The following is a 168,449-nucleotide window of genomic DNA, read 5'->3' as shown; positions in this document are numbered from 1 at the left end:
CACTCCGCGGTCTCTTCCGGATCACGATCAGGCAGCTGGGCAGTCAACCCGCTGAGGATGTGTGAGGTCTCTTCTCCTGCAGCCACGTCCAACCTTCCTTTTGGCGCATCCATCGGCGCCTCAGGTCCGGCAGGGTAACTGCCTGTCGTGAACGCGTCGTGTGCGACATCTCGGTTTCAACAGCCCGGTCGGATGCGCCGGGCAGGTCTTGTGAGCGCTTGGCTGCCCAGTAGAATCCTGCGGGGCGATCGCCCTGCAGCCAGAGCGCTCATGGCCACTCTAGCTTTCACGGCGCCGCTATGCGTAGCCGCGGACCCCGCAGAGCGTTGTATGTCACATCCAGAAGGCCTGCGTGACGTAAAGCACGCCCTCACCAGTAGTCCGAAACACCCTCGATGGTGCGGAATGTGCCCTCGTACAGGGACAATGGCTTGAAGCAGGCGCCCAAAGGGTGTTGGCTGTTAGTAATGGAAGTCACTTCAAAGGAGGAAACGTGAGCGAGGCCGACGCCGCCACATCGGTAAATGTGGCGGAACGAATGGGTTTCAAAGATGGGGATCTGATTCAGGAGCTCGGCTACGACGACGACGTCGACTTCGACTTGCGTGACGATATTGAAGATGTCACGGGCTCCGAATTGCTCGATGAAGATGATCACGATGTCGTTGACGCAGTCATTTTCTGGTGGCGCGATGGCGACGGTGACCTTGTTGATGCCCTCATGGATTCGTTGACCACGCTGAAGGAAGGCGGGGTTGTATGGGTCCTGACACCCAAGTCGGGCAGGGATAACTACGTTTCTCCCGCTGATATCCAGGACGCTGCCCCTACCTCCGGCCTGCACCTGACTACTTCTGCCGGAGTCTCGAAGGACTGGAGCGCCACCCGCCTGGTGCCCAAGAAGAACAAATGACGGAAGTCCAGCAGGCGCCAACTCTGGTCGGTGTTCCCGTACCAGGGCAGCCCGCACCGGATTTCGAACTGCTGAACCAACACGGTGAGCCTGTCCGGTTGACGGACTATCGCGGCGTCAACGTGGTTGTTGTGTTCTTTCCTTTCGCCTTCTCCGGTATCTGCACCGGTGAGTTATGCGAGATTCGCGACAACATCGCCCAGTTCAAGGATTCAAATGCGACGGTGTTGGCGATTTCCGTCGACAGCAAGTTCGCCCAACGCGCCTACGCGGAGCACGAGGGTTTCGACTTCGATCTTCTGGCGGACTTCTGGCCGCACGGAGCTGTTGCCCGGGAGTTTGGGGTGTTCGACGAAGTCAGCGGAATGGCGCTGAGGGGAACCTTCATCATCGACGCCGGCGGCATCATCCGCTACGTCGTGGTCAATCCGCGGGGCAAAGCGAGGGACCTTGTGGAGTATCAGAGGGCGCTGGCGTCCCTGGTGGACCGGCGGCCATGAGCAACCCGGGACCGGGAGTCGGTATGACGGGGTTTGCCAGCATGGCACCCGCGGCTGAGGTGCAACTCGGTCCCCACGAGCAGGAAGCCCTCGGTTCCGCCGTGCAGGTCCTGCAGGGCAAGCGCCTGGCTGTGCTGACCGGAGCCGGTTTGAGCACGGATTCCGGCATCCCCGATTACCGGGGGCCGGGGTCTGCACCGCGGAATCCCATGACGTACCAGGAGTTCATCCGAAGCGAGGCCAACAGGCGTCGTTACTGGGCGCGAAACCATATCGGTTGGTCCCACCTCCGGCATGCCGATCCGAATGCCGGCCATGCCGCCGTCGCCCTGATGGAACGGCGCGGCCTCCTGACCGGCCTGATTACCCAAAATGTAGACAGGCTTCATGAGGACGCCGGCAGCGTCAATGTGGTGGACCTCCATGGTCGTTTTGACCGAGTGATCTGCCTGCCGCACGGTCATACTTTCAGCAGGCAATTGATAGCGGCGATCCTGGAGGAGATCAATCCAGGTTTCGTGGAAGCTGCCGTGGAATCCGGGCTGGTTGAGATGGCCCCGGATGCGGACGCCACGGTAGAGGATCCTGCTCTCATCAGATCCTTCGTCATGGCTGTCTGCCCGGTCTGCGGCGGAATCCTTAAGCCCGACTTTGTCTATTTTGGCGAGAACGTCCCCAAGGACCGTGTCGTGCGTGCCTACGCCATGGTTGATGGCGCGGACGCCCTTTTGGTGGCGGGTTCGTCACTGACGGTGCAGAGCGGCCTACGGTTCGTCCGTCATGCATCAAAGGCCGAAAAGCCTGTGGTCATCATCAACAGGGGAATCACCCGGGGGGACGGGTTCGCGGCCGTAAAACTGGAACTTGGAGTCAGTGGTGCTTTGGGCCATCTGGCGCGGGTTTTGCCCGATCTTTCCGGGGCGGGGGACTCGATTGGTGTTTCCGGCGGTTGATCATGTAGAGTCGTTGTTCGTTGGTTGAAGCGCTGAGGAACACAGAGAGCGTGTAAACAACGATTTGGGTCTTTAGCTCAGCTGGTAGAGCGCCACGTTTACACCGTGGATGTCATCGGTTCGATCCCGGTAGGACCCACCAGAGAAAACCCCGTTTCCATCCTTGGAAGCGGGGTTTTTCGTTTCTGGACTTGATGACTTCCGGCGCCCTTTTAATGTCAGGCCCACCCCCTACTGTCTCCTTCCATGGAACACGTATACATCCGCACAACAGCCTACGGTGAGCCTGCCGTCGTCGTCAGGGGAGGGCGGGAGTGGAAGATTGCCGTCGAGCCTGTCCGCTGGTTCGAGAGGATTCCCTGGTGGGAGGAGCGCAGGCGGATGCCCCGGGGAGCCGGGCGCGTGGATATTGAGGTCCTGCAGGTCCAGGTGCGCTTGGGGAACAACGTCCGGTCCGCCCTGGCCACGTGGGAATTGGTGCGTGACGGCTCGGGAGGGGGCTGGTGCCTGAGGGGCGAGGGGGTTGTGGCCGCTTGACGCCACTGAACCAGAGCTGGCCGCGTCCGGAAATGGATGAGCTCTCCACCGCGACTATTGGGGGATGCCGCGGTGGAGAGCTCGAAAATGAATATACAGCCAACTTTTGGGTTTGAAAAGCCGACGGGTCCGTGTCCACCGGGATGCCACTATGATGGGTATTGTTCAGTAGATTGAACAACGATTTGTGATGACGAAGGAGAATCATGGCTGATTCCCGCACCACCCGCTCCGAGGGGCTGGGCGCTTCGTCGCCCGCTCCCGCCGTGACCCGCGCCGCTGCCGTCCTTGAAGCCTTGGCTGATTCCCCTTCCGGACGGTTGACCCTGAGTGACCTGTCGCGGGAGCTCGGCATTCCCAAGTCTTCGACATCGAACCTGCTGCTGGCGCTCGAGGAAGCCCGCCTGATTACCAGGCAGGGCGCCGATTTTGCCCTGGGACGGAAGCTGGTGGAGCTGGGAGCGGCTTACCTTAGCCGCCTCGATGAGGTACAGGAGTTTTACAAGTACTGCGAGCAGGCCCCCACGCTTTCCGGAGAGACAGTCCGGATCGCAATGCTCGACGGCGACCATGTCATCTACCTGGCGCGTTACGAGGGCCACCCCGCGGTCCGGCTGACCTCGAACATCGGCGACAAAATGCCGGTGTCGCTTTGCAGTGTTGGCAAGGCTTTGGTGGCGCAATTGCACGATCACGATATCGAGGCCATGTTTCCGGGCGGCATGGAGTTGCCCACCATGACCACCAACTCCCTCCGTACCGCCGAGCAACTCAAAGCCCAGATCGCCACCATCCGTAAACAAGGCTTTGCGTTCGAGGATGAAGAGTCGACGGTGGGCGTCGTTTGCCTCGCCGTACCCGTGCCCACCCACGGTGCCCACGGACCTAGCCTGGGCCTGTCGGTGACCGCGTTGAAGGCGACCTACTCAGAGGAGCAAGGGGCCCTGATGGTCAAGGAACTCAAGGAGTTGGCCCGTTCCTTGGGCAACCCGATGGGCTGAGCAGCATAAATCTGATTTTAACCTTGGCAACGCGTTCAGCAAGCTGTACTCTGTTCATCATAGTGATCTTGGCGGTGATGCCATCACTATCTCACGGGGCCAACGGGGGCCCGGTGTGATTTTGAGGGAGCGCTTGTGACAACTCGTACTAAGACAAAGTTCGCAGCTGATGCTGACGAAGCCGTCGTCGAACCGGAGCAGCTGCGGCGCGCTACGCTGGCCAGCTCGGTAGGTTCGGCTCTGGAGTACTACGACTTCTACATCTATGGCCTTGCGTCGGCCCTGATCTTCGGTCCGCTGTTCTTCTCGCCGCTCGGGCCTGATGGAGCGCTGATCGCATCCTTCGCCACCTACGGTGTCGGATTCGCTGCCCGGCCTTTCGGCGGCTTGATCTTCGGCTATATCGGTGACCGGTTCGGCCGCAAGATGGTCTTGATCCTGACGATAGCCTTGATGGGAACGGCCAGCTTTGCCATTGGCCTTCTGCCCACCTTTGAGCAGGCCGGAATGCTTGGCGCCGTATTGCTCGTCACCTTGCGCATCATCCAGGGGCTCGGTGCCGGTGCCGAGCAGGCCGGTGCCACTACGCTGATCTCAGAAGTCGCTCCGCGTCGTCGTCGCGGCTTCTTCGCTTCCCTGCCCTTCGTAGGCATCCAACTGGGTACCTTGCTGGGAGCTGGAACCTTCGCTCTTATCGCCCTCGCCGACAAGTCCGTCCTGCAGGGCTGGTTGTGGCGTGTGCCCTTCCTGGCCAGCTTTATCCTGATTGTGATTGCCGTTTTCATCCGGCTCAAGCTTAAGGAAACTCCCGCGTTCCAGGAATTGGAAAAGCACAAGAACGTGGTCAAGAACCCTATCGGCGCATTGTGGAAGCACTCCCGGAAGAACGTGCTGATTGGAATTGGCCTCCGCATGGGGGAGAACGGCAACTCCTCGATCTACTCCGCCCTGTTGGTTTCCTTTATGAGCATGCCGGCGGGTGTATTTGCCGGTAACAACTCCATCGGTCCGGTCGGACTGCTCATTGCGGCCGGCTTCGCAGCTGTGATGGTCGTGACCTTCGGAGCGTTGTCGGACAGGTACGGTCGCGTGCCGGTCTATCGCTACGGTGCTTTGTTCCAGGCGATTATTGCCGTTCCTGCCTTCTACCTTGTCACCTTGGGCAATGTCACCTTGGTGTGGGTGGTCATGGCGGTCGGAATCGCCATCGGCGTCCAGTCGATGCTGGGCCCGCAATGCCCCCTCCTTCCTGAGCTCTTCGGGTCGCAGTACAGGTTCACCGGTGTTGCCATGAGCCGGGAAATCTCCGCTGTCCTGGCCGGCGGACTGGCACCACTCCTCGGTGCGTTGATGCTGGCTGCCACCAACCACTCATGGCTGGTGCTTGCCATCTACTCGCTGGTCCTGGCCCTTATCTCGTTCGTCACCACGTTCTTCACGCCGGAGACGGCCGGACGCGACCTCGTCAGCACGGAAGACGCTAAATAGACGGCGACTACCTCCCGGACAGACCACGCACGGCGCCCCTTCCTGAGGAGGGGCGCCGTGCTGCTTCTTTTACCCCTTGTTGTACACAGGCTTTCCTCCCTGAGTGCTGGAATTTCGGAAGGCCAGGTGCAGAATTGGTGCAGCGATAGAGGAGCGTGTCCATGACGGCAACCAAGGGCGTGGCATCGCCGGAAAGCCCCGGGCTGGTCCGGCGCGCCACCGGCACCAGGTTTCGTCCGGAAATCCAGGGACTCCGTTCGCTGGCCGTGCTCATGGTGGTGTCCTACCACATCTGGTTTGGCAGGGTTTCGGGAGGCGTGGACGTCTTCCTGTTGATTTCGGCATTCCTGATGACACTCCAGTTCGTCAACCGCTACGAGGAGTCGCGGCCGGTATCACTGGTTCGGCACTGGCTGCACTTGTTCTGGCGGCTGCTGCCCGCCGTCGTCGTTGTCCTGACGGGCACCTTGGCAGCGACCTTCATGATCGTCCCCCGGACCCGGTGGACGGAGATCGTGAACCAGGCCTGGGCGTCCCTGTTCTACTTCCAGAACTGGCTGCTCCAGCGACAGGTAGTCAACTACTATGCCGCTGACCATAGCCTGGCCAGTCCCATGCAGCACTTTTGGTCGTTGTCCATCCAGGGGCAGGTCTTCATCCTCTGGCCGGCGATCTTCGTTGCTGCGGCCTGGGTCTGCCGCAGGGCCGGCTTGCGCTACCGGACGGTGTTGCTCTGCGTCTTCGGGCTGATTTTCGTCGCGTCGCTGGGCTACTCAATCTATTTCACCGCCGCCCACCAGGAACTGGCCTACTTCGACACTTTTGCCCGGCTGTGGGAATTTGCCCTGGGCACCCTGGTTGCCTTGTTGCTTCCCTTCCTGCGTCCGGGGCGCGGTATGGCAACGGTTATGGGTTGGGCAGGAGTGGCTGCAATGCTCAGCTGCGGCATGATCCTTCAAGTCCGCACCGCGTTTCCGGGCTATGTGGCGTTGTGGCCCACTTTGGCCGCTGTGGCTGTCATCATCGCCGGCCAGACGGGAAGCCGTTTCGGTGTGGACCGTATCCTGTCGTCCAGGTTGTTGGTGGGGCTTGGATCTACCTCGTATGCGCTTTACCTCTGGCATTGGCCGCTGTTGGTGATCACCCTGGTGTGGATAGGCGAAGACCACGCAGATGCGCCCACCGGCGCGTTGATCGTGGCTGTTTCCCTGCTGCTGGCCTATCTGACCACCAGGTTTGTAGAGGAGCCATTGCGCTCGTGGACGTGGCCGGAGGTAAAACGCCGTCGCCTGGCCCTATCGGTCCTTGTTTGCCTGGCGGTAGCAGCGACGCCGATGGCGTGGTTCGGGTATCAGCAGGAAGTGGAGAAGACCGCGATTGCCGGCCAGGATTCCGATGACAACCCCGGCGCCAGGGCTTTGCTGCCCGGCTATGTCAACCGCGTCGGAAAGGACGCAAGGACGCTGCCTACCCCGGAGCAGTTGCCGGCGGACTGGGGGAAGCTGGATGGGCCCTGCTCAGGTGAACTTCGGCCGCAGGACCCGGTGCTGTTTGCGGAGTGCCTGCAGAACGACGTCGGTGCAAATGCGGACAAGACCATCTTCGTCGTGGGGCAGTCGCACTCCCTGCAGTGGCTCGGCGCCATCGGCTCCCTTGCCAAGGAGTACAACTGGCGGGTCCAGGCCATCACCTTCGGCGCTTGCCCATTCATGACCGAAACGGACGAGGTAGGCGATGAATGCAACGCCTTCAACCGGAATGTCCGTGAGCATATTCGGCTCCACCATCCGGATGCGGTGTTCCTCGTCGGAACAGCTGCCGTACCGGACTCACCGGAAGAGGACCTCACCTGGGGGCTGGATGAGCTGGTGGGGGAGATCACAGATCAGGGAGTGGAGGTCATTGCCATGCGGGACAACCCGCGCTTCTCCTTCAGTCCCAGCGAATGTGCCATGGCTTCGGGCGTCGATGACCCGCGCTGCCGGCCCGCGTTGTCGTCCGTGCTTGCCGCTGCCAATCCGCTGGATCAGCTGGAAGGAAGCTTCACGGGCCTGTCCATCCTGGACATGACCGACCTCATATGCGACGGTCCAACCTGCCCCGGAATCATCGGCAATGTCTATGTGTACCTGGACGACAACCACCTCTCGAGCACTTACACCAGGAGCATGGCCGATGCATTGTCCGAGAGGTGGCTTGACGCCACAGGGTGGTAGACCGGCTTAGTAGAAGTGGACCGGATCCACCAGGTGGGGGAGTTCGCCGCCGTCGAGGAAGATCCGCAGATTGTTGCAGAAGCGCTCGGCGATCAGCCGGTTCTCAGCTGTGCTCAGTGCGGAGGTATGCGGTGAGACCAGGACGCGGGGGTGGTTCCAGAGCGGGCTCTCCTGTGGCAGCGGCTCCACAGCGAAGACGTCCAGGCATGCGTAAGCGACCTGGCCGTTGTCGAGTGCTTCGAGCAAGGCGTCTTCGTCCACGACCGTTCCGCGTCCGACGTTGACGAAAACCGTTCCGGTCTTCATGGCAGAGAAAATGTCCCTATTGAACAACTTTTCTGTGTACGGCGTTCCGGGAAGAGTGTTAACCACGGCGTCGGCGTCGGCCACCAGCGCCACGAGGCCGTCGTTGTTGGTGACTTCCTCTATTCCCTCAATGGCACTTACGTTGCGTTTGGTTCCGCTGACCCTCATGCCCAGGGCACGTGCAATGCGGGCAGTTTCCATGCCGATCTCACCAAGGCCGGCAATCACTACCTTGGATCCGTTGGCCAGCTTGGTGGGCGTACGAAGCTCGGGCCAAACCTTGGCGGCTTGATCAATTGCCATCTCCGCGCTGCGCTTGAAGCCGTTCAGGATTCCGAATGCCGAGAATTCCGCCAGGGGCAAGGCGTGGACGCCGGCCGAGGTGGTGACATGGAATTTGCGGAGCGTTTCGGTGTCCAGGCCTGAGGCCTTAACGGCGCCCCCGGCCCCTGCTGCCATGGCGTGGATCCACTGCAGGTGCGGGTTGCTGTTGGCGATGCGCGCCAGCCCCGCAGGGCTTTCATTGGGAAAGCCGTACAGGACTTGGGCGCGGTCCAGCATCGCCCAATAGCGTTCTTCCTGCTCCGGAGTCCTCGTGAAGGCGGGATCACCTGCGTGGTCCGCCGGGAACCGCTCCGGGGGGAGGAGGTCGGGTTCGTAGAGAACCGTTACGGAAGGGTCCACAGCGCGGATCTGCTCTACGTACTCAGCTTCGAGCGGTACAGCGATGGCGATGGTAAGTTCATCAGTCGTCATGGTGTTCATCATACTGAATGACGGCTAGGATATTGAACAGAATTTCCCAAGATGACCACAACGAAGTGAGGTGCCACCAGCTATGACCACCCAACGAGTGGGTTTCGTCGGCTTGGGCCTGATGGGAGCTCCCATGGCCTCGAACATTGCCGCCGCCGGATTGAACGTCACCGCCTGGAACCGCTCAGACGCTGCCTTTGACGGTCTCCCCGGCGTCAAGCGTGCCGCCGCTGTCGCCGGGTTGCGGGATGAAGATGTCATCATTTTCATGCTGCCGGACCTTCCGTTCATCGAAGAAGCGGCCACGGACTTGCTGGACTCCTGGCGGAGCCGCGCACCCCGCCCGGGTACCGCCGTCGTCGTCATGAGCAGCGTCTCACCCACGGAAGTCCGGCGCTTCGGCGAAACTGTCGGAGAAGCAAGCGGCGGCAACGCCGTGGTGGTGGACGCTCCCGTCAGTGGGGGAACGGCAGGGGCGCGCGCCGGCACGCTGGCAATCATGGTGGGGGCATCCGCTGACTGCTTTGAGCAACTTGAACCGCTCTTCAGGACCATGGGAACCACCGTCCGGCGCATGGGTCCATTGGGTGCGGGGTCCCTCGCCAAGGCGTGCAACCAGTTGATTGTCGGAACCACGACGGCGGCCCTCGCCGAAGCGGCCGAACTCGCCGAACGCTCCGGGATGGATGTGGAGGCTCTCTTCGAGGTGCTGTCCGGGGGATTGGCGGGAAGCCGGGTGCTTGAGAACGTGGGTCCACGCCTGGCAGCGAAGGACTATGCACCCACAGGTCCGGCCAAGTTCATGCACAAGGACCTCGGCTTCGTCCTTGCCAGTGCAGCCGCCGCTGGCTCCGCAGTACCCATGGCGTCTGCTGCAATCGCCCTGTATGCGGAACTCAAACGCCAGGGCCTCGGCGACCAGGACCTCGCCGTCGTACGTCAGGCCATCGCCAACCTGGGCGGCACACTGGCCGCAACCACGTCCACCACGAACTGAACCCGCGCAAGCGAAGAAGGAATGACAAACACACCATGAGTGCACTTTTCGATCTAACCGGCCGGGTGGCCTTGGTCACCGGCTCAAGCAGGGGGATAGGTAACGCCCTTGCCCGTGGTCTCGCTGATGCCGGGGCAACGGTAGTACTGAACGGCATCAATCCTGAACGCCTGGAGGCAGCGCGTGAGGCCATGTCTTCGCAGTACCCCGACGGAAGGGTCCACAGCCGCGCATTCGACGTCACGGATGCTGATTCGGCGGCTGAAGGGGTCGCTTGGGTGGAGCAGAACGTTGGACCGCTGGACATCCTGGTGAACAACGCAGGCATCCAACACCGGGTGCCCATGCTGGACCTGGACGTCAAGGACTGGGAACGGGTCATCACCACGGATCTCACCAGCGCATTCCTTGTGGGCCGGGAAGCGGCGCGCCACATGATTCCCCGCGGCCAGGGCAAGATCATCAACATCTGCTCGGTCCAGACGGACCTGGCCCGTCCTACCATCGCGCCCTACGTCGCCGCCAAGGGTGGGTTGCGGAACCTCACCCGTGCCATGACAGCTGAGTGGGCGTCCTCCGGCCTGCAGATCAACGGCATCGCGCCGGGCTACATCCACACCGAAATGACCCAGAACCTGGTGGATGACCAGGACTTCAACTCCTGGATCCTTGGCCGTACTCCGGCGAACAGGTGGGGTACGACAGCCGACCTCGCCGGACCGACGGTGTGGCTCGCATCCCAGGCCTCGAACTTCGTGAACGGCCAGACGATCTTCGTTGATGGCGGAATGACGGTGGTGGTCTGATGGGCACCGACCTTCCTGCTTCGGGTCCGGCAGTGGTCGCCCACGGCAAAGGTGACTTGCGCATCGAGGACATTCCGCTGACCCCGCCTGCAGCCGGTGAGTCCGTCGTGGAGATTGCCTACGGCGGAATCTGCGGTTCGGACCTCCACTACTGGTTGCACGGTGCGGCCGGAGAATCCGTCCTAAAAGAACCCCTGGTCCTCGGCCACGAAATCGTTGGCGTGGTCGTCCAGCAGGCTGCGGACGGAACCGGCCCGGCAGAAGGAACGCCCGTGGCGGTCCACCCCGCGACACCTGCGCCCGGTGACGCGAGGTACCCGGAGGACCGGCCAAACCTGTCGCCGGGATGCACCTACCTGGGCAGCGCGGCGCGCTATCCCCATACGGATGGCGCCTTCAGCCGTTACGCGAACCTGCCCTCGAGGATGCTTCGACCGCTCCCCGAGAATCTGGACCTTCGAACCGCTGCGCTGGTGGAACCGGCCAGCGTGGCCTGGCACGCGGTTTCCCGTGCGGGTGATGTCGAGGGGAAGACCGCCCTGGTCATCGGCAGCGGTCCCATCGGGGCCCTCTCGGTCGCCGTCCTGAAACGCGCCGGCGCGTCCCGGATTGTCGCCGTCGACATGCATGACAAACCATTGGAGATCGCCCGCTCCGTTGGTGCCGACCACGTCCTTAAAGGGGACGATGCCGAGGCCATCGCAGCGGTGGACGCCGACGTCGTCATTGAATCCTCAGGCAGTCACTACGGACTGGCCTCGGCCATCAAAGGTGCCACGCGCGGCGGCAAGGTGGTGATGGTGGGGCTGTTGCCTTCCGGACCGCAGCCGGTGTTCATTTCGCTTGCGATCACGCGGGAGCTGGAGTTGCTGGGCTCATTCCGGTTCAATGACGAGATCGACGACGTCATCTCGGCACTGGCCGACGGCTCCCTTTACGTGGATCCCGTTGTGACGCATGAATTCGACCTCGCCCACGGCCTTGAGGCGTTCGAGGTTGCCAGGAACTCCGCCGAGTCGGGCAAGGTGCTGCTCAACTTCCGGGAGTAGCCGGTTTCTGTGCGACAGGGACGAAAACGCGGGGCTGGTCATCCCAGCTGGGGGCCAGCTCCGCGATCGTCTGGCGCATGATCTTGGCCGCTGCCTCGCGCGCCAAGGTGCCATCACCGGCGTCGATCGCATGGGCCACGTCCATGTGCCACTGGAGGGCTTCCTTTTGCGGATGCTCAGGCATGAGGCCATGAACGGTACGGCCGGTGAGGGTTTCGGTGACCTGGCCGATCAGGTTGGCAAACATTTCGTTGCCCGAACCGGACAACACCAGGGCATGGAAGCGGATGTCGAGGTTGAGGAACGTTGCCATGTCCCCGGCATCCCCGGCTTGCTTCATCGCCAGCGAGATTCCCACCAGCTCCTGCCGGAGGCTCTCCGGTGCATTGCCTGCAGCAAGCTCCGCAGCCACGGGCTCGACGGCGGAACGCAACTCGGCCAGCGACCGCAACTGCGCACCACGGCCTTCACCGGCCAGGCGCCAGCGAATGACCAAGGGATCGAACGGATTCCAGCGATGTGCGGGAAGGACCCGGATACCTACGCGCTTGATGGTTTCCACAAGCCCGAGTGATTGGAGGACACGCACGGCTTCACGCACCACGGACCGCGAGACGTTGAGTTCATCTTCCAGGTGCTCAGCCAGCATTACGTGGCCAGAGGGGAGGGCGCCACCCACAATCCGGGTTCCCAAATGCTCGATGGCGCGGTGGTGAAGGCTCGTTGACATAGAGGTAAGCATAGTGGCGCGGGGAGGCCCAGGCGCGGGTGGGAGTGCAGGTGGGTGATCCTGTGCGGCCGTCCCCGGGGGTCGGGCATCATAGACTGTTTATGACGCGGCAGCTTTCCAGAACGTGGGCGCCGCTTTCCCGCCCAAGGTTTATATACGTATGGTTTATTTCAGCCCCTTGTTTTGAAATCGTTTCCTGCGTGTCCCCTGAGGGTGCGTTGGACTGTTTGTACACGAACGAATTGGAGTTTTGATGTCAGCACACATCGGTGTCACCGGCCTTGCGGTGATGGGCGCCAACCTGGCCCGCAACCTCGCACGCAACGGCTTCACCGTGGCTCTCCACAACCGCTCCGTGGAAAAGACTGACGCCCTGCTGGAAAAGCACGGCAATGAAGGCGACTTCATCCGCACGGAAACGCTGCAGGAACTCGTCGACTCCCTCGAAAAGCCCCGCCGCGTCCTCATCATGGTCAAGGCAGGCGCTCCCGTCGACAACGTCATCGAGCAGCTGGAACCGCTGCTTGAAGCCGGCGACATCATCATCGACGCCGGAAACTCGCACTACGAGGACACCCGCCGTCGGGAAGCCGCGCTGGCCAAGAAGGACCTTCACTTTGTCGGTGTCGGTGTCTCCGGTGGCGAAGAGGGCGCACTGAACGGCCCGTCCATCATGCCTGGCGGCTCCCGCGAGTCCTACGACGCCCTCGGCCCGCTGCTGGAAAAGATTTCCGCCAAGGTGGACGGCGAGCCCTGCTGCGCATGGATCGGCACCGACGGCGCCGGCCACTTCGTCAAGATGGTCCACAACGGCATTGAATACGCCGACATGCAGGTCATCGGCGAGGCCTTCGACCTCCTCCGCTCCGGTGCGGGCATCGAGCCGGCCGAGCAGTCCAAGATCTTCGCTGAGTGGAACAAGGGCGAGCTGTCCTCCTTCCTCATCGAGATCTCCGCTGAGGTCCTCGGCCACGTAGACGCCAAGACGGGCAAGCCCTTTGTGGACGTCGTAGTTGACGCAGCCGGCCAGAAGGGTACCGGACGCTGGACCGTCATCTCCGCCCTCGAACTCGGATCGCCCGTCTCGGGCATCGCAGAGTCTGTCTTCGCCCGCGCACTGTCCTCCCAGACCGAGCAGCGCAAGCTCGGCCAGGAACTGCTGGCCGGCGAAGAAGCTTCCGTGGAGATCCCGGAAACGTTCGTTGAGGATGTCCGTCAGGCGCTGTACGCCTCCAAGCTGGTTTCCTACGCCCAGGGCCTGGACATGCTGACCTCCGCTGCCAAGGAGTACGGCTGGGACCTCAAGCTGGACGAGATCGCTTCCTTGTGGCGCGCAGGCTGCATCATCCGTGCCGAACTGCTCAAGGACATCACCAAGGCCTACGCTGCCGACGAGAAGCCCGCCAACCTGCTGTTCGCTCCGGCCTTCACCAAGGCCATCGCGGAGGCTCTCCCGGCCTGGCGTCGCGTTGTCGCTACCGCCGTGCAGCTCGGTATTCCGGTTCCGGTCTTCTCCTCGTCGCTGGCGTACTACGACGGCCTCCGCCGCAAGCGCGTTGCCGCTGCCCTGATCCAGGGCCAGCGCGACCTCTTCGGCGCACACACCTACGGTCGAGTGGACACCGAAGGCACCTTTCACACCCTCTGGGGCGAAGACAAGTCCGAAATCTCGGCAGTCGACACCCACTAGCACCACCAACTGCAAAGGCCGGTTCCTCCCCATTAGGCTGGGAGGGGCCGGCCTTTGCCGTACGGAGTTCCCGTCCGGTGTCGAGGCCGCCAGCAAAGGAATGATGCCATGGCACCCCGCGTCGCGCTGGTCACGGGAGCTTCCACAGGAATCGGCTTCGAAACAGCCTTGGCCCTGAGTGCCGCGGGCTTCACCGTCTACGCAGGGGCGCGCAGGGTTGAGTTGATGGAGCCGCTCAAGGAACACGGCATTTTCGTTGTGTCGCTGGATGTGACTTCAGAGGAGTCAATGACCCTCGCGGTAGCCGAGGTGGAAGCTGCGCACGGGCACGTCGATGTCCTGGTCAACAATGCCGGCTATGGATCCTATGGCTCACTTGAGGAAGTCCCTTTGGCCGAGGGGCGGCGGCAGTTCGAGGTCAATGTCATGGGGCTTGCGAGGATGACCCAGCTGGTGATCCCCGGGATGCGGAGTGCCCGGACAGGCAGGATCATCAACGTCACGTCCATCGGAGGGAAGATCTACGAGCCCCTCGGCGCCTGGTATCACGGCACCAAGTTCGCTGTGGAGGGCATCAGCGACTCGCTGCGCCTGGAACTGAAACCGCACGGAATCGACGTCGTCATTATCGAACCTTCGGGTACCGACACCGAGTGGGGAACCATAGCGGGCGAGGGCTTGCTGGCTACCTCTGGCGATGGGCCATATGCGGATCAAGCGCATATTGTGGCGGCAGCCTTGGCCTCCACCTCCGGTCATGGACACGTGCTGTCCACTCCGGCGCAGGTGGTGGCCAAGACCATAGTTCGCGCTGCAATGGCGAAACGCCCCGGTACCCGCTACCCGGTGGGTAGGGGTGCCTGGGGCGTTCTGGCCATGCGAAAGATTCTGCCGGACCGCGTCTTTGACGCCGTCTTCCTGAACTTCTACAAAAGGCTGGCCGGCTAGATCCGGTATTCGATGTAGTACTCTGCCGGATCCACAGCAGGCTTGGTCTCGGACCTTGCATCGCGGTGCCGCCACGTCGCCGGAATACCGGTGATGATTGACTCCGGGGGAGCGTCCTTGACCACCACGGCATTCGCCCCGACGGCGCTGTCCGCTCCGATGGTGATGGGACCGAGAACCTTCGCGCCGGCACCAATCGTGACGCGGTCACCGATCGTGGGGTGTCGTTTGACCTTGGCCAGCGACCGCCCGCCGAGGGTGACACCGTGATAGATCATCACGTCGTCGCCGATCTCGGACGTCTCACCGATGACGACACCCATGCCGTGGTCGATGAAGAACCTGCGGCCAATCGTGGCACCGGGGTGGATTTCAATGCCGGTCAGGAACCTGGCGAGCTGCGAGATCAGGCGCGCAGGAAACCTCAGTGCCGGGTTTTGCCAGAGCTTATGGGTGACGCGGTGCGCCCAAATGGCATGCAAGCCGGAGTATGCGAAAAAGTTCTCGAAAGAACCTCGCGCCGCCGGGTCGTGGGACCGGGCGGCGTCGAGGTCTTCCTTAAGTCTTGCGAAGAAGCTCACAAAGACCTTTCTACAGGAAATGAAGGAATGCAGGCGTTGTGTTAGCTGCGGATGTCATCGAACAGCACGGTGGAGATGTAGCGCTCTCCAAAGTCACAGACGACAGCAACGATCAGCTTGCCGGCGTTCTCCGGACGCTTGGCCAGTTCCAGGGCGCCCCACACGATGGCACCGGAAGAAATGCCGCCCAGGATGCCTTCGCGGGCACCGAGTTCACGGGCAACGCGGACGGAATCTTCGAGCGTGGCATCCAGGACCTCGTCGTAGACGTTGGTGTCCAGGATTTCGGGGACAAAGTTGGCGCCGATTCCCTGGATCTTGTGGGGGCCGGGGGCTCCGCCGTTAAGGATGGCCGAATCTTTCGGTTCGACAGCAACAATCTGCACACCGGGCTTGCGTTCCTTGAGGACCTGGCCCACGCCGGTGACGGTGCCGCCAGTGCCAACGCCTGCAACAAAGATGTCCACTTCGCCGTCGGTGTCTTCCCAAACTTCCTCAGCTGTGGTGGCACGGTGGATGGCCGGGTTTGCCTCGTTGGCGAACTGCTGTGCCCAGATGGCGTTTTCCGTGGTGGCGACGATCTCCTGGGCCTTCTCTACGGCGCCGCGCATGCCTTCTGAGCCGGGGGTGAGGACGATCTCGGCACCGTAAGCGCGCAGCATGACGCGGCGTTCGGTGGACATCGTTTCGGGCATGGTCAAGATGACCTTGTAACCGCGGGCAGCGCCCACGAGGGCGAGTGCGATACCGGTGTTGCCGGAGGTGCCCTCAACGATCGTTCCGCCGGGCTTCAAGGCACCGGACTTTTCCGCAGCGTCGACGATGGCCACGCCGATGCGGTCCTTGACACTGTTGGCCGGGTTGTAGAACTCGAGCTTGACCGCAACCTGGGCATCCAGGCCCTCGGTCAGCCGGTTCAACCGAACCAGCGGAGTGCGGCCGACCAGCTGGGTGACGTCGTCGTAGATCCTTGCCATGAAAATTTACGCCTATCTCTGAAGAGGGAATGCTGAGGTCAGCCTAACCAGCGGAATCGAAACCTTGCTAAGCAGTAAGCCATGCAGAGTAATATTTCCTCGCCTTGGCCAGCTTGGGATTAATGATCACCTGGCAATACCCCTGGTAAGGGAACTTTGCATAGTAATTCTGGTGAACTTCCTCGGCCTCATAGAAGTCCGGGAGGGGGACCACCTCAGTCACAATCGGATCGGACCAGAGGGCCTGGGCGCGTTCGATGGCTTCCTCGAACAGCACTTTCTCTTCCGTAGTGGTGTAGAACATCGACGACCTGTACTGGGTTCCGACGTCGTAGCCCTGGCGGTTCAATGTAGTGGGATCGTGGAGGGCGAAGAACATGTCCAGGATGACTTCCTCCGGAACCACGGTCTCATCGAAGGTCACTGCTACTACCTCTGCGTGCCCGGTGGTTCCGGAGCATACCTCGTAGTAGTCGGGATTGCGGACGTGGCCCCCGGTGTAGCCGGAGACCACCGAGCTCACGCCGCGGGTCTTCTGGTAAACGGCGTCCAGGCACCAGAAGCAGCCGCCGCCAAGTACGAAAGTTTTCATGTTCTCTTCAATGGTTGGGAAGTCCTGATGATTCCCGCTTCACCTTACGGGAGAATTACGGCACCCGGCAGATACCCGGCGGCAAGGACTGCCTGATCCCGCACGGTAGTGAAGAATAGGAATATGGAAGCAGTAAACACTGGCATTTCTGATGCGGATTCCGTCGAAGACGACGAAACAGAACACGACGAAACAGAGGGAGCCAGCGGGGAGCCCAGCCTCGGCCAGGTGTTGTTGGCTGTAGAGGAGCTTTGGCCCGAGTCGCTTGCCGAGGATTGGGATGAAGTCGGTCTCGTGGTCGGGCGTCCCACCGTGCCGGTGACCAAAGTCCTTTTTGCCGTGGACCCCACATTGGCTGTCATTGACGAGGCCATTGAATGGGGTGCCGAACTTCTCATCACACATCACCCCCTGCTGCTCAAAGGCGTGAATTCCGTGGCGGCGACTTCGGCCAAAGGCCTGGCGGTTCACCGCTTGATTGAGGCGGGCACCGGTCTGCTCACAGTGCATACCAACGGTGACTCGGCCGTCGGTGGGGTCTCTGATGTCCTCGCTGACGCCTTCGGGCTGGAGAACGTCGCGCCGTTGACGCCCGCCTCCAACGGCCTGCCGGAAGAAGGAATTGGCAGGGTGGGCGATCTTCCCGAGCTTGAAACCCTGGGTGACTTCGCGGCACGGGTCTTCGAAATGCTCCCGGCCGTCGCGGGCGGGGTGCGGGTAGCCGGTGACAAGGATGGCCTTGTCCGCCGCGTGGCAGTCTGCGGCGGCGCCGGCGACAGCCTGTTCGACGCCGTCCGGGCCAACCATGCGGACGTTTACGTCACAGCGGACATGCGGCACCACCCGGCCTCGGAAGCGCGTGAAGGGGCCGCCAACGGGCGTCCCTACCTGATTGACGTTTCGCACTTCGCCAGCGAATGGCTCTGGCTCCCTGCGGCGGCCGAAGCGTTGGGCAACGTCCTCGCGGACCAAGGCTACGACGTCGAAATCCGCGTCAGCAGTACCAACAGCGACCCGTGGGACTTCATACTGACTCCCGGCGGCGACTAGAGTCTAGGAAAGATCCGGACTTGATCTCCAGGTCCGGCGGCGACAAGCGGAGGTAAGCGTGGCAAAAGCGGCACCGGCAGAACAATTGAAGTTGCTTGAACTGCAGGGACTTGATGCCAAGCTCAAATCGTTGGCCGGACGCCGGAAAGTGTTGGAAAACGATCCCCGCATCACTGACCTGACCGATGCCCTCGCGGTGGCCAACGGTGAACTGGGGGCTGCCAAAGTAGCCGTCCACGACGCTGAGGCCGAACTCCGCCGGGCGGAAGCCGACGTCGAGCAGGTGGCCTCGCGCATCGAGCGCGACGAAACCAGGCTCAACAGCGGGACCGGGCTTTCCAAGGACCTGGTGGCACTGCAGAACGATATCGCCTCGCTGACCAAACGACGTTCAGACCTTGAAGATGTTGAATTGGAGATTCTGGAGCGACTGGACACCCTACGCGAACGCCAAGTCGCCCAGCAGGTCATTGTCGACGACATCCAGGGCTCTTTCGGCAGCATACGTGCGGAGCTGGATGAAGCAATCGCGGAGATCGTTGCTGAAGAAACAGTGGTCCGCGGGCAGCGGGCAGCATTCGCAGAGGCCTTGGACGCGGGGATGCTCGCAGTCTACGAAAAGACCATCGCCAAGCGGGGCGTCGGAGCTGCCCGGCTGTTCCACGGGAAATCCGAAGGATCGGGCATGATGCTCAGCCCCGGCGACCTCGCCGAGGTCAAGGCCGCTGCTGAAGACGACATCGTTTTCTGCCCGGACTCCGGCGTGATCCTGGTCCGGTCGGCGGAGTGGAACTGACCCCTGCCGCAGATCCTGCGGGGCCTAGCTCGTCAGGATGATGTTCAGCGCGTGCGGCTTGCGGGCAGTGCCTTCGACGAGTTCGGTGGTCCAGTGTTCGCTTGCTGCCTTCAGGAGTTGTTGGGGAGTTGCCGGTGCTTTGCCGCGCCTCGTCAGCAGATGCCTGGCCAGTTCACCCCGGGTGTGCTTGGCGAAGTGGCTCACCACCGTGCGCTTGCCGTTGGCCTCGTTGAACACGTTGACCGTCACGGTCTGCTCCGCCGGGGGAGCCCACGCAGCGGCATAGGTGCTCGAGCGGCAATCGATAAGCAGCTCGCCTTCCGAGCGTTTGGCCAAGGCTGCGTTAAGCTGCGGCTTCCAGTAGGAGGCAAGGCGTCCGACGTCGGGCAGTGCAGTTCCCATGGACAGGCGGTAGGCCGGCACGTGGTCGCCGAAGCCGATGGCGCCCCAGAGAGCGGAGACGACCAGAACGGATTCCGTGGCCTTGCGCCGCTGGGCCGGCGTCATGCTTTTGAAGCCCAAGGCGTCGTACAGGACGCCGGAATACACCTGGTGCGCGGGGGCCGCCGGTTCGGCGTGGAGGCGGATATTACGTTCGACGTCGTCCCGCAGGGAGGCGCCGACGCCCAGCAACGCGAGTGCGTCCTCGTGCGCGCTCACGGTTCCCAGCGCTTCAAGGACTTTGGCCCGGTACGGGTTCAGTTCCGGAAAGCTCAACGACTCCCAGTCAATGGCGGGGCCTTTGGCGGCGGGGGTCTTGCCTTCTGAAGGCGGCAGCAGAATCAGCATCAGTCGATATTACCGGTGACTTGGGCCGCCCCGTACGCCGGTAGACTGTAGGACGGATGGGTTGACCAGGCGGCCGCGCGTCACGAAAGTGGCTCGAGGAACGTCCGGGCTCCGCAGAGCAGGGTGGTGGGTAACGCCCACTCGGGGTAACCCGCAGGCCAGTGCCACAGAGAACAGACCGCCAGCGTTTCCGGTATTGCACCGGTTGCAGCAGGTAAGGGTGAAACGGTGGTGTAAGAGACCACCAGCTCCCCGGGTGACCGGGGAGGCTAGGTAAACCCCACCCGGAGCAAGGCCAGACAGGACACGTTCGAGGGCTGCTCGCCCGAGTGTCCGGGTAGGCCGCTGGAGGGCGTCGGCAACGGCGTCCGTAGATGGATGGCCGCTACTCCATTGTTGGCAACGACAACGGATGACAGAACCCGGCGTATCGGTCAACCCATCCATTTATGACTGCCGGGATCACGGGCGTGTGAGTGATTTCACGCGTTCGGGACGACTATGCCCGGCCCTTCCCGCCTAGAATGGTTACTGAACGTAGATGTTCTGCCGCCGGGACTGCGTTCGCAGCCGGCGGATTTTCTTTGCTCTCGTTCAAGGCGCTGTGGGTGGACCGAAGCCCGCTGGCGCATGTGCCGCAGGACTACTCCGGGCGGCCGCTGCCATCTGCATACGAGGACGTATGTGGTTGACCCAAGGAAGGTAGTTCTGTGAGCCAGACGTCAGATTCTTGTCTTGATAAGTGGATGGGCCGGGAGGCTCTCGCCGAGGCCATGATTCCGGTGATCGGCCGGTTGTACCGGGAAAACAACGTGGTCACCAGCATCCACGGCCGGAGCTTGATCAACAAGTCCACCATGAACATCCTCAAGGCCCACCGCTTTGCACGCCGGATGAGCAACCACGAGCTCCTGCTCGAAGAGACCGCACCCCTGCTCAACGCCCTCTCCGAGCTGGAACTCGGCGCCGCAGCCATCGATATTGCACGCTTGACGGAGAAGTACCGGGCAGAAGGCAATGGCGCCTCCCTGGATGAGTACCTGCGGTCCGAATTGGCCGAGATCGTGGGCAGGCGCGGCGCTGACGACCGCACCAGCACCGACGTCGTTCTTTACGGTTTTGGACGCATCGGCCGCTTGCTGGCCCGCCTCCTGATCGAAAAGGCCGGAGGCGGCCACGGTCTTCGCCTGCGCGCCATCGTGGTTCGCAAGGGTGCTGAGAACGATCTCGTCAAGCGCGCGAGCCTGCTGCGCCGCGACTCCGTCCACGGCTCTTTCGAAGGCACCATCCGCGTGGATGAGGAAGCCAACACCATCACGGCCAACGGTGTCCAGATCCAGGTCATCTACTCGGACAACCCCGCGACCGTGGACTACACCGCGTACGGCATCAAGGATGCGCTGGTTGTCGACAACACCGGACGCTGGCGCGACGCCGATGGCCTCTCCCAGCACCTGCAGAGCAAGGGCGTTGCCCGTGTCCTGCTGACCGCGCCGGGCAAGGGCGAGCTCAAGAACATTGTCCACGGCATCAACCACTGCGACATCAACGACGCCGACAAGATCGTCACCGCGGCATCCTGCACAACGAACGCCATTACCCCCGTGCTGAAGGCGATCAACGACAAGTTCGGGATCATTCACGGCCACGTCGAAACAGTCCACTCGTTCACCAACGACCAGAACCTGATCGACAACTTCCACAAGGGCGACCGTCGTGGGCGCTCGGCCGCACTGAACATGGTGATCACCGAGACAGGTGCCGCAAAGGCTGTCGCCAAGGCCCTTCCCGAACTGCAGGGCAAGCTCACAGGCAATGCCATCCGCGTACCCACCCCGGACGTTTCCATGGCCATCCTGAACCTCAACCTCGAGAACGGCACCACTCGTGAGGAAGTCAACGACTTCCTCCGCGAAATGTCCCTGCACTCCGATCTCCGCAAGCAGATCGACTACATTGATTCCCCTGACGTGGTTTCCACCGACTTCGTTGGATCCCGCCGGGCCGGCATCGTTGACGGACTTGCGACCATCTCCAACGACAAGAACCTCGTGCTGTACGTCTGGTACGACAACGAGTTCGGTTACTCCTGCCAGGTTGTCCGCGTCATGGAGGAAATGGCCGGCGTGAACCCGCCGTCGTTCCCCGCCAAGGACGTCATCGCTCCGATTGCCGTACTGGAAACTGCTGACGCCTGATTCTGAAGCAGCTCACGCGGGTTTCCCGGCCGGGACACTGGAATCGGCCGGGAAATCTGAGCAAAATGGCACTCATGGAAAACGAATCAACCATCGAACATGAGACCACGCTGGAACACGCCTTGGACGTCGCCAAGGCCAACCATAAACAAGCCCAGAAACTCCTGGATCAAGCAGTTGCGGCCAACGCTGCCGGAGACGTCTCCGACGAACGCGTGGCGCAACTGCGCGGACTTTTGGAAGTAGCTGCTGAGGACCTTCACCGCGTGATGCGCGAGCAATAGGGGAGCCTGCCTTCGGCCTCTGTACAGTGTGACTTCTCCTACACACTGTGGATACCGGCTCTGACTGTCGGGGCCCTGTCATACGCTCGTATGACACAGCCTGCCCCAATGGATGGAGTCCCTTGAGCATCACCTGGTCCGCCTACAAACGCGCCCGTCGTCGGTCACGCCAAGCATGGGCGGTTCTGGCACTGGCGGCCGCGACCATTGTCGCCGGGTTGTCGTGGTTCTTCACCGCTGGGCAGTTCGACGCAGCCCAGCCAGCGCTGTCTGGACCCAGTGAGGCTCCGGTCTTCAACCCCCAATGGATGAAACCAGTCCGCGGTGCAGCAGCAGTCGCCCCTGGAAAAGCCGCGGATGCCTTGGAACGCCTGCCGGTCAAAGGCCGGGCGGCGAAATCTGACTACGACAGGGCCGCCTTCGGGCAGGCCTGGGCGGATGCGGACCGGAACGGCTGCGATACCAGGAACGACATCCTTCGTCGCGACCTGACGGCTGTCAGGTTCACTGAAGGTTCCTCCTGCAAAGTAGCTTCCGGCATGCTGAACGAGCCCTATACGGGGCGGCAAGTGTCCTTCGAAAGGGGACAGGACACCAGCTCGGCGGTGCAGATTGACCATGTGGTTGCCCTGGCCGATGCCTGGCAGAAGGGGGCCCAGCAGCTGACCGTGCAGCAGCGGCAGACCCTCGCCAACGACCCCCTGAACCTCATCGCGGCCGATGGCCCGGCAAACGTCAAGAAGGGGGCCGGCGATGCTGCAACCTGGTTGCCCGCCAACAAGAACTTCCGTTGCCACTACGTCGCCCGGCAGATCTCGGTAAAGACCGCCTATCACCTGTGGGTTACCCAGGCTGAAAAGGACGCCATGAAAGGCGTGCTCTCGTCCTGCCCAGGACAGCAGACGATCTACAGCGGCAGGTGACCGTGCCCCAGTTGCCAAGTGCCGCCGTCGTCGATCCGCTCCAGGACCACCCGCTGGAGGGAAGTCTCCCGGGGGAGCTTGTCCAGGTTCTCCAAGCCCCGCTGACGGAAGGTGAAGTAGACCGCGTCCGTGGGTGCATCCGTACAGCGATCCACGGTGAATCGCTTGGCAAACGACGCGATGTTGCTGTTGGGGAGGCGTTCCGAAAGATACGGGTCCAGCATCCATGAATCGCAGGTGGCCACTGTTGCCGGCTTGTCCGGGAAGTGATGGGTGAAAAACGCGCGGGCCTGGGCAAAGCTCTCGTCCACCAGGGCAGGGGAGAGGCCACCGTCCTCCGGGATATGCACACCCAACACCCACCCCGATGCAGCACTGTCCGCAGGGACGAGGTGGAACTGCAGCCTGCCTAGCCGGAAGAGGTTGCCAGCCATATGCAGCGTCAGCCAACCCCACGTATCCAATCCGAACCGGCCGTGAACCCGTCGGTTGATCCGCAGCTGCAAGCCCACGTCGGCCAGTGACGCCGCGGAAACCGCAGAACTGATGCCCAACTCCAGGTGATAGTCATGGACGACGGGTGCGAAGCGCAGGAGTGCTTCGATCCAGGTCGCCTCCGATGCATCCTCTTCCTTGATGCTGTCCAAGGGAAAGGTGCCAAGCCGCGCCTCAAGGGCCTCCAGCGCCCGAATGACGCCCTTGTCAGGTGAGGTGGCCAGTAGACGCGCGCACTCCGGCGCGTCCTCGGCGCTGATGCCCAGAAGCGTGAACAGCTCGGTGTGGGTGGCAGTCACCATGGGTCAGTGTCCGAAAGGATCTGGGTCGACGCCGGGCATCCACGTCAGGCCGGGCACGCCCCAGCCGTTCTTCTTGGCCTGCTTCATGGCCTTCTTGGAGTAACGGTCCACGAGGCGGTTCACGTAGAGCTTGCCATCCAAGTGATCGAACTCGTGCTGGATGATCCGGGCGAACCAGCCCGTCGCTTCGAATTCCACGGGGTTGCCATCGCCATCAAAGCCTTGGACCCGCGTCCATTCGGCGCGCTGCAACGGGTAGTACTCGCCAGGAAAGGACAAGCAGCCTTCAACGTCTTCGTCGGGATCGGGAAGGGCACCTGAGACTTTGGACAGGGTCAGTACCGGATTGACCACTACGCCCTGCGGCGGGACGTCGTCGTCATTGTCGTACTTGTAGACGAAGATGCGCTTGCCTACGCCGACCTGGGGAGCGGCAAGCCCGACGCCGTTCGCGGCGTCATTGGTCTCGAACATGTCCGCAATCAGGGTGCGCAGTTCGTCGTCGAAGACTTCCACTTCACTTGCCCGGCGGTGCAAGACGGGTTCGCCCCAAATGGTGACTGGCAGGACGGTCATGTCGGTTCTTCCTCTGGTGATCGCTGGGGTCCGGGATGTTCCGGATCCGGGTTAAAAGCAAAGGCCGCACCGGATAACCGGTGCGGCCTTTGTGGAAACCGGCTCTGCAGCCAATCTCGGTGGGGTGAGCTACGGGGGTTGAACCCGCGACCTCCTGGACCACAACCAGGCGCTCTGCCAACTGAGCTAAGCCCACCATGTGCCCTCTGTGGTTATTCCGTTTGACCGGCTTTCCTCGAAGGCAACGACAAATAGCTTACCTGCTGTTTTGGGGTGCTAAGACCACTTTTGCCGGTTTTGGCGAAAAAACCTTCAAAAATGGCGCAGATCACACTGTCCCACTGGATCCAAGCGTTTCAGCGCTGGCCATGATCTCCTTGGAAATGCGCTGGGCCGTGGCGGTATCGGGGCCCGGCGCGGGGACAAAGACGGCCTCGCGGTAGTAGCGGAGCTCGTCGATGGAGTCCTTGATGTCGCCCAACGCGCGGTGGCCACCGTGCTTTGCGGGTGACTGGAAGTAGGCGCGCGGGAACCAGCGCCGTGAAAGCTCCTTGATGGTGCTGACATCAATGACGCGGTAGTGCAGGTGCTCAACGATGTTTGGCATGTCCCGCGCCAGGAACATGCGGTCCGTTCCCACGGAGTTGCCACCCAAGGGGGCCTTGCGCGGATCCGGAACCCATTTCTCGATGTATTCCAGAACCTGGGCTTCGGCCTCGGCCATCGTCTTTCCGAACGGGAGTTCGTCCAGGAGCTTGGATCGGGTATGCATGTCGCGAACGAAATCGTTCATTTGTTCCAGCGCGGCATCATCGGGCTTGATAACGACGTCGACGCCGTCACCAAGGATGTTGAGCTCGGAATCCGTCACCAGGGCGGCTACTTCGATCAAGGCGTCGTTCTTGAGGTCGAGACCGGTCATTTCGCAGTCGATCCAGACGATGCGTTCATTAGTAATAGGCACGCGCCTAGCCTATCCTTCCGGCTGTTCCAAGTGCTCCGATGGTACGATTTTTGAGCGCGGCAGTGTCGTTTCTTCCTGCTGCTGAAGCCCCGAAGACGCAGAACTTTTGTCCCGAAATTACCGGGCGAACGATTGGATGACGACTACATGACGGTGCCCGTACCCGCCGCCCAGAAGGCAGGGACAGCAGCGCCGACGGCGGATGCTGCAACCAGCGAGGTGGATAACGCTCGTTCGCCGCTGATCGCCGGTTTCATTGGTTCGCTGTTTATGGTGTTCGGTTCCCTGGGTGTCGGTTGGCTGGCGCCGGTCTCAGAACTCCGGCGGTTGCCGCTCTTTATCTGGATGCGGACCGAGGGCGCTGGTGTCGCGCTGTCCATCGTTCTTTTGGCCATCGGCGGGATGCTGTTGGTCAGGGCTTGGCTGCGTCTAGGCCAACGTGTCCGGGTCTGGGGTCTGGAAGCCAGAAAAGCAACGCTGCAGGCAGTGGTGGCCTGGGGCCTGCCCATGATGTTCACCGTTCCCTTGTTCAGCAGGGACGTTTACGCCTACATCGGTCAGGGCCGCCTGATGGTCGAGGGCATGAATCCGTACAAGAACGGCATCTCTGCCCTGCCGAATTACTTCCAGCTGGGTGCCGACAAGATGTGGACCGAAGCTCCGGTCCCTTACGGGCAGTTGTTCCTGTGGATCGAGCAGTTTGTTGTCTGGGTAACGAATGTCCAACCCGAAGCCAGCATCATGCTGTTCCGGTTGGTTGCTTTGGTGGGGATCGTTCTCTGCATTGTCTACGTGCCCAAGCTGGCGGAACTTCACGGAGTCAATCCGCACCGGGCCCTGTGGCTCACTGCAGCCAATCCGCTCTTCCTGACCAACTTCATCGCCAGCGTCCACAACGATGCCCTCATGATCGGCCTCGCACTGGCGGGCCTCTACTATTGCGCGACCCGCCGAGTCATCCTGGGCATCGTGCTGGTCACTCTGTCGATCTCCGTCAAGCCGATCACCATCGTGTTCCTGCCCTTTATCGGACTCCTGTGGGCTGGCAAAGGGGCATCCTGGCCACGAAAATTCCTGTACTGGTTCCTGACTGCGGCCATCAGCTTCGGGCTGCTGTACGCCCTGAGCGCGGTGAACGGCTTTGGGTTTGGCTGGATCAACGGCCTGTCAGCTCCTGGCAGCATCTGGATCTGGTACGCGCCCGTAGGCCTTATTGGCCTGGTGGTCGCATCCATAGTGAATGTCTTTGGCCTGGACGGCTGGGGCATGGCCAAGTGGGTTTACGACGCAGGGAAGGTCCTCATGGTCGGCGCCGTTGCCTGGCAGATCTTCCGCGGTGACTACGACCGCCTGATGCGTCGATTGACGTTGGCCTTTGCTGCGATCGTCATTCTCGCCCCGATGATCCAGTCCTGGTACGTGGTGTGGTTGATTCCGCTCTTCGCAGTTACTGGCATCCGCAACGACTGGCAGGTCAAGGCGGTCTACTTCATCGTGTCATTCTTCATGGTGTACGCAATCTCCGACCAGTTGGACGTCTTCCCGTACCTGCAAAGTGAAGACCTGGGCCTGGCACTGACCTTGGCCAGGAACGCAGCCGCGATCATCGCGCTCCTCTTCGCCGTCTACCTGATCTTTGTGGACCCGAAGACCAAGAGCTTGTTCCGCAAGCGTGATGAGCCAGGACACCGTCCCGTCATTTGAACAGCAGGTCATGTGGGCGGCAGGTCAGGTGAGCAGCAGCCGGGTCGCTTCCCGCTTGGATAACGGGCTCAACGCTGCCCGGTTTTCTTCGACGAAGCGGCGGACCCACTCCGGATCCGTCTTGCTGTACTCACGCAATGACCAGCCAATGGCCTTCCGGATGAAGAACTCTTTGTCCGCCAGATTTGCCGAGATTACTTGAGCCAGCAGCACGGTGTCCGTTGTGGATTTCGCTCCGAGCTGCGCCGTGATGGCCGCCCTGCGGATCCACATGTCCGCGTCGTTGGCCCACCGAAGCAGCAGCGGGGTCATGATGTCCCGGTGGGCCAACAGAAGTGCGCAGATCCGATGCGATACACCGTCTACAAGGTCCCACCAAGCACCTGTCCGAATGACTTCCTCATAGATCGGCAGCATGCCCAGATCCTCCTTGACCATTCGCAGGCCGGTGAGATCAATGGCTGCGTAGCGTTCTTCCCGTGCCCCGGCTTCCCGCCAGAGCGTCAGGATGGCCGTTCGCAACTCTTCCGGTGACGTCGGGGGGAATTCCATGGCCGCCGACCTGACGATCCTTCGCACCTCGGGAACCCTGACGCCAAGGGAAGGCATCTCGGATTTCATGTAAGCCTGGGAGCCACGTGCGCGCTCGGCGTCGCCCCCGGCAAGCAGCTTTGAACGGATGGACTCAACGAGGGCTGCGGTGGACATGCACCAACTCTAGGGTGCGTTCCCCGGCAGCAGCCCGCTTCTCAAGCCGCGGCACCCACCAACTCACCCGTGGTTGTGTTGACCAGGAGGTCCCCGCCGCCTTCTGCATCCTCCAGGCCGGCCGGGACCGATTCCTCTTCCGGGGGCACTTGGTCCTCGTCATCGTCACCGGCATTCCAGTCGCTTTCGCCCGGGGGATTTGCTGAGCCCTCAGCCACGGGAGTTGACTCAAGGGGTGCCGCTGTACCGTTCATACGGGTGAAGTTGGCGGAGCCCCACATGAGGTCATGGCCAACCGACTCGGCATCAATTTCCGCGACGTGGTAGATGCGGCCCTCATGCTCCCACTGCCTCAGGCGCAGCTTTCCCAGGACCAGGACCCGTTGCCCCTTTTTAACGCTGCAGCCCACATGCCCGGCCAGGTATCGGAATGACTGCACGGTGTACCAGTTGGTGTTGCCATCCACCCACGTGTTGCTCGCGCGGTCGAAGCGCCGCTCGGTTGTTCCGAGGCGGAACGACGCCGTTGCTGTGCCGCGGGTTGTGGTGGAAGTCTTCACGTCCGAGGCCACGAAGCCCCTGACGGTGATCATGTCGTTCATTGGTGGTCCTTCGCGATGTAGGGAAGTGCCTGTCCGGCTCCTTCAGCTTCGTGGAGCATCGCTCCGGACAGCAGTGCCCTTCCTCGCTATGTGCATAACTTCGGCAAAAAGCTATGTGTTGAGGACTGGACGCGGTCAGCCTGGAGATGCGTGGAGATGCGGAGCGACCAAGGGATCGCATGTAAACTCTTTGTGGCGCGGGCGGCCCATGTGGTCCTCGAGTCAGTGCGCCCCAGTAGCTCAGGGGATAGAGCAGCGGCCTTCTAATCCGCCGGTCGGGGGTTCGATTCCCTCCTGGGGCACACATCACCCTCCTTGGTTACCTCCAAGGAGGGTGTTTTTTCCTGGGGCGGACTCCAGAAATTCCTTCAGGTTGCCCAATACCAATTGCCACGTGGCAGTGGAGGAAGCAACTTCGTCGTCGCTTGAATTGTTGCCCTGAGTGATGGTCACTGTGGTGCCGGCCGGAGTCGGGTCCAAGAAGTACTCCACTGTGTGGTGGTTCTCGGGGATGTCCGGAAGTCCCGAGGACGGACTGAAGTGAGTGGTCTGCAACCTCACGGGCGGATCGAAAACGAGGACGGTCCCTGTGTCCTCGTACACGGTGCCGTGGTACTCGCCCGGAGTAGGTAATCGGGTCGCCCACTTTCCAAGTGGTGGTGACATGGGTCCCCAAAAAGTACTGCTTGATGAGGTCAGGATCCGTCAGGGCTTCCCACACTTTTTCCTGCTGTGCACCGATTGTGGTTGACGCAACGGCGTCTTTGACTTCTCCACCCACAGCGTCCGCTCCATCCCTTGTTCAGGCTCTTCAGGACCTTTCAGCACACGCTACGCCGGTCCATGCCCTCTGTGAATGGCACAATGGCTAGGTGATAAGCAGGGGAACCACACCAAAACCTGGCCGGGCTGCACAGGCTTCCACCACCAGCATCCGGCTTGCAGGCGGGGCGCTGATGCTGGCCTCGGCGATTCTGATGATGACAGCATGCACTGCCGCGCCTGCCACTCCCACGCCCGCCGGCTCGTCGACGCAGCCCGCGGGCACGCCCGGCCCAAGCGTCAGCAGCGCGAATCCGTCGGCAGGTACCGCATCCGATCCCTCCGCCAGTGCCCGAGCCACGGAAACCCCGGATGCTGCCGTGCTGGCAACTACTAAGACCGTCGAGTCCACACTGAAGAACCTGGTGGCGGGTAATCCCAAGCCGGACAGGGAAGCGCTGAGGGCTGCCCTGGTCTCGGCAGGCATCCCTGAGGGGAACCTCGAGGTATCGGTCAGCCGGACGCCAACCGGGCTTGATGTCGACGCCATGGAGGCGGCCGCGTTGTCCGGCAAGTCCTGCGTCATGGGCCAGATACGTGACGGAGGCGTCGTGGTGACCGTGCTGCCCGTTCTGGCGACAGGGAAGTGCTTCGTAGGGGACGCCCGGTAGTTCACCTGCGCTGTGCGAATGTGAGTTATGAACGCCTACCCATTAGATTTAAAGGCATGGCGGAATTCATTTACACGATGACCAAGGCTCGCAAGGCCGTTGGCGACAAACTTATTCTGGACGACGTCAGCATGTCGTTCTACCCCGGCGCGAAGATTGGCGTCGTCGGCCCGAACGGTGCTGGCAAGTCCACCATCCTCAAGATCATGGCCGGCTTGGACACCCCTTCCAACGGCGAGGCCCGCCTGAGCCCCGGTTACACCGTGGGCATCCTCCTGCAGGAACCGCCGCTGAACGAGGAAAAGACCGTTCTGGGCAACGTCCAGGAAGGCGTTGGCGAGATCTACGGCAAGATCCAGCGCTTCAACGAAATCTCGGAAGAGATGGCCAACCCGGACGCGGACTACGACACATTGCTCGATGAAATGGGCAAGCTCCAGGAAGCCATCGACGCCGCTGACGCCTGGGACATCGATTCCCAGCTTGAGCAGGCCATGGACGCGTTGCGTTGCCCGCCTGCAGATGCCGACGTCACCGTCCTCTCCGGTGGTGAACGTCGCCGCGTGGCCCTGTGCAAGCTCCTGCTGCAGAAGCCTGACCTCCTGCTCCTTGACGAACCCACCAACCACTTGGACGCCGAGAGCGTTCTGTGGCTTGAGCAGCACCTCTCGCAGTACCCCGGTGCTGTCCTCGCCGTCACCCACGACCGTTACTTCCTCGACCACGTGGCTGAGTGGATCGCAGAAGTGGACCGTGGCCACCTTTACCCGTACGAGGGCAACTACTCCACCTACCTGGAGAAGAAGAAGGCACGCCTGGAGGTCCAGGGCAAGAAGGACGCCAAGCTGTCCAAGCGCCTGAGCGAGGAACTTGAATGGGTACGCTCCAACGCCAAGGGCCGCCAGACCAAGTCCAAGGCGCGTTTGGCCCGCTACGAGGAAATGGCTGCGGAGGCCGAGCGCACCCGCAAGCTGGACTTCGAAGAGATCCAGATTCCGCCGGGACCGCGCCTGGGATCCTTGGTGATCGAAGCCAAGGACCTGAAGAAGGGCTTCGATGACCGCGTTCTGATCGAAGACCTCTCCTTCTCCCTTCCCCGCAACGGCATTGTTGGCGTGATTGGCCCCAACGGTGTGGGTAAGTCCACGCTGTTCAAGACGATCGTGGGGATGGAACCGCTCGACGGCGGCGACCTCAAGATCGGCGAGTCGGTCAAGATCTCCTACGTCGACCAGTCGCGTGGCGGCATCGACCCCAACAAGACCCTCTGGGAAGTTGTTTCCGAAGGCAATGACTTCATCCAGGTCGGCCAGGTCGAAATGCCTTCACGTGCCTACGTCTCAGCCTTCGGGTTCAAGGGCCCGGACCAGCAGAAGAAGGCCGGAGTCCTCTCCGGTGGTGAGCGGAACCGCCTCAACTTGGCACTGACGCTCAAGCAGGGTGGCAACCTCCTGCTCCTCGACGAACCCACCAACGACCTCGACGTCGAAACCCTGAGCAGCCTCGAGAACGCGCTTCTCGAATTCCCGGGCTGCGCCGTGGTGGTTTCGCACGACCGCTGGTTCCTGGACAGGGTTGCAACGCACATCCTCGCCTACGAAGGTGACGACGAGAACCCGTCCAGGTGGTACTGGTTCGAGGGCAACTTCGATTCGTACGAGGAAAACAAGGTGGAGCGCTTGGGCCCCGATGCCGCAAAGCCGCACCGCGTGACGCACCGTCGCCTCACCCGCGACTAGTACACGAAAGAAGAGGCCGGTCCCTGCTGGGGCCGGCCTCTTCTTTTTGTCTCGCCAGGCTACGGAATCCTGACCATGCCTTCCTGGGCCACCGTGGCGACATGCACGCCGTCGCGGTTGAAGATCCTGCCCGTGGCCAATCCGCGGGCTCCCTGGGCGCTGGGGGACTCCTGGACGTACAGCATCCACTCGTCCACCTTCACGGGCCGGTGCCACCACATGGCGTGGTCGAGGCTGGCAACGCTCATGCCCGGCGTCATCCAGGACAGGCCGTGCTTGCGGAGGATGGGTTCAAGCAGCGTGTAGTCGCTGGCGTAGGCCAGGGCGGCGATGTGCAGTTGGGGATCATCGGGGAGCGGGCCCATGGTTTTCATCCACACCGCATTGGTGGCCACATGGTCGCTCGGCGGGGAAACATAGAGCGCGGGGTCGATGTGGCGGACATCGAAGGGCCGCTCGGAGGACATGTGCCGTGCCAACGGATGGTCGAAGTGGGACAGGAGTTCGGCCGTGCTGGGCAGCGTTTCGGGATCAGGGATGCCTTCGGGCATGGTTGCCTGATGATCCAGGCCACCGTCTTCGACCTGGAACGAGGCAATCATCGAAAGGATGGGGACGCCGTCCTGGTAGGCGTGCACGCGGCGGGCGGAAAATGAACGGCCATCACGCAGCCGTTCAACGCCGAAGGTGATGGGCTTGTTCGCGTCGCCCGGACGCAGGAAGTACCCATGCATGGAGTGTGCCACCCTGTCCGGCTCAACAGTGCGCATGCCCGCCATCATTGACTGGGCAAGGACCTGCCCACCAAAAACACGATGCCGCGGCTGCTTCTGGGAGGGACCAAGGAAAATGTCCTCATTGGTCCGGGCTCCGTCAAAGTCACCAAGGTCCAGCAGGCCAATCAGCACTTCCATGGGGTCTTCTGCGGGTGCATCCACCTGGAGGCCAGCGTTCGTCTCAGTCATGGTTCGACTTTAGACGCCGCCCCGACCCCTCTCAACCGCGGACATGCCGGTAGAGTCGATGATGTGACAGACGTCTTGACCCAGTCCTTCCGCTTCGCCGATCCCCGGGACCTCGCTGACTTGCGGACCTTCGTCACCCGGGCAAAGAGCATCGACGACGGCGCCATCCGCCTCCAGGCCGCAGGCACCGTCCTGGCTGCTTACGTCTGCGTCCTGAGGCCGCGGATCCTGGGGGAGTCGACTCCCACGATTCTTGGCCTTCGCACCATGGCCCTCGCGGAGCCGGCACATGCGGACGTCACGGTATCGCTTGCCTCGATTACGGACCGCTTGGCACGCTCAGGTGCCGGTGACGTCGAACTGCCGGTGCCGCCGTCGACCGTTTCCGAGTCGTGGGCCGGCGTCAGCGCACCGCGAAGCGGCTGGGAAGCCCAAGGGACAATTTCCGACGCCGACCTCAAGGCAGCAGCCGAAGCCGGCATTGCGGAGGTGGCCGGCGTTATTCCCACCTCGGCGGGAGCCGCAGTGGTCAATACGGCAAGGGCTGCCGTTTGGGGCCGGGCGCTTCCTGGCGAAGACGTGCTGCCGGCCGGGGCCGCGTTTGCGGCTTTTGCCCTGGGGTTCCTTGGGGATGACACCCAACACGTCTTCCGGAACGGACGCTGGTTCCGGCTGAGCGGACCCCGCGGCCACGTGCTGGTGCGCACGGGCGCGGGGCTCGGCCTCGGTCTATCGGTCTAGTTGCGCGGACCCTGGGAGGGGCTGTTGACCATGGTCAGCGCCGCCCGTTCCATGTAATCCCACAGCGTTCCCTCGTGAAGGGGCGAAAGATCCAGCGAATCCACGGCCGTACGCATGTGGAACAACCACCGGTCCTTGGCCTCCGGTGTCACCTGGAAAGGCATGTGGCGCATGCGCAGGCGCGGGTGGCCACGTTCTTCTCCATAGGTGGTAGGTCCACCCCAGTATTGCTCAAGGAACATCAGGAAACGGCGCTTTGCCGGGCCGAGGTCCTCTTCGGGATACATGGGGCGCAGCAGCGGGTCAGTGGCCACGCCGTCGTAAAAGACATCGATGAGCTTGACGAAGGTTTCATGTCCGCCGACGGCGGCGTAGAAACTGTCCGTATAGGCAGGCTGGCTGAAGGGATCGTTTTGCATCAGCTGGCGTCGAGGACCCGCTTGCGGTGACTGCGGTTCTCCGCCTGCAGTGTTACTCATTGGACTTCTCCTCGGCTTTGGCGACGCGCGGCGCGCCAGCTGTGACCGGCGCAGCTGTTGCGCCGGGTTGGTTGCTGTCATCGGGTGACTCCAGCGGCACATAGTCTCCTTGGGAACGGTTTCCAACCCTCAGGATTTCACCGTTACGCAGGTACCAGATGGCCCCGTCTTCGGCCCGGACGCGGGTAATGCGCAGGCCCACCGATTCAACGGTACCAATCACTTCACTGGTGACGATCACGTCGCCGATCCCGTACTGGTCCTCAATGGTGATGAAGATCCCTGCTAGGAAGTCCCGGATGAGCTGCTGGGCGCCGAAACCAATGGCGACACCGAGGATTCCCACGCTGGTCAGCAGCGGAGCGACGTCGACGTTCATGAACTTGAGGACGTAGATAATGACGATCACCACCACGACGACGCTCACCAGGCTTGTGAGCAGCGAGCCGATGGTTTCGGCGCGCTGGGAACGGCGTTCGTGGTCCAGTGCACGGATGGCAGGCTGAACCCATTTGAAATGCGCCTTCTTGAAGAAGGAGCTGCCGGCGGAGACACGCCGGGTGATGCGCAGGATGATGAATCGCGCCACCACCCACACCAACAGGCCGATGCCTACGGTGATGAGGATTGACACGAGGTCGATCTTTTCAGGTTCGATGTTGATGGCTTCCGCAGGGGAGATGAAGGTCAAAGTGGCAAAACTCCTTGTGGTCGGCCCGTGTTCGCCGGGCGCGGAACACTCTGTCCACGTTTAACCCTAGCGCCGTAGCGTGGCGGTATGCGCATCCTGGTCCTCGGCGGTACCGCCTTCCTGTCAGCAGAAACAGCCCGGCAGGCCGTAGCCGCCGGTCATGATGTCACCTGTTTCGCACGGGGTTCTTCGGCGAACCCGCCCGACGGCGCCACCTGGGTCAGGGGCGACCGCGCCTTGGGTGCAGCAGCCTACGCGGAGCTTGCAGACGGCTGGGACGCGGTGGTGGACGTGTCCAGGGATCCGGTCCAGGCCAGAGATGCGTTGGAGGTGCTTGGACCTGTCACGGAGCACTGGACGTTCGTATCCAGTTGTTCGGTGTACGCGGACCACTCAGTACCTGGTGCGGATGAAAACGCTGCAGTGTTGGAGCCATTGCCCGAGGGGCAGCCGGACAGCCCGGAAACCTATGGAGAGTCAAAATCAGCGATCGAGCACACGACGCTGGGCTTGGTGGGGGAGAAGGCGCACATTATCCGGGCAGGGCTTGTCAGTGGCCCAGGGGACGGGACTGACAGATATGGCTACTGGCCGGCCCGCTTCGCTGCAAACAGTGAAACCGTGCTGGTGCCGGACATTACCGCCGCTGCCACCCAGATCATCGACGTCCGGGATCTTGCTGCGTGGATTCTGCGATCCGCAGCAGGAGGGCTAACGGGCACGTACAACGCCTTGGGTGACGTGGTGGGCTTTGACGACTACATCGCCGAATCGCAACGCATTGCCGGGACTACGGGGCACCACGTCGTCCGTCCCTCCGAAGACTGGCTCGTGGAACACGGCGTGGACTACTGGGCCGGGCCCGATTCACTGCCCCTGTGGCTTCCTCCGGACCATGACGGCTTCCAAGCCCGCTCGAATGGGGCCGCACGGCAGCGCGGGATGGTGTTGCGGCCATGGCAGGAAACCCTGGCAGCCACACTTGAGGATGAAAGAACACGGGGGTTGGACCGGCCACGCAAAGCGGGGCTCAGCCGGGAAACCGAACAAAAGCTTGTCGCGCTGTGGCTGGAGCAGCAGCGCTAGGCGGGCGACGCCGCCGTCGTTATTGGTTCGTGGTGGACCGGGAAGTTGACGCTCCTGGCGATGAAGCAGACATGGTTTGCTTCATGGTGCAGCTGCGGCATCAACGACGTGTGTGAGGGATCGGCGATGGTGACGTTTGGCTTGAGGGTGACGCTTTCGAATTGTCCGCTGCCGTCGCGATTGAGTTTCATCAATCCCTCGGCGTGATCCTCATAGCTTGTGACCACCACGCCATGCTTGACCGCAATATGCAGGAAAGAGAGCATGTGGCACTGCGAGAGCGCTGCAAGCAGCAGCTGCTCAGGGTTGTAACGTGTCTTGTCCCCATGGAAGGTGGGATCGGATGATCCCTTCAGCGTAGGCAGCCCACTGATCTCAATGTCGTGATCGCGTGAGTATCCCCGGTAACTGGCGGTTCCCACCCCGAGGTTTCCGGTCCAGCGGACGGTGAGCGCGTAGTGGTGTTCATTGAGCCCCATGCGGACAGTCTAGCCAAGCAAGGCCGACTGCCCGCACGGGCCAATGAGCCTAGATGTCAGCTGCCCTTGCTCGAAGGGCGCGGGCTACGCCGTCGCGGTTTTCCAGCATCATGCGGCGGAGGGCAGCGCTGTCTTCCGGAAGTGCCGCCAGGAATTCATCCGTACGGTCCACAGTGGCCTGGGTTGTGAGCTGGGCCGGGTACAGGCCCACCACGATTTGCTGGGCCAGGGCATGGGTGCGCTCTTTGACGATCCCGGGCACGGCTTGGAAGTACTTCTCCGCGTACGGTTCCAGCAGGCTGGTGTCCGGAACCCTCATGAAGCCGGCGACAGCTGAGGCCTGCAGAGCGTTGGAGAGGTCGCCCTTGACCACGATCGCGTCCCACGCTGCGGCTTTGGCATCAGGGGTGGGGATGGCGGCCTTGGCCTGGGCCGCCGCGTTTTGGCCGTTGGAGGTGTTGTCGCGGGCGAGCTCTTCGTCGATGCGTCCCTGGCCCTGGCGTCCGCCGGATACCAGTGCGGTCAGGAACTCCCAGCGCATGTCCTGGTCCACGGTGAGGCCTTCGAGGGTTGCTGTCCCGTCCAGGAGGGCCTGGATGCGATCCATTTGCGCGGCATTGCGTGCCAGTTGCGCGTAGGACTTGGCAAACTGCAACTGGGCATCCGAGCCGGCCTCCACCGAGGATGCAAGCTCCCACAGCGTGTCCGCTGCTGCGATGGTGGTGTCCAGTTTGTGCTCGGCGGCGACATAGTAGGTCAAGGTGGTGGCAAGCTGGCGCAGTTGGACCAGGATCACCGAGGAATCTGTTTCGTGGGCGATGTTGGCCAGAATCAGGTCCACATAGCCACGGGCGGGCGTTTCGCCGTCACGGGCGGAATCCCAGGCCGAGCCCCACACCAGGGTGCGTGGAAGGCTGGCGGCGAAATCCTTCAGGTGTGCTTTGGCAGTTGCCAGGCTGTCCGGGTCCAACCGGACTTTGGCATACGCGAGGTCGTCGTCGTTGAGCAGGATAAGGTCCGGGCGGGTGAGGCCGACCAAAGCCGGGACCTCTGTGCGCGGGCCGTCGACGTCGAGTTCTTCGCGGTGGGTGCGTTCCAGCTTGCCGTCACCGGACAACGAGTAAAAGCCGACCGCGAGGCGGTGCGGGCGCAGGGTGGGTTGTTCTTCGATGGCGCTCTGCAGGATCGCGAAACCGGTGATGGTGCCGTCAGCGTCCACGGTCAGCTCAGGCGACAGGGTGTTCACTCCGGCTGTTTCAAGCCACAGCTTGCCCCATTGGTCAAGGTCGCGCCCTGAGGCAGCTTCAAGTTCCACCATGAGATCTGCGAGCTCTGTGTTCTTCCAGGCATGCTTGCTGAAGTAGGTCCGGACTCCGGCCATGAACTGCTCAGGGCCCACCCACGCCACCAGCTGCCGAAGGACAGAGGCGCCCTTGGCGTAAGTGATCCCGTCGAAGTTGACCTCGACGTCTTCAAGGTTGTTGATCTCGGCGAAGATCGGGTGCGTGGTGGGCAGTTGGTCCTGCTTGTAGGCCCAGGACTTCTCAACGGAGGCAAAGGTGGTCCACGCGCGGTCAAACTCGGTGTTCTCCACTGCCGCGAGGTGCGACATGTACTCGGCGAAGGACTCGTTAAGCCAGAGGTCGTTCCACCAGCGCATGGTCACCAGGTCCCCGAACCACATGTGCGCCAGTTCATGCAGGACCGTGATGGCCCGCCGTTCGATTTGGGCGCCGGTGACCTTGCCCCTGAAAACGTAGCCCTCGAGGATGGTCACGGCGCCGGCGTTTTCCATGGCGCCGGCATTGAACTCGGGGACGAACAACTGGTCGTACTTCTCGAACGGGTAAGGGCAGCCGAACTGTGCCTCAAAGAATTCGAACCCTTGGCGGGTCAGCTCGAAGATGTTGTCGGCGTCAAGGTACTGCATGAGGGATTTGCGGGCAAACACTCCCAACGGAATGACCCTGCCATCGGAACTGGTGACCTCGGACCGGACGGATTGGTACGGCCCGGCAATCAACGCGGTGACATAGGAGGACAATCGCGGAGTAGGGGCGAATTCCCAAGTTGAGCGAGCGCTTCCGTCCTCACCGGGCGAGGTTTCTGCAGGAACCGGGGTGGGTGAGTTGGAAACAACGTCCCAGTGCGAGGGTGCCGTGACTTTGAACGTGAAGGTGGCCTTCAGGTCCGGCTGTTCAAAGACGGCAAACATGCGGCGTGAGTCGGGAACTTCGAACTGGGTGTAGAGGTACGCTTCACCGTCCACGGGGTCTACGAAGCGATGCAGACCCTCACCGGTGTTCATATAAGGGGCATCCGCCACTACCGTGAGTTCGTTTTCCGCTGCAAGTCCGGGCAGTTGGATGCGGATGCCGTCGGAAACTTCCGCGGGATCCAGCTCTTTTCCGTTGAGCGTCACGCTGTGGACGGTGTGTGTGATGGCATCAATGAACGTTGATGCTCCCGGCGTGGCGGAAAACCGGACGGTAGTGGCTGATCCGAAGACTTCCGACCCTTTCGTCAGGTCCAAGGTGACTTCGTATGAGTCGACAGTGAGCAGTTTGGCGCGGTTCGCGGCTTCATCGCGCGTGAGGTTAAGGCCTGGCAAGTGGTGCCTCCGGGAATCGGGATGACCGGCCGGTCCGCCGGCCGCTGGTATGAAGTTATTCTTTCACTCCGAGGGCGGAAGGCAAGGAGTGGTCGCCACAGTGTCGCTTCCACGGAGTAGCGTTGGGATATGGGAACGATCCGGGAAAAACTCGACTTCCGCGCCTTGAGGTTCGCGGTTGCTTTTCCACTGCTGCTCGCCATTGGCTTCGTGCTGTGCGCCCAGATGCTGCGTAATGATCTGCCCAACCCCGTCGCAGTGATGTGGAGTGCCGACGGCGGCACGTCCTTCGCGCCGTTCGGCGCCTATGTGGCAGGCGGCGGAGCCCTCATTACCTTGTGTGGGTGGGCTGTGTTCCTGCAGGCCGTCCCTATTTCCCGGCCTGTCATCATGCGTCGGGTGCTGATGGGTGTCGGGCTGATGGTCAGTCTGTTCATCACCACGGTGCTCGCCGCCGGGCTGGTAGGCCAGACCGGGGCAGCCGACGCCCGCGAGTCCCATGTTGACCCCATCGTGCTGGCCATGGGCAGTGGAGCCGCGTTGGCGCTTGGCGTTGTCATGATGTTCGCTTTCAAGCCCGATCCCCGATGGACACGCGAAGATGACGTAGCGCTGCAACAGGAGTTGGCGCTCCTTGAGGATCCGGACCTTGCCCGGGACAGCCTCAAAATGTGGGTTCACGCCCGTAGTTCAGTCTTCGTCATGATTATGGTGTCGGCCATCTTTCCTGCCGCATTGATAGCCATTGCGGTGCCGTGGCTTGGGGCCTTGGTAGCCGTAGCGGCAGTAGTCGGTGCCGGGTTCCTCTTTGCCAGGGTCCGCGCCGACAGGGGTGGTCTGCAGGTCTTCGCGGGAGGAATCGTGCGGGTCCTGACCGTTCCTGCCGTCGAGATTTCCGCGGCTGCTGCAGCAGAGGTCAAAGCAGCCGACTATGGGGGCTGGGGTTGGCGGCACCACGAAGACGCCACCGCCATGCTTGTCGGCAGCGGCCCGGCCGTGGTGGTCAGGAAACTCAACGGAGGCCGCGTTGCCTTGAGCGCAGGTACACGCGCTTCGGCTGACATGCTCGCTGAAATCCTTAACAGGGCCGCGCATCGCGCACGTGATGACGGGCAGGCTCCTCAACCGCGGTAGCGGTAATCTAGTAGCGCATCCCTCAACGCCGCGCCCGGCCAGTGCTGTGCCGCTGCCCTCCACTGCCCAGTGCCACACCGGCGCCAAAATAGAATGGACTTTCCGTGACTACACCCCGCGTCCACATCGCAACCGACCACGCTGGAATGGAACTGAGCGCCCACCTGGTCAACCACCTCACCGCGAAGGGCTACGAAGTGGTGGACCACGGGCCCAAGGAGTACGACGCGCTGGATGACTACCCGTCGTTCTGCATCAATGCGGCCGTTGCAGTGGTCGCAGACCAGCAGGCGGGAGTTCACGCTTTGGGCATAGTGCTCGGCGGATCGGGAAACGGCGAGCAGATTGCGGCGAACAAGGTCAAGGGTGTCCGTGCTGCGCTGGTGTGGAATCTCTCCACCGCAAAACTGGCCCGCGAGCACAACGACGCGAATGTCGTAGCAGTGGGAGGCCGCCAGCACTCGGTGGAGGAAGCAACGGAGCTTATTGAGGCCTTCCTGCAGGAACCCTTCAGCAACGATGAGCGACACGTACGCCGCATCGGCAAGATCGCCGTGTACGAAACCACCGGCGAAATCGTCCAGTAGTGCCGGAGGGGCACTCGATCCATAGGCTGGCCCGCCAATTCCAGGATGTTTTTGGCGGCCAGCGCTTGGAAGTTTCCAGCCCGCAGGGGCGTTTTGCTGCCGGGGCCCAGCTGCTGACAGGGCACAACATGGTGGAGGCCCTGGCCCACGGGAAGCAGTTCTTCCTGAGGTTCGATCACGGGCTTTTCCTCCACGTCCATCTTGGGCTGTACGGTGCCTGGAGCTTTGGCGGTGACAGTACCTTTTCCGGTTCCTCCAGCATTGGCGCTCCCCGCCGCATCGGTGAACGGGAAAGCGGCGCCGGCCAGGACGATGGCCAGTACTCCGGGCCACCCTCGCCGGTGGGCGCCGTGCGTGTCCGTCTGGTCTCGGAACATGGCTGGGCGGATCTCAGGGGCGCTACCACCTGCGCCGCAATCACCGCGGCCGAGGCAGAAGCGGTGTTGGGCCGGCTGGGGCCTGATCCGCTCCATAACCGGCCGGGCGACCGGGAGGAATTCATCGGACGCCTGCGCCGCCGCAAAACCCCTGTAGCGCTGCTGATGATGGATCAGTCAGTGCTGGCAGGAGTAGGGAACATCTACCGGGCCGAAGTGCTCTTCCGTCAGGCAGTGGATCCGTGGACGCCTGGGAGCGGGATCGACGTCGAAACCGCAGGCCGGTTGTGGGATGACAGTGTCAGGACCATGGCCGACGGCGTCCGCGACGGCCGGATTGTTACGACGCCTCCGTCACTGTGGGGCGGAGGCGGTGGACTGCCGCAGGACGCCGATGCCCACTTCGTCTACAAGCGTCAGGGATTGCCCTGCCGGGCTTGCGGCACCGCGGTGGGGGTGACGGAGATAGGAGCGCGAAAGCTCTACTGGTGCCCGGGCTGCCAGGTTTAGCGATCCTTGGTGACCGGTAGCACTCCGGTGACACTGCTTCAAATACAGAAGGGCCCCGATCCGTGGATCGGGGCCCTTCATGTGGAGGGGACGACGGGAATCGAACCCGCGTAATCAGTTTGGAAGACTGAGGCTTTACCATTAAGCTACGTCCCCGAAAGGATCTCCTGTTCAGGACATCTTCCCGGTGGCTGTTCAAGCCGGGTATAACTAAACCTAATTCCGGCGGCGGTGTCAAATGTGCAATCTCGGCCCGCTTGCCCGTAGACTGTCCTGTGCATTCGGGGTGTAGCTCAGCTTGGCTAGAGCGCCTGCTTTGGGAGCAGGAAGTCGCAGGTTCAAATCCTGTCACCCCGACTCTGTGTTTGTGTCCGATTCCGGGACGCATCAGAACCCCATACCCACAAAATCAGGAGTACTTAGACTGTGAAGAGCGCTGTCGAGAACCTCACCGCAACGCGGGTCAAGCTCAACGTTGAGGTTCCCTTTGAGGAACTGAAGCCGAGCATCGATGCCGCGTACAAGACCGTTGCTTCGCAGATCCAGGTTCCCGGATTCCGCAAGGGCAAAGTTCCCTCCAAGCTCATCGACCAGCGCGTTGGCCGTGGGTATGTCCTGGAGACGGCCATCAACGATGGCCTCAACGGCTGGTACCAGGCCGCTGTCCAGGAAACCGGTGTTCGCCCGCTGAGCCGTCCCGAGGTTGAAATCACCGAGGTTCCGGATCCCTCCGCAACCGATGGTGAGCTGAAGTTCCAGGTGGAGATCGACGTCCGCCCCGAGATCGAGCTGCCGGAGTACGCCGGCATCAAGGTTGAGGTTGCCGCCGCCGAGTCCTCCGAGGCCGACGTCGACAAGTCCCTCGACGAACTGCGTGGCCGTTTCGGCACGCTGAAGTCCGTTGAGCGTCCTGCCAAGAACGATGACTTCCTCACCATCGACATCACCGCTACCATCGACGGCGAAGAGATCGACTCCGCCGCCGGCTTGTCCTACCAGGTAGGCGCCGGCACCATGCTCGAAGGCCTCGACGAAGCCGTGACCGGCCTGTCCGCCGACGAAGAAGCCATCTTCGACACCACCCTTGTTGGTGGCGACCACGCCGGCGAAGCTGCCCAGGTCAAGGTTGTCGTGAAGGCCGTCAAGGAGCGCGAACTCCCCGAGGCAAACGACGACTTCGCCCAGCTCGCTTCCGAGTTCGACACCCTTGCCGAGCTCCGCGAGGACCTCGCCAAGCAGGCTGCCGACTCCAAGGTTGTGGAGCAGGGCGTCGAGGCCCGCGACAAGGTCCTGGACAAGCTCGTTGAACTCGTAGAGGTTCCGGTTCCCGAGTCCGTCGTTGAAGAGCAGCTCGAAGCGCACTTCAACCCGGAGAACGCCCACGGCGAAGGTGACCACGACACCGAGGAGCACCGCGCCGAGGTCAAGGCCAACACCGAGCGTGCGTTCCAGAACGAAATCATCCTTGACGCCATCGCGGACAAGGAAGAAGTAGAGGTCAGCCAGAACGAGCTGATCGACTACATCGTTACCACCGCCAGCCAGTACGGCATGGACCCCAACCAGTTCGCCCAGATCATTGACCAGAGCGGCCAGGTTCCCATGATGGTTTCCGAGGTCCGCCGCCGCAAGGCACTGGCCGTCGTCCTGGGCCAGGCAGAGGTTGTCGACTCCGAGGGCAACAAGGTTGACCTGACGGACTTCGTCCGCCCCGCCGGCGAAGCAGCAGCCGAAGAAGCAGCCGCTGTGGAAGCCACGGAAGAGGCCGACGCCGTTGCCAACGATGACCCCGCGGCAGTGAAGTTCTAAGCAGCAACGCGAACCGACCCCGGATCTGATGATCCGGGGTCGGTTTTCTTTAAGGCCGGACACAGGCGCTCCACGCAGACGTGCGCCGTCAGCGAACAGCGCGATTCCGGCGAACAAATCGCCCCGGAAAACGGTTAGTGTCCAAGTAGTGAAGTTCAGTGACGTCACTGGCACCAGCGAGAGGTAAGTACTTATGTCACAGCAATCAGAGGCTCCCCGGATGGCAACTGTCGATCCCGCAGCCCAGGACAACTACATCTACAACCGCCTGCTGAAAGAGCGCATTATCTGGCTCGGCTCTGAAGTGCGTGACGAGAACGCCAACGCCATTTGCTCCCAGCTCCTCCTTCTCTCCGCCGAAGACCCGGAGAAGGACATCTACCTGTACATCAACTCGCCCGGTGGTTCGGTAACCGCCGGCATGGCCATCTACGACACCATGCAGTTCATCCCGAACGATGTCGTCACCGTGGCAACCGGACTCGCCGCTTCCATGGGGCAGTTCCTCCTGTCTTCCGGAACCAAGGGCAAGCGTTACGCCACCCCGAATGCACGTATCCTGATGCACCAGCCTTCCGGCGGCATCGGCGGCACGGCCTCGGACATCAAGATCCAGGCCGAGCTGATCCTGCACATGAAGAAGGTCATGGCGGAACTTACCGCCGAGCAGACCGGACAGACCGTGGAAACCATCCTCAAGGACAACGACCGCGACAAGTGGTTCACCGCCACTGAGGCCCTGGAATACGGCTTCTTCGACAAGATCTCGGCGCACGCCGGTTCTGTAGCTGGTGGCGGCGGTACGGCCAACCAGTCGAACTCCGAGAACTGATCCGGCACCAAAGAACCACTGAAAACCCAGGAGTAAGAACATGAACTACAACTTCGGATGGTCTGCCGGTAACCTCCCGTCCAGCCGCTACGTCCTGCCTCAGTTCGAAGAGCGCACGCCCTACGGCTTCAAGCGCCAGGACCCGTACACCAAGCTGTTCGAGGACCGCATCATCTTCCTCGGCGTCCAGGTCGACGACGCATCGGCCGACGACATCATGGCCCAGCTGCTGGTCCTTGAGTCCACGGACCCGGACCGCGACATCACGTTGTACATCAACTCGCCCGGTGGTTCCTTCACAGCCATGACGGCGATTTACGACACCATGCAGTACATCCGTCCGGAGATCCAGACGGTGTGCCTGGGTCAGGCAGCCAGTGCGGCCGCGGTCCTGCTCGCTGCCGGCACCCCCGGCAAGCGCCTGGCACTGCCGAACGCCCGCGTCCTGATCCACCAGCCGGCCCTTTCCGGCGGCCAGGGTGGCCAGGCATCGGACCTTGAGATCCAGGCTGCCGAAGTCATGCGCATGAGGACCTGGCTTGAGGACACGCTGGCCCACCACTCGGGACGTACGTCCGAGCAAGTCAACAACGACATCGAGCGCGACAAGATCCTGACGGCGGCCGAAGCCATGAGTTACGGCCTGATCGACCAGGTTCTGGACTCCCGGAAGATCAAGCCCCAGGCAATCGCCCGGTAGCACACGGATTACGACGCCGGTGCGGTTCGCGAAATATGGACCGCACCGGCGTTCTGTTTCCACGCAAGCAGCCCATTGTGACCTAGAGTGGATGGTGTCACGGTGGTGCCAACCGCGGCTTGGCCGCACACTTGAGTACGGCGCGGAGCCGCATCACCCGCATGCAACGAAGGGATTCCCACATGGCTCGGATTGGTGAGAGCACGGATCTGCTGAAGTGTTCTTTCTGCGGAAAGAGCCAGAAGCAGGTGCGGAAGCTGATTGCCGGGCCCGGTGTGTACATCTGTGACGAGTGCATCGAGCTGTGCAACGAGATCATCGAAGAGGAGCTCGCGGAAGTCTCCGACCTCGGTAGCTTTGAATTGCCCAAGCCCCGGGAGATCTTCGACTTCCTGCAGGAATACGTCATCGGGCAGGAACCGGCCAAACGGTCACTGGCAGTGGCCGTTTATAACCACTACAAGCGGATCCAGGCGGGCCACGCACCCAAGACCGGCAGTCTGGGGGAGGGCTCCCATCACGAGGATGTGGAGATCGCCAAATCCAACATCCTGCTGATCGGACCCACTGGCTGCGGTAAGACGTACTTGGCACAGACCCTGGCCCGCCGCCTCAACGTACCGTTCGCCGTCGCGGATGCCACGGCCTTGACAGAAGCCGGCTACGTCGGCGAGGACGTCGAAAACATCCTCCTCAAGCTCATCCAGGCCGCCGACTACGACGTCAAGAAGGCTGAACAGGGCATCATCTACATCGATGAGATCGACAAGATTTCCCGTAAGAGCGAAAACCCTTCGATCACACGCGATGTCTCCGGTGAAGGCGTCCAGCAGGCCCTCCTGAAAATCCTTGAGGGTACTGTGGCCTCTGTCCCACCCCAGGGAGGGCGGAAGCATCCGCACCAGGAGTTCATCCAGATCGACACCACCAATGTCCTCTTCATAGTGGCTGGCGCCTTCGCCGGCCTGGAAGACATCATCGGTTCCCGGTCCGGGCGGAAGGGCATCGGATTCGGTGCTCCCCTGAACGAGGTCCGTGACACGGTGGATACCTACGGGGAAGTCATGCCCGAGGACCTGCTCAAGTTCGGGCTCATTCCCGAATTCATCGGCCGGCTCCCCGTTATCACCACTGTCTCGAGCCTTGACCGCCCAGCACTGATCCAGATCCTGTCCACGCCGAAAAACGCCCTGGTGAAGCAATACCAGAAGATGTTCCAGCTCGATGGGGTGGAGTTGCAGTTCGAGCAGGACGCGCTGAACGCGATCGCGGACCAGGCCTTGGAGCGTGGAACCGGAGCGCGTGGCTTGCGGGCCATTATGGAGGAAGTGCTACTTCCGGTCATGTTCGATCTCCCAAGCCGGGATGACATTGCAACGGTGGTCATCACGGCCGATGCGGTTGCGAAGAAGGCCCAGCCGACCATGATCGCCCATGACGTAGTGGCCAAGCGGCGGAATAAGTCCGCCTGAGCCGCCGTTGGCCAAAGGAGGAGCGGTTCTTCAAGGACCGCCGTGACTACCTACGTTTCCACTCTTGTCGAGGAGTTCTTTGTGTCCGAACAGATCGTGTCTGAAGTGACCGCGCCCGAAAACACCGTAAATAAAGCTGATTTCTGGTTCGACCCCGTTTGCCCCTTTGCCTGGATCACCTCGCGTTGGATCGGAGAGGTAGAGCAAGTACGTGGCATCGAGACCACTTGGCATGTCATGAGCCTGTCCGTCCTGAACGAAGGCCGCGACCTCCCCTCCGAGTACCGGGCCATGATGGATGACAGCTGGGGACCGGTCCGCGTGATCATTGCAGCGCAGGAACTCCATGGCAGCAGCTACGTCAAGCCGCTCTATGACGCCATGGGAGAGCAGATCCACCATGAGGGTAATAAAGACCGCGCTTCAGTGATCCAGAAGGCCTTGGCCGAGACCGGGCTTCCTGCCGACCTGGCACGTTTTGCTGAGTCGGACGAATACGACGCCAAGCTGCGCGCAAGCCACGAGGCCGGTATCTCCTTGGTGGGCCAGGATGTCGGGACTCCGGTGGTTGCCGTTAACGGGACCGCGTTCTTCGGGCCGGTACTGACCCGCATTCCCCGGGGCGAGGAGGCCGGGAAGCTGTGGGATGCGACCGTAACGTTGGCCGGTTACCCGCACTTCTTTGAACTCAAGCGCAGCCGCACGGAGAGCCCGGAATTCAACTAGCTGTACCGAAGCGCTACTTCAGGAAGCGCGAGGTCCGGCGGTCGGCCAGGATTTTTCCGTTGGTCTGGCAGTGGGGACAGTATTGGAGGGAGGTGTCCGCGAAGGACACCTCCCTTACTGTTTCTCCGCACACGGGACACGGCAAACCTGTCCGGGCATGCACCCGGAAGTTGCTGCGTTTGGTGTCCTTGAGTTCACTGGAAGGTTTTCCGGCAGCTGCGTTGACGGCGCCAACCAAGACCTCCTGCATGGAGTCATACAAGCGGGCCACTGTGTCGTTGTCCAACGATTTTGCGATGGCGAACGGGGAGATCTTCGCGGCGTGGAGGATCTCGTCACTGTAAGCGTTGCCGATGCCGGCTATGACGCTTTGGCTGCGCAGGAGTCCCTTGATTTGTTGCGGGCTGGACTTGAGGATGGCGGCGAACGCCGCTTCATCGAAGTCGGGGCTCAGCGGCTCGGGGCCAAGCGTCGCGATGCCGGGAACGTCCTGAGGGTCCCTGACCACATAGATGGCCAGGCTCTTCTTTGTTCCGGCTTCGGTCAGGTCCACACCGATGTGGGCGTCATCGCCGGGACGGTGGAACAGCAGCCGCGCCGAAATGTTGCTTTTCCCCATCCGCAATCCAGCGGAAGACGGGTGCTCGGTGTAGCGGACCCAACCGGCTTTGGCCAAATGGAAAATGAAGAAGATTCCGTCCAGATCAAGGCAAACAAACTTTCCCAAGCGCCGCGCCCCCTGGACTGTCCTTCCCTCCAAAGCGCTGTAGGGAGGATCGGCAGTCTTCAGTGCCGAGAAGGAGTTAATGCGCACCTCGGTCAGCGTGGCACCACGGAGTTGGGTGTCCAGGTACATGCACAGGCCGTGCACTTCGGGCAGTTCCGGCATGGACATTACTCTGCCACAGCTAGTTGCTGATGGGCAGGATAACTACAGGTTTGTAGTTCTTTCCAAAGCCTTGTGCATCTTTGTCAGCAGGACAACAATTGTTCTTACCCACTTCGAAAGAAGAGGGACACGGAAACCAAAGATTCAGTGATATGCATCCAAACGCAGCCTTTGGCAAAGTTGGAAGCAAGCTACCAGTGACGAGGTAGGAAGACCTGAAATTCCAAGGATTCCGCCAGACTGTCAAGTCGTCACCGGACAGCCGAAAAGTCGAAGCCCCACCAACGGCAAAACGCTGATGGGGCTTCCCCTTTGCCCAAAATCCGCTGGGCGCACGTGCTGCCTAGGAGGCCGACGTCTCCTCTGCAGGAGCCAGGACGACGTCGCTGACGGTGAGCTCACCTTCACCGGACTGCAGGGTGATTTCCTGCGCGTTGGCTGCCGCCTTCAAGTCACCCAAGCCGGCCTTCAGCTGCGCCACGAGAACCTCGGAAGCCGTGATGGAAGCGGAGAGCACCTCGGTGCGCTGCTTGACCTTTGCCTCGGACTTTGCCTTGCGGATGCCGCTCAGAGCGATACCGACCGTGCCAAGCATGGTGGTGTCGCCGTCGGTGATTTCAAGGGCCGTGGGCCATTCGGCGCGGTGGACCGACCCTGTCCGCCACCAGCCCCAGACCTCTTCCGTAGCGAAGGGCAGGAACGGGGCGAAAAGGCGGAGCAATGAGTCCAGCGTTGTTGCCAATGCAGCCAGGACGGAAGCCTGTTCGGACTCTCCGGCTGCACCGTAGGCACGGTCCTTGATCAGTTCGACGTAGTCGTCGGTGAACTGCCAGAAGAACGACTCCGTGATCTGCAACGCGCGGGCGTAATCGTAGTTATCGAACGCTTTGGTGGCCTGTGCGACGACGTCGGACAGCTGCGCCAGGAGCGCGCGGTCCAGCGGGTTGGTCAGAACCGAGAGGTCCGAGGTCACCACGGAGTTCTCGGTGGCGCCAAGGTTCAGCACGAATTTCGAGGCGTTCAGCAGCTTGATGGCGAGGCGGCGACCGATCTTCATCTGGGCGATCTCGTACGCGGTGTCAGCGCCAAGCTTGGCCGATGCAGCCCAGTAACGCACAGCGTCCGAACCGTACTCGTTCAGCACATCGGTGGGCACCACGACGTTGCCCTTGGACTTGGACATCTTCTTGCGGTCCGGGTCCAGGATCCAGCCCGAGATGGCCGCGTGCTTCCAGGGCGCCCTGCTCTGCAGGGCATCGGCGCGGACGACCGAAGAGAACAACCACGTACGGATGATGTCGTGGCCCTGGGGACGGAGGTCGAAGGGGTAGACCTTGGAGAACAGTTCGTCATCCCGGCTCCAGCCACCCACAATCTGCGGGGTCAGGGAGGACGTCGCCCATGTGTCCAGGACGTCGGCATCTCCAGTGAAGCCATTGGCCTGGTCGCGCTGGGACTCATCAAAGCCGGGGGCAGCATCTGCTGCCGGGTCCACGGGCAGCATCCCATCGGTGGGCAGGATGGGGTTGTCGTAGTCCGGGTTGCCCTGGGCGTCCAGCGGATACCAGACCGGGATGGGCACGCCGAAGAAGCGCTGGCGGGATACCAGCCAGTCACCGTTGAGGCCCGCGATCCAGTTCTCGTAACGGGAACGCATGAAGGACGGGTGGAAGTTGATTTCCTGGCCACGGCCGATCAGGCGCTGGCGGCGCTCTTCGTCGCGGCCACCGTTGCGGATGTACCACTGGCGCGAGGTGACAACCTCGAGCGGCTTGTCGCCCTTTTCGAAGAAGTTCACCGGGTGGGTGATCTTCTTTGGTTCGCCGTCGAGCAGTTCGGCTGCCTTGAGCAGTTCCACCACGGCTTCCTTGGCGGAGAAGGCGGTCTTGCCGGCGATGGCGGCATAGGCTTCCTTGCCGGCCTCTGTGGTGATCCATTCCGGGGTGTCCGCGATGATGCGTCCGTCGCGGCCCATGATGGCGCGGGTGGGCAACTGCAGTTCACGCCACCAGGTGACGTCGGTCAGGTCGCCGAAGGTACAGACCATGGCGATACCGGAACCCTTGTCCGCCTTGGCGAGCGGGTGGGCCTTGACCTCGAGCTCGACGTCGAACAACGGTGACTTCACGGTCTTGCCGAACAGGGGCTGGTACCGCTCGTCGTCGGGGTTTGCCACCAGGGCTGCACAGGCAGCCAATAGCTCGGGACGGGTGGTCTCGATGAAGATCTTTTCGCCGTCTTCGGTGAAGAAGGGGTAGCGGTAATAGGCGCCGGGGACTTCGCGGTCCTCAAGCTCTGCCTGGGCCACGGCGGTACGGAACGTGACGTCCCACAGCGTGGGGGCTTCGGCCATGTAGGCGTCACCGGCAGCCAGGTTGGCCAGGAAGGCGCGCTGCGAAACGGCACGGGAGGTGTCATCGATGGTGCGGTAGGTCAGGTCCCAGTCGACGGACAGGCCGAGGGTCTGGAAGAGGTTTTCGAAGACTTTCTCGTCCTCAACGGCCAGTTCCTCGCACAGTTCGATGAAGTTCTGGCGCGAAACGACGTCGAAATCGCGCTGGTTCTTCGCAGGCTGGGCAGGCGGGCGGTAGTCGGCGTTGTAGGGGATGGCGGGATCGCAACGAACACCGTAGTAGTTCTGGACACGGCGCTCCGTGGGCAGGCCGTTGTCGTCCCAACCCATGGGGTAGAAGACGTTCTTGCCGGTCATCCGCATGTAGCGGGCCTGGACATCCGTCTGGGTGAAGGAGAACATGTGGCCCACGTGGAGCGAGCCGGATGCGGTCGGCGGGGGAGTGTCGATCGAGTAGACCTGCTCCCGGGTGGTATCCGGATTGAACTTGTAGGTTCCCTCTTCCAGCCAGCGCTGCGTCAAGGCAGCCTCAAGGCCTTCAAGGGCCGGCTTGTCGGGGACGTTATTGGGGGCGGTGGCGGGCGTGTCTGTACCCTGCGTTGATTCAGCCATGGACCAATTGTTTCATGGCCTGGCGTTACAACCCGCCGTGGGCAGCCGCCGAACGCCCGATAGGGTTGTGCCATGACTTTGGCAGCGCACAGCACCCCCGCAGCAGAGAACAAGACAGCCGTCGTCACGGGCGCCAGCACCGGAATCGGCGAGGCAACCGTGAGGGCCCTGGCATCGAGCGGATGGAAGGTGTTCGCCGTAGCCCGACGGGCAGACAGGATCGAGGCCCTGGGCGGTGAGACCGGCGCCGTGCCGTTCCCGGCAGACATCACGAACGACGACGACGTAGCGGCCCTTCTCGCGGCCGTCACCGAGGCCGGGGGTGCTGACACGCTCATTAACATCGCCGGCGGCGCAAGGGGCGCCGACACTATTGCCAACGCGGACACCGAGGACTGGGAATGGATGTACCAGGTCAACGTTCTGGGCACCATGAAAATCACCCGGGCTTTCCTGCCCATGCTGCGCGGGACCGGCGAAGGCACGGTCCTGAACCTCACCTCCACTGCCGGGCTCTCAGCCTACGAAGGCGGCGGGGGCTACAACGCCGCCAAATTCGCCCAGCACGCCATGACCAACGCGCTGCGGCTTGAGGAAGTGGGCAACAACGTCCGGGTCATCGAAGTGGCTCCCGGCTTGGTGTACACCGAGGAATTCGCGCTGAACAGGCTCGGCGACAAAGAAGCGGCAGCAAAGGTTTACGCCGGCGTGGAAAAGCCCTTGACGGCCGGCGACGTTGCCGACGTCGTCAAGTACGCGGTCTCGCTGCCGCACCATATCAACCTGGACCAGATCGTTGTACGTCCGGTGGCCCAGGCAGCGAACCACAAACTGATCCGCAAGCAGGACTAGCCCGCGGGGACACCAAGGGTGGCGAGCACGGCGGCGTGGTCTGAACCCGGCACTTTCTGGACCTGGTAGCCACTGCTGCTGATCCGGGGGGAAGTGACCAGATGGTCCAACACCGTTCCCGGGAGCGGCGGGCCCTCCATGGGCCATGTGGGGGAGAACCGCGCCGCCGCTGCCGTTCCCACATCTACCAGCTTGGTTCCTTCAGGCCCGGAGTCCAGCATTTTCCGGAATTCCGCGTGGTCGTAGGAAGCATTGAAGTCACCCATCAGCAACTGGGTACCCGCGCTTGCCGCTTGGCGGCCGATCTTGGCCAGATCACTGCGCCACTGTTCGATCCTCTCGTCCACCGGCGGCAAGGCATGGACGTTCGTCAGATTCAGTGCCGACTTGGCGCCCGACCCTGCATCAGTTATCAGGACTCGCGTGACTGCCATATGGAACGGAGTGTCGGGAAGAAGCCCATCCGGCTCAAGTGGGAACGCCGAGTAGACGGCGCCACCACCGGCATCGTCACGGGGCTCGCTGACGCGGTGCGGGAGGACATCCTCCAAACCTGCGGCCTGAAGTCCGTTCTCCAACCGCTGCGTGTGCTCCTGCAGCGCCAGGAGCTGGACGCCGTTCTCCCGGACCAGCCGCACGATGGTTGCGGGATCGGCCTCGCCATATTCGGTGTTCAGGCTCATGACCTTCACCGAAACAGTCGGCGTCCCCGCAGGCAGCACTTCCGGTTTGCCCGCGTCCAAAGGAAACAGCCAGAACAACTGGGCCGCCAGCAGGGCCGCCGTCGTGAAAATGACCCACAGCCGGCGCCCGACCACGGCGAGGAGCAGTGCCAGGGCCGCCGGGATGAGAAGCCAAGGCGTGAACGCCAGCAACTGAACCACAGGCAAAGGCCATTCGGCAGGGACCGCCCGGAACAGGCAAACCCCCGCTGTGGGAACCGCGACAATCAGCGCAAACACCGTCCACGCAAGGGAGGGGCGGTGTCGGGCGGGGCTTCCGGCCTGCAGGGCAGGTGCGTGGTTGGACATGGACCCGAGTCTAGGCAGCCCCGGACCCGAAGGCCGTCCTCCTCAGGGATGACTCTGCAAGTGGAGCAGGAAGCCCGGCTGCCGCTAGACTAAAGGGACCAGCGTCGACCCGGCCATCACCGGTGAGCTTCCGGAAGAACCGCAATGACTGCCCGCAAGGCATGCAGTGCCCAGTAGAACCGGACGGGTAAGCCCGTCACAGCAGTAATGAGAGGCCGGAACCCTGTGTTTCGGTAAGTGAGGTGGTACCGCGGTACCTGTTCTGCCGACAGGCAGAACAGAAGCCGTCCTCGCATCCTGACAGTCAACCAGCTATCACAGGATATGAGATGACCCACTACCCCAAGGCCTCAGCGTCTTCGTCCGGCGCGCACGGCGTGTCCGCCTCCGTGAAGTTCCCGGAAATCGAAGAGCGCATCCTCAAATACTGGGATGAAGACGGCACCTTCCAGGCCAGCATCGACCAGCGCGACGCCGGTCAAGACGGCAGCAACGAGTTCGTCTTCTACGACGGACCTCCCTTCGCCAACGGACTCCCGCACTATGGGCACCTGCTGACCGGCTACGCCAAGGACCTCGTGGGTCGCTACCAGACCCAGCGAGGCAAGCGCGTCGAACGCCGCTTCGGCTGGGACACGCACGGCCTCCCCGCGGAGCTCGAAGCCATGAAGCAATTGGGCATGACCGACAAGACCCAGATCGAAGCCATGGGCATCGACAAGTTCAACGACGCCTGCCGCGCCTCGGTCATGAAGTACGCCAACGAGTGGAAGGCCTACGTTACCCGCCAGGCCCGCTGGGTTGACTTCGAGAACGACTACAAGACACTCAACGTCGAGTACATGGAGTCGGTCCTCTGGGCCTTCAAGCAGTTGCACGAGAAGGGCCTGACCTACAACGGCTACCGCGTCCTCCCGTACTGCTGGAAGGACGAGACGCCCCTGTCCAACCACGAACTGCGCATGGACGACGACGTCTACAAGAACCGCCAGGACCAGACCGTCACGGTCACCTTCCCCCTCAAGGCAGGGGAGTCCGAGGTTTCCCGGGAGCTCGTAGGCGTGCAGGCGCTCGCCTGGACCACCACCCCCTGGACGCTTCCGACCAACCTGGCGCTCGCCGTCGGGCCTGAGATCAGTTATGCCGTCCTGCCTGCTGGACCCAACGGCGTCAAGGCCGCTTCCGCTGAGGCGCCGGTGACCGGCAGCTTCCTGCTGGCTGCTGACCTTGTGGGCTCTTACGCCAAGGACCTTGGGTACGACGACGCTGCTGCCGCCACGGCCGCTGTAACAGGCACCTACACGGGCTCCCAGTTGGAGGGCCTCGAATACGAACCGCTGTGGAACGACTTCGCTGACACCGAGAAGTACGGCACCCAGAACGCCTGGCGCATCCTTGTGGCGGAGTACGTCACCACCACAGACGGTACGGGCATCGTCCACCAGGCTCCCGCCTACGGTGAGGATGACCAGAAGGTCTGTGAAGCAGCGGGAATCCCCGTTGTCCTGTCGGTGGATGAGGGCGCCAAGTTCCTGCCGCTGTTCGCCCATGGTGAGCTCGCCGACATCGTGGGCCTCCAGGTCTTCGACGCCAACAAGCCCATCACCCAGGTGCTGCGCGCCGATGGCCGCCTGGTACGCCAGGCCAGCTATGAGCACAGCTACCCGCATTGCTGGCGTTGCCGCAACCCCCTGATCTACCGGGCGGTCTCCTCCTGGTACGTGGAGGTCACCAAGTTCAAGGACCGCATGTCCGAGCTGAACCAGGAGATCAACTGGATCCCCGGCAACGTCAAGGACGGCCAGTTCGGCAAGTGGCTCGACAACGCCCGCGACTGGTCCATCAGCCGCAACCGCTACTGGGGTTCGCCCATCCCGGTGTGGCAGTCCGATGACCCCGAGTACCCGCGCACGGACGTCTACGGCTCCCTGGCCGACCTCGAAGCCGACTTTGGCCGCCTGCCCGTTAACAACGAGGGCCAGGTGGACCTGCACCGGCCCTTCATCGACGAGCTCACACGCCCGAACCCGGATGACCCCACGGGCAAGTCCACCATGCGCCGCGTCGAGGACGTGCTGGATGTGTGGTTCGACTCCGGTTCGATGCCCTACGGCCAGGTGCACTACCCGTTCCAGAACGAGGATTGGTTCGACACCCACAATCCCGCGGACTTCATCGTGGAGTACATCGGCCAGACCCGTGGCTGGTTCTACATGCTTCACATCCTGTCTACGGCACTGTTCGACCGGCCGGCTTTCCGCAACGTGATCAGCCACGGCATCGTACTGGGTTCCGATGGCCAGAAGATGTCCAAGAGCTTGCGGAACTACCCGGATGTCTCCGAGGTCCTGGACCGTGATGGCTCCGACGCCATGCGCTGGTTCCTGATGTCCAGCCCCATCCTCCGTGGTGGAAACCTGATCGTCACCGAGCAGGGCATCCGCGACGGTGTCCGCCAGGTCATCCTTCCGCTTTGGAATGTGTACAGCTTCTTCACGCTCTACACGAACGCTTCCAATGGCGGGGAAGGCTACGATGCCAAGCTTCGTTACGACGGCTACTCGGACACGCTGGACCAGTACCTCCTGGCCAACACCGGTGACCTCGTCCGCAAGGTCACCGAAAGCCTGGACACCTACGACATCTCCGGCGCCTGCGATGAACTTCGCAGCTACCTGGACATGCTCACCAACTGGTACGTCCGCCGCAGCCGCCAGCGCTTCTTTGACGAGAACGTCGACGCCTTCGACGCCCTCTACACGGCACTGGAAGCTGTGTGCCGAGTGTCGGCATCACTGCTGCCGCTCGTCTCGGAGGAGATCTGGCGGGGGCTGACAGGTGGCCGATCCGTGCACCTGGCTGACTGGCCCGAAGCTTCGCTGTTCCCGTCAAACCCGGGTCTGGTGGAAGCCATGGACCGTGTACAGCAGATCTGCTCCACCGGTTCCAGCCTGCGCAAGGCCGCGAACCTGCGTGTCCGCCTGCCGCTGCAGGAACTGACTGTTGTGGCACCGGGGGCAGATGCGCTGGAAGGCTTCGCCGCCGTCGTCGCCGATGAACTCAACCTGCGGTCGGTGCGGCTGCTGGACGCAGCCACGGCCTCACCCGAGGAATTCGGCATCGAGCAGAAGCTCGTGGTCAATGCCCGTGCCGCCGGTCCGCGCCTGGGCAAGAACGTCCAGCAGGCCATCAAGGGTTCCAAGTCCGGCGACTGGTCGGTCAACGACGCCGGTGTGGTCGTTGCCGGCGGCTTGGAACTTGAGCCACAGGAATACACGCTGGAAACAGTGGTTTCGGACTCGGTCGACGGCGGTTCGGCTTCGGTTGCGGTGCTGCCAGGAGGCGGGTTCGTGGTCCTGAACACCGAGGTCACGCCCGAACTCGCGGCCGAGGGGCTCGCCCGGGATATGGTCCGTGCCATCCAGCAGGCACGCAAGGATGCCGGCTTCAATGTGAGCGACCGTATCAAGACCACGGTGGAAGCACAGCAGGACGTCGTGGAAGCCCTTAAGGCCAACGCCGGGTTGGTCAAGACCGAAACCCTGACCGTGGAACTCGACGTCCAGGTTTCGGATGCGGGAGAACCGCAGATCACCGTAGAGAAGGCAGGGGCCTGATCCATGACCGACGAATTCTCCGTCGAGAGCGTCTACGCCGAGCTTTTGGGCCGCGCGCCGGAAAACAAGATGGAACCGCGCCTTGCGCCGCTGTTCCGCGCCATGGATGTGCTGGGGGAGCCGAACAAGGCCTTCCCGATCATCCACATCACGGGCACCAACGGAAAGACCTCCACTGCCCGGATGATTGAAGCCGGTTTGCGCGCCCACGGGCTCAGCACGGGCCGCTACACCAGCCCACACCTGTCCAAGGTGACCGAACGGATCAGCATCAACGGTGAACCCGTTTCCGATGACACTTTCGTGCGGATCTGGGACGAAATCCGGCCGTACCTCGAGATCGTGGACAACGAACTGGTAGCTGAAGGCCAGCCCAGGCTGACGTACTTCGAGTGCGTCACCATCCTGGGCTTCGCCATCTTCGCGGACCAGCCTGTTGATGTGGCCGTGATCGAAGTCGGTCTTGGCGGCATCACCGACGCCACCAACGTCGGTGACGGCCAGGTCTCGGTCATCACTCCGATTTCGCTGGACCACACCGACCTCCTGGGTGACACCACCGAAGACATTGCCTACGAGAAAGCCGGCATCATCAAGGCCGGTGGCTTCCTGGTCAGCGCAGCCCAGCCAGTGGATGCGGCGCAGGTCCTGCTGGAAAAGGCTCGCGAAGTCGACGTGCCGTTCCGCTTCGAGGGAGTCGAATTCGGCGTCGAATCGCGCAGCGTCGCTGTGGGTGGGCAGGTGGTGACCATCCAAGGACTCGCTGGACGCTACGAAGACCTGCTGCTCCCGCTCCATGGTGCCCACCAGGCCGAGAATGCAGCTGTTGCCGTGGCTGCCTTGGAAGCCTTTTTCGGGGGCGGCGAGAAGGAACTCGACGCCGAGGTGCTTCGCGAGGCCTTCGGCACCGTGACCTCGCCCGGCCGCCTGGAAGTTGTCCGGACCGCGCCGACCATCGTGGTCGACGCAGCCCACAACCCCGACGGCATCAGGGTTTCGGCTGAGGCCATCCAGGAGGCTTTCAGCTTCAGCAAACTGGTGGTGGTGGTGGGCGTCCTGCGTGAAAAGGACGCCGAGGAAATCCTGAAAACACTCAAGGATTCACTGGGGGATCTCGCCGAGGAATTCTGTTTCACCCAGTCCACCTCGCCACGGGCCGTTCCTGCCGCCGAACTGGCGGAGCTCGCCGTCGACCTCGGTTTCGGTGAGGAAAACGTGCACATCGCCGAGAAGCTCGACGACGCCATTGAGTGGGCCGTTGAACGTTCCGAATCGAACGACGACCTCGCAGGCGGAGTGCTGGTGACCGGTTCCATCACGGTGGTGGCGGAGGCCCGGATCCTGCTGGGAAAGGCGGGTGCCTAGCATGGCGAAAATGACCAAGGCACAGCGTGAATGGCGCCCCGGCATGCCGAAAAAGCGCCGCTCCACCAAAGTGATGTTTGCATCCACGGTGCTGCTGCTCGAAGCCTTCGTTGCCTTCTTCGGCACGCTGGCGGTGTTTGGCCTGAAGCGCGGCGAAGTGGAACCCGGCATTATCCTGGGAGTCGGAATTGCCCTGAGCGTGGTGCTGGTTCTCGCCTGCGCCGTGTTGTCCAAGCCGTGGGGCATCGCCCTGGGGTGGGTACTTCAGATCGTGCTCATTCTGACCGGCCTGGCAGAACCCATGATGTTCATCGTGGGTGTCCTGTTCGCCATCTGCTGGTGGTACGGGATCCGCGCCGGCATGAGGATTGACCGCGAGGTGGCCCAGCGCGACCGTGAGCAGGCCGAATGGGACGCGGCCCACGGTGACCAAGCTGGTCCGCAAACCCCGTAAACTGGCTGGGAAACCACCGAACACTTCACATTGGAGCAACTGTGAGCATTGAACGGACCCTTGTCCTGGTCAAGCCCGACGGCGTCGCCCGCAACCTGGGCGGCAGCATCCTGGCCCGCATCGAAGCCAAGGGCTACACCCTGGCCGAATTGAAGAAGGTCAACGCCACCCGCGAACTGCTGGAGCAGCACTACGAGGAGCACGTGGGCAAGCCCTTCTACGAGCCGCTGGTTGAGTTCATGCTGAGCGGTCCCGTCATCGCTGCGGTCTTCGAAGGCCACCGCGTTATCGAAGGCTTCCGCTCCCTCGCCGGGACCACGGACCCGACGACGGCGGCACCGGGCACCATCCGCGGCGACTTCGGCCGCGATTGGGGACTGGCAGTCCAGCAGAACCTGGTCCACGGCTCCGACTCCGTTGAGTCGGCTGAGCGCGAGATCAAGATCTGGTTTGCAAGCTAAAAAAGGCTTCACCGAAATGACAGTTAAGGCCAATGTTCGATACGAACATTGGCCTTAACTGTCATCTCGCGGTGGTTTAGAGGTGCTCAGTAGCCCGACGTCCCGGCGAAAACGTGGATGAAGGCAAAGAAAATGGTGGCGACGACGGCGACGTACAGCAGCGCCACGACGATCCAGCCGGAGTCACCCAGCAACTTGGCCAGTGACGGCGGTGCCTTGATCATGCCGTGGACAATGTTGCGGATGGTGACCCAGACGAACATGGGGATCATGACGGCCCATACGATCATGCAGAACGGGCAGAGCACATTGATGGCATAGAGGGCTTGGGACCACAACCACACCACGAAAGCGAAGCCAAGGGTCACACCCCCCTGGAGGCCCAACCAGTAACCGCGCGAGAACCTGGCACCCGACAACAAACCCACTGCAGTGGTGATGATGACCGCAAAGGCAACAATGCCGATGAACATGTTGGGGAACCCGAACAGTGAACTTTGCCACGTCTTCATCACGGTTCCGCAGGAAACCCAGGGGTTCACATCGCAGGCAGTGACGTGGTTGGGGTCCTCAAGCACCTGGAGCTTCTCCAGGACCAAGGCGCCGGACGCCAACCAACCGATGGTCCCGGTAATCAGCAGGAGCCATGCGAAAGGCTTGTCGCGGACAAACTTGGGCAACGTTTCCCGGGGTGTGGACGATTCCTCCACGGGGGTGAAGGCTTTCTTGGCCAGGTTCTCCCTGGCAGTGCTCGGCATCGTGGATCTTATCCTTTTCGACAGTGTGCCCGGCAGCCCGGGAAGTGCTCTTGGGAGGATTGTAACGCCGGAGGCTGGGGGAGTCGCCCAGCTTTTCCCCACCGGTGCGACACAGCACCCTAGCGGGCAAAGTCGTACGGGTGTGAGAGAATGAACATGGCTGGAAGCCGACCCACATTCGGATTCCGGTCCGGTGACTTGTTCCCAAGACCGCCAGCATGAGCTGGGCATGCCAGGATCACGTCGATCCTCGGTAGGCCCGCCATGACAATGGACGGCACCTGGTTGTGGCAGCAGAACAACGGGTTTCAGAGCTGAGCCACCGGTCTTCCAGGGCTGCCGCACCCCAAGGATGGTGCGAACCGGAAGGCATACTATCGACTTCTGTCAACGCCTGCGGGTTTTGACAATATTTGCCCCACTGGGCGCCGGATGTGGCGGTGTCGCTGGGGCAGGAGTGTTGCCGTATATGGATAATGACCAGGTTGTAGCCGTTAATGAAGAGGCAGCCCCCGCGGAAACCGCGGAAGCGCCAAAGAAAGCCACACGGACCCGGCGCAAGGCTGCGCCGAAGGCGGTCGAAGAAGTAGAGACGCCTGCAATTGAGGTGCCCGCTGTCGAAGAGACAGCTGAAGCTGCTGAGAAGCCGGTACGCCGGACCCGCGCCCGCAAAAAGGTCGAACCCGCCGAGCCGCTGCCCGGACTCGGGGACGACACCGCCGTCGAGCAGGAAGCCGCTGCAGGCAACCAGTCCGAGGCCGTTGTTGAAGCTGCCCCCGAAAAGCCGGTCCGCCGTCGTCGTGCTGCAAAGCCGAAGGTAGAAACGGAAGAGGCGCCCGTTGCGGCGGAAGTGGTCGAAGAACCTGCCGCAGAAACCACGACGCCGGACGCCGGCTCCCAGCCCGAGACGCCTGCTGCTGAGGAAGAAGCTGCCGAGGACGCCGCATCTGCCGAAGAAGCAGCTCCCGCAGCGACGTCACTGTTCATGGAGCCCGTTTCCATTACCTCCATGATTTTCCAGGCCCCTGACCTCACCACCGTCCCGCGTGCCGCTGCTGCGGAAGAGAAGGACGACGAGGCTGAAGACGACGCCGAAACCGGCGCTGAAGGCGAACTGGACGAAGGTGGCAACCGTCGTCGCCGCCGGAGCCGTGGCCGCCGTGGCCGCCGCGGAACCGAGCGCGAAAATGACAGCGAAGACAGCAGCGACTCCGGGGATGAAGAGGCTCCGGCAGCTGAAGCCCTCGAAGAGGGCGTCACGTCGCGTCGTCGTCGTCGGCGCCGCCGCGGGGACCAGGACCTTGAACTGACCGGCGGCTCGGACGACGACCCGCCCAACACGGTCACCCGTGTCCGCGCTCCGCGCCCCATCACGGAAACTGCCCCCTCCAACCGGGTAGCCAGCGTCAAGGGCTCCACGCGGCTTGAGGCGAAGAAGCAGCGTCGCCGCGAGTCCCGCGAGACCGGACGCCGCCGCCAGGTCATCACGGAAGCGGAGTTCCTGGCACGCCGCGAGTCGGTTGACCGGCAGATGATCGTCCGGCAGCGCGATGACAGAATCCAGATCGGTGTCCTTGAGGACGGTGTTCTGGCTGAGCACTTTGTGTCCAAGACGCAGCAGGACTCCCTGATCGGCAACGTGTACCTGGGCAAGGTCCAGAACGTTCTGCCGTCGATGGAAGCTGCCTTCGTGGACATCGGACGCGGACGTAATGCGGTGCTGTACGCCGGTGAAGTGAACTGGGACGCGGTCAACCTCGAAGGCCAGCCGCGCCGGATCGAGAACGCACTGAAGTCCGGCGACTCCGTCCTGGTCCAGGTCACCAAGGATCCCGTGGGCCACAAGGGTGCCCGCCTCACAAGCCAGATTTCCTTGCCCGGCCGCTATTTGGTGTACGTGCCAGGCGGGTCCATGACCGGCATCTCCCGCAAGCTGCCCGACGTCGAACGCAACCGCCTCAAGCGCATCCTCAAGGACCGCTTGCCCGAAAATGCCGGCGTCATTGTCCGTACCGCCGCTGAAGGTGCGTCGGAAGAAGAACTGACCCACGACATCAACCGGCTCCGCGCGCAGTGGGAAGGTATCGAAGGGCAGGCTTCCTCCACCAAGGTGCTTGCGCCGGAGCTGCTCTACGGCGAACCGGACCTCACCATCAAGGTGGTCCGCGACGTCTTCAACGAGGACTTCTCCAAGCTGATCGTTTCCGGTGACGACGCCTGGGACACCATCGAGGCCTACGTCACCTACGTTGCTCCCGACCTGGTGGGCCGGCTCGAGAAGTGGACCAAGGACCAGGACATCTTCTCCGCTTGGCGCATCGACGAGCAGATCCACAAGGCACTCGAACGCAAGGTCTTCCTGCCCTCCGGTGGTTCGCTGGTCATCGACCGCACCGAGGCCATGACCGTGGTGGACGTCAATACCGGTAAGTTCACCGGCAGCGGCGGCAACCTGGAAGAGACAGTCACCAAGAACAACCTTGAAGCTGCCGAGGAAGTAGTCCGGCAACTTCGCCTGCGTGACATCGGCGGCATTATTGTCATCGACTTCATCGACATGGTCCTCGAATCCAACCGCGACCTTGTGCTGCGCCGCCTGGTTGAATGCCTGGGCCGCGACCGTACCAAGCACCAGGTTGCTGAAGTGACCTCGCTCGGTTTGGTACAGATGACGCGCAAACGCATGGGCACCGGACTCCTTGAAGTTTTCGGTGAGCAATGCGAGCATTGCGCAGGCCGCGGTGTCGTGACGCACGACGAGCCCGTGGAGCACCGCCGTGCCAACGTTGTGGCCGCCGAGCAACACCGTCCCAACACCGAGGCTCAGCAGCCCACCGCCCGCACCGAACGCAAGCGCCGCCGCGGCAAGGGCGGAGCGCAGGGTGCGGCAGAGGCGCCGGCCCAGGCCCACTCGGCACCCGCCCCGGCCGCACCGGCTGCCCACCCGGAACCGCAGGATCCTGCGCGCCAGGCAAAGGCCGAAGCGACCCGTGCGGCGCTGGCAACTATTGCCGCCGCTGCGCATGCTGCCCACCTGCACGACGACGAAATTCACAAGGCCGAAGAACTGGCCCGGGCTGCAGGACAGCACGACGCCGGCGCAACGTCTGTGCCTCCTGTGACCGCGGATGCTCCCGCGGACCAGGCCGCAGAGGCCCATGAGGCCGCGGTCCGGGAAGCACGCTCCACCCCGGTGCTTCGCTTTGGCGGTGAAGAAGTTGCGTTGCCGTTCGTTGAACACCACGACGAGCCGCAGAGCTCCGAACCGGCCATGAGCCTGGACCGTTTGGCCGAGGCGTTCTCGCACCTCGGGGCAGCCCCGGCGGTCGAGGAAGAGGGCACCCAGGAAAGTGCAGCGGCGGCTGCTCCCAAGGCTGCAGCGGCCCCGGCCGCGGCAGCTTCGGCACGGGTTCCCGCAGCCGAGGAAGCTCCTTCGGCTTCGCGTGGCCGCCGGGGCCGCCGGAACCGCAGTGCCAGCAGGGCACAAGGGGCAGCCAACGAGACCAGCGTTGAGCACCACGAGGAAGCTGCTTCGGCTGCCCAGGGTTCAGCCCACGAGTCCAAGGCGCCGGCAGAACCGGTCAGGAAGCCGGCTTCAGAGGAACCCATCATCCTTGGAGTCGGCGTGCCTGCTTCCGAGCTCTGATCGACCCAGCGGTTTCAAGGGCCCTGTAATATCCGCCAGGAGCGGGCATTGCGGGGCCCTTGCCTTTACCGGTGCGTTAGGCTGGGGGACTGACACGGGGTGCCAGGCGTTGGGCCGGGCTGAGATCCAGACCCGTTGAACCTGTCCGGTTAGCACCGGCGAAGGGATGTCCTCATGGCTGAGTTGTCATATTCCTCTGTATACCCGTTGGTGACGGACCGCAGGCAGACCCCGCGGGTACTGAGCATTGCAGGCTCCGATCCCTCCGGGGGAGCCGGAATCCAGGCGGACCTGAAGAGCATTGCCGCGCACGGCGGCTACGGAATGGCTGCCATCACTGCCCTGACTGCACAGAACACCCATGGCGTCAGCGCGGTGCACGTACCCCCGGTGGAGTTCCTGCGGCAACAGTTGACCGCGATCAGCAGCGACATTGCCATCGATGCCGTCAAGATCGGGATGCTGGGGGACGCAGAGGTGATTAATGAGGTCCGCAGGTGGCTCGAGGAAGTGCGTCCCGCCGTCGTCGTCCTTGACCCGGTGATGGTAGCCACCAGCGGTGACCGCCTCCTGACGGAGACGGCAGGGGATGCTCTTCGTTCCCTGCTTCCCTTGGCGGACCTCATCACGCCCAACCTGCCGGAGCTTGCCATGTTGTTGGGCGAGCCCGAGGCGCCCGATTGGGCTTCGGCCCTGGAGCAAGGCAAGCGACTGGCCGCAGAATGCGGCAACACCGTGCTGGTCAAGGGCGGTCACTTGGCGGGCTCGGAATGTCCGGACGCGTTGATCAACACCGGTGGCTTGTTGCGACAGGACATCGTGGAGGTAGCCGGACCACGGATTGACACAAAGAACAGCCATGGCACTGGGTGCTCGTTGTCTTCGGCGTTGGCCACGGTCCAGGTACGTGAGGGTGACTGGGAAGCGTCGCTGCGGGACGTAAAACCCTGGCTGCTCCAAGCGCTGAGGGGTTCAGCTGAGTTGGAGGTTGGCGGAGGCAACGGGCCTGTGGACCACTTCCACCATCAGCGCAAGCTCAGCAGCGGCGGGTTCGCAGCCACGTTGTGGAAAGAAGCCGTCCCTGAGCTTGAAAGAATCCACGAGCTGGACTTCATCCAGGAACTGCAGTCCGGGCAGCTGCCGGAGACGGCATTCAGCTACTACCTGGCACAGGACGCCATCTATTTGAACGGCTATTCCAGGGTGCTTGCCCGGGCAGCTGCCTTGGCGCCCACGGAAGAGGAACAGCTGTTCTGGGCCAAGGGCTCACAGCAATGCCTGGAAGTTGAATCGGAGCTGCACAGGAACTGGCTGAGCACCCGTGAGGCGTCGGACGTGACCGGGCCGGTAACCAAAGCCTACGTGGACCACCTGCTGGCCGCTTCGATGTCGGGCAGCTACGCAGTGGTCCTGGCCGCAATCCTGCCTTGCTACTGGTTGTACGCGGAGGTGGGGCAAAAACTCCACACAGCTTTTGTGGAGGCCGGGGCGTCAGCCGCCCATCCTTACGCGGAGTGGCTGAGGACCTATGCCGACGAGGCCTTTGCCGCCGCTACCCGCGAGGCCATCACGTTTACCGACGCCGCGGCAGTCGCAGCCTCGGGCCGTGAGCGGGCAGACATGCTCGAGGCCTTCCGGCAGTCCTGCCGCTACGAGACCGCGTTCTTCGATGCTCCCCGGCTTTACGCCCCGGGCCATGCGGCAATCCGGTAGCAAAGCCGGCTTACTCCGCGCGCCGGATCGCGTGAAGCGTTGCCGAACCCTGTAGGCTGTATGGGCACGGTGCCGGGAGAGTCCGTTACGACTCGTGACGCAAGTCACGTGGCAGCCTCCGGATCCGGCCTCATTTGCAGCTGAGGGTCAAACTAGCGTAATCTTGATCTTCGGTGCTTACGCCAACACTTGGGTTATGCCCCGTGGAATTGTTCATGGGATGACTCGCGGGCTTCGAACAGAAGTCCACGGCGTTGAGGCACAGCGTGAACCCAGCCTGATTTCCGGCTCAGGGTTCCGCACGCAAATTTAGTTATAAACGTCGAGAGAAGTGAGTACCCAAGTGGTGTACGCGATTGTCCGCGCAGGCGGCCGCCAAGAAAAAGTTTCCGTTGGAGACTACGTAACGCTGAACCGCGTCCCCGGTGGAGCCGGCAGCACGCTTGAGCTGCCCGCCTTGCTCCTGGTTGACGGCGACAAGGTCACCTCCGCTGCTGCGGAACTGGCCAACGTCAAGGTTACGGCTGAAATCCTCGAAGACCTCCGTGGTCCGAAGATCGTCATCCAGAAGTTCAAGAACAAGACCGGCTACAAGAAGCGTCAGGGTCACCGTCAGGAACTGACCAAGATCAAGATCACCAGCATCGCGTAACTTTCGTTACCGCTGTTCAGATTTTCAGTTTCCCAGAAATTTAGAGGCAGGCATTTCAGATGGCACACAAAAAAGGCGCGAGTTCCACTCGCAACGGTCGTGACTCCAACGCACAGTACCTGGGCGTCAAGCGTTTCGGTGGTCAGGTAGTTTCCGCCGGCGAGATCATCGTCCGCCAGCGTGGAACCCACTTCCACCCCGGTGCAGGCGTCGGCCGTGGTGGCGACGACACCCTGTTCGCCCTGCAGGCCGGTGCGGTTGAGTTTGGTACTCGCCGCGGCCGTCGCGTAGTGAACATCGTTGCTGCTGCAGCTGCAGAGTAACAACAAGTTCTGAACCGGTGGAGCGGGCCAAACGGCCCGCTCCACCGTTCTTTTAACCGCATTACAATCGACTAGGGCGCCCCGGGCGCACTGGTTTTGCAACAGCGCTGGCAACAGCAACAACGCTGGAAACAGCAACTGAGGAGATCCACGTGGCGAGCTTTGTAGACCGGGTAGTACTGCATGTATCCGGCGGAACCGGCGGCCACGGCTGTGTCTCCGTGAAGCGCGAGAAGTTCAAGCCGCTCGGTGGTCCCGACGGCGGCAACGGCGGCAATGGCGGCGACGTCATCCTCCGCGTCTCCGCGCAGACAACCACTTTGCTGGACTACCACCACGCACCCCACCGCCACGCCACCAACGGTGGCCCGGGCATGGGGGACTGGCGCGGTGGCAAGAACGGCGAAACCCTCATTCTTCCCGTGCCTGACGGCACTGTGGTCAAGACCAAGGACGGCGAGGTCCTGGCCGACCTCGTCGGCGAAGGCACCGAGTACGTTGCAGCCGCTGGTGGCCAGGGAGGCCTCGGCAACGCGGCCCTGTCATCGCAGAAGCGCCGGGCCCCTGGTTTCGCGCTGCTCGGCATCGAAGGCGAATCCAGCGACATCGTCCTGGAACTGAAGTCCATTGCCGACATCGCACTCGTCGGTTTCCCGTCCGCCGGCAAGTCCAGCCTGATTGCCGCCATGTCCGCCGCGCGCCCGAAGATTGCGGACTACCCCTTCACCACCCTGATTCCCAACCTCGGCGTGGTGGAAGCAGGCGATGTCCGTTTTACCATCGCCGATGTCCCGGGCCTCATCGAAGGTGCCAGCGAAGGCAAGGGCCTTGGCCACAACTTCCTGCGCCACGTCGAGCGTTGCGCGGCTCTTGTCCACGTCCTTGATTGCGGCACCCTGGAATCCGACCGCGATCCTTTGTCCGACCTCGCCATCATCGAAGCCGAGCTTGAGAAGTACGCGGTGGACATGAGTTACGCCGGCGCCGACGGCGAAGTTGTTCCGTTGAACGAGCGCCCCAAGCTGGTTGTCCTGAACAAGGTGGACCTTCCTGACGGCAAGGACATGGCAGAGTTCGTCCGTCCCGACCTTGAAGCACGCGGTTACCGCGTCTTCGAAGTATCGGCGACCAGCCACGCGGGCCTGCGCCAGCTCGGATTCGCCATGGCTGAGATCGTCAAGGCCGCGCGCGACGCCGTCCGGACTGCGCCGCCGAAGGTGGCTGCGCCGGTCCTGCGGCCACGTGCCGTCAACGAATCCGGCTTCAGGATCCGCCGTGAGGAAAAGAACCTCGAACCGCTGTTCCGCGTCCTGGGCGAAAAGCCCGTGCGTTGGGTCAAGCAGACCGACTTCACCAACGAGGAAGCCATCGGCTACCTGGCCGACAGGCTCGCGAAGCTTGGCGTTGAGACTGAGCTGTTCAAGGTCGGCGCCAAGCCCGGCGACACCGTGGTCATCGGTGAGGATGACGGCGTCGTCTTCGACTGGGAGCCCACCATGATGGCAGGTGCCGAACTGCTGGCAACGCCGCGAGGCACCGACATCCGTATCGCCGACATCGGTGACCGCCCCACCCGCTCACAAAAGCGCGAAGAGCAGATCGAGCGCCGCGAAGCCAAGGCTGCAGCACGTGCTGAACTGGAAGCCGAGCGCAAAGCGGGCATTTGGACTGAATCCGTCAGCGGTCGCCGTGCGCGGACAGTGAGGGAGAGCACCCTGGATTCCGGTGATGACGACTAGGACCGTCGAAGCTCCCGGGGAAGCTGCAGGATTGGAACGCCAGGGGATAGCTGACGCCAAGCGGATCGTGGTCAAGGTCGGATCCTCCTCCTTGACCAGCATCAAGGGCGGCATCTCGGAGAAATCCCTGACCCAACTGGTGAATGCCCTCGCTGCTAAGCGAAACGCAGGCACTGAGATCATCCTGGTGTCTTCGGGTGCCATCGCCGCCGGATTGGCGCCCTTGGGCCTGGCAAAGCGGCCCAAGGACCTCGCCACGCAGCAAGCAGCAGCGAGCGTCGGCCAGGGGCTCCTCATGGCGCGCTACACGCAGGCCTTCAACGCCCACGGGGTCACTGTGAGCCAGGTTCTGCTGACAGCCGATGACCTGATGCGCCGAACCCAGCACACCAACGCCTTCCGTGCCTTGGACCGGTTGTTGAACCTCGGTGTGGTGCCGGTGGTCAATGAAAATGACACCGTGGCCACCCACGAAATCCGTTTTGGTGACAACGACCGCCTCGCGGCGCTCGTGGCGCACCTCGTCCGCGCCGACGCGCTCGTGCTGCTCTCCGACGTCGACGCCGTCTATAACGGTCCTCCCTCCCAGGGTGCCCGGCGCATTCCGCTGGTCCGCGGCCCCCAGGATCTGGAGGACGTGACCATCGGCAAGGCCGGGAAGGCCGGTGTCGGAACCGGTGGCATGATGACCAAGGTCGAGGCCGCCTCCATTGCCGCGGGCTCGGGCATCCACGCATTGGTAACTTCCACGGCCAACGCTGCAGCCGCCCTTACGGGGGAGGACGTCGGAACCTGGTTCGCGGTGAACGGGAACCGTAAACCTGTTCGCCTCTTGTGGCTGGCCCACCTGGCTACGGTTCACGGCCGATTGACTCTCGACGACGGCGCCGTGAAGGCCGTGCGCGACCGGCACCGTTCGCTGCTTCCGGCAGGAATCGCGGGGGTCAGCGGTGACTTCGAAGCCGGTGATCCCGTCGAGATGGTGTCACTGGACGGAAGCATCGTGGCCCGTGGACTGGTGAACTACTCATCCCAGGAGCTTCCCCGCATGCTGGGCCGGACCACCCAGGAGCTTGGCCAGTCCCTGGGGCAGGGCTATGACCGTGAAGTTGTTCATGTTGACGATCTGGTGCTTCTGCAGAGGCCGCGCTCATCTAAACTGGGTGCATGACTGAAGCGCTGACCCCTGACGCCCCCGTGATCTCCGACGTTACCGGTACCACCGGCCACGCACCGGAGAACCCTGCGGCAGGACGCCTTCCGTTGTCACCGGAAGAGCTTGAGGCTGCCGTCCACGCCATTGCCGACCGCTCAAGGAAGGCAGCCCGACGCCTTGGACAGGCGAACCGTGCATGGAAGGACCGTGCGCTTCGAGCCATCGGTGCGGCATTGCTGGAGAACCGTAAGCAAATACTCGAGGCCAACGCCAGGGATGTCGCTGCGGGCCGCTCCAACGGCACCTCCGCAGCGCTTCTTGACCGCCTCACTCTGACTCCGGAGCGTATTGACGGCCTGGTTGCAGCCTTGGAGAACCTGGCCGGCTTGCCCGATCCCGTGGGCAATGTGGTCAGGGGACAGACGCTGCCCAACGGCCTCCGCCTTCGCCAGGTCAACGTCCCTATGGGCGTTGTCGCTGCCATCTATGAAGCCCGTCCCAACGTCACGGTTGACATTGCCGGCCTGGCCCTGAAGAGCGGCAATGCGGTGATCCTCCGGGGTGGTTCTGCTGCCGCGAACACGAACGAGGCCTTGGTCCGGATCCTGCGCGACGCCCTGGACTCGGTGGGGCTTCCCGCTGATGCCATCCAGACCGTCGACCAGTACGGTCGCGAGGGTGCCAACGTCCTGATGCGGGCCCGTGGCCGGGTTGATGTGCTCATTCCCCGGGGCGGACGGGACCTCATCCAGACCGTGGTGAACAACTCTTCTGTGCCCGTCATCGAAACCGGAGAAGGCAACGTCCACATCTTCATCGACGAATCTGCGGGTGAAGAGATGGCCGTCGAGATCCTCCTCAACGCAAAGACCCAACGCCCCAGTGTCTGCAACACCGTGGAGACACTGCTGGTGCACTCGGGTTCCACCACACTGCCGGCTGTTGCGGCCGCCCTGCGGAAAGCCGGAGTGACGCTCCACGTCGACGACCGGATTGCTGCGGCGCTCGGCAGCAGTGTCGACACCGTTCCCGCTGACGACGACGACTGGGCCACTGAATACATGGACCTCGACCTCGCAGTAGCCATGGTGGACAGCCTGGACGATGCGGTGAAGCACATCCGCAAGTGGACCACCGGACACACTGAAGCAATCCTGACGAACAACCTGTCCAACGCCGAACGCTTCATCGCCGAGATCGACTCCGCTGCCGTCATTGTGAATGCATCGACCCGGTTTACCGATGGCGGCGAACTCGGCCTTGGTGCCGAGGTCGGCATCTCCACGCAAAAGCTTCACGCCCGCGGCCCCATGGGCCTGAGCGAATTGACCACCACAAAGTGGATCGTGCAGGGCGAAGGCCAAGTCCGCGGCTAGCAACGCGGTAACATAGAACAGAAGCCAGGAACGGCGGGGAGTCCCGCCGTCGAAATCCTTTGAGAACCAACTAGGGGAGAAGATGCTGTTTCAGCAGATCGCCACGTCCATTGCCGCCCAGACAGAAGGCGGCCACGAGGAACTCGCCCCGTTGTGGGCCGAGCCGTGGGTTTTCGGCGTCGTCATGTTCGCCCTGCTGCTGGTTCTCATGTTCGTAACTCTGTCCTACACCAACCTGGGCAACCGCCACGAGGCAGTGGAAGAGCACGCCGATCCGCACCGCCAGCACCCGAACAAGCACACCCACGGCCAGGGCCACTAACATTATTGCCGCAACACCTCGCGGGGAGTCGGAGCGCAGGCTTCGGCTGGGCGTGATGGGTGGAACCTTTGACCCCATCCATCACGGCCACCTTGTGGCTGCAAGTGAAGTCGCAGCCAAGTTCGACCTCGACGAAGTCGTCTTCGTGCCCACGGGCCAGCCATGGCAGAAATCGCACAAACTGGTCAGCGAACCTGAGCACCGGTACTTGATGACGGTCATCGCCACTGCGTCGAATCCGCGGTTTACTGTCAGCCGGGTAGATGTCGACCGCCCCGGTCCGACGTTCACCATAGATACCTTGCGGGATCTTCGGGCCCAGCGTCCGGATGCAGACCTGTTCTTCATCACAGGCGCAGATGCCCTGGCCCAGATCCTGTCCTGGAAAGACGTGGACGAGCTCTGGTCCCTGGCGCACTTCGTGGGGGTGACCCGTCCCGGGCACGAGCTGAACGATCTCGGGCGGACGGACGATGTCAGCCTGCTCGAAGTTCCGGCCATGGCGATCTCCTCCACGGATTGCCGCATACGCGTCGGTGCCGGCAACCCCGTGTGGTATCTGGTGCCGGATGGCGTGGTGCAATACATCGCAAAGTATGGACTGTATGCACCGGCGGCCGCAGCGGGAGAATTGTCACCTGCATTTTCCGGATCAGACGACCAAGCACGTACTGAATGAGTTTGTAATATGAGCAGCCAGGAACAGCGACCCATCCGCAGCAGGCGTGAACTTCGCCGTGCCCGGGAAGAGAACCCTGAGGCCCAGTCGGAGGCAATCGCACCACCGCAAACGGACGCAGTTGTCGATGCAGAGCGTCCCAGCGCCCGCAACCGTCGCGCCGCAGATGTCCCCGTAGACGCAGTGGGTGCTGCAGCGCAGGAACGTTCGTCTCAGATCCGGGCACGTGACCGTGCAGCCCTGCGCACCATCAAGGAGCTCGCCGACAAGGAAGAGCAGCTGTCCGGTGGCGGTCCGCCCACGCGTCGCCAGCTTCGGCTTCAGCAGCTTCAGGCAGAAGTCGCCACGTCAATGAACCCGGTCGTTCCTTTGCCGGGCGCCAAGCCTGAGGTTGCAGGCAACGATGGGGGCAAGCAGCAAACCCCTGAACAGCAGACCCCGGCAAAGCAGCAGGAGGCTGCGCAGCAGCAAGACCCCGCGCAGCAGCAAGACGCCTCGCAGCCAAAGAAAGCTGCGCCCTCCAACAGCCCCAAGGGGCCTGCGGAGTCGGAGATGTCTGTGGAACAGGCTCTGGCGGTCCGTGAATTGATTGCTGCGCAGGTCCAGAACCAAACCTCCAAGCTCGAACATATTGCTGAGCAGGATCCGTTGGCTGTTGATCCTGATGTCCTGGCCCAGCAGATCGCCTTGGCTGAGCGCGCGGCGGTGCTGAACAAGCGCGCGGCAGCGAAGCAGAAGCTTGCCGAGCAAAACCAGGCCGGACCAAGCCAGGCCGGGCAGGGCAAGGACAAGTCCACATCGGCCGGTCCTTCAACGGCGAACAATTTGGCGATGGTGACTCCGCTGGAGTTCGTCAAGGTTCCTGGTGTCGAACGTCCGGTGATGAAGCGCCCGAGTACTACCTTCGTCCCGGTGGTCACCTCGTCAGGTCCAAAGCTTGATGCAGGGAAGGCGCCGGCAAAAGAGCGCTCCCCGCGTGGCCGTGCAGGAGTCCTGGCCCGGGCAGAGGCAGTCGCCCGATCGGCCAGGAACAAGACTGAGCCCAAGGCTGGGCCCGGTGAAGAGGCGCAGAGGCCGCCTGTATCTGCCAGCACTGCCTATGGGCTGGATCCCTTGGACGCCAACACTGCCGGCTTGGCCAGGGCACAGCGGAACCGCTTATTGCAGTACGGTGTTCTGGCGCTGGGTCTCGTGGCCCTGATCGTCGGCATCATCATGATTACCAGCGGATAGTTCCGCCCCACACGGCTCACGCCATCTCACGGCCACGCGCCATAACTAGGAGTTCCCTTGTCTGCACACGAACAATCAATCACCCTCGCCCGTCATGCTGCACGTGCCGCAGCCGACAAGCTGGCAGAAGACATCGTCGCCCTTGATGTCAGCGAGCGGCTTGCACTGACTGACGTTTTCCTCATTGCCTCCGCTCCCACAGAGCGTCAGGTCAATGCCATTGTGGACGGGATCGAAGAGGAGCTGCTTAAGCAGGACCTTCGCCCGGTCCGCCGCGAAGGACGTTCGGAAGGTCGCTGGGTCCTCTTGGACTACGCTGACATCGTCATCCACGTGCAGCACGCCGAAGACCGCGTGTTCTATGCCTTGGAGCGCCTGTGGAAGGACTGCCCTGTGGTTGACCTTGAGCTGGGCGATGCGACCCAGGCCCAGGCCGCAGCCGCGGAGGATTCCGAAGCCTAGGCGCAGCGCGGATTCCGAATATGCCCGATTTGGAATTTTCGGAAATGCTGTTCTAAGATATTTGAGTTGCTTCGGCGCGGATGGCCCCAGAGGTCAGGCGTCGGGCGGCAAGAATATGGGGCTGTGGCGCAGCTGGTAGCGCACCTGCATGGCATGCAGGGGGTCAGGGGTTCGAGTCCCCTCAGCTCCACCATATTGGTCCGGCGGAAAGCAGGATAAAAAAGGAGAGCTACCAACTTGGTAGCTCTCCTTTTTCATGTCCGTCGTTTATCCCAGTGGGCCGCCAGGACCATTGCCGTTAGCTCATTGCGGGCTCGTCCTCTTCCGTACGCACTGAGTCCAGTGACTCGCGCCGCCGAAGTACCCTGCCCAGTGCGACGCAGCAGAGGGCGGACAGGAACAAGGGGACTGCGAACAGATAGAAGATGGTAACCGGCGGTATCCCGGCAGCGATCAGATATCCCACCAGAATCGGCGCGACGATGGAGACCAGGCGTCCAACCCCGATCATCCAGCCGAACCCTGATGCCCGTGCCTTCGCGGAATACAAAGGGGGGACAATCGTGTAGTAGCCGGCCACGCCTGCGTTGGTGAGCATTCCGACGAGTGTTGCAATGGCCAAGGCCAGACCTGTGGCGCCGAACGAGCCGGCAAAGGCGATGTAGGCGAAGCCGGCAACCACCAGGCAGATGGCATTCAGGAGGCGACTCTTGACCCAGGTCGAAAGAACGCCGAATCCCAGGGCGCCTACGATGCCGCCAGTGCTGACGAGAATTCCAGCGGTGACACCGAGCTGGTTGTCACCTGCTGCTTCGGCCATAATTTTGGGGGTCCACGTGTTGGCGAAGTAGAACGCTGCAATAAGGAACGCGTACCCGGTCCACATAAGCAGCGTCTTACCCAGCATCCTGGAACCGAAGACCTCTCTGAAGACATTCTCGGAATTTTCCCGCAGGGAGGGGGCAGCTGGAAGCTCCATGAGCTGGGGGCGGCCCATCCTGTCAAGAATCCTGTTAATCGCCGGAAGCGAACGTTCGTTGCCTTTCTCGGCCAGGTATTCAAGGGATTCCGGCAGGAGGAACCAGCTGGCAACCAGCATTGCGACGCTGATAACTGCACCGAATGCGAAAGCCGCCCGCCATCCGTAGGAGGCAATCAACGACCCCGCGATAACACCGCCGACAGCTCCGCCGATCGGGTATCCCGCAGAGAATATTCCCATGGCCAGGCCACGCCGGCGGTCCGAGGAGTATTCGGAAACAAGGACGCTGAGATTGGCAATCATGCCGCCGATGCCCACCCCGGTGAAAACCCTGTAGGCGATCAGCTGCGGGACATCCGCTGCCGTCACGGACAAGATCATGCCAACCGAAATAATCGACAATGCAACCAGGGTCAGGTTCCTGCGCCCTATCCTGTCCGCGAGGGGCGTCAACAGGATGGAGCCGGCCGACATGCCGAACAGCCCGGCACTGAGGAGGTAGCCCAACTCGATGGGCGGTACTTTCCATTCGGCAGAAAGGGTCGGGGCTGTGAATGACATGACCAGGACGTCGAAGCCGTCGATCATGATGAGGATAAGGCAGATAGTCACTGTCACTATCTGAAAGCGACTCATGGGTGAGTTCTTGATCTCACTCTTTACGTCCACGGTAAACCTTTCTTGGAGATACTTCGTCGTATCGTGCCGTCCACCGTCGGGGCGTGGAGCGGATAGGGCATCGAGACGGTGCTGATGTCCGGGGTAACAGGGTTCAGGAAACGTCGATCGTCAGGACGGCCGGGGATCCTTGTGTCTTGGCGGGGAGGGGAGAGTTGACAGCGCGGGAAACGCAGCAGCACATCTTCTCGGTCGCATGCTGTTGTCGCTCGCTGTAGAACACGTCACGGTGATCGAGGGTGCCCTGGAGATCCAGGATCCGCACTTCGCACAGCCCGCATTCGCCTTTGCGGCAATCGAACATCATGTCGACGCCTGCTTCTTCGAGTGCCTCGAGCATGGAGCGTCCACGGCCAACGGTGGCTTCGACGCCCAGCCGCGGGATGTTGACGATGAACTCTTCGGGGTCGTACCACCCCGAGTTGCCAAACGTCTCGTAGCGCAGGTTGGGCAGGGAAAGGCCATGTTCTCCCCACGCGCGGCGCACGGCGTCCATGAGCCGGATCGGACCACACATGTAGAGCTCGGTCGTCGCGTCGAGCTCTCCCACCAGGCTGCGGACGTCCAGGCCGTTGCCTTCGTCATCGACATGAAGCCGGAGCCGGTCTCCGTGTGACTCCCGCAGCTCTTCCAGATACGCCATTGCGGCTCGGCTGCGCCCGACATAAATCACTGTGTAGTCGGCCTTGACGCTGCGAAGCACGGTGGCCATGTTCATGATGGCGGTAATGCCGATCCCGCCGGCCAGAAGCACGTATCGCTGCGCCCCGATCCGGAGAGGGAAGTTCTGCAGCGGCTGCGTCATGCGCAGCGTGTCGCCGGCCTGGAGCATATGCATGAAGACAGAGCCGCCTCGGGAAGCGGGGGCCTTCAAAACACTGATGACCAGGCGGGCACCATCCTCTGAGCACTCTACGACTGAATAGGAGCGCTTCTCCTGCGAGCCGTCAACCACGACCATAACGTCGACGTGGGATCCCGGTTCGGCGGGAATCGGCAGGGATGGCGCGAGTTCAATCCGCCTGATGCCTGCGGCCACATCGACCACTGCGGTGACTATTGCGGACTGCCAGACTTCGGTGTTGTTTGCTGCCATTGTCTTGTCTCCTCGAAGCCAGTGTTCTCAGAGCGCGGCGGCGGCCAGTCGGCCCTCGGCGTCGAGCATCCGCTCTATCATCCGGCGCACCCACATTCCTCCAGCGTCGATGTTGAGGCTGTAGAACTCGTAGTCGGGATTGGCGTCGATGGCTTCCTGCTGAGCGGTCAACATGGCTTCGTCCTCTGCAAAAACGCCGTCGACTCCGTCGCGCAATTGCGTGGTGATCAGCTGGCTGTCCAGGCAGTAGTTGCGCATGAAGGCCCAGAAATAGTGGCACGTCTTGTCGGTCTCCGGACTGATGGTGTTCATCACGTAGCCGTTCACGCCTTGGCTGCGGTCGCCTTCAGGGGCGCCGGAACCCGCCTTGGCGACGCCGACGTCGATCAGGATTGTCGATGGTGCCTCGTAGCGGATGATCTGCCACCGGTCGACCCGCCCGGTGAACCCTGGGAACTTGTCCCGCATGTTCTTGAGCCAGAAGGGCGGGGGCTCGATATCGAGCATCCACCGGGTAACGGTGACGGTCCGACCGTCATGGGTGACGACGAAATCCGACTCACTCAATTCCTCCTGGCCGATGCTGGAGGAGTGGACGAATTCCTCATGGGTGAGATCCATCAGGTTATCGAGTACCAGCTGGTAGTTGCACGGAGCGTAGATCAGTTGTCCGTCGCCGGCCCATTCCGGACTGTCCATCTGGTGCATGTCCGGGATGAGGTCAGGGTCCGCTTTTCCGGGATCGCCCAACCAGACCCAGACGAACCGGTACCGTTCGACCACGGGAAAGGAGGGGACAGTGGCGGAGGGATTGATGGTCTCCTGCGCAGGCATGGAAGTACAGCGGCCTGCGGAGTTGTACCGGATGCCGTGGTACGGACACTGGATCTCGTCCCGCCCCACCACCTTCCCCATGGACAGGGGTGCCAGCCGATGCCAGCAAGCATCGGCAAGAGCCACAGCTTTGCCATCCTCGGTGCGATAGAGGGCCAGCGGCCTGTTGGCAATGCGGCGTGCCATGGGTTTACGGGTCACCTCGTGATCCCAAGCGGCGACGTACCAGGCATTCACAGGATGCCCAAGAACCTTGCTGGTGGTGGAACTGCTGGACTGAAGCACAGTCATCGTTGACCTTTCGCAAAATTTCCAAATACACCCAACTATCTATGGCCATAGATGGTGGGGTGCGTCACACACTATCTATAGATATAGTGATTGGCAAGACCTTGAAAGGAACTTCTCATGAGTCTCCGCCACGCCATCCTGGCCTTGCTTTCGGTTGAGCCGATGACCGGATACGACCTCGCCAAACGCTTCGGGTCCTCCGTGGGCTTCGTGTGGCACGCCCCGGATTCCCAGATTTACCCGGAACTGCGCAAGATGGAAAAAGGCGGACTGCTCACGGCGGAGGAGGTTTCCTGGGGGCCGCGGGGCAAGAAGACGCAGTATCGGATCACCGAGGAGGGCAGGGATGTCTTCCGTGAGTGGATGTATTCACCGTTGGAGTACTCGCGTGAGCGTGACCCTGTTCACCTGAAGGCCGCCTACCTTGAATGGGTGGAACCGGAGGCTGCGAGGGACCACATGCGGGCGCATATCGACTATCACGCCATGCGTCGCGACCAGTGGCTGCTCATGATCGGGGAATTGAAGTCCGGCACCAATGAGATGTTGAACAAGCGATTGGCCGTAACTCCCAAGGCCGACCACCAGCGCACCATTGAATACAAGATCTTTACCTATGAAGGCCTCGTCGCTCGAGCTGAGACGGAGATTGAATGGGCGAAGCGAGGGCTCAAGCTCATAGACGACCTGGCGGAACCGGAAAAATCCACGCAATCCGGGCAGGAGTAGGATCGGGCCGGAACGGCTAGCTGGCAGGCGCGAGTGCCGGCAGCATGAATTCCCACATGTGTTCTATCCGCATCAGCACGTCCTCACGCCCGGTGAGCACGTTCGACACCATTTGGACGCCGGTGAAGGACGCCACCAGGTACCGGCTGAAAGCAGCCGGATCCAGATCCGGCCGCACTGTCCCCTCAGCCTTTGCTTCCTCGAGCAGCTGCTGTACCGTACCAATCCAGTCCTCGTACCGCCCCGAGACATCGGCCTGGAATGCCGAGGCTTCGAAGGTCAGCCGGATGCCTGCCTGGACGATTGGCTCATCGAGCAATTGCCGTCCGAACATCCTGCAGAGGCTGATGATTTTATCCAGTGCCGGGGTCTCCGAGCCGAGAATGGCTGACCCCGCCGCCAGGACAATGGAGTGCTGTTCCTCGATGACCGCCAGTGCGAGATCCCGCTTGGATGTGAAGTGGAAATACAGGGCCCCCTTCGTCACCGCGGCATTCCTGATGATGTCCGAGAGGCTCGCGTTTCCGTAGCCGGTGGCGGCAAAGACAGCGGCGGCGCCCTCGATGACGGCCAGCCGGGTTTCCTTCGCGCGTTGTTGCTGTGGCAAGGGTGGGCCTCTCAACCATAGGGGCAACGGAGGGTGGACCGCCGTCGAGACTTCACAACGCTACCACCGACATCATTGAAAACCGACTGGACGGTTTTGTTTTTCCATCGTCTGGATTCTAGACTTCTTACAGCGCATCCAATGGGAGGTTTCCGGGCGGCCGGTTTTGGGGGGAGGTGCGGTGGTTCGGTCCACGCACCTCGGCCGCGCGGGCCTCCCGGCGGATGGTCGGGAAGCGTGACAGAGCTCACCTTCAGGCGATTTCTCTTCCGCTGGGATTGTGGTTAGTATTGACGAGTTGCTTCGGCCGGAAGGGAAAAACTTCCAACTGAAGTCGGCAAATCCGGGGCTGTGGCGCAGCTGGTAGCGCACCTGCATGGCATGCAGGGGGTCAGGGGTTCGAGTCCCCTCAGCTCCACTCCGGAAAAAAGACCCCGCTCGTAAGAGCGGGGTCTTTTTGCTTTCGGCCATCTGGTCGCCTTCGTGCGGGAACTGCTATGTGAGGGCTTTGGCAAATTCAGCGCCACTGACGAATTCGATGCCCTGGAACGGCTGGTCGCCCACCACCCGCGCATTGTGTCCGGGAGGTATGGAGTAAGACGCGCCCGGGGAAATGCTGATCTTCGCGCCGTCGTTTGTCTCCACTTCCAAAGAACCGGAAACGCAGAATCCAACGTGGCTGAGCTGGCAGGAATCAGTTCCCACAGCCGGCTTGATGCAGTCGGCCCACGACCAGCCCGGATCAAAGGTCATGCGGGCGATGGTGTAATCTCCCACAGTGACAAGGTCCACCGCAGTTTTGTCCGCGTGGCGCGTTTCGTCGGGGGAGTTGTGGGACTTCACTTCAAGGTTCGTGACAACATTGACACTCATGGCTACTCGCAAAGGACTGGGAGCCGGATGACATGCAGTCGCGGCGCCTGGCTCCTGGGGTCACCGTGACATATGCCGGCCACCTTGGGAATCAACAGATGGTTCCACAGGAAGGTCAGGTGTTTGCGTGATGCACGCTTAAGCTTCCTCCGAAGCACTCATAAAGTCGATACGCCGGCTCCGCCCGGTGACCAAATAAGAAAGCGGGAACCTCAAAGTGACGGAGCTGGATCTGGAGAGCCTCTTTGGCGCCTTGAGCAGGTTTCCAGATGTTGAAGCTGACAACCTGCAGGCTTTCGACGCCACGGACAGGCTTCTGCTGGAAACCGCCGCGGATTTCAGCTCTGCCGATACCAGGATCGTCGTCATCGGCGACCGCTACGGTGCCTTGACGTTGGGCGCCCGGGTGAGGCTCGGCGTCGACCATGTCCGCGTCCACCAGGACCTCTTCACGGGGAGGCTGGCGCTGAAGCGCAACGTAGATGGGACCGGGGCGGCAGGACACTACAGCTCCCATGAGCTCGGAAAGGAGCTTCTGGAGGGTGCGGAGCTGGTGCTTCTGCAGTTGCCAAAGTCCTTGGCTGAGTTGGAGGAAATCGCCGACGCCGTTGCCCGGTTTGCTGCCCCGGGTGCTGTCCTGCTGGCCGGCGGACGCGTCAAGCACATGTCCGTAGGCATGAACAGCGTGCTGGCGAAGTACTTTTCGACGGTCCAACCCCAGCTGGCCCGGCAGAAGTCCCGGGTGTTGGTAGCGAGGGATGCGATACCGGTGCAAGCGCAGCCGCCCTTCCCCGTAGTCGAGGCCTTGCCTGAACTGGGCATCACCGTGAGCGCCCACGGTGCTGTTTTTTCCGGGGCCCGGCTGGACATCGGAACCCGCTTCCTGCTGACGTTCCTTGACCGCATGCCCCAGGCGCGGCGCATCGTGGACCTGGGGTGCGGTACAGGCATTCTCGCCACCATGGTGGCGAGGCGGCAGGTGCAGGCTGAAGTCATCGCCACCGACCAGTCAGCAGCGGCTGTCGCCTCGGCCCGCGGGACCGCGCTTGAGAATGGCCTCGCGGAACGCATCACAGTCCTCCACGATGATGCAATGTCCTCGCTCCCGCCCGGCAGCGCAGACCTCATCCTCTTGAACCCGCCGTTCCATTTGGGTGCCAGCGTGCACGCAGGTGCCGCACACAAGATGTTTGAGGCGGTCGCCCGCGTGCTGGCGCCGGGAGGGGAGCTGTGGACGGTGTATAACAGCCACTTGCAATACCGGTCCACGCTCGAACGGCTTATTGGACCGACTGTGGAAGAAGGCCGGAACCCGAAATTCACGGTGACGCGCAGCCGGAAGTCTTGAAATACCAGCCGTGCCGCGCCGCAGGGGCGCGGTCACATACAATTCAGTGTCATCGTTACCAAGCCCTGACATCGGTGCCAGCGTGTGCTCGTATCCGTGGGACCAGTGGTGCCGTACGATGCAGACACAGATCAAATTCGACGAAGATTTTCCGAATGACTAGGGGCATCAGTGACTGAGATCCGGCAGCCGACACCGAGGCGCGGAACCAACCTACCCCGCATGGGGGACTTCAACCTGACCGTCATTCTTGAGGCGATCCGGCGGTCTCCGGGCGGACTCAGCCGGGTGGAGCTGGCGCAGATCGTTGGGCTGTCACCGCAAACGATCTCGAACATTTCCCGGCGGCTCCTGGACCAGCAGCTCATCGTCGAAGCCGGCAAGGAAGGATCGGGTCCGGGGAAGCCGCGGACCATCCTGAGGTTGAACCCGGCGGGCATGTACGCGGTCGGAGTGCACCTGGACCCAGCCGTCATCACTTTTGTCGTCCTGGACCTGCTCGGGGATGTCGTCAAGCATTCCCGCTTGGCTACGCCCGCCGGTGACCCGGCCGAGGTGATCACCAGCATCGCCGCACAGATCGGGACATTGATTGAAGAGTCCGGTGTTGATGCAGCAAAGATTGCCGGCCTGGGTGTTGCTGTTCCCGGCCCGATCGACCTGGACGAAGGATCCGTGGTGGAACCGCCGCTCCTGACGGGCTGGGACAGGGTCCGGATCCGGGAGGCGTTGGCTGAGGCCACCGGCCTGGAGACGCTGGTGGACAAAGACGTAACCAGCGCGGCCGTGGCCGAGACATGGGCGGGTGGCGCCAGCGGTGCCGGAAGCTTTGTTTTCATGTACATGGGAACCGGCATCGGTTGCGGCATTGTGCTGAATGATGAAGTAGTACGCGGAACCTCCGGCAATGCCGGTGAAATTGGCCATATCATCGTTGACCCGGAGGGGCCGGCTTGTGATTGCGGCCTGCGCGGGTGCGTAAAGTCATCCTGTATCCCGCAAGTGCTGGTTGCAGAGGCCGAAGCCGCAGGTGTCCTGGGTGGGCACGGGCATGGGGCGGATGGCCCGGAAGTGCAGGAGCGCTTCGCGGAGCTGTGTGATAAAGCCGACGCGGGCGATCAACGCGCCATTGCCATTTTGGATAAGTCGGCCACGCTCGTGGCGCGCGCGGTTTCCGTGGTGACAAACACGCTGGACGTCGAACGGGTTGTCTTTGGTGGCCCTTTCTGGGGTCGCATGTCACCTTATTTCCTGGACCGCGTTCCCGGTCTCCTTGATGAAAACAACGCAGCCCGCATGATCCACGGACTCGAAGTCGTGGGTACCGGCGTCGGCGAAGATGTCGGCGCCATTGGTGCTGCCTGCCTTGTCCTGGAGCACATGCTTGCCCCCCGTGCCCAACGGCTCCTGCTGGAGGGCTGACCAAGGAGCACGATTGAGTGATTGGAACACCATGCGCCCAATGAAGACCATGCGCCCCAAGAAAATCGCCGTCGCATTTGCCGTTGCCGCTGTCCTCGTGGGAGTGACGTCGTGTTCAGCTACTCCGGATGCAGCCCAGGACAAGACCCTGAAGATCGTCTACCAAAAGACCGACGCCTTTACTGCGTTGGATTCGGTGATGCAGGATGCCAAGAGGGAGTTCGAGGCAGCCAATTCAGGGGTAACGGTGGACCTCCAGCCCATCCAGGCCAACGATGACGACTACGGGACCAAGTTGGCGTTGGCACAGCGTTCCCCGGACACGGCACCTGATGTTTTATATGAGGACACGTTCAAAGTGCGCTCGGATGTCGACGCCGGTTATTTGCTCAAGCTCGACAGTTACCTTGGCACATGGGATGAGTGGGGGCAGTTCAGCGAGGCCGCGAAGGCGGCCGGTCGAGCGGACGACGGCGGAATTTACGCAGTGCCGTTGGGGACAGACACCCGGGCCATTTGGTACAACAAGGCCGTCCTGGAGAAAGCAGGGATCCCCGTTCCATGGCAGCCACGGACTTGGGACGACATCCTGGCTATGGCCCGCAAGGTCAAGGCCGCCGATTCCTCCGTGATTCCCTTCACCATGTATGCCGGCAAAGGCACTGGTGAAGGCACCGTGATGCAGAGTTTCTATGAGCTGCTCTACGGCACGGACAGCACCCTGTACGACGAGGAGCAGAAGAAGTGGGTCCTCGGGTCCCAGGGCTTCACTGACTCCTTGGCCTTCCTGAAAACACTCTATGACGAGAAGCTCGCAGTCAGTCCTGCCGAAGCATTGGACCCCAATATCTGGAAAAAGGTATTCGGCGAGTGGTTCCCCCAAGGCAAACTGGCGGCCACCGTGGAAGGCTCTTACGCGCCGTCGTTCTGGAAGAAGGGCAGCGCCTACGAGTGGGCGGGCTATGAGCAGGACATGGCGGTTGCAGGCTTTCCCACCCAAAAGGGACAGGAACCAGGCAGCGTCAGCATGTCCGGTGGTTGGACCTTGGCGGTAGGGGCGAAGTCCAAGCACCCGGAGCTTTCCTTCAAGTTCCTCGCCACCGCGCTGAACAAGAAGAACGCCCTTGCGTACGACATCAACAACTCCCAAATCGCCGTCAGGACTGACGTGGCCGCAGACGCCGGATATCTTGCCGCCAATCCGTTCGTGAAGGACGTGTCCGATTTGGTGGAGGTGACGCACTACCGGCCAGCCACCGCCGACTATCCGAGGATTTCCACCGCGGTACAAGAGGCCACGGAATCAGTCATCACCGGCAGGCTAAGTCCCCAGGATGCCGCTGCGGAATACGATGCCACTGTCCGCAGGCTGGTGGGTGAGGACAAGGTCCTGCAAAAATGAACATTCGCCGCCATTTGCGGCTCCTGCCGGTAGCTCCTGCAATCGTGCTCCTGCTGGTGTTCCTTCTCGCCCCTGTGGCGTGGTCCTTTTACGCTTCATTCACCGACGCTGCTTTGTCCGGAAGGGGAGCCAGGGATCCGCAATGGGTAGGAACAGGGAACTACGTGCGGATGTTTACCGACGACTCCTTTCCAGCGGCGACATGGCTCACTGTGGTTTTCGTTGCTGCGTCCGCCGTGCTTGGGCAGAACGTTCTTGGTGTCCTGATCGCGTTGCTCATGACGCGCTCGCGCAAGATCGTGGCGGACTGGGTCGGTACAGCTGTGGTGGCCGCTTGGGTGCTGCCCGAGATCGTGGCGGCGTTCGCGGCATACGCCTATTTCAATCGCGACGGAACACTGAACCAGATACTTGAAATGCTGGGGACCCACGGCTTGGATTGGCTGTATTCGTTCCCGCTGGTCGCCATCATCCTGGCCAATACCTGGCGCGGAACCGCCTTTTCCATGCTGGTGTACCGGGCGGCACTGGCCGAGGTACCGCAGGACGTAGCCGAAGCTGCCGTCATGGACGGTGCCAGGGGATGGCAGCGGCTCGTGTTCATCACACTGCCACTGATCCGAAACAGCATCGCTACCAACCTGATGCTGATCACCCTCCAGACGCTGGCTGTGTTCACCCTCATTTGGGTGATGACGGCCGGTGGGCCGGCCAATGCCAGCACCACCTTGCCTGTCCTGGCCTACCAGGAAGCGTTCAAATTCGGTGACATTGGGTACGGTACCGCGGTGGCCTCGGTGCTGATCCTGCTGGGAATGGTGTTCGGTGCCGTCTACGTCCGACTTCTGCGGGAGCGGCGTACATGAGGCGCTCCCGTGCCAAGTTGGGTGCGGACATCGCCTTGGCGCTGATTGGCCTGTGCTTTGTGGTGCCGCTTCTGTGGTTGCTGCTGGCCGCCGTCGACCCCCAAGCGGGGTACCAGACCAAGGTGCCGTCGACGCCGTCGATGATCAACTTCGCCGCCGTTATGACGCCGGAGCTGTTGGGTCGCCCATTACTCAACAGTCTCGTGCTGTCCACCGGTACTGCCTTGGTGAATGTCCTGGTGGCCGTCCTGGCCGCCTACCCGTTATCGAGGTACCAATCCCGGTTCAACAAGCCCTTCATGTACACGGTTCTCTTCGGCACATCACTGCCGGTGACAGCCATCATGGTCCCCGTCTACGGCCTCTTCGTTCAATTGCAGCTCCTGGACTCCATGGCCGCCACTGTCTTCTTCATGGCCACCACCACCTTGCCGATGGCGATTTGGATGGCCAAAAGCTTCATGGACGCAGTTCCCCTGGAACTGGAAGAAGCGGCCTGGATGGACGGGGCATCCGGCATGGTGACGCTGCGGACCGTTGTGCTGCCCCTCATGCGGCAGGGCCTCGCAGTGGTGTTCATCTTTGTTTTCATCCAGGCTTGGGGAAACTTCTTCGTTCCCTTCATCCTTCTGCTGTCCACCGGAAAGCAACCCGCCGCAGTGTCCATCTTCGGTTTCTTCGGCCAGCACGGCGCCATTGCCTATGGGCAACTGGCTGCGTTCTCCATCCTCTATTCCATCCCGGTGCTGGTGCTCTACGCGGTGGTGTCCCGGGGCATGGGAAACTCGTTTGCGTTGTCCGGCGCCATGAAGGGCTGACGCGCAGAGGGTGCAACAGGACGGGTCAGTCGATATCTTCGACGATTTCGCCGTAGGGGATGGACTCATCCAAGTGGGCCTGATGTCCGGTTGGACCCCTGTTGAAGGTGATACGGACGCCGTGCCGCTGGTCCGCTGCGGACTGGAGGAGAACGGGGCGTACGGCGTCGATGACGTGCTGATCCTGGGATGCAAGGTAGTTCTGATAGGCGGCTGGTAGCTGATGCATGGCAAAAGGATAGACCTCAGGGGTCTCCATGGGGAGGGGTACCCATTGCGGGCCGGTTCCAGGCCCGTTTGGATAGAGTGGCCGATGCAGGCGGAAACAACAGCCCACCGCCTGCGGCACGACTCATAACGCCAGCGAGGGGACCCGAGTGCAGCAGATCACAGCCATGGCCGGAATCGATGCACCTGACATGGCGCGGGCCCAGCAATTGGTGGGCAGCATCGTCCGCAGCTTCGAGAACAAGGTAGTGGGCCAGGCGCGGCTGCGGGAGACGCTGCTGATTGGGCTGCTCACCGGGGGCCATGTGCTGCTGGAAAGTGTTCCCGGACTCGCCAAGACAACGGCGGCCCAAGCCATTGCCGAATCCGTCAGTGCCGACTTCCGCCGGATCCAGTGCACCCCGGACCTGCTTCCCAGCGACATTGCGGGTACCCAGATTTTCGACGCCGCCAAAGGCACCTTCGTCACCCAGCTGGGGCCGGTCCATGCCAACATCGTGTTGTTGGATGAGATCAACCGGTCCAGTGCAAAAACGCAAAGCGCCATGTTGGAAGCCATGCAGGAACGCCAGACGTCCATCGGCGGCGAATCCTATCCCTTGCCGCAGCCGTTCCTGGTGCTGGCTACCCAGAATCCCATAGAGCAAGAGGGCACATACCGCCTGCCCGAAGCGCAGATGGACAGGTTCATGCTCAAGGATGTCCTGGACTACCCCAGTCCTGCTGAGGAAGCCGAGGTCATCAGGCGGATCGACGCCGGGGTCTTCGGCGCCGGGCAGAAGCCGCCGGCCGCTGCCTCCCTCGATGCCGTGGTGCAGGTCCAGGAACTCGTGCGTCGGGTCTATATCGACCCCGCCATCGTGCGCTACATCGTGGGCCTTGCCTACGTCACCCGGAACGCCGGGCAGTACCTGGAGCCACATCTGGCCAGCCTTGTCGAATTCGGGGCGAGCCCCCGGGCCAGCATCGCCTTCAGCCAGGCGGCACGGGCCTTGGCACTGCTCAACGGCCGCGACCACGTCATCCCGGAAGATGTGAAAGACCTGGCACACCGGGTTCTTCGCCACCGCATCATCCTTGGCTTCGACGCCGTCGTGGAGGGCGTTTCCGTGGAGACAGTCATCGATGCCGTGCTGGCGTCCGTCCAGACGCCGTAGAGGGATCGGCAGGTGCCCAGCCTTCTTAAGCGCGTTAAATCGAAGATGTTCATCTTCGCCCATCGCAGGACGCTGAGCCTGCTCGACGGCGAATACGGCTCCGTCTTCAAGGGCCGCAGCATGGACTTCGACGAGCTGCGTGCCTATGTTCCCGGTGATGAAGTAAGGGACATCGACTGGAAGGCCACGGCCCGGCACGGCTCACCGCTCGTCAAAAGATATGTGGCTGTTCGTCGCCACTCCGTACTGTTGGTGGTGGACTCCGGTCGAAACATGGCAGCAGAGGCGTTCTCGGGCGAAAGCAAGAAGGATGTGGCTGTTTATGCTGCCGGAGTCATCGGATACCTCGCGTGCCGTCACGGGGACGATGTTGGCTTGGTGCACGGGCATGCGAGCGCTTCCAGCTTCCTGCCTCCCAAGGGCGGTGAAGAACACCTGGAGCGGCTGCTGCGGGAGATTGACTCGACCATCACGTTGGATGGCCAACCCAGCGGGATCTCCGGGCAGCTTGACTACGTCCTGCGCTACCTCAAGGGGCGGATGCTGGTGGTCGTTGTTGCCGACGAGTTTATTCCCGACGCCAGGACCGAGGACTTGATGCGCAGGCTGCGGGCACGGCATGAATTGCTCTGGTTGACTGTGCGCGACGCTGAACTCGCGCCCGGAACCGAGACACAGGGAATCGAGGCACAGGGAGTTCTGGACAGCACTGACATCGGCACGGGTACCGGCATACCGTTCCTGCTCGCGGCAGACAGGAAAGTACGGGCCGCTTACGGGCACGCCATGGCCCAGCGCGCTGAGCTTCGAAGGACCCTTTTCCGCACTTTGGGCATCGCAGAGGAACAGGCCGAAGGCAGCGCCGACGTCGTAACAACCGTGTTTGCCCTCCTGGAAAAGCACCGGTCCGGAGCGTTGACCTCGGGCCGCCGGACGAAAAGGGGGCAGCGTGCCGGCTGACTCCACGTTTTACGCACCCTTGCAGTATCAGGGCCTCTGGATGTGGCTCGGCGTTCTTCTCCTGGTTCTCGTGGCCGGATGGTACGGGTGGCTTCTGTTGCCACGCCGGGCGCCTGTGGATGCACATCGGACGTCAATACCGACGGAGGTGGAGACGCTGCGGTCCCGCTGCCTTGCCGCGATCGAGGACACTGTTGCAGACGCCGACGCCGGCCGCGTACCTGAGCGCGAAGCCCACCAGAGGCTCAGCTTCCTCGTGCGGGAGTTCGCCGGAGCTGTCACAGGCCTTCCCGTCACCTCAATGACGCTGGATGAGTTGCGGGGCGAAGGCCTGGATGGATTGGCCGAGGGGATGGCCGGTATCTACCCCAGCGAATTCTCGGCCCGGCACGTCCGGCCTGTACGGCACTCGGCTGACCTCGCCCGCCAGGTGGTCCGAGCATGGAACTGACCTACTGGTGGATTGTTCCCCTGGCTGCCTCAGCGGTGGCGGTCGCCGCCTGGTTGTACCTCCGGCGTCGTCGTTCATTTCCAACGCGGGTGGTCGCCCATGGCGACAGGCTCACGGAACTGCCCGAATACCGGCACGCGCTTCGCCGCTACCGGACGCGGCTGGTCCTCGCCGCCCTGCTGGCCGGGGTGTTCCTGCTTGCCGCCGCCATCACGGCTGCCCGGCCAGCGCTGCGCTCCACCGAGCAACCGGAGCTCCGCAACCGGGACATCGTGCTGTGCCTGGACGTGTCCGGATCGATGGCCGGCACGGACGCCGCTTTGGCGGCCGTTTTCAAGGACCTCGCGAAGCAGTTCGATGGTGAGAGGATCGGGATGGTCATCTTCGACAGCAGCAGCGTGCAGCTCTTTCCCCTCACCGATGATTACTCCTACGTCGAGGAACAACTGACCCAGGCCGAAAAAGCCCTGACTGACGGTGCGGGATCGTTCTTTGACGGCACCTGGAACGGGGAAGGCTCGTCCCTCATCGGTGACGGCCTGGCCTCCTGTGTCCAGAGCTTCCCGGACACGGGTGGCAGCGGCGGCACTCACGGGGACACCATGCGCTCGCGGTCGGTTGTACTGGCCACGGACAACTTCGTCTCGGGATCGCCCATCTTTACCCTCGCCGAGGCCAGTGCGCTGGCCAGCAGCAAGAACGTGAGGATCCACGCCCTGAACCCCAGCGATATGGACTACGGGGACCAACCCGATCAGCCAGGCGCACAACTCAAGGCCGCCGTGGAGGCAACAGGCGGCACCTACTCCGGCGTGGAGAACCCCGAGGCCGTGCCGCGCATTGTCCGGAAGGTCCAGGAAACCGAAGCCACCACCTACGTCTCAGCTCCGCAGGCGGTCGTTGCCGACGCCCCTGGCTGGCCCTTGGGTTCTGCGTTGCTGGCCGCGCTGGGCTTGCTGATCCTGGGACGGCGATTGGAGCAATGAACATGACCATAGCCCCGATCCTGCCGTGGCCGCTCCTTGCTGCCGTGGGCCTTGGAGCCCTTGCCTTCACCGTCTGGAGCCTTCGACTTCGGACCCCGGCAACACAACAGCGGCCATCGCGACCCCGGTCACCGCGAAGCCTGTCACCGCGAAAGGTGCGCCCGGCGCTCAACCGCTGCCTCGTCGTCGTGCTCTTGCTCCTGGCTGCCTTGCGACCCGGCTGGGCCGGAGGGCAATCCCGGACATCGACAGCCGAGCTGGATGTTTTCTTTGTGGTGGACACCAGCACCAGCATGGCCGCAGAAGACTACAACGGGACCGCAACCCGTTTGACCGGCGTCCAACGCGACGTGATGGCAATCGCCCAGGAACTTGCCGGCGCCAAGTTCTCCCTCATCACCTTCGATGACAAAGCCACGGTCCGGATGCCCTTGTCCCAGGACGCCACCGCCCTTCAAACCAGCATGGCAACCCTTCAGCCACAGAACCCACGCTACGCCAAAGGCAGCAGCGTCACAGGAGCCGGGCAGCTGCTGAAGGAAAGACTCGCAGCCGCCCAGGAACAACACCCGGGAAGGCCGGCTCTGGTTTTTTACGCTGGCGACGGCGAGAACACCAGCGCGGAAGGCCCGGCGCCCATAGATGGCTCCGACGTAGCCGGGGGAGCAGTGCTTGGTTATGGAACCGAAGCGGGCGGGAGAATGAGGGACTCCTCCAGGAACACCGCCGCCTATGTGAAAGACCGGAGCCAGGGTGGTGGGCAAGACGCCATCTCCAGGATCGACGAACAACAGCTCCGTAGCATCGCCGGACAACTCAACGTCCCCTATGCCCACCGAACAGCCAAGGAACCCGTCTCCGATATGCTCGGCAAAGCCCAACCGGGTTCCCTCTCAGTAAGCACAAAGGATGCACCCGGCAGGATCGAACTCTACTGGCTGCTCGCACTGGCGGCGTTCGCCCTTGCCGTCCCTGAACTGCTCAGGCACCTCCGCGCGTTGCGCGCCGTGGGCAGTTCAGCACCCAAGGAGCGCACGGGATGACCGCTTCCAACGAACGACGGCGACGCCGTCACCTTGCGTTCTGGTCGGCGCCCGCAGCTGTCCTGGCGCTCGCAACCGCCGCCAAGCTCCTGAGCGTGGGCATTCTCGGAGGGACCGCCGAGAACGACTTTGCGGCGGGACGCTATGATGCCGTTGCACAGGCGGCGACGTGGCTGGGTGTTGCCAATGTCCTGGAGCCCCATAAAGCCCCGTTCGCGTCCGGTGACGCAGCGGTCCTGGCCGGTGATTTCGCCGCGGCGCGCACAGAATTCGAGGCGGCCCTGAAAAGTGGACCCGGGGCGGACGAGTGCAAAGTCCGGGTGAATCTGGCGCTCACCATCGAGAAGCTTGCAGATTCCGAGAATGATCCCGGGCCCAAGGATCGGCTGGTCGGGGAGGCGCTCGCCGTCATCGAAGCCGCATCCAGTCAGTGCCATGAGCCTGGTCCGGCGAATGCGGCGGGGGAGGGGGAGACCCTCGATGCGGCCAAGGACCGGCTCGAGGGCAAACAGTCCCGGAATGAAGAGAAGCCGGATAGTTCCCCGCAGCCGTCCACGTCTCCGCCGGAGAAGCAACTTCAGCAGCTGGAAGAGAGTACGCGGAAGGCCCAACTTGAGCGCGGCGAGGGCCAGGAGCGTGACGAATATCTGCGAAGCCCGGATGACAGCACGGGCGTGGACAGGCCGTGGTGACCCCGAAGGTAACCGGCCGCCGTCGTGCCTTGAGCCGTGCTATAAGCGGGTGGTGCTACTCCCACAATATTTCGTCATCCACCACGCCATCTTCATCGGCGGCTGCGACCAGCAGCTCATCCGTGAAGTGGGAGCCAAGGGTGAAGTCGAGGACAAAGTAGCGCTCAGGTTGCCCGGGGTAGATGGCTACGTGGCCGAGTTTGAGGGCTTTGAGGAAGACATCGTTGGTGAGTTGGTCCTTGTCGCGGACTCCGAAGACGGATTCGAGCTGTTCTTCCTTGAGCTGCGAACAGTGGAAATGCAGGAACTGCTGCGGGTTGGTACCGTCCTGGTCCAGCTCATCGGCGATCATTTCCCGGACCTGGTCCACCAGCTCGGGCAGGAAGCGCAGACGGTAGTCCACCTTGCGGAGCGCTGCCTCATCAAAGTGGTCGTGCGCGGCAACGTTCAGGTCCAGTTCGAGCTGGTTGCCGCCGAGTTCGTGTCTCGCAACGAAGCAATGTTCACGCCCGTGATTGAGCTCTATCTCCCCAAAATGTTTGCTCGCTACCTTGCCCATGTGATCAATCTAACCCCTACATCCAGCGGGTTCCAGCACTTCGGGATATTTCACCTGCGCCGCTGGGGACCTTTCACCGGGGCGGTTTTGAGCGGGTGGAGGCCACTTCTGTCGGCGGTGCCCCTGAGGGTGTCGGCCAACAGCTGGGTGAAGAGTTGCACTTGGGCGGTCCGCTTTTCATTGATCAGCAACGCAAAAACGTTCCGCGCCAGCCGGATGTCCGGAACGTCCAGCACAACGACGCCGGGCGGCCGGTTCCGCAGCGCGAGTTCGGGTACCAGCGAGGCACCAAGTCCGGCGGCTGTCATCTCCAGGCTGGCGTGGAAGTCGTCACTGTAGGCCACCACCCTGGGGTGGAGGTTGCAGCTGGCAAACAGGCGTTCGATCACCAGGGCATCACTGGTGCCGGGGTGGTGCACGATCCACGGCATATCGGACAGATGCGCGGCCTCGATCTCGGCGTCTTCGCGTATTTTCCAGGACGCCGGCAGGACCACCCGGAAGTCGTCGTCACCGATCCACTGGCGCTCCAGGGAATGCGGCCACGCCAATCCCGACTGCCCCACCTGGTAGACAAGTGCGACGTCCAGTTCACCGCCGCTGCGCAGTCCCTGGATGGTTTGGGCCGGCTCGGCCACCGAGACCTTCAGCTCGATGCCGAGTCCGTTCCACCTTTCATTCCGCAGGATGTCCGGCAGCACGTACGTCGCAAGGCTGGGGAAGATGCCAAGGCGCAACTCCTGGGCCGGGGAGTCGTTGGTCCTGGAGGCCGCCGCCATGAGGGCTTCCACATCGGTCAGGACCTTCGATGCGTGCCGCGTCATGGTCACAGCAGCTTCGGTTGGCACCACGCTGCGTGCGGAGCGCTGGAAAAGTTCGACGCCGGTGTCGCGTTCCAGCGCTGCCATCTGTTGGGAGACTGCCGAGGCGGTATAGCCCAGCTGGGCGGCGGCAGCAGCGAAGGAACCCAAGCGGGTTACCTCCATCAGCGTCCGGAGGTGGAGAAGGTTGACCATCAGCAGATTTTAGCTGTTCGCCACGCCACATTTTCAAAGTGTCACGACACGCCGTATGGGGGCGACACGCTGAAGATTAAATGTGGCTAAGTAGTCCACAGGGTGTGGATGACATCTCTCAGTTTGGCGTAATTACGGACATTTTGAAGCCCCTGCCCTGTGGACGATCGGTGGATTGAATGACATACTTGTAATACATCATCTTGGGGTTCCGGCGAGGTGCTTGCACTACATGTAGTATCGATTTACGGATTGGGCGGGAAACCTGCCCGAGACTAAATATGAGCGTGTTGGCTGTCACGGCAGCCTGCGGGCCGGTATCGGATTCAGTAGTAAGTTCCGGTTGAGCCCGCCAGATACGAAGAGAACCAGACTTCAACTTAGGGGACAGGGATCATGACCGTAACGGTTTACACGAAGCCGGCCTGTGTTCAGTGCAACGCAACCTACCGGGCGCTCGACAAGAAGGGCATTGCCTACCAGAGCGTCGACATCTCCCAGGACGCCGAGGCCCTTGAGCGCCTCAAGGCGCTGGGCTACATGCAGGCTCCGGTTGTCGTGACCGAGCAGGACCACTGGTCAGGCTTCCGTCCGGACAAGATCGAAGAACTGGCCCAGGCCGCTTCTTCCGTGGCCTAGGTTTCCATTCGAACTTCGCCACCACAGCACACAAAGAATCCCTATGTAGTCGAGGTGACTCCCATGGCACCGCTGGCAGCGGCAACCGCACGTGATGTGACGGAAGCTGTCACCACCAGGAGTCACCTCATCTACTTTTCCTCGACATCCGAAAACACCAAGAGATTCGTCCAGAAACTGGGCAGGGACGCAGCGCGCATTCCGCTGTATGCCCAGGAGCCTCCGCTTCAGGCACTTGAACCCTTCGTCCTGGTACTCCCCACTTACGGGGGTATCAACGGTGAAGGTTCAGTGCCCAAGCAGGTCATCAGGTTTCTGAACGATCCCCGGAACAGGGAACTGATCCGCGGTGTAATCGGAGCCGGGAACACAAACTTCGCGGACAACTACTGTGCAGCCGGGGACATTGTCTCCGTCAAATGCAAAGTGCCGCACCTCTATCGGTTCGAACTCATGGGAACTCCCGAAGACGTAGACCGAGTGAATCAAGGATTGGAAGAGTTTTGGACACAACTGTCGCAGAAGCAGAAGTAACCGGGGGCGCTGTGGACACCAAGAAGCCATTGCCTGAGGCTTACAAGGGCCTGGGCTATCACGAGCTCAACGCCATGCTGAACCTGTATGGCCCCAACGGCGAGATCCAGTTCGAAGCCGACCGCGAAGCTGCGCACCAGTATTTCCTGCAGCACGTGAACAACAACACCGTGTTCTTCCACGATCTCGAAGAGAAGCTCGACTACCTGGTGAAGAACCAGTATTACGAGCGCGAGACCCTCGACCAGTACACGATGAACTTCATCCGTGAGCTCTTCAACCGGGCGTACAAGAAGAAGTTCCGCTTCGAGACCTTCCTCGGTGCCTTCAAGTTTTACACGTCTTACACGCTGAAGACCTTCGACGGCAAGCGCTTCCTCGAACGCTACGAGGACCGTGTCTGCATGGTTGCACTCCACCTTGGCCGTGGCAACGAGGAACTCGCCACCCGCCTGGTGGACGAGATCATCGACGGCCGTTTCCAGCCGGCCACCCCGACGTTCCTGAACGCCGGAAAAGCCCAGCGTGGCGAGCTCGTCTCCTGCTTCCTGCTCCGCATCGAAGACAACATGGAGTCGATTGCCCGCGCCATCAACTCTGCCCTCCAGCTGTCCAAGCGTGGCGGCGGCGTAGCTCTGTCCTTGACCAACATCCGCGAACACGGTGCTCCGATCAAGCAGATCGAGAACCAGTCCTCGGGTGTCATCCCCGTGATGAAGCTCCTCGAAGACAGCTTCTCCTACGCCAACCAGCTCGGTGCCCGCCAGGGTGCAGGTGCTGTGTATCTGCACGCCCACCACCCGGACATCCACCGCTTCCTGGACACCAAGCGCGAGAATGCCGACGAGAAGATCCGCATCAAGACCCTTTCCCTGGGTGTTGTTGTTCCGGACATCACGTTCGAGCTCGCCAAGAAGAACGAGGACATGTACCTCTTCTCTCCGTACGACGTTGAGCGCGTTTACGGTGTGCCGTTCTCCGACATCTCGGTGACGGAGAAGTACTACGAGATGGTCGACGATTCCCGGATCAAGAAGACCAAGATCAGCGCCCGTGAGTTCTTCCAGACCCTCGCGGAGATCCAGTTCGAGTCCGGCTACCCGTACATCATGTTCGAGGACACCGTGAACCGGGCCAACCCGATCGACGGAAAGATCACCATGAGCAACCTCTGCTCGGAGATCCTCCAGGTTTCCTCGCCGTCCATCTACGCCGAGGACCTCAGCTACGAGACCGTGGGCAAGGACATCTCCTGCAACCTGGGATCGATGAACATTGCCAAGACCATGGATTCGCCGGACTTCGGGCTCTCCATCGAGACCTCCATCCGTGCGCTCAGCGCTGTTTCGGACATGTCCTACATCAACTCCGTACCGTCGATCGCCCAGGGCAACGCCCAGAGCCACGCGATTGGCCTCGGCCAGATGAATCTCCACGGCTACCTTGCCCGCGAGCACGTCCACTACGGCTCCGAAGAAGGCCTGGACTTCACCAACATCTACTTCTACACGGTGCTGTTCCACGCCCTCCGCGCTTCCAACAAGCTGGCCATCGAGACCGGCCAGAAGTTCGGCGGCTTCGAGAAGTCCACCTATGCAAGCGGCGAGTTCTTCGACAAGTACACCGAGCAGGAATGGGTTCCGGAAACGGAGCGCGTCCGCGAACTCTTCGCCGGCCACCACATCCCCACCCAGGATGACTGGCGCGAGTTGAAGGCTTCGGTCATGGAGCACGGTATCTACAACCAGAACCTCCAGGCTGTTCCGCCCACCGGTTCCATCAGCTACATCAACAACTCCACCTCGTCGATCCACCCGGTGGCCGCCAAGATCGAAATCCGCAAGGAAGGCAAGATCGGCCGCGTCTACTACCCGGCTCCGTACCTGACCAACGACAACCTGGAGTACTACCAGGATGCCTACGAGATCGGCTACGAGAAGATCATCGACACCTACGCCGCTGCCACGCAGCACGTGGACCAGGGCCTGTCCCTGACGCTGTTCTTCAAGGACACCGCCACCACGCGTGACATCAACAAGGCGCAGATCTACGCATGGCGCAAGGGCATCAAGACCCTCTACTACATCCGTCTCCGCCAGCTCGCGCTGGAGGGCACTGAGGTTGAGGGCTGCGTAAGCTGCATGTTGTGATCAACCTTTATCGGTTGAATTTCTGCGGCGGCTGCCGCGCTGAAAACTAAAGAGTACGACGGCGGGTCACCACCCGCCGTCGTACGCTTACCTTAAGAACTACCCATCGCTAAAGGGGATGACATGACCGAGAAGGTCAAGCTGCTGAGCCATGTCGAGGCCATCAACTGGAACAAGATCCAGGATGACAAGGACGTGGAAGTCTGGAACCGCCTGGTCAACAACTTCTGGCTGCCTGAGAAGGTGCCGCTGTCCAACGACGTCCAGTCGTGGCACACGCTGACCCCGGAAGAGCAGCAGCTGACCATGCGCGTCTTCACCGGCTTGACCCTGCTGGACACCATCCAGGGCACCGTTGGCGCCGTTTCGCTGATTCCGGACGCACTGACCCCGCACGAAGAGGCTGTATACACCAACATCGCCTTCATGGAGTCGGTGCACGCCAAGTCCTACTCGTCGATCTTCTCCACGCTGTGCTCCACCAAGGAGATTGACGACGCTTTCCGCTGGTCCCTCGAGAACGAGAACCTGCAGAAGAAGGCGCAGATCGTCATGGACTACTACCAGGGCGACGATCCCCTCAAGCGCAAGGTTGCCTCCACGCTGCTTGAGAGCTTCCTGTTCTACTCGGGCTTCTACCTGCCCATGTACTGGTCCTCGCGCGCCAAGCTCACGAACACGGCTGACCTCATCCGCCTCATCATCCGCGACGAGGCCGTGCACGGCTACTACATCGGCTACAAGTTCCAGAAGGGCCTGGAGAAGGTTTCCGAGGCCCGCAAGCAGGAGATCAAGGACTACACCTTCGAGCTGCTCTTCGAGCTGTACGAAAACGAAGTCCAGTACACCCACGACCTCTACGACGGTGTCGGCCTGGCTGAGGATGTCAAGAAGTTCCTGCACTACAACGCCAACAAGGCCCTCATGAACCTCGGCTACGAGGCTATGTTCCCGGCATCGGTCACTGACGTGAACCCGGCCATCCTCTCCGCACTGTCCCCGAACGCCGACGAGAACCACGACTTCTTCTCCGGCTCGGGTTCTTCCTACGTGATCGGCAAGGCCGTGAACACGGAGGATGAGGACTGGGAGTTCTAAGTCCGTCTGATTGATCGGACACCGGCCCGGGATCGGCTGCGCTATGCAGCTGATTCCGGGCTTTTTGCGATCGGGTCCACCGTTACTGACGCGAGCGCTGTCAAGGCCCCGTTATTACGTCACGCAAGATTTGCGTAATTATCGTGATCCTTGTCACTATTGGGTGATTGGGCTTTGCGCGTAGGCAAGCCTTACCTACCCTTACAGAAGCAAGCCTTCCCAACACCTGGCCTGCACGGACGAAGGTCCCCAAGAGTTTTTGTTCGAAGAAAGAAGCCCTCCATGAACATCCCCAAGAAAGCGCTGGCCGGAATCGCCCTCGCGGCAACCGCAGCACTTGGCCTCACCGCATGCGGCTCCAATGCCGGCAGTGCCTCCGCTTCCGCAGGTTCGGGTTCCGGTGAAATCACGGTTTACAACGCGCAGCACGACACCCTGACAAAGGAATGGGTGGACGCTTTCACCAAGGAGACCGGGATTAAGGTCACCATCCGTCAGGGCTCGGACACCGAACTGTCCAACCAGATCGTCCAGGAAGGCCAGGCTTCACCGGCTGATGTCTTCCTGACCGAGAACTCTCCCGCAATGGCGCAGGTAGAGAACGCCGGCCTCTTCGCGGACGTCGACAAGGCAACCCTGGATCAGGTGCCCGCTGAGTTCCGCCCGTCCACTGGCAAGTGGACCGGTATCGCCGCCCGCTCCACGGTCTTTGTCTACGACAAGAACAAGATCAGCGACGACAAGCTCCCCAAGTCCATGCTGGACCTGGCCAACCCCGAGTGGAAGGGCAAGTGGGCAGCGTCGCCGACCGGTGCCGACTTCCAGGCAATCGTTTCGGCGCTCCTTGAGCTCAAGGGCGAGGCTGCTACCGAGGAGTGGCTCAAGGGCATGAAGGAAAACTTCAAGGCCTACAAGGGCAACAGCACCGCCATGAAGGCCGTCAACGCAGGCGAAGTCGACGGCGCCCTGATCTACCACTACTACTACTACGGTGACCAGGCGAAGACCGGCGAGAACTCCAAGAACGTCACGCCGTACTACTTCAAGAACCAGGATCCGGGCGCTTTCTTGTCCGTCTCCGGCGGCGGCGTGCTGAAGTCTTCCAAGCACGCAGCCGACGCCCAGGCCTTCCTCAAGTTCATCACGGGCAAGAAGGGCCAGGAAGTTCTGAAGAACGGCACGTCGTTCGAGTACGCCATAGCATCGCAGGTTGATGCCAACGCCAAGCTTGTTCCCATCAAGGAACTCCAGGCACCTACCGTGGACCCGGCAAAGCTCAACTCCGCCAAGGTCACCGAGCTGATGACCAAGGCAGGACTCCTCTAGTTCTGTGAGTACCGACCTATCGGCTTCCCGACCACAAGGCGCGGAAAGCACGACGACGGCGGGCAGGGGCAAGCGCCCCCGCCCGCCTTTCGGCGTTTCCACTGTCTCCCTGCTGGCAGTGCTGATCGCCCTGTTTTCGCTTTTGCCACTGGGCTACGTCGTCTACATGACCGTCACGACCGGCTGGGAAACCGCCGTCGAACTCATCATCCGCCCGCGCGTTGGCGAGCTTCTGCTCAATACTGTCTTGCTGACCGTCATCACCATCCCTCTGTGCCTTCTGCTGGGGGTGGGTGGTGCCTGGCTGGTTGAGCGGACAGCGCTTCGGGGGCGTCGCTGGTGGGCCGTTGCCCTGGCCGCGCCGTTGGCGATCCCGGCCTTCGTCAACAGCTATTCGTGGGTTTCGGCTGTTCCCTCACTTGAGGGCCTCTGGTCCGGTGTCTTGATTTCCACCCTTTCCTACTTCCCGCTTGTTTACATACCGGCAGCGGCAACGCTCGGCCGCTTGGACCCGGCCATTGAGCAGTCCGCTGCTTCCCTTGGCCTGGGTCCGTGGGCAGTCTTCTTCCGGGTCGTGTTGCCCCAGCTGCGCATCGCGATGACCGGTGGCGCCTTGCTCGTCGGTCTCCACCTCCTGGCTGAATACGGCGCCTTCGCCATGATCCGCTTCGATACCTTCACGACGGCGATCATGGTCCAATTCCAGTCGACGTTCAACGGCACCGCCGGCAATATGCTGGCCAGTGTCCTCGTTATCCTCTGCCTTTTCCTGCTCCTAGCCGAAGTGAAAAGCCGCGGTACAGCACGATATGCCCGTGTCGGATCCGGTGCGCAGGGAAAGACAACCCAGTTGCCGCTGGGACGCTATCAGTTGCCGGCCCAATTGGGCCTTCTGGCGCTGACTGCCTTGGCGTTCGGCCTGCCGCTGTGGTTTGTCCTGAAATGGGTGATCACCGGTGGGGCGGAGATTTGGGCGGCCGATGAATTCATGCCTGCCCTCCTTCAGACGCTCATTTACGGTGCCATTGGAGCGGCAGTAACCATCGTCGTGGCTTTCCCCATGGCGTACCTTGCTGTCCGCCACCCGAGCTGGTTCAGCAAGCTGCTTGAACTGTCCAACTACGTTACGAGTTCCCTGCCCGGGATCGTGGTGGGCCTGGCCTTCGTGACGGTCAGTATCCGGGTGGTGCCCGGCGTTTACCAAACAGCCGGAGTCTTGATCGCTGCTTACGTGTTGCTGTTTCTTCCCCGGGCATTGGTCAACCTCCGTTCGGGCCTGGCTCAAGCTCCCAAGGAGCTCGATGAAGCCGCGCAGTCTTTGGGAAAGACCCCCTTCGTGTCATTCTTCCGCGTGACTCTGCGATTGACCGCCCCGGCTGCAGCCGGCGGAGCTGCGCTGGTTTTCCTGGCGATCGTCAACGAACTCACAGCGACATTGCTCCTGGCGCCGAATGGGACCCGTACTTTGGCAACGGAGTTTTGGAGCAAGAGCAGCGAAATCGACTACACCGGGGCGGCGCCTTATGCCCTGCTGATGATCCTGCTCTCGGCGCCCATGACCTACTTGCTTTTCCAACAGTCCAAGAAAGTAGCCGGACAGTGACAGAACAAGCCCCTTCCAGACTCCCTTCTCCGCGTGTGGCCCCTTCCGTGGCGCCGACCACGAACACGCACTTGGACATTTCCGAGGTCACCAAGAACTTCGGAGCACAAGCTGTGCTCAAGGGAGTTAACCTCTCGGTCGCCCGCGGTGGAACAACGGCCATCGTCGGGCCGTCGGGTTCGGGCAAAACCACCCTGCTCCGCCTCATCGCCGGTTTTGAACACCCGAACACCGGATCAATCAGCATGAACGGCGTTCCGGTGGCGGGCGACGGTGTCCAGGTTCCCGCGCACAAACGCCAGGTGGGTTACGTCGCCCAGGATGGTGCATTGTTTCCGCACCTGACTGTCGGCCAGAACGTCGCCTTTGGGTTGGACGCCGGCAAGCTCGACGGCGGTCGTCGAGCCGTGAGGTCCCGTGTGGAAGAGCTGCTGGAGATGGTCTCCTTGGACACCGCCATGGCCAAGCGGCGCCCGCATCAGCTTTCCGGCGGCCAGCAGCAGCGCGTTGCTTTGGCCCGTGCGCTTGCCCGCGAACCTGAGCTGATGCTCCTTGATGAGCCCTTCTCGGCTCTCGACGCCGGCTTGAGGGTCGCCACGCGTCGGGCGGTGGCAAAGGTCCTCAACGCTGCCGGGGTGACCACCATCCTGGTCACTCACGACCAGGCCGAGGCCTTGTCCTTCGCCGACCAGGTAGCCATCATGCGCGGCGGGAAGCTGGCTCAAATCGGCAACCCGTTCGTGGTGTACACCCGTCCTGCGGACCGGGCGACAGCGGAGTTCCTGGGCGAGGCCGTCATTCTTGACGCATGGATGGAGGGTTCCTTGGCAACGTGTTCCCTCGGAGGCATTGCAGTACGGCGACCGCCGGCCCAGGGCAGAGTACAGCTCATGTTGCGTCCGGAGCAGATCCGGATCGCGCCGGACGGTCCAATCCGCGGCGTCGTTGTGGATACGGACTACTTTGGGCCTGAAACCACTGTCCGCATCAAGCTGGGCGCCTACACAGCCCAGGATGGTGCCGGGCAGGGCAACGGCCACCGCTATCCAGGTGGCGGCGAAATTATCACCATCCGGCACTGGAATGCCTCGATCACCAAACCGGGCACAGAACTCTGCCTCCGCGTAGTGGGTGAAGGAGTAGCTTTCCCTATAGGGGAGTAGCCGGCTCAGGTGGAATCTACCGCGGCACGCAGGTGTCCTGGCAGGGGAGGGGCCTGTGAGCGGTAGCTATGCCCAGTGGGGGTTTGGACGTCCAAGATGTGGCCGGCGCCTGCGCGGTTGCTGCCCGGAACCGTTCTGCCGGTCCAACCGGGGACCTCTTTGGTGTGGTTGCAGGCTTCACAGAGTCCTGCGCCGTTGTCCAACGAGGTGTGTCCGCCGTGGCGCCAGGGGATGACGTGGTCGATGTGGCGGATAGGTGCGTCGCAGTACGGCGTGCGGCACAAGTTGTCACGTACTTCGAGGAAGCGTCGCATTCCCGGAGGAAAGAAGCGGGCCCGGGAATCCGTAGCGAGGAGTTCTCCGGTTCCGGGTGCCGTGTAGAGACGGCGAAGCCAAACGTTGAAGTCACTGTCCGGATCGCAGTGAGCCTTCGTTGTGGACACAAGGTCCCTGGCCCACTCGGCCGGGACAACCCCGTAGCCGGTCAGCCGCGCTGGTTCGGAGTCACCGGCCAGGAGGGTGCGGTCTGTCATCACAAGCTGCAGGTCTATCCCTGAATAGCCGGCGGACGTGCCAGTGATCCGTTCAACCAGGGTGTCGGCCATAATTTGGCCGCGACCGCGTTCTTCACCTCCCGGGCGGGACCGGGCTGAGTCAGCGGCTCGGGTGAGCGCAGCATAGGCTGCGACGCCTTGGGCTACCGGAAGCAGTGCGGTCAAGATGGTCATGGTGTCCGGTGCCGGGCGGAGACTTACGGTCCTCTCGTTCGCGGCATGTGCAGCCCTTTGGGTTACCGAACGAGGATCACGGCGGTAGGCGGCGGCTTTCGTAGCGGCGACAACGGTCTTGTCTCCGGCCCCGTCGAAGGTACCCGCGTCCGCGGCGAGTTCTTCATCCACAGCCGCCCGGTCTTCGACGGACAGGCACGCTGTTTCTTTGACGATCAGCGTGGCCCGCCACTCATTCAAGAGTCCTGCATCGACTGCAGCCATGGTGCGCGGCATTTCCGTCACCAATGCCTTCGCCAAGCCCAGGAGCCGGGAACCACGGTTGGGGGATTCCCGCCGCGCCAGCGCCACCTGCGCCCCCACACCCTTGCCGCGTTCGGAAGCCGGCACCCCCGCCTCGGCCTGCTCAGCACGCTGGGCGAGGTCGAAGGCAACAGTGATCTTGGCCTGCAACCCCGAAATAGCCGACTTCATGTCCTCCAGCACCCGGAGCTGGTTGATCAGGTCTTTGCTTATGGTGCCGGGACTGGCGGAGGCTGGATCGAGATTGGCCGCTACATCCGCGGGCACGGTACTCGCCGGAAGAGCTGGCACCACGGCAGCGCTGGCTCCTGCACCAACTCGTCTCTCCGGCTTGCGTCCCATGTTCCTACTCTGCCAGCAGGCTCCGACAATATTGGCCGGCTGCTAACCCTGTAGCCGCGCAGCCTCGCTGGCCAACTCGGCTTCCAGTGTCTCGATGCTCGGCAGGCTCGCAACCAACTCATCAGGCAGCGAATCTGCCAGCGATGTCCGCCACTCCGCGATTCCCACGGGTGCGTTAAACCCCCGCAAGGCGTACTCAGCCACGACGCTGTTCTTCTCCTTGCACAGCAGCAAGCCTATGGTGGGTTTATCGTCAGGGTGTGCCATGAGGTCATCGACGGCTGCCATGTACATACCCAGCTGGCCAAGGAAACCTGGCTCGAACTTCACGGCTTTGAGCTCGATCACCATGTAGCACCGCAGCTTCAGATGGTAGAAGAGCAAATCCGCGAAGAACTCATCTCCGGCGATCTCCAGCCGGACCTGTTCGCCGACAAAGGCGAAACCCTGGCCCAGTTCCAACAGGAATTTCTCCACGTGTTTCACCAACTGCAGCTCCAGGTCCCGTTCGGTATGGCGATCGCTCATCGCCAGGAAGTCAAAGACATAGGGGTCCTTGGTGGCCTGCTGGGCCAGGTCCGAGTCGGCCGGAACCATGGTGGACTTGAAATTTGTGATCGCCTGCCCGGAACGTTCGTGCAGGCGGGTGGAGATCTGGTGTGTCAGGACGTTGCGCGACCATCCGTACTGCGCTGCCGCCGCCGCGTACCAAAGGCGGGTCGCGGCGTCGTCGAGCTTTTCCAGAAGGGCGATCTGGTGGTACCAGGGCAATGTTGCAAGCGGCGCTTGCAACATCGGGAAGTCCGGCCACGCCTGGGCGAAACTCTTCATGTACCGCAGGTTCCTGGGGGAGAAGCCCTTGGCTTCGGGAAACCGGGCACGGATATCAGCGGACAACCGCGTGACAACCTTCGCGCCCCAGCCCTGCTCGGATTCACGCTCGGCCAGTTGCCGGCCGATGCTCCAGTACGAATTCAGCAGCTCCGAGTTGGCTGCCGCCATGGCGCGGGTCCTGCCCACCCGGACCTCCCGCGCCACGGTGCTGAGCAAAGCGGGATACCAATCAGGCATGGAGGAAGCCGCCGGAACGCCCGGAAACGAGGCCTCGGTGGCGAGCTCTTTGGATGGCATGATGCTCCTGTCGATTGCTGTTGCCACCACGCTATGGGTGGGCACTGACAAAATAGACAGGTGAGTGATGCCGGTGAATTCGTGGACTACACCTTGCAAATGGAATCGACCTGGGAAAAAGCTGCTGAGGCTTCCGAGCGCCTGGGCGGCGGGCTGAAGGTCTATGGCGCGTCCGTCGGAGCCGTCCGGGGAACGGTGCGCGATGCGCTGAAGCGGCACAAGAACCTCGAGCACGATGACATCACCGCGCTGAGTTCGGAACTGTGGGAGGAACCGGTCTATGAGCGGAGGCTGGCCGCCGTCGTCCTGCTGCAAAGCAAAGTCGGTGTCCTGGTCAACACAGACCTTACGCGCATAGAAGGCTTTATCAGGCAGGCCGGAACCAGGGAATTGGTTGATCCCCTCGCTACGGATGTCGTGCGACCCCTGCTGAACCGGCTGGACGGGCGCGCCAGGGAACGTGCTGAACGCGTACTGGAGCGGTGGTCTACGGACCCTGACGAGGAGCTCCGCCGCGCGGCCGCTTTGGCCACAGGGGCCGCCACCCCTTGATAAGCACCACAGACCGGCCTAGCGTTTCCATACCGCGTGCCAGTGGACTGGAAGGCAGGTCAATCGATGAAATCGCTGTGGTTGGACAGGGAATCCCGCTTTACCTCTGACGCCATCCCCGAGGAAAAGCACTTCGACACCATCGTGGTCGGTGCCGGGCTGACGGGGATGGTGACGGCATTGCTGCTGTCCCGCTCCGGCCAGCGCGTGGTGGTCTTCGAAGCGCGCACCCTCGGGGCCGTAACCACCGGCAACACCACAGGCAAGCTGAGCCTGCTCCAGGGCGGAGCGCTGTCCGCCCTCCGGGGGCAGTACTCCCTCAAAGTGGTGCAGGCCTATGTGGAAGCAAACAAGTCCGGCCAGGCATGGCTCACGCAGTATCTGGAACAGCAGGGCGTTCCGTTCCAGCGCCGGACTGCGGTCACCTTCGCCACTTCCGACGACGGCGCCCAGCGGCTCCGCAAGGAGGCTGCGGTGTCGCGGGACGCAGGTTTGGAGGTCCACTTCAGTCGGGACGCGGGATTGCCCTTTCCGGTGATTGAGGCGCTGGAATTGGAGGACCAAGCGCAGATTCACCCGATGGAGGTCCTGGACACCCTTGCTGCAGACATCCGGGAACATGGGGGCCTGGTAGTCGAGGGAGTGCAGGTGCAGAACGTCGGCTCCAGCCTGCCGTTGGAAGTCTCCACCCGCAAGGGAACGTTCACTGCCGACACCGTGGTGGTGGCCACGGGCACCCCCATCCTTGACCGAGGCCTGTACTTCGCAAAGCTGGAACCCAACCGTTCCTATGCTGCGGCACTGCGTCCATCGCCAGGGACACAACTTCCGCAGGCCATGTACTTGTCCATCGACGCTCCTACCCGGTCGCAGCGCACGCACCCCACAGCTGAGGGTGAGCTTTTGCTGGTGGGTGGCTACGGACATACCGGTGGCCGGGCCGCATCGCCCCAGCAGCACCTGAACGACCTCTTGGGATGGGCCAACAAACACTACCCCGGCGCGGAAGTGACGCACACGTGGTCGGCGCAGGACTATCAGGCAACCAACCTTGTTCCCTTCTTCGGCAAGCTCCCTCGGGGCCATGGCAGGATTTTCTTCGGCACCGGCTACAACAAATGGGGGATGAGCAACGGGGTGGCCGCAGCATTGTCCATCACCTCGGACATCCTGGGTGGCCAGTCCGACTGGGCCAGGATCATCCATCACCGGGTCACATCTCCCCAAGGCGCCCTGCAGGCTGTCCGGCTGAACGCCAGTACCACCAAGCGCATCATTGAAGACAAGGCCAAAGTCAGGAGCGCCCCGGCGATCACCGATGAAACCCGGCCTCCGGAAGGAAGCGGAGTCGTCGGGCTGTACAACGGCGAACCCGCCGCTGTCTCCACGGTCGATGGAAAGGTCTGCAGGGTCTCGGCCAGCTGCGCGCACTTGGGTGGGCTCCTGACATGGAACGATGCCGAGAAATCATGGGACTGCCCCCTGCATGGCTCCAGGTTCACGCCGGAGGGAAAATATCTTGAAGGGCCGGCAACCCACCACCTGCAGAAAACGGTGGGTAAAAAGAAGGACTAGCTGAGCCTGTCGACGCGGCGCTGTGCTTGGTCCGCGCTGCGTCGAAGTTGGGTGGCCGCCCTGACTGCAAGTTTCTTGTCGGATTCGGCGGCCTCCGCATCCCGGGTAATGCCAATGAGATCGGCCTCCAGGGAGGCCAGCCTCTTCTTCACCTCCGTAATGTCGGCCTCGACCTTGGAGCGCCGGCGGGCGAGTTCGTTGACGACGTCCCATGCCGAGGATGCCTGCTTCTCCGCGTCCAGTGCTTCGCGGTCCGCTGCATCAAACTCGTCCTGGGCTTCCTGCAACGCGGCCTGCCGCTTGGCCGCGCGACGGTCGGCGAGGGACGTGGCCTGTTCCTTCGGATCTTTTGCTTTTAAGCTCTTGGCTTTTGATGGGGGTGCGTCGGAGGCGGACGCCGTACTCCTGTTGGCCTTGGCGGCGCCAACGCCAACGCTGCGCTCTTCGGCGTCTGCGGCATCTTCTGGTCCAGCTGCCGCGGTGGCGCCCGTAAGGTCGACTGACTCGAAGCCGCTTCCACTGAGCCCCCGGACCAGTCTTCCTGTGGCCACCGCCCGCGCGGCTCCGGCGTCGGCCATGGCGGCACGCAGGGTTTGTTCCGTGTCCGATGCCGCCGCTGCGCTCAGGGGCGCGCCCAACTCTTCGGCCAGGTCCTTGGCGGCGTGAACGGCGGTCGTCAGCTGCCCTTGCCGTTGTTGGCTCAGTTCCCGGAACGCCCCGGCATCCGATTCTGCCTGGGCTGCGCGCAGCGAGGCGCCAAATCGTACGACGGCGTCGATCACCTCGGGCTTGTGGACTGAGAGCATGTTGATGGCCCAGGCCCCTGCGGCCGGCTTGGGGAGCCGGCCGATCTCTTGGGCGAGTTCCTTCTGGCCTGATTCTTTGGCCGCGCGCACCAGGGATGTCCGTTCTGCGGTGAAGTCGCGGGGCAGTACGGCGTACAGCTCCTGGGCGGCCTGGCGGAGATCCATTAACCCATCCTAGGGTTCACCCGCTGCCGTTGCCGGGAGCGAATCATGATTGAAGTCCTGCTTAGGGTAGCCTAAGTCGGGTGGACCAGATCATGAGTTTGCCCTTCGGCGTTGCCCTTGCAGCGCTCTTCGCCATTGTCATGATCCGCGTCAATGTCACGTACTGGATCGGCCGCGGAGTTGTGGCCGGATTCGCGCACACCCGCTACGGCACCTCGCTGGAGCGGCCCAAAGCAGCCCGGGCCCAAGCCCTCATTCAGCGGTGGGGGCCGTACGCCGTCGTGCTTTCCTTCCTCACCATCGGCTTCCAGACCGCGATCAACCTGGCAGCTGGTGCTGCGCGGATGCCCCTTCGGAGGTATCTACCTGCGGCCGTCATCGGTTCCATTATCTGGGCGGTCCTGTACGCCACCATTGGACTCGCGGCTCTGGACACGTGGCTGGCGGTGGCCGCGGCCTCGCCGGTCGGGGCGGCGCTGGGCATTGCAGTGTTGGCTGCTTTGCTTGTCTGGATCGTTGTGATCCGCAAGCGTCGGGCTGCAGCCAAATCAGCGGATACAGTGGTCTGAGTTCTACTGCTGGATCGGCGAAAGGCTCGGGTTGACTACTGCATTACCGGAACTGGCGGACGGCGTTTTCTATTACGAATCGTTGGGCGGCGGCCGTTTCCGTTCGACGATCCATGCCCAGGGCGCATGGAATCCGCACGAACAACACATGGCGCCGGCCTCGGGAATCCTCGCCGATGCCTTGATGCGGCATGACCCCAGGAACGATGTCCGGCTTGCCCGGATCAGCTACGAAATCCTTGGTCTCATTCCCGGAGGAGAGTTCCAGATCACGACCTCGACGCTGAGGCCGGGAAGGACCATCGAACTGATCCAGGCCGAGCTTTCCGCCGGAGGGCGCACAGCCATCCGTGCGGCCGCCTGGCGAATGATTACCAGCGATACCAGTGCTGTTGCCGCCGTTGAAGACGAACCCATGCCCGCGCCGGATGAATGCAAGCCTTGGGATGGTGCCAGTGTTTGGCCAGGCGGATTCATCCGCTCCCTGGAGATGCGCATCGCGGAAGGGCACCGCCCGGGGTCTGGCAGGGTATGGATCCGAACATCCCACCCACTGACGGATAAGGCGGACAGTACCGACCTTGCCCGGCTGATGGGCCTCGTCGACACTGCCAACGGCATCGCCGCGCGTGTCCCTCCGGGCAAAGACAGCTACATCTTCCCGAACGTGGACCTGCAGATCCACATGTACCGGGCGCCATCCGGCGAGTGGCTTGGATTGGACAACAAAGTGTCCTTCGGCGCCGATGGCATTGGCTTGACATCGACGGTACTGCACGACATTGATGGGCCGTTCGGCAGGGCCGAGCAGATCCTGACATTGAGGAAGAGCTGATGCACGAGGCCGCCGCCCCCGGCAAGCTGCTCACCGTCTACCGGCAGCAGGAGTCCCTGGGTGCCGCAGGGGACCTCGACTTTGCCCTGGAGTTGCTCAAGCGTGCCCGCAGTGGTCAACTGGGGCCTTCGCTTCGTTTGTATCGGCCACAACCCACCGTTGCCTTTGGCCAGCGGGACGCTAACCTGCCAGGGTTTGCTGCTGCCGAAGAGGCGTGCCGGGAACACGGCTTCGAGCCGCTCGTCCGGAAGGCGGGAGGCCGTGCAGCCGCCTATCACCAAGGGACGCTGGTCATAGACCACATTGAGCCGCACCCCGACGCCATCGTCCAGGCAAAGGCGCGTTTCTCCGAATTCGGCGAGCTGCTGGCAGGTGCGCTGCGAAGTGTTGGTGTCCACGCCGCCGTCGGCGAGATCCCGGGGGAGTACTGCCCCGGCGAGTTCAGCGTCCACGGCGAGGACCCTGACTTTCCCGCCCACCGCATCAAACTGATCGGCACTGCCCAACGCGTTGTCGCCGGTGGCTGGTTGTTCAGCTCCGTCGTGGTGGTGGAAAATTCCGGGCCCATCCGTGATGTCCTGACGGCCAGCTATGAGGCGCTGGGCCTGGATTGGGATCCCGCGACGGCCGGCGCCGCCAACGACTTGCTGCCACACCTTGACGTAGGCACTGTGGAGGCTGCGGTGGTCGACGCTTACCGCGGTTATGCGGACGTTGTCGACGGCGACTTCCGCACCCTCCTGGGCTGATCGCCGCGGTTCCCTGGCCGGCCCGGTACCCTGGTCTGTGCTCAGCTGCGGATCGGGCAGCTGAGCACAGACCCCGCTCAGTGGCCGCGTGCTATCCATTCATCGAGCTGCGGCTTCTCCGCACCGATCGTGGTGCTGTCTCCATGGCCGGTGCGGACCACGGTCTCCTCCGGCAGTGTCAGGAGTTTGGTCCTGATGGACTCGATGATGGTGGGGAAGTCACTGTAGGAACGCCCCGTTGCTCCCGGGCCGCCTTGGAAGAGTGTGTCCCCACTGAAGAGGGTGCCTTCACTGGGCAGGTGGAACGACACCGAGCCAGGTGAATGTCCTGGCGTGTGGACGGCCTTGAGCGTTCCGCCAGCGACTTCGAAGGTGTCTCCGTCCGAGATGGAGTTGTCAGGATCGACCCCGGGGAAGACGTCATGCCAAAGCATCCAGTCTTCCTTGTGCAGGTAGACGGGTGCGTCGACGAGTTCGCGGAACTCGCCTGCGTACCGGATGTGGTCATCGTGGCCGTGGGTGAGCAGGATGGCTTTGACGGTCCGGCCGTTGACTGCGTCCACAATCGCTGCGGGGTTGTGGGCGGGGTCTATGACGATGCATTCGGAATCGTCCCCAATGATCCAGACGTTGTTGTCCACGTCCCAGGTGCCGCCGTCCAGGGAGAACGTCCCGGAAGTGACGACATTTTCGATCGTGAGGTTGGCGGCGCTCACAGCTCAACCACCGATCGCAGGACGGCGCCGTGGTGCATCTTGTCGAATGCTTCTTCAACTTGGTCGATGGAGATCCGTTCGGTGACGAAGGCATCGAGGTCCAGCTTGCCTTGCTTGTAGAGGTCCACCAGCATGGGGAAATCGCGGGAGGGCAGGCAGTCACCGTACCAGGACGACTTGAGGGAGCCGCCGCGGCCGAACACGTCCAGCAAGGGCAGTTCCAGGGTCATCTCCGGCGTGGGAACGCCAACGAGGACCACGGTTCCTGCGAGGTCGCGCGCGTAGAAGGCCTGCTTGTACGTTTCGGGGCGTCCGACGGCGTCAATCACCACGTCTGCGCCGAAGCCGCCGGTGAGCGCACGGATTTCTTCGACCGGGTCTCCTGCCGATGAATCAACCGTGTGCGTCGCGCCGAGGTCCTTTGCGCGTTCGAGCTTCTTGGCGTCGATGTCGACGGCGATGATGGTGGTGGCGCCCGCGAGCGCCGCGCCCGCGATGGCTGCCACGCCTACGCCACCGCAGCCGATGACGGCCACTGAGTCGCCGCGCTTGACGCCTCCGGTGTTCAGGGCGGCGCCGAGACCTGCCATGACGCCGCAGCCGAGCAGGCCTACGGCGGCGGCATCGGCGTCGGGGTCGACCTTGGTGCACTGTCCGGCGGCGACGAGGGTCTTCTCGATGAAAGCGCCGATGCCCAGTGCCGGTGACAGCTCCGTGCCGTCCTCGAGGGTCATTTTCTGGGTGGCGTTGTGGGTGTTGAAGCAGTACTGGGGTTCGCCGCGCTTACAGGCGCGGCAGTTGCCGCAGACGGCACGCCAGTTCAGGACGACACGGTCGCCCGGGGCAACGTCGGTGACGTCGGGGCCCACTGCGCTGACGACGCCGGTAGCCTCGTGGCCGAGCAGGAACGGGAAGTCGTCGCTGATGCCTCCAAGCTTGTAGTGGAGGTCGGTGTGGCAGACGCCGCTGGTGAGGATGTCCACCAGGGCCTCGCCTGGGCCGGGTTCGGGAACAAGGACGGTTTCGAGGGTTGCGGGTGCGCCCTTGGAGCGGACGACGACGCCTTTGACTGCGTGGACCATTGAAGTGGTTCCCTTCGGACTCGCGGAGGGCGGGCCCGGTTAATGCAACAGGGCCCGCTACGGATTCCCATTCTGTCTATCACAGGTGGCAGACAGTACGTGGTTTGTTCCGTGCGGGCCCTGCGCCGGTTACGGCAGCAGCTTAGGCGGCGAGGCGGCTCTCCACCTCGGAAGCTGAGGGGTTGGTGGCAGCCGTGCCATCCGGGAAGAGCACGGTGGGGACGGTGCGGTTGCCTCCGTTGAGCTGCTCGACGAGTTCGGCCGTGCCATCCACTTCTTCGATGTTGATCTCGGTGTAGCCGATGCCCTTGGCATCGAGCTGCTTCTTCAGGCGGTTGCAGTAACCGCACCAGGTGGTCGAGAACATGGTGATGGTGCCGGAGTCGGGAGTGAAGTCCACGGAGCTCTCCTCAATTGTGGTTGTTTGCACGGGGTAATTCGTTCCTAACAACGGTAACCCGGCGCAGAATAATTCCCGGTTGGCTGCGGATCTGCGTTACGTCACACGGCTGCGCTGGTGTGATTTCGGGGGAAAGGGCAGACTGTTGGCATGTGTGGACGTTACGTGATGGCCCGTGCCGTGGGAGATTTGCTCGCCGACTTCGACGCTGAGCTTGAGAACGAGATTGCCTTGGAGAAGTCGTGGAACGTTGCCCCGACGGACGCGGTCCCGATCGTCCTTGAGCGGTTGGTCGAGGAAAACGTCAAGAGGCAGCTGCACGTGGCCAAGTGGGGTTTGGTGCCGTCTTGGGCCAAGGATCCCACGGGTGGTGCCCGCTTGATCAACGCGCGCAGTGAAACCCTTCTGGAGAAGCCCTCCTTCAGGAAGGCTGCCGTAGCCCGACGATGCGCGGTGCCGGCGGACGGCTATTACGAGTGGAAGAAGGGTGAGGGCAAGAACAAGCAGCCGTACTACGTCCACCCCGTAGATGGGCACGGCCTGGTGTTCGCCGGTTTGTATGAGTGGTGGCGGGACCAGAGCGCGTCCCCGGACGATCCCGCGCGCTGGTTGCTGTCCATGTCCATCCTGACCGCGGATACTCCGACGGCGGATTCTGCACGGACGCGACGCAGTGCTTCGGTGTTCGATGAACTGACATCGCTGCACGACCGCGTCCCCCTGCCCATGAGCACAGAGACGATGGAAGCGTGGCTCGATCCGCGGGAAAAGGACGCCGCAGGCCTTGTGGACCTGGTCCGCTCCCGGGCGCACGATGCTGCTGCCGATTGGACGCTGGACCCGGTGGGGGCCGCCGTCGGAAATGTCCGCAACAATTCACCGGAGCTTATCGAACCGGTGGAGGGCTTGTTCTAAGCGGCAGATGGTTTCCAGGCGTCAGAGGGCTTCATTGACCGGCACGCCGGATTGGAATTCACGGCCGTCTGCTTCGCTGAACGCGGTCATCACATGGCCTTTGCTGAGTCCATGGATGGCGGACATGGGAAAGTTCCCCGTGATGACGTTGCCGGAGTGTTCCACACCTTTGATGTCGTAGTTTTCCTCAGCGCTGAGGGAGTGGTTGAAGGAGTAGAACGAGATCGCCTCGCCGTTCATGAACTCGATGCCGAGCCTTCTCTGCGAGGAGTAATCTTCACTGGCAGCAACAAGGCCCACGACGTAAGCGCCGGAGCCTGGAATGTTGCCGTCAATTTCGAACCTCGCCACCAGGTTGTCATCAGCGGCTGAGATGTTGACCTGCTTCAGGAATGCCTCATTGGTACTCATGGCACAATCCTGCTCTGCGGACCCGCCGCCGTCCACCCCTGCGGGGGATCCTTCATTCAAGCCTCCAGCAGACGCTGGATGTTTTCCGCCACTCTTTCCGTGCTGATGTCCTGCCCTTTGCGGGCGGTCAGCAGGTGCAGGACCAGGCCGTCGCTGTAATCGGACACCGCTTCTGCGCGTGCCCGCGGTTCGGTGAGGCCCATGGCTTCGAGCAGTTGTGCCAACGCCGATACCAGCCGTTCGTGCCCGGCAGCCACCACTTCGGGCATATCGAGTGCGAAAACAAAGCGTGCCCTCGTTAGCTCGGCGTTTTCCTGCGCGAGTCCCATGACCGCTCCGGCGAGCTGCTGTGCCACTGCCGTGGTCGACGTCGGGCGTTCCGGGGTGCCTTGTTGCAGCAGGAGGCTGTCCAGCTCTTCAACGCGGTCGACGGCGGCCCCCACCAGCGCGGCCCGGTTACGGAAGTAGTTCGAGGTTGTTCCGACGGCGACACCGGCCTGGGCGTCGACGGCACGGTGGGTGAGGCCTTTAAGGCCCTGGGCGGCGACAACGGCGAGCGCGGCATCGGCTAACTGGGTTCGTCGGTGGGGCATGGCAAAAGTCTAGCTTCAACCTCTATGCCTACTACAAATGTAGTAGTAGAGTTTGGGCATGAAAAAGGTGGACATTATCGGCGGGGGCATAGCCGGCCTGGCGCTCGCAGCACGGCTCGACCCGGGTACCTTCGACGTCACGGTGTACGAGCAGAGGCCCGAACTGCCCGCCGTGGGAACAACACTGGCAATGTGGCATGAGGCCCAACGCGCTCTGTCCGAAATCGGGATCCTTGGAGCTGTTCGACGCCGGGGATCAATCATCACCGCCGGAGCCCTGCGTGACCCTGCGGGTGCAGCCCTGCTGGCCATCGAAGGGGAAGGCTTGGTCGGCATAGCCCGGCCCGAACTGCTGAAGCTGCTCGATTCCGCGGTGCCAGCCTCCGTGGAACGTGTATACCGAAGAGCCGATGGGATTGCCGATAATGCCTGGCTGACAGTAGGCGCGGACGGGGTAAACAGTGTTGTCCGGCGAAACCGCTGGGGCCGACGGAGCGCGGCCAGGCCCACCCCTTTCCTGGCTGTCAGGGGAGTCGTTCCCGGCACCCCCGCCCCTGGGGATGTTGGCGAATACTGGGGCAAGGGAGAGATCTTTGGGCTGGCCCCGGCTGCAGGGGGAACCAACTGGTACGCCTCCTTCCGCTCTGATCTGGGACCGGAGAAGGTGGACGTCCTGGAGGCGCTGGAGGTTACCCGGGACAGATACGGCAAATACTCGGAAGCTGTGAGGGATGTTCTTCGCCAAGCGACCCCTGGAAACTCTTTGGCGCAGCGCATCTGGACGACTCCGCCGTTGGTCCGATATTCACGGGCAAGCGTGGTCCTGGTGGGAGATGCGGGCCACGCCATGACACCGAACCTCGGCCGGGGTGCCTGCGAGGCGCTGATCGACGCAGTCACCTTGGGAAGCCTCCTGAATGAATTGCCCAAGGATGAAGCGCTCGCCGCCTACGACAGGAAACGCGTGTTGCGCACCCAGCAGCTCAGGCTCGCCTCGACCCTCATGGGGAGAGTCGCGCTGGCTGAAGGGATGCAACCGTGGCGTGACGGGCTGCTAAAGCGGGTCGGAAAGCGTGTAGCCAAGGCTTCTGCACGGAGTGGTACTTCGAAGTAGGTTTTTGCCCTGACGGCGGCGTAAGCTTGATTTATTCGAACATACTTTCGAATCAGTCGAACCGGCGTAATGAGGTGTGAAATGGGGCTGTTCAGCGAGTCCGTAGTGGTCATCTGCACGGAAACGGGCCAGCCACAGGAAGTTCAGTGGAAAGGGGCCCGGTACACAGTCGCCAACGAGCCGGTCCGGTGGTTCGAACGCCGCCAATGGTGGGTCGAAGAGAACCGTGCACCCATCGGGGCCGGTGCAGGTCTCGTTGACCACGAGATCTGGCGGGTCCAGCTCCAGCCTCTGCAAGGCGGACCAAATGACGGGCAAGCAATCACCCTTGACCTTGTCCGCCACATAGGCAGCGGCCGCTGGCGGCTCCTACGAATACATGACGCCGCACCAGCCCGCGCAGTGGAACCCGACGAAGCTGCGTGAACCTTTGAGCTTCTCCCATCTGCACGTCTCCACAGCCTTCAGCGCACACTATGGCGTCTCCTGGCCTGACGAACTCGCCCAATCCGCAGCGGCCGACGGAGCCACAGCGCTCGCCTGCACGGACAGGGACGGCCTCTATGGCACCGTCAAACATCTCAAAGCCTGTATGGACGCAGGAATCGATCCCATCGTCGGTGTGGACCTGGCAGTCTTCGACGACGACGGCGACCACCGCACCCAAGTCGCGGGCCGCGTCGTCGTACTGGCCCACGGGCACAACAAAGGGGCCGGTTACCGTGCGCTATGCCGCCTGGTATCCGATGCCCATGCCCGCACCTCGGGCAAAGCCGGGGGAGTAGTCCCCGTTGCAGTAACCCGCGCTGAACTTGCCTCCAGGACCCTTGACCCCAAAACGCTCAAACCCGTACTCACCGTAATGATCGGGCCCGACTCTGATGTCGGACGGGCGATGGGCGGACGCAAATACCTCAGGCCCAGAACCCTCTTCAAGCAATGGATCGACGCCATGCCACCCGGCACCTTGGTTGCCGAGATCGTCTCCCACCTCAGCGCACCGGGGGAACCCCTCAGCACGGCGCATGCCGTTCGCATGCTCAAACTCGCGCTCGAATACAACGTCCCCGCCATTCTCAGCAACGCCGTGCGCTACTGTGCCCAGGACGGGGCAGCAACCGCTGATGTCCTGGACTCGGCACGCACCCTGAAATCCCTCCCCGAACTCTCCACAGCACCCATGCTTCAACCCGCAGGCCACCTTCAACCCGCAGGGCACCTTCAACCCACAGGGCAGGGCTGGCTGAAGAGCCCCCGCCACATGCTCCAACTCGGCAAGGAAATCATGACTGCCGCCGGCCTGGGGCAAGCCGGGCTCAGCAAACTGCTCGCCAACACAGAAGCGCTCGCGGACAAATGCCGCACCGACCCCATCCTGGACATGGGGTGGAAACAACCCGTGGTGCCGGAGGCATCCATCATTGGCATCGACAACGACCCCATGCTGGAACTGGCCCAACGCTGTGAAGCCGGAATCAACAGGCGATTCCCGGGTATCAGCGGTGATGCGGAAAAGCTGGTGCGCTCGCGGCTGGAGCACGAGCTGGGGATCATCGGCAGGCTGGGCTTTGGCTCCTACTTCCTCACTGTGGCTGAGGTTTCGCGGATGATCCTTGATATGGGGGTCAGGGTTGCAGCCCGGGGATCAGGGGCCTCAAGCCTGGTCAATTACCTGATCGACATCAGCCAGGTTGATCCCATCCGCCACGATCTCATTTTTGAACGTTTCCTCTCCGGACGCCGGTCCACCCTGCCTGATATCGACATCGACGTCGAAAGCGCCGAACGGCACAACGTCTACCGGAAGATCTTCGACCGGTTCGGGGCTGAGCGGGTCACGCTTATGAGCATGCAAAACGGCTACAGGGCCCGCGGCGCTGTCAGGGACGCGGGAATGGCGCTGGGAATGGATGAGGGCGAGGTCGGCGATATCGCCAAGCAGCTCTGGAGGTTCTCTGCTCGAAAATTCCGTGAAGCCCTGGTGGAGAAGCCCGAACTCCGCGACTTCGCCGGCCGTGTAGAACGCGGCGGCATGGAAGAGAACCAGCAACTCGATCTCCTGGTGGACCTCACTGAAAGACTCGACCGCTTGCCCCGTCATATCTCCATGCACCCTTGTGGAGTAATTCTGGGGGATGCAACACTCCTTGACCGGACCCCTGTCCAGCCCAGCGGCCTGGGCCTTCCCATGAGCCAGTTCGACAAACATGACATGGATCCCATGGGCATGCTCAAGCTGGATGTCCTGGGCGTGCGAATGCAAAGTGCCATGGCCTTCGCGGTGCGGGAAGTAATCCGGCTCCATCCTTCCAAAGCAGAGGTGGTAGCGGCAGGAAACCACCCAGTGGGACCTGGAGGTACAGGACCTGACTACATCGGCGGGGACGGCCGGATCGAGCTCAACGACGTCCCGTTCGACGACGAGCCAACCTTCGACCTGATTCGAAGCACCCACACCTTGGGGTGCTTCCAGATCGAGTCACCGGGTCAACGGGAGCTCATAGGAAAAATGGCTCCACGCGAATTCAATGACCTCATCATCGATATTTCTTTGTTCCGTCCTGGCCCAATGAAATCGGACATGGTGCGCCCCTTCCTCGAGCACAGGCATGGTTTTGCGCCGGAGGTCTACCCACATCCGGACCTCAAACCCGTGCTGCAGGAAACGCATGGAGTGACAGTTTTCCACGAACAAATCCTCAAGACCTTTGATGTCATGACCGGTTGCGGCTTGGCCAGGGCTGATGAATTCCGCAGGGCTTTGGGCGATGAGCTCCGGGAGCCTGCAGTGGAGAGCTATTTCCGTCGTGAAGCCATCAGGAATTACACGCCTGAGGTAGTGGACAAGGTCTGGGGGACATTGAAGGCTTTCGGAAGCTTTGGCTTCTGCAAAGCCCATGGGGCGGCCTTTGCAGTGCCGACTTACCAATCGGCATGGCTTAAAGCCCATCATCCAGAAGCCTTCCTTGCCGGGCTCTGGGAGCACGATCCCGGGATGTGCCCCAAACGGCTGTTGGTGGCAGAAGCGCGCCGTCTTGGCATTCCCATCCTTCCTTTGGACATCAACCGAAGCCAGGCGGAATACAGGGTGGAGAAAATCCTTGAAGGACCTGATCGCGGAAAGCTTGGAATCCGGCTGAGCCTTTCAGGAATCTACGGTTTCTCGGGAGCCGAACTGAAGAGAGTTGTGGCTGGTCAACCTTTCGATTCCTTGGCCGATTTGCGGACCAGGGCGAGGGTGAGCAAGCCGAACATCAAAAGGCTGGCTCAACTCGGTGCCTTCGATGCCCTTCATAAAGATTCCGGTGGAAAAGCCAACCGGGCTGATCTGGTGCAGCATCTGCAGGCTCTGCAAAGCAGCCCTTCGAAGAAGCCGGGCGATGTCATCGAGGGACAACTGTCGTTTGCGCTGGGGGATGTTGAGCTAAGGAATATTGCCCCGGAACTGCCGCCCACCACCATGGTGGAGAACGTCAGGGCGGAACTTGACCTCATGGCCGTGGACGTCAGTGAACATCTGATGGAGAGCCACCGCCCGCTACTGGAGAAACTCGGAGTGACAACCGCCGACAAACTCCTTGGCTTGCGCAATGGAACAGAAGTACTGGTAGCCGGAGTCCGCATTGCCACCCAGACCCCTCCCATGCGAGGAGGGAGGCGGGTTGTCTTCATCAGCATCGACGACGGCACCGGATGCGTGGATTCGGTTTTCTTCCACGAAGCCCAGGAAGAGTCGGGGCCATTGCTGTTCGGAACACGCCTGTTGTTGATCCGTGGAACCACCAGGCGGACTGGTCCCAAAGGCATCAGCCTCAGCGCGAGCAAAGCCTGGGATCTTGGCAAGCCCGAAACCTTGCCCTATCCGGAAATCCTCCGCAGCGATGAGCAGCCACCTGCCGAATACACGCAGCATGGACCACTTCATGGCATCTCCAGGAACCTTGCCATTACTGGTTTGGGAAGCTGAACGACCCCGGATCCAGGCCCGGCGCGCTGCTTTGGCCGCCTTCGCCGAAGCGGATACGATTGACGGTGGCTGGCTGTGGTCCCCGTATGCCACAAGCTATGAAGCCTTCACTATGAATAGGAGACACCCGTGTCAGATGCCCAACAGATCACCCTCATCGTCGATGGCGAAGAGACAAAGGTGACGGAAGGGACTACCGGCGCGGAACTCTTCTTCGAGCGCCGCGACGTTGTTGTAGCCCGTGTTGACGGTGTGCTCAAGGACCTCGACCAGCCCCTTTCCGACGGTGCAAACGTCGAGGGCGTCACCATCGAATCGCCGGACGGACTCAACGTCCTCCGCCACTCCACGGCCCACGTCATGGCCCAGGCCGTGCAGCAGCTGCGCCCGGACGCCAAGCTTGGCATCGGTCCCTACATCACCGACGGTTTCTACTTCGACTTCGATGTCGCTGAGCCGTTCACCCCGGAAGACCTGCGCCAGCTGGAAAAGATGATGCAGAAGATCATCAACCAGAACCAGAAGTTCGTGCGCCGTGTGGTCACCGAAGAAGAAGCCCGCCAGGCCATGGCCAACGAGCCCTACAAGCTTGAGTTGCTCGGCAAGAAAAACGATGCCGTGGATGCTGCGGAAGGCGTCAACGTGGAGGTGGGCGCCGGCGATATCACTATCTACGACAACGTCGACCGCAAGAGTGGAGACAGCGTTTGGTGCGATCTTTGCCGCGGTCCGCACCTGCCCAACACCAAGATCATCTCCAACGCCTTCGCACTGACCCGTTCGTCCTCCGCCTACTGGCTGGGCAACCAGAACAACCAGCAACTGCAGCGCATCTATGGAACGGCATGGCCCACCAAGGAAGCCCTGAAGGCCTACCAGGAGCGCATCGCCGAAGCCGAACGCCGCGACCACCGCAAGCTCGGCGTCGAGCTGGACCTCTTCTCCTTCCCGGATGAGCTTGGCTCCGGCCTGCCTGTCTTCCACCCCAAGGGCGGCATCATCCGCAAGGAGATGGAGGACTACTCGCGCAAGCGCCACGTGGACGCCGGCTACGAGTTCGTCTACACCCCGCACATCACCAAGGGGCACCTTTACGAGGTCTCCGGCCACCTTGACTGGTACAAGGACGGCATGTTCCCGGCGATGCAGGTGGACGCAGAGCTCAACCCGGACGGCACCGTGCGTAAGCCGGCCCAGGATTACTACCTGAAGCCGATGAACTGCCCCATGCACAACCTGATCTTCCGCTCGCGCGGCCGGTCGTACCGTGAACTTCCGTTGCGCCTTTTCGAATTCGGTTCGGTGTACCGCTACGAGAAGTCCGGCGTCGTGCATGGACTGACCCGTGTACGCGGCATGACACAGGACGATGCCCACATCTACTGCACGCGGGAGCAGATGAAGGACGAGCTCACCACGACGTTGAACTTCGTGCTCGGCCTGCTCAAGGACTACGGTCTGGACGATTTCTACCTGGAGCTCTCCACCAAGAACGAAGAAAAGTTCGTTGGGGACGACGCCACGTGGGAAGAAGCCACGCGGACACTGGCCGAGGTAGCGGAGGCCTCCGGACTCGAGCTCGTGCCGGATCCGGGTGGAGCGGCCTTCTACGGCCCGAAGATCTCGGTGCAGGCTAAGGATGCCCTGGGCCGCACCTGGCAGATGTCCACCATCCAGCTGGACTTCAACCTGCCTGAGCGCTTCGAACTGGAATACCAGGCGGCTGATGGAACGCGCCAGCGCCCTGTCATGATCCACCGTGCCCTCTTCGGTTCGGTTGAACGCTTCATGGGTGTCCTCACTGAGCACTACGCCGGAGCGTTCCCGGCGTGGCTGGCACCGGTCCAGGTGGTGGGCATCCCTGTTGCCGAGGCGTTCAATGACTACATGTTCGACGTCGTGGGGCAGCTGAAGGCTGCAGGTATCCGCGCCGAGGTGGATATTTCCTCGGATCGCTTCCCGAAGAAGATCCGCACTGCCAGCAAGGACAAGATTCCCTTCGTGCTCATTGCCGGAGGTGAGGACGCCGAAGCTGGCGCCGTGTCATTCCGTTTCCGTGACGGCAGCCAAGACAACGGCGTCCCCGTGGAAGAGGCGGTCCGCAGGATCGTTGACGCCGTAAAGAACCGCGAGAGCTGACGGAACGGAAACAGTGACGGTGCAGGAGAACACAGGCGCGGCAGCTGACTTTCCGGGCGACGCAGACGTAACCGATGATTTCGGACTCGCAGGCGTTCCGGATGCGTTTCAGCGCCTGTGGACTCCGCACCGCATGGCGTACATCAAGGGCGGGCAGGAACAGTTCAAGAACAAGGATGACTGCCCGTTCTGTGTAGGCCCCACCCGCTCGGACGAGGAATCCTTGATCGTCCACCGGGGCAGGACCTGCTACGTGGTGCTGAACCTGTTCCCCTACAACCCGGGACATTTGCTGATCTGTCCCTACCGCCATGTGCCGGACTACACGGACATCACAGTGGAAGAGACCGCAGAGTTCGCTGAGCTGACGCAGACCGCCATGAGGGTCCTGCGTAAGGTTTCCAACCCCAGTGGTTTCAACCTCGGAATGAACCAAGGCGTCACCGGTGGGGCAGGCATCGCCGCCCACCTTCACCAGCATGTGGTTCCACGATGGGGTGGAGACGGAAACTTCTTCCCCATCATCGCCCAGACCAAAGCCATCACGCAGACCTTGGACGAGGTCCGCAAGCTCGTGGCTGAAGCCTGGCCGGGGGAGTCGAATGCTCAATAGGCATGCGCGCGGCTTCTTCACCTCACTCTTTACCCCTCTGGCGCGTTGGCTCCTGCGGATCGGTGTGTCACCTGACGCCGTAACGATTGTCGGCACAGTCGGGGTCATGGCGGGCGGCTTGGTGCTTTACCCGCTGGGCCACCTTTGGTGGGGCTCAGTCTTTGTGGCGGTCTTCGCCTTTTCCGATGTGGTCGACGGCATCATGGCCCGGCTCCAGGGCCGCAGCGGAGGTTGGGGAAACTTCCTTGACTCAACATTGGATCGCTTGGCCGATGGTGCCATCTTCGCCGGTCTCACCATCTGGTTTTTCACCGGAGGCCGGGATGCGGCGATCGGAACTGCCGCCGTCGTTTGCTTGGTCCTCGGAATGGTCGTTTCCTATGCAAGGGCCAAAGCGGAATCACTTGGCTACCACGCAAGTGTCGGAATTGCCGAGCGTGCCGAGCGGTTGGCGTCGGTCCTCCTGATAACGGGCCTTACCGGATTGGGGCTTCCCCGCGTGGTGCTTTTCGCGACCCTTGTGCTGCTGGCACTGGCCAGCTTTGCCACGGTCGTCCAAAGAATGGCGACCGTCCGCCGGCAAGCCATGGCCGAAGCCGAGGGAACTGGCATCTGACCAGACTCGGTGGCCGCTGTTTGTGCAGCTGTCCTACCACAAGCCTGTTTGTTGCCCCATATGGCAGTAATGAATGTACTTCCGCCATGCATCCTGCGACTACTATTACTAGTACTTGGTCACCTTGACCTGAAACCCGGTGTGCGCTGAATGTGGTCGTTGGCTGCGCGTGCCTCCGGCAAGAAGGTCGTTTATCTACCCATAGGGGTTTTTGTGTCTACACCAGATGTAAGCAACGAAGCCGGTTCGTCCGCGAACAGCGTCACGGGCAGCAGCCGCGTTAAGCGGGGCATGGCGGAGATGCTCAAGGGCGGCGTCATTATGGACGTCGTTAACGTCGAGCAGGCCCGCATCGCCGAGGACGCCGGTGCCGTGGCTGTCATGGCGCTGGAGCGTGTTCCGGCTGATATCCGCGCCCAGGGTGGCGTGTCCCGCATGTCCGATCCCGACATGATTGATCAGATCATTGCCGCGGTGTCCATCCCGGTGATGGCCAAGGCCCGTATCGGCCACTTCGTCGAGGCCCAGGTCCTGCAGTCCCTCGGTGTGGACTACATCGATGAGTCCGAGGTCCTGACCCCGGCTGACTACATCAACCACATCGACAAGTGGAACTTCACTGTTCCGTTCGTCTGTGGTGCCACCAACCTGGGTGAGGCGCTGCGCCGCATCAACGAGGGTGCTGCGATGATCCGTTCCAAGGGCGAGGCCGGCACGGGAGATGTGTCCAACGCGACCGGTCACATGCGCAAGATCCGCGCCGAGATCGCGAAGCTCTCCTCGCTGCCCGAGGACGAGTTGTATGTCGCGGCGAAGGAGCTGCAGGCCCCGTACGAGCTGGTCAAGGAAGTTGCCGCTACGGGCAAGCTTCCGGTGGTGTTGTTCACCGCTGGTGGCATCGCGACCCCGGCTGATGCTGCGATGATGATGCAGCTCGGCGCCGATGGTGTGTTTGTCGGTTCGGGTATCTTCAAGTCCGGCAACCCCGCAGAGCGCGCCGCCGCCGTCGTGAAGGCCACCACCTTCCACGACGATCCTGACGTGATCGCGAAGGTCTCCCGCGGCCTGGGTGAAGCGATGGTCGGCATCAACGTCGACGAAATCCCTGAGCCCCACCGCCTCGCAGAGCGCGGCTGGTAACAAGCAAAAGCAGTACGACGCCGGGCCGGTCACCTTCCAAGGTGACCGGCCCGGCGTCGTTCTACCCGAGTCCGCGGCGCTTCAGCAGGGGTTCCAGCTGGGCGTCCCGGCCCCGGAAGGCGCGGAAAGACTCCAGCGGGTCCCGGCTGTTGCCCCGTGACAGCAGCTCCGATCGAAACCGGTTGCCGTTCGCGCGGTTCAGCCCGCCGTTTTCCTTGAACCACTCCACGGTGTCAGCGTCCAGTACTTCGCTCCAGATGTAGGAGTAGTAGCCGGCGGCATAACCGGCGCCGGCGAAGATGTGCTGGAAGTAGCCGGTCCGGTAGCGCGGGGGAATCAGGGGGTGGGCGATGGATGCCTGGGCAAGGGCGTTGGCCTCGAAGGCAAGGACGTCCTCAGGTACGTCAGCCTCGGACAAGACGTGCCATGCAAGATCCAGCAACGCGGCGCCCAGATACTCCGTAGTGGCGAAGCCTTCACCCCACAACAACGAGTCGTTGAGCTTGTCCACGACGTTTTGGGGAAGGGCCTCACCTGTGATGTGGTGTCGTGCGTAGTTGGCCAGTACTTCCGGCCACATGATCCACATCTCGTTGACCTGTGAAGGGTACTCCACGAAATCGCGGGGCACCGATGTGCCGGAGAACCGCGGGTACGTGACCTGTGAAAACAGGCCGTGCAGGGCGTGGCCGAATTCATGGAACACGGTCCGGACTTCGTCCAGGGACAGGAGCGCGGGCTCGCCGGGAGCAGGCTTGGTGATGTTGAGGTTGTTGATCACTGCCGGTCGGGTGCCAAGCAGGGTGGATTGCTCCACGAGGGAGTTCATCCACGCCCCGCCGCGCTTGGTCTCCCTGGTGTAGTAGTCACCAAGGAAGAGGCCCAATCCCTTCCCGTCTTCGTCGCGGACTTCCCACACCCGGACGTCGGGATGGTAACCGTCCAGGTCCGTACGTTCATCGAACGTGATTCCGTAGAGCTGGGTCGCGGCATGGAAGACACCGTCATGGAGCACTGTCTCCAAGGAAAAGTAGGGACGCAGGGCTTGTTCGTCCACCTCGAACTTATCCTTGCGCACCCTGGCCGAATAGTACGGCCAATCCCAAGGATCCAGTTCCCTGCCCGCTGCCTCGGCCAGCGCCTTGGCCTCGGCCTCGGCGTTACGCACGGCGGCAGGTGCCAACCGGCGCAACATGGCCTGAACATCGCCAAATCCCGGGGCCGTCTGCTGATCCACCACGAGCTCGGCAAAATTGGCAAAGCCCAGCAACGTTGCTTTCTCTGCCCGCAGGCGGACAGTGGCCAACACCAGTTCACGGACGTCCAGCGGCCCGCCAGCCGTGCCCCGCGCAAGCGAGGCTTCATATAAACGACGGCGGATGGCCGGCTTTTCGAGGGAGGCGAGGGCAGGCTGGTTACTCGGTTGAATCAGCGTGAGCAGGTACTTTCCGCCATGGCCTGCGGAGTTGGCCGCTTCGGCGGCGCCTGCGATGTCCTCCTCCGGCAGCCCGGCGAGGTCTCCGACGTCGTCAAGAAGCAGGGCTGAGGATTTCATCGCCTCTTTGACCCGCTGGCCAAAGTCGGTTCCCAGCCGTGAGAGCTCCGCGTTGACTTGCCGCAGGCGGTCCTGCCCGGCGTCATCGAGCTGGATGCCGGACTGGCGGAACTCCTTGAGGTATTCCTCCACCAGGCGGGTTGATTCGGTATCGAGGCCCGCCACGTCGATGGCTGAGAAGCGTTCATAAAGGCCCCGGTTCATGTACACGGCATCCTGGTGGGCCGCGAACTTGGGGGAGAGTTCCGTCTCCAGCGCTCTGATGGCTTCATCGGCATCGGCGGAGACCAATGTAAAGAAGGCTGCCGCCGTCCTCTTCAGGAGAGATCCCGACCGCTCCATTGCTACTGCCGTGTTCTCGAACGTAACAGGGGCCGGGTTGGCTACGATGACGTCAATCTCTTCCAAATGCGCTGCCAGTCCGGCGTTTACTGCCTCGGCGTAGTGGGCAGGGAAAATGTCGGCGAACGGCGGGAGTCCGTACGGCAGCGGGCTGGGGCTAAGCAGGGGATTGGTCATGAAGTGACTCTTTCACGTAGAAATCGTGTCCTCAAGGACGGCGCGCCTGGTTCCGCGGGTGTTCACCGTAGGATGAACAGCATGGGGAACATCACATTTGCTGCCGGATGGCGACGACGGCAACTGGCAGTGCTGCCAGCCCTGTCCGTAGTCCTGGCCATGACCGTGGGCGCCTGCGGGGTCATCGCAGAGAACAACGATCCCACACCAAGCAGCGATCCATCGCAACCGGCAGTTGAGTCACCTTCAGCAACACGCACCCCCGCACCTAACCCGACCCCCGGCAAGGGACCGGCCTGTCCGGAACTGCGTTGCACCACGGTTACCGTGACTGGCGACATGCTGGTCCACACCCAGTTGTGGCAGCAGGCAAGGGCCGACGCCGCTGCGGCGGGCCAGCCCGGCTATACCTTTGTGCCGCTTCTCGAAGGGCAGAGGCGCTACATCAGGAACAGTGACCTGGGTATCTGCCATCAGGAAACCCCGGTGGCTACGCCAGAGGGGCCCTTCTCGGCCTATCCGTCGTTCAATGTTCCTCCACAAATTATCGCCGCTTCCAAGGACATCGGATACCAGGCCTGCACTACGGCCAGCAACCACACCATTGACCGCGGGACCGAGGGGCTGCTCAGAACCCTGGATGCCCTGGACGCCGCCGGCTTGAAGCACACTGGCTCCTACCGGACGGAAGCAGCATCCAAGGAAATTCTGATGCTGCAAACGGACGCTGCCAAAGTAGCAGTCATCGAAGGAACCTACGGGCATAATGGCCAGATCCCGGAGTACCCGTGGCTGGTTGATGAACTGGACCCCGCTACCATGATCGCCAAGGCGACCCAAGCCAGGTCACTCGGTGCGGACATCGTCCTGGGAGTGATGCACGCAGGTGACGAATACGCCAGTGAACCCAATGCCCAGCAGCAGGAGGTCGCCCATGCACTCGTGGACAGTGGCCAGTTCACCATGATTTATGGGCACCACACCCACTCTGTGCTCCCCATTGAGAACTACAAGGGCACGTGGATCGTCTATGGACTGGGTAACGGCATCACTGAGTTGTCACCTTGGTACGTCGTCAACAATGAAGGTCTGTTGGTCAGGGCGCAGTTCAGCCAAAATGCTGCCGGAACCTGGGTCGCCTCGGACCTGGCATGGGCACCCTCGGTGATTGTCCGTGACCCTTATCGGTGGTGTTCAGTCGCGAGCGATGCCCCGCAAGGCGTGTGTGCCACGCCCGCGGCCGACGCCGAAACGCACCAAAGAACCAAAACCGTGGTTGAGTCCATGGGAGCCGCGACGGCCGGTGCCCATGAACTGCTGGTCACCAAGGAAAAGTAAACCCTAGCGCGGGCGGCGGGCAGCGTGTTCGCGCGCGAGGTGGGCGTAGTCGTCGTCGGGCATTCCCGGAACGAAGGTTCCGAACTTGCGCTCTGCTGCCGTGCGGATCAGGAAGTCCGCGATAGCGGGGTTCTTCGGCAGCAGCGAGCCGTGCAGGTAGCTGGCCACAACGTTCTTGTAGCGCGCGCCCTCGTGGCCGTCCTTGCTGTTGTTGCCGGCGCCTTTGGTAACCGTCCCCAAAGGCTCGACGCCGGGACCCAAAGTGGTCTGCCCGCTGTGGTTCTCGTAGCCCATGATGTCGCCAAACTCGGCTGACTTCATGATCACGTTGCCGATCAGGCGTTCGTCCGTGCCCTGGGTTTCAACATCCAGGATGCCGATGCCGGGGATTGTGGGCCCCGAACTGGTCTTGAAGAACTTGCCAAAGAGTTGGTACAGGCCGCAGATCACCAGCATGGGCGCGCCGTTGTCGGCAAGCTCCCGCAATTGCTCCGCGCGGGCCTGGAGATCGTCCTGGATGACGAGCTGGCCGCTGTCCTGTCCGCCGCCCCCTACGATGATGTCAACATCATCCGGGAATTCATCGCCCACGTTGTACTCCAGCAGTTCCGGCGTATAGCCGTGCCACTTGATGCGCTGCTTGAGGACCAGGGCATTGCCCCAGTCGCCGTAGATGTTCATTTCCCGTGGGTACAGCTGGAGCACGCGGATGGTGCCCTTGCTGGGCTGCGAAGCCTGCGGTCGTGCGGCCTGGGGCGCGGTTTCCGAGGTCATGAGACCACCTCAACTATGGTGATTTTGGCAAGTTCGCGGCGAATGGCGAGCATGGATGTGTAGGTGCAGAAGATGCGCTTTGGCTTGCCTCGCGAACCGTCGATGAACGTGCGCAAGGCGGATGTGATGTCAGGTTCCACCGTGCCGAAGGGCACGTCATCGTACTGGAGGCGGAGGGCCATGTCGTAGGCTCGGACCCCGGTGAGGACATCCACGCCACCTTCACGCAGGGACTCGAATTCCACATCCCACAGCCACGACATGTCCCTGCCGTCGGCATAGTTGTCGTTGATCGCGATCATGGTGGCATAGCCACCGGCCGGGAACGACTTCAGGCCCAGCCGGAAACCACTGGGATTCTTGACCAGCACCAGTTCCAGCGGTTGGCCGTCCACTGTGAGGCTTTCGCCGCGCCCGAACGCCGGAGCCACGTTCCCGAGGGCCTTGACGAGTTTTGGAGTGTCAACAGGGCCGGTCCCCAGAACCGCGCGGGTCAACGACAACGCAGCGGCTGCGTTGAAGATGTTGTAAACCCCGCGCAGCTTCATGGTGGTGGTCACCGTCTTGCCGTCGAACTCAAAGTCGGCGTCCTGGGGGCCTACCCGTCGAAGTACGACGTCGGCATCCGGCAATTCGACTGCCTCGCCGGTCGCTGCGGCTACCGACGTTCCTGAAGGCGAGGGGCCGCTTCCGGACCGCATCTCGTCGTCGTTCGGGAACGTGCTGCGGAGTGATTCGTCCAGGCCGAAGTAGCGGACGCTGGGGTGATAGACGGCGTCGAGGCTGTTGATGGCGTTGGCTATCCGAGTAACGCGCGGATCCTCACGGTTCAGGACCACCGTGTCCGATGTTTTGGAGGCGATATGCTCCAGAAGGCGGGCGGTCTTGTCGATTTCGCCGAAGCGGTCCAGCTGGTCCCTGAGGACGTTCAGCAGCAGGCTGAAACGGGGAGGCACCTTGTTGACGAAATGCACGGCGTGCGCTTCATCAAGTTCAAGGACTGCAATATCGGCATCGAGCTTGCCCCGCCAGTCGACCTCGCCCAGCAATGATGCTGCCACGCCCCGGGTGAAGTTGCTGCCAGTGCGGTTGGTGAAAACCTTAAGGCCCTGGCTTTCCAGGAGTTCCACCACCATCTTGGTAGTGGTGGTCTTACCGTTGGTGCCGCTGACGACGGCTACGCCGTGAGGCAGAGACGCCAGCGTTCGCTGCATGAAGCGGGGATCGATTTTCTCGACCACCAGCCCGGGGAACGCCGACCCTCCGCCCCGAAGCCGGGACAGGGTGCGGACCAGCTTGCCGAGGGGGACGCTGTAGGAAAGCATGCTCTGTAATATATCCCAGTCGGGGCATGGAACCCGGGTCGCCGCAGTGGCAGGCCGCTTCCCGGCACTGCCCGAACCGCCGGGGCCACTATGATGGACCAATGACCAACCCCCTTTCCGACGCTTCATCACGCCTGGGCACAGGCCTCCGGATCGGCGTACTGGCACTCCAGGGCGATTTCCGTGAGCACATCCACGCCGTGGAGTCCGCGGGAGCAACAGGCGTGGGCATCCGCCGGCCCTCCGAGCTCGATGACATCGACGGCCTGATCATCCCCGGTGGCGAATCCACCACCATTGACAAACTGTCCCGGATCTTCGAAGTCCGCGAACCGATCCAGCAGCGGATCGCGGAAGGGCTTCCCGTGTACGGCTCTTGTGCAGGGATGATCCTCCTTGCCAATGAGATTGCCGATCCTGCCACCGACCTGAAGGGAAACCCGCAGCAGACCTTCGGTGGGCTGGACATCACTGTTCGCCGCAATGCCTTCGGCCGCCAGCGCGAGTCCTTCGAAACGGACCTTGACTTCAAGGGGCTGGACTTCAGTGCCGGAGAGGACGGCGTGGACCCCGTCCACGCAGTGTTCATCCGCGGACCCTGGGTTGAGCGCGTGGGAGAGGGCGTGGACGTTCTGGCCCAAGTCGATCCCGACCACGCCAGCCACACCGCCGCTTTGCATGGAGTGGCTAGAATTGTTGCAGTGCGCTCCGGCCGTTTGCTGGCCACCTCCTTCCATCCGGAAGTGACAGGGGAGAAGCGTGTGCATGAACTCTTTATTCGAATGATCAGAGGAGAAGCGTAAAGCATGTCAGGCCACTCCAAATGGGCGACCACCAAGCACAAAAAAGCCATCATTGACAGCAGGCGTGCAAAGTCGTTCGCAAAACTGATCAAGAACATCGAAGTTGCTGCCCGCATGGGTGGACCGGACCTGGCCGGCAACCCCGGCCTGGAACTTGCCGTCACCAAGGCAAAGAAGACCTCGGTCCCCAACGACAACATCGACCGCGCCATCAAGCGCGGCGCCGGCCTCACCGGTGAAGTCGTGGACTACACCGAAATCATGTACGAAGCCCGTGGCCCCCAGGGCTCGGCTTTGCTGATCGAGTGCCTTACCGACAACAAGAACCGGGCGGCCTCCGAAGTCCGCCTGGCCATCTCCCGCAACGGCGGTACCATCGCCGATCCGGGCTCGGTCAGCTACCTGTTCGCCCGCAAGGGGGTCGTGGTTCTGCCGAAGAACGCTCTCAGCGAGGACGACATCCTCATGGCCGTCCTCGACGCCGGTGCCGAGGAAGTAAAGGACAGTGGCGAGAACTGGGAAATCCACTCGGAGCCCTCTGACCTCCAGGCCATCCGGGATGCCCTCAAGGAAGCCGGGATCGAATACGAAACCGACGAAGCAGAATTCGTCCCGTCCATGCAGGTGGAGCTGGACATTGACGGCGCCAAGAAGTTCATGAAGCTCGTCGATGCGCTCGAGGACCTGGACGATGTCCAGAACGTCTACAGCAACGCGGACTTCAGCGAGGAAGTGCAGGCTGCCCTCGACGCCGAGTAGGCGTGGCAGCATTCAGTATTGATCATCAACAGGAAGGCCCGGACTTGACTCTTCGCGTATTGGGAGTCGATCCGGGCCTTACCCGTTGCGGCATCGGTGTAGTGGACATCGAGCGGAACCGCCGTGCCACCATGGTTGCAGTCGGTGTGGTAGGTACGTCTGCGGAACTGACCCTGGACAAGCGCTTGTTGGTCATTGCCAAGGCAATCGATGAGTGGCTCGACCTGCACAAACCGGACGTCGTCGCCGTCGAACGCGTCTTTTCGCAAATGAACGTCAGCACTGTCATGGGCGTGGCCCAGGCCTCAGGCGTGGTGATCGCCGCCGCGGCGCGCCGTGGCATCCCCGTGGCCCTGCATACGCCGTCGGAAGTGAAAGCCGCGGTTACGGGCAGCGGTTCGGCGAACAAGGACGCAGTCACCAAGCTTGTCACCAAGATCCTGCGCCTGGATGCTCCGCCGAAACCCGCGGACGCAGCAGATGCCCTCGCCCTGGCCCTGACGCACGCCTGGCGGGCCGGAAGCGGAATGGGAACTGCAGGCGGAGCTGGTGGCGGGGGCACGCTGACCCCGGCCCAGAAAGCTTGGGCGGATGCCGAAGCCAAAGCGCGCCGTGCGCGCTGATACCCAGCCGTCTTGCTAGGGTATTCGTAGATATGTTCGGATAGTCAGTCCAGGCCGCAGTTCCAGGTGGCAGGGCAGGCAGTATTTCAGGAGCCGGGTCTTGATCAGTTTTCTTCGTGGAACAGTAGCCCACGTTGGTTTGTCCAGCGCGGTCATCGACCTCAACGGCGTGGGCATGAGCGTGTTCGCAACACCACAGACCCTGAGTCACCTGAAGGTAGGTTCGGACGCCAAGCTCTTTACGTCCATGATCGTCCGCGAGGACTCCCTGACACTTTTTGGCTTCGCCGACGACGACGAGCGGGAAGTTTTCGATGTCCTCCTCAGCGTCAGCGGGGTCGGACCGCGGCTGGCCCTGGCAGTGCTCGCAGTGCACGAACCGGAGGCCATCCGCGTTGCAGCACATACGGGCGACGGCAAGGCCTTCACGAAGGTTCCCGGCATCGGTCCCAAGGTTGCCGGCCGGATCGTCCTTGAGCTCGCTGGCAAGTTGGTTCCGCATGGCACTGGCACCGCAGCCGCACCCGCAGCAGCCGTCAAAGCTGAGTGGAAGCCGCAGGTGGTCGCTGCCATGACCAGCCTTGGCTGGTCGGAAAAGGATGCCAACGGAAGTATCGACAAAGCCATGGCTGATTCGCCCGAATTGGTGGACGCAGGAAATGTCGCACAGATTCTCCGGGCCACGCTGCGGTGGCTTGGTCAGGACGGCGCACGCGCCGGCAACCGCGTAGGCACCCGTGGCTGAGCAGTCGCTGGTCAGCGGGGGAGAGGAACCGGAAGAGCGGGTCATCGAGGCGGCCCTTCGTCCCAAGAACCTTCATGACTTTGTAGGCCAGCACCGCGTCCGCAAGCAGCTGGCCTTGGTACTTGAGGCCTCAAAAATGCGAGGCCGCAGCGCCGACCACGTACTCATGTCCGGCCCTCCCGGGCTCGGCAAGACCACACTGGCCATGATCATTGCCGCGGAGATGAATGCTCCGCTGAGGATCAGCAGTGGTCCGGCCATCCAGCATGCCGGAGACCTGGCCGCGATACTGTCCTCCCTCTCTGAGGGTGAGGTCCTTTTCCTGGACGAGATCCACCGCATGTCCCGGCCTGCGGAAGAAATGCTCTACATGGCCATGGAAGACTTCCGCGTAGACATTGTGGTGGGTAAGGGGGCCGGCGCTACGGCCATTCCCCTGGAGTTGCCTCCCTTCACTCTGGTAGGAGCCACCACCCGGGCTGGACTCCTGCCAGGTCCTTTGCGCGACCGGTTTGGCTTCACCGGCCATCTCGAGTTCTATTCCGTGGCCGAGCTTGAACTCGTCCTGCGCCGTTCTGCCGGACTGCTTGATTTGAAGGTGAACTCGGCAGGTTTCACGGAGATTGCCGGGCGCTCCCGCGGAACACCGCGTATCGCCAACCGATTGCTTCGCCGGGTTCGGGACTGGGCCTTGGTTCATGGCATTGAGCAGATCGATGCGCGGTCAGCCTCAGCTGCTTTGGACATGTACGAAGTGGACCAGCGTGGCCTTGACCGGCTGGACCGCTCTGTCCTTGAAGCACTGATTACCAAGTTCAATGGCGGCCCGGTGGGACTGTCCACCTTGGCCATTGCCGTGGGTGAAGAGGCCGAGACCGTGGAGACAGTGGCGGAGCCATTCCTCGTGCGCGAAGGGCTGCTGGGCCGCACGCCCCGTGGCCGGATCGCGATGGCTTCAGCCTGGACCCATCTTGGCTATGCCGTGCCGGCCGGAGTGTTCGGACAGGAGACCCTTGCCCTGTTTGACGAAGACGAAAACCACGCCGAAAGCGTAGATACTGCGGGTTAACACGCTGCGTTCAGCTTTTCCCTCTAGACTGGTATGACGCTCGGCACGTTCGAGTCCTTGATCCATGCGCCAGGCTCGCGGATCTCCCAGGGACGTTGCCGTGAACCAAAACGTAAGTACAGAACGGAACTTCCCTGTGGATCCAATGACCATATTGCTGTTCGTCATGCTTGGACTCTTTGTCTTCATGATGTTCCGGCGCAACAAGAAGACCCAGCAGCAGCAGGCTGAGATGCAGTCCAAGTTTGCTCCGGGAGTCGACGTCATGACCAGCTTCGGCCTCTTTGGCCGGATCGTGTCCATCGACGAAGCGGAGAACAAGGTCGTTATCGAGCTCTCCCCGGGCAACGAGGCCACGGTTCACCGCCAGGCTGTCACCAAGGTAGTCGAGGCGACTCCTGAGGAAGCCCCTGTGGTTCCGGATGACGCTTCTTCCTTGACCGCAACGGGTACTGAAACCCCGGCGGCCGGCGAGACGCCGGAAGAGACCATTGCGCGCCTCAACAAAGAGGACAAGAAGGACAACTAGCACCGTCAGTCGCGGCACCACCGCGCAAGGCAACTTCTACGGCTGCGGAAAGCCGCCGGCAGACGCTCACCAGCGCCTGCCGGCGGCTGTCCGGCGATAACAGGAAGATTGAAAATGGCAAGGACCGGCCCCAAAAATTCAGCCCGCAGGGTGCTGACATGGCTTGGAGCAATATTCGTTGTACTCACCGTCCTCCTGGCTGGCGGCGTGATGACCGGCAATGCGAGCTGGGCTCCCAAGCTTGCACTGGACCTCGAAGGTGGAACCCAGATGATTCTGGCACCCCGGGTGGAGGGTGCTGCCGATATCAACGAAGAGCAGCTCAACCAGGCTGTGGCGATTATCCGCCAGCGTGTTGACGGTTCCGGCGTCGCCGAGGCCGAAATCAGTACCCAGTCGGGCCGGAACGTGGTTGTAAGCCTGCCGGGCACCCCATCGAAGGAAACCCGCGATCTCATCCAGGCCTCGGCTGACATGAACTTCCGGCCTGTTATCGCCGCTGGAGATCCTGCCGCCATCCCTGCCGAGCAGCGGACACCTGATGACAAGCTGAACAAGCCCACCGCCGAGCCGACGAACGCCAGCGACATCAATTGGGTCACCCCGGATGTCCAGAAGGAGTTTGAGGCGCTGGATTGCGTCAACCCCTCCAACGAAAAGCGCGACCGCTCGGACCCCGCCAAGCCGCTGGTGGCTTGTGAACCCGCCACTGACAAGACTCCCGCCACCAAGTACATACTCGGGCCGGTCGAGGTCAAGGGCCAGGACATCAGCGATTCCACCTTCTCCCAGGTCCAGGGGGCCCAGGGTTCTGTTACGAACTCCTGGGGCGTAAACATCGTCTTCAACGGCGATGCCACCGCAAAGTTCAAGGCAGTCACCGAACGCCTCAACCAGTTCTACGTCGCGGCACAGGCCCAGGGCACCGACGACCCCAAGGCGCAGTTCGCAATTGTCCTCGATGACAAAGTGATTTCCGCGCCCCGGGCCCTTGCCGTCATTACCGACGGTAAGCCGCAGATCACCGGCAACTTCACCCAGGCCAGTGCCAAGGCCCTGTCTGACCAGCTGCGCTACGGCGCCCTGCCCATCAGCTTCGAGATCCAGTCGCAGGAGCAGATCTCGGCAACGCTCGGTGGCGACCAGCTGCGCCTCGGTCTCCTGGCCGGCATGATCGGCCTGTTGCTGGTTGTGGTGTACTCGCTCTTCCAATACAGGGCCTTGGGATTCGTGACCATCGCCTCGCTGGTAGTGGCCGGGTTGCTGACCTACCTGGCCATTGCCATCCTCGGCTGGACCGAAAACTACAGGTTGTCGCTGGCAGGTGTGGCAGGTTTGATCGTGGCCATCGGCCAGACAGCGGACTCGTTCATCGTCTACTTCGAACGCATCCGTGACGAACTGCGCGAGGGACGCGGCCTGGTGTCCGCCGTCGAAAACGGCTGGAAGCGTGCCAAGCGCACCGTTCTGGCCTCCAAGGCCGTCAACCTTCTTGCCGCAGTGGTCCTGTACTTCGTGGCGGTTGGAAACGTCCGCGGCTTCGCCTTCACCTTGGGCTTGACCGCCCTTGCGGACCTCCTTGTGGTGTTCATGTTCACGCATCCGATGCTGCAGGTTCTCGCCCGGACCAAGTTCTTTGGCGAAGGACACCGCTTCTCCGGACTGTCGCCTGACCGCCTCGGTGCCGTCCCGCTGTACCGCGGAGCCGGCCGGCTCCGGACACCGGAGGAAAAGCCGACGCCGGTCCGCGCCCGGAACGCCGGAGCGGCCGCTGAAGCCGAACGACGCATGACCATCGCCGAACGGCGCCTTGCCGCGAAGGGCCAACTGACCGGCACTTCCAACGGCAGCAAGGAGGAGAAGTAATGACAACGAGCTTCGCAACCTTCGGCCATGAGCTCTACACGGGCAAGCGCTCGTACAACTTCGTCAATTCAAAGAAGATCTGGTTCACCATCGCGGCTGTCGCCGTGGCGCTGTCCATCCTGATCCCGGTGGTCAAGGGCGGCTTCAACCTTGGCATCGAGTTCCGTGGTGGCTCGGAGTTCACTGTCTCCAACGTGAGCACCACAGATGCCGCGCTCGGCGAGCGGGCTGTGCATGACGTCGTTCCGGACGCAGTTCCGCGCGTTGCAAACGTTGCGGGAAACACCATGCGGATCCAGACGGATCAGCTGACCGACGACGAGACCAACCGCATCAAGGACGGGCTCACCAGCGCCTATGGCGTCACAGCGAACGAGGTCACCTCCAACTTCGTCGGACCGACGTGGGGCCAAGACGTGACCCGGCAAGCCCTCATCGGCCTGGTGGTCTTCGTCGGCTTGGCTGCGGTCCTCATGGCCCTGTACTTCAGGACCTGGAAAATGTCCCTGTCAGCGCTTGTTGGCATGCTCGTCACGATGTTCACCACCGCGGGTGTCTATGCTTTGAGCGATTTCGAAGTCACGCCGTCGGCCATCATCGGCTTCCTGACTGTCTTGAGCTACTCGCTCTACGACACCGTGGTGGTCTTCGACAAGATCCGCGAAAATACCTCGGACATCTCCACCTCCACGCGCCGCACCTTTGGCGAAGAGGTCAACCTCGCGGTGAACCAAACCCTGGTCCGCTCCATCAACACCATGATGGTGGCGGTCCTGCCCGTGGCGGCAATTCTGTTCATTGGTGCAGGCCTGCTGGGTGCCGGAACGCTCCGTGACCTGTCGCTGGCATTGTTTGTTGGCATCCTTATCGGCACGGCGGCTACGATCTTCATCGCGGCGCCGCTCTACGCCTGGCTGCGCCAGGGCGAACCGGAGCTGGTCAAGCAGGCCAAGAAGGTAGCCCACCGCAGGGCGCAAGCCACCGTTTAGGGGCCGATGCAGCGTCAAATCTCCGAAGAGCCGGTCACCGCAACCCTGCGGTGACCGGCTCTTTGACTTGCCCGGCCGTTCGTCATGTGCTGTCCAGTTGCAGAAGCATTCACTTGCGGGAATAGACTGGAAGAATTAAATCGGTTGTGAGGGGTACTTCTGTGGAAGAACGAGCGACGTCGGCACCACTGGCGGGCGGGGAAGAGGACCGCAACTCAGCTGTGGTCCCTGCAACAAGTGTGTCCGCCCGGGCCGCAGGCGCCGTACCAGTTGACATGCCCGGAGCCCGTCCCACGTTCCCCGGCCGGAGGGAACGCACGCGTTCCCGGCTGGCGCGGTTGACCGGACGCGGTGTAGCGCCGTACTCGCCGATCCTTGAGCCATTGCTGCGGACCGTCAGGGCCAACAATCCCAAAGAGGATTTCGACCTGATCCAACGCGCCTTCGCCGTCGCTGAGCGGAGCCACCAGGGCCAGAAGCGCAAGAGCGGCGATCCGTACATCACCCACCCGGTGGCAGTGGCTACGATCCTGGCCGAGCTGGGCATGACGGGCACCACGTTGGCTGCTGCATTGTTGCATGACACCGTGGAAGACACTCCCTATACCTTGGCTGACCTGACCCGGGATTTCGGGCCGGAGGTTGCCATGTTGGTCGATGGCGTCACCAAGCTGGACAAGGTCAGCTTCGGCGAGGCCGCACAGTCGGAAACCGTCCGCAAAATGGTTGTCGCCATGGCCAAGGACATCCGGGTCCTCATGATTAAACTGGCAGACCGTCTCCACAATGCCCGCACCTGGCGTTTCGTGTCCGCGGAGTCTTCTTCGCGCAAGGCCCGGGAAACCCTTGAGATCTTCGCGCCTCTGGCCCACCGCCTGGGTATGAACACCATCAAGTGGGAACTCGAGGACCTGTCCTTCGCTGCCCTTTACCCCAAGGTGTACGAGGAAATCGTCCGCATGGTGGGGGACCGCACTCCGGAGCGCGAAAAGAGCTTGGGCGTTATCCGCAACCAAATAGCGGACGACCTTCGGACTGCCAGGATCAAGGCCACCATTACAGGCCGCCCCAAGCATTACTACTCCATCTACCAGAAGATGATCGTCAGGGATAAGGACTTCGACGACATCAACGACCTCATGGGCGTGCGGGTCCTGGTGGACTCCGTCCGTGATTGTTATGCGGCCCTTGGCACCCTGCACTCGCGATGGAACCCCCTGCCGGGCAGGTTCAAGGACTACATCGCGATGCCCAAGTTCAACATGTACCAGTCCCTGCATACGACAGTGATCGGTCCCGGGGGCAAGCCCGTTGAAATCCAGATCCGCACACACGAGATGCATCGTCGGGCAGAGTACGGTGTAGCCGCCCACTGGAAATACAAGGACCAGCCAAACCGTACGGCACAAGGCCCGGGCAGCCCGCGGGACGGCGACATGGGCTGGCTGCGGTCGCTGGTGGACTGGCAGCAGGAAACGTCGGATCCCGGAGAGTTCCTGGATTCCCTCCGCTACGAGATCAACGCCCGGGAAGTCTTCGTCTTTACGCCCAAGGGCGAAGTCATGGCCCTTCCCGCCGGCTCTACTCCCGTCGACTTTGCCTACGCTGTCCACACCGAAGTCGGGCACCGGACCATCGGCGCACGTGTCAACGGCAAGCTCGTGCCGCTGAACAGTGAACTGAACCACGGCGACTGGGTGGAGATCTTCACTTCCAAGGCTGAAGGGGCCGGGCCGAGCCAGGACTGGCAGCACTTCGTCAAGTCGGCACGGGCGCGCAACAAGATCAGGCAATGGTTCACCAAGGAGCGCCGCGAAGAAGCGATAGACCGCGGCAAGGATATGCTCACCCGCGCAATGCGGAAGCAGAACCTCCCGCTCCAGAGGCTCATGACCCACGATGCCCTGTCCGCAGTTGCCGAGGATTTCCATTACGTGGATATCTCCGGCCTTTACGCAGGTGTCGGAGACGGGCATACCTCGGCCCAGTCCGTCATGGAAAAGCTCATGGAGCACTTGGGCGGACATGAGACACCGGACGAGGACCTGGACGAGGTCAGCATCCCCACCCAGGTGGCCAAATCCAAGTTCTCGGATTCAGGCGTCATCGTCAGGGGCGTGGGCGACGTGTGGGTCAAGCTGGCACGGTGCTGTACGCCTGTTCCTCCGGATCCCATCCTGGGCTTCGTGACGCGCGGTTCCGGCGTCTCCGTGCACCGGACGGACTGTACCAACGTCTCCGGCCTGCGTGACCAGCCCGACAGGATTGTCGACGTCGAATGGGCGCCGACGCAGTCCAGCGTCTTCCTGGTGGAGATCCAGGTTGAAGCACTCGATCGAAAGTCGCTCCTGTCCGACGTGACGCGCATTCTGTCGGAGAACCACGTCAATATCCTGGCTGCATCCGTCCACACTTCCAGCGACAGGGTTGCGATCTCCAAGTTTGCATTCGAAATGGGCGACCCAAAGTATCTTCACCACGTTCTGAACGCTGTTCGTCGCATCGATGGGGTCTTTGACGTCTACCGCACTACCGGAAACAGCCGCAGGAGCTAGTTGGGCACTGACCCGGGCCGGGGCGCCGCCTTCGGTGTGAGTTGCGCCAAGGTGGCCAAGGCGCGTTTCTTGTGAGGCACGCGGGGAGCAGCTTCCACTGCCAGGACCAGCAGGCGTAGCTTGATGCCAAGCTCGGGTCGGTCCAGGAGGCGCCTCAGCACTGGCAGGGCACGATCGGCTTCAACGTGCAGCGCGATGTCTGCCGCGGTACGCAGTGGGCTGCTCACGAGCATCCCGCCGAGGCTCACGACATCCATCTGCCCAAGCCGGACTTCATGGAGACTGCAGCCCAGGGTGCCGCGAAGGCTGGAGATGCGGTGTTTCGCGTCCACCAGGAGCGACAACTTTTCCGGTGGTTTGGCGCACCCGTAGATCCAGGCGGCGGTCAACCTGCCGGCGGCTACTTTGGTGCGGATCCGTGCCGGGACGCTCAGGGCTGCTGCGCGGGCCCGGATGCGCTGCGTGATGGCCACACCCGGAGAAGCGTAGTTCTTTCCATACAGAGGCAGCAGGATGCCGTCAACGGCCATTCCCTGGAGCTCGTTCCACGTGAAGATGCGGCCAGGGGAGTAGAGCTCGGGGATGACCGGCTCCAGCAGGTGCGGGGCTTTATCAGAGGGGACCATCACTCGATCATTCCGGTGCGTGGTCCAACGAGTACAGGCTCCGTCCTGGCTATGTGGATAACCGGAACGGAGCCTGTGGCAGCGTTATGGGTGACTATGCGAGGTCGCTGGCCGAACGCTGGATTTGGTCGAGCCAGGCTTGGCGGGCTTCAAGGGCTTCGCGAGCAGCCTTGATGCGACGCTGGTCGCCTGCTTTCTCGGCCCTGTCGAGATCGTCCTTGAGGCCTGCGATTGCCGCTTCAAGTTGTGTCAGGGCGCTGTTGGTGCGTGCCTTCGTCTCAGGGTTGCTCCGGCGCCACTTCTCTTCTTCGGCTTCGCGAACAGCATCTTCGACCTTCCGGAGGCCTGCCTCGATCCGGCCCATATCAGCGCGCGGCACCTTGCCGGCATCATCCCAACGGTCCCGGATGGACTGGAGGGCCTTCTTGGCGGCATTGAGGTCCTTGATGGGCAGTAACGCCTGGGCCTCGATGACCAGTTGCTCCTTGACGGCCAGATTTGCGGTGTATTCCTGGTCGATCTGGTCATTGGCGGCTTGGCGGTTGCTGAAGAAGACATCCTGTGCGGCCCGGAAACGCCCCCACAACGCGTCGTCGTCCTTGCGGCTTGCGCGGGGAGTTGCCTTCCACTGGTCCATGAGCCTGCGGTATTCACCGGCGGCGTATCCCCAGTCGGTCGAGGAGGAAAGTGCCTCGGCCTCTGCGATCAAGGCCTCCTTCGCGGTCTTGGCGGCGGAGTTGTTGCTGTCCAGCTGCGAGAAGTAGGCACGGCGGTGACGGTCGAAGACCGTGCGGGCCGAGCGGAACCTCTTCCACAGTGCATCCTCGTTGCTCCGGCCCAGGCGGACGCCGCTCTTTTGGGCGGCCTTCCAGGACTCGAAGAGCTCGTTCATGCGGGCGCTGGAGGTTTTCCACTGGATCTGTGCCGGATCCTGTCCCGCGATGGACTCCGCTTCAGCCACGATGGCTTCGCGGGCAGCCAGTTCGCTGGCCCGCAGGGCATCGTGGGCCGCCTTTTCGGACTTCTCCAGTTCGACAATTTGCGTCGACAGGGTGTCCAGCCGGGCCTCGGCGGAGCGGATGTCACCGACCATGTTGCGCTCTGCAAGTTGCTCACGCAGGTGTGTGACGGTCTTCTGCATGTCCGTTGCTGGAGCCTTGGACTCCACGCGGTGCTCGAGCAGCACGACCTGGGCGATAACGTCGTCGAACTTCCGGGCGAAGTAGCCCAGGGCTTCGTCGGGGCTGACTCCCGGGTACTGCCCGACGGCGATTTCCCCGCCATCCAGCGTCAGGAAGACGTGGCCATCTCCTTCAGCGCGCCCCCACTTGGCCGCCTCGGCGAGCGACGCCGCAGAGACCGCCGGAGCAGCAGGAACAACAGGGGCGGGCGCTTTCGGACGGGCCGCAAAGGCTGCCGGCGACGGAGCCGCGGACGGGGCAGGGCGGGGAGCCGGGGGCTCGGTGGGCGTCGAAGCGACCACGGCGTCGGATGATGCCCCGGCTTCGGTTGCTTCGATCACCTCAGCTGCTTCATCGTTGGCCACTGCTGCTGTTTCGTCGGATTTCTGACTGTCTGTCACCGCTAAAAGTCTTTCGCTTGGAGGGACTGCTAAGGCAATGCACGCCGGGCCTGGGACCGGAGCTGGTTACTTCAGAGAGAACGAGTCTATCGTGACAGGTGCCACAGGGGCGCCGTCGCTGTTGTTTTGGCCCGGTTTGAGACCTGCGGCGGCGATGTTGGTCACCACATCCAGTCCGCTGGTCACCTTGCCCACCACGGTGTATCCGCCCGCGGTATCGGCCGGGATGGTGGTGTCCTTGTAGACGATAAAGAACTGGTGGCCGTTGCCGTAGGCGTTATTGCCTGTCCGGGCGATGGCGATTGTCCCCGCAGCATACTTGTTGTCCGCCGGAGTGTTTTCCAAGGGACCCCAGCGATAGTTGGGATCGTCGGCGCCGTCCTCGGACTTGGCGCCGCACTGCAGGAGCCCAAATGTTTCGGACGTGGTCAACCGGTGGCAATTGGCGCCGTTGTAGTAGCCGGAATCCGTCAGCGACTTCAGGACCGCGGCTGCCTGGGGAGCGGCAGTGCCGTTCAATTCGACGCCAACGGCCCCGCCGTTCAGGGAGAGCTGGCCCGTGAATGTCTTGCCTGCGGCTGTGTCCGCGCTCGGAACGTCTGCACTGTTTTGGGAAGGAGCGGCAGAGGGCGACGCCGAGGGAGAACTGAGTCCGGCTTCTGCGGCGGCGAACTCCGCTTCTGTGGGGTTGGAGCTGAAGACGGTCAGCTGCAGGACGACAGCCAGGACTACAGCTGCAGCTCCGGCGCCAATGGCGATGGTGTTGTCGCGTTTGCGGCGCTTTCCCTGTTCCTGCCGCAGGGCGCGCTTGGCTTCCATCTGCCTGATGCGACGCTTCGCTTCGCGGTCATCCCGCGACCTTGTTGCCAAAAGTCCTCCTGATTAAGTCAGCTTCGGATGGCTGCCGACAGGAACCCGGGCATGCTGCATTAGATGTGCACGCGCGGAAAGCATAAACTGGCTGCCGCACATAGTTTATGCATGACCGGCTGGACGCCCGCCCTGTAAACGCCGAACGGGCGTTTAAAGCTGCAGCGCCGAAGCTTGCGTCAGCTTTTTCAAGGAGACAATTCCACCATGGCACGTACCGCCTCCCTGTCCGGATTCCCCGAGTGGCTTCCCCAGGAGCGGTTGGTGGAGCTCCATGTCCTGGACACGCTCCGTAAGACCTTCGAACTGCATGGCTTTTCCTCCATCGAGACACGTGCTGTGGAAACGGTGGGCCAGCTGCTCCGCAAGGGCGAGATCGACAAAGAGGTCTATGGGCTGAGCCGGCTCCAGGACGACGAAGGCGACGCTGCGAAGCCGAATGGGTCTGACAAAGCGGATCCCAACGCCCTTGCCCTGCACTTCGATCTGACGGTTCCCTTCGCCCGTTATGTCGTGGAGAACGCCGGCTACCTGGCGTTTCCGTTCCGCCGCTACCAGATCCAGAAAGTGTGGCGCGGTGAGCGTCCCCAAGAGGGCCGGGCGCGCGAGTTCACCCAGGCGGATATCGACGTCGTAGGCGACGGCGAACTGCCGTTCCGTTATGACGTCGAAATTGCGTTGGTCATCGCCGAAGCCCTCAGCGCCCTGCCGATCCCGGACTTCCGGCTCCGGATCAACAACCGGAAGCTGGCCGAAGGCTTCTATCGGGGCATTGGCCTGACGGATACAGCCGGTGTGTTGCGGAGCATCGACAAACTGGAGAAGATCGGTGCCGACAAGGTGGCCGGGCTGCTCAAGTCCGAGCTTGGTGCCACGGATGAGCAGGCGGCACTTGCGCTGCAGCTTGCCACCATCCGAACTGAGGACACCTCGTTCGTGGAGCAGGTGCGCGCTCTCGGGGTGAAGGATGATCTTCTTGAAGAGGGGCTGGATGAGTTGCAGCAGGTCATCGAAGCCGCCGTGCAGCGTGCCCCTGGGAAGGTCGTGGCGGACCTGAGCATCGCACGCGGGCTGGACTATTACACCGGCACGGTAGTCGAGACCGTCCTGGTGGGCCATGAGCAGTTGGGTTCGATCTGTTCCGGCGGGCGCTACGATGCCCTGGCCAGCAAGGGCAACCGCAAGTTCCCCGGCGTCGGGCTTTCCATCGGCGTGACGCGGCTTGTCTCGCGCATCCTCAGCCAGGAGCTGGCCTCCGCCTCCCGCGCTGTGCCGACAGCTGTTTTGGTTGCACTCAACACCGACGAGAGCTGGTCGGCCGCCCAGGACATCGCGGCCCAGTTGCGGGGCCGTGGCATCGCCACCGAGGTGGCCGCCAAGGCCGAAAAGTTCGGCAAGCAGATCAAATTCGCCGACCGGCGGGGTATCCCGTTTGTTTGGTTCACCGACGACGACGGCAAACACCAGGTCAAGGACATCCGTTCGGGCGAGCAGGTGGATGCGGACCCGGCGAGCTGGACGCCGCCGGAAGAAGATCTCCACGTCCGCGTGACCACTGCCTGAACAAAACAACGTTAGGTCCGCCCTTTGGCGGCAGCCGCGGCCGGGGCGGGTAAACTCGGACGGGACCGCTTTTGCAGCGGTCCCTCTAAATTTCATGCTGAAAGGAATGCTGTGCTGCGCACACATGACCTCGGATCACTTCGTTCCGAGCACATTGGACAAACCGTAACCCTGGCCGGCTGGGTGGGCCGCCGCCGTGATCACGGTGGCGTTGCATTCGTTGACCTGCGCGACGCGTCCGGCGTGGCCCAGGTGGTTGTCCGTGAGGAAGAGGTCTTCCACGGCCTTCGGAACGAGTACGTCCTGCAGGTCACCGGTACGGTCAACAAGCGTCCTGAAGGCAACGAGAACCCGGCCCTTGCAACGGGCGAAATCGAGGTTATCGCGGACAAGGTTGTTGTCCTGAACACCTCCGACCCGCTGCCGTTCCAGATCGATGAGCACGTGGAGGTCGGCGAAGAAGCCCGGCTGAAGCACCGCTACCTGGACCTGCGCCGTCCCGGTCCCGCCCGCAACCTCCGCTTGCGTTCCGAGGCGAACCGCGTTGCCCGCGGCATCCTGCACGACCAGGGTTACGTTGAAATCGAGACGCCCACCCTGACGCGCTCCACGCCCGAGGGCGCACGTGACTTCGTCGTCCCGGCACGCCTGGCTCCCGGCTCCTGGTACGCCTTGCCGCAGTCCCCGCAGTTGTTCAAGCAGCTCCTGCAGGTGGGTGGCTTCGAGAAGTACTACCAGATCGCACGCTGCTACCGCGACGAAGACTTCCGTGCCGACCGCCAGCCCGAGTTCACGCAGCTGGACATCGAAGCCAGCTTCGTTGACCAGGACGACATCATCGCCTTGGGCGAAGCCATCGTGAAGTCGCTGTGGCAGCTGATCGACGTCGAGGTTCCCACGCCCATCCGTCGCATGACCTACTTGGACGCCATGGCCAAGTACGGCTCCGACAAGCCGGACCTTCGCTTCGACCTTGAGCTGACGGAGCTGACCGGATTCTTCAAAGACACCAACTTCGGCGTGTTCAAAGCCCCCTACGTCGGCGCAGTGGTCATGCCCGGTGGCGCTTCGCAGGCCCGCCGCGCCCTCGATGCCTGGCAGGAATGGGCCAAGCAGCGCGGCGCCAAGGGACTGGCCTACGTCCTGTACAAGGAGGACGGGGAGCTTGCAGGACCCGTCGCCAAGAACCTCACGGAACAAGAACGTGCCGGACTGGCTGACGCCGTCGGCGCCAAGCCCGGTGACTGCATCTTCTTCGCCGCTGGCGAGAAGAGCGCTTCCCGTTCGCTGCTGGGCGCTGCCCGCGTCGAAATCGGCCACCGCACGGGCCTGATCGATCCCAATGACTGGGCTTTTGTATGGATCGTGGACGCTCCGATGTTCGAACCGGCCGCAGCCGCCGTCGCTTCCGGTGACGTGGCAGTGGGAGCAGGGCAGTGGACCGCGGTCCACCACGCCTTCACCTCGCCCAAGCCGGAATTCATGGACACCTTCGACAAGGATCCCGAGTCGGCACTGTCCTACGCCTACGACATCGTGTGTAACGGCAACGAGATCGGCGGCGGTTCCATCCGTATCCATGAGCGCGAGGTCCAGGAGCGGGTCTTCCAGCTCATGGGATTGGACAAGGAAGATGCTGAAACCAAGTTCGGCTTCCTGCTGGAGGGCTTCAAGTACGGTGCGCCTCCGCACGGCGGCATTGCCTTCGGCTGGGACCGCGTAGTGGCACTGCTGGCTGGTGTGGAATCGATCCGCGACGTCATCGCCTTCCCGAAGACGGGCAACGGTTTCGACCCCCTGACGGCGGCTCCGGCACCCATCACGCCGCAGCAACGCAAGGAAGCCGGCGTTGACTTCAAACCGGAAGCCAAGCCCGCTGCCAAGCCGGACACCAAGTCCGAGTAAGACCACAACAGGAGGGCTCCCCGCAGGGGGAGCCCTCCTGTGTTTTCTCCGATGATTCCCGCGTATGAGAGGGTGCTGTAACGGTGGAGCAAGCAGTCCTGGAAGAGCTGATGGACAAGGCCTGGCCAGCGCTTGAGCGCGAGGAATCGGGCCAGTGGGTGCTTCGCGCCTCGGAGGGAGTGACGCAGCGGGCGAACTCGGTGTGGCCCAGGGTTCCGGCCCAAGCAGGGCAGGAGGGCATCGCCCACAGTGTTCAGTCCGCTGCCCAGTGGTACCGCTCGCGCAGGCTGCCTCTGATCTTCCAGGTCTTCGACGATCCCCGCAGCGCAGGGCTCAACGCTGTTCTTGACCACCAGCGCTTCACCAGGCAGTCCGAGACCAGGATCATGGTCCGGGACGCCGCTGACGTTCCCGGCGAAGTGCCGGCTGCCGGCGTGGAAGTCAGCGAAGAACCCTCGCCGGAATGGCTGGAGGTGTGGTGGTCGGTGGATGGCCGCGGCGGAGAGGCAGAACTGTCTGTCGCCCGCAGGATACTCACCGCTTGCCCCTCGCTTTACGCCCTGGTGAGGGACGACGACGGCGTTCCCGCCGCCGTCGGGCGTCTGGCCTTGGTGGACGGCTGGGGCGGTATCTACAGCATGGCGACGTCGACGGCGCACCGCAGGCGGGGCCATGGGACCACGGTGCTGGAGGCATTGCTGCTGGCCGGAGCCCAACGCAACCTCAAGGGGTTCTGGCTGCTGGTCACTGCGGCCAACCAAGGGGCGCAGGCTCTTTACGCGAAGGCCGGCTTCACGGACTGCGGAGGCTATCTGTATCGTCAGGCTCCGCTGAAACGTGCCCCTGGAGGTTGCTGAACCGGCGCATCCGTCACGCTGATTCGCAGGGAACAGGCGTCGGCTGCCGCTTTGGGGAGTGCGGCGGATTTCGGTTCCTGCACGTCCAAAAAAGCCAGCCTGGTCCTGCCGGACACGGTTTTGAGCGGGGGCTGGGCAAGCACCTGTTCCACCAAAGCGCGGTCGCCGCCGGTCACAAGGTATTCGATCCTGTGGTTGGCGAAGATCCGCGCTGCGTGTTCGGCTGTGGATTTGGCATCGATGAAGCGTGAACCACTCTTGGTCGCCAGGATTGTCGGACCGCTGGCGGCGGCCAGGGCGAAACCACCTTTGCGGATCAGGAGCACGCCGAGTCCGCGCTCCTGGCTCGCCAGCGATGCCAGGCGGTCCAGTTCCGTCGCGCCTCTTCCCGGTCTCCCGTCGGCCGGCCACGGTGCCCGCAGAAGCGCTTCGGCTCCATCGGCAGCCCGCAGCAGCAGGCCGCCGTCGTCGAGATCTTCCTCCACCGCACCGTGGCTGGCCGTGAACCGCTCCACCCATCCGTGCAACCGTTCTGCGGGCACCAGGGCGGTCCGGCGTCCGCCTGGGCGGCTCGGTGCTGATGCTGGGCGCTGCACGTCAATGTCTCCTTTGCTGGAACTATGAGTAGCCTATCCATGTGGAAGATCTCTTTGGTGCCGGTGCAGTGAACGACGACGACGAGTCGGAGGAGCTGCCTGCCGCCGGAGGACCCTCGGACGCCAACTGGATGGCGTCCCAGCGCAGTCCGTTGGCTGTGCGGATGCGTCCGCGGACCTTGGACGATGTCGTGGGTCAGCAGCATCTGTTGGGCCAGGGTTCTCCACTGCGGCAGCTTGCCGCCGGTGCCGAGGCCGCAGGCCCCGCCGGACCCAGCTCGGTCATCCTCTGGGGACCTCCCGGGACGGGCAAGACCACCTTGGCCCATGTGATCGCACGCGGACCCGGCCGGAAGTTCGTTGAACTCTCCGCCATCACTGCCGGTGTCAAGGACGTGCGCAGGGTCATGGACGAGGCATTGACCGCCCGGGACCTCTACAAAAAGACCACGGTGCTGTTCCTGGACGAGATCCACCGCTTCAACAAGGCACAGCAGGACGCGCTCCTGCCCGGGGTCGAGAACCGCTGGGTGGTGCTGGTCGCGGCTACTACCGAAAACCCGTCCTTCTCCGTGGTGTCGCCGCTCTTGTCCCGATCCCTGTTGCTGACCCTGAAACCGCTGACCGATGACGATATCTCCGGTTTGCTGCAGAAGGCCGTGACGGATGCCCGCGGCCTTGCCGGACGTGTCGAGCTGTCCCCGGAGGCGCTTGAGCACCTCGTGCGCTTATCCGGAGGCGACGCCCGGCGTGCACTCACGGCGCTGGAGGCTGCCGCCGGGGTGGCGTTCGGTGACGCCACCGCCGTCGAGGACGGTGAGTCTGACGCGCCGGTGCTGGTGGAACTGCGCCACACGGAGCGCGCACTCGATGCCGCCGCGGTCCGCTACGACCGCGCCGGAGACCAGCATTACGACGTCGCCAGCGCCTTCATCAAGTCCATCCGTGGATCCGACGTCGACGCAGCCTTGCATTACCTTGCGCGGATGTTGGAAGCGGGGGAGGACCCGCGCTTCGTGGCCCGCAGAATCGTCATCTCCGCTGCCGAAGACATCGGCATGGCCGATCCCACTGCTTTGCAGACCGCCGTCGCCGCAGCACAGGCAGTGCAGCTGATCGGCATGCCGGAGGGCAGGATCGTGTTGGCCGAAGCCGTGGTGCATTTGGCCACCGCGCCGAAGTCCAATGCCGCCTACATGGGCTTGAACAAGGCGGTGGCTGATGTGCGGGCCGGCCATGGGGGCGGGATACCCATGCACCTGCGCGACTCCCACTATCCCGGGGCGAAACAGCTGGGCCATGGCAAGAGCTACAAATACGCCCACGACGAGCCCCACGGAATTGCCACCCAGCAGTACCCACCGGACGACCTTGTGGGCAGGAATTACTACGAGCCAACAAACAACGGTGTTGAGCGCGATATCGCGGCAAGGCTGGAGAGGCTCCGGAAGATCGTCCGCGGCGAATAGCGCGGGCGAGCGGATTCAGCGCCCGTGGTAGGATGGATCCTTGTCTGGCATGACCCGACGCCACATTCCTTGAAGATTTCCTTCAATGGTGCTGCGCGCCCGGGCCAGTAGCAAGAGGCAGCGGTTGGCCGATGCTCTCCCTGATGGAGGCCAGGAACACTGATACACCGCAGTAATTGGAAGGACACAAGTGGCTAACAACACTCGTGCTCGCCGTACCGCACGCCTTTCGCGTGCACTCGGCATTGCTCTGACCCCCAAGGCCGCCAAGTACATGGAGCGCCGTCCGTACGGCCCCGGTGAGCACGGCCGTGCCCGCAAGAAGCAGGACTCCGACTACGCCGTACGTCTGCGCGAAAAGCAGCGTCTGCGCGCCCAGTACGGCATCCGCGAAGCCCAGATGACCCGTGCCTTCGAAGAAGCACGCCGCACCAAGGGCCTGACCGGTGAGAACCTGGTTGAGCTGCTGGAAATGCGTCTGGACGCCCTCGTGCTCCGTGCAGGCTTCGCCCGCACCATCGCACAGGCCCGCCAGCTGGTTGTGCACCGCCACATCCTGGTTGACGGCGTTCGCGTTGACCGCCCGTCCTTCCGCGTTGGCGAAGGCCAGCTCATCCACGTACACAGCCGCTCCGAGGTTATGGCTCCGTTCCAGGTCGCCGCTGCCGGCGCACACGTCCTGAACAACGTGCCGCCGTACCTGGACGTCAAGATTGACGCCCTGCAGGCACGCCTGGTTCGTCGCCCGAAGCGCTCCGAGGTCCCCGTGATCTGCGAAGAGCAGCTCGTCGTCGAATTCTACGCCCGCTAAATTCAAGCAGCGCAGACAAAGAAGCCCGTGGCAGCCGCCGCGGGCTTCTTTGTCTATAAGGTACCGCTCCTCTATAGGTAAGGTACTGGGGGAGGCCTTGCCCAAAGCCGCGCCGCGGCAGGTGCAAGGCAGCGCAACGATCCTAGGAGAAGTGTTCTATGTCTGGTGGCGACATTGCCGGTCTCATCGCAGCTGGAGTCTTCGCGCTCCTGGTTCTGCTGTTGGCTGTGCCCATTCTGAAGTTGGGCGGCGTCTTCGACGAGGTCCGCACCTCCATCCGTTCCATCAGCGACGGCGCCACGCCCCTGATGGACGAAGTGACGGCAACCGTCACAACCACCAACCAGCAGCTGAAGAAAGTTGATGGCATTGCCTCGAACGTTTCTGATGCGTCCGCCAACATTTCCGCGCTGTCCTCGCTCGTGGCGGCGACGGTTGGTTCGCCCCTGATCAAGGTGGCTGCCTTCAGCTACGGCGTCCGCTCGGCGTTCGCCGGACGCCGCACCCCTTCCTCCGGCCGTCGCAGCCGCTGAACCAACGGGAGACCATAAACCGATGAAGAGAATTGTGTGGATGGGCATCGGCGTCGCAATCGGCGTCATCGCCTTCCGTAAGATCACCGAGGCGCAGGCCAACCTGGGACCCGAAGGTTTGAACCGTGCTGTTGGCCGGATGGCCGACGGACTGTTCGACTTCGCCGATGCCGTGCGCTCAGGCATGCACCAGCGCGAAGAAGATCTCCGGGCAGCGCTGGGAATCGACGACGCCGCGGCAGGCGGGCGCTAACGGAGCGGTTCGCTCCGAAGCCCTCAACAGGGCAGAATGGAAAGCTGCGGAACGGCACCAGCCGGAACCGCGCACATCGTGTGCAGTGAATTGAGAAGGGTAAGTAATCAGCTAATGAAGTCGCAGGAGATCACCAAGCGCTGGGTGGACTTTTTTGTCAGCAAGGGCCACACCGCCGTTCCCTCCGCGTCGCTCGTTTCCAGCGACCCGTCCCTTCTCTTCACTGTGGCCGGAATGGTGCCGTTCATTCCCTACCTGACCGCCCGGGAAGAGCCGCCCTACAGCCGTGCCACCAGCGTCCAGAAGTGCATCCGCACCGGTGACATCGAAGAAGTGGGCAAGACTGCCCGCCACGGCACGTTCTTCCAGATGTGCGGGAACTTCTCCTTTGGCGACTACTTCAAGGAAGACGCCATCAAGTTCGCTTTCGAGCTGCTCACCAAGAGCGTTGACGACGGCGGTTACGGACTTCCTGCCGAGCGCCTCTGGGTGACGGTCTACGAAGAGGATGACGAAGCCAAGGAATTGTGGCTGAAGAACACCGGTATTCCGGCTGAAAGAATCCAGCGGATGGGCAAGGCCGATAACTACTGGTCCACCGGACAGCCCGGCCCTGCAGGTCCCTGCTCGGAAATTTATTATGACCGCGGCCCGGCCTACGGTGTAGAGGGTGGCCCGTTGGCTGACGAAACCCGGTACATCGAAATCTGGAACCTCGTGTTCATGCAGTACCAGATCGAAAACGTCCGCTCCAAAGTTGACTTCGACATCGTTGGCGAGCTGCCGAAGAAGAACATCGACACCGGCCTCGGCATGGAGCGTCTGGCGATGATTCTCCAGGGCGTTGAGAACATGTACGAGACCGACCAGGTCCGCCCTGTCATCGACAAGGCTGCTGAGCTGTCAGGCCGTGAGTACACCTCGGCGGAAACTCCCGAGGATCCGCACCACACCGATGACGTCCGGATGCGCGTCGTCGCCGACCACATCAGGTCCGCCCTGATGCTCATCGCCGACGGCGTGGCACCGTCAAACGAAGGCCGCGGCTATGTGCTGCGCCGCCTGATCCGCCGCGCCGTGCGTGCCATGCGCCTGCTGGGTGTCGAGAAGGCCTGCCTGCCTGACCTTCTTCCCGCGTCCCGCGACGCCATGAAGGGGGTCTACCCCGTGGTGGAGACCGACTTCGCCCGCATCAGCCGCATTGCCTACGCCGAAGAAAAGGCCTTCCTCCGCACCATTGCTTCAGGTACAGCACGCCTGGAGGACGCAGTGGCTGAATCCAAGGCTGCAGGAGTCCCGCTTTCCGGGGCCGACGCGTTTACCCTCCATGACACCTACGGCTTCCCCATCGACCTGACATTGGAGATGGCAGAAGAGGCCGGCCTCAAGGTGGACGAGGCAGGCTTCCGTGCGCTCATGCTTGAGCAGCGCCAGCGCGCCCAGGCTGATGCCAAGGGCAAAAAGGGCGGCCATGCCGACCTCACCGCGTACAAGGAGCTCCTGGGCAAGGGCGAGACCGTGTTTACCGGCTACGACGAGCTCGACGGCGAATCGAAGGTTCGGGGAATCGTCAACGGCGGCCGGGCAGTTTCGCATGCCTCCACCGGTGACGAAATCGAACTCGTCCTGAACGAAACCCCGTTCTATGCCGAAGCCGGTGGCCAGTCAGCCGATACCGGCCTCATCACCGGCGACGGCTTCGTCGTGGAGGTCCTTGACGTCCAGCGTCCCATCAAGGGCTTGAGCGTGCACAAGGCGATCGTCCGCGAAGGTGAGATTGCCTCTGACGCCTTGGTGCGCGCCGCCGTCGACCGTGAACGCCGGCATGCAGCCGAGCAGGCGCACACAGGTACGCACATCGTCCACGCTGCCCTGCACCAGATCCTTGGCCCGGAGGCCACCCAGCGTGGTTCCTTCAACAAAGCCGGATACCTGCGCTTCGACTTTGCCTGGGGTGAAGGTCTGAGCCCGGCAACGCGTTCCGAGATCGAAGAAGTTTCCAACATCGCCATCCGGAACAACTACCGGGTGGACACCAAGGTGATGGGCCTGGCAGAAGCCAAGGCGCTCGGTGCCATGGCCCTGTTTGGCGAGAACTACGGCAGCGAAGTCCGGGTCGTGGAGATCGACGGCGCGTGGTCGCGTGAACTTTGTGGTGGCACGCACGTGTCCAATACGTCCCTCATTGGCAGCTTGTCGCTGCTGGGTGAACAGTCCGTGGGTTCGGGAAACCGGCGCGTCGAGGCTTTTGTGGGCCTTGATGCCTTCCGCCACCTTGCCGCGGAGCGTGCGCTGGTGACTGAACTGACCGAGCTGCTGAAAGTTCCTTCCGGCCAGCTTGCGGACAGGATCTCCAGCACCCTGAACAAGCTGAAGGCGACGGAGAAGGAACTCGACCGGCTCCGCAAGGAACAACTCGCCGCAGCGGCCGCCAACCTTGTGGGGACGGCAAAGGACGCTGGTGGGGTGCGGGTTGTCGCCCACGACGCCGGACAGGTGGGTGGAGCGGATGACCTGCGGAACCTTGCGCTGGACCTGCGTAACCGCCTCGGTTCGGACGCTGCCGCGGTGGCAGTTGCCGGTGTCAGCAATGACCGTCCAGTCATCCTGATCGCCACCAACGAAGCCGCCCGCGAGGTTGGAGTCAAGGCTGGAGCGCTGGTCCGTTTGGCCGCAGGTATTCTCGGCGGCGGTGGTGGCGGCAAGGACGACGTCGCCCAGGGCGGTGGCACCGACGCTGCGAAGGTCTCCGAGGCCCTCACAGCCGTGGTGGACGCGATAGCCAAGCGCTGACGGTGTCCACACGTACTAACGATGACGTCTACCCCCATGGCATCAAGCTGGGGGTAGACGTCGGTACCGTCAGGGTGGGCCTTGCCCAGTGCGATCCCGATGGAATCCTCGCCACGCCGTTCAAGACGGTCGGGCGCGACGCCAAAAAGAACTCCGATGTCCGTCTGGTGGTCAAGCACGCCGCGGAATTGCCTGCGGTGCAAATTTTCGTGGGGCTGCCTCGCACCATGAAGGGCGAGGAACGGGGCTCGGCCGCCATGGCAACCGAGTATGCCCTGCTGCTTGTGAACGAGCTTTCACGGGCAGGTTTGGACATTCCCGTGAACCTCATTGATGAGCGGCTTTCCAGCGTGACGGCACACCGCAACCTGCATGAAGCTGGCATGAGCAGCCGGAATCACCGTAAAGTGGTTGATCAGGTTGCTGCTGCTGGAATACTCCAGCACGCGATCGACATGCAAAAAGCCAGAGGAACGGACGTTGGCCGCCGAGTGCAGGCGCCGACGGAACCCGAAAAGCCCAGCAGTGCCCCAACGCTGCAGGCTGCCTCCGGCAGTGAACCTGATTCTTCTACGAGGGGACTGCAACTGTGAGCCCGGTCAACAACGACCCCTCCAGCGGTACCGGCGGCGGCATGCCGCTGACCCGCAAAGAGCTGCGGGCGCGCGAGAGATTTCTCGCCACGCAGAACCACAATGTCGTACCCGTTCCCGAAGCCACGCCGGGGGAGGACTCTTCAGCGGCCGAGGCAGAAACAGAACTTCCCCGCCCCGTCCCTGCCGTTCCGGCTGCGCAGGCCCCCGTGCCCCCGCCCGTTCCAGTAGCTCCTCCTGTTCCAGTTGCACCTCCTGTGCCGGTTGCCCCTCCCCGCGCAGCGGAACAGCCGGTCGCACCGGCGCCCTCGAACGCTGACGAGGCAGCCGGCGTCGCCGCGGCCCATGCCGGTCACGGTGAGCATGCAGAATCTGATCAGGTCCACGGCGAAGGTGAATTGGTTTTCGCCGAGCACGCCGGGGCGCCGTTGGAAGCCCACGAATACGCCGGGCAGGATTCCCACCACGGCGTGGATGCCCATGATGAGCTGCACCACGACGGGCTTCATCACGAGGAGCTGCACCACGAGGAGCTCCACCACGACGAGCTCCACCACGAGGAGCTCCACCACGACGAGCTTCACCATGATGACCATGCCCACGAACTCCTGGCGCCAATAGCGTCCCCCGCCACCAAAGCTGCCGCGAAGAAGGCGCGTCGTCGCCGTCGTGTCCTTGCCCTTCTGTTGACGCTGGCTGTGTTCGTCACCGCCGTAGCTGTTGGAGCGCAGTTCCTGAAGCCCCTGCTTGGCATGGACAAGGTCACGGACTACCCCGGTCCCGGGACCGGATCCGTCAGCGTCACCGTTCCCCAAGGCGCCGGGCCCAAGGCGGTAGCAAGCGATCTCGTGCAGAAGCACGTCGTGGCGGATGCCGACGCCTTTGTTAAGGAATTCGTCAGCCAGGGCGGCGAGTTGTCGCCAGGTGAATTCACCTTCAAGACCGAGATGAAGAACTCGGACGCCGTGGCGGTCCTGGTGAACAAAGACTCCTCCAAGGTCATGTACTTCGCCCTGAGTGCGGGGCTGCGGATCAACGAATCCCTGGACGCTATTGCCAAGGGTTCCGGCATCCCGTTGGAGCAGCTCAACGCCCTTAACCAGGCCCCCGGGCAGTTCGGACTTCCCGCCAAGGCCAAGAACCTCGAAGGCTTCCTGGCGCCGGGGGAGTACCGTTTCGATCTCGGAACCTCCGCCAAGGACATCATCCAGAAGCTTGTAACCACCACCCTGGATGAGCTGAAATCACAGGGCATCACCGATCCCGCCAAGCAGTACGACGTCGTGACGATCGCCAGCATTGTGCAAGCCGAAGGTGGACAGGCTGACTATGGAAATGTTGCAGGCGCCATCTACAACAGGCTCAAGCCCAACAACGTCGAAACAAGCGGGCTTATCCAGTCGGATGCAACGGTCACCTACGGTCTCGGCAGGAAGTCCTTCCACGTTACGGAAGAGGAAAAGGCCGACAAATCGAATCCGTACAACACCTACGCGAACGTCGGCCTGCCCGTGGGTCCGATCGGTTCACCGGGAAAGACGGCTATCGACTCTGCCGCCAAGCCCACGCCCAACGACTACATGTACTGGGTAACGATCAACCTGGACACCAAGGAGACCAAGTTCTCCAAGACGCTCGCTGAGCACAACACCTACGTTGAGCAATACAACGCTTGGTGCCAGGCCAATGCGGGACGGTGCGTGTGACGCTTCGGGCCGCGGTCCTCGGGCATCCGATCTCCCACTCGAAGTCGCCGGCGCTCCACTCGGCCGCGTACGCCAAGCTGGGTTTGGATATTGAGTACTCGGCGATTGATGTCACCGTGGATGGCCTTCCGGCCTTCATGGAGTCGCTCCTGGGTGACAACGCCTGGTGCGGCTTGTCGGTGACCATGCCGCTCAAATCTGCAATGATCAAAGAAGTCGACGAAGTGCGCGGCGCGGGCGCCCAGTTGGGTGTCATCAACACCGTGGTCTTCGAGCACGACGGCGGAACGGTGCGTCGTGCGGGTTGCAACACTGACGTCGCGGGCATCGTTGAATCGGTTCGTCATGCCGGGGTGGTTTCGGCTCCGAATGCTGCCATCCTCGGTGGCGGCGGTACCTCGGCTGCGGCAGTGGCTGCGGTTCATGAGTTGGGTGCCGGTCATGTAGACGTTTTTGTCCGGGACGCTTCACGCGCGTCAGACGCAGAAGCCGCGGCGGCCGCCGTCGGGATTTCCCTCTCGGTGCGGCCGTTGACCGAGGCCGTCACCGCCGTGGCGGCAGCTGAGCTGGTCATCTCCACTTTTCCTCCGCGTGCAGCCGATAGCCTCGCCGACGAATTGGCGTCGTTGCCGGCGACCGGTGCGGGGGTCCTGCTGGATGTTGCCTATGATCCTTGGCCAAGCCGCATCGCCGAAGTGTGGAGCGGGCACGGGGGAGCGGTAGTCCCGGGACTGGAGATGCTGATGTACCAGGCGGCGGAGCAGATACGGCTCTTCAGCGGCCGTGAAGTCGATGCCGCCGTCATAGATGTGATGTGCGACTCAGTCGGGCTTCCCCGACGGGTGTTCTAGAGGCCTTACATGGCAGGATTGGTTATATGTTGCGTTGGTTGACTGCCGGTGAATCCCACGGTCCGGCTCTGATCGGAATTGTTGAAGGCGTGCCCGCCGGTGTTGAACTCACCAGCGGGCAAATTCGTGACGCGCTGGCGCGTCGCCGCCTGGGCTACGGCCGGGGCGCCCGCATGAAGTTTGAGCAGGACGAGGTCACCATCATGGGTGGCGTTCGTCACGGGATCACCCAGGGCGGTCCTGTGGCCATCCAAGTGGGAAACACCGAGTGGCCCAAGTGGGAGCAGATCATGTCTGCTGATCCCGTTGACGCCGAACTCCTGGCCGACCAGGCGCGGAACGCTCCTTTGACGCGCCCGCGTCCGGGGCACGCCGATTTCACGGGCATGCAGAAGTACGGCTTCGATGAGGCCCGGCCGGTGCTTGAGCGCGCCAGTGCACGGGAAACTGCCACGCGCGTGGCGCTTGGTACCGTCGCAGCGCAGTTCCTGAAGCAGCTTGGAATCGAACTCGTCAGCCACACAGTCTCCATCGCCAGCGTCGCTGTCCCCGAAGGCCGGCCCTTGCCTGTCCCCGGGGATGTGATCGCACTTGACGCCGACCCGCTGCGTTGCTTCGACCGTGAGACATCCAACGCAATGGTGGCCGAGGTAGACGCTGCACACAAGGAAGGTGAAACCCTTGGCGGTGTAGTTGAGGTCCTCGCTTACGGGCTTCCCCCGGGACTTGGCAGCTACGTCCACTGGGACCGCAGGCTCGACTCGCGACTGGCAGCAGCGCTCATGGGCATCCAAGCGATCAAGGGCGTCGAGGTGGGAGATGGCTTCCTGACAGCTGCCCGTCGCGGCTCTGCCGCCCACGATGAGATCGTCAAGGATGAAGACGGCAGGATCGTTCGCCAGACCAACCGTGCCGGCGGCATCGAAGGTGGCATGAGCATTGGCGAGGTCCTGCGGGTCCGTGCGGCCATGAAGCCGATCGCCACAGTCCCGCGTGCCCTGCGCACCATTGACGTCAGCACGGGCGAGCCCGCGAAAGCCCACCACCAGCGTTCGGATGTTTGTGCGGTTCCAGCAGCCGGTGTTGTGGCCGAGGCCATGGTTGCCTTGGTTCTGGCCGAAGCTGTTGCCGAGAAGTTCGGTGGCGACTCCGTTGCCGAGACCGCACGCAACCTCCAAAGCTACCTGGACAACATCCCGGCAACCCTGGACACGGTCGGCCGGTAGTGATCCGCTCTGTCCTGGACGGCTCCACCGGCCGTCCCGTAGTTTTGGTGGGCCCTATGGCTGTTGGCAAGTCGGCCATAGGCCAGCAGCTTGCCCAGCAGCTTGGTCTCCCGTTCGTGGACACCGATGCTGTAGTCGTCGCTGCCCATGGCAGTATCGCTGACATCTTCGCGGGTCGGGGCGAGCACGCCTTCCGCGAAATCGAGGCCAGGGCCGTGGCGAAGTCGATCGAGTCCGCCAAGGAGCAACCGGCGATTATTTCGCTCGGAGGCGGGGCGGTCCTTGACTCCGGGACCCAGCAACTGCTGGGGGAGTGCACGGTGGTCTACCTGGAGTGCGACGCCGAGACCGTTGCGGACCGCATCGCGCGGAACACCGGAAGGCCCCTGCTGCAGGGTGACGCCATGGCGCGCTGGGAAGCGCTGTTTGCCACCAGGCGTCCTGTCTACGAACGACTCGCAGACATCGTCATGGATGTACGTACAGGAACCGTGGCGGACATCGGCCTCCAGTTGGAGGAACGGCTGCGCCAGCATGCAGCCTTGAAAGAGGAAGTTGAAAAGTGAGTAACGAAGCAACTGTCATCAAGGTGACCGGCCAGTCAGTCAACGAAAACTATGACGTCGTGGTGGGCCGCGGTCTGCTGGAGAGCCTTCCGGAAAAACTCGGGGAGCGCGTCCGACGGGTACTTGTCATCCACCCCCGCGCCCTCCGCCTGACCGGTGACTCCGTCCGCGACGAACTGGAGAGCGCTGGTTTCACCGCGCTCACTGCTGAAATTCCGGACGCCGAGGAAGGCAAGCACATCCAGGTTGCTGCGTTCTGCTGGCAGGTCCTGGGGCAAAACGACTTCACCCGCTCGGATGCCATCGTTGCAGTCGGCGGCGGTGCTGTTACCGATCTCGCCGGCTTCGTCGCCGCCACCTGGCTTCGCGGCGTCAAGGTCATCCACATGCCCACCAGTCTCCTGGGCATGGTTGACGCGTCAGTTGGCGGTAAGACCGGCATCAACACGGCTGAGGGAAAGAACCTCGTGGGTTCCTTCCACCCGCCCGCAGCCGTCCTGGCTGATCTCGATACGCTCCAGACCCTGCCGAAGAACGAGCTCATCTCCGGCATGGCCGAGGTCATCAAATGTGGATTCATCGCAGACCCCGTAATCCTCGAGCTGATCGAAAAGAACACGGACGCCGTGACGGACCCGGGTTCCGAGGTTCTCCGGGAACTCATTGAGCGGGCCATTGCCGTCAAGGCGGACGTCGTCTCCCAGGACCTCAAGGAATCCGGTCTGCGCGAAATCCTGAACTATGGCCATACGCTCGGCCACGCCATCGAACTGGTGGAGCGATACTCCTGGCGCCACGGTGCCGCCGTGTCCGTGGGAATGATGTTCGCAGCAGAGTTGTCCCGCAGTGTAGGCCGCTTGTCCGATGCCGATGCCGATCGGCACCGCACCATCCTCGAGAGCCTCGGCCTGCCCATCACGTACCGCAGGGACAGGTGGCAGGGACTGCTGGATGGCATGCGCCGGGACAAGAAGTCCCGTGGTGACCTGCTCCGCTTTGTCGTGCTGGACGGAATCGCCAAGCCCGGGATCCTGGACGTCCCCGATACCTCCCTTCTCTTTGCCGCGTACCAGGAGATCGCATCATGACGATCGCCCTGCGCGAAGGTGTCAGTGACTGGCCTACTGCCGGTTTCCCCGGTGTCCGGATGAACCCCGACACGCTCTTGCCCGTGGTGGTCAACGAGGAAGTCATGGAGACCGCGCTTGCGGCTTCAGATGATCCCGCAGACCGGATCATGGCCCTCCTGCTGGAGAACCAGCCAAAGGAAGCAGCTGAGCTGTTGGCGGAGGCCCGGTACAAGGATCCCGAGTCTTTCCGGCTGAGGATTTTCGAGGCAGAAGTCCACCGTGCCACCAACCGCCTTGACCGGGCTGTCCAGTTGTTCCGGCATTTGTTGCAAGAGGTCCAGGGAACCTCCAAGGAAGCGGTAGTGCGCCAGTACCTTGGCCGTGCCTACTTCGTCAGCGGCAACGCCCTTGCAGCATCCGAGGAGTTCGCCAGGGCCCTGGACCTGAGGGTGGCCATGGCTGCCGATGCCGCGCTGATCTACTCCTCGGCCGTAGCCCTGCAGCGGGCACGGGACGTCATGGAACTTGCCTCCTGAAGGCTGCCCGGAACGCTGTTTGCAAGGCAGCTCCGTATTTGACGGTAGAATGGTTTTTGGATTTTTGATAAATACGCGCTGGCGCGCCGATTGGCACGCCTGCTTGGCATAGATAGCTGGCAGCTGGAACCAGTGCGATTAACCAGAGGATACGAGTGGCAACCACAAACGACATCAAGAACGGGACCGTACTGAAGCTCGAGGGCCAGCTCTGGAACATCATCGAGTTCCAGCACGTCAAGCCCGGCAAGGGTGGCGCCTTTGTCCGCACCAAGATGCGCAATGTCATGTCCGGCAAGGTGGTCGACAAGACCTTCAACGCCGGCCTGAAGATCGAAACCGCGACTGTCGACCGTCGCGACTACCAGTACCTGTACCAGGATGGCGAAGACTTCGTCTTCATGGACACCCAGGACTACGACCAGATCACGGTCTCCGGTGCGACGGTTGGCGACGCCACCAACTTCATGCTTGAAAACCAGATGGTCAACATCGCCATCCACGAAGGTACGCCGCTCTACATCGAGCTGCCCCCGAGCGTTGTGCTCGAAATCACCTACACCGAGCCGGGCCTGCAGGGCGACCGCTCCTCGGCTGGAACCAAGCCGGCCACAGTTGAAACCGGCTACGAGATCCAGGTGCCGCTGTTCGTGGAGCAGGGCACCAAGGTCAAGGTCGACACCCGCGATGGCAGCTACCTGGGCCGGGTCAACGACTAGTGAGCGCCCGCGGTAAAGCCCGTAGCAGGGCCTTGGAAGTACTTTTCGAAGCGGAGCAGCGCTCGGTTTCGGCTTTTGACGCCCTGAAGGCGCGTCGGGAGAAGACAGACCTGGTCATCAACCCCTACACGGTGGAAATCGTGGAAGGCGTGGTGTCCATGCAAGCAACCATCGACGAGTTCCTCGAGACCTATGCCCAGGGCTGGACCCTTGAGCGTATGCCCTCGGTGGACCTCATCATCCTTCGCATTGGAGCCTGGGAACTTCTCTACAACGACGAAGTTCCTGACGGAGTAGCGGTAAGCGAAGCCGTCGCCCTGGCCAAGACGATGTCCACCGACGAGTCCCCGGCCTTCATCAACGGATTGCTTGGCCGTCTCCAAAAGCTCAAGCCGTCGCTGCTGGCGTAGCCGGCTTGACAATAGTTGTGATTGGACCCTTCCCGGGAAAACCGGGAAGGGTCCATTTCTTTAAGCGGCCTACTGGAGGACCGCGGCCCGCAATACGGGGACTGCGTGAAGGTGTTCGAGTTCGTCGCGTTGGTGCGAGTTGACGTCGCGTCCGCTGAGGATCCGTTGGCGGGTAAATGCCAGGGCTGTTGCTCCCTTGATGAAGGCCTTCATTTGCGGTGCTCGCCCCCGTGACGCCGCCCAGCGAAGTGCTTGGCGCCTTCCCCGTGCGGTGGCAAGCATTTCCACTTCTGCCGGCGTAAACCATCCCGCGCGGGCGTATTCAAGGAGTCTTTGCCGAGTCAGTTTTCCTTCGGCGAGCCGAAGCAGGATGATGCCGACGGCGGCGATCAGGAAGATCGGCACCTGGACAACGAAGTACTCTGCAAGGAAGTTCTGGCCCATGCTGTTCCAGCGGTTGTGGAGGAACATCGCGGGCAGCAGGCCGATGAAGAAAGCCAGGACCGCATATCCGGGGTGCCACTTCCGTGCGGCAAAGCCCATGATCAAGCCTGTCGTGCCGGTGAAGACGGCGTGGGCAAAGGGTGACATGACGCCCCGCAGGATGAAGATGCGCACCAAGTCTGTGCCGGGATCATTGGAGGAGGCTATTTCACGGCCAAAATAGAGGATGTTCTCCGTGAACGCGAAGCCGGCGGCGATGGTGAAGGCGAACACCACCCCATCCACGGGCCCGTCGAAGTACTTCCGGGCTGCGAGGATCAGGACCAGAAGACCCAAGGACTTGGTGAATTCCTCCACAATCGGCGCCTGGACCGTGGCCATGAAATAAGCGAAGGCTTCTTCGCTGGAGGTGGGGGCGGCCAAGGCGAAGAGTGGCTGGATCAACAGCGTGCCGGCAATGGACACTGCGGCGCCCCAGGTAAAGGCGAACCAGAGAAGCCTGGGCGGTTCGGGCTCCCAGCGGTCAATGAGGCGCACGGTCAAAAGGACGATGGACAACGGAACCAGGGACACCAGGAAACCGATGACGAAGCCGGTAGCGCCGGTATTGCCCAGCAGGAACGGAACCACCAGCAGAAGACTCCCAAGGGCCAGGACGGCGCCAACGATCAACAAGGGCAGCGTGCCCCAGCTGCGCCGTACCGGCGGCATGGCCCAGGTCTGCTGCGGAAGCGGAGCCCTGTTGCCCGGTGCCGGCTGGTAATTACCGGGCTGGACGTGGCCGATCCACGTAGGGTTCGCCCCCGGTTCAAGATAGGGACCCGGGTGGGGCTGTCCGCCGTACTGGCCTGGGTGGTTCATGCTCATGGAAACGAGCCTATTCCACGGGAGGAAGTGTGAGCTTAAACTCACTCTCCTGACAGCCACCTGATCGGCGGGCGCTGGCCCGCTGTGATAGTTTTGAGGAGCAAATATTCCTTTTTTAATTCCGTCCCGTGAGGCGGGGAAAGGGGAGACGAGCGATGACTGAAGTCACTTCTGCGCACCTGCCGTCGCGGGTTGTCCTCAACCAGGCGGATATAGATCGTGCGCTGACTCGTATCGCCCACGAGATCCTCGAAGCCAACAAAGGCTCGCAGGACTTGGTTCTTTTGGGCATTCCCAGCCGCGGCTACCCACTGGCCGTTCGGCTCGCCAACAAGATCGCCGCAGCCGACCCCACGGTAAACGCCGGGTCAATCGTCGGCCAGCTGGATGTCACCATGTTCCGTGACGATCTCTCGCACCAGCCCACGCGTCCACCGCACCACACCCGGCTCCCGCTCTCCGGGATCGACAATAAGGTGGTCGTGCTGATTGACGACGTCCTGTACTCCGGGCGCACCATCCGTGCCGCCCTGGACGCCCTGGTTGACCTCGGCCGTCCCCGAATTGTCCGTCTCGCCGTGCTGGTGGACAGGGGCCACCGCGAGCTCCCCATCCGCGCCGACCACGTGGGCAAGAACCTTCCCACGTCCTCGGCGGAAAAAGTCCGGGTGCACCTGGAGGAAACCGACTCCGTCGATGGTGTTCCCGTCAACGAGGTAGTTATCGAGGCCGGTAAGTGAAGCATCTTCTTTCCACGGAAAACCTGGTCGCAGCAGATGCGATCCGCATCCTGGACACGGCGGAGGAAATGTCCGCGGTGGGGGAGCGCGAGGTCAAGAAGCTGCCGGCCCTTCGCGGCCGCACCGTAGTGAACCTCTTCTTCGAGGACTCCACGCGTACCCGTATTTCCTTTGAAGCCGCAGCCAAGCGACTGTCCGCCGATGTCATCAACTTCGCGGCCAAGGGATCTTCGGTCTCCAAGGGTGAATCCCTCAAAGACACCGCTCAAACCCTTGCTGCCATGGGTGCGGATGCCGTCGTCATCCGGCACTGGGCCTCGGGGGCGCCGCACCGGCTCGCTGCCACCGATTGGATCGACGCAGCCGTCATCAACGCAGGAGACGGCACGCACGAACACCCCACCCAGGCGCTTCTTGACGCCTTCACCATGCGCAGGCACTGGTCCAAGCTCAACGGCGTCGCTTCCACGGGGGCGGACCTGAAGGGCATGCGCGTGGCCATCGCCGGCGACGTGCTGCACTCGCGCGTGGCCCGCTCCAACGTGTGGCTCCTGAAGACCCTCGGGGCCGAGGTCACCTTGGTGGCGCCGCCCACCCTGCTGCCCATCGGCGTCGAGCACTGGCCGTGCAAGGTCAGCTACAACCTGGACGAAACGCTGGAAGCCGGTATCGACGCGATGATGATGCTTCGCGTCCAGGGCGAGCGGATGAATGCCTCGTTCTTTCCCTCCACCCGCGAGTACTCGCGCCGGTGGGGCTTCGACGACGCCCGCCTCCGATCCCTTGACGAGCTGGGCATGAAAGACACCATCATCATGCACCCCGGACCGATGAACCGCGGCCTGGAGATCTCTTCCGCCGCTGCGGACTCACCACGTTCCACGGTTCTGGCCCAGGTACGGAACGGTGTTTCCGTGCGCATGGCCGCCCTGTACCTGCTGCTCTCCGGGGACTCCCGCGAGGCAGCCCCGATAACCACCGCCATACCGGCTTTCGCGAGCCCGTCGAGCAAGGAGAGCAACTGATGGCCGAGAACACTTACCTGATCCGCGGGGCCGCGATCCTCGGCGGGGACGCCCAGGACCTGCTGATCCGCGACGGCGTCATCGCCGCCTTGGGCAGCGACCTCTCCGAGGAAGGCGCAACTGTCATCGACGGCGAGGGCCTCATCGCCCTGCCGGGCATGGTGGATGTCCACACCCACCTGCGTGAACCGGGCCGCGAGGATGCCGAAACGGTCGAGACCGGTACCCGCGCCGCTGCCTTGGGTGGCTTCACCGCCGTCCACGCCATGGCCAACAGCAACCCTGTAGCCGACACCGCCGGCGTCGTCGAGCAGGTCCACAGCCTGGGCCGTGCGTCCGGCTGGGTTGACGTGCGTCCGGTAGGGGCGGTCACCGTGGGGCTTGCCGGCGAGCGGCTCGCAGAGCTCGGCGCCATGGCCGACTCCCGTGCCCAGGTCCGGATGTTCTCCGACGACGGCATCTGCGTTCATGATCCCGTCCTGATGCGCCGTGCGCTGGAATACGTCAAAGCGTTCGACGGCGTGGTGGCCCAGCACGCGCAGGAACCGCGCCTGACCGCCGGGGCCCAGATGAACGAAGGAGAGGTTTCCGCGGTCCTGGGCCTGACCGGCTGGCCGGCCGTGGCCGAGGAAAGCATCATTGCCCGCGATGTCCTGCTCGCCCAGCACGTTGGTTCCCGGTTGCACGTCTGCCATGTCTCCACGGCCGGTTCCGTGGAAATCGTCCGGTGGGCGAAAGCCCGCGGTATCAACGTCACTGCCGAGGTCACTCCGCACCACCTTCTCCTGACCGACGAACTGGTCCGCAGCTACGACCCCGTGTACAAGGTCAACCCGCCGCTGCGCACGGACGCAGACGTCCAGGCTTTGCGCGAAGGACTGGCCGACGGCACCATCGATGTCGTCGGAACGGACCACGCGCCGCACCCCAGCGAGCACAAGGAATGCGAGTGGGCGCAGGCGGCGATGGGCATGACCGGCCTGGAAACGGCGTTGTCGGTAGTCCAGGAAACCATGATCGAAACCGGACTCATGACGTGGGCGGACTTCGCCAGGGTCACCTCCATCACTCCCGCCGTTATCGGCCGGGTAGCTGACCAGGGTCGCCCGCTTGAGGTTGGCGAGCCCGCCAACGTCATCCTGGTGGACCCGGCTGCGCGTTGGACCGTCGACCCCCATAAAATGGCAACCATGGGCCGCAATTCACCGTTCAAGGGCAAGGAGCTGCCCGGATCCGTGGTGGCAACCTTCTTCAAGGGCCACCCCACAGTCCTCGAAGGCCGGCTCAACACGCCCTACAAGCACCCGGTAGTCAGCAGCAGCTGATGAACAACCAGACACTGACCGTGATCATCACGGTGCCGCTGATCGTCGTCGTCCTGGCGATGATCTGGCTGGGGTGGCGGAACCGCCTGAGGCGACAAGCCGACGTCGAACGCCTCCCCGGGGTGCCGGAGCAGCTGACCCCGGCCACCGTCGTCGCTGATGGCCAGTATGTGACCACCACGACGGCCGGCGACTGGCTGGACCGCATCGCAGTCCAGGGCCTGGGTATCCGGACCAACGCGGAGCTGAGCATCCACGCTGAAGGCGTGTTGTTCGACCGCAACGGCGCCGCCCCGGTCTTCATCCCCCGCCGAGCACTGGTTGAAACCCGTGAAGCCAACGGCATGGCCGGGAAGTTCGTCGAAAAGGACGGACTCCTGGTCATCAGCTGGAGACTTGGCGACCGGGAACTCGACACCGGTTTCCGGTCCAGGCACTCAGCCGACAAGACGCTCCTCCTCGAAGCCCTCCAGAATTTGATCTCCGCAGCCCCTCAGGCAGATGCCGATAGTGGAAAGTAATAAAGTGACGGAAAGTAACGCAGCCACCAAAACCACCCCCGCAGCAGCAGTGCTGGTGCTCGAAGACGGCCGCATGTTCCGCGGCCGCAGCTACGGCGCCCAGGGCACCGCGCTCGGTGAGGCCGTCTTCGCCACCGGCATGACCGGCTACCAGGAGACCATCACCGACCCCTCCTACGCCCGCCAGCTGGTCGTCCAGACGGCCCCGCACATCGGCAATACCGGCGTCAACAGCGAAGACGCTGAATCCCGCCGCATCTGGGTGGCCGGGTACATCGTGCGCGATGCCGCCCGCCGCCCCTCCAACTGGCGCTCCGAGCGCAGCCTTGACGAGGAATTGGTGGAGCAGGGAATCGTCGGCATCCAGGGCGTGGACACCCGTGCCATCACCCGCCACCTCCGCGAGCACAAGACCATGCGGGCAGGCATCTTCTCCGGCGAGGCCGCACAGGCATCGGATAAGGAACTGCTGGACATCGTCCTGGCCAGTGCCCCGATGGAAGGCTCGGCCCTGGCCGAGGAAGTCTCCATCGACGAAGCCTACGTCGTGGATCCCAAGGACCACGGCTGGGAAGGCGAGCCCCGCTTCTCCATCGCCGCGGTGGACCTCGGCATCAAGGCCATGACTCCCGTGCGCTTCGCCGAGCGCGGGGTGCGCGTGCACGTCCTGCCTGCCACGTCCACGCTCGAGGACGTCAATGCCGTCAACCCCGACGGCTTCTTCATGTCCAATGGTCCTGGCGATCCCGCCACCGCCGACCACCAGGTTTCGCTGCTGCGTTCGGTGCTGGACGAGAAGCTGCCGTACTTCGGTATCTGCTTCGGCAACCAGATCCTGGGCCGTGCACTGGGCTTTGGCACCTACAAGCTCCGTTACGGCCACCGCGGCATCAACCAGCCGGTGATGGACCGCCGCACCGGGAAGGTTGAAATCACCTCCCAGAACCACGGCTTCGCCGTGGATGCGCCGCTGAACGGCTCAACTGTGGCGCCGGAGGAGCGCTACGGCCGCGTGGAGGTCAGCCACGTTTCCTTGAACGACGACGTCGTTGAGGGCCTCGCCTGCCTCGACATCCCTGCCTTCTCGGTCCAGTACCACCCGGAGGCCGCAGCCGGCCCGCACGACGCCGCGTACCTCTTCGACCGGTTCATCGACCTCATGGCCGATGCCAAAGCCGCCGCCCCCGCAACGAACAACGAATCCAAGACTGAGGACAAGAAGTAATGCCCAAGCGTACAGATCTCAAGAGCGTCCTTGTCATCGGTTCCGGTCCCATCGTCATCGGCCAGGCGGCTGAGTTCGACTACTCCGGTACCCAGGCCCTGCGCGTCCTGAAAGAGGAGGGCCTTCGGGTCATCCTGGTCAACTCCAACCCGGCCACGATCATGACCGACCCCGAGTTCGCCGATGCCACGTACGTCGAGCCGATCACGCCCGAGGTGGTCGAGAAGATCATCGCCAAGGAGCGTCCGGATGCCGTGCTTCCTACCCTTGGCGGCCAGACCGCACTGAACACTGCGATTGCCCTGGACAAGAACGGCGTCCTGGAGAAGTACAACGTCGAGCTGATCGGTGCGAACATCGCTGCCATCGAACTCGGCGAAGACCGCGAGAAGTTCAAGGGCGTCGTGGAGCGTTGTGGTGCCGAGTCCGCCCGCAGCCACATCATCCACACCATGGATGAGGCTTTCAAGGCCGCTGAGGACCTCGGTTACCCGATGGTTGTCCGCCCGTCCTTCACCATGGGTGGCCTCGGTTCGGGCCTGGCCTACAACGAAGACGATCTGCGCCGCATCGTCGGGCAGGGTCTTCAGTACAGCCCCACCACCGAGGTCCTGCTCGAAGAGAGCATCCTTGGCTGGAAGGAATACGAGCTCGAGATGATGCGCGACAAGAACGACAACGTCGTTGTTGTCTGCTCCATCGAGAACTTCGATCCCGTGGGCGTCCACACCGGTGACTCCATCACGGTTGCTCCGGCGCTGACCCTCACCGACCGCGAGTACCAGAAGCTGCGTGACGTTGCCATCGCCGTCATCCGCGAAGTCGGCGTGGACACCGGTGGCTGCAACATCCAGTTCGCCATCGACCCCGCTACGGGCCGCGTGGTGGTCATCGAGATGAACCCCCGCGTTTCGCGTTCCTCCGCGCTGGCATCGAAGGCCACCGGCTTCGCCATCGCCAAGATCGCCACCAAGCTCTCCCTGGGTTACACCTTGGACGAGATCCCCAACGACATCACCCAGAAGACCCCGGCCTCCTTCGAGCCGACCCTGGACTACGTTGTGGTCAAGGTTCCGCGCTTCGCGTTCGAGAAATTCCCGGCGGCCGACAACACGCTGACCACCACCATGAAGTCCGTGGGCGAAGCGATGGCCATGGGCCGCAACTTCACCGAAGCCCTGCAGAAGGCACTGCGCTCACTCGAGCAGAAGGGCTCTCAGCTGGACTTCAGCTCCGTGCCCGAGTACGAAGTTGCCGAACTCATCGAGAAGGCCAAGCGACCCACAACGGACCGCCTGCACCAGGTGCAGCGTGCGCTCCTCGGTGGCGCAACCGTGGAAGACCTCTTCGCGGCAACCAAGATCGACCCCTGGTTCCTGGACCAGCTGCAACTGCTCAATGAGACCGCGCAGGAGATCCGGAAGGCCGGCGTCCTTACCGAGGACATGCTGCGCAACGCCAAGCGCCACGGTTTCTCGGACGAGCAGATCGGTGCCCTGACGCACAACTCCGAAGCCGTTGTCCGCGGTGTCCGCCAGGCCCTTGGCATCCGGCCCGTTTATAAGACGGTGGACACCTGTGCTGCCGAGTTTGCCGCCTACACCCCGTACCACTACTCGGCCTATGACGAGGAAGACGAAGTCGGCCTGCACTCCAAGCCGTCCGTGATCATCCTTGGCTCGGGCCCCAACCGCATCGGCCAGGGCATCGAGTTCGACTACTCCTGCGTCCACGCCTCCATGGCGCTGCGCAAGGCCGGTTACGAGACCGTCATGGTCAACTGCAACCCGGAAACTGTCTCCACCGACTACGACGTCTCCACCCGCCTCTACTTCGAGCCGCTGACCCTTGAGGACGTCCTCGAGGTCATCGCCGCTGAAGAGCGCACCGGCGGAGTCATGGGCGTGTTCGTCCAGCTCGGTGGCCAGACTCCGCTCAAGCTCGCCCAGCAGCTCGCCGACGCCGGCGTGCCGATCCTTGGCACGTCGCCGGAAGCGATCGACCTCGCCGAACACCGCGGTGCCTTCGCCCGGGTCCTGGATGAGGCCGGCTTGACCTCCCCGAAGAACGGCACCGCCGTATCCTTCGAGGACGCCAAGAAGATCGCCGACGAGATCGGCTACCCGGTCCTGGTCCGCCCGTCCTACGTGCTCGGTGGCCGCGGCATGGAGATCGTCTACGACGAAGCCAACCTGTCGCGCTACATCGCCAATGCCACGGAAATCACTCCGGACCACCCGGTGCTGATCGACCGCTTCCTGGAGGACGCCGTCGAAATCGACGTCGATGCCCTCTTCGACGGCACTGACATGTACCTCGGCGGCATCATGGAGCACATCGAAGAAGCCGGTATCCACTCCGGTGACTCCGCCTGCGTGCTGCCCCCGATCACCCTTGGCAACAACGTGATCGAGCGTGTCCGTGAAGCCACCCGCGCCATTGCTGAAGGTGTTGGAGTCCGCGGCCTGATCAACATCCAGTTCGCGCTGGCCTCGGCTGTCCTGTACGTCCTCGAAGCCAACCCGCGTGCCTCCCGGACGGTTCCGTTCGTCTCCAAGGCAACCGGCGTGCAGATGGCCAAGGCCGCAGCGCTGATCGGTACGGGCGTCACCATCAACCAGCTCCGCAGCGCCTACAAGATGCTGCCCGAGATTGGCGACGGTTCCACCCTTCCGCTGGACGCACCGGTTGCCGTGAAGGAAGCCGTGCTGCCCTTCAGCCGCTTCCGCACACCGGAGGGCAAGGTCGTTGACTCCCTGCTGGGCCCGGAAATGCGCTCGACCGGTGAAGTCATGGGCATCGACAAGCACTTCGACACCGCCTTCGCCAAGAGCCAGTCCGGGGCCAACAACGCACTGCCCACCGGCGGCAAGATCTTCGTCTCGGTGGCAAACCGTGACAAGCGCTCGGTGATCATGGGCGTCAAGCGTCTGTCCGACCTCGGCTTCGAGATCGTCTCCACCGGTGGTACGGCCGACGTCCTGCGCCGCAACGGCATCCAGGCAACCCCGGTCCGCAAGGTCGCCGAGGGCAGCAGTGCCGAAGGAGAAGGCACGATCGCTGATCTGGTCGTCGCCGGCGAGATCGACATGGTGTTCAACACGCCCTCCGGCGGCGAGGCCCGCAGCGACGGCTACGAACTCCGCGCGGCAGCAACGTCGATCGGAATTCCCTGCATCACCACCGTGGCGGAGTTCAACGCCGCGGTCCAGGCCATCGAAGCACTGCGCACTTACGAGTGGTCGGTCACCAGCTTGCAGGAGCACGCAGCCAACCTGGCAGCGGCAACGGAAGCAGCCAATGCCTGAGTCTGCCGCAACGCAGGAACCGCAGCCGGTCCGGGAGTCATTCGGCTCCCGGCTGGCTGCGGCCATGGTTGACCGTGGACCGCTGTGCGTCGGAATCGACCCCCACCCCCAGTTGCTGGCGGATTGGGGATTGAACGACGACGTCGCCGGGCTGGAGCGTTTTTCGCTCACCGTCGTGGAGGCTGTGGCTTCCCTCGCTGCCGCGGTCAAACCGCAGGTGGCCCTGTACGAGCGCCATGGCGCTGCCGGTATGGCTGTGCTGGAACGGACCCTTGCCGCGTCGACGGAAGCCGGAGTGCTCAGTATCGCGGACGCAAAGCGTGGCGACATCGGTTCCACGATGGCCGCCTACGCCGATGCCTGGCTCCGCGACGGCTCAGCCCTTGCCGCGGATTCCGTGACGTTGAGCCCGTACCTCGGCTTTGAGTCGCTGCGTCCGGCCTTGGAGCTTGCCGCCCAGTACGGCAGGGGAGTGTTTGTGCTCGCCCTGACGTCCAACCCGG

At 62.5% G+C, this 168,449-nt stretch carries 158 protein-coding genes, 7 tRNA genes, 1 other RNA gene, 1 pseudogene and 1 riboswitch (1 of these 168 only partly in view); of the genes and pseudogenes, 118 read left to right on the top strand and 49 right to left on the bottom strand.

The genetic code is table 11. From position 1 onward, the window contains the following. Window positions 1-493: 493 nt before the first annotated feature. The 8 genes from ACFUOZ_RS03910 (at window position 494) to ACFUOZ_RS03875 (ending at window position 7,608) form a co-directional block, all read left to right on the top strand. Window positions 494-913 (top strand): DUF3052 domain-containing protein, encoded by a 420-nt coding sequence (locus tag ACFUOZ_RS03910; RefSeq protein ID WP_144659084.1) that lies wholly within the window; start codon window positions 494-496, stop codon window positions 911-913. After that, window positions 910-1,413 (top strand): peroxiredoxin, encoded by a 504-nt coding sequence (locus ACFUOZ_RS03905; RefSeq protein ID WP_377544932.1) that lies wholly within the window; start codon window positions 910-912, stop codon window positions 1,411-1,413. The genes ACFUOZ_RS03910 and ACFUOZ_RS03905 overlap by 4 nt, the downstream gene beginning before the upstream one ends. After that, on the top strand, window positions 1,410-2,366 hold the full coding sequence (locus ACFUOZ_RS03900; protein ID WP_377544930.1) for an NAD-dependent protein deacetylase: 957 nt from the start codon (window positions 1,410-1,412) through the stop codon (window positions 2,364-2,366). The genes ACFUOZ_RS03905 and ACFUOZ_RS03900 overlap by 4 nt, the downstream gene beginning before the upstream one ends. Window positions 2,367-2,432: 66 nt before the next feature. Continuing rightward, window positions 2,433-2,508, top strand: a tRNA-Val gene (locus ACFUOZ_RS03895). 104 nt (window positions 2,509-2,612) lie between these two features. After that, a complete protein-coding gene (locus tag ACFUOZ_RS03890) occupies window positions 2,613-2,903 on the top strand; it encodes a hypothetical protein (protein ID WP_377544928.1) in 291 nt (96 codons plus the stop codon). A 206-nt stretch (window positions 2,904-3,109) separates the two neighbouring features. After that, on the top strand, window positions 3,110-3,904 hold the full coding sequence (locus ACFUOZ_RS03885) for an IclR family transcriptional regulator (protein WP_377544926.1): 795 nt from the start codon (window positions 3,110-3,112) through the stop codon (window positions 3,902-3,904). A 135-nt stretch (window positions 3,905-4,039) separates the two neighbouring features. Then, window positions 4,040-5,392: an MFS transporter gene (locus ACFUOZ_RS03880; protein ID WP_377544924.1), complete on the top strand. Its 1,353-nt coding sequence runs from the start codon at window positions 4,040-4,042 to the stop codon at window positions 5,390-5,392. 161 nt (window positions 5,393-5,553) lie between these two features. After that, window positions 5,554-7,608 carry an acyltransferase family protein gene (locus ACFUOZ_RS03875; protein WP_377544922.1) on the top strand — a complete coding sequence of 685 codons (2,055 nt, stop codon included), beginning with the start codon at window positions 5,554-5,556 and terminating at the stop codon, window positions 7,606-7,608. Between the two features lie 6 nt (window positions 7,609-7,614). Here the strand turns inward: ACFUOZ_RS03875 and ACFUOZ_RS03870 are convergent, their stop codons facing one another. Then, window positions 7,615-8,682 (bottom strand): D-2-hydroxyacid dehydrogenase, encoded by a 1,068-nt coding sequence (locus ACFUOZ_RS03870; RefSeq protein WP_377544920.1) that lies wholly within the window; start codon window positions 8,680-8,682, stop codon window positions 7,615-7,617. A gap of 70 nt (window positions 8,683-8,752) precedes the next feature. Between ACFUOZ_RS03870 and ACFUOZ_RS03865 the strand changes: the two genes are divergently transcribed. Genes ACFUOZ_RS03865 through ACFUOZ_RS03855 form a run of 3 tightly spaced genes read left to right on the top strand, consistent with a single transcriptional unit; the run spans window position 8,753 to window position 11,522 of the window. Further along, the gene (locus ACFUOZ_RS03865; protein ID WP_377544918.1) at window positions 8,753-9,667 is read left to right on the top strand and encodes an NAD(P)-dependent oxidoreductase; all 915 of its coding nucleotides are present in this window, start codon (window positions 8,753-8,755) and stop codon (window positions 9,665-9,667) included. A gap of 35 nt (window positions 9,668-9,702) precedes the next feature. Continuing rightward, complete coding sequence (locus ACFUOZ_RS03860; protein ID WP_377544916.1) at window positions 9,703-10,473, top strand: SDR family oxidoreductase; 771 nt, start codon at window positions 9,703-9,705, stop codon at window positions 10,471-10,473. Next, window positions 10,473-11,522 (top strand): L-idonate 5-dehydrogenase, encoded by a 1,050-nt coding sequence (locus tag ACFUOZ_RS03855; protein WP_377544914.1) that lies wholly within the window; start codon window positions 10,473-10,475, stop codon window positions 11,520-11,522. Before ACFUOZ_RS03860 ends, ACFUOZ_RS03855 begins: the two co-directional genes overlap by 1 nt. On the opposite strand, the gene ACFUOZ_RS03850 is transcribed toward ACFUOZ_RS03855, so the two are convergent. Beyond that, a complete protein-coding gene (locus ACFUOZ_RS03850) occupies window positions 11,506-12,252 on the bottom strand; it encodes a FadR/GntR family transcriptional regulator (RefSeq protein ID WP_377544912.1) in 747 nt (248 codons plus the stop codon). The two genes, ACFUOZ_RS03855 and ACFUOZ_RS03850, sit on opposite strands and share 17 nt — an antisense overlap. A gap of 253 nt (window positions 12,253-12,505) precedes the next feature. Between ACFUOZ_RS03850 and gndA the strand changes: the two genes are divergently transcribed. Both gndA and ACFUOZ_RS03840 read left to right on the top strand, forming a co-directional pair. Continuing rightward, window positions 12,506-13,942, top strand: coding sequence for an NADP-dependent phosphogluconate dehydrogenase (gene gndA, locus ACFUOZ_RS03845; RefSeq protein ID WP_377544910.1), 1,437 nt, complete (start codon window positions 12,506-12,508; stop codon window positions 13,940-13,942). Window positions 13,943-14,050: 108 nt separating this feature from the next. Then, window positions 14,051-14,890: an oxidoreductase gene (locus ACFUOZ_RS03840; protein ID WP_377544908.1), complete on the top strand. Its 840-nt coding sequence runs from the start codon at window positions 14,051-14,053 to the stop codon at window positions 14,888-14,890. On the opposite strand, the gene epsC is transcribed toward ACFUOZ_RS03840, so the two are convergent. From epsC to msrA, 3 genes are all read right to left on the bottom strand, one after another. Further along, on the bottom strand, window positions 14,887-15,471 hold the full coding sequence (epsC, locus tag ACFUOZ_RS03835) for a serine O-acetyltransferase EpsC (protein ID WP_144659071.1): 585 nt from the start codon (window positions 15,469-15,471) through the stop codon (window positions 14,887-14,889). The two genes, ACFUOZ_RS03840 and epsC, sit on opposite strands and share 4 nt — an antisense overlap. 41 nt (window positions 15,472-15,512) lie before the next feature. Further along, window positions 15,513-16,448, bottom strand: coding sequence for a cysteine synthase A (cysK, locus tag ACFUOZ_RS03830; protein ID WP_377544906.1), 936 nt, complete (start codon window positions 16,446-16,448; stop codon window positions 15,513-15,515). Window positions 16,449-16,515: 67 nt separating this feature from the next. Beyond that, window positions 16,516-17,040 (bottom strand): peptide-methionine (S)-S-oxide reductase MsrA, encoded by a 525-nt coding sequence (gene msrA / locus ACFUOZ_RS03825; protein ID WP_018777861.1) that lies wholly within the window; start codon window positions 17,038-17,040, stop codon window positions 16,516-16,518. Between the two features lie 123 nt (window positions 17,041-17,163). Between msrA and ACFUOZ_RS03820 the strand changes: the two genes are divergently transcribed. Further along, window positions 17,164-18,090 (top strand): Nif3-like dinuclear metal center hexameric protein, encoded by a 927-nt coding sequence (locus tag ACFUOZ_RS03820; protein ID WP_377544905.1) that lies wholly within the window; start codon window positions 17,164-17,166, stop codon window positions 18,088-18,090. 58 nt (window positions 18,091-18,148) lie between these two features. Further along, entirely contained in the window at window positions 18,149-18,886 is a 738-nt protein-coding gene (locus ACFUOZ_RS03815; protein WP_377544903.1) for a zinc ribbon domain-containing protein, read from the top strand. Window positions 18,887-18,910: 24 nt separating this feature from the next. Here the strand turns inward: ACFUOZ_RS03815 and ACFUOZ_RS03810 are convergent, their stop codons facing one another. After that, window positions 18,911-19,675, bottom strand: a complete 765-nt coding sequence (locus ACFUOZ_RS03810) for a YaaA family protein (RefSeq protein ID WP_377544901.1) — start codon at window positions 19,673-19,675, stop codon at window positions 18,911-18,913. 57 nt (window positions 19,676-19,732) lie between these two features. On the opposite strand from ACFUOZ_RS03810, the gene rnpB reads away from it, so the two are divergent. From rnpB to ACFUOZ_RS03790, 4 genes are all read left to right on the top strand, one after another. After that, window positions 19,733-20,121: RNase P RNA component class A (gene rnpB, locus ACFUOZ_RS03805), an RNA gene on the top strand. A gap of 264 nt (window positions 20,122-20,385) precedes the next feature. Then, window positions 20,386-21,873, top strand: a complete 1,488-nt coding sequence (locus ACFUOZ_RS03800) for a glyceraldehyde-3-phosphate dehydrogenase (RefSeq protein ID WP_377544899.1) — start codon at window positions 20,386-20,388, stop codon at window positions 21,871-21,873. A 74-nt stretch (window positions 21,874-21,947) separates the two neighbouring features. Continuing rightward, window positions 21,948-22,157, top strand: coding sequence for a hypothetical protein (locus tag ACFUOZ_RS03795; protein ID WP_377544897.1), 210 nt, complete (start codon window positions 21,948-21,950; stop codon window positions 22,155-22,157). Between the two features lie 122 nt (window positions 22,158-22,279). After that, a complete protein-coding gene (locus tag ACFUOZ_RS03790; RefSeq protein ID WP_377544895.1) occupies window positions 22,280-23,080 on the top strand; it encodes an HNH endonuclease family protein in 801 nt (266 codons plus the stop codon). Here ACFUOZ_RS03790 and ACFUOZ_RS03785 read toward each other — a convergent pair. The 4 genes from ACFUOZ_RS03785 to orn all read right to left on the bottom strand — a co-directional run bounded on the left by ACFUOZ_RS03785 (window position 23,065) and on the right by orn (window position 25,417). Beyond that, window positions 23,065-23,877 (bottom strand): acyltransferase domain-containing protein, encoded by an 813-nt coding sequence (locus tag ACFUOZ_RS03785; RefSeq protein ID WP_377544893.1) that lies wholly within the window; start codon window positions 23,875-23,877, stop codon window positions 23,065-23,067. The genes ACFUOZ_RS03790 and ACFUOZ_RS03785 overlap by 16 nt on opposite strands. 3 nt (window positions 23,878-23,880) lie before the next feature. Beyond that, window positions 23,881-24,453, bottom strand: a complete 573-nt coding sequence (gene def, locus ACFUOZ_RS03780) for a peptide deformylase (protein ID WP_377544891.1) — start codon at window positions 24,451-24,453, stop codon at window positions 23,881-23,883. Window positions 24,454-24,573: 120 nt separating this feature from the next. Beyond that, window positions 24,574-24,649: transfer RNA gene (locus tag ACFUOZ_RS03775), tRNA-His, on the bottom strand. Window positions 24,650-24,781: 132 nt separating this feature from the next. Next, window positions 24,782-25,417 (bottom strand): oligoribonuclease, encoded by a 636-nt coding sequence (orn, locus tag ACFUOZ_RS03770; protein ID WP_377544889.1) that lies wholly within the window; start codon window positions 25,415-25,417, stop codon window positions 24,782-24,784. 147 nt (window positions 25,418-25,564) lie between these two features. Between orn and mptB the strand changes: the two genes are divergently transcribed. Further along, a complete protein-coding gene (gene mptB, locus ACFUOZ_RS03765) occupies window positions 25,565-27,121 on the top strand; it encodes a polyprenol phosphomannose-dependent alpha 1,6 mannosyltransferase MptB (RefSeq protein WP_377544887.1) in 1,557 nt (518 codons plus the stop codon). Between the two features lie 24 nt (window positions 27,122-27,145). Here mptB and ACFUOZ_RS03760 read toward each other — a convergent pair whose 3' ends face one another. Together ACFUOZ_RS03760 and ACFUOZ_RS03755 are read right to left on the bottom strand one after the other, a co-directional pair. Further along, complete coding sequence (locus tag ACFUOZ_RS03760; protein ID WP_377544885.1) at window positions 27,146-27,829, bottom strand: DNA alkylation repair protein; 684 nt, start codon at window positions 27,827-27,829, stop codon at window positions 27,146-27,148. A 41-nt stretch (window positions 27,830-27,870) separates the two neighbouring features. Then, on the bottom strand, window positions 27,871-28,431 hold the full coding sequence (locus ACFUOZ_RS03755; protein ID WP_377544883.1) for a single-stranded DNA-binding protein: 561 nt from the start codon (window positions 28,429-28,431) through the stop codon (window positions 27,871-27,873). 229 nt (window positions 28,432-28,660) lie between these two features. Between ACFUOZ_RS03755 and ACFUOZ_RS03750 the strand changes: the two genes are divergently transcribed. Further along, window positions 28,661-28,733, top strand: a tRNA-Arg gene (locus ACFUOZ_RS03750). 4 nt (window positions 28,734-28,737) lie between these two features. Here ACFUOZ_RS03750 and ACFUOZ_RS03745 read toward each other — a convergent pair. The 3 genes and pseudogenes from ACFUOZ_RS03745 to ACFUOZ_RS03735 form a co-directional block, all read right to left on the bottom strand. Beyond that, a complete protein-coding gene (locus tag ACFUOZ_RS03745) occupies window positions 28,738-29,097 on the bottom strand; it encodes an SRPBCC domain-containing protein (protein ID WP_377544881.1) in 360 nt (119 codons plus the stop codon). A gap of 7 nt (window positions 29,098-29,104) precedes the next feature. Beyond that, window positions 29,105-29,152, bottom strand: a pseudogene (locus ACFUOZ_RS03740) (hypothetical protein); the annotation flags it as partial. A gap of 147 nt (window positions 29,153-29,299) precedes the next feature. Further along, window positions 29,300-29,554, bottom strand: coding sequence for a hypothetical protein (locus ACFUOZ_RS03735; RefSeq protein WP_377544879.1), 255 nt, complete (start codon window positions 29,552-29,554; stop codon window positions 29,300-29,302). 19 nt (window positions 29,555-29,573) lie between these two features. Between ACFUOZ_RS03735 and ACFUOZ_RS03730 the strand changes: the two genes are divergently transcribed. Together ACFUOZ_RS03730 and ettA are read left to right on the top strand one after the other, a co-directional pair. Continuing rightward, window positions 29,574-29,864, top strand: coding sequence for a DUF6993 domain-containing protein (locus ACFUOZ_RS03730; protein WP_377544877.1), 291 nt, complete (start codon window positions 29,574-29,576; stop codon window positions 29,862-29,864). A gap of 56 nt (window positions 29,865-29,920) precedes the next feature. Then, window positions 29,921-31,603: an energy-dependent translational throttle protein EttA gene (ettA, locus tag ACFUOZ_RS03725; RefSeq protein WP_262275211.1), complete on the top strand. Its 1,683-nt coding sequence runs from the start codon at window positions 29,921-29,923 to the stop codon at window positions 31,601-31,603. Between the two features lie 59 nt (window positions 31,604-31,662). Here the strand turns inward: ettA and ACFUOZ_RS03720 are convergent, their stop codons facing one another. Continuing rightward, window positions 31,663-32,568 carry an acyl-CoA thioesterase II gene (locus tag ACFUOZ_RS03720; RefSeq protein ID WP_262275210.1) on the bottom strand — a complete coding sequence of 302 codons (906 nt, stop codon included), beginning with the start codon at window positions 32,566-32,568 and terminating at the stop codon, window positions 31,663-31,665. 63 nt (window positions 32,569-32,631) lie between these two features. Between ACFUOZ_RS03720 and ACFUOZ_RS03715 the strand changes: the two genes are divergently transcribed. Then, on the top strand, window positions 32,632-33,309 hold the full coding sequence (locus ACFUOZ_RS03715) for a hypothetical protein (RefSeq protein WP_377544875.1): 678 nt from the start codon (window positions 32,632-32,634) through the stop codon (window positions 33,307-33,309). On the opposite strand, the gene ACFUOZ_RS03710 is transcribed toward ACFUOZ_RS03715, so the two are convergent. Both ACFUOZ_RS03710 and ACFUOZ_RS03705 read right to left on the bottom strand, forming a co-directional pair. Then, complete coding sequence (locus ACFUOZ_RS03710) at window positions 33,306-33,788, bottom strand: globin (RefSeq protein ID WP_377544873.1); 483 nt, start codon at window positions 33,786-33,788, stop codon at window positions 33,306-33,308. The genes ACFUOZ_RS03715 and ACFUOZ_RS03710 overlap by 4 nt on opposite strands. Next, complete coding sequence (locus ACFUOZ_RS03705; protein ID WP_377544871.1) at window positions 33,781-34,479, bottom strand: mechanosensitive ion channel family protein; 699 nt, start codon at window positions 34,477-34,479, stop codon at window positions 33,781-33,783. The genes ACFUOZ_RS03710 and ACFUOZ_RS03705 overlap by 8 nt, the downstream gene beginning before the upstream one ends. An 87-nt stretch (window positions 34,480-34,566) precedes the next feature. Here ACFUOZ_RS03705 and ACFUOZ_RS03700 point away from each other — a divergent pair, with 87 nt between their 5' ends. Further along, on the top strand, window positions 34,567-35,565 hold the full coding sequence (locus tag ACFUOZ_RS03700) for an NAD-dependent epimerase/dehydratase family protein (RefSeq protein WP_377544869.1): 999 nt from the start codon (window positions 34,567-34,569) through the stop codon (window positions 35,563-35,565). Here ACFUOZ_RS03700 and ACFUOZ_RS03695 read toward each other — a convergent pair. Both ACFUOZ_RS03695 and pepN read right to left on the bottom strand, forming a co-directional pair. Beyond that, window positions 35,562-36,044 carry an OsmC family protein gene (locus tag ACFUOZ_RS03695; protein WP_377544867.1) on the bottom strand — a complete coding sequence of 161 codons (483 nt, stop codon included), beginning with the start codon at window positions 36,042-36,044 and terminating at the stop codon, window positions 35,562-35,564. The genes ACFUOZ_RS03700 and ACFUOZ_RS03695 overlap by 4 nt on opposite strands. A 49-nt stretch (window positions 36,045-36,093) precedes the next feature. Then, a complete protein-coding gene (pepN, locus tag ACFUOZ_RS03690; protein ID WP_377544865.1) occupies window positions 36,094-38,655 on the bottom strand; it encodes an aminopeptidase N in 2,562 nt (853 codons plus the stop codon). A gap of 129 nt (window positions 38,656-38,784) precedes the next feature. Between pepN and ACFUOZ_RS03685 the strand changes: the two genes are divergently transcribed. The 3 genes from ACFUOZ_RS03685 to ACFUOZ_RS03675 all read left to right on the top strand — a co-directional run bounded on the left by ACFUOZ_RS03685 (window position 38,785) and on the right by ACFUOZ_RS03675 (window position 41,263). Beyond that, window positions 38,785-39,789 (top strand): hypothetical protein, encoded by a 1,005-nt coding sequence (locus ACFUOZ_RS03685; protein ID WP_377544863.1) that lies wholly within the window; start codon window positions 38,785-38,787, stop codon window positions 39,787-39,789. A gap of 104 nt (window positions 39,790-39,893) precedes the next feature. Beyond that, window positions 39,894-40,376, top strand: a complete 483-nt coding sequence (locus tag ACFUOZ_RS03680; RefSeq protein ID WP_281449378.1) for a ribose-5-phosphate isomerase — start codon at window positions 39,894-39,896, stop codon at window positions 40,374-40,376. Beyond that, window positions 40,376-41,263 (top strand): Fpg/Nei family DNA glycosylase, encoded by an 888-nt coding sequence (locus tag ACFUOZ_RS03675; protein WP_377544861.1) that lies wholly within the window; start codon window positions 40,376-40,378, stop codon window positions 41,261-41,263. Before ACFUOZ_RS03680 ends, ACFUOZ_RS03675 begins: the two co-directional genes overlap by 1 nt. An 82-nt stretch (window positions 41,264-41,345) precedes the next feature. Here ACFUOZ_RS03675 and ACFUOZ_RS03670 read toward each other — a convergent pair. Beyond that, window positions 41,346-41,419 (bottom strand) — tRNA-Gly (locus ACFUOZ_RS03670). A gap of 126 nt (window positions 41,420-41,545) precedes the next feature. On the opposite strand from ACFUOZ_RS03670, the gene ACFUOZ_RS03665 reads away from it, so the two are divergent. The 6 genes from ACFUOZ_RS03665 to ACFUOZ_RS03640 all read left to right on the top strand — a co-directional run bounded on the left by ACFUOZ_RS03665 (window position 41,546) and on the right by ACFUOZ_RS03640 (window position 46,802). Beyond that, a tRNA-Pro gene (locus ACFUOZ_RS03665) sits at window positions 41,546-41,620 on the top strand. Between the two features lie 69 nt (window positions 41,621-41,689). Beyond that, the gene (tig, locus tag ACFUOZ_RS03660) at window positions 41,690-43,072 is read left to right on the top strand and encodes a trigger factor (protein ID WP_377544859.1); all 1,383 of its coding nucleotides are present in this window, start codon (window positions 41,690-41,692) and stop codon (window positions 43,070-43,072) included. Window positions 43,073-43,292: 220 nt separating this feature from the next. After that, window positions 43,293-43,904: an ATP-dependent Clp protease proteolytic subunit gene (locus tag ACFUOZ_RS03655; RefSeq protein WP_315973345.1), complete on the top strand. Its 612-nt coding sequence runs from the start codon at window positions 43,293-43,295 to the stop codon at window positions 43,902-43,904. 40 nt (window positions 43,905-43,944) lie between these two features. Then, entirely contained in the window at window positions 43,945-44,604 is a 660-nt protein-coding gene (locus tag ACFUOZ_RS03650; protein ID WP_144659025.1) for an ATP-dependent Clp protease proteolytic subunit, read from the top strand. 182 nt (window positions 44,605-44,786) lie between these two features. Continuing rightward, a complete protein-coding gene (clpX, locus tag ACFUOZ_RS03645; RefSeq protein WP_377544856.1) occupies window positions 44,787-46,076 on the top strand; it encodes an ATP-dependent Clp protease ATP-binding subunit ClpX in 1,290 nt (429 codons plus the stop codon). Between the two features lie 81 nt (window positions 46,077-46,157). After that, window positions 46,158-46,802, top strand: coding sequence for a DsbA family protein (locus ACFUOZ_RS03640; protein WP_377544980.1), 645 nt, complete (start codon window positions 46,158-46,160; stop codon window positions 46,800-46,802). A gap of 13 nt (window positions 46,803-46,815) precedes the next feature. Here ACFUOZ_RS03640 and ACFUOZ_RS03635 read toward each other — a convergent pair whose 3' ends face one another. Next, window positions 46,816-47,691: an Fpg/Nei family DNA glycosylase gene (locus tag ACFUOZ_RS03635; RefSeq protein ID WP_377544854.1), complete on the bottom strand. Its 876-nt coding sequence runs from the start codon at window positions 47,689-47,691 to the stop codon at window positions 46,816-46,818. 343 nt (window positions 47,692-48,034) lie between these two features. After that, window positions 48,035-50,656 (bottom strand): valine--tRNA ligase, encoded by a 2,622-nt coding sequence (gene valS, locus ACFUOZ_RS03630; RefSeq protein WP_377544852.1) that lies wholly within the window; start codon window positions 50,654-50,656, stop codon window positions 48,035-48,037. Between the two features lie 72 nt (window positions 50,657-50,728). Between valS and ACFUOZ_RS03625 the strand changes: the two genes are divergently transcribed. Beyond that, window positions 50,729-51,508 (top strand): SDR family oxidoreductase, encoded by a 780-nt coding sequence (locus ACFUOZ_RS03625; protein ID WP_377544850.1) that lies wholly within the window; start codon window positions 50,729-50,731, stop codon window positions 51,506-51,508. Here ACFUOZ_RS03625 and ACFUOZ_RS03620 read toward each other — a convergent pair. After that, window positions 51,505-52,539 (bottom strand): endonuclease/exonuclease/phosphatase family protein, encoded by a 1,035-nt coding sequence (locus ACFUOZ_RS03620; protein ID WP_377544847.1) that lies wholly within the window; start codon window positions 52,537-52,539, stop codon window positions 51,505-51,507. The two genes, ACFUOZ_RS03625 and ACFUOZ_RS03620, sit on opposite strands and share 4 nt — an antisense overlap. Window positions 52,540-52,868: 329 nt before the next feature. On the opposite strand from ACFUOZ_RS03620, the gene ileS reads away from it, so the two are divergent. The 4 genes from ileS to ndk are packed head-to-tail and all read left to right on the top strand — an operon-like array spanning window position 52,869 to window position 58,436. Then, complete coding sequence (ileS, locus tag ACFUOZ_RS03615; protein WP_377544843.1) at window positions 52,869-56,156, top strand: isoleucine--tRNA ligase; 3,288 nt, start codon at window positions 52,869-52,871, stop codon at window positions 56,154-56,156. 3 nt (window positions 56,157-56,159) lie between these two features. Continuing rightward, a complete protein-coding gene (locus ACFUOZ_RS03610; protein WP_377544841.1) occupies window positions 56,160-57,521 on the top strand; it encodes a bifunctional folylpolyglutamate synthase/dihydrofolate synthase in 1,362 nt (453 codons plus the stop codon). A 1-nt stretch (window position 57,522) separates the two neighbouring features. Beyond that, on the top strand, window positions 57,523-57,975 hold the full coding sequence (locus ACFUOZ_RS03605; protein WP_377544839.1) for a DUF4233 domain-containing protein: 453 nt from the start codon (window positions 57,523-57,525) through the stop codon (window positions 57,973-57,975). A gap of 41 nt (window positions 57,976-58,016) precedes the next feature. After that, on the top strand, window positions 58,017-58,436 hold the full coding sequence (ndk, locus tag ACFUOZ_RS03600) for a nucleoside-diphosphate kinase (RefSeq protein WP_363931726.1): 420 nt from the start codon (window positions 58,017-58,019) through the stop codon (window positions 58,434-58,436). Window positions 58,437-58,522: 86 nt separating this feature from the next. Here the strand turns inward: ndk and ACFUOZ_RS03595 are convergent, their stop codons facing one another. Continuing rightward, complete coding sequence (locus tag ACFUOZ_RS03595) at window positions 58,523-59,194, bottom strand: vitamin K epoxide reductase family protein (protein WP_377544837.1); 672 nt, start codon at window positions 59,192-59,194, stop codon at window positions 58,523-58,525. Window positions 59,195-59,663: 469 nt separating this feature from the next. On the opposite strand from ACFUOZ_RS03595, the gene ACFUOZ_RS03590 reads away from it, so the two are divergent. The 12 genes from ACFUOZ_RS03590 (at window position 59,664) to ACFUOZ_RS03535 (ending at window position 72,688) form a co-directional block, all read left to right on the top strand. Continuing rightward, window positions 59,664-62,840 (top strand): Rne/Rng family ribonuclease, encoded by a 3,177-nt coding sequence (locus ACFUOZ_RS03590; protein WP_377544835.1) that lies wholly within the window; start codon window positions 59,664-59,666, stop codon window positions 62,838-62,840. Between the two features lie 85 nt (window positions 62,841-62,925). After that, window positions 62,926-63,024: riboswitch (TPP riboswitch) on the top strand. Next, window positions 63,015-64,553 carry a bifunctional hydroxymethylpyrimidine kinase/phosphomethylpyrimidine kinase gene (gene thiD, locus ACFUOZ_RS03585; RefSeq protein WP_377544833.1) on the top strand — a complete coding sequence of 513 codons (1,539 nt, stop codon included), beginning with the start codon at window positions 63,015-63,017 and terminating at the stop codon, window positions 64,551-64,553. It overlaps the preceding riboswitch by 10 nt. A gap of 343 nt (window positions 64,554-64,896) precedes the next feature. Continuing rightward, a complete protein-coding gene (rplU, locus tag ACFUOZ_RS03580) occupies window positions 64,897-65,205 on the top strand; it encodes a 50S ribosomal protein L21 (protein ID WP_144659108.1) in 309 nt (102 codons plus the stop codon). Between the two features lie 59 nt (window positions 65,206-65,264). After that, the gene (gene rpmA / locus ACFUOZ_RS03575; protein ID WP_003803426.1) at window positions 65,265-65,528 is read left to right on the top strand and encodes a 50S ribosomal protein L27; all 264 of its coding nucleotides are present in this window, start codon (window positions 65,265-65,267) and stop codon (window positions 65,526-65,528) included. 152 nt (window positions 65,529-65,680) lie between these two features. Beyond that, window positions 65,681-67,267, top strand: a complete 1,587-nt coding sequence (gene obgE / locus ACFUOZ_RS03570) for a GTPase ObgE (protein ID WP_377544831.1) — start codon at window positions 65,681-65,683, stop codon at window positions 67,265-67,267. Then, window positions 67,257-68,438 carry a glutamate 5-kinase gene (proB, locus tag ACFUOZ_RS03565; protein WP_377544829.1) on the top strand — a complete coding sequence of 394 codons (1,182 nt, stop codon included), beginning with the start codon at window positions 67,257-67,259 and terminating at the stop codon, window positions 68,436-68,438. Before obgE ends, proB begins: the two co-directional genes overlap by 11 nt. Then, a complete protein-coding gene (locus ACFUOZ_RS03560; protein WP_377544827.1) occupies window positions 68,435-69,799 on the top strand; it encodes a glutamate-5-semialdehyde dehydrogenase in 1,365 nt (454 codons plus the stop codon). The genes proB and ACFUOZ_RS03560 overlap by 4 nt, the downstream gene beginning before the upstream one ends. Window positions 69,800-69,881: 82 nt before the next feature. Further along, a complete protein-coding gene (locus ACFUOZ_RS03555; RefSeq protein WP_144659008.1) occupies window positions 69,882-70,121 on the top strand; it encodes a hypothetical protein in 240 nt (79 codons plus the stop codon). Between the two features lie 4 nt (window positions 70,122-70,125). Then, window positions 70,126-70,800 carry a nicotinate-nucleotide adenylyltransferase gene (gene nadD, locus ACFUOZ_RS03550; protein WP_377544978.1) on the top strand — a complete coding sequence of 225 codons (675 nt, stop codon included), beginning with the start codon at window positions 70,126-70,128 and terminating at the stop codon, window positions 70,798-70,800. 9 nt (window positions 70,801-70,809) lie between these two features. Continuing rightward, window positions 70,810-72,033 (top strand): hypothetical protein, encoded by a 1,224-nt coding sequence (locus ACFUOZ_RS03545; RefSeq protein WP_377544825.1) that lies wholly within the window; start codon window positions 70,810-70,812, stop codon window positions 72,031-72,033. A 57-nt stretch (window positions 72,034-72,090) separates the two neighbouring features. Continuing rightward, entirely contained in the window at window positions 72,091-72,495 is a 405-nt protein-coding gene (gene rsfS, locus ACFUOZ_RS03540; RefSeq protein WP_377544823.1) for a ribosome silencing factor, read from the top strand. A 117-nt stretch (window positions 72,496-72,612) separates the two neighbouring features. After that, a tRNA-Ala gene (locus ACFUOZ_RS03535) sits at window positions 72,613-72,688 on the top strand. A 105-nt stretch (window positions 72,689-72,793) separates the two neighbouring features. On the opposite strand, the gene ACFUOZ_RS03530 is transcribed toward ACFUOZ_RS03535, so the two are convergent. The 3 genes from ACFUOZ_RS03530 to ACFUOZ_RS03520 form a co-directional block, all read right to left on the bottom strand. Then, a complete protein-coding gene (locus tag ACFUOZ_RS03530) occupies window positions 72,794-74,113 on the bottom strand; it encodes an MFS transporter (protein ID WP_377544821.1) in 1,320 nt (439 codons plus the stop codon). Window positions 74,114-74,249: 136 nt separating this feature from the next. Further along, window positions 74,250-75,251 (bottom strand): PDR/VanB family oxidoreductase, encoded by a 1,002-nt coding sequence (locus ACFUOZ_RS03525; RefSeq protein WP_377544819.1) that lies wholly within the window; start codon window positions 75,249-75,251, stop codon window positions 74,250-74,252. Window positions 75,252-75,278: 27 nt separating this feature from the next. Further along, window positions 75,279-76,376 carry an aromatic ring-hydroxylating dioxygenase subunit alpha gene (locus tag ACFUOZ_RS03520; RefSeq protein ID WP_377544817.1) on the bottom strand — a complete coding sequence of 366 codons (1,098 nt, stop codon included), beginning with the start codon at window positions 76,374-76,376 and terminating at the stop codon, window positions 75,279-75,281. Window positions 76,377-76,493: 117 nt separating this feature from the next. Between ACFUOZ_RS03520 and ACFUOZ_RS03515 the strand changes: the two genes are divergently transcribed. After that, window positions 76,494-77,105: a helix-turn-helix transcriptional regulator gene (locus tag ACFUOZ_RS03515; protein ID WP_377544815.1), complete on the top strand. Its 612-nt coding sequence runs from the start codon at window positions 76,494-76,496 to the stop codon at window positions 77,103-77,105. A 16-nt stretch (window positions 77,106-77,121) separates the two neighbouring features. Here the strand turns inward: ACFUOZ_RS03515 and ACFUOZ_RS03510 are convergent, their stop codons facing one another. After that, complete coding sequence (locus tag ACFUOZ_RS03510; RefSeq protein ID WP_377544813.1) at window positions 77,122-77,712, bottom strand: ScbR family autoregulator-binding transcription factor; 591 nt, start codon at window positions 77,710-77,712, stop codon at window positions 77,122-77,124. Between the two features lie 345 nt (window positions 77,713-78,057). Here ACFUOZ_RS03510 and ACFUOZ_RS03505 point away from each other — a divergent pair. Continuing rightward, window positions 78,058-78,130, top strand: a tRNA-Ala gene (locus ACFUOZ_RS03505). 77 nt (window positions 78,131-78,207) lie between these two features. On the opposite strand, the gene ACFUOZ_RS03500 is transcribed toward ACFUOZ_RS03505, so the two are convergent. Then, window positions 78,208-78,585, bottom strand: a complete 378-nt coding sequence (locus ACFUOZ_RS03500; protein WP_377544811.1) for a cupin domain-containing protein — start codon at window positions 78,583-78,585, stop codon at window positions 78,208-78,210. Window positions 78,586-78,802: 217 nt separating this feature from the next. Between ACFUOZ_RS03500 and ACFUOZ_RS03495 the strand changes: the two genes are divergently transcribed. The 5 genes from ACFUOZ_RS03495 (at window position 78,803) to ACFUOZ_RS03475 (ending at window position 84,441) form a co-directional block, all read left to right on the top strand. Then, window positions 78,803-79,933 (top strand): class I SAM-dependent methyltransferase, encoded by a 1,131-nt coding sequence (locus tag ACFUOZ_RS03495; RefSeq protein WP_377544809.1) that lies wholly within the window; start codon window positions 78,803-78,805, stop codon window positions 79,931-79,933. Window positions 79,934-80,104: 171 nt separating this feature from the next. Continuing rightward, window positions 80,105-81,355: an ROK family transcriptional regulator gene (locus tag ACFUOZ_RS03490; protein ID WP_377544807.1), complete on the top strand. Its 1,251-nt coding sequence runs from the start codon at window positions 80,105-80,107 to the stop codon at window positions 81,353-81,355. A 31-nt stretch (window positions 81,356-81,386) separates the two neighbouring features. Further along, on the top strand, window positions 81,387-82,757 hold the full coding sequence (locus ACFUOZ_RS03485) for an extracellular solute-binding protein (protein WP_377544976.1): 1,371 nt from the start codon (window positions 81,387-81,389) through the stop codon (window positions 82,755-82,757). After that, window positions 82,754-83,623 carry a carbohydrate ABC transporter permease gene (locus ACFUOZ_RS03480; protein WP_377544805.1) on the top strand — a complete coding sequence of 290 codons (870 nt, stop codon included), beginning with the start codon at window positions 82,754-82,756 and terminating at the stop codon, window positions 83,621-83,623. The genes ACFUOZ_RS03485 and ACFUOZ_RS03480 overlap by 4 nt, the downstream gene beginning before the upstream one ends. Continuing rightward, on the top strand, window positions 83,620-84,441 hold the full coding sequence (locus ACFUOZ_RS03475) for a carbohydrate ABC transporter permease (protein ID WP_377544803.1): 822 nt from the start codon (window positions 83,620-83,622) through the stop codon (window positions 84,439-84,441). The genes ACFUOZ_RS03480 and ACFUOZ_RS03475 overlap by 4 nt, the downstream gene beginning before the upstream one ends. A 25-nt stretch (window positions 84,442-84,466) precedes the next feature. On the opposite strand, the gene ACFUOZ_RS03470 is transcribed toward ACFUOZ_RS03475, so the two are convergent. Then, entirely contained in the window at window positions 84,467-84,670 is a 204-nt protein-coding gene (locus ACFUOZ_RS03470; RefSeq protein WP_377544801.1) for a hypothetical protein, read from the bottom strand. A gap of 148 nt (window positions 84,671-84,818) precedes the next feature. Here ACFUOZ_RS03470 and ACFUOZ_RS03465 point away from each other — a divergent pair, with 148 nt between their 5' ends. The 6 genes from ACFUOZ_RS03465 to ACFUOZ_RS03440 are packed head-to-tail and all read left to right on the top strand — an operon-like array spanning window position 84,819 to window position 89,958. After that, window positions 84,819-85,826, top strand: coding sequence for an AAA family ATPase (locus ACFUOZ_RS03465; protein WP_377544799.1), 1,008 nt, complete (start codon window positions 84,819-84,821; stop codon window positions 85,824-85,826). Window positions 85,827-85,838: 12 nt separating this feature from the next. Beyond that, window positions 85,839-86,786 carry a DUF58 domain-containing protein gene (locus ACFUOZ_RS03460; RefSeq protein WP_377544797.1) on the top strand — a complete coding sequence of 316 codons (948 nt, stop codon included), beginning with the start codon at window positions 85,839-85,841 and terminating at the stop codon, window positions 86,784-86,786. Next, window positions 86,776-87,237 carry a hypothetical protein gene (locus ACFUOZ_RS03455; protein WP_377544795.1) on the top strand — a complete coding sequence of 154 codons (462 nt, stop codon included), beginning with the start codon at window positions 86,776-86,778 and terminating at the stop codon, window positions 87,235-87,237. The genes ACFUOZ_RS03460 and ACFUOZ_RS03455 overlap by 11 nt, the downstream gene beginning before the upstream one ends. Beyond that, the gene (locus ACFUOZ_RS03450; protein ID WP_377544793.1) at window positions 87,228-88,223 is read left to right on the top strand and encodes a VWA domain-containing protein; all 996 of its coding nucleotides are present in this window, start codon (window positions 87,228-87,230) and stop codon (window positions 88,221-88,223) included. The genes ACFUOZ_RS03455 and ACFUOZ_RS03450 overlap by 10 nt, the downstream gene beginning before the upstream one ends. A 2-nt stretch (window positions 88,224-88,225) precedes the next feature. Next, window positions 88,226-89,266, top strand: a complete 1,041-nt coding sequence (locus tag ACFUOZ_RS03445) for a VWA domain-containing protein (protein WP_377544791.1) — start codon at window positions 88,226-88,228, stop codon at window positions 89,264-89,266. Next, the gene (locus ACFUOZ_RS03440; RefSeq protein WP_377544789.1) at window positions 89,263-89,958 is read left to right on the top strand and encodes a hypothetical protein; all 696 of its coding nucleotides are present in this window, start codon (window positions 89,263-89,265) and stop codon (window positions 89,956-89,958) included. Before ACFUOZ_RS03445 ends, ACFUOZ_RS03440 begins: the two co-directional genes overlap by 4 nt. A gap of 55 nt (window positions 89,959-90,013) precedes the next feature. On the opposite strand, the gene ACFUOZ_RS03435 is transcribed toward ACFUOZ_RS03440, so the two are convergent. Continuing rightward, window positions 90,014-90,517: a DUF2004 domain-containing protein gene (locus tag ACFUOZ_RS03435; protein ID WP_377544787.1), complete on the bottom strand. Its 504-nt coding sequence runs from the start codon at window positions 90,515-90,517 to the stop codon at window positions 90,014-90,016. 50 nt (window positions 90,518-90,567) lie between these two features. After that, on the bottom strand, window positions 90,568-91,533 hold the full coding sequence (locus ACFUOZ_RS03430; protein WP_377544785.1) for a LysR family transcriptional regulator: 966 nt from the start codon (window positions 91,531-91,533) through the stop codon (window positions 90,568-90,570). A gap of 396 nt (window positions 91,534-91,929) precedes the next feature. Here ACFUOZ_RS03430 and nrdH point away from each other — a divergent pair, with 396 nt between their 5' ends. The 7 genes from nrdH (at window position 91,930) to ACFUOZ_RS03395 (ending at window position 100,046) form a co-directional block, all read left to right on the top strand. Further along, window positions 91,930-92,172, top strand: a complete 243-nt coding sequence (gene nrdH / locus ACFUOZ_RS03425) for a glutaredoxin-like protein NrdH (RefSeq protein ID WP_144658986.1) — start codon at window positions 91,930-91,932, stop codon at window positions 92,170-92,172. Window positions 92,173-92,235: 63 nt separating this feature from the next. Beyond that, window positions 92,236-92,706, top strand: coding sequence for a class Ib ribonucleoside-diphosphate reductase assembly flavoprotein NrdI (gene nrdI / locus ACFUOZ_RS03420; RefSeq protein WP_377544783.1), 471 nt, complete (start codon window positions 92,236-92,238; stop codon window positions 92,704-92,706). Window positions 92,707-92,717: 11 nt separating this feature from the next. Further along, window positions 92,718-94,856, top strand: coding sequence for a class 1b ribonucleoside-diphosphate reductase subunit alpha (gene nrdE / locus ACFUOZ_RS03415; protein ID WP_377544974.1), 2,139 nt, complete (start codon window positions 92,718-92,720; stop codon window positions 94,854-94,856). Between the two features lie 123 nt (window positions 94,857-94,979). Then, window positions 94,980-95,954 (top strand): class 1b ribonucleoside-diphosphate reductase subunit beta, encoded by a 975-nt coding sequence (gene nrdF / locus ACFUOZ_RS03410; protein WP_216925513.1) that lies wholly within the window; start codon window positions 94,980-94,982, stop codon window positions 95,952-95,954. 282 nt (window positions 95,955-96,236) lie between these two features. Then, complete coding sequence (locus tag ACFUOZ_RS03405; protein ID WP_377544780.1) at window positions 96,237-97,280, top strand: iron ABC transporter substrate-binding protein; 1,044 nt, start codon at window positions 96,237-96,239, stop codon at window positions 97,278-97,280. Window positions 97,281-97,284: 4 nt separating this feature from the next. Beyond that, window positions 97,285-98,883: an ABC transporter permease gene (locus ACFUOZ_RS03400; RefSeq protein ID WP_377544778.1), complete on the top strand. Its 1,599-nt coding sequence runs from the start codon at window positions 97,285-97,287 to the stop codon at window positions 98,881-98,883. Between the two features lie 47 nt (window positions 98,884-98,930). Continuing rightward, a complete protein-coding gene (locus ACFUOZ_RS03395; protein ID WP_377544776.1) occupies window positions 98,931-100,046 on the top strand; it encodes an ABC transporter ATP-binding protein in 1,116 nt (371 codons plus the stop codon). Between the two features lie 5 nt (window positions 100,047-100,051). Here the strand turns inward: ACFUOZ_RS03395 and ACFUOZ_RS03390 are convergent, their stop codons facing one another. Beyond that, entirely contained in the window at window positions 100,052-101,419 is a 1,368-nt protein-coding gene (locus tag ACFUOZ_RS03390; RefSeq protein ID WP_377544774.1) for an HNH endonuclease, read from the bottom strand. Window positions 101,420-101,461: 42 nt separating this feature from the next. Then, complete coding sequence (locus ACFUOZ_RS03385; RefSeq protein ID WP_377544772.1) at window positions 101,462-102,550, bottom strand: YhcG family protein; 1,089 nt, start codon at window positions 102,548-102,550, stop codon at window positions 101,462-101,464. A 60-nt stretch (window positions 102,551-102,610) separates the two neighbouring features. Between ACFUOZ_RS03385 and ACFUOZ_RS03380 the strand changes: the two genes are divergently transcribed. Continuing rightward, window positions 102,611-103,102 (top strand): DNA alkylation repair protein, encoded by a 492-nt coding sequence (locus tag ACFUOZ_RS03380; RefSeq protein WP_377544770.1) that lies wholly within the window; start codon window positions 102,611-102,613, stop codon window positions 103,100-103,102. Window positions 103,103-103,168: 66 nt separating this feature from the next. After that, window positions 103,169-104,677, top strand: coding sequence for an FAD-dependent oxidoreductase (locus ACFUOZ_RS03375; protein WP_377544768.1), 1,509 nt, complete (start codon window positions 103,169-103,171; stop codon window positions 104,675-104,677). Here the strand turns inward: ACFUOZ_RS03375 and ACFUOZ_RS03370 are convergent. After that, window positions 104,674-105,648, bottom strand: coding sequence for a hypothetical protein (locus ACFUOZ_RS03370; RefSeq protein WP_377544766.1), 975 nt, complete (start codon window positions 105,646-105,648; stop codon window positions 104,674-104,676). The genes ACFUOZ_RS03375 and ACFUOZ_RS03370 overlap by 4 nt on opposite strands. A gap of 92 nt (window positions 105,649-105,740) precedes the next feature. Here ACFUOZ_RS03370 and ACFUOZ_RS03365 point away from each other — a divergent pair, with 92 nt between their 5' ends. From ACFUOZ_RS03365 to ACFUOZ_RS03355, 3 genes are read left to right on the top strand one after another with little or no spacing between them, the layout of a single operon-like run. Beyond that, on the top strand, window positions 105,741-106,217 hold the full coding sequence (locus ACFUOZ_RS03365; RefSeq protein ID WP_377544764.1) for a DedA family protein: 477 nt from the start codon (window positions 105,741-105,743) through the stop codon (window positions 106,215-106,217). Between the two features lie 31 nt (window positions 106,218-106,248). After that, entirely contained in the window at window positions 106,249-107,052 is an 804-nt protein-coding gene (locus ACFUOZ_RS03360) for a thioesterase family protein (protein WP_377544762.1), read from the top strand. Further along, window positions 107,052-107,801 carry a biotin/lipoate A/B protein ligase family protein gene (locus tag ACFUOZ_RS03355; RefSeq protein ID WP_377544759.1) on the top strand — a complete coding sequence of 250 codons (750 nt, stop codon included), beginning with the start codon at window positions 107,052-107,054 and terminating at the stop codon, window positions 107,799-107,801. The genes ACFUOZ_RS03360 and ACFUOZ_RS03355 overlap by 1 nt, the downstream gene beginning before the upstream one ends. A 77-nt stretch (window positions 107,802-107,878) precedes the next feature. On the opposite strand, the gene ACFUOZ_RS03350 is transcribed toward ACFUOZ_RS03355, so the two are convergent. The 3 genes from ACFUOZ_RS03350 to ACFUOZ_RS03340 all read right to left on the bottom strand — a co-directional run bounded on the left by ACFUOZ_RS03350 (window position 107,879) and on the right by ACFUOZ_RS03340 (window position 109,999). Further along, on the bottom strand, window positions 107,879-108,517 hold the full coding sequence (locus tag ACFUOZ_RS03350) for an MBL fold metallo-hydrolase (RefSeq protein ID WP_377544757.1): 639 nt from the start codon (window positions 108,515-108,517) through the stop codon (window positions 107,879-107,881). Then, window positions 108,514-109,599 carry an S-(hydroxymethyl)mycothiol dehydrogenase gene (locus tag ACFUOZ_RS03345; protein WP_377544755.1) on the bottom strand — a complete coding sequence of 362 codons (1,086 nt, stop codon included), beginning with the start codon at window positions 109,597-109,599 and terminating at the stop codon, window positions 108,514-108,516. The genes ACFUOZ_RS03350 and ACFUOZ_RS03345 overlap by 4 nt, the downstream gene beginning before the upstream one ends. A gap of 142 nt (window positions 109,600-109,741) precedes the next feature. Further along, entirely contained in the window at window positions 109,742-109,999 is a 258-nt protein-coding gene (locus ACFUOZ_RS03340) for a mycoredoxin (RefSeq protein ID WP_018777778.1), read from the bottom strand. Between the two features lie 168 nt (window positions 110,000-110,167). Here ACFUOZ_RS03340 and ACFUOZ_RS03335 point away from each other — a divergent pair, with 168 nt between their 5' ends. After that, window positions 110,168-110,914: an SOS response-associated peptidase gene (locus ACFUOZ_RS03335; RefSeq protein WP_377544972.1), complete on the top strand. Its 747-nt coding sequence runs from the start codon at window positions 110,168-110,170 to the stop codon at window positions 110,912-110,914. A gap of 21 nt (window positions 110,915-110,935) precedes the next feature. Here the strand turns inward: ACFUOZ_RS03335 and ACFUOZ_RS03330 are convergent, their stop codons facing one another. After that, window positions 110,936-111,325 carry a hypothetical protein gene (locus tag ACFUOZ_RS03330; protein ID WP_144658970.1) on the bottom strand — a complete coding sequence of 130 codons (390 nt, stop codon included), beginning with the start codon at window positions 111,323-111,325 and terminating at the stop codon, window positions 110,936-110,938. Between the two features lie 56 nt (window positions 111,326-111,381). Further along, window positions 111,382-111,918: a TetR/AcrR family transcriptional regulator gene (locus ACFUOZ_RS03325; protein ID WP_377544752.1), complete on the bottom strand. Its 537-nt coding sequence runs from the start codon at window positions 111,916-111,918 to the stop codon at window positions 111,382-111,384. A gap of 52 nt (window positions 111,919-111,970) precedes the next feature. Here ACFUOZ_RS03325 and ACFUOZ_RS03320 point away from each other — a divergent pair, with 52 nt between their 5' ends. From ACFUOZ_RS03320 to pdxS, 7 genes are all read left to right on the top strand, one after another. Then, entirely contained in the window at window positions 111,971-113,032 is a 1,062-nt protein-coding gene (locus tag ACFUOZ_RS03320; protein ID WP_377544750.1) for an FAD-dependent monooxygenase, read from the top strand. Window positions 113,033-113,113: 81 nt separating this feature from the next. Then, window positions 113,114-113,458 carry a DUF6504 family protein gene (locus ACFUOZ_RS03315; RefSeq protein ID WP_377544747.1) on the top strand — a complete coding sequence of 115 codons (345 nt, stop codon included), beginning with the start codon at window positions 113,114-113,116 and terminating at the stop codon, window positions 113,456-113,458. Between the two features lie 4 nt (window positions 113,459-113,462). Further along, a complete protein-coding gene (locus ACFUOZ_RS03310) occupies window positions 113,463-116,999 on the top strand; it encodes a DNA polymerase III subunit alpha (RefSeq protein ID WP_377544970.1) in 3,537 nt (1,178 codons plus the stop codon). 129 nt (window positions 117,000-117,128) lie between these two features. Next, window positions 117,129-119,138: a threonine--tRNA ligase gene (thrS, locus tag ACFUOZ_RS03305; protein ID WP_377544745.1), complete on the top strand. Its 2,010-nt coding sequence runs from the start codon at window positions 117,129-117,131 to the stop codon at window positions 119,136-119,138. Window positions 119,139-119,157: 19 nt separating this feature from the next. Beyond that, window positions 119,158-119,751 carry an HIT family protein gene (locus ACFUOZ_RS03300; RefSeq protein ID WP_377544743.1) on the top strand — a complete coding sequence of 198 codons (594 nt, stop codon included), beginning with the start codon at window positions 119,158-119,160 and terminating at the stop codon, window positions 119,749-119,751. Further along, entirely contained in the window at window positions 119,741-120,367 is a 627-nt protein-coding gene (pgsA, locus tag ACFUOZ_RS03295; RefSeq protein WP_377544741.1) for a phosphatidylinositol phosphate synthase, read from the top strand. The genes ACFUOZ_RS03300 and pgsA overlap by 11 nt, the downstream gene beginning before the upstream one ends. A gap of 213 nt (window positions 120,368-120,580) precedes the next feature. Next, window positions 120,581-121,507 (top strand): pyridoxal 5'-phosphate synthase lyase subunit PdxS, encoded by a 927-nt coding sequence (gene pdxS / locus ACFUOZ_RS03290; protein WP_377544738.1) that lies wholly within the window; start codon window positions 120,581-120,583, stop codon window positions 121,505-121,507. A gap of 61 nt (window positions 121,508-121,568) precedes the next feature. On the opposite strand, the gene ACFUOZ_RS03285 is transcribed toward pdxS, so the two are convergent. Further along, window positions 121,569-123,581 carry a M3 family metallopeptidase gene (locus ACFUOZ_RS03285; RefSeq protein WP_377544735.1) on the bottom strand — a complete coding sequence of 671 codons (2,013 nt, stop codon included), beginning with the start codon at window positions 123,579-123,581 and terminating at the stop codon, window positions 121,569-121,571. Between the two features lie 72 nt (window positions 123,582-123,653). Here ACFUOZ_RS03285 and ACFUOZ_RS03280 point away from each other — a divergent pair, with 72 nt between their 5' ends. Beyond that, window positions 123,654-124,919, top strand: coding sequence for a CapA family protein (locus tag ACFUOZ_RS03280; RefSeq protein ID WP_377544732.1), 1,266 nt, complete (start codon window positions 123,654-123,656; stop codon window positions 124,917-124,919). Between the two features lie 3 nt (window positions 124,920-124,922). Here ACFUOZ_RS03280 and ACFUOZ_RS03275 read toward each other — a convergent pair whose 3' ends face one another. Together ACFUOZ_RS03275 and ACFUOZ_RS03270 are read right to left on the bottom strand one after the other, a co-directional pair. Then, on the bottom strand, window positions 124,923-125,693 hold the full coding sequence (locus tag ACFUOZ_RS03275; RefSeq protein WP_377544729.1) for a type 1 glutamine amidotransferase: 771 nt from the start codon (window positions 125,691-125,693) through the stop codon (window positions 124,923-124,925). Continuing rightward, complete coding sequence (locus ACFUOZ_RS03270) at window positions 125,690-127,018, bottom strand: MurT ligase domain-containing protein (protein ID WP_377544726.1); 1,329 nt, start codon at window positions 127,016-127,018, stop codon at window positions 125,690-125,692. The genes ACFUOZ_RS03275 and ACFUOZ_RS03270 overlap by 4 nt, the downstream gene beginning before the upstream one ends. 101 nt (window positions 127,019-127,119) lie before the next feature. Between ACFUOZ_RS03270 and pdxT the strand changes: the two genes are divergently transcribed. The 9 genes from pdxT to ACFUOZ_RS03225 all read left to right on the top strand — a co-directional run bounded on the left by pdxT (window position 127,120) and on the right by ACFUOZ_RS03225 (window position 136,956). Beyond that, window positions 127,120-127,821 (top strand): pyridoxal 5'-phosphate synthase glutaminase subunit PdxT, encoded by a 702-nt coding sequence (gene pdxT, locus ACFUOZ_RS03265; RefSeq protein WP_377544723.1) that lies wholly within the window; start codon window positions 127,120-127,122, stop codon window positions 127,819-127,821. 3 nt (window positions 127,822-127,824) lie between these two features. Further along, window positions 127,825-128,580, top strand: a complete 756-nt coding sequence (locus ACFUOZ_RS03260; protein ID WP_377544720.1) for a YebC/PmpR family DNA-binding transcriptional regulator — start codon at window positions 127,825-127,827, stop codon at window positions 128,578-128,580. Between the two features lie 44 nt (window positions 128,581-128,624). Next, complete coding sequence (gene ruvC / locus ACFUOZ_RS03255; protein ID WP_377544717.1) at window positions 128,625-129,203, top strand: crossover junction endodeoxyribonuclease RuvC; 579 nt, start codon at window positions 128,625-128,627, stop codon at window positions 129,201-129,203. A 100-nt stretch (window positions 129,204-129,303) separates the two neighbouring features. Then, a complete protein-coding gene (gene ruvA, locus ACFUOZ_RS03250) occupies window positions 129,304-129,948 on the top strand; it encodes a Holliday junction branch migration protein RuvA (RefSeq protein WP_377544714.1) in 645 nt (214 codons plus the stop codon). Next, the gene (gene ruvB / locus ACFUOZ_RS03245; RefSeq protein ID WP_377544712.1) at window positions 129,941-131,017 is read left to right on the top strand and encodes a Holliday junction branch migration DNA helicase RuvB; all 1,077 of its coding nucleotides are present in this window, start codon (window positions 129,941-129,943) and stop codon (window positions 131,015-131,017) included. Before ruvA ends, ruvB begins: the two co-directional genes overlap by 8 nt. A gap of 145 nt (window positions 131,018-131,162) precedes the next feature. Continuing rightward, window positions 131,163-131,546: a preprotein translocase subunit YajC gene (gene yajC / locus ACFUOZ_RS03240; protein WP_262275135.1), complete on the top strand. Its 384-nt coding sequence runs from the start codon at window positions 131,163-131,165 to the stop codon at window positions 131,544-131,546. A 114-nt stretch (window positions 131,547-131,660) separates the two neighbouring features. After that, window positions 131,661-133,412 carry a protein translocase subunit SecD gene (gene secD / locus ACFUOZ_RS03235; protein WP_377544709.1) on the top strand — a complete coding sequence of 584 codons (1,752 nt, stop codon included), beginning with the start codon at window positions 131,661-131,663 and terminating at the stop codon, window positions 133,410-133,412. Next, window positions 133,412-134,401: a protein translocase subunit SecF gene (gene secF / locus ACFUOZ_RS03230; protein WP_377544706.1), complete on the top strand. Its 990-nt coding sequence runs from the start codon at window positions 133,412-133,414 to the stop codon at window positions 134,399-134,401. The genes secD and secF overlap by 1 nt, the downstream gene beginning before the upstream one ends. A gap of 161 nt (window positions 134,402-134,562) precedes the next feature. Continuing rightward, window positions 134,563-136,956: a RelA/SpoT family protein gene (locus ACFUOZ_RS03225; RefSeq protein WP_377544704.1), complete on the top strand. Its 2,394-nt coding sequence runs from the start codon at window positions 134,563-134,565 to the stop codon at window positions 136,954-136,956. Here ACFUOZ_RS03225 and ACFUOZ_RS03220 read toward each other — a convergent pair. The 3 genes from ACFUOZ_RS03220 to ACFUOZ_RS03210 form a co-directional block, all read right to left on the bottom strand. Further along, on the bottom strand, window positions 136,953-137,582 hold the full coding sequence (locus ACFUOZ_RS03220) for a hypothetical protein (RefSeq protein ID WP_377544702.1): 630 nt from the start codon (window positions 137,580-137,582) through the stop codon (window positions 136,953-136,955). The two genes, ACFUOZ_RS03225 and ACFUOZ_RS03220, sit on opposite strands and share 4 nt — an antisense overlap. Before the next feature lie 94 nt (window positions 137,583-137,676). Then, the gene (locus tag ACFUOZ_RS03215) at window positions 137,677-139,164 is read right to left on the bottom strand and encodes a DUF349 domain-containing protein (RefSeq protein WP_377544700.1); all 1,488 of its coding nucleotides are present in this window, start codon (window positions 139,162-139,164) and stop codon (window positions 137,677-137,679) included. A 66-nt stretch (window positions 139,165-139,230) separates the two neighbouring features. Next, window positions 139,231-140,034, bottom strand: a complete 804-nt coding sequence (locus ACFUOZ_RS03210) for a peptidylprolyl isomerase (RefSeq protein WP_377544697.1) — start codon at window positions 140,032-140,034, stop codon at window positions 139,231-139,233. Between the two features lie 207 nt (window positions 140,035-140,241). Between ACFUOZ_RS03210 and hisS the strand changes: the two genes are divergently transcribed. The 3 genes from hisS to ACFUOZ_RS03195 all read left to right on the top strand — a co-directional run bounded on the left by hisS (window position 140,242) and on the right by ACFUOZ_RS03195 (window position 144,359). Then, the gene (hisS, locus tag ACFUOZ_RS03205; RefSeq protein ID WP_377544695.1) at window positions 140,242-141,597 is read left to right on the top strand and encodes a histidine--tRNA ligase; all 1,356 of its coding nucleotides are present in this window, start codon (window positions 140,242-140,244) and stop codon (window positions 141,595-141,597) included. A gap of 111 nt (window positions 141,598-141,708) precedes the next feature. Beyond that, on the top strand, window positions 141,709-143,502 hold the full coding sequence (aspS, locus tag ACFUOZ_RS03200; RefSeq protein ID WP_377544693.1) for an aspartate--tRNA ligase: 1,794 nt from the start codon (window positions 141,709-141,711) through the stop codon (window positions 143,500-143,502). Window positions 143,503-143,612: 110 nt separating this feature from the next. Then, a complete protein-coding gene (locus ACFUOZ_RS03195; protein ID WP_377544968.1) occupies window positions 143,613-144,359 on the top strand; it encodes a GNAT family N-acetyltransferase in 747 nt (248 codons plus the stop codon). Here the strand turns inward: ACFUOZ_RS03195 and ACFUOZ_RS03190 are convergent. Beyond that, window positions 144,323-144,955 (bottom strand): Vms1/Ankzf1 family peptidyl-tRNA hydrolase, encoded by a 633-nt coding sequence (locus ACFUOZ_RS03190; protein WP_377544691.1) that lies wholly within the window; start codon window positions 144,953-144,955, stop codon window positions 144,323-144,325. The two genes, ACFUOZ_RS03195 and ACFUOZ_RS03190, sit on opposite strands and share 37 nt — an antisense overlap. 41 nt (window positions 144,956-144,996) lie before the next feature. Here ACFUOZ_RS03190 and ACFUOZ_RS03185 point away from each other — a divergent pair, with 41 nt between their 5' ends. The 14 genes from ACFUOZ_RS03185 (at window position 144,997) to nusB (ending at window position 158,491) form a co-directional block, all read left to right on the top strand. After that, on the top strand, window positions 144,997-146,424 hold the full coding sequence (locus tag ACFUOZ_RS03185; RefSeq protein ID WP_377544689.1) for a replication-associated recombination protein A: 1,428 nt from the start codon (window positions 144,997-144,999) through the stop codon (window positions 146,422-146,424). Between the two features lie 190 nt (window positions 146,425-146,614). After that, window positions 146,615-147,235, top strand: a complete 621-nt coding sequence (gene rpsD / locus ACFUOZ_RS03180) for a 30S ribosomal protein S4 (protein ID WP_144658942.1) — start codon at window positions 146,615-146,617, stop codon at window positions 147,233-147,235. Between the two features lie 158 nt (window positions 147,236-147,393). Next, the gene (locus ACFUOZ_RS03175) at window positions 147,394-147,768 is read left to right on the top strand and encodes a DUF948 domain-containing protein (RefSeq protein ID WP_017197541.1); all 375 of its coding nucleotides are present in this window, start codon (window positions 147,394-147,396) and stop codon (window positions 147,766-147,768) included. 22 nt (window positions 147,769-147,790) lie between these two features. Beyond that, entirely contained in the window at window positions 147,791-148,021 is a 231-nt protein-coding gene (locus tag ACFUOZ_RS03170; RefSeq protein WP_208759929.1) for a hypothetical protein, read from the top strand. 114 nt (window positions 148,022-148,135) lie between these two features. Then, window positions 148,136-150,814 (top strand): alanine--tRNA ligase, encoded by a 2,679-nt coding sequence (gene alaS / locus ACFUOZ_RS03165; protein WP_377544686.1) that lies wholly within the window; start codon window positions 148,136-148,138, stop codon window positions 150,812-150,814. 2 nt (window positions 150,815-150,816) lie between these two features. Beyond that, the gene (ruvX, locus tag ACFUOZ_RS03160) at window positions 150,817-151,407 is read left to right on the top strand and encodes a Holliday junction resolvase RuvX (protein WP_377544684.1); all 591 of its coding nucleotides are present in this window, start codon (window positions 150,817-150,819) and stop codon (window positions 151,405-151,407) included. After that, complete coding sequence (mltG, locus tag ACFUOZ_RS03155) at window positions 151,404-153,113, top strand: endolytic transglycosylase MltG (RefSeq protein ID WP_377544682.1); 1,710 nt, start codon at window positions 151,404-151,406, stop codon at window positions 153,111-153,113. The genes ruvX and mltG overlap by 4 nt, the downstream gene beginning before the upstream one ends. After that, window positions 153,110-153,964: a shikimate dehydrogenase gene (locus ACFUOZ_RS03150; protein WP_377544966.1), complete on the top strand. Its 855-nt coding sequence runs from the start codon at window positions 153,110-153,112 to the stop codon at window positions 153,962-153,964. Before mltG ends, ACFUOZ_RS03150 begins: the two co-directional genes overlap by 4 nt. A gap of 26 nt (window positions 153,965-153,990) precedes the next feature. Continuing rightward, window positions 153,991-155,190, top strand: coding sequence for a chorismate synthase (gene aroC, locus ACFUOZ_RS03145; protein ID WP_377544680.1), 1,200 nt, complete (start codon window positions 153,991-153,993; stop codon window positions 155,188-155,190). Next, the gene (locus ACFUOZ_RS03140; RefSeq protein WP_377544678.1) at window positions 155,190-155,756 is read left to right on the top strand and encodes a shikimate kinase; all 567 of its coding nucleotides are present in this window, start codon (window positions 155,190-155,192) and stop codon (window positions 155,754-155,756) included. The genes aroC and ACFUOZ_RS03140 overlap by 1 nt, the downstream gene beginning before the upstream one ends. Next, window positions 155,753-156,844, top strand: coding sequence for a 3-dehydroquinate synthase (aroB, locus tag ACFUOZ_RS03135; RefSeq protein ID WP_377544676.1), 1,092 nt, complete (start codon window positions 155,753-155,755; stop codon window positions 156,842-156,844). The genes ACFUOZ_RS03140 and aroB overlap by 4 nt, the downstream gene beginning before the upstream one ends. Beyond that, window positions 156,841-157,362 carry a tetratricopeptide repeat protein gene (locus tag ACFUOZ_RS03130; protein ID WP_377544674.1) on the top strand — a complete coding sequence of 174 codons (522 nt, stop codon included), beginning with the start codon at window positions 156,841-156,843 and terminating at the stop codon, window positions 157,360-157,362. The genes aroB and ACFUOZ_RS03130 overlap by 4 nt, the downstream gene beginning before the upstream one ends. 155 nt (window positions 157,363-157,517) lie before the next feature. Further along, the gene (gene efp, locus ACFUOZ_RS03125) at window positions 157,518-158,081 is read left to right on the top strand and encodes an elongation factor P (RefSeq protein ID WP_011774957.1); all 564 of its coding nucleotides are present in this window, start codon (window positions 157,518-157,520) and stop codon (window positions 158,079-158,081) included. Beyond that, window positions 158,081-158,491, top strand: coding sequence for a transcription antitermination factor NusB (gene nusB, locus ACFUOZ_RS03120; RefSeq protein WP_257368001.1), 411 nt, complete (start codon window positions 158,081-158,083; stop codon window positions 158,489-158,491). The genes efp and nusB overlap by 1 nt, the downstream gene beginning before the upstream one ends. 69 nt (window positions 158,492-158,560) lie before the next feature. Here the strand turns inward: nusB and ACFUOZ_RS03115 are convergent, their stop codons facing one another. Continuing rightward, entirely contained in the window at window positions 158,561-159,802 is a 1,242-nt protein-coding gene (locus ACFUOZ_RS03115; protein WP_377544671.1) for a PrsW family intramembrane metalloprotease, read from the bottom strand. Between the two features lie 155 nt (window positions 159,803-159,957). Between ACFUOZ_RS03115 and pyrR the strand changes: the two genes are divergently transcribed. The 7 genes in view from pyrR to pyrF are tightly spaced (each overlapping or abutting the next) and all read left to right on the top strand, a layout consistent with a single transcriptional unit that may run on beyond the window. Then, window positions 159,958-160,542: a bifunctional pyr operon transcriptional regulator/uracil phosphoribosyltransferase PyrR gene (gene pyrR / locus ACFUOZ_RS03110; RefSeq protein WP_377544668.1), complete on the top strand. Its 585-nt coding sequence runs from the start codon at window positions 159,958-159,960 to the stop codon at window positions 160,540-160,542. Continuing rightward, window positions 160,539-161,567, top strand: a complete 1,029-nt coding sequence (locus ACFUOZ_RS03105; RefSeq protein WP_377544666.1) for an aspartate carbamoyltransferase catalytic subunit — start codon at window positions 160,539-160,541, stop codon at window positions 161,565-161,567. The genes pyrR and ACFUOZ_RS03105 overlap by 4 nt, the downstream gene beginning before the upstream one ends. After that, window positions 161,567-162,892, top strand: a complete 1,326-nt coding sequence (locus ACFUOZ_RS03100) for a dihydroorotase (RefSeq protein ID WP_377544664.1) — start codon at window positions 161,567-161,569, stop codon at window positions 162,890-162,892. Before ACFUOZ_RS03105 ends, ACFUOZ_RS03100 begins: the two co-directional genes overlap by 1 nt. Continuing rightward, a complete protein-coding gene (locus ACFUOZ_RS03095; RefSeq protein WP_377544662.1) occupies window positions 162,892-163,413 on the top strand; it encodes a hypothetical protein in 522 nt (173 codons plus the stop codon). Before ACFUOZ_RS03100 ends, ACFUOZ_RS03095 begins: the two co-directional genes overlap by 1 nt. After that, on the top strand, window positions 163,394-164,638 hold the full coding sequence (carA, locus tag ACFUOZ_RS03090; protein ID WP_262275111.1) for a glutamine-hydrolyzing carbamoyl-phosphate synthase small subunit: 1,245 nt from the start codon (window positions 163,394-163,396) through the stop codon (window positions 164,636-164,638). The genes ACFUOZ_RS03095 and carA overlap by 20 nt, the downstream gene beginning before the upstream one ends. After that, window positions 164,638-167,946 carry a carbamoyl-phosphate synthase large subunit gene (gene carB / locus ACFUOZ_RS03085; RefSeq protein WP_377544659.1) on the top strand — a complete coding sequence of 1,103 codons (3,309 nt, stop codon included), beginning with the start codon at window positions 164,638-164,640 and terminating at the stop codon, window positions 167,944-167,946. Before carA ends, carB begins: the two co-directional genes overlap by 1 nt. Next, on the top strand, window positions 167,939-168,449 hold the 5' portion of the coding sequence (gene pyrF / locus ACFUOZ_RS03080; RefSeq protein ID WP_377544657.1) for an orotidine-5'-phosphate decarboxylase. Its footprint extends 356 nt past the window's final position; 511 of the gene's 867 nt are visible here — the first part of the coding sequence; it begins with the start codon at window positions 167,939-167,941; its stop codon lies beyond the right edge, outside the window. The genes carB and pyrF overlap by 8 nt, the downstream gene beginning before the upstream one ends.

Origin of the sequence: Paenarthrobacter sp. NPDC057355 (assembly GCF_042667405.1) — a bacterium.
Taxonomy (GTDB): Bacteria; Actinomycetota; Actinomycetes; order Actinomycetales; family Micrococcaceae; genus Arthrobacter.
The sequence above is the reverse complement of the archived record's forward strand: the minus strand, read 5'-3'. Positions and strand labels throughout refer to the sequence as shown.

Excerpts from the sequence above, each read along its gene's own strand:
- ACFUOZ_RS03905 (WP_377544932.1), top strand. The coding sequence starts at position 910 with ATGACGGAAGTCCAGCAGGCGCCAACTCTGGTCGGTGTTCCCGTACCA.
- ACFUOZ_RS03900 (WP_377544930.1), top strand. The coding sequence starts at position 1,410 with ATGAGCAACCCGGGACCGGGAGTCGGTATGACGGGGTTTGCCAGCATG.
- ACFUOZ_RS03890 (WP_377544928.1), top strand. The coding sequence starts at position 2,613 with ATGGAACACGTATACATCCGCACAACAGCCTACGGTGAGCCTGCCGTC.
- ACFUOZ_RS03885 (WP_377544926.1), top strand. The coding sequence starts at position 3,110 with ATGGCTGATTCCCGCACCACCCGCTCCGAGGGGCTGGGCGCTTCGTCG.
- ACFUOZ_RS03875 (WP_377544922.1), top strand. The coding sequence starts at position 5,554 with ATGACGGCAACCAAGGGCGTGGCATCGCCGGAAAGCCCCGGGCTGGTC.
- ACFUOZ_RS03870 (WP_377544920.1), bottom strand. The coding sequence starts at position 8,682 with ATGATGAACACCATGACGACTGATGAACTTACCATCGCCATCGCTGTA.
- ACFUOZ_RS03865 (WP_377544918.1), top strand. The coding sequence starts at position 8,753 with ATGACCACCCAACGAGTGGGTTTCGTCGGCTTGGGCCTGATGGGAGCT.
- ACFUOZ_RS03860 (WP_377544916.1), top strand. The coding sequence starts at position 9,703 with ATGAGTGCACTTTTCGATCTAACCGGCCGGGTGGCCTTGGTCACCGGC.
- ACFUOZ_RS03855 (WP_377544914.1), top strand. The coding sequence starts at position 10,473 with ATGGGCACCGACCTTCCTGCTTCGGGTCCGGCAGTGGTCGCCCACGGC.
- ACFUOZ_RS03850 (WP_377544912.1), bottom strand. The coding sequence starts at position 12,252 with ATGTCAACGAGCCTTCACCACCGCGCCATCGAGCATTTGGGAACCCGG.
- gndA (WP_377544910.1), top strand. The coding sequence starts at position 12,506 with ATGTCAGCACACATCGGTGTCACCGGCCTTGCGGTGATGGGCGCCAAC.
- ACFUOZ_RS03840 (WP_377544908.1), top strand. The coding sequence starts at position 14,051 with ATGGCACCCCGCGTCGCGCTGGTCACGGGAGCTTCCACAGGAATCGGC.
- cysK (WP_377544906.1), bottom strand. The coding sequence starts at position 16,448 with ATGGCAAGGATCTACGACGACGTCACCCAGCTGGTCGGCCGCACTCCG.
- msrA (WP_018777861.1), bottom strand. The coding sequence starts at position 17,040 with ATGAAAACTTTCGTACTTGGCGGCGGCTGCTTCTGGTGCCTGGACGCC.
- ACFUOZ_RS03820 (WP_377544905.1), top strand. The coding sequence starts at position 17,164 with ATGGAAGCAGTAAACACTGGCATTTCTGATGCGGATTCCGTCGAAGAC.
- ACFUOZ_RS03810 (WP_377544901.1), bottom strand. The coding sequence starts at position 19,675 with ATGCTGATTCTGCTGCCGCCTTCAGAAGGCAAGACCCCCGCCGCCAAA.
- ACFUOZ_RS03795 (WP_377544897.1), top strand. The coding sequence starts at position 21,948 with ATGGAAAACGAATCAACCATCGAACATGAGACCACGCTGGAACACGCC.
- ACFUOZ_RS03785 (WP_377544893.1), bottom strand. The coding sequence starts at position 23,877 with ATGGTGACTGCCACCCACACCGAGCTGTTCACGCTTCTGGGCATCAGC.
- def (WP_377544891.1), bottom strand. The coding sequence starts at position 24,453 with ATGACCGTCCTGCCAGTCACCATTTGGGGCGAACCCGTCTTGCACCGC.
- mptB (WP_377544887.1), top strand. The coding sequence starts at position 25,565 with ATGACGGTGCCCGTACCCGCCGCCCAGAAGGCAGGGACAGCAGCGCCG.
- ACFUOZ_RS03760 (WP_377544885.1), bottom strand. The coding sequence starts at position 27,829 with ATGTCCACCGCAGCCCTCGTTGAGTCCATCCGTTCAAAGCTGCTTGCC.
- ACFUOZ_RS03755 (WP_377544883.1), bottom strand. The coding sequence starts at position 28,431 with ATGAACGACATGATCACCGTCAGGGGCTTCGTGGCCTCGGACGTGAAG.
- ACFUOZ_RS03745 (WP_377544881.1), bottom strand. The coding sequence starts at position 29,097 with ATGTCACCACCACTTGGAAAGTGGGCGACCCGATTACCTACTCCGGGC.
- ettA (WP_262275211.1), top strand. The coding sequence starts at position 29,921 with ATGGCGGAATTCATTTACACGATGACCAAGGCTCGCAAGGCCGTTGGC.
- ACFUOZ_RS03720 (WP_262275210.1), bottom strand. The coding sequence starts at position 32,568 with ATGACTGAGACGAACGCTGGCCTCCAGGTGGATGCACCCGCAGAAGAC.
- ACFUOZ_RS03710 (WP_377544873.1), bottom strand. The coding sequence starts at position 33,788 with ATGAGTAACACTGCAGGCGGAGAACCGCAGTCACCGCAAGCGGGTCCT.
- ACFUOZ_RS03700 (WP_377544869.1), top strand. The coding sequence starts at position 34,567 with ATGCGCATCCTGGTCCTCGGCGGTACCGCCTTCCTGTCAGCAGAAACA.
- ACFUOZ_RS03695 (WP_377544867.1), bottom strand. The coding sequence starts at position 36,044 with ATGGGGCTCAATGAACACCACTACGCGCTCACCGTCCGCTGGACCGGA.
- ACFUOZ_RS03685 (WP_377544863.1), top strand. The coding sequence starts at position 38,785 with ATGGGAACGATCCGGGAAAAACTCGACTTCCGCGCCTTGAGGTTCGCG.
- ACFUOZ_RS03655 (WP_315973345.1), top strand. The coding sequence starts at position 43,293 with ATGGCAACTGTCGATCCCGCAGCCCAGGACAACTACATCTACAACCGC.
- ACFUOZ_RS03650 (WP_144659025.1), top strand. The coding sequence starts at position 43,945 with ATGAACTACAACTTCGGATGGTCTGCCGGTAACCTCCCGTCCAGCCGC.
- clpX (WP_377544856.1), top strand. The coding sequence starts at position 44,787 with ATGGCTCGGATTGGTGAGAGCACGGATCTGCTGAAGTGTTCTTTCTGC.
- ACFUOZ_RS03635 (WP_377544854.1), bottom strand. The coding sequence starts at position 47,691 with ATGCCGGAACTGCCCGAAGTGCACGGCCTGTGCATGTACCTGGACACC.
- valS (WP_377544852.1), bottom strand. The coding sequence starts at position 50,656 with ATGGCTGAATCAACGCAGGGTACAGACACGCCCGCCACCGCCCCCAAT.
- ACFUOZ_RS03625 (WP_377544850.1), top strand. The coding sequence starts at position 50,729 with ATGACTTTGGCAGCGCACAGCACCCCCGCAGCAGAGAACAAGACAGCC.
- ACFUOZ_RS03620 (WP_377544847.1), bottom strand. The coding sequence starts at position 52,539 with ATGTCCAACCACGCACCTGCCCTGCAGGCCGGAAGCCCCGCCCGACAC.
- ileS (WP_377544843.1), top strand. The coding sequence starts at position 52,869 with ATGACCCACTACCCCAAGGCCTCAGCGTCTTCGTCCGGCGCGCACGGC.
- ACFUOZ_RS03610 (WP_377544841.1), top strand. The coding sequence starts at position 56,160 with ATGACCGACGAATTCTCCGTCGAGAGCGTCTACGCCGAGCTTTTGGGC.
- ACFUOZ_RS03605 (WP_377544839.1), top strand. The coding sequence starts at position 57,523 with ATGGCGAAAATGACCAAGGCACAGCGTGAATGGCGCCCCGGCATGCCG.
- ACFUOZ_RS03595 (WP_377544837.1), bottom strand. The coding sequence starts at position 59,194 with ATGCCGAGCACTGCCAGGGAGAACCTGGCCAAGAAAGCCTTCACCCCC.
- ACFUOZ_RS03590 (WP_377544835.1), top strand. The coding sequence starts at position 59,664 with ATGGATAATGACCAGGTTGTAGCCGTTAATGAAGAGGCAGCCCCCGCG.
- thiD (WP_377544833.1), top strand. The coding sequence starts at position 63,015 with ATGGCTGAGTTGTCATATTCCTCTGTATACCCGTTGGTGACGGACCGC.
- rpmA (WP_003803426.1), top strand. The coding sequence starts at position 65,265 with ATGGCACACAAAAAAGGCGCGAGTTCCACTCGCAACGGTCGTGACTCC.
- proB (WP_377544829.1), top strand. The coding sequence starts at position 67,257 with ATGACGACTAGGACCGTCGAAGCTCCCGGGGAAGCTGCAGGATTGGAA.
- ACFUOZ_RS03560 (WP_377544827.1), top strand. The coding sequence starts at position 68,435 with ATGACTGAAGCGCTGACCCCTGACGCCCCCGTGATCTCCGACGTTACC.
- ACFUOZ_RS03555 (WP_144659008.1), top strand. The coding sequence starts at position 69,882 with ATGCTGTTTCAGCAGATCGCCACGTCCATTGCCGCCCAGACAGAAGGC.
- ACFUOZ_RS03545 (WP_377544825.1), top strand. The coding sequence starts at position 70,810 with ATGAGCAGCCAGGAACAGCGACCCATCCGCAGCAGGCGTGAACTTCGC.
- ACFUOZ_RS03530 (WP_377544821.1), bottom strand. The coding sequence starts at position 74,113 with ATGAGTCGCTTTCAGATAGTGACAGTGACTATCTGCCTTATCCTCATC.
- ACFUOZ_RS03525 (WP_377544819.1), bottom strand. The coding sequence starts at position 75,251 with ATGGCAGCAAACAACACCGAAGTCTGGCAGTCCGCAATAGTCACCGCA.
- ACFUOZ_RS03520 (WP_377544817.1), bottom strand. The coding sequence starts at position 76,376 with ATGACTGTGCTTCAGTCCAGCAGTTCCACCACCAGCAAGGTTCTTGGG.
- ACFUOZ_RS03515 (WP_377544815.1), top strand. The coding sequence starts at position 76,494 with ATGAGTCTCCGCCACGCCATCCTGGCCTTGCTTTCGGTTGAGCCGATG.
- ACFUOZ_RS03500 (WP_377544811.1), bottom strand. The coding sequence starts at position 78,585 with ATGAGTGTCAATGTTGTCACGAACCTTGAAGTGAAGTCCCACAACTCC.
- ACFUOZ_RS03485 (WP_377544976.1), top strand. The coding sequence starts at position 81,387 with ATGCGCCCAATGAAGACCATGCGCCCCAAGAAAATCGCCGTCGCATTT.
- ACFUOZ_RS03480 (WP_377544805.1), top strand. The coding sequence starts at position 82,754 with ATGAACATTCGCCGCCATTTGCGGCTCCTGCCGGTAGCTCCTGCAATC.
- ACFUOZ_RS03475 (WP_377544803.1), top strand. The coding sequence starts at position 83,620 with ATGAGGCGCTCCCGTGCCAAGTTGGGTGCGGACATCGCCTTGGCGCTG.
- ACFUOZ_RS03470 (WP_377544801.1), bottom strand. The coding sequence starts at position 84,670 with ATGCATCAGCTACCAGCCGCCTATCAGAACTACCTTGCATCCCAGGAT.
- ACFUOZ_RS03450 (WP_377544793.1), top strand. The coding sequence starts at position 87,228 with ATGGAACTGACCTACTGGTGGATTGTTCCCCTGGCTGCCTCAGCGGTG.
- ACFUOZ_RS03445 (WP_377544791.1), top strand. The coding sequence starts at position 88,226 with ATGACCATAGCCCCGATCCTGCCGTGGCCGCTCCTTGCTGCCGTGGGC.
- ACFUOZ_RS03440 (WP_377544789.1), top strand. The coding sequence starts at position 89,263 with ATGACCGCTTCCAACGAACGACGGCGACGCCGTCACCTTGCGTTCTGG.
- ACFUOZ_RS03435 (WP_377544787.1), bottom strand. The coding sequence starts at position 90,517 with ATGGGCAAGGTAGCGAGCAAACATTTTGGGGAGATAGAGCTCAATCAC.
- ACFUOZ_RS03430 (WP_377544785.1), bottom strand. The coding sequence starts at position 91,533 with ATGGTCAACCTTCTCCACCTCCGGACGCTGATGGAGGTAACCCGCTTG.
- nrdH (WP_144658986.1), top strand. The coding sequence starts at position 91,930 with ATGACCGTAACGGTTTACACGAAGCCGGCCTGTGTTCAGTGCAACGCA.
- nrdI (WP_377544783.1), top strand. The coding sequence starts at position 92,236 with ATGGCACCGCTGGCAGCGGCAACCGCACGTGATGTGACGGAAGCTGTC.
- nrdF (WP_216925513.1), top strand. The coding sequence starts at position 94,980 with ATGACCGAGAAGGTCAAGCTGCTGAGCCATGTCGAGGCCATCAACTGG.
- ACFUOZ_RS03405 (WP_377544780.1), top strand. The coding sequence starts at position 96,237 with ATGAACATCCCCAAGAAAGCGCTGGCCGGAATCGCCCTCGCGGCAACC.
- ACFUOZ_RS03390 (WP_377544774.1), bottom strand. The coding sequence starts at position 101,419 with ATGGGACGCAAGCCGGAGAGACGAGTTGGTGCAGGAGCCAGCGCTGCC.
- ACFUOZ_RS03385 (WP_377544772.1), bottom strand. The coding sequence starts at position 102,550 with ATGCCATCCAAAGAGCTCGCCACCGAGGCCTCGTTTCCGGGCGTTCCG.
- ACFUOZ_RS03375 (WP_377544768.1), top strand. The coding sequence starts at position 103,169 with ATGAAATCGCTGTGGTTGGACAGGGAATCCCGCTTTACCTCTGACGCC.
- ACFUOZ_RS03370 (WP_377544766.1), bottom strand. The coding sequence starts at position 105,648 with ATGGATCTCCGCCAGGCCGCCCAGGAGCTGTACGCCGTACTGCCCCGC.
- ACFUOZ_RS03365 (WP_377544764.1), top strand. The coding sequence starts at position 105,741 with ATGAGTTTGCCCTTCGGCGTTGCCCTTGCAGCGCTCTTCGCCATTGTC.
- ACFUOZ_RS03355 (WP_377544759.1), top strand. The coding sequence starts at position 107,052 with ATGCACGAGGCCGCCGCCCCCGGCAAGCTGCTCACCGTCTACCGGCAG.
- ACFUOZ_RS03345 (WP_377544755.1), bottom strand. The coding sequence starts at position 109,599 with ATGGTCCACGCAGTCAAAGGCGTCGTCGTCCGCTCCAAGGGCGCACCC.
- ACFUOZ_RS03335 (WP_377544972.1), top strand. The coding sequence starts at position 110,168 with ATGGCCCGTGCCGTGGGAGATTTGCTCGCCGACTTCGACGCTGAGCTT.
- ACFUOZ_RS03330 (WP_144658970.1), bottom strand. The coding sequence starts at position 111,325 with ATGAGTACCAATGAGGCATTCCTGAAGCAGGTCAACATCTCAGCCGCT.
- ACFUOZ_RS03325 (WP_377544752.1), bottom strand. The coding sequence starts at position 111,918 with ATGCCCCACCGACGAACCCAGTTAGCCGATGCCGCGCTCGCCGTTGTC.
- ACFUOZ_RS03315 (WP_377544747.1), top strand. The coding sequence starts at position 113,114 with ATGGGGCTGTTCAGCGAGTCCGTAGTGGTCATCTGCACGGAAACGGGC.
- pgsA (WP_377544741.1), top strand. The coding sequence starts at position 119,741 with ATGCTCAATAGGCATGCGCGCGGCTTCTTCACCTCACTCTTTACCCCT.
- ACFUOZ_RS03285 (WP_377544735.1), bottom strand. The coding sequence starts at position 123,581 with ATGACCAATCCCCTGCTTAGCCCCAGCCCGCTGCCGTACGGACTCCCG.
- ACFUOZ_RS03280 (WP_377544732.1), top strand. The coding sequence starts at position 123,654 with ATGAACAGCATGGGGAACATCACATTTGCTGCCGGATGGCGACGACGG.
- ACFUOZ_RS03275 (WP_377544729.1), bottom strand. The coding sequence starts at position 125,693 with ATGACCTCGGAAACCGCGCCCCAGGCCGCACGACCGCAGGCTTCGCAG.
- ACFUOZ_RS03270 (WP_377544726.1), bottom strand. The coding sequence starts at position 127,018 with ATGCTTTCCTACAGCGTCCCCCTCGGCAAGCTGGTCCGCACCCTGTCC.
- pdxT (WP_377544723.1), top strand. The coding sequence starts at position 127,120 with ATGACCAACCCCCTTTCCGACGCTTCATCACGCCTGGGCACAGGCCTC.
- ACFUOZ_RS03260 (WP_377544720.1), top strand. The coding sequence starts at position 127,825 with ATGTCAGGCCACTCCAAATGGGCGACCACCAAGCACAAAAAAGCCATC.
- yajC (WP_262275135.1), top strand. The coding sequence starts at position 131,163 with ATGACCATATTGCTGTTCGTCATGCTTGGACTCTTTGTCTTCATGATG.
- secD (WP_377544709.1), top strand. The coding sequence starts at position 131,661 with ATGGCAAGGACCGGCCCCAAAAATTCAGCCCGCAGGGTGCTGACATGG.
- secF (WP_377544706.1), top strand. The coding sequence starts at position 133,412 with ATGACAACGAGCTTCGCAACCTTCGGCCATGAGCTCTACACGGGCAAG.
- ACFUOZ_RS03220 (WP_377544702.1), bottom strand. The coding sequence starts at position 137,582 with ATGGTCCCCTCTGATAAAGCCCCGCACCTGCTGGAGCCGGTCATCCCC.
- hisS (WP_377544695.1), top strand. The coding sequence starts at position 140,242 with ATGGCACGTACCGCCTCCCTGTCCGGATTCCCCGAGTGGCTTCCCCAG.
- ACFUOZ_RS03195 (WP_377544968.1), top strand. The coding sequence starts at position 143,613 with ATGGACAAGGCCTGGCCAGCGCTTGAGCGCGAGGAATCGGGCCAGTGG.
- ACFUOZ_RS03175 (WP_017197541.1), top strand. The coding sequence starts at position 147,394 with ATGTCTGGTGGCGACATTGCCGGTCTCATCGCAGCTGGAGTCTTCGCG.
- ACFUOZ_RS03170 (WP_208759929.1), top strand. The coding sequence starts at position 147,791 with ATGAAGAGAATTGTGTGGATGGGCATCGGCGTCGCAATCGGCGTCATC.
- alaS (WP_377544686.1), top strand. The coding sequence starts at position 148,136 with ATGAAGTCGCAGGAGATCACCAAGCGCTGGGTGGACTTTTTTGTCAGC.
- aroC (WP_377544680.1), top strand. The coding sequence starts at position 153,991 with ATGTTGCGTTGGTTGACTGCCGGTGAATCCCACGGTCCGGCTCTGATC.
- ACFUOZ_RS03130 (WP_377544674.1), top strand. The coding sequence starts at position 156,841 with ATGACGATCGCCCTGCGCGAAGGTGTCAGTGACTGGCCTACTGCCGGT.
- ACFUOZ_RS03115 (WP_377544671.1), bottom strand. The coding sequence starts at position 159,802 with ATGAGCATGAACCACCCAGGCCAGTACGGCGGACAGCCCCACCCGGGT.
- pyrR (WP_377544668.1), top strand. The coding sequence starts at position 159,958 with ATGACTGAAGTCACTTCTGCGCACCTGCCGTCGCGGGTTGTCCTCAAC.
- ACFUOZ_RS03100 (WP_377544664.1), top strand. The coding sequence starts at position 161,567 with ATGGCCGAGAACACTTACCTGATCCGCGGGGCCGCGATCCTCGGCGGG.
- ACFUOZ_RS03095 (WP_377544662.1), top strand. The coding sequence starts at position 162,892 with ATGAACAACCAGACACTGACCGTGATCATCACGGTGCCGCTGATCGTC.
- carA (WP_262275111.1), top strand. The coding sequence starts at position 163,394 with ATGCCGATAGTGGAAAGTAATAAAGTGACGGAAAGTAACGCAGCCACC.
- carB (WP_377544659.1), top strand. The coding sequence starts at position 164,638 with ATGCCCAAGCGTACAGATCTCAAGAGCGTCCTTGTCATCGGTTCCGGT.